The organism is Xenorhabdus sp. SGI240 (assembly GCF_040081915.1).
Taxonomy (GTDB): domain Bacteria; phylum Pseudomonadota; class Gammaproteobacteria; order Enterobacterales; family Enterobacteriaceae; genus Xenorhabdus; species Xenorhabdus bakwenae.
The window spans coordinates 1-173,869 of the sequence record NZ_JBEBMB010000044.1 but is presented as its reverse complement, the minus strand read 5'-3'; the positions used below and the strand labels follow the sequence as shown (position 1 = coordinate 173,869).

Below are 173,869 nucleotides of genomic sequence, written 5' to 3'. Positions count from 1 at the left end.
GATATACTATTGTTGTGACATAGCCTTTTGTTCCTTTATTTCTCTATTTTTGACGACTTAAAGTTATAAAGGAGCGGCTATGTCATTTCAACTCATCATAAAAGTCGAGCATCGCGTTAAGGTAGGCTTTTCTCATCCCAATAGGATACATGAAAAATAGTCACGTCTGAAAAAGATTCTGAATAGGCTGTTGAAGCCGTTACCTTCCAGTGGCAAAAAAATCGAGAAAATATCTGACTTAAAGCATTTGATTCGCAAACGTTATAACAGGTGGTAATTAACTTTGACTGTTTTTTTAACTCAAAACAGAAAGGATTAAGAAATTGGGCTAAGGCAAGAAATAAGTTGCAAGATGCCATGAACACACAGCCAATGTCCGCCACGATTTTCAGCATAAATTTTCAAGACAGATTATTGACGAAAACCAAGCCGTGATAGTCGAGACCTTGAAATCATCAAATGCGTTAAAAAACTCAAGGTTGACAAAACATATCGCCGATACTTCATGGTATCGTTTTGCTTCTAAACTGGAATATAAGGCCGGACAGAAAGGTGTAGTTTAAGAAAGTTAAGGCTTTCATGTTTTTAATAACATATATGACATATTTGTCATATATGTTGTTCATTATAGCCTATTTTTCTTCTTTATGTGAGTGTGCACCATATCAAAGTTACGCTCTGTTAAGGGCTGAGCTACTCGACTTGAGGAATTTAATTGATGAATAAAACGACTACATCTGCTCAATACAAGGAAATTGAACGTTTACCTATAGCAGCACTGCTTGCTTTGGCGATGGCTGCCTTTATCACGCTGCTGACCGAAATCATGCCAGCCGGATTGCTTTCTTCTATTGCAGAAGACTTAAAGGTATCAGAAAGCCTAGCTGGTCAGTTTATCACTGCCTATGCTATAGGAGCATTGGTTGCTGCCATTCCTGTGACAGCCCTTACACAAGGCATGCGGCGACGCCCTTTACTATTGATAGCGATCTTCGGTTTTGCTGTTGTTAATCTTATCACTGCGCTTTCCAGTAACTATAATGTCTCACTGGTAGCTCGTTTTTTCGCTGGTGTTTTCGGTGGAATCGTCTGGTCACTGCTAGCTGGTTATGCGGTGCGTATGTCACCCTCTCATCTCAGTGGGAGAGCGATTGCAATATCTGGTACGGGCGCGACCATCGCTTTGGTACTCGGTGTGCCGCTTGGCTCGTTACTCGGTCGATTCATCGGTTGGCAAGGCGCTTTTGGACTGATGTCTGTCCTAGCACTGTTGCTCATCATGTGGGTGATCTCCATCGTTCCAGATTTTCCTGGCCAAGTTAAGGAGCAGCGCCAGTCTCTTGTTGGCGTATTTATGAAAACAGGTATTCGTGCCGTATTATTTGTTATCTTTACCTTCGTTATCGCTCATAACATTCTCTATATTTATATCGAGCCTTTCCTTGAATCTTCAGGCTTATCCAAGAATGTGGATATTATTCTGCTCATCTTTGGACTTGGCTCGATAGTTGGTCTATGGTTTGTCGGTATAATGGTCGATCGACGACTACAATTCCTTGCTGTAGCGAGTATCGCGATCTTTGCTTTTACAGCCCTGTTGCTCGGTCTCTGGGGTAACATTCCACAGATAGTCTATCTGTGTATGGCTATCTGGGGCCTCTCTTTCGGCGGATTTGCTACTATCACTCAAACGGCATTGGCTCGTTTCGCGGGTAATTCAGTTGATGTTGCACAATCTATTTATACGACAGGTTGGAATACCGCAGTTGCTGGTGGCGGTATCATCGGTGGTATTTTGCTTGATAGAGCAGGTGCAATATCCTTTGCATGGGTAGTAATTGTTCTCCTCATTATCTCTTTGTTGAGCACGGTCTTTGCCATGAATAATTCATTGCAACGTAATGTCTAAAATACATGTGAAGACTCTTAGTGGGTCTCCACAAATCCTATGGCTTTGCGATATATGGCTATATTCTATTATTTTGTCAGTAAATTTTATTTACTACTTGCATGAGGTTGGTGTTCATATAACTTATTTATTATGGTTTAAAGCCAATCAACATCTTGGATACATGAATATACCTAATAATAAAAGGTAACATTGTCTTTAGTGGTTTTTTTAGAAGTATTATTGGATCATAAATGAAGATTTTTTATCTAAAATAAACGGTTATAGCTAAAGATTCTCTCTATGATGAGGTTATAAAATATGGACTTTGTATCGGAGATACTTTATGAATTCTGCTGCAGAAAAATCTAAAGAAGAAATTCAGATAAAAATTGCCACACTGACTGAATGGTTGAATGTAGTCGAAATGGCTCGTCAGGAAAAATGGAATCCGGGATTTGGAGATGAATCTCTCTTTTTTAATGTTGATAATGAAGGTTTTTTTATCAGTTATTTGCAAGGAAAGCCGATTGCTTCTATGGCTGTCGTGAATTTTAACGAAAATTATGCAAATATCGGATATTACATTGTTAAACCTGAATTTCGTGGTAAAGGTATCGGTTTTGCACTCTGGAAGTTTGCCATTAAACATGCTGGAGAACGCATAATTGCTTTAGATGCTGTGTCAGAGCAGGAAAAAAATTATGCTAAGTGGGGATTTAAAAGTTATTATCATACATTTAGGATTCAAGGACAAGCATCAGGTAACTCAGTTAGCAAAGTAAACACACCGAATATTAATATTATTGACCAGAGCACCATCCAATCAGTGATAGAGTTTGATGCAAGTATTATTGGATATCCTCGTGACAGGTTACTTACTTCTTGGTTTTTTGGTAATAATCGCAAAGGCTTTATCTTCTCAGAGAATCAGAATATAAAGGGGCTGATCGGATTGCGTCAATCTAATGATGGGTATAGGATCGGACCGTTTTACGCAAAGGATCAGGATCATATAAAGGCTCTTTTTTTGACGGCTATTAGGGAAATACCAGAAAACGCTCTTGTGACACTAGATGTTCCTGAATATGCACAAACAACGATTAATCTCTTGGATTCATTTGGATTCCATACTCTTTTTCATACCTGCAGGATGTATCGCGGAACACCACAGATAGTTTATAAACAAGGAAATAATGCGCAGGCCTCACTTGAATTAGGTTGAAATTTATTTCAACGGTTGATAAACCCTATTAAAATAATAGGGTTTATTTCATTATGTACAATGTATATTAGGTCATGACGTGAAAACGTTCATTTGATATTCTTATGCTTTCTGAGAAACTTTCGCTATTTGTAATCAGGGCGAGAGCGTGAACGTTTTATGAACACAATTGGAGCGAAAATAACTCTCAATTGTATTAAATTTAAAGCAACCCAACACATCCTGTCATCAAAATAGTTTGGATATTGTTCGTGTTGTTTTTAATTTAAGCACTCACGCTCTTGCCCTGGTATAATATGAATTCAAAAAGGAACTTATTTAATCACGGATTGCAAAACTCCTATTCTTTCACAGAGAAGGAACATGTTTAGTAATGAGCGACATAAGATGATTAACACCGGGTTCCATCAAGAAGTCAAAATGAGTGACATTGAGTTTTATAATTTCCCGTCCTCCTCGGAAACAATCTATTTTATTCTCAAAAACAGAAAATTCATCGTTAAGTGCACTAAAAATGTATGCTGGGGTAGTTATAGATTTTTGTGCTTCATTATTGCGTTCGTGTGAAATTCGCTGCGACTCAATTACCACTTTAGAGATTCGCCTAACTAGATCAGAATTGGAGATTGAATATTTCTGGCAAACAAACTCAATAAAACTGACTTCATTACAGGATGTTTTCAAACACTCGTGCAAATCAGGATCATCAATATTGCGTGAGAAAACTGTAAAGAGCAGCGTAATTAACCCCTTATTATCGTATTCGTCAGATAGGTTTGTTGTAGGTAACCCTTTCAGCATACCGGGAGCAAGCAAAACAATTTGCTCCACTTTTTCTCCCATTTCCTCAAGCTGAAATGCTGCTTCAAAAGCTAAATTGCATCCAAATGAATACCCCCAAAGATAGTATGGCCCTTCTTTCTGAATCTTACGTATTTCTGCAATATCGGCAGAAACCATTTCTTCGAGTGAGCTATAAGGAATCTCATCTTCATTGATGCCGAATGCCTGAATTCCATAAAACGGCCGTTCGCCTGTCATTTTTTCGGCCAACGCTCTTAAGTTGATGGGGTATCCTCCCAACCCTGGCCAGCAAAATATCGGAGACTTTGTTCCCGATGATCGCAAACAAACCAATCGAGAAGATTTTTCGGTAAGTCCTTTGTCAATAATCCTTGCAATTTTCTCAATTCTTGGGGCAGTAAAAATAATATGAAGCGGTAACTTAGTATTGAAACGCGCATTGATAGACAAGATGATATCAACAGCATTCAACGAATCACCACCTAGATCGAAGAAATCATCAGTAACAGAGATAGCTTCAATTCCTAAAGCACTTGTCCATATTTCAAGAATGGCTTCCTCGGTTGAGTTCCTAGGAGCAATCAACTCTTCGACATTACGTTCATCTATGAGCGTTTTTATTCTTCGCATGTCAATTTTTCCATTAACTGTATGCGGCATTGAATCAACAAAAACAAAAACACTTGGGACCATATAGTCTGGAATCAGCTCGCTCAGTTTTTGCTTAAAAACTGAAACCAGTTCGTCTTTACCAGTTTTTTCCTGCAATATTTTCTCATTAGAGCTAATTTGTATGCAAACCGCCAGAGAATTACGCCCATGTCGCCCTTCATTAACCAACGCTGCTGCACTTTCTACAAAATCTAGACTTTCCAGGACAACTTTGATTTCTTCAAGCTCGACCCTCATTCCCTTGATTTTTACCTGAGTGTCACTCCTTCCAGCAAAATAATAGACACCTTCACTGCCTAAATATGCAAGATCACCCGTTCTATATACCCTAATAGGTTCAAAATTATCTCCAATAGGATATTCGATAAAATGCTCACTGGTTAAGTCTCCCTGATTAAGGTATCCGGTGTAACACCAGCCTCTTTCAGCACATTCAGCAATTCCGCCTGAATCTGGTTAAACCATTCCTGCCCTGGATAACTGGCACTTAATCCCGCGCCACCTTCAGTAAACCACTGAGGCGTGGAATTATTGGTTGGGGTGATGGCAGGCATCACGCTGATGCCTGACGGGTTATCGAGTCCGAACATCGTTATTCCTCACTGATAAATAAAAACAAATTCGGTTTCGGCTGGTGCATAACGTTCCAGCAGACATTCCAGGTCAGCGGCGTCAGCAATGCGCAGGCGTTGCTGGCAGTTGTCCAGAACGGTAGCAAAATGTGTCTGTCGGTCGGCGACATGGACAAACACGCGAAACCAGTTGATATCGGGGTAAATGGGATAATTGCAGGCGCGCAGACAGTGATGCGGGTAACGTTCTTCCAGTCTGACACGATAGCCACGGTCGGCGGCCAGCCGTTCATAGAATTGATTGCACAAGCTGCCGGACATAATTAACTTGGTTTTGACGGCCTGACGGCGGCTGTTAATCGATGACCCTCTGTCAATGCTACAGTCAGGCAACCCGGCAAACTCTTCCCAGTCTTCCAGTAACATAAACGCCCGGTCAGCGTAGATCTCGTCTAACAACGCCGCATTAATGGTATCCACCCGGGCAAATTCTTCCCCGGTTGCCAGCATCAGTTTGGCCAGATTGCCGTCGGGATCTTTTGACCAGGCTAAGCCGTTCGGCAGCAATTGCAGTCCGGCGCGCTGGTAATCGCTGGCTGTCATCGCCATGTGATCGCCCCCAGCACAAAAATCTCATTTTCTGCCGCGTGCATATCGCTGGTTGGATTGATTACTGTGTTATCCATTTCACCCGGTGTGTTAGAAATGGTCGCACGGATTTCAGACAGAAACGCCAAACCACCGGGACGCAGGCTTTCCAAATGAATTTTCAGGCTGGCTTTAACCGCATCGCGCACTTCTTCCGTATTGGGGGATAAACGAATAACGAAGTCGATTTTCCTTGCGATGGGACTTATCACGATAAGCTCTGCGCCTGTGGTTTTGCCTTCCACCTGGTTGGTCACCGGATTGATATGTCCGGTCAGGTAGTCTTTGACCCGGTTTAGATCATCTGCATTGGGGAAGATATTAGGCTCTTCATCCATGACGAACATCACACCGACCGTACCATGCCCACGATAGACGCCGGAGCAATTTTCAGTGCTTCCCCCACGGAATCAAACGCGGTCAGCGTATCAATGCCACTGTCCAGTAATTCCGCCACAGCGATAACCACTTCACACCGCTCGCGTGCTTTTCCACGCTGTTTTTCATTGGCGTTGTTCCAACCCTGCCAAAGCAACTCACGGGAATAGCTTTCAGTCTGGCGTTTTTTTATCTCAATCGGATTGCCTGCAACTTCTATCACGCCTTGCTTTTTCAGTACCGCTGCACGGGCAACAGGTGGCAGGCAATTAATGGGATATTCAAAAGATTTTGAACCTGAGCGCTTACGGCGATATTCACCTGCGAGCTTATCCAGATTCGCACGAATGTTGTGCTGCATTGTAGGCAAGCCCGGCAGACCAATACATTCTTTAGCAGTAATCCAAATATCCATCAGTTCCACACCTTTAAATCGGCGGGATTACCCCGCATGGTTATTGTTTTACGTAACGGCTCGGCCAAATAATTGCAGGTTCAACCCCAATAGCCTGAGTAATGATCTTCTCCCCTTTAGGCCAGGGTCTGACTAACGCATTACGTAATGTATCTGCTGCCAAACCTGCTGCTATCGATAGAGTGCGTAAATTTGTGCCACGTTTTTCTAATGCCGCGCGGATATCTGCGCGGTGCCAATCTACGTCTTCTTGCGAGATTAACGACATCATGCGATCCTTATACTTATCTGTTCCGATAATTTGCTCCGATAACTCATAACGATTATCGGTATGGATACAAATACAGCGTATAAAAACACGCATGTAAATAGATTGCGTGTTTTTATACTCAAAAAGATTCTGGACGCCCAGCATTGTAACTATCTGTGTGGTATGTATTTATGATTAAAAACTACGAAAAAGAAGCGAAAGACACAGATCATGTTTTTCAGGGAAGTGTAATAACACGCTTTGGAGAGAGATTATCTACGCTCATTCAAGGAGAGTCATATAAATCATTTGCCAAAAAATGTGGTATGTCTGACAAGGCCATAAGAGATTATGTAAGTGGAAAAACATTCCCTGCATTAGATAGGATTGCTCATATTGCTGATGTTACAGGATGCTCATTTGAGTGGTTAACTACAGGGCGCACTGTAAATAAATATGCTACATATGATGAAGTGAAATTACTTGGCTCTAATGAATGTCATGAGCCATCAACAGAATATCGAAGTACAAAACAAACAAACAAATCAGCAACAAGCATGGTCTGAAATTCTTGAAAGAATGACACCAACAGAAAGAGAAGCAGTTCTCGATAAAGTTTTTAGGCAAGGAATTAATATATTGTTAAACACAACTCAGGTGGAAGAGCTAAACTCACCCCAGTCTGAAGAGCAGTCTATATCTAACCATGCTCTATTCGTCGCTCGCATGTACGATTCATTGACGGATGAACAGCGCCAGAGATTTTTGGAATCTATCCGAGAAGAAGAGCAAAAGGATACTGACCGCCATTTAAGCGGAAAGAGCAAAGCCAGCTAATGGGCTGCCTGGCCCATTAGTTAAAGAGTATTTAAAGATGATTTAAACAGATGATCGTGCACGCCCTACATTTACCAAAATATGTGAATCAAAAACGTCTAATTCAAAATTTTTCTCATTTTGGTAAGTCTGCACGAGAAGTCGGAGCTGTTCTATAACTCACATCCCAACTCTGTGAATTCCCTGAAATTATTCCCGCGAAATCCCGTTTATTTTGACAAATTCCCTATTAATCTTTGTTTCTCATTCTTTGTGGTTCATAACAGTCATATAGTATTCTGTCATGCCCCATTTATGGAGAATCCAATGAGGCTGCTATGTAAGAACAATAATTAAAATTGTTCTTACGGGAAATTTTATTGTCTAAAATTACCTTATAGGCAAACCTTATTATCTCCACACAACACCAACGCCTGTGCACAAGCCCACGCCGAACTCCATGCCCACTGGAAGTTATACCCACCAAGCCAACCGGTTACATCGACTACTTCACCAATAAAGTACAACCCTTTCACCTTATGGGTTTCCATCGTTTTTGATGACAACTCGTGAGTATCCACGCCGCCAAGAGTAACTTCTGCTGTACGATAACCTTCCGTACCATTGGGTTGCACCTGCCAGCATTGCAGGGTTGTGATTAGCGCTTTTTGCTGTGCGCCATTAAGTTGTTTCAAAGACAGTTCCGGCAATTGCCCCAGGGACTGTAAACATTCCACCAGACGTTTGGGCAGTAATTTAGCCAGTGTGTTTTTCAAACTCTGATTGGGATGAAATTCCCGTTCCTTATCCAGAAAACTCCCGAAATCTGTATTAGGAAGTAAGTTAATACTCACATACTCACCTGGCTGCCAATAGCTGGAAATCTGTAAAATAGCCGGGCCGGAAAGACCGCGATGGGTGAACAGAATATTTTCCCTGAATACGGTGCCATCTTTTGCGGTCACAACAGAGGAAACTGAGACACCGGAAAGGGTTTGAAGTTGTTCCTGTAGTGGTTTATGCAGGGTAAAGGGAACTAATGCTGCACGTGTAGGCAGGATGTTGAGTCCAAATTGTTCCGCGATACGGTAACCCAAAGGAGAGGCTCCCAAGCCCGGCATGGACAAACCACCGGATGCCACAACAAGTGAGTGGGCGCTTACCTTTCTTCCTGCCGCCGTAATGACAAAACCCTGCATTTTCTTCTCGACATGAGTCACTTCACTGCGCAATTGAATCGTTACCTGTCCTCTTTCACACTCTTTTAAAAGCAGGTCTATGATTTGTTGGGCTGAGTCGTCGCAGAAAAGCTGCCCCAATGTTTTTTCGTGGTAAGGGATACCATAACGTTGTACAAGAGCAATAAAATCCCACTGGGTATAGCGAGCAAGTGCTGACTTACAAAAATGGGGATTGGCAGAAAGGTATGCTGCTGGTTCGGTATACATGTTGGTGAAATTGCAGCGCCCGCCACCGGACATCAAAATCTTGCGACCCGCTTTTTTGCCATTATCCAGTACCAGAACGTTTAACCCAGCCTGTCCTGCTTGTGCAGCACAGAATAAGCCGGCAGCGCCAGCACCAATAATCACTACATCAAATTTTTCCATTCATTTGTCTCTTTTGGCCGAGTTAATTGTGGGAATTCACTGCATTGTGAAGGTTCTGTTCACGAACTACGGAGAAAAATAGGCATTTGGTTTAACTTTCTGCGGTAAAAAGTTATTTTTCATCAAAAAAATATCAAAATATTAAAATTAAATAACCATTTGATATTATTAATAAATGCAAGAATTTTTATGTCATTTGACCATCATTAAATCAAAAAAAGGTCATATTTCTCTTTTCCCGCTACCATTTGTCACTGATAATGCGCGCGTTCATGTCCTACTAACTGGCTTAACGTTTATGCTACATCTGTTTACTGGCCTGGAATTTTATACCGGCCTTATGTTAGTGCTTGCTCTGTTGTTTGTGCTTTTCTATGAAGCCATCAATGGGTTTCATGATACCGCAAACGCAGTAGCAACTGTTATTTATACCCGGGCAATGCGTTCACAGCTTGCTGTTGTGATGGCAGGGGTTTTTAACTTTTTGGGTGTTCTCCTTGGTGGGTTAAGTGTCGCTTATGCGATTGTGCATCTACTACCTACGGATCTTCTGCTAAATGTCAGTTCAGCTCACGGTTTGGCTATGGTTTTTTCCATGCTGCTGGCGGCGATCATCTGGAATTTAGGGACGTGGTATTTCGGTATTCCTGCATCCAGTTCCCATACGTTGATTGGTTCTATTATCGGCATAGGCCTGACTAATGCGATAGTGACCCGTTCTTCAGTGGTTGACGCGTTGAATATTCCGAAGATGATACAGATTTTCATGTCCTTGATCCTGTCTCCTCTTGTTGGCCTGATCATTGCCGGAGCGATGGTGTTTTTACTGCGTCGTTATTGGAGTGGTACAAAAAAACGTCGTCGTATCCATATGACGCCTGTTGAGCGTGAAAAACAGGATGGCAAACGTAAACCCCCATTCTGGACACGTACTGCCCTGATCCTCTCTGCTGTTGGTGTGAGTTTCTCCCACGGAGCGAATGATGGTCAGAAAGGTATCGGTTTGATTATGCTGGTTCTGATTGGTGTCGCGCCTGCGGGGTTTGTCGTCAATATGAATTCAACCAGTTATGATATTGCTCGCACTCGTGATGCCGTTGTCCACTTGCAGCAGTATTATGGGCAGCATACTCCAGCGCTGACTCATGCGATTGAACTAAATCCAGCCGCTTCTTCTGTTGAAGATCAACTCGATCTGACGTTCCATTGCGATAGCTCACGCGCATTAGTGGTGCTGAATAAGGCTGAAAGCATGTTGGCGAGTACTCAAAACTTCAACGAGTTAACGCCGGATCAACGTAACAGTATGCGCCGTATGTTGATGTGCGCTGCTGATACAACCAACGTTGTGGCTAAGCTGCCAGAAACCAGCCTTGAAGATGCACGTTTCCTGAATAAGCTGCGTAAGGATTTGCTCAGTACGGTGGAATATGCGCCATTATGGATCATTGTTGCCGTGGCTCTTGCCCTGTCTTTAGGCACAATGGTTGGCTGGAAACGTGTTGCTGTGACTATCGGTGAGAAGATTGGCAAAAAAGGCATGACTTACGCCCAGGGTGTTTCTGCACAGGTGACTGCTGCGGTTTCTATTGGTGTTGCCAGCTATACGGGTATGCCAGTATCCACGACACAAGTGCTTTCTTCTGCGGTAGCGGGGACGATGTTGGTTGATGGTGGTGGTGTGCAGAGTAAGACCATCAAGAATATCATGTTGGCGTGGGTTTTGACGTTGCCGATTTCCATTGCATTGTCGGGCTTACTGTATTGGATCGCCCTGAAACTGATCTAATCACATCTTAGAAAAAAGGGTTGTTTGTTATTGTAGGCCAACCCTTTTTTATTTTTGTTTATCCAATATACCGTAAGATCCTACCCTTCAAGGCATTGGTCATGCTTCCAATGGTTAAGGTGTTTTTCCTCAGGTCGGCAATCGTAAACAGCATAATCATCCGTACAGTAGAACTGAATGTAAAAAGGAGACAGGAGTGCCCGCAGTTTTTTCGGCGTGTTCCGGCTACCATCACCAAAAACATGTGCCACTCCCCGCTTCAGGTTGGGTTCCCAGGCATACCAGAGCCAACGCTGATTTCGCTTGTTATCGACAAATGACCACTGTTCATCTATTTCACAGATAATCTGAATATCACCCCCTGCAAGCGGCAGCGTAGTTATGTTTCTGGGAGTGCGTTTTTTCGTGTGCGAATGACCGTGTTAATGCCGACATTCAGGACGCGAGCGGTATCCCTGAGTTTTGTGACAGTACCGACAAACCACATCAACTTTAGCCATCTCTCATCCATAACAAAAAGTGGGGAATTCATCATATTATCTAATCATTTGGAGCATGACCCGTTTTCCAATACCAGAGTTCGTTTTTGCCTAACCGCATAAATGGTAATGAGTAGACCAACTCCAGTTGTAATAGCGCCTATCCAGTTGGGTGATACAAATCCATAACCCGCATTGATTGCGATACCACCTAACCAGACTCCACCCGATGCTCCCAAATTAAATGCGGAAATATTGGCCGCAGAAGCGAGTGTAGGTGCGCCAGCAGCTTTTTCCATGACGTACATCTGTAATGGTGGGATAGTGCCAAAGCCAATAGCACCAAGTAAAAACACAGTAATAATAGCGAGAGGTTTGATATGAATGGTGTAAGTAAACAGTACTAATACCAACACTAGTAAGGTCAATAAAGTGAGGATTGTGGGAATCAGCGCCTTGTCTGCAAATTTTGCCGCAACAATATTACCAATAACCAAACCGATACCATATATAGACAGGATCCATGCTAAATTTTCAGGAGCAAATCCAGCTACCTCAGTCATCATTGGAGAAATATAAGCAAAGGAGGCTAATAGTCCACTAAATCCAACGGCTGTCATCATTAATGCTAACCAAACTTGTGGGCGTTTAAATACAGCTAGCTCGCTCAGGATAGAACTGCGTTCAGATATTTGTTTTGGTACTAACAATGTTAAGCCAATAAACCCTAGAATGCCCAACAACGTAATTGCCCAGAATGCGGTACGCCAGCCAAAATTTTGACCAAAAAAGGTACCTAAAGGCACGCCTACAACGTTTGCTAACGTTAAACCAGTGAACATCAGAGCTATCGCACTGGCTTTTTTGTTTGGTGCGACAACGGTTGTAGCAACAACAGCGCCAATACCAAAAAAAGCACCATGACAAAAAGCCGATAAAACTCTGCCAAACATCAGTTGCTTGAAGGTTTCTGCTTGAGCAGAAATAACACTACCCATGATGAAAAGAAGAATCAAAAAAACTAACGTATGTTTGCGATTAAAACGTGCAAGCAAGATAGTTAATATTGGGGCGCTTACAACAACCCCTAGCGCATACCCGGAAGTGAGGTAGCCAGCTTGAGGAATTGTAATACTGAGATCATGTGCAATATCTTGCAGCAATCCCGTTGTAACGAACTCTGTTGTGCCAATAGCGAATGCGCTAATAGCCAATGCTAACAATGCGAGTGGCATATCATACTCCTAGAGTGAAAATTCTATAAATATGATAATGCCTAGCTAACTTATTGAGTACTATAAGTTATTTGGAATATCACTTGTGAACAATTGTCACAATAATTGATAGCCATTAGTATATACCCGTCGTTATTGAAGATGCTTGATTTCTTATCCAAACCAGATCATGCTTGCAACCATGAAAATTCATCTGACACCAGAACAAAAACGTGCCCTCGAATTGATGCATGATACAACTCGAGATAGCCGGGTCTGTGATCGCATCAAGGCCGTGCTTTTGGCGTCAGAGGGCTGGACTGCCCAGAGGATTGCACAGGCCTTGCGTATTTATGAAAGTACGGTAAGCCGTCACCTAAAAGATTTCATCGCGCAGGAAAAACTCACCCCGGAAAATGGCGGCTCTGAAAGCCATCTCTCTGCTGAATAAACCGCCGCCCTGGTATATAGCAAGAGGCATAATTATTACCTTATTAAAATAATTACCAGGGTAATCAATTTCTTGGTCAACAGAATGAGTAGTAGTTTAAATGCATTGATACATAATCCTAAAAAGATAAAATGGACTATCCTCTTTTTCCAAAATAGAACAACTCTATGGCTCTCAGTAACCTTGATGATCTTGTGACTTTTTTAACTGTGATAGACTCTAATAGTTTTTCAGCAGCTGCGCGAATAATGAATAAAACGCCTTCAAGCGTCAGTAAGCAGATAGCACGACTGGAAGCTGCCTTAAATGTCAGTTTGTTCGAACGAAATACCCGAATGATAAAAATTACCGATGAGGGAACAGCTATTGAGAAATATGTGCGTACAGCTTTATCACTTTTAGAAAACATCTATACTATAGATAATAAAGGAAATAATAATTTGGAAGGAAATATTAAAATAACAGCCCCAGTCGCATTTGGGGAGAAATATATCACCAAAGAAATTATTTCATTTATAGATAAATATCCCAGAGTCAATTTCGATTTACAGTTGACTGATCGGGTAATTGATATATACAGCAATAAATTAGATCTTGCTCTACGCTTTGGTCAGTTGGCTGACTCTCGATTAATAGCCACACCTCTTGCCGTTAGCGAGCGTATTTTAGTTGCCTCACCAAAATATATGAAAAGCGGGGCTATATCACATCCTAATGAACTCAAAAATCACAATTGTCTTCTGTTCTCTTACCCTGGTCTTTTTCAACACACATGGTCATTAAATAAGTCAAAAGAGCAAATTGAAATTACTGTTTCAGGAAATTTACGTAGCGATAATAGCCATGCTATCAAAGCATGGTGTCTTGCTGGACTAGGTATAGCGCTGAGGGAAAAATGGGATGTAAAAGATGAGATAGCTACAGGTAAATTGGTTAGAGTTCTGCCAGATTGGAAAGAAAAAGAAACAATGATAAGTATAATCAGAGCTCGTAGGGAACCTATTCCTCAGAGGGTAAGAAGTTTTATTGAACACTTAACTTACGAATGGAGAAATCCTAAATTTTAAGGGTTCTGTATCATTAACAGAGGAAGCTCGATCGCACAGGGCGGGATCTCACATTTTGATAGGGTTATTGTGAGTGAAAATAACCCTATCAAAGATCGATAAATACGCAGGTTAGATATCAAAACCTATCAATAAAATCGTATTGAACGTGAGAAATTATCAATAACTGCATATTGGATGATTTTTGCGCAAAGCGGGAACCCGCCCCGCCCTGCTCGATCGCACGGTCTAAGCCCGCCTGAAATTTTTAAATCCCATCATGGAGCGTGTTCGCCGTTTCATGACGTGGAATCGTAGCCTTCAGCTCAGCACGGGCGTTGTATTGCGCCGGTTGCTGACTATGACGTCAAATCATCATCGCTATCAGGCAAAGCAGAACAACGCCACAGAGTATTTCTGTCAATATAAATTGTTTCCTCATCCTTTCGCATAATAAGACGACATCAGGGTCGTGATGGTTAAGATAACTTTGTGAATTGATATAACGCACGAGCCGAATCTGCTTATTGAATTGACCATTAGCTTTAAAAAAACCATTCCCATCAACGGATTGATACAGCATGGGATCTGATTCACGTAAAATTGACAGAAGTACACGGAGCGAAGAACAGTAGCGCATTATGTTAATAATGCAGATAAGGCAAACTGCCCAAAATAGTGCAATGGTATTGAACATACTTCCCCCTCCTGATTGTGGCAGTAAAGGTTGCTAATAGCTGCCAGCAAAAGAAGAAACCAATAAGAAACGTTTTGATTTGAATAATAACTATATTGAATCTTAGTTAAAAATACAGTGTCCAGCAGGTATTATCGTAAGGCATATAATCCGCTATTGTAGCTGGTTTGAAAGTAAAACAATAAGTTGTGATCACAACAACACTCAAAAGACACATTGAGCGGTTATAGTATAAACATCGAATCATGGCGTTTAATGTTGCCTATCCATTTAAACGACGTTATGGAAGGAGTTCTTATGGCTTACAAACATATTCTTGTTGCGGTTGATTTATCCCCGGAAAGCCGGATTTTGGTGGAAAAAGCGGTATCATTGGCGAAACCGTACAATGCCAAAATTTCCCTGATCCATGTTGATGTTAACTACTCTGATCTTTATACCGGCCTGATTGACGTAAACCTTGGCGATATGCAGGAGCGTATTGCGGATGAAACGCGTAATTCCCTGAAAGAACTCTCTGCTAGTGCAGATTATCCCGTTCAGGAAACGTTGAGTGGCAGTGGTGATTTAGGGCAAGTCCTTGTCGATGCGATTAAGCAATACAATATGGATCTGGTGGTATGCGGCCACCATCAGGATTTTTGGAGTAAGTTGATGTCTTCAGCACGCCAGCTTATTAACACCGTTCATGTTGATATGTTGATTGTTCCTTTGCGTGACGAAGAATAATCTTCGGTTGATATTTTATTCCGTAAAATCGCCTGCTTATGCAGGCGATTTTTTTATCCGCAGAAAAGATAATGAAACTGGTTTAGAAATTGTCAAAGGTATTTTTGAGAAAATACATAAAAATAGTTGTTGAAATTTAAGCATAGAACAGTGCTATATTCAGAAAGCAAACCGTAACTACCTCACATTTTCGACAAAAAAATAATATGGAAAATGGCAGGGGGTCATCACATCTGCATGACAAAAAGGAAGCCCGAATGAATGTTTCATTATCTTTAGTTTCGTTTCTCGATTTGGTTCAATCCCGTAATCAGCATCAACCAGAATACCTACAGGCAGTACGAGAAGTGTTGACTTCTCTCTGGCCTTTTCTGCAACAAAACCCACAATATTGTGAGCAAGGGTTATTGGAACGTCTGGTGGAGCCGGAAAGAGTTATCCAATTCCGCGTCTGCTGGGTGGATGATCAAGGGAAAGTACAGGTTAACCGCGCATGGCGGGTTCAGTTCAGTTCAGCTATTGGGCCGTTTAAAGGCGGAATGCGTTTTCACCCTTCTGTTAATCTTTCTATCCTGAAATTTTTAGGTTTTGAGCAGACATTGAAGAATGCGTTAACAACGTTGCCGATGGGGGGCGGAAAAGGGGGTTCTGATTTCGATCCCAAAGGGAAAAGCCACGGTGAAATTATGCGATTTTGTCAGGCATTGATGACAGAACTTTACCGTCATTTGGGACCAGATACCGATGTGCCAGCCGGGGATATTGGTGTAGGCAGCCGTGAAGTTGGGTTTATGGCAGGTATGATGAAAAAACTGTCGAACAATACGGCGTGCGTTTTTACGGGTAAGGGCCTTTCTTTTGGTGGCAGCCTGATCCGCCCTGAAGCTACCGGATATGGGCTGGTTTATTTCACCCATGAGATGCTTAAACGTCATGGTATGGAACTTGAAGGCAGGCGAGTATCTGTGTCCGGTGCGGGGAATGTCGCCCAGTATTCCATTGAAAAATGTATGGAATTGGGGGCGAAAGTCGTCACAGTATCGGATTCAGGCGGTACGGTATTGGATGAAGAGGGTTTTACACCGGAGAAACTGGCTCATCTTCAAGAGATCAAAAATCAGCGTTACGGCCGTGTGGAAGAGTATGCCAAAGAGCGTGGACTGACTTTCCTTAAAGGCCAGGATCCGTGGTCCATTCCTGTGGATATAGCCTTGCCTTGTGCGACGCAGAATGAACTGGATTTGGAAGCAGCACAAACATTGATCAAAAATGGTGTGAAAGCGGTTGCGGAAGGCGCCAATATGCCTGCGACGATTGAGGCTACTACAGCTTTCCTTGATGCAGGCGTTTTGTTTGCACCGGGTAAGGCGGCTAATGCGGGTGGCGTGGCAACTTCGGGTCTGGAGATGGCACAGAACGCAGCACGCCTGAGTTGGAAAGCGGAAAAAGTGGATATTCGCTTACATCACATTATGCTCGATATCCATCAGGCTTGCGTAGAATACGGTGGAGAAGAGCAACAAACTAACTACGTACAAGGCGCAAATATCGCTGGCTTTGTCAAAGTGGCGGATGCGATGTTGTCACAAGGCATTATTTAGGAAAGTAATTATTTATAAAATAATTGTGTAGTCAGGCAATTTAAAAACCCCAATAGAACATGGGGTTTATTTTTTCTAACAAGGATAAATATCGAATCGGTGATTTTTGGTGGTAATGGCAGCGGATGCTTTAACACCTGCCAGTGGTTCTGCATAATCAGGCCGTTTTACCACAACCCGACGTTTTGCCAGCGTTCTGGCAGGTTCCAGCAAACTATCAGCATCCTCATCCGCCCCGACCAACGATTGGAAAATCCGCATCTCTTTTTTGACCAACGCGCTTTTTTGCTTATGTGGATACATTGGATCAAGGTAAACCACATCTGGCGGCGGTGTAATATCTGTCAACGCCGTAATACTTGAGGCATGGATCAGCGTCATGCGTTCTTTCAGCCAGCTACCAATCTCTTCATCCTGATAGCCACGCTGTAGGCCGTCATCCAACAATGCGGCTACCACGGGGTTGCGCTCCAACATCCTGACATGACAGCCGATAGAAGCCAGTACAAAAGCATCGCGTCCCAACCCAGCGGTGGCATCCACAACATTGGGTAAATACTCTTTCTTGATGCCGACGGCTTTCGCAACGGCTTCGCCACGGCCACCACCAAAGCGACGACGGTGTGCCATTGTTCCGCTGACAAAATCGACATAAATCCCGCCCAGCTTAGGCTCATCGCGCTTGCGTAATTCCAATCGCTCGGGAGTCAATACTAGTGCCATGACTGAGTCTTCATCGTGGATCAGATCCCAACGTTCAGCCAATCGCGATAAGGCGCTGCGATCAGCGCCTTCTTCACAAATCAAACAAATCTTCACAGGTCATTATCCACCGATGCCGTAGCTCTTCAGCATGGCATCCAGTTCTGGTTCACGACCACGGAAACGGACAAACAGGGTCATTGGATCTTCTGAGCCGCCGCGGGTCAAAATATTGTCGAGGAATGACTGACCGGTGGCGCGATTGAAAATTCCCTCTTCCGAGAAGCGGGAATAGGCATCGGCTGCCAGCACATCCGCCCACAGATAGCTGTAATAACCCGCTGCATAACCACCATTAAAGATATGGCTAAAGGAGTGCGGGAAGCGTCCCCAATCGGGTGATGGCGCAACTGCAACCTGTTTTTTCACAGATTGCAGCGTTTCCAGGATTTGCGCTCCTTTGGCGGGATCATATTCCACATGTAAGCGGAAATCGAACAGGCCAAACTCAAGCTGGCGCAGAATTTTCATTGCGGCCTGATAGTTTTTGGCTGCCAGCATATTATCCAGCATCTCTTGTGGCAGCGGTTCCTGCGTTTGATAGTGACCGGAGATAAATGCTAATGCTTGCGGCTCCCAGCACCAGTTTTCCATAAACTGACTTGGGCACTCTACCGCATCCCACGGCACACCACTGATGCCGGCAACATCCAGGGCTTCAATTTCGGTCAGCATATGGTGCAGGCCATGCCCAAACTCATGGAATAGTGTTGTCACTTCATCGTGCGTAAACAGGGCGGGTTGATCACCGACTGGCTTATTGAAGTTACAAGTCAGATAAGCGACTGGGTTTTGCAACTCGCCAGATGCATGACGCATTCTGCCGACATAACTGTTCATCCATGCGCCACCGCGTTTATGTTCACGGGCGTAAAGATCTAAATAGAAACTGCCGCGCAATACCTGCTGATCATCATACAGGTCAAAGAAACGAACATCAGGGTGCCATGTATCGACATCATGGCGCTCTTTGGCGGTGATGCCATAAATGCGGCGAATGACTTCAAACAGTCCTTCCAGCGCCCGTTGTTCCGGGAAGTAAGGACGCAGTTGTTCATCATCAATGGAGAAGTCATGCTGCTTTTGCTTCTCGCTGTAATAGGCCAGATCCCACGCTTCCAGCCCATCAACACCGTGGTGAGATTTGGTAAAGTCGGTGAGTGTTTCCAACTCTTCTTTACCTTGTTGATGGGCGCGTTTGGCCAGATCGTTCAGGAAATCGAGCACTTGCTGAGGTGTTTTGGCCATTTTGGTTGCCAAGGAACTTTCAGCATAGTTCTTGAACCCCAGTAATTGAGCGAGTTCATGACGTAATGCAAGGAGTTCCGCCATCATTTCACTGTTATCCCATTTCCCGGCATCTGGCCCTTGATCGGAAGCACGGGTTGTATAGGCGTAATACATTTCTTTGCGCAGTTCACGATTATCGCCATAGGTCATGACGGGCAGATAACTTGGCATATTGAGTGTCAGCAACCAGCCATCCAGCCCCTTGGCTTCGGCGGCGGCCTTGGCTGCGGCTTTGGCACTTTCAGGCAGACCAGCCAGATCGCTCTCGTTGGTAATCAGCTTGGTCCATCCCATGGTGGCATCCAGCAAATTATTGCCGAACTTTGCACCCAGCTCAGATAAACGGGCAGTAATTTCACCGTAACGCTTCTGTTTCTCTTCTGGTAAGCCAATGCCGGTCAATTCAAAATCACGCAAAGTATCTTCAATAACCTTGCGCTGTGGCTGGGGAAGGGTTTCGAAGGCTTGGCTCTCTTTTAATGATTTATATGCCTGATATAACCCTTTGTGTTGCCCCAACCAGGTATCGAATTCAGAGAGCAGGGGCAGGCTTTGCTCATAGGCTTCGCGGAGTTCTGGACTATTCTTAACCGCATTCAGATGTTCGACTGGCGACCACATACGGGAAAGCCTGTCTTTCTCTTCTGAAATGGGTTGGCACAGGTTATCCCAGGTAAAAGCGGCGTTTTCGGATAAAATCTTCTCAATGACTTGGCGGTAATTGGCTAACGTCTCTTTCACAGCCGACACGACATGTTTTGGTTCTATTGTAGAGAACTCAGGCAATGCAGAAGATGTCAGTAACGGATTAGTCATAATGAGTGCCTTATAGGTATATTTGGGTATAGGCTTAAACCAGCCCCGCATCCCAATGGGTTGTTGACGATAGATGGGGATAAGATATCGTGAGTTCAATGCTAATGCCGCACTTTTATGCGAATAATTAGGCTCTTTTTCTGTCAGAGATCTGTGATGTCATGGAAACGTTTAGATATTATTGGAGACGCGCTATAACCCTGTAATTCATCAATTTCTGACACGTTCTCGTTGGGCGGAAGGTGTTGATCTCGAAACAGTACGGTCTGCTATTGAAAACAGCCTGATATTTGGATTGTACAAAGATAAAACCCAAATAGGATTTGCGAGGCTCGTCACAGATTTTGCGACGTTCGGCTATCTATGTGATGTTTATGTATCGGAAAAGTATCAAAAACAACAAGTAGGCCGCTGGTTGATAACGTGTTGTCAATCTCATTCCATTATGCAGCGGCTACGTAGAATTATGCTTGTGACGTCAACGGCACCCTGGTTATATGAAAAATTTGGCTACTTCGAATTATACAGCGTATCAAGCTGATGAATGCGTTGGCGGTAACTTTGCAGCAAACAGGCTGTATCGCCCTTGCATTTGTGGCGCTGTTTCAGCCATACAGTTTGGTTACCATGCATTTCGCCAGATACGCCCATGGCAAACAATCCGCGCAGAAAATGATATTTCACCCTTAATTCCACATCCAGATCATTCAGCATTGGGTTTGAGTAAATTGCTTTCTCATCCTGCTACTTGGCTTTGACACAGTCAAAACTGGCAGCAAAACTGAACGGAGAAAAGAGAAGTAACATAAAGGAGAAGTACTTCATTTACCTCTCCTTTATGGGAAAGAACTTGAATGACCGGGCTTTGCCAGTTGCATCTAATTTGCAGGAGAATCGAATGTCATGCCAGCCATCATTTGTCCGGTACATACCGATGCCAACCAATTCAGAAGGCTGTTTGAGTCTGATACTCTCTTCTGAAACCACACCGAGGAAAATTTTATCAGCGTCTTTGTCATATTTCTTAATGATGGGTAAGGCAAAAGGACGACAAATAAACTCTGCCACTTTTTTGGTATCTGACCAGTTTTCTACCATTGGTCGTGCAGATTTATCTGTAACTTGTTTATTAATCTGTTGTTGCAGGTATTTTTTTTGGTTTGGAGATAATTGTTGAGAGGGCACTTGTGCTTGTGCAAAGGCAGATAATAGTAGACTGATAATCCCCAAATAAGTTAAGTATCTTGAGTAAAACATAATGGTATACGCCTTGTTTGAGATTAAAAAATTATGGCATAAATTTTAGGGGTGCGCCATTAATATACTGCTATGGTATGCGTTTGGGATTACTTATCGATAAGATTAATGTTAACAGATATATCGATTAATCTTGTAATTACGGGCGTGGTTGTAAAATGTTAAGCAGAATTTAAATAATGTTTTTTGCATCGAATAAGTATGAGGTGTTCTTATTTTTTTTGAAAAAGAAAAGCATACCTCACCTTATTTTTAGTGAGGTATGTTATTTAAAAGATTTTATAAATAATTCAATATGTCAAATGACGATATATCAATAAAATTATCATTTGGATATTAAGTATATTGATTCATAAGGTTTAATTTTAATCTCATGATCTACCGTTGCCGGTGATGAGTAATTGCTCATCAATACCTGCCATTCTGTGCTTACAAGTGAAGTCTCTGGAGACCAGAGTTGAGTTTCATCGCTTAGGTTTGCAATAACCAGCAAGGTTTGATCCTGCCAACGACGCAGATAGCACCACAGTGAAGGGTGCTCTGGCAGCAAATCCAGGTAATCACCGTAGGTCAGAATGGGCTGTTGCTTTCTCAATTTAATCAAATTGTGGTAGCAATAGAAGACGGAATCTTCATCCTGTAATACGGTTTCAGCGTTGATCTCTGAGTAATTACTGCAAGGCGCAATCCACGGCGTTCCGGTGGTAAAACCCGCGTTTGCTGAATCATTCCACTGCATGGGGGTTCGGCTGTTATCACGGGATTTCTGCGCCAAAATTGCCAGTATATCCTCTGCTTGCATACCTTTCTCAATACGCTCTTGATACATATTCAGGCTTTCGATATCCCGATAATCCTCAATACGCGTAAAGTGAGAGTTTGTCATGCCCAGCTCTTCGCCCTGATAAATATAAGGCGTACCCTGCATACCATGCAGCACCATCGCCAGCATTTTAGCGGATGTTTTGTGGTGCTGGTGTTCATCCCCGAACCGGGAAACAATGCGCGGTTGATCATGGTTACACCAAAAAAGCGCATTCCAGGCTTTTTGGTGCATACCCTGCTGCCAGGTTGAGAAAATCTTTTTCAGTTCAACATAATCTGGTTTTGCCCGAGTCCATTTTTCTCCATTTGGGTAATCAACTTTTAGGTGGTGAAAATTAAACGTCATGGACAGCGTCGTTCCGTCCAGAGCAGCATAGCGTTGGCAGCTCTCAAGGCTGGTGGATGACATTTCACCAACGGTCATTAATCCCTTGGGCTGGAAAACATCACGGCTCATTTCTTGCAGAAACTCATGTATCCGTGGGCCATCGGTGTAGAATCGGCGGCCATCGCCGTGATCATCACTAGGATAATCTTGCTGTTTTGATACCAGGTTAATGACATCCAGACGCAAGCCATCAACGCCCCGATCAGCCCAGAATTCACAGATTTTCTTCAGCTCAGTGCGAACCGGTTCATGCTCCCAATTTAAATCGGCTTGTTCAACCGCAAACAGATGGAGGTAATATTGTTGGCTCTCTGTATGCCATTGCCACGCATGACCACCGAATTTGGATTTCCAGTTATTGGGCAGGGAACCTTCAGAACCATCCCGCCAGATATAGAACTGGCGGTAGGGGCTGTTAATATCCTGTGCCGCCTGGAACCACGGGTGTTGGGTTGAGGTGTGATTGAAAACCATATCCAAAATAATGCGAATGCCACGGCGATGGGCATTTTGCACCAAATTATCAAAGTCCTCCATCGAGCCATAATCAGGATTGATGGCACAGTAATCGGCGACGTCATAACCATTATCAACTTGTGGAGAGGGATAAATTGGCGTGATCCAAATGGCTTCAACGCCAAGTCGCTGTAGATAATCCAGCCGCTGGGTGATCCCGTTGATATCTCCTGTGCCACTACCGGTACTATCCTGAAAACTTTTGGGATAAATTTGGTAGATAACGCTATCCATCCACCAGAGTTTTTGTTCCGTCATAAATAGATACCTATAAAATTAATTGGCCTGTTTATTGGGTAAGATCAGCATTGGGTAAGGTCGCTTTGCGTTCATTTCTACGATAAGCCAGAACGGTCAGCAGGAATGGCACAATAATTGCGACGATCATAGCAAGCAGATAAACCATCCAGAACTGCGGCTTGATAGACAGAATTCCCGGTATTCCGCCAACGCCGATACCATTGGCGGTTACATGGTTAAGTCCACAAATCAGCCCGGCTATGGCCGCCCCAATCATCGCGCAGAACATGGGGTAACGGTATTTCAGGTTGATTCCATACATAGCGGGTTCGGTGACACCCAGATAGGCTGAAATCGCCGCAGGAACAGAAATTTCGCGCTCTTTTTGTTTCTTGCTTGCCCAGACAATGCCGACAACGGCAGAACCTTGAGCGATATTAGATAGCGCAATAATCGGCCAGATTGGGGTGCCTCCGGTGCTTTGGATCATTTGCAGATCGATTGCCAGGGTGGTTTGGTGTACACCGGTGATCACCAGCGGGGCGTAGAAGAAACCAAACAAGGCGGCTCCAATAGGCGCAAAACTACCCGTCATTAGACTTTTAACAACCCAGGCAACACCATCACCGATAGCACGTCCGGCAGGGCCTATCAAGGCATGGGCAAGGAGGACGGCCAGTATCAGAGAAGTCACAGGGACAATCACAAGATAGAGATAGTCTGGGACCCATTTTTTCAGCCGCGTTTCAATCCACCCCAACGTTAGGCCAGCTAATAGGGAAGGAATAACCTGTGCCTGATAACCGACTTTAGAAATGGTAAACCAGCCGAAATTCCAGACTTCGGGCGTTTGTTGCCCAAGCAGGTAAGCATTCATCAATTGTGGGGAAACCAGGGTAATGCCGAGAATAATCCCCAGAATGGGTGTTCCGCCCATCTTTCTGACGGCAGACCAACAGATACCCACAGGGAGGTAGAAGAATACCGCTTCACCAATTAGCCAGAGAAAATCATAAACACTCTGCCAGACAGGGTAGAGTTGCGCGAGCGATTTGCCTTCACTAAACGGGATATCGCCGATCAGGTTACGAAAACCGAGGATTAAACCGCCGCTGATCAGGGCTGGGAGTAATGGGAAGAAGATCTCAGCAAAATGTGAAATTGCATTTTCATACCATTTCATATTTTGGCGAGCTGCTTGCTTAACCTCTTCTTTATTAACGGATTGTTTCCCCGTGGTTTCAAGCAGAGCTTTGTAATAGACATCCACATTCGTCCCAATCACGACCTGAAATTGTCCGGCATTAGTGAAGCATCCCTTGACCATTGGCAACTCTTCAATGGCTTTGGCATCGGCATTTTCTGGTGTATTAAGAACGAATCTGAGGCGGGTGATACAATGACTGACGGAAGCGATATTTTCTTTACCACCAATCAAGGTAATAAGATTATCAATATCCTTTTGATTTATTTGTTTTTTCTTCATGCCTTTGCTCCTTGGTGTGGCAGGAGTTATAAATAATGGAGTTTTGCGATTAACAGAATGATTACGCTCGTGATGAGATAATGAATAGACTGAAATAATAGCAGGTTGATCCTAGACAGATTTTTGTATTTTGAATATGAAAAGATGTTTTGTTTGAGTTTTAGATCACATTTTAGGCCATTGATTTGAAATTAAAGGGTTTTTTATATTCGTGATGCTTATCATTATCGGATTTTTAGTTTTTTTGGTAATTAATAGATATGGGTTATGGGTTTATGTTATCGATTGGTAAAATAAAGCAAGATCCATACCCTATTGAGTCACAACTTGGAGGGATAATTTTAGTGCTATTTTTGACCAAAATGAATTAATAAAGGAAGGAATATTTTGATACGGCCATTCACCTGCGGCGTTTTCCATAATCCACTCATAGGTTCCAGCACCCATAATTGTGGCACCGATATTTTGATAAAACTCATCATAAGGAGTGGCATCATCACCTGGCGGACAATCATATAACCAACCTAATTCATGGTTTTTAGTAGCAATGTAACCATCCATTGTAGCGGCGACATAATAGATGAGTTTTGACATAGTATTTCCTCATTTTTGTACATAACGCTAGAAAATGACGATGCTTAATCAAATACACAATGATTATAATCGGGCGGCTACTTTAACAGGTGAGCAAAAAGGTTATTAGCCTTTTTGAGTGATTGATATTCAATAAACCAAACTATTTGTAGATTTCAGGCAATTTGATTTTGGCAAAAGTAATGATTTGAAATGTATACCAATCGCCTTTCAATGTGACTGTTTATATCTCCCCTCATAACGGGTAGATATAAACAGTCACATTGATTTGCAAGCTGCAACTTGAAAGACGAAAGGTATATTGTTGGTGGCCTATTTTTGCTCTTTCCACCACTGATACAGAGCTTCAATATCCGATGAGGTTATTAGCTTCATGGCTGCTTTAAGTTGTTCCAGTGACCAATTCCACCACTGCATTTCCAGCAGCAAGGCAATATGTTCATCAGAAAAACGTTTTCGGATCACTTTTGCCGGATTGCCGCCAACAATGGTATAAGGTTCGACATCTTTGGTCACCAGCGCACGCGTGCCAATGACGGCACCATCACCAATTTTTACGCCTGGCATAATGATTGCTTCTGCACCAATCCAGACGTCATTGCCGATAATGGTATCCCCCATAGGTTGGTAGCCGTCTTGTGCATCAGCAAAGGCGGGTTCTTCCGGCATGTAAAAAAACGGAAATGACGAAACCCAATTCAGACGATGCCCTTGGTTGCCCGCCATCATAAAGGCGACACCTGTACCAATGGAACAGAAGCTGCCGATGATGAGCTTATCGACATGGGTTAAATCAGGTGATAAGTAACGGGCGCATTCGTCAAATGAATGACCGTGATAGTAACCGGAATAGTAACTGAAACGGCCAACCTGAATATTGGGATTGGTGACCTGTTCCGCTAATGTTTTGCCCTTAAAGGGGCTATCGAAATAGTTTTTCATAGGGTATTGATTTAATTATATAACCCGCCAAAACGTTGGTAATACGCGGCGGTAGGTTGAGGTAATTGGCCAATAGTTGTTTCGCAATGTTCACTGACATAGTGTGTCGCAGCCAGGCCAAGGCGCTGATAAATATTGATACACAAATTACGGGCAATTTGCCCTTCCCATTGTACGGGCAGCAATGCATTCGGCAGCAGTGGATCGCGCAGGACGATGCGGCGATAAAAGTGGATTAGCAGCAGACACAACTGGAAACAGCGTTCTGGGGTCAGGTCAGCCTCATGGCAATCCCGTAGCAGTGTCATCAACGGACGGAAGGAAACAATAAATTCGTGATAATGCTGTGATATCTGCTCCAGTGACCAATTGAGAGAGACAAGTTCTTTCAGGCTCTGTTCCGAACGCGGGTAAGGATAATCAGCCCGGAAATAGATGACAGAATCGCTGGCGTTGAGTTCGCCCAACAGAGAGGGAATGTCTCTTTGGGAATGGCTTGGTGCAGCCATCAGGGTACTGTTAAATTGCGCGAATCCGAGCCAGCCCAGCGCTTTTTTCAGGCGGGTGCGCTCGTTTTTGTCTGTGCCTTCCAGCAACAGTAGATCCCACTTACCATCCCATTCTGGCTGCTCATAGAGGTAGATTTTATCCTCGGCATGACGAAATTGATGCATTCCCCGTTCGGCGATGCGGTAATAACTGCGTCGCCCGAGTTTTTCTACTGTGAGCCACCCCTCTTTTTGCAGCCTGAATACGGATGTTCTCACGAAACGGTCACTAAACCCCATCGGTTCCAGCAAGAGGCTCAAACTGCCAAGCCAGACTTCACCGCCACGGTGATTCAGGGCATCCCCATATAAGGAGATAATCAGCGATGTTCCGCTGACAGGCTGTGCATTGAGAGCGTGTTGGATAAAATCGTCAAGTTTATGTGCCATAGTTTCTGTGATCTGCTCAAAAGTGTGTCATAACTGTATCGATAAGCTCAAAGAAAACCCCTCGGAGCAACATACTGTTGGGAAAAATACCCTTAAAAAGGGTGCCACCGCCGTTTCATAGCATTTAACTTGCGGTGGCAAAAGGTTATTCGTGTGGCCGGTTGTCGATCACCCGTACCGCTTTGCCTTCTGAGCGTGGAATAGCACCACAGTTGACAATGCTGACATCGGTGCTGAGTCCTACCGTTGATTTTATATGTTGGCGCAACTGATGACAGAGGTTGCAACGTTGTTCATGGTTCAGCAGATCGGGTTCTTTCAGTTCAACTTTGACTGACAGGCAATCATAGTTACTTTCGCGGTTGACTTCCAACTGATAGTGGGGAGAAAGCGCCTTAAAGCACATGATCTGTTCTTCTATCTGTGATGGAAAGACGTTGATGCCACGAATAATCAGCATGTCATCGGAACGTCCGGTGATCCTGTCCATGCGCCGCATATTACGCGCCGTACCGGGCAATAAGCGTGTCAGGTCGCGGGTGCGATAGCGGATCACGGGCATGGCTTCTTTGCTTAAGGTAGTGAGAAGGAGTTCTCCGGTTTCGCCATCTGCCAGGTTATTCAGGTTGTCAGGATCAATGACTTCCGGGTAGAAATGATCTTCCCAGATGGTAGAGCCGTCGGCGTATTCCAGTGATTCCATAGCAACGCCTGGACCCATCACTTCGGACAGGCCATAGATGTCCAGAGCTTTGATACCCATACGTGTTTCAATTTCAGTACGTAAGGTGGTTGTCCACGGTTCTGCGCCAAAAATACCAACACGTAAGGAGCATGTGCTGGCATCCCCACCCATTTGGCGCTCCAGCTCATCCAGTAAAGTCAGGCAGTAAGAAGGCGTCATCATAATGATGTCAGGCTTGAAATCCACAATCAGTTGCGCTTGTCTGGTGGTGTTACCGCCAGATACCGGAATGACGGTTGCTCCCAGTCGTTCGGCGCCATAGTGCGCGCCCAATCCTCCGGTGAACAGGCCGTAACCGTAGGCGACGTGAACTTTGTCTTTGGCACTTGCACCGGCAAATCGCAGGCTGCGGGCGACCAGCTCTGACCAATTATCGATGTCCTGTTGGGTATAACCCACCACGGTTGGGCGTCCCGTTGTGCCGGATGAAGCATGAATGCGAACTATTTGCGCCATCGGGACGGCGAAGGCATCAAAAGGGTAGTGTTCCCGCAGATCTTGCTTAGTGGTGTAAGGAAATTGGGCGATATCACTAAGTTGCTTGAAATCACTCGGATGAATACCGGTTGCATCAAATTTGCGGCGGTACATGGGAACGTTGTTATAGGCGTGGTTGAGGGTCCATTTTAACTGGTTAAATTGCCATGCCTGAATCTCATCACGTGAAGCAAATTCAATAGGATCCAGCGGATTCTTCAGGTTTTTTACGTTGTTGCTCATTGTTTCCTGTCCTTTTGTTGATTTGTTTGTAACAGGTTGTTTTTTTATGGTTATTTACTTGAATGTAGTTATGTGCACGTCGTGATACGCAGGTGTTGGTTAAGTCAGATAAATAGCGGCTATGCAATACGTTCAATAATCATGGCGATGCCTTGCCCGACGCCAATGCACATGGTGCATAAGGCGTAACGTCCGGCCCGTCGCTCCAGTTCAAGGGCAGCTGTCAGCGCAAGGCGGGCACCGCTCATCCCCAGAGGATGCCCCAGTGCAATTGCCCCGCCATTTGGGTTGATGTGTTCTGCGTCATCCGGTAATCCCAGTTGGCGTATCACCGCCAGTGCTTGTGCAGCGAAAGCCTCATTCAGTTCAATAACATCCATTTGATTCAGGGTTAAGCCGGTGAGTTCCAGTACCTTGCGAGTCGCAGACAGTGGCCCGATCCCCATGATGCGTGGCTCCACACCACATGTTGCCGTTGCGACGATGCGTGCCCGTGGTGTCAGCCCCCGGCACAAGGCTGCTGTTTCTGAGGCGATGATCACAGCAGCCGCACCATCGTTGACACCGGAAGCGTTACCGGCGGTGATGGTGCCGTCTGCACGGAATGGGGTTTTGAGCCGTTGTAATTGTTCGAGCGTCGTTTCTGGTCGTGGATGTTCATCCTGTGAAATAACCGTAGCTACGCCTTTTTTATTGGTGGGAGGCAGAGTCACAGGGATGATTTCCTCGGCCAGTACGCCCCGTTGTTGCGCTCTGGCGACACGTTGCTGGCTGCGTAGGGCGAAGGCATCCTGATCATCGCGGCTAATGAGAAACTGGGCGGCGATATTTTCTGCCGTTTCTGGCATGGAGTCTGTGCCGAATTGCTGTTGCATCAGGGGGTTAATAAAGCGCCAGCCCAGAGTGGTATCAAAGATCTCCGCCTGCCGGCTGAAAGCACTGTCTGCTTTGCCCACCACGAAAGGGGCACGGGTCATCGATTCAACGCCCCCCGCCAATATCAATTGGGCGTCGCCGGATTTAATACTGCGAGCGGCGAAGGCCAACGCATCAAGGCCTGAGCCACATAACCGATTGACTGTTGTACCAGAAACCGAATTTGGCAATCCCGCTAACAATAGCGCCATACGTGCGACGTTGCGATTATCTTCTCCTGCCTGATTGGCACAGCCGAGGATCACATCATCGATTTGTTGCCAATCCAATGCCGGATAACGCGTCATCAATGCCCGTAGCGGCAGGGCAGCCAGATCATCAGCCCGCAGGCCGGATAGCGCACCCCCATAACGGCCGATAGGTGTGCGGATACCATCACAGATAAATGCATGGTTCATGATTACTCTCCCTGACGGTTTGGCTGGTTTTTTTTCAGCGTATTGTCCGAAATAGGGGGACTGAGGCGATGGGAGTAACCACGGAAAAAAGCCACAACTTTACCGTTTTGGTTGATGATCTCCACGTCGTACAGGCCTGTATTTTTACCTTGATGCCGGACGGAAGCGGTGGCGGTCAGTTGATCACCCACTAATGCCGGACGGATAAAATCAATGCTGCCTCTGGAAGCGACCGCAGCCAGCCCTTCACTGTTACAGGCATAGGCGAAAGCCGTATCCGCCAGACTGAACAGAATGCCACCGTGACAACGATGATGACCGTTGAGCATGTGAGGCACGATCTTCATACTGAGTCGGGCGAACCCGATATCGATATGTTCAATCTGTATTCCCATATTTTGGGCGCAGATATCTTGGGCATAAAGGGTTTCAATGTGATGGCGAGCCGCGTCAGCGTTATTTTGCATGGTCATCCCCTTTCTTGTGTTTTTGAGCCTGTTGGCAGGGGAGTTGGGTATGCCCTGCCGCGAGTTGGCGCAGTAAGGGGGCTGGGCGGTAACGGGGTTCCCCATAAAACTTCTGCAAGTTTTCCAGCGTACTGAGAATATGTTTCCAACCCAACTGCTTACCCCATGTCAGCGGGCCGATGGGGTAATTCACACCGTAGCGCATCGCCAGATCGATATCTTCAGCGTTGGCGATACCTTTATTAATGGCATCCAGTGCCTCGTTGCACAGCATAGCAACGGTACGCATGGTTAGCAGGGCGGGATAATCCGGCAGGAGAATGACCTGTTTACCGAGGGATTGCAGAAAACCGATCACCTTTGCGGTTTGCTGAGGCGTATTCTGGCAGGCGGCACTGAGTGTCATGACAGAAGCCGATTGGTGATTGGCGGAAAGGTCAAATTGCACCACGGGTGCCCTGACTTCGTCGGCAATCTGGGCGCAGGTTCTCCCTTTGGTCAGAATCAAGAGAATGTTATCAATCTGCAAGGTCGGGGAGTGGAATCGGTCATTTTTGCTTTCTTCGAAGATGATTCCATATTGCTGTAACTTAGGGTGTTGTAACAGGGCAACAAAGTGTGGCAATGCCGCCCAATTTCCTGTCGCCTTGATCCGCACTGGCTGTTTTTGTGCTTTGGTGTGTTTCGGTTCTAGTTTGGGTTGCGGCTGGGTCTCTTTTTTTCCGCCGCTTCCTGTTATGTCATAGGCGTAAAAACCACGACCGCGTTTACGCCCAAGATGATTGGCATCCACCAGCTCTTTTTGTCGCAGTGAAGGCTGGAAGCGGGGATCACAGTGGAAAGCCTGAAACAGGGATTCAGTCACGGCGTAATTAATATCATGGCCGATCAAATCCATCAGTTGTAATGGTCCCATAGCGAACCCGCCCGATTCTTTGAGAACGGCATCCAGTGTAGCGGGAGTCGCAATCTGCTCTTCCAGTGCACGCAGGGTTTCAGCATAGAATGGGCGGGCGATGCGATTGACGATAAACCCCGGCGTAGAACGGCAAATTACCGGTTGTTTTTTCCAGCCAGTTACGAAGTTTTTGAGTGTTGCCACGGTTTGGGGGGAAGTTTCCAGACCCTGCACGATTTCCACCAGCTTCATTAGGGGGGCTGGGTTGAAAAAATGTAGCCCTGCCATGCGCTGTGGCGCAGACAGGACACGGGCAATGGCGGTAATCGACAATGATGAAGTATTGCTGGTAAACAGGGTTTGGTGTGAACAAATGGATTCCAGTTGCTGGAAGAGATCCTGTTTAGCTGCCAGTTGTTCGATAATGGCTTCAATCACCAGCCCACACGGTGTCAACGCTTGTAACGAATTCGCCTGAGTGATGCGTTGTAACAGGGTTTCTGTTGCGCTGGCTTCGGCTTTGCCTGCTGCGACACGTTGATGCAGGCGGGTGCGTAAACTATCCAGCGCCTGACTGACCGCTTCGCCGTTGCTGTCAAACAGCAGGACGGAATGTCCTGCCTGCGCCGCAACCTGGGCAATGCCGATGCCCATTGTTCCCGCACCGATAACGGCTATGGGACCGTGGAGGTGAGGCGTGGTCATGATCATTTCCCCTTGAACATTGGCTGGCGTTTTTCAATGAATGCATTAACGCCTTCACGGAAATCTTCGCTATGCCCGCACCGGCGTTGTAAATCTCGTTCGAGAGCAAGCTGTTGCTCCAGCGTATTGGTTGCGGCGGCATAGGTGGCTTGCTTGATGCAGCTAAGGGCTAGGGTAGGTTGGGTAGCAAGGTATCGGGCGAGTTTTTGGGTTGTATCTTCCAACTCTTCTGGCTCAACAACTTGCCAGATCATTCCCCAATCCAGGGCTTGTTCGGCGCTGATTTTGTCGCCCAACAGCGCCATCCCCATCGCCCGCGCGTGCCCAATCTTATTAGGCAGGAAGTAGCTACCGCCAGAATCAGGTGTCAGGCCAATACGGCAGAAAGCCTGAATAAAACTGGCGGTACGAGAAGCGATAACGATGTCACAGGCCAGGGCAAGGGAGACACCAGCCCCCGCCGCGACGCCGTTGACGGCGCAGATAATGGGCTTAGGCAGAGAAGTCATACGCCGGATTAGCGGGTTGTAGTAGCGTTCAACCGATAGGCCGAGATCAGGAATACCGCCATCAGAGATAACGACATTGCGATCATTTAAATCTTGTCCGGCACAGAAGCCGCGTCCGGCTCCGGTGAGCCGGACACAGCGTACGGACTCATCCTGTTCAGCAATATCCATTGCCTGACTTAATTGTTGGTGCAGCTCCTCGTTAAAACTATTGAGGCATTCTGGACGGTTGAGAGTAATGCTAAGGACACCTGCTTGTATATCAGTCAGTACCGTTGACATGTTTTCCATCTGTCAGAACCCTTTAAATGTTGGTTTACGTTTTTCCAGAAAGGCGGAGATGCCTTCCTGACGATCGGTTGTGCCAGCCAACGTAACAAAATGCTGGCGTTCGGCGAGTAGCCCTTGTGACAGGCTGGTTTCTTGGGCGGACTTGAGGGCTGCTTTGGCTGCCCGCAAGGCCAGAGGGGAAAATTCGCTGATGCGTTGCGCGATCTGCTCTGCACGTTCTCGTGTCAGGGCATCAGGGCACACTTCGCTGACCAGCCCCGCGCTCAGGGCGCGATGGGCATCGATAGCTTCGCCGGTCAAGACCATCTGGTAAGCCAATGCTTTGCCGACGCTGCGGATGAGCCGTTGTGTTCCTCCCGCCCCCGGCATCAGCCCCAATGTGATTTCTGGCAGGCCAAAACGGGCGCTTTCTCCGCAAATCACCAAATCACAAGCCAATGCCAGTTCGCAGCCAGCGCCAAGTGCGTAGCCATTGACGGCAGCGATCAGGGGCTTGCTGATATTATTTAAACGTTGCCAAAGTTGTGGACGGCGATCCGTCATGGCTGTAGCAACGTTTTGTTGTTGTAGTTCTCTCAGATCGGCACCTGCCGCGAAACAGCGCCCGGCTCCCGTCATAACAATGGCACCTGTACCGTTATCTGCCTCCGCAAGTTCCAATTGCTGCACGAGCTGTTCCAGACAATCATTACTGAGGGCATTGCGCACTTCTGGTCGGTTTAGGGTCAATGTGCGCACCCTTTGCTGCTGGTGGCATAAAATCCATTCCTGACTCATGGTGGCTCCTCAGACATCAAAATCGACAACGACATCATCGCCTTTCGGCCATGACTGGCAGCTCAAGATATAACCGGCAGCCAATTGATCGGGTTCAAGGCTGTAGTTCACCCTCATATCTACTTCGCCGGCTTTAAGCTGGCATTTGCAGGTAGCGCATACTCCGCCTTTGCAGGCGTAGGGCAAGTCTGCGCCCTGGCGTAATGCGGCATCGAGGATGCTGTCATCTTCGGCGTTCATGGCAATGTTGAGGATGCGGCCATCCAGATGGATCTCAACACGGGTTTCACTGCGTTCTGCCAGATTGGCAGGGCGGGAATTTACCGTGGCTTGTCCGGTATTGAAACGTTCACTATGGATACATTTAGCCAGTATTCCCGCCTGCTCCAGCGCAGAATGGGCATCATCCAACATGGCTTCCGGCCCGCAGAGAAAAGCATGGTCAAATTGGGTAAAATTGAGCAGGGTTTTGCCGATGTGGTTTAGGTGCTCAGTATCAATACGTCCGTTAAACAATGGGCTATCAGTGGGTTCCTGACTGAATAAGTACAGCACCTGAAAACGGCTCAGGTAGCCATTTTTGAGATCGACCAGCGCTTCTTTGAACATGGCAGAGCGACTGGTGCGATTGCCATAAATAAGTGTAAAAGTGCTATTAGGCTCTAATGCCAGCGTACTTTTGATGATCGATAAAATGGGCGTGATACCCGACCCTGCGGCAATAGCCAGATAATGCCCCAGCTGGCCTGTATTGGGGTGATGGCCAAAATTGCCCTGTGGCTGCATGACTTCCAGCTCATCCCCGACTTTTAATTGTTGGTTGATGAAGGTCGAAAAACGGCCCTGGTGAATGGCTTTGACACCAATTTGTAATACATCATCCAACGGTGAGCTACAGATAGAGTAGCAGCGGCGTAGTTCTTCATGATTCACTTTTGCCTTGAGTGTCAGGTGTTGGCCGGGGTGATAGCAGAACTGTTTTTTCAGTTCAGCGGGAATATGCAGGGTGACGACCACTGCATCCGGCGTTTCCCGTTCGATGGCAGCAATGCTTAAGCGATGAAAGCCATGTGAGCGTGTTTGATGCAAAGTGGACATCTTATGTTCCTCTTTAAGTGCACCTCGTTAAATGCATTTGAAATAATCAAAGGGTTCCAGACAATCCCGACAGCGATAGAGGGCTTTGCAGGCCGTGGAACCGAATTCGCTGATTGTTTCTGTTTTATGACTGCCACAGTACGGGCAGGTAATGGGGACCATATCCGCTGTTTTTTCGCAAGCCAATCCCTGCGGAGGGGCAATACCGGCTGCTCGCAAGCGTTGTTTGGCATCTGTATTTATCCAGTCGGTCGTCCACGCAGGGTGCAGGCTTACTTCGATATCCACCGGCGCAAAGCCTGCTTGTGTCAGTGTTTCCTGAATGATTCCGATCAGGTACTCCGTTGCAGGACAGCCGGAATAGGTTGGGGTAAATGTCACCCGCCAGCCGTTTTGTAACGGCGTAACGACCCGTATCATGCCAAGATCAGTAATGGAGAGCGCGGGCAGTTCTGGATCGGCAATTTGGTGCAGACACTGCCAGATTTGATGAATTTCCGGCGGTTGTATCTCTGCATGGAAGCGAGGGTTACATTGCTGTTCCATGATCTTCTCCTATACCAATCCGTATTGTCACCAGTTGCAGTTGGGGTAGGTGCGTTGCAGGTATTGCATTTCTGCCAACATGTATCCCAAATGCTCTGTATGCAGCCCTTGTTTTCCGCCATGTCGATAAGGCACCTCTTGTGGCATTGCTAGCGTGGCTTCGGTGAACGTTTCGTTGATGATGTGCAGCCACGGTTCATGCAGGGTGCGGGGATCAATGGCAATGCCTTCTTCTGCCAGTTGCTGTTCTATTTCGTCACAATGGAACAGTTCGCCGGTAAAGCGCCACAGTTGATTGATCGACTGCTGAATTTTTTCGTGGCTCAGTGCTGTTCCATCCCCTAATCTGATCATCCAGCCTCGGCTAAAGCGCAGGTGATATTCCACTTCCTTCAACGACTTGGCACTAATGGCCGCCAACTGAGGATCACGACTTTGCCCCAGCGCCTGATGCAGCAAAACATGATAGGCATCAATAAAAAATTGGCGTACCAAGGTGTCATTAAAGCCACCATTGGGTTGTTCTACCAGCAACAGATTGCAGAATTCGCGCTCATGACGCGAAAATGCCAGATGATCTTCATCCAGCCCTGTTCCTGCAAGGGTAGCGGCATAACTAAGGAAATGGCGTGCTTGCCCCAACAGGTCGAGTCCGATGTTGGACAGAGCGAGGTCAATTTCCAGTTCGGGTGCATGTCCACACCATGCGCACAAGCGCTGTGCCAGAATCAGTGGGGTATCTCCCTGACGAAGGACATAGTTGAACAGGGCGTGGTTTAACAGGGAATGGCGGGGAGATGAAACGCTATGTGTATGCATATTCTCGTCCCCTACATATTTTTGATGCCATCAGGAATGGCGTAGAACGTGGGATGACGGTAAATTTTGTCCTCCGATGGCTCGAAAAAAGCACCACGATCTTCCGGTTGTGAGGCCACCAGATAAATGGATTTCACTACCCAGATGGAGCAGCCTTCGTTGCGCCGGGTGTAGGCATCGCGTGCGTTCTCCAGTGCCATTTGATCATCTGCCGCGTGGAGGCTGCCGACGTGACGGTGCGCCAATCCCTGTTTACTGCGGACAAAGACTTCATACAGTGGCCAATCGGTATCGTTCATCAGATTTACTCCCTTCAAGGTGGTTCAGTAACGAGAGGTACTAAGCGACACGATTTTTGGTGTCTCTTTTCTCGGCGTGAACCGCCGCCGCTTCCCGTACCCAACTTCCGTTTTTCCAGGCCCGGCGTTTGGCTGCCAGCCGTTCGTGGTTGCATATCCCTTGTCCTTTCAGCACCTGATAAAATTCATCCCAATTGATTTCACCAAAACGGTAATGTTCTGTTGCTTCATCCCAAGCTAATTCAGGATCGGGCGCTGTCATACCCAGGGTTTCCAACTGGGGTACGGTGTTGTCGATGAATTTTTGCCGCAGTTCATCATTACTGAATCGCTTGATTTTCCATGCCATGCTCTGGGCGCTGTTGGGGGAATCACTGTCATTGGGACCAAACATCATCAATGTCGGCCACCAGAAGCGGTTGATAGAATCTTGTAACATGGCACGTTGGGCTTCGCTGCCATTCGCCAGCACGGTTACCGCTTCATACCCCTGCCGCTGGTGGAAACTTTCCTCCTTGCAGATTTTTACCATCGCACGGGCATAGGGACCGTAAGAGGCACGGCACAAGGCAACCTGATTGACAATTGCCGCACCATCCACCAGCCAGCCAATCACACCAACATCAGCCCAACTGAGGGTGGGATAGTTAAAGATTGAAGAATATTTCATCTTGCCATCCAACAACTTTTGGTAGATATCCTGACGGGAACAGCCCAATGTTTCAGCGGCGCTGTAGAGATACAGCCCGTGCCCGGCTTCATCCTGGACTTTCGCCAGCAATATGGTCTTGCGACGCAGGGTCGGGGCACGGGTGATCCAATTGGCTTCCGGTAACATGCCGACGACTTCCGAGTGTGCGTGTTGGCCGATTTGGCGTATCAGGGTTTGGCGATAGGCTTCGGGCATCCAATCTTTAGCCTCGATCGAGAGATCGGCCGCTATTTTTGCCTCAAAGCTCGCCTGACGCGGATCTGTTGTCATGTGCGACTCCATTATGATTCTTATTTTATGAGATAAGATATAAAAATGAATCACTTTACATAACTGCAAATCTACAAACTGATAACAAAAATAGCAAACACAAAAATTGTGTATTTGTTGTCCATATCACAATATTAAATTTTATTCGTTATAAAACAATTGATTAGTTGTTTTTATTTAGCGATGGGATAAATATTAACAAGTGATCAGGTGAAAATGTTTGTTTTTTGTTAATTTTATGGGTGGTTTTGTCAATCATATATGTGATACATAAATGGCCTTTCATTACTTAATGATTGTTTCATGGGTTAAATCGGTGGAGAAAAAAATGCAACAGTTAACGAGTTACATTTGTGGTGCCTGGGTTTATGGGCACGGTGATCCCAGAACTATTTATCATGCAGTCAGCGGCGAAGCTTTGTATCAGGTCTCTTCAGAAGGTTTGTCCTTGGCAGAAAGTTTAGGCTACGCCCGTGAAAAAGGCGGAAAGGTGCTGGCTGCGATGACGTTCCAGCAACGTGCGCAGATGATGAAGGCGGTTGCAAAACATTTGCTCGCCAACAAAGAAGCCCTGTATGCCATTTCCACAGAAACAGGCGCAACCCGTGCGGATAGCTGGGTGGATATTGAGGGGGGCGTAGCAACCCTGTTCTCCTATGCCGGGTTAGCCGGGCGTGAATTGCCGGATGATACCCTGTGGCCGGAAGATGAGATGATCCCGCTGTCTAAACAGTCTCAGTTTGTGGCACGCCATGTGCTGACTTCCCGTCCCGGTGTTGCACTGCATATCAATGCGTTTAACTTTCCGTGTTGGGGGATGCTGGAAAAACTGGCACCGACGTGGATGGCAGGCATGCCAGCGATTATCAAGCCTGCCACGGCATCCGCCCAACTGACACAGGCGATGGTGAGCATGATCATCGATAGCGGTCTGGTGCCGGAAGGGGCGTTGCAATTGATCTGCGGTGGCCTTGGCGATCTGTTTGATCATCTCGATTATCAGGATGCTGTGACGTTTACCGGTTCGGCTAAAACGGGGCAAAAATTGCGGGTCCATCCTCGGCTGATAGAAAAATCCATTCCTTTTACGATGGAAGCGGATTCGCTTAACTGCTGCATTTTAGGCGCGGATGTGACACCTGACATGCCAGAATTTGGCGTTTTCATCAAGGAAGTCGTTCGTGAAATGACGGTAAAAGCCGGCCAGAAATGTACGGCTATCCGGCGCGTTATTGTCCCTGCCGGCCAAATGGAAGCGGTCAAACAAGCGCTACTTAAGCGGCTGTCTGGCGTGGCTGTCGGTGATCCCACTTTGCCGGAAATGCGCATGGGGGCGTTGATTAATCGGGAACAGCGTGATGAGGTGCAGGCGAAAGTCAACGAATTGCGCAATAGTGGTTGCGAGGTTTTATGTGGTGGTTCACTGGATAAATGGGTGCTGACAGGTAATAGCAACCGTAATGGTGCCTTCTACCCGCCGACATTGCTCTACTGTGCAGATCCAATGACCAATCAGGTGGTACACAGCACGGAAGCCTTTGGGCCGGTGGCCACGTTAATGACATATCAGGATATCGGGCAGGCGATTGCATTGGCGATGATGGGACAGGGGAGTTTGGCTGGTTCACTGGTGACGGCAGATGAACAGATTGCCGTACAGGTGATCCGGGCGACAGCGTGTGCCCATGGTCGGATGCTGGTGCTGGATGAAGCGGCGTCTGCGGAGTCCACGGGACACGGCTCCCCGCTGCCCATGCTGGTACATGGTGGGCCAGGGCGTGCCGGTGGCGGAGAAGAGTTGGGTGGCTTGCGTGCTGTGAAACACTATATGCAGCGCACCGCGATCCAAAGCAGCCCCAGTATGCTGGCCGCGATTGGCCGTGAGTGGGTTCGTGGCGCGAAAGTGAAGGAAGAACCGATTCATCCATTCCGCAAGTACTTTGAACAAATTGAAATGGGTGAAAGTTTGCTGACGGCTCGCCGGACGGTGACGGAAGCGGATATCGTGAATTTCGCCTGCCTGAGTGGCGATCATTTTTACGCCCACGTGGATAAAATCGGCGCGGCTGAATCCTTGTTTGGCGAGCGTGTGGCACATGGTTATTTTATCGTATCGGCGGCGGCGGGCTTGTTCGTTGATGGTGCGGTAGGGCCGGTACTTGCCAACTATGGTATGGAAAACCTGCGCTTCATTGAGCCGGTCAAGATTGGCGATACCATTCAGGTTCGTTTGACCTGCAAGAAGAAGATTAAGAAAGTCCAGAAGACGCCAGAAGATAAACCACATGGGGTGGTGGTGTGGGATGTTCAGGTGCTGAATCAGGAGCAACAGCCGGTGGCGCTTTATAGCATTCTGACTTTAGTGGAACGGCAGCAAGGGGATTTTGCGGCTTAGGAGATGCGTTGTTGAGTCAAGGGAACAGAAGAGCCTGAGGGTATTTGCCAAAGGCAAGGGCAGCGGTAATTCTCAGGCCGTTTATTTCAACTGACAGCTTTCCCGTAAAATGCGCATAACGGTATCTGCGCCGCTACGGTTGGGATTGATGCGGATCATGCGCTGTTCCAGGGTGGGATCTGCCTGACGGAAGGTGCCGGAAATACGGTAAAACAGGGGCGGAATTTCAAACTTTGACTCTGCACCTACCGGATAAGGGAGTGCACCGAGTGTATGGGCTGTGGCGAGTACGCTTTCTGCAATGGGATCGTGAAATTCCACTAATAATACTTTTGATTGTGCATTGGCGAGAAAGGCGTGTTTTACCTGTGGTAACTCCCCTTGGTTCAGACGGGTCACCAGTTCGTTATTCACTTCTGCTTGCACTGCGTGCATCACTGGCGCGAATACCATACCGCGCAACGCTTCCATAGCCTGATAACCTTGTATCTGGCAGCCACCGGAGTACATGCTGTGGCGTAGATTATCAATAATTGCCTGTTTTCCTACAATTAACCCAACGCCTTGTGGTCCCAATAATTTGAAGCAAGAGAATGTGGAAAGGGTTGCGCCATATTGACAACCGATATGAGCCACTTTCATCGCCGCGTAGTTATCATCGACTAATGAAGGAATGTCATATTGATTCAGGGTGCGGATAACCTCTTGCAGGGAATAACGGTCAGACATTTTCTGGCGTGTATGTTGGACAAGACTGGCTGCGGGTTGGTATTGCTCAATGGCGGCCACAATTTGCTTTGTGTGGTTGAAATCTGCCTGAACGACACGAAGCCCCATTTGTTCAATTGATGCCTGGGTTGTGGGATAAATCGGTGCATTATGCACAAGTAACGTTGAATTCGGGCTGACCAAAGCGGCCAGCCCAGCGCGTAATGCGCCTGTTCCTGCTCCATTGACAAAAGCGGCGGTTTCAGCACCAAAAAACGCCGCAATCACCGTTTCAATGCGTCGGGTCATCCGTGGTTGGTGAAGATCTGGGACCAAGCCCAGATCACCTTGCGAAAGAAAATCAGCACCAGGAAAGTGGCGACAGATAATATCAACCAGCCTGAATTGTTGCTGTTGCGCTTGCGCCATCGTCATGCTTTGCAATGGAGCGGTTTTCAATGGATCGGTTTGCATTTTCTTATTTTATTCCCAGCAGAAAGAGCACGTTTGCCAGAATACCCACCATGATTGTTGCGATTGGGCCGATAGCCATTTCCACTAAAGGACGTTTGGATGTACGGTTAAGCAGGTAGATACCCGCCACGATCATAAAGCCCATACCCGGCAGAATGGCGTTGGAAGCAATCATGGCACCCACCAGCAAGGCAACTTCGAGCATTTTGGTGATTGCGGTACGAATATGTCCGCTGCACGCTTTCACGCCAGGGTATTTATCCAACCAGATAGCGATTTTTGCCAGTAGCTGGATTTCAATAAACATGGTGATACCGCCTGCGATAAAGGCAATCCACGGGTTGTTAGTGGCTAACCCTGCCACAAACACAAATTTCATGCCATTTGGGCTATAAACGCCGGTGGCAATAGCTGTCGTGCCCACTAACGGGATAAAGCTAATGGCACGTGCCAGTGCTACCAGTAGTGCATTGGTCTGCTCACCTTGTGCCATGAGTTGCAGGGAAACAGGCCCTTCCGCCAGCAGGCTAAAAGACATGGTGGCTGCACTGGCGGTCAGGCCACCGCACAGGATTAACAGCCATTTGTTTTTTTGGATACGCGCTATGCGGGTTGAAAACAGGCCGACTAAGACCTCGTTGGTGCCTTTTTGCTCCGCTGTCTGCGTTGGGCGCTCACGCATTGCAAAGTAGAACATGGCAATCATCGACAGCAATAATGCAGCACCGTTAGGGTCAATGCTGACGGGTTTTTCGATCATCCCCCCAAAGCTCAATGGGCCAATGGCCTTGGTTGCCAGATAGCCGATCAGTGCGGTGAACATGACTAAAAGCCCTTTGCGATAGCCATATTGATAGCCGACGACCATCGCAGGAAACAGGGCAAAACAGGCCACAATCGGATCGCCCACTTTTTTGAGGTCATCGGTGAAATTGACGGGCAGCATGGCAAACAGTTCCACCACCGAACGCAGACCAGCCAGCAACGCGATGGCATATAAGGCACCAATGATGCCTGAGGTGATAAAACCTCTCCGGCTGTTGGCACACCAAATCCCGATCATGTCTGTACCGAGTAACAGGCTGTGAACCAAAACAATGGGGGCAGTGAGTGAAAAGGGAATGCCGAAACCGACAACCAAACCGATGCTCAGGGCGAAACTGGTTGCGGCAAGCGTTTTGCGGCTCATGCGACCTTCAAGGTATTCCGGCAAAAGTGGCCGCAGGCCATCGTGGAATACGGCGATACCCCGGTTTGCCATCATCGCGGCAATGGCACCAATGGTTGCCAATAACCCGGCTTTAAAAGGGTCGACTTCCATCAATCTCAGCAGGAAATCATGGAAATGTTGCATGATTGCCTCCTTATAGTGAGATGATGGTATTGATGATCACAGGAAGGACGATATCAATATCCTGGCCGGTAAAACCAAATGCTTTCTTGCCTGCTTTCACATGGGCGATGATCTCGTCATTAGACAGGATTTTTCCCGGCATTCCGATGGTGGCACATTGGTTTAGTCCAATAAGAGCAATTGCCATTGCCAGCGCACCTCCTCCACCCGTATTGCACGCGCCAAAATAGTAATCCGCTTCGCCATTTTTAATTGCCATCGCCGCATCAATATCATTCATGATGGTAATGGCGGTGGCTTTATCGCCTGCTAATTGACGAATACCTTCGGCTATTGCCTGTTTCTCTATTTGTCCACCAACGACAAATTTCATGTTGTTATCCCTCTCTTTTGTATCTTCATATCGGATTGCTTTTTGAAAAAGCCAGGTTTTTAGAATTAACATTCTGTTTTATAGATTTATTTAATCTTACCTTGGAAAAATTGTGCAGGGTTATCACGCAGCATTTGGTCTATCTGTTTTTGGCAAAAACCCGCTTCCAGTAACATGGGAACGAATACGGTTAGCAAGTAATCGAAGCCATTGCCCCCATTGTTTTTCAAATGAGATCGACGCGTGATATCTTGGGAAAGCATGACCCGATCAAGCAACCCACGCTTGGCAACCTCTTGCAACAGGGTTATGCGTCGGCTGTCGGGGTAGTAATTGTTCTTGCCGATTGTATCGAATTGTACCCATGCTCCGGCTTCTAGCAGCGGAATAATGGTGTCCAGGTTATCTCTCAGATCACAATGACCGATAGCCACATATTCAGGAGAAACACCAGACTTCTTTAGCAGCGCCAACTGCTCACGTCCCATTGTGCTTAATGTCGTGTGGGTGGAAATGGGACAGCCTGTAGCCTGGTGTGCCAATGCCGCAGCAGTGAACACCTTTTGCTCATCTTTCGTAATTTGATCGAGACTAGAACCAATTTCTGCAATGACCCCTGCTTTCAATGCGGTGCCATCAATGCCAATTTCAATTTCAGCGATCATGTCATCGGCGATAGCCTGTACACTTAACTCTCTGAAATGAGCCGGGAAGAATGATTGTTTATAGTAGCCCGTCGAGGCAATGATATTGATACGGGTATCACGCATCAGATCCAACAGAAAAGCGGCGTTGCGCCCCATGTAACGATTGGTCATCTCCACGATGTTTCTTACCCCAAGGATGTAGAGGTAACGAAGTTCTCCTACGATCAGATCGTATTGATCCAATCGACAATCCAGATTTCCTTTCACATCAGAGAGATCGATATGCAAGTGTTCATGTACATAGGTGTAGCCTGAAACATCAATCAAGTTATTTGCCTTTATTGCCAAACGGCCGGATCATGCGGTAATTCCGTTATAGCGAAAATAATATTATTTAATGATGGAATGATCTTATTTGTAATACCTTTGTCGGGGGATTAGTCACAATAACCACTATTTTTCCAATTGCCTTGACTGTCATAAATACCTTCAAGTTTTGGAGAGCCAGACTGAATACCTGAGACAAGGGCAACATCGCTGCGCGTTATGAAAATCTGAGGGCGAAAACACATGATCACTGGGCTACCAATAGGATGAATGCCTGCTAATGGGAGGTGGTAGTCAATGCAGGGTTCACCCAGACGCAGTATGCGTACTTTTTTAGCCAGGGTAATGCCTGGAGGGATGGTGCGTTCAGGGAGAACCAATGCATGTTTCATCTGCCCGCGTTTATAATAGCCGCCACCATAGCAGTAACTATGGCCACTGTGGTGATGGGAAATTTCTGTGAGATAGACCATTGCAATATGTTCCGGTTCTCGGCCACAGAAGTTAGCGGGAATGGTTCCGGTCAGGGCATGGCCCGGCTCCAGGTGGGTAGCCCCGTATTTGGCCAGTAAGGGTATGGTGTTGCAGCTTGAGGCCGCCGGAGCATTAATTTGCGCAAGTTTGATGCCGAGTTGTTCCAGTCGGTTTCGTGCACGAATGAGGGTGAGCAAATTGGTGGTAGGTAAGGTTATCTGATAGCGGGGATCCCATGCCAGGCAAGGAAAATGCGTCAGTCCGCTCAATTTGATGCTTGGCATGTGCTTTAAGGCATCCACGACGGTATCTAACTCATCAAAGGCGATCCCGGCTTCTTGGCCGGGAAAGGCGATATCTCGTTTATCAAATATTTTCAGCATGATGGGCTGAATTCGCCCCAATTTCTCCGCAATATCCGAAATAGCCTGGGCTTTTTCAAGGGAAAATACGGTAATGATACTCGGACTATGCTTGAGCATGGTTTCTATCAAATGGGTTGGGGTCTGCACTAAATGGCCGATGTGGCACAGTGGAATACCATGTTGGCTTAGGCTATACGCTTCCCTGAAATCGACAGCCACGACACCGCGATAACCGAGTTCAATCAATTTCTTGGTCAGCCATGGATTACGCCCAATTTGTTTGGTCATCAAATAGAGTTCAATGTCATATTGCTCTGCGGTTTGCAGCAAACGCCGACCATTGTCCAAAACCTGATCGACGTCGATGATGTAGGTATCTGGCAAGATTGCACCTTGTTGCCAAAGGTTTTTTGCAACTTCAATCAATTTGGGGTTCTGTTTTTTTAATGCCTCAATAAACATAGGACTCCCTTTTTATAGCTGCAAAGCAGCCAGGCTGTGTGAAATCAACATTTTTTACAGATAAATTTTCATTTTTTTGAATATTTTTATGAGAATCAAAAACTAACCTCTTTCGAATGAAAATATTAAACCATATAAATTTGCCAACAGATAGCCTTCCTCGTTGGGATGTAAGGCGACGGTAAATTTTTCAATCAGGGAGTGATGAATGGTGAGTAATTGCTCGTAGTATTCAGATTGCTTGAGTGTTGCTAATATTTCTTTATCCAACGGAGCAATGATTTCACCACGGCGTGAACGCATGAAAGCACTTGCCATATGGGTGAGTGCCATTTCGCCTTGTGGATGACGGATAGGGATGAGCCACGTATCTTCCAGAACATGCACAACTTCCAGCATGTTTTCGTAGATATCTTGATCGATAACATTACCTTGTAGCAGGATAGTTAACCGTTGTTCTATCATTGCTTTTTGTTATACGTAGGTGTTAATCAGCAGTTTATTTTGGTTAATCGAGTTTCAATAAACCGGTTCGATGATGCCTGTTACTACATTTTGTTGATGGGACAGCAATAGATCCCGATCCACCATAGTATGCAGGAGTTGCTGGATCGGGATATTATCCTTGCGGGTAAGGATAACGGCTTCAGAAGCCTTGATAAAACACGCACTATTGTCAGGGAGTTGGGTCATCAGGCCTTGTGCTATGAGTTCATGGCCTTGCCCAACATTCCAGATGGCCGCATCAATGTGGCCTTTTATGATTTGATTTAGGCATTCATGATAGGAAACCTCGACCAATTCGATCTCTTTGTCAGCAAAGTATTGCTTTGTCATTATTTTTTGGTCTGCTGAGGTGCTATCTAACCCAACGCGACGAATTGATTCCATTTCGCCATTGCGAAAGATTAATCTATGCCTGTCTGTGTAACTTTGTGTCCCTAGTGAAAGCGCAATATATAAATCTTTATTTTCTGGGTGCTGCTCTGCGGCAAGCCTTGATGTTACCGCTAAATCGTAAACACCGTTCAGTAAACATTCAATGCGGATGTCTGAGCCACGCATGTGTGCAAAGTAAAAGGGAACACTTGCACACAACGCTTTTAAACCACTTGCCAGCCCTTCATAAGCACGGGTATACGGGAGCGGCATCGCACAAACCACATTGCCAATATCGGCATACTGCAACAGTAATCTGTGGTTTATCTGTACAAGAAAGCTACCACTACGACCCCGACGCTTAATTCCAACCACCTGTGCTTGTTCAAGAGATTTTAATGCTGCTTGCATCAAACCCACGGACAATCCACATTCTTTAGCCAATAACTCGATGGTTTTCAGGCGGTTACCACATTGTTCAGAGAGGAGATAACGAGCCAGAAATGACTGTGCGATCCCCTCTTTCTTAATGAATGTTTGACTCATCATTACAAGTTGTTGTCCATTCCTGTTTATATTCATAAAATTGAACATAAATCGCAATAAGCGAATTAAAGAAAGGGGATTAATATCACAATTACAAAAAAAATGAAAATTTAAAAAATGATAAAGTGTAATATTATCAATATTTTGAATATATATTCTAATTTTGTATTGAAGATATAAAAATCTCCATTATGGGAGAATATAGGGAAGGCGGGAGTATTATTGATGCTTACTCACTGTATTTTTCTGTATAGATGGTGATTTTTGCCATGCTATTGATCACGCTACAGAATAATTAGGCTATATTTTGCACGCCATTCTTGCATGAATCAATAAAATATCTTATGGATGTATCTGATTTTATGCCTAATATATTTTGCATGGATCGAGCAATAAGGCTTTTTTGATAAATTAAATATATGATCCAATAGCATGCTGGGATTCAGCAATAAACCATTTATGGTCGGGAGATTGTAATGAAGTCAATATGTTCTCTATGGAACATTCTCCCGCAATATATTCTTCCAGTTCATTTTGGTCATGCCATAAATAAGAAAAGTGAAAACGATAGCTTGTTTCCAGTAGCCAGAATAGTAGTGCAGCGTCTTTTATCGTTGCATTCCGAATCGTTAACATGGATATCGCCCAATTTAATTTCTGACATACTATCACGGCGATAAAAATGCGCTCATAAAATAACCAGCCGAATGAAATAAAAAAATAAGGGAATTGCGATAAAAAACAGGGATGATTGATTTCGAAAGTTAACGTTCGTTTGCGGACATTGATGAGCGGGAAAAAACGTATATGACAGGAATAAAATCGAATAAAAAATGGCGATAATTTCTATCGCCATTTTAAAAATCAATCTCGCAATTAAGCGGCTTTGGCGTTTTGTGCCAGCCAGTCAGCTACACGCTGTTTTTGTTCATCAGTGAGCCACATACCCAGTTTGGTACGGCGCCAGATAGCATCATCTAACTGCGTTACCCATTCGTGTTTAATCAAATAACGCAGTTCTGCCTCATATAAACCGTGACCGAAGCATTCGCCGAGATCGGCCAGCGCTTCTGCGCCTTGCAGGATGAATTGGCTGTTGCTGCCGTAAGTACGAGCATAACGCAGTGCCACACCTTCTGGCAGCCAGTTATAACGCTGGCGTAGCAGGCGCGCATAACCATCACGATCACAGCCTTCCAGCTCACCGCCTGGTAACTTGCCATTTTTGGTCCAGGCCTTACCTGCGTTAGGGTAGTACTGCACCAGTTTTTCCATAGCGTGTTCAGCCAGTTTACGATAAGTTGTCAGCTTACCGCCAAATACGGACAGCAATGGCGTCTGGCCTTGCTCATCCTGCACATCCAGCGTGTAATCACGGGTGATCGCTTGGGGTGAATCGGATTCATCATCACACAGGGGACGAACGCCAGAGTAAGTCCAGACAATATCATCGCGCCCAAGTTGTTTCTTAAAGTGGTCGTTATAGACTTTCAGCAAATAGCCGATCTCTTTATCGTCAATTTTGACTTCTTTAGGATCGCCTTTGTATTCAACATCCGTCGTGCCGATAATCGAAAATTCGGCATTCCATGGAATAACAAATACGATGCGATGATCTTCATTTTGCAGAATATAAGCCTGCGGTTCATCGTGAACGCGAGGCACAACGATATGACTGCCTTTGATCAGACGGATGTCATAAGGCGATTTCAGTTGCAGACTGTTATCGAAGAAATTTTTCACCCACGGGCCTGTTGCGTTAACCAAACCTTTTGCGCGCCATGTATGGGTTTCGCCAGTTTTGAGGTCTGTGGCTTCAACCATCCAATAACCATTTTCACGCCATGCACGGGTTACTTTAGTACGGGTACGTACTTCACCGCCGTGTTTCTGCACTTCCTGTGCGTTCAGAACAACCAGACGCGCATCGTCAACCCAACAGTCGGAATATTCAAAGCCACGGGTGATCGAGGGTTTCAGTACTGAGTTTGCACCAAATTTCAGCCCTCTACTGCCTGGTAAGCTAACGCGTTTGCCCAAGTTATCGTACAAGAACAGGCCAATGCGGATCATCCACGCTGGGCGCAAGTGTGGTTGATGTGGCAGGCGAAAGCGCATCGGGAATGCAATATGGGGAGCCAGTTTTAAAAGCACTTCACGTTCTGCCAGTGCTTCACTGACCAAACGAAACTCATAATGTTCCAGATAGCGTAAACCACCGTGGATCAGTTTGGAGCTGGCAGACGAAGTTGCGCTGGCCAAATCCTGACCTTCCAACAGTAGGACAGAAAGTCCCCGGCCAGCAGCATCTGCCGCAATACCAGCGCCGTTAATTCCGCCGCCTATTACAATCAAGTCTTTGGTTTCCATTGCATCCCCTATGAAATGTTCGAAACGGTTCTTTAATGTTCGTTTTCGCTCAAGGATTGTAATTAAAAATTCATCAATCGCCAACCTTTAACTCAGAAAAAACACATTCACGTGATATGGGTAGCAAAATCTCATCATATACATAAGATTAATAAGGATTCTGTGGGATACAAATTTGAGGGGGTTATTGGTGGGAGCTAACCCCACCAGAATCTCTGATGGGGCATTTTTGCCTAAAAAGTGATTAGCACAATTCCAACTTAACGTTGTGTTGCTCGATAATTTTCTGGAGGCCGGAAGGAGGTGCTTTATCCGTGAACAAAAAATCAATCAGGTTCATGTTGCCGAGATTAACCATCGCATTGCGGCCGAATTTTGAATGGTCGGTCACCAGCATGACACAGCGGGAGTTTTCGATAATGGCACGTTTGGTACGAACTTCGTGGTAATCGAATTCCAGCAGTGAACCATCACTATCGATGCCGCTGATCCCAAGAATGCCAAAATCAAGGCGGAACTGGGAAATAAAGTCTAGCGTTGCTTCACCGATGATTCCGCCATCGCGGGAGCGTACTTCACCACCCGCTAAAATCAGACGAAAATCTTCTTTGCCCATAAACAGAGTGGCGACGTTGAGATTGTTGGTGACAATCCGTAAATCGCGGTGGTTGAGCAGCGCATGTGCTACGGCCTCTGGCGTTGTTCCAATATCGATGAACAGGGTTGCGCCGTTTGGAATTTGGGTGGCAACGTGTTGTGCAATTCGCGCTTTTTCATTCGACCACATGATCTTGCGGTCATGGTAGGCTGTGTTGACAGAGCTGGATGGCAACGCAGCGCCGCCGTGATGACGCTGGATCTTATTTTTATCTGCGAGATCATTTAAATCGCGTCGAATGGTTTGCGGGCTAACATCAAAATGTGCAACCAGCTCTTCAGTGCTGACATAACCTTGAATGCGTACCAGCTCGATTATTGCATCATGTCGCTGAGTTTGCTTCACAAAATTCCCCTAATATATGCATAGATGGATTATCGTTGACCAAAATTATCTCCCTTCTATTTCAAGCCGATGCTGAAACTCGAAATCTATTGGGGCTTATTTGGCATTTTTTGGTTTTTTTGTTTGCGCAAATTATCCCATAACCCCATTAATAACCCGATGATTAATCCTGCAACATGGGCGGCATTGGCGATGTTTAACGAAAATAGATCGAAATAACCCACCAACAACCAAATGACAGAGACAGCGATTAATCCTCTGGGAGCACTGATCCCACGTTTTGGGGAGATTTCACCGGTTAGCCAAACATATCCGATCAGTGCGTAGACGACACCGGATAATCCCCCGAAATTAGATCCGCTGAATAATGATTGCGCCCAATTACTGAAAATGGCTGACACTATCGTAATTTCAAACAGTTTGCTGCCCCCAATTTTCTGCTCTACCTGGCTGCCGAAATACCACCATAAGGCAAGATTAAAGAGCAGGTGTGTCAGAGAGAAATGCAATAGAGCTGGGCTTATCCAGCGCCATAATTCCAGATACTGATCACTGTTGGCTGGCCACGCTAACCAGTTCATCACATCCGCTATGCCTGCCATTGCTATCCAGAGGTAAACGAGGATGCAGAGCAGGGTTATGGCAATAGTCAGTGGGCCAGATTGGTTTTTGAGCGTACTTAAATTCAGGTTGTTATGATACTTGAAGAAGCTGACAGATTTGCCTGTTTGCCAACTGGCAGCTTGATAGCGTTCATTCAGTGGATCGCGAGCAAAGTGGCGAAGTTCCTCTTCAACCTGACTTCGTTGGCTATCATCCTCTAACCAGAGTTCAACTAATGGTGGCTCATTGGTGGGCCGCATGGTCAAATGAATGCCCTGCGTCGCCATATAATCAATAAAGGCCTGAGCCAGCCGAGGATTAGATATTGAGGTTATATGGATCATTGCTCGTCTTATCTCTGCCTTAAGTTGAGGTTAATTACACTGGAGTTAATGGCATTAAAATCAATGTATTAAATGTTTATTGAGTATGGACAGCGTGAGGATAGTCTTTTTGCCAGCCTTCAAAACCGCCATTGACACTATAAACGGTCTCAAAACCCATATTGATCAGGTACTGTGCTGCGCCCTGACTGCTATGACCGTGGTAACACATCACCATGACCGGCTGGTCAAAATCCGCTTCCTGTAGGAAGCCATTGAGTGTTTCATTTGTTAGGTGAAACGCATTGGTTGCGTGTCCAGCATGGAAGCTTTGTGGATCGCGGATATCAACCATGACTGCGGTTTTATCGAGCCAATGTTGGTAAGCCTGTTCAGGCGTTATCGTTTGAAAATGGTTCATAAATACTCAACGTAGTTTCTAAGATTTTTATTTTCAATATATTCATTTCTGAATAGTCGTCTGGTATGACCTGACTGTCTTCCCAATATTAACCATTGGGAAGACATAGAAATTGAGATAGAAAACGTCAGAAACAGAAAAATGGTTAAAAACTGTCAAAATAAGAATGAAAAATCAGTAATATGAATGTTCACCGCGCTGGTGCTCAGTCAGATCTCTCACGCCTTTTAATTCAGGAAATAGCTGTAATAACTGTTTTTCGATCCCCTCTTTCAGAGTGACATCGACCATTGAACAGCCGTTACATCCACCACCGAATTGCAGGATAGCATAGTCTTCATCGGTGATTTCCATCAGGCTGACACGACCCCCATGCCCAGCTAGCTGCGGATTGATCTGCGATTGCAGGACGTATTCAACACGATCAATCAGTGGGGCATCATCCGCCACTTTACGCATTTTAGCGTTCGGGGCTTTCAGGGTCAGTTGGGAACCCAATTGATCGGTCACAAAATCAATGACGGCCTCTTCCAGAAAAGGGACACTAATTTCATCAACATAAGCAGAGAGTTGATCAAACTTCAATTCGGTGTCAGTGGCTTCAACAGCATCCGGTGGGCAATAGGAGACACCGCATTCAGCGGTCGGCGTTCCTGGATTAATAACAAAGACGCGGATCTGTGTGCCCGGTTCTTGATTTGCCAGTAGCTTGGCAAAATGTGCTTGCGCTGCTTCAGTAATATTAATCATGTCATTTGCTCAATAGTTGACTGTTCTAGTTGGTTATAATACGCCCATTTATAAAGGAACTACAAGGTTCGGCATATTGCCCAAGCCTGTACAGAGCGAGCGCCAGCACGAATCATCAACTGTGACGTTTCATGCAGCGTTGTGCCCGTGGTGATCACATCGTCGAAAATAGCGACATGTTGATCGGTAAAATCGCCCTGTAATTGAAAGGCTTGCTTAAGATTGGTTCTCCTTTGGGCGGCAGATAAGCCCCGCTGCGTGAGTGTAGCACGTGAGCGGCGTAAAAAATCGGGTTGATATGGACATTGCAGCCAACGTGATAGGGATCGGGTAATGAGTTCAATGTGATCGAAACCACGTTGCCAGCGTTTTCTGCTGTGCAGAGGAATACCCAGTATGCAATCTGGTTTATGCCAGCGGCCTTCACGATAGCCTTGCAACCAATGCAGCAGGAACACCCGCGCCAGCATTGGTGCGAGTTGTGGGGTGCTGTAATATTTGTATTGTTGAATAAGCTGGCTTAATGGTGGGGTGTAATCCGTAATGGCGATCAAATGTTGCCATGCAGGGGGATTCCTTATGCATCGTCCACAGGGAAGGTTGCCGGATTCAGAAGGCAATGCACAGCGTGGACAGACATGTTGCAGCCGCTTTAAGTGACGGTAGCAGCTGTTGCAGATCCCATGATGGGCAAAATACAAATTTTGATGGCATAGCCAACAGTATCCAACCATTGTTAGCATAGTTTCCTTCCTTGGTGACAAATAAAGTGAGAATAACAATGAATCAGTTGTTTTGGCAGACAATTGGCGATGCGCCACGTGATCTTGTGATGCTGCACGGATGGGGGCTAAATTCTGAGGTTTGGCGCTCAGTGGAAACGCGATTGGCTCCGCATTTTCGTTTGCATCTAGTGGATTTGCCGGGTTATGGGCGTAGCCAATCGCATTCGGCTCTGTCATTGGCGGATATGGCGGACACTGTATGGCAGCAGGCGCCAGAGAATGCCTTGTGGCTAGGCTGGTCTTTAGGTGGATTGGTGGCTAGCCGGATTGCTTTGGATCATCCGGCACACGTTGCGGGTTTGATAACCGTGGCCTCCTCGCCAAAATTTAGTGCTGATGGCGACTGGCCGGGCATTAAGCCAGAGGTCTTGAAGGCATTTGAGCATCAATTGAGTGCGGATTTTCAAAAGACGGTTGAACGTTTTCTGGCTTTGCAGACCTTAGGAACAGACAGCGCCCGTCAGGATGCCCGTGTACTGAAATCAGTGATACTGAATCAGCCGATGCCGACAGTCGAGGTACTTAATGCCGGTTTGGAAATCCTGCGCACTGATGATCTAAGGGAGGAGTTATCCCAACTTCAATTACCTTTCCTGCGCCTTTATGGTTATCTTGATGGTTTGGTGCCGCGTAAGATTGCTTCACAGCTTGACAAGGCATGGCCACATACGCACTCCGTTCTTATGCGCAACGCTGCCCATGCGCCTTTTATTTCCCATCCTGATGAGTTTGTGGAAGCGTTAAAGAATTTTGTGGCAGGGTAATCAATTGATTTGTCATTATTGATAATTACCCATAACATTAATTGTTATGGGTAATCGATAAGTTATCTTGAGGAATAAACCTCAGTCACAATTTCAGGTGTATTGACCATTGTGTCGCGAATAGGGCAATTGCTCTCGACAAAATCAATAAAATCTCGTATCTCTTGTTCAGTATTATCTGCTTTGATATAGAATTTGGAGGTGATTTTGGAAAAGCCCATTTTGGCGTTTTTATTTATACCTTTGACGCCATCAAGATCTAATTCACCCTCTAGTTCTATTTTGATATCGATCAGATTTATTTTATGGGCACTGGCAAAGCTTTTCGCCACCATCCCCTGACAGGCACCGAAAGCGGAAAGTAAGGCTTCTACAGGGGTCATTGCTTCATTTTTTCCTCCCAGACTTTCCGGTTCATCTAAATGAAAGAAAAAGTTTCGTGAGGAGCATTTCATTTTCAGAGGGCCTACAGACTCCACAGTTGCAGTAAATAACTCTTTAGACATATTATTATCCTTATGTTGTTAATAATGATATAAATTTAAACCAAATAATAAGGAACTCTCTTTTAGTTTTCCATTTTAATGGATGTAATAAAGTTTAGTTCCAGGTAATAACATAAATTATATTAAGGTAGTGATTAAATTTGTTTTTGTGAAAGTATTTTCAGAGAGTAAAGAATAAATATTTTTCACCCTTTTTACATGTGGGATTTATTTTTCATATTATCCTTAACAGATTGTCATAATACTAAACTACATATCAGCTAAAAGATTAATGTAGAGAACATTGCAAGTTAAGGTAGACTATATTCACTCACTGCTTTGTTGATAAGGATTGAGGCTATGCTATCAAATATTCAAGCTGCCCCTAAGGTTATCCGGCAATATAAACATGCTACTAGTGAATTAAACTTTCTTTACAATGTATCAACCAAATGGCACCAACATCCCTGTATTCAACTCAGCCTGTCTTTACATAGACATGAGTTGCTCACCTTATCAATACAGGATAAGACTCACTCCTCTCATGGTTTTCTTATTCGTTCAAATGTGATGCATAAGCTGGATTCATCCAATACGTGTAGCATTACATTGCTCATTGAACCGATCGATGAGCACTACCACTTATTCAGCCATCTCACGGAGGAACTGGCCGTCATTTCACTGGGGTATGATGACATTGTGGCAGTAACGGATTATCTAATTAAGTCGTTTCTTTGTGGTGAAAAACCTGACACCTTCGCTATTTACTTGTTACTTAGCTCATACCCGCCATGCCACTGCCAGTTTGATAAACGTATTTTGAAAGCTGTTACGTTTATCGAATCGCTATCAGTAAAGCGGATTTCATCCCGTCAGGTCGCTGATAAAATTTACCTTTCTGAAAGCCGTTTTTTACATCTTTTCCGCGATCAAGTGGGAATTAATTTTCGCGCTTACTTGCTGTGGTTACGCTTAAGTGATGCTATTGAAGAAATTTATATGACCGATTCTTTAACATTGATTGCCAATAACTGTGGTTTTTCTGATACAGCTCATTTTAGCCGGACATGCAAAATGGCATATGGAATACGTCCTTCTGACCTTAAATATATAATCCAACAAAATCTACAGTTCAACTGTAACACCGCGCAATGCCTCTATAACATCAGTAAACAAGCAATATAAAATAATTACTGAGAGACAAAAACATAATGAAAAACAAGTAGACCCTCGAATCATTTAGACGCTAAATTCGATCTGGACAACCAAAGAATCAAAATTAGTGCCAGAAAAATAAAACCAAAGAGCCAGAAAATCTCGTTAGCTGCCAGAATTAAACTCTGGTTGGTAATTTTTTTCGCGAGAAAAATGGTTGCCTGTAAGTCAGATAATCCCAGTAGCTTGATATCTTGATAAGCTAAGTCAACAAGAGCGTTATTTTGTGTGATGTTTTCAGTGAGCTGAGAATGGTGAACAGCTTCACGTCGAGACCACAATGTATTGGTTAACGATGTACCTATCGATATAGCCAAGGTTCGAAAGAAGTTAAACAAGCTTCCTGCAGAAGCGAGCTTTTCCTGAGGGATATCAGATAAAATAATCACGTTGAGTGGCATGATGAAGCAGGCAATCGCTATCCCCTGTACAAACTGTGGCCATGCTGCGCTGGAAAAATCCATTCCAGACTCAAAAGTATGCGCCCGCCAAAAAAAGCAGAAAGAGAAGACAATAAAGCTGAGGGTGACTAAATAGCGCATATCAATTTTAGCGCCAAATCGGCCAATAACCGGGGCTAGAAAAATGGGAAGGATGCCGAGAGGCGCTAATGCAAACCCTGCCCAAGTAGCGGTGTAGCCAAAAACTGTCTGCAATAACTGGGGTTGTAAGACCAAGACGCCAATATGCAATAGAAATGCCAAACTGATACAAATCGTGCCCACCGTAAAATTACGTGATTTAAACAGGGATAAATCAACAATCGGGTTATCATCAGTCACTTCCCAAATGACAAATAGGATGATACCTATCGTTGCAATGATAGTCAGCGCGATGATCTCATTGGAATTAAACCAATCGAGTTCCTTCCCTCTGTCCAACATAAGTTGTAAGCAACCAATACCGACAACCAGTAGAACTAAGCCCACTTTATCAACCGGGATAACCTCAGTTTTGGTTTCGCGCTTACTTAGCAGTAAGTAAGTAATAAAAATAGCGACCAAACCAATGGGAACGTTGATTAAGAAAATCCATCCCCAGTGGACGTTATCGCTAATCCATCCACCGAGTATCGGCCCACAAACAGGGGCTATAATGACGGTCATAGACCAAATGGCCAAAGCCATACTGTGTTGAGACTTAGGAAAATTTGCCAGCAACAAGCTTTGCGATAAGGGGATGATAGGGCCTGAAACCGCGCCTTGTATGATTCTGGTAACAATGAGCATTTCAAGGCTATTGGATATGCCACATAGCCAGGATGAAATAATGAAAAGCACGGTCGAAATAACAAACAGCCGCACTTCCCCGATTCGTTTTGCCAACCACCCAGTCAAAGGGATACAGATAGCATTAGCAACACCAAATGAGGTGATAACCCAAGTGCCTTGTGAAACGGATGATCCAAGATCACCTGCAATGGTTGACAAGGCTACGTTAGCGATCGTCAAATCCAGGATTTGCAGAAAAGCGATAATCGCCAGGGACAGGATTAACCACCAGCGCTGGTTGACTGATAAAAGTTCCATAGCTGTGTGATCCTTAATTTTCATTACTTGTATTGCTTTTTATGATTTGTTCAATAATTTCATCTACTTCTCTATTATCGAATGAGAGAACATCTGTCTGGTAAATAATCCGTTGCGGCGTTTTGTCAGCCAGAGTTGTACCTTCTGTTTTTCTCGTATCAACAGTTGCATGCATTGATAAACCAATTCGTAATGGGCTGAGGGCAATTTGTTCCGGATCTAATTCAATACGTACAGGGAGGCGCTGTACCACTTTAATCCAGTTACCTGTCGCGTTCTGAGCGGGTAGAATGGAAAAAGCACTGCCGGTTCCCATATCCATACCAGCAATACGCCCCTGATAAGTAATATCATCACCATAAAAATCGCTGATTAACTTGACGGGTTGCCCCAGACGCATATCAGTAAACTGTACTTCTTTGAAGTTTGCTTCAACCCATAATTGGTCAGAAGGGACGATTATCATCAATGGCGTAGATTGATTGATCTGGGCGCCAACTTGGACACTACGACGTGATACATATCCACTTACCGGCGCATAAATTTTAGTACGTTGCAGGGATAGCCAAGTTTCACGTACATTGGATACAGCCTTTTCTATATTAGGCAGCTTTTCTAGCGGTGTTCCCATAACTAAGGCCTGATTAATCTTATACTGCTGCATGGCGACTTTTAAATCTGCTTTGGCAATATCGACAGCCTTACGGGCATGATCCAACTCTTCAACAGCTATGACATTGACCTTTCCTAATTTTTCCCGTCTTGCCAGATTACTTTTTAGTTTGTCTAAAGTGAGCTGTTTTAATTCCACATTAGCCAGAAGTTTGGGATTACTCAGGATAGTTTCTTGTGTTTCACGCACGGCTTGGGCTAACGCATGTTTACTCTTCCCGAAGGCATTTTCAGCGTCAGCGCTATCCAAAGTTAATAGAAGGTCACCCTGTTGAACGAAATCGGTGTTATCAACATAAATGTTTTTTACGCTGCCATGGGTTTGTGACATGACCTGAACTTGATTACCGACAACATAAGCATTATCTGTTGATTGGTAGAAACGCAATACCATGTACCAATAAAGTAGATAAGCTGCACCGGAGAACAAAAAAAATAATATAACAACAGAAAGTATTATTTTTCGCTTTTTATTATTTTTTTCTCCTTGTAGTGGCTCAGGCATAGTTTCAACTTTATTGTTTCCCATGTTCGACTCCAATTAATTAAATTAATAACATATCCAAAATTTATATTGGTATGCTACCGACAGGCATCCGTATTTTTCATGTGACTTGCATAGAATGAATTCCATAGTTAGGCGTTATGCTCACTAACACCTTGAAGGTATTCGGTATATGCATTTTATAACTTAATAACATGATTGGATTGAATAATCTGGCTGAGGTGGAAGCGGTGTAATGTTAAGTAAGATTTATGCAATAATGGCGAGAAAAGTAAGGGCCGTATGTAAATGATTTACAAAGTAAATAAAAATAGCCAGTTTATTCAAGCAAAATCAAAAAACGATAGTTAAATTTGCTTTTGCAAAAAGTGCTTACACGAATTGCTTATACATATGACGGAATCAATATAATCTGACATATTCAATATGCTCTGTAAACAACTCATCAACTGAACATCTTTTTTGCTTTCCTTGCCGCTTTTGCTCCTCCCCATTTGTGTTCTATCGGGTTCAAATCCGGACTATAAGCGGAAAGCTATTCCCGTTGACATCGGCTGTCTGCTATCGCTTGTGTCGTGTCATTTCGTTTATGGAACGACACATTATCCATCACTATCACTGCTCCGTGTGGAGGCTTTGGCAGCAAATCCTGCGTTATCCACGCATAAAAAACATCGGCATTAATATTCCCGGTAAATAAGCTTAAGGTGACGAAGGTATTGTCGAGAATGGCACCAATGACGTTGATACGGCCTTTTGCGTGCCAGTCATGCGTACCAAAACAGCGTACCCCTTTTTCCGAATATCCCTGTTTACGTGGCATCGATTGAGTAAAACCACTTTCAGTCCGTTAATCACTAACCCACCGATTTTAGTCGGTGGTTGTTGAGTGTAGGCAGAGATGCACAACGGGTCGCACAGTGGGTTGAACAAAAGCTGGGGTCTTAACCCTGCGATATGACCAAAAAATGGAATAAACGTGACCAGTCATTATTGTTTATTCCATTCTTGATGCTATTCAATCGGTAATGATCCTTTATCGGATGGGTTTATCTTGCGTAAGATATCTTTTCATTTTTGTTCCATAAAGCCGTTCATCCCTTATTTTTTTACGCCAAGCTGATATGTTTTAGTATCACATTTCTGTGTTTCCGGGCACTGCTTGCAGCCCCCGCTGAGGCAGGAGGAAGCATCCACTTCCTCCAGTTTACCCATTATGACAAGCTGCTTGAGCATGGCTTCTACCATTGGCAGCGGTGCTGAGAACTGATGGCTCAATGACCTGGCATCGGTACGCCCGTTGAGGGCAACAGCATCTCTGATTTTCAGCAGGTTAATCATTTATGGCTCCTCAATGGCTCCGGCTAGTGACAGCTATTGTTTGAACATTCGCAACTATGGTCAGCAGCAGCGTTGTTGAATGTCACAGTGACTCGGCTGCGTGCGCGGCGTAAACCAATAACTATCAGAATGTTAAACAGGATCACGGCCAGAATGGTGATCAGGCTACTTTGTGGATGAGCTGAAAACGTTGTGATTTGATAAAACAGGGCTGACAGAGAATAAGCGACGTTTAATCCCCATAGAATCGAGAATGTCATCCAGCCACGGCTGGTCTCACGGGCAATGGCACCCATCACGGAAACGCAGGGTACGTACAGCAACACGAAAATCAGGTAACTGTAAGCGGAAATGGCAGAGCCAAATTTGGCGCTCATGGTTCCCATAGAGCTGCGATCCATGTTGCCATCACCTTTACTGGCTTCAATCGGGTTAGAAAGTGCGCTCAAAGTGAAGGTTTCTTTCAAGCTATCCCACGTTTCGGCGACAGAAACCTTGAGTTGATCCAGTAAATTAAATTCATCTGGATTAAATGGCTCTTGAGCAATGTTTTCTGCGGTATAGAGGGTATTTAGGGTTCCTACAACCACTTCTTTTGCCATCGCACCAGTAATAAGCCCGACGGTGGCTTGCCAGTTATCGGAATGCACACCGAGAGGTTGCAAAACAGGAGTGAGCACTTTACTGACGGAAGCCAGCGCCGATTCGTTGATATTGTCTACGGTCTTACCGGAGAAGGAGAAACTGTTCAGGGCACCAATCAACATGCTTGCTGCGACAATCACTTTACCTGCGCGTATGACAAAACCTTTCAGCCTTTGCCATGTCTGGAGCAGCAGAGTTTTGGCATGGGGAACGTGATAAACCGGCAGTTCCATGATAAATGGCGATGCTTCACCGCGCATTAGCGTGAATTTCAATAGCAGCCCTGTCAGGATGGCGATAACAATCCCCAGAATATACAGGGAGAAAACGATGCTTGCGCCCTCTTTGCCGAAGAAAGCCGCAGCAAAGACGGCAAAGATCGCCAACCTTGCCCCGCAGGACATAAACGGTGCCATCATGATGGTAATCAGGCGTTCACGCGGCGCATCCAGTGTCCTTGAACCCATGACGGCAGGCACGTTACAACCAAAGCCAACAATCAGGGGCACAAAGGATTTACCCGGCAGCCCCAGGGCTTGCATCAGCCTGTCCATGACAAACGCCGCCCGTGCCATATAGCCGGAATCTTCCAGAAAGGAAAGGAACAGGTACATCATGCCAATTTGGGGCACCAGCGGCAGTACGGTATTGATACCCCCACCCACTCCTTGAGCAAGGAACACCGTTAACCAATGCGGAAAATGGAGAGTATGGCCGAGCCATTGCATTCCATCAATAAAAATGGCGGTGGAAGCGCCGTCAAAGATAGGCTGTAAGGCTCCACCAATATTGATAGCCAGTACAAACATCAGGTACATGACAAACAGGAAGACAGGCAGACCCAACCAGCGGTTCAGGATAACGGCATCTAACGCTTGGGTCAGTTTGTTGGGTGTGGCTGTGCGGGTATCAATGACTGCCAGACAAATTTCACTGATGGTTTGATAGCGAGCGCTTGCAATGATGAGGTCAGGTTCTTCGATTTGTTGTTTTTGTAAGCGTTCTCTGCTTTCAGCCAGTTGTGCGTGAGTCAGGCCGGATACTCCACGGCTGTAAATATCCCCTTCCAGGACTTGTAAAGTCAGCCAGCGGCGCTGTTGTGATGTGAATTTTTCTGCGATCTGGCTGGAAAGGTGGGAAATCTCCTGCAATAACGCATCAGGATAATTAACCTGTACAGGGCGGGTATGCTGAGGGTAATTGTCGATGGCTTTTTTTAGCGTATCTATCCCTGTGGCACGGGTTGAAACCAGTGGGATGACCGGACAGCCAAGGCGTTTTTCCAGTGCAGGAATATCAATATTGATGCGTTGATTTTGGGCGATATCCAGCATGTTCAGCGCAATGATGCAGGGAACACCCAGTTCAATCAATTGCAGTGAGAGATAAAGGTTACGTTCCAGATTAGACGCATCAATAACATTGATCAGCATATCTGCTTCACCACTGAGGATATAGTGGCAGGCGATTTGCTCATCAATGGAAGTTTGCTCGGAAATGGTGGTAAGGGAATAAGTGCCGGGAAGGTCGACAAGTTCGATCTGATGGTTATGGGTGGTAAAGTGGCCGGTTTTGCGTTCTACGGTAACGCCAGCCCAGTTTCCCACGCGTTGGTGAGAGCCGGTAAGCTGGTTAAAAAGCGTTGTTTTGCCGGCATTGGGATTACCAATCAGGCCAATGGTTAATTGTTTCATCATACTTTCTGCCAATCAGGAAAGTGAATTTCGTACCTTATATATTTCAGTACCAAATTGACTTCGGGCCTTGCTAATTCAGATCTTCATGTAACATGAGAAATGCCAGATCTTGTTTACGAAGGGTAAGGTTAACTCTGCGTGTTTCGATTTGTATTGGATCGCCCAATGGAGCGAAGCGAATGACCTGAAATGTTGAGCCAGGTAACATGCCGAGTGACAATAATTTTTGTCGGTAAGCTGGGGTAATCTTTGGAGAAAATCCCAGAATTTTATATCTGCGTTCTGGAATAAGAACCATATAAATCTCCACGCTAATTGAAAAAATAAGTGATTATAAGAATTATTATCCTCAATAATGGAAGAACCACAAGAAAAAAGTATGGTAATTTCTCTGAATTATAGTTGTTAATGATAATAATACGCAATTGCGATGTTAGCCATTTATCCTGAATAATGTGGAAATGAATTGATATTAATCAAATTAATGGTGGTTTTATTGAAAATAAATTTTTATTAAGAAGGGGAAATATTCGGAAAAAATTTTTACTGATAAGCCTCGTTAATAAACAAGGCTTATTGATTTCAATTTTATTATTAATTTAACAAATCATTTGTCGGTATTTACTAACCTTTTGGAGGATAAAGTAATTCACTCAGTGGAACCTGTATACGTTCATCATCTTGATGTTGGCTCCAGGCATCCGAATCGTATACCCACCATGCCCGAATCGCCAATTCATAGAAACGGCGTATGGCGTGGCCTTGATAGTCACTGATAGGACGGGCTTTTTTCTGTCTGATATTTTCATCAGGATAAGTTTTTAAGAAAAAATAGTCATAGGTTTCCTGTAGTCGCTCATCGGGGACTTGGCGGGCATAGCCAACGAATTGGGCGCCGGTCAGATCCAGCGATGAATCAGGCATGACCCGGCTACTGTAGATTGCACCGCTGACACGGGGATTGATATGTAATTCTTGCGAATGTCGGGTATCTTGCTTTGAGTACCAGATTAGTGTCAGTGGATTGTATTTCGGAATATAGAACATTGTCGATGACCAGGCTGAATCTTCATCTGGTTCATGGGTGGAAAGGTTGAAGAAACGTATATTGCTGAGTAGATCAAAACTGCTTTGGATATATTTATTCATGACTTTTCCTCAACAGTATGAATGCGTTCTTTATACCTAAAATGCGAAACCCATTGGGTATAAGAACATTGGAGTATTATTGATGATTCATATTATTCAATAAGTTCCCATTATGATGAGATTTATTGCGAAATGGATTATACGAAGAATTAACTAAAATATGCAGATGTCATAACTTATTCAAATTTATAACGTTAGCAATGAATAGAATTATGATGATGAAAATCATGATTTTTTCGGATATTAAAGATCCTGAACTGACACAATTGAGCCAGTTCAGGAAATCATTTAAGTTATCTAACGCTTTTTATTAATTAACGTTTTTTGTTAAAAGCCGCAGCCAATGCATCACTCATGGCGCTGTTGGCTAAAGGCGCGGAACCTGAACGCGAAGCAGGCCGGTTTCTGCCATTACCGTTACGATTATTGCGATCCTGGCGGTTACCTTCTTGGGCGCTACGGCGGGCTTGGGTTTCGCCTGGTTGCTCATCAAGACGCATGGTTAATGCAATACGTTTGCGGTTGAGGTCAACATCCATCACCTTCACTTTCACGATGTCACCTGTCTTGACGATGGTGTGTGGATCTTCCACAAAGCGATCGGAGAGGGAAGAGATATGAACCAGACCATCCTGATGGACACCGATATCCACGAATGCACCAAAATTGGTCACGTTAGTGACCGTACCTTCCAGGATCATGCCTGCTTGCAGGTCGCTCATGGTTTCAACCCCATCGGTAAATGTGGCGGTCTTAAATTCAGGACGCGGATCGCGCCCCGGTTTTTCCAGCTCTTTCAGGATATCGGTGACGGTCGGGATCCCAAATTTTTCGGTCGTGAACTCTTGGGCGCTCAGGTTACGCAAATTAGCAGGGTTGCCCATCAGTTCAGGCAGTGTCTGCTGGGTTGTTGCCAGGATCTTCTCAACCACGGGATAGGCTTCTGGGTGAACCGTTGAAGCGTCCAGCGGGTTATCACCCTGATTGATGCGCAGGAAGCCTGCACATTGCAGGAAGGCTTTGGGTCCCAGACGGCTGACTTTCAATAATTGATTACGGTTGTCGAAACGACCGTTTTCATCGCGCCAGTTCACAATATTTTGGGCAACAGTGCGCGTCAGGCCAGCAACGCGAGTCAGCAAGGCAACAGAGGCCGTATTCAGGTCAACACCGACGCTATTTACACCGTCTTCAACCACGTTATCCAGTTTTTTGGCAAGCAGGGTCTGGCTAACATCATGCTGATATTGACCCACACCGATGGATTTGGGTTCGATTTTCACCAGTTCAGCCAGTGGATCTTGCAAGCGGCGGGCAATGGAGACTGCGCCACGCAGGGAAACATCCAAATCAGGGAATTCTAGTGCAGCCAATTCAGATGCGGAATAGACAGAAGCTCCCGCTTCGCTGACCACGACTTTTTGTGCCGTAACGTCAGGATACTGTTTTTGCACGTTAACAAAGAAACGTTCTGTTTCACGGGATGCAGTGCCATTGCCAATGGCAACCAACTCCACCTGGTGTTTGGTGCACAGCGCTGCGACGATGGCAGCCGCTTTGTTTTCCTGTCCGGTGTGCGGATAAATGGTATCGGTAGCAATCAGTTTGCCTGTCGCGTCAACAACGGCGACTTTTACGCCTGTACGCAAACCCGGGTCCAGTCCCATTGTTGCACGCATACCCGCAGGCGCAGCCATCAGCAGGTCATTCAGGTTACGGGCGAATACGTTGATGGCCTCGTTTTCGGCTTTCTCACGCAGGGTGCCCATCAGTTCGGTTTCCAGATGCAGCAGCACCTTGATGCGCCATGTCCAGCTCACCACGGCTTTACGCCAATTGTCAGCCGGAGCATTGTTCAGGCGCAGGTTCAGGTGATCGGTAATAATTTGTTCGCAGTGGCTCTCTTTTGGCGCTTCCTCAAATTGTGGGTCTGCATTCAAAGAGAGTTGCAGGATGCCTTCATTGCGTCCACGGAACATAGCAAGGGCACGATGGGAAGGAACGGTGGCGATGGCTTCGTGGTGATCGAAATAATCGCTGAATTTCGCACCTTCTTCCTCTTTACCTTCGATAACTTTGGAAACCAGGTGGGCATTTTTCCATAAATATTCACGTACCTTCGCCAGCAAGGTTGCATCTTCGGCAAAACGCTCCATCAGGATATAACGTGCGCCATCCAATGCGGCCTTGGTATCAGTAACGCCCTTGTCAGCATTGACATAGGCCGCCGCCGCCAGTTCTGGTTCTTGTTGTGGATCTTGCCACAGCAGATCGGCCAGAGGCTCCAATCCGGCTTCAATGGCCGTTTGTCCACGGGTACGGCGTTTAGGTTTATAAGGCAGGTACAGATCTTCCAACTCAGTTTTGCTCAGTGTAGCGTTAATCGCTTCTGTCAGCTCAACAGTTAGTTTTCCCTGTTCCTCAATTGATTTCAGGATAGTCTGACGGCGGTTGGACAGTTCACGCAGATAACCGAGACGGCTTTCGAGTTGGCGGAGCTGTGTGTCATCCAGACCACCGGTGGCCTCTTTACGGTAACGGGCGATAAAGGGAACTGTATTTCCCTCATCAAGCAGGGAAATGGCAGCTAGGATTTGCTGTGGTTGAGCCTGTAGCTCACCGGCAATGATTCGACTTAAAGATTCATTCATGGTCTGTTTTCTTCAACTTCTTTAGGGCCTGTAGATATTCTGAGACATCAGCAGACAGAGCCGGATAAGATCAAATTTCATCTGAAACAGTATCGGCATGGTTCAAACTGGCTCCATTTATACGTGCTGAGCGCGATAATTTCCAGTTTAGCGCGATATTTCAGTTATGTTGCAGCAGAATTCATCAAATATCTTCTGAATTGGGATTGGGTTGATGAAAGTTGATAAGATATAGTACTGCGCCATTAATCCTTTTTCTCAAGTGAGTTTTTCATGGCCAAGAGTCACTATATTACCCGAGAGGGCTGGCATGTACTTGATCAGGAATTGAAATATCTCTGGAAAGTTGAACGTCCCAAAGTCACCCAAGCGGTTTCAGATGCCGCTGCATTGGGGGATCGTTCAGAGAATGCAGAGTACATTTATGGTAAAAAAAGGTTAAGGGAAATTGACCGCCGAGTACGTTTTTTGTCCAAGCGACTGGATGTACTGCAAATTGTCGATCCTGACCCGCGCCAAGAAGGGAAAGTCTTTTTTGGGGCATGGGTAAAAGTTGAAAACGAGAATGAAGAGGAACACCTGTTTCGTTTGGTAGGGCCGGATGAATTCGATCCTGCCAGGAAGTGGATCTCCATTGATTCTCCGGTGGCGAGGGCATTACTGGGTAAGCAGGTTGATGATGAAGTCACAGTGATGACACCGAATGGCGTGGTGACTTACTGGATACTGGAGATTCGCTATCAGCTTTTGGCATAAGTAGTCTTAAAATACATGTGGTTAAGTCTCTATTGGGGTTATGGGTTTTCTGTGAAAGTAATGGATGTTGCGGGCATGGAGCATCTTGGGAGCTGAAACATGCAAGAGAGTTATAAAATCCTTGTTGTTGATGATGATATGCGCTTGCGGGCGTTACTGGAACGCTATTTATCTGAACAGGGGTTCCAGGTGCGTAGCGCCGCAAATGCAGAGCAGATGGATCGTTTATTGACCAGAGAATCCATTCAATTGATTGTCCTGGATTTAATGTTGCCGGGCGAAGATGGGTTGTCTATCTGTCGAAGGCTGAGAAGTCAGCATAACGCAATCCCGATCATCATGATATCCGCGAAAGGGGAAGAGGTTGATCGGATTGTGGGGCTTGAAATTGGTGCTGATGATTATCTTGCCAAGCCGTTTAACCCGCGTGAATTGTTGGCACGTATGCGTGCTGTCCTGCGGCGACAGGCGAAAGAACTGCCGGGGGCACCGACGCCGGATGATGCGGTGATCAAGTTCGGGAAATTTAAACTTGATCTTGGAACGCGTGAAATGTTTCATCAAGATGAATTGTTACCTTTGACCAGTGGGGAATTTTCCGTGTTGAAGGTGTTGGTTTCTCACCCACGTGAGCCATTATCACGGGATAAATTGATGAATCTGGCTCGGGGACGAGAGTATGGTGCGATGGAGCGTTCCATTGATGTCCAGATTTCCCGTCTGCGTCGCCTGATTGAAGAAGATCCTGCCCATCCGCGTTATATCCAGACGGTTTGGGGGCTGGGATACGTTTTTGTTCCTGATGGAAACAAGGTATGAAAAAGCCCAGTGTAAAAAAGGTTTGGCTTTCTCTGCGTACTTTGTTTTTCCGTGTTCTGTACTTAGTGCTGGGCAGCTTGCTGTTCAGCGCTCTGGTTACCTTACTGCTGGTGGTATTAGAAAAGCTCCCTTTTAACGCGGTATTTCCCTATCTCTTTATCAGTGTTTTTGCGGTGGTATTGTTCGTGTTCATGATGTTCGGGCGATATTCCGCTGTCCAGAGACATTCATTGAAAGCCATGCAGAATGCCGTTATCGACATGGGAAAAGGAAAAAGAGGCTCATCAGTGCCTGAAAGGGGGACGCCCGCTATCCGTTCCGTGATTAGGGCGCTTAACCAATTGTCGGTAGAGCTGAAATCACAGGAAAGCGATCAGGCGGTATTAATGGCTGGCGTGAGCCATGACTTGCGCACTCCGCTTACCCGTATTCGTCTGGCGATGGAAATGATGGAGGGAAAAGATGATTTTCTGGCAGAATCGGTTCATCAGGACATTGAAGAGTGCAATGCCATGATTGATCAATTCATTGATTATCAGCGGACAGGGCAGGATATGCCGATGACATGCTGTGAATTGAACAGGTTGCTTGAAGAGGTGATTGCCGCAGAACAGCGTTGTGCGGCAGATACCGATATTGAAAATCGTTTAGCGACAAGTTCGATTTTCATTTTAGCCCATTCCTTTTCCATCAAACGTGTACTGGTCAATCTGTTGACTAATGCCCGGCGTTATGGCAATGGGTGGATTCGTATCAGTAGCGGCTCAACAGAAAAATTTGGCTGGTTTCAGGTTGAGGACAACGGTACTGGAATGACGAAAGAAGCCGCCGCCATTTTATTTCAGCCTTTTATGCAGGGAAATAATAAAAGTGAAATAAATAATAGGGGCGAAATAAATAAGGGCGTGGGGCTGGGGTTGGCGATCATCCGCCGTATCATTGATAGCCACGGGGGAGATATTCAGGTGGGGAGCAGTGAAAAACAGGGGCTGTCCATTCGTGTATATCTTCCATTGAGTGCAACATAAGAATCGCATTGGACGCAAAATAAGGCACTGCCGAAACCGCCTGTCATAAAAATGTCATCATCCATACATCTTATTGTCATTGCATTCACCTATTTTCTTTATTGAATCATTTTCTTACCTGAAAATCAGATTGTCAGCGATACCTGTCATTTATTTTTCATTAATGATGCGTATTCCAACAGGAGATAGTATGAAATCAATGCGTACCACCGTGGCGAGCATCATAGTTACTGTATTTGCCATGACATCCCTGTCTTCATTTGCCGCCGCCAGCCTGACGGGGGCAGGTGCAACATTTCCTGCTCCGGTATATACCAAATGGGCGGATTCTTATCAGAAAGAAACGGGTAACAAAATCAATTATCAAGGCATCGGTTCTTCTGGGGGTGTAAAACAGATTATTGCTAATACCGTTGATTTTGGTGCCTCTGATGCCCCGCTTTCTGACGAAAAATTGGCGACTGATGGTTTGTTCCAGTTTCCAACGGTCATCGGTGGGATTGTGCTGGCAGTGAACATTACCGGTGTTAAAGCGGGTCAGTTGGTTCTGGATGGCAAAACCCTTGGTGATATCTATCTGGGCCATATCAAGAAGTGGAATGATCCGGCGATTGCAAAGTTGAATCCCGATCTCAAACTGCCAGAGCAAAACATTGCCGTGATTCGTCGCGCGGATGGCTCAGGGACTTCCTACGTTTTTACGAGTTACCTGTCCAAAGTTAGTAGCGATTGGAAACAAAAAGTCGGGGCTGGCTCTACCGTCAAATGGCCAACAGGATTGGGCGGTAAAGGTAATGACGGGATTGCTGCATTTGTTCAGCGTCTGCCGGGTTCGATTGGTTATGTCGAATATGCCTATGCAAAGCAGAATCACCTGGCTTATACCAAACTGGTTTCAGCGGAGGGAGCTGTGCTAGCGCCTACCGAAGAGAACTTTAGTGCGGCGGCTAAAGGGGCAGATTGGAGCCACAGCTTTGCCCAAGATCTGACAAACCAGAAAGGCGATAATGCGTGGCCAATTACCTCTACGACATTCATTCTTATCCACAAGCAGCAGGCAAATGCTGCCAATGGTATCGCCGTGCTGAACTTTTTCGATTGGGCCTATAATCACGGTAAAAAACAGGCGAAGGAGCTGGATTATGCCACCCTGCCGGAAGAAGTGGTCAGTCAGGTGCGTGCAGCGTGGAAGCGTAATCTCCCCTTTTATTAAGGGGAAATAACCTAACATGAGAATGATGCGTATGGCCGAACGTAAAACGGCACTGAAAGCACCAAGCAAAAAGGGTGACATTATCTTCAGCGTTCTGGTTAAGTTAGCGGCGTTGTTAACTTTATTTCTGCTGGGCGGCATTATCATTTCGCTGATCATTGCTTCCTGGCCGAGTATACAAGCATTTGGTTTTGCGTTCTTATGGAGCAAAGAGTGGGATGCGCCGGCAGGGATGTTTGGCGCATTGATCCCGGTTTATGGCACATTAATGACTTCGTTAGTTGCCCTGATTATTGCGGTTCCCGTGAGTTTTGGTATCGCCCTGTTTCTGACGGAATTGTCACCAAACTGGTTAAAACGTCCGTTGGGTATGGCGATTGAGTTATTGGCCGCAATCCCCAGCATTGTTTATGGCATGTGGGGGCTGTTTGTTTTCGCTCCACTGTTTGCCACCTATTTTCAGCAACCCGTTGGTGGCGTGTTCTCCAGTATTCCCATTGTGGGAGCACTATTCTCCGGCCCTGCCTTTGGCATCGGCATTCTGGCGGCGGGTGTCATTCTTGCCATCATGATTATCCCCTATATCGCTTCTGTCATGCGCGATGTGTTTGAACAGACCCCTGTGATGATGAAAGAGTCTGCCTATGGTATCGGTTGTACAACATGGGAAGTGATTTGGCATATCGTCTTGCCGTATACCCGAAATGGTGTCATTGGTGGCGTCATGTTGGGGCTTGGCCGGGCATTGGGAGAAACAATGGCGGTCACTTTTATTATCGGTAATACCTACCAACTTGATAGTGTGTCTCTGTATATGCCGGGGAACAGTATTACCTCTGCATTGGCAAATGAATTTGCTGAGGCTGAATCAGGCCTGCATACCGCCGCATTGATGGAACTGGGGCTGATTTTATTTGTCATCACTTTTATTGTCCTGGCGTTGTCAAAATTGATGATTCTGCGTCTGGCAAAAAATGAGGGGCAGCGCTGAGATGACAACCATCAATGAGCAACCCGCCCCTTTCGCCAATACAGTAAATGACGCGGAGATGAAAAGCCGTCGCCGTATGCAGTCATGGCGTCGTCAGAAAAACCGGCTGGCGCTGGTGCTCTCCATGATGACGATGGCATTCGGTTTATTCTGGCTGGGCTGGATTTTATTCTCCACTGTCACTAAAGGTATCGATGGTATGTCGCTGGCGTTGTTTACTGAAATGACGCCCCCTCCCAATACCGAGGGCGGTGGGCTGGCAAACGCCATTGTGGGTAGCGGTTTGCTGATCTTCTGGGCGACGGTGTTTGGTACACCATTGGGGATTATGGCGGGCATTTATCTGGCGGAGTATGGCCGCCGTTCATGGCTGGCAGAAATCATCCGCTTTATTAATGACATCTTGCTTTCAGCGCCTTCGATTGTGGTTGGATTGTTTGTCTACACGGTTGTGGTGGCAAAAGTGCAACACTTTTCGGGTTGGGCAGGCGTCATTGCACTGGCACTGTTGCAGATCCCCATTGTTATTCGTACAACGGAAAACATGCTGAAACTAGTGCCGGATAATTTGCGTGAAGCCGCTTATGCACTGGGCACACCAAAATGGAAAATGATCTCTGCCATCACGTTGAAAGCCTCAATATCCGGCATTATGACCGGTGTATTGCTGGCTATTGCTCGTATCGCCGGTGAAACGGCTCCATTGTTGTTCACTTCGCTTTCCAACCAGTTCTGGAGCACCGATCTTAACCAGCCGATGGCAAACTTGCCTGTCACTATTTTCAAGTTTGCCATGAGTCCATTTTCTGACTGGCAACAGTTGGCATGGGCGGGGGTATTGTTGATTACTCTATGTGTATTGCTCATTAACATTGTGGCGCGGGCGTTGTTTGTGAAGAAAAAGGACTGATATTTTTCAAAGGAACAAAAGCAGAGAGTATTAAAGAGACAAATACTGATGAATAAGGCTAATGACGTTATTTCAGTAAACAATACGGCGATAAACAACATGGCAGTCAATAAAATCGCAGGAAGTAAAATTCAGGTATGTGATCTGAATTTCTATTACGGCAAGTTTCATGCATTGAAAAATATTACGCTGGATATCGCACAAAATAAGGTAACGGCATTCATCGGGCCATCGGGCTGTGGTAAATCCACGTTACTGCGTACTTTCAATAAAATGTATGAATTGTACGGTGAGCAGCGCGTTGAAGGTGAAATTATTCTGGATGGCACCAATATCCTGACAGACAAGCAAGATGTTGCCTTGCTACGTGCCAAAGTTGGGATGGTCTTCCAGAAGCCGACACCATTCCCGATGTCCATTTACGACAATATTGCTTTCGGGGTGCGCCTGTTTGAAAAACTGCCCAGAACAGAGATGGACGAACGTGTCCAATGGGCGTTGACCAAAGCGGCATTGTGGAATGAAACCAAAGATAAATTGCACCAGAGTGGGCATAGCCTTTCTGGTGGTCAACAACAGCGTCTGTGTATCGCCCGTGGTATTGCTATTCGTCCAGAGGTTTTGTTGCTGGATGAACCCTGTTCGGCACTTGATCCCATCTCGACAGGGCGCATTGAAGAGTTGATCAGCGAACTGAAATCGGAATATACCGTCGTGATCGTCACCCACAATATGCAGCAGGCGGCTCGCTGTTCGGATTACACGGCATTTATGTACCTGGGTGAACTGATTGAATTTAGCGATACGGACAGATTGTTTACCACACCGAAGATGAAACAGACCGAAGATTACATTACCGGCCGTTACGGTTAATACGGGGTATAGCATAATATGGATAATCTGAATCTCAGCAAACATATCTCTGGTCAGTTCACTGCTGAACTGGAACATATTCGTACAGAATTGATGACAATGGGCGGGCTGGTGGAAGAACAGCTCAGTAAGGCGATTCTGGCGATGCACAACCAGGATGAAGTGTTGGCGCGGCAAGTGATTGAGGATGACCAGAAGGTCAATATGATGGAAGTGGCGATTGATGAGGCGTGTGTCCGCATCATTGCCAAACGTCAGCCGACGGCCAGTGATTTGCGTCTGATCATGGTTATTTCAAAGACCATTGCTGAACTGGAGCGGATTGGCGATGTTGCCGATAAGATCTGCCAGACTGCGCTTGAAAGATTTTCACATCAACAGCAATCCTTGCTGGTCAGTTTGGAATCATTGGGACGCCACACGATCCAAATGTTGCATGATGTGTTGGATGCCTTTGCCCGTATGGATCTGCAAGAGGCTATCCGTATCTACCGTGAAGACAAAAAAGTTGATCAGGAATATGAAAGTATTATCCGTCAGCTCATGACCTATATGATGGAAGATCCCAGAACGATTCCGAATGTCATGACGGCGCTTTTCTGTGCCCGCGCGATTGAGCGCATTGGTGACCGTTGCCAAAATATTTGTGAATTTATCTTCTATTACGTCAAAGGACAGGACTTTCGTCATATTGGGGGTGATAAGCTGGAGAAATTACTCACCCAAAAAGACTAGTTTTTATTCCTAATTGGAATAAATATAGTATTTTATATTATTTCAGGTGCTATATCTAAATTGATAGCTTTTGTTGATAGATAAAAATTAATAACCAACAGGGGTGTACAATGAAGATCCGCAATCAATCTCGCGTAGCAGTTACTGCTTTGCTGACCGGTTTGGCCTTGGTTTCAGGAGTGGCAAAAGCAGATAAACTTGATGACATTAAAAAAGCCAGCACGGTACGTATTGCGGTATTTGACAGTAACCCACCATTTGGCTTTATCGATCCCAAAACGAAAAAATTGGCAGGCTATGATGTCGATATCGCCAATGCGATTGCTAATGATTTAGGGGTGAAACTGGAATTGCGCCCAACAAATCCGGCAAACCGTATTCCTCTGCTTTCTTCCAAAAAAATCGACTTAATTGCCGCTAATTTCACCATCACTGACGAACGTGCAAAGCAAGTTGATTTCTCCGTTCCTTATTTTGCCACGGGCCAGAAGTTCATTGCCCGCAAAGGCGTTCTGACCAAGCCGGATGATATTGCCAAACTGCGTATTGGGGCAGATAAGGGAACAGTACAGGAGATTACCCTGCGTGAGCGTTATCCAACTGCCAAAGTGATCTCTTATGACGATACGCCGCTGGCATTTGCGGCTTTAAGAAATGGCAATGTTCAGGCGATTACGCAGGATGATGCGAAACTGGTCGGTTTGCTGGCAAATGTACCTGAAGCCCAGAAAGCCGATTTTGAAATTTCCCCTTTCAGCATTACTCGTGAATATCAAGCAGTTGCGGCCTCCAAAGGGGAAACACGATTGGTTGATTCGGTTAACCAAACCTTAGTGAAATTGGAAAAAGAGGGTGAAGCAGCGAAAATCTACAATCGCTGGTTTGGCCCGGAAACTAAATCCGCTCAACCGCGGGGTGATTTTAAATTTGCTCCGTTAGAGGATCAGGCAAAACAGTAATGTTTGTTTAGTGCTTCCATTTAAGAACACCAATTGATTAGCCCCGTTATTTCGGGGCTTTGCTGTTTGTTTATGCGGTGAATGATATGTTTGAGCAATTGATTACTGAGCATTTACTGGCTCCTGAATATCTGCGATGGCTTTGGCAGGGATTTCTGATCACCTTGTGGCTTTCTGCCTGTGTCATGGTCTCTTCCACTTTACTGGGTTTTGTCATTGCGGCGGTACGGGATAGCCAAATCAAGCCACTGCGCTGGCTGGTGACGGTTTACACTACGGTATTTCGTAACACGCCTTTGTTGGTACAACTGTTTTTCTGGTATTTCGCATCCGGGCAAATTCTGCCACAGGAGGCGATGATGTGGCTGAATACGCCCCACGACACCCTGATTTTCGGTCTGACACTGGCATGGCCATCCTTTGAATTTTTGGCGGGATTTATTGGATTAACCCTTTATTCAGCCCCGTTTGTGGCGGAAGAATTACGTGCGGGCATTCAGGGCGTCGCACGCGGGCAGAAATATGCTGCCCATGCATTGGGCTTAACGGGTTGGCAGGCCATGCGGTACGTTGTATTGCCACAGGCATTGAAAATAGCCATGCCACCCTTGTTGGGGCAATACATGAATATTGTCAAGAATTCATCATTAACCATGGCGATTGGGGTGGCAGAACTTTCCTATGCTTCTCGTCAGGTGGAAACCCAAACCTTACAAACCTTTGAGGCATTTGGTGTGGCGACAGTACTCTATATCGCCATTATTGCGGTGATGGAAGGCTGGGGACAATGGCGCCAACAGAAAACATTGGCGAGAGGGTATTGATATGGACTTTACTGTTATTGCAGAAAACTGGCGTTATTTGCTATTGGGAACCTTTCCCGATGGGCCGTTGGAAGGCGCGGCATTGACGCTGGTCATCAGCATCATAGCGGGGACGATCTCCATTGTATTGGGTATTCTGGGTGGCGTTGCTCTGGCGATGTTGCGTGGTTTTTGGGCCAACCTGTTGGCGGCAGTACTGGGTTTCTTTCGCGCTATTCCGGTCATTATGCTGATTTTCTGGACGTACTTTTTGTTGCCTGTCGTATTGGGGATGGAGATCCCTGAAATTACGACCGTTGTCTGTGCGCTGGCATTGATTACTTCGGCTTATTTAGCACATGGCGTTAAAGCGGGAATTTTAGCGATTGGTGATGGTCAATGGCGGGCTGGGTTATCACTGGGCTTCAATCGTTGGGAAGTGCTTTGGCATATCGTTTTGCCGCAGGCATTGCGTATGATGGTGCCTTCATTCATCAATCAGTGGATTGCGTTAATCAAGGATACCTCATTGGCGTATATCGTTGGTGTGGCAGAACTGTCATTTTTGGCGACCCAGGTGAATAGCCGCAGTATGGTCTATCCGATGGAAGTCTTTTTATTCGTTGCGCTGGTTTATTTTGTCATGTGTTTGTCACTGGAGTTAATTGCCAATTACGTTGCCCGCCGCTTCTCGGTGAGGCGTGAAAGAACCGCAACCTTCGGCTTCTGGCGTAAAAAAGCGTTGACCGTGGTGCCGCAAAATTAATATCTGGCATCTGGCAGATATTTTCGTTGTTGTATTCATTCCCCGCGCAGCGGGGAAATATAAGTCCTCGCGTCGTCTTGCGGATTGCAACCTGACGTTTATCGAGTATATAAGAACTGCAAAATCACCTTTAATTTGTGATGTTAGTCATAAAGATATTTAAATTAACCGCTTAAAGGAACATTTTCAGAGAGCCGCTTAATGCGGCTTTTTCATGTTTATTGGCTCAATTAATGGCGTTTCTCTTTTCCAAACACAGCAATGAGTACAGAAGTCAACAACAGCAATGTCCCTGCTGCGATTAACACCGACAGGAATGAGTGATTGAAAGCCTGTTTTGCTGCATGGATCAGTGACAGTGCGACCTCTCCCTCTAGCCCTTCTGCAACAATAAGTGCCTCATCAATACTGTTTCGCGCCAGTTCTGGAATACGTGTATCAGCCGGAAGAATAAATGAGGCAGAATAGACCGCCACCATCAGACTGCCGAGAACGGCTATCCCGATTAAACTTCCCAGTTCATAAGCGACTTCTTCGATAGAGGCAGCGGTGCCAGCTTTATTTTCTGGGGCATTTAGCATGATGGATGTGGAAGCAGCAGTCATTGCTGCACCGCTACCAAATCCAATGATGCAAAATGCAGTGATTTGCACGAAAAGCCCGGATTGCAGGCCAGCGAGATAAACAGTAATCCCCAGACCGGCAAAGGCGAGTGAAAGCCACATGATCCGCCCGGCACCAAATTTGGGTATCGCAATTCCGGCCAAAGGGCCGGCAATAAAAGAGGCAATCGGAATGGGCAGAATAAATAGTCCCGCCAGAAGGGGAGATAGACCCATAGCGAGTTGGAAGCGTTGACTGACAGCAAGCTCCATCCCGACTAGTGCTGCTGTGGAAACGAAAGCCGCGACGACTCCCGCAGTGAAAACGCGATTGCGGAAGAGGTTGAAATCGATCATCGGGGTTGATGAACTTAACTGGCGACGAATGAAGATGACGGTGAAAATAATTCCTGCGATACCCACTGTCGCGGCGGTTAACAATGAAGGTACTGGTTTGCTTAATTCTTTGATGGCATAAGTGATACTGACCAAACCAATCATAATTTGCACCGAAGCAATCAGGTCAAAGTGATGGCCTGGATTGTCCGGGCTTTTAGAAATGACGACCAGTGCAAAGCCAAACGCAATCAGAGCAATCGGGATGTTAATCAGAAAAACCGATCCCCACCAGTAATATTCGAGCAGGAACCCGCCGATAACCGGGCCAAGTGCAGCCCCGCCCGAAGCTATAGCAGACCAGATGCCGATGGCAAGTGCCCTTTCGTTTGGATCTGTAAACGCTTGCCGGACTATTGCGAGTGTCGCCGGCATCATCATCGCCGCGCCAAAAGCAAGCACCACACGTGCAGCAATCAGAGTGGCAGGATTGGGGGAAAATGCCGCCATCAGCGATGCAACGCCGAAAATGGCTAACCCGTGAGTAAACAGTTTTTTTGCACCCAAACGGTCAGTTAACGCCCCCATAGCGGGAAGTAATCCTGCGATGGTCAACGTATAGGCATTCATGATCCACAATTTCTCTGAAGCAGAAGCGCGCAAATCATGTGTTAACCGTGGTAAAGCGGTGTATAGCACGGTCATATCAATAACAACTAAGAAAAGTGCACTGGAAATAATAGCGAGCACAAGCCAGCGGATATTCGATTTCATAAGCAAATTCACCAATGCGGTTTGGTAACCTTACCGAACCTTGACTAAATTGTTGGCGATTATTATAAATACATCCGTATTTAATGAAAAGGAGGTTCGCATGGGACGACGTAAAACAATTGACCGAGAAGTTCTGCTGGATGCAGCGGAACATATTGTCACAACACATGGCGCTGCGGCTCTCACGATTGATGCACTGGCGAAGGCGGTTGGCATTACCAAGGGGGGAGTGCAATACAGTTTTAGTACAAAAGATGGCCTGATTGATGCGATGTTTGAGCGTTGGGAGGCGAGTTATGACGAACAGTTTCATGAAATTGCCGGACATGATCCCCACCCGTTGACAGCCGTGCGTGCGCATATTGAGGCGACCAGACGATCTGATGAAGCATCGACGGCAAAGGCGGCTGGTTTGATGGCGGCTTTATTACAAACACCGGAACATCTTGAATCAACCCGTATCTGGTATCGACAACGCATAGCAGGCTTGGACACAACGACGGAAGAAGGCCGGCAAGCGCGTTTGGCGTTTTTAGCTACAGAGGGGGCATTCGTTTTGCGTTTCTTCGGCTTAATGGATATGTCCGAGGATGAGTGGGGAGATATCTTTACCGATATTCTTGCTGCTGTGTCACCCTGAATTTCTCCGGCAAGACCAATCGCGGATAAATCGAATGAAATATCGTCACAAAATGAATTTCCTCAAGAATCATAATGTTATTTAAGCTATTGATTTCACGTTTCGCAATCGTTTTCTTTTTTGTCGTTTCAGAGTAACGATTTATGTAGGTTTCCTGTAGGATAGGCCGAAAACTTCGCTTTTTTTTGGGAAACAATATTACATGAGCACAATAAATTCTGGCTCTGCTCATCGTCAGGGTCTGCTTCAGCGTGTGTTTAAATTAGGGGAACATGGCACGACAGTCCGTACCGAAATAGTTGCCGGATTAACGACGTTTCTGACGATGGTTTATATCGTCTTTGTTAACCCGCAAATTCTGGCGGTTGCCGGCATGGATATCAAAGCGGTATTTGTCACGACCTGTTTAATTGCCGCCGTTGGCAGCATTATGATGGGATTAATGGCGAATCTGCCTGTTGCCGTTGCACCTGCGATGGGTCTGAATGCGTTTTTTGCCTTTGTTGTGGTCGGTGCGATGGGGCTTTCATGGCAGGTTGCGATGGGGGCGATTTTCTGGGGTGCGGTGGGATTGTTTATCTTGACGCTCCTTCGTGTCCGCTACTGGATGATCGCCAATATTCCATTGAGCCTGCGAGTGGGTATTACTAGTGGTATCGGTCTTTTTATTGCCATGATGGGGCTGAAAAATGCGGGCATTATCGTGCCTAATCCCGACACGATTGTGTCAATCGGCAACTTTGCTTCCCATAATGTCTTATTGGGGACATTGGGCTTTTTTATCATTGCCATTTTAGCAGCCCGCAATTTCCATGCTGCGGTGTTGGTTTCGATTATCGTGACAACCGGCATCGGTTTGATGATGGGCTATGTGGAATATCACGGCATTTTTGATCTGCCACCTAATGTGATGAGCGTGGTGGGTAACGTTGATGTCAAAGGGGCACTGGATATCGCTTTGGCTGGCGTGATTTTCTCATTTATGTTGGTGAACTTGTTTGATTCTTCCGGCACATTGATTGGTGTGACGGATAAAGCAGGTATTGCTGACAGTAATGGTAAATTCCCACGCATGAAGCAAGCCTTGTATGTGGACAGTATCAGTTCGGTGGCGGGTGCTTACATCGGGACTTCTTCGGTTACCGCCTATATTGAAAGCTCTTCGGGCGTTTCTGTTGGTGGACGGACTGGCTTGACGGCGATTGTCGTCGGTATTTTATTCTTACTGGTCATGTTTATCTCTCCGCTGGCAAGCATGGTGCCTGCCTATGCGACAGCGGGTGCTTTGGTCTATGTGGGCGTTTTGATGACTTCCAGTCTGACAAGGGTGAAATGGAACGATCTGACTGAATCCGTCCCTGCTTTTATCACCGCAGTGATGATGCCATTTAGTTTTTCTATTACCGAAGGTATCGCACTGGGTTTTATCGCCTACTGTGCCATGAAATTGGGCACGGGCAAATGGCGTGAAGTTGGTCCCTGTGTTCTAGTCGTGACATTCCTGTTTGTATTGAAAATGGTGTTTGTGGATACCCACTGACCACGATTGACAGGGTAATAAAAAAAAGCCTGACGCGTATTCAAGTCAGGCTTGCTTATTTCTACCCTTGCAGACTGTCAGGTGCCACAAAGCCAATGCAGACAGTATCTAACTCAGCACTGGGCTGGGCCTGGAAGGAAAGCTCTTCTTTGTGACTGAGCACCAATAATAGCCATTGTTCAAACGTGTGTTGGAAATCTTCCTCTGCACAGCTTTTTCCTCGTTCTCCCACTAACAAGGCACCATATTGCACAATATTGCCCTGTTTGATATGGCGGTTATAGATATTGGGTGGCATACCTTTGTCTAACTCCCAGGGTTGTATCGTTTCTGGATGGTAGTGGCTGTAAAATGTCAGCCATTGATGCAGATATTCTCCACCCACATAACGTAATGGCGTTGGATACAATTCGTTCCAGCGTTGATCCAATTGGCTGGCGAAGGTTTTTATGCCAACAAACTTTTGCCCGGCATCACGGACATTTGCCATCATCACACTGACGTAACCGATCAACACCAATACACCAAACACGGCCAATCCCCGTAATGTGCCGCGCAAGGGTTTATTGGGAAAGACCGTTATCGATCCCACCAACAGTGCCGGTGAAACTGTCATAAAAGGTTGTACCCATTCGGTCATACGCCCGCCCTGATTGAAGGAGAACCAGCCATAAATCAGCAGCAGAGGCAGCAGGATCACGATATTAGTCAGCGCACTGGATTGATGCCTGGGCCAGCCAATCCGGCCACCGAGCAGATAAATAATGGCAGCGACGATAATTAACGGGTAGAACACGGAAAGGACAGCGCGTGTGGTATGTAGATTGAACCCTTCCTGAATTTGGGAATCTACCCACTTAAATGCGACGAAATCGTTATGCACCAGCCACCAAACGTTCGGTAGTACCAGTGCAAACCAGATGACAATGGCGAGATAGAACAGTGGCTCCCGATAGTTGCGGCGGACTTTAGGCACGAACAGGGAGAGCAAAAAGACCGAGCCGACGATAGCAAGCGAAGAATACTTTGCCATCGTTGCCAGCCCTGTGGTGAGGGCGAATGCCAGCCACCATTTGGGGTGATCGTCAATGGCCCGCAGAAAAAACAGCAATGACCACGGCCAGAGCATAACCAAAAAGTAATTATCATTATAAGGAATGATATCAAAATTGATGACACCGGATAGGTTCAGCGTCAGCATGGCAAGCCATGCGAGTGCAACTTTGCCTGTCAGCCGGAAAGCCAGCTGCCAAACCCCAAGCATACCAATGGCAATAGCAACAAAGTGGGTGAAATACCAATAAAAACTCAGAGAAATGTCGCTGATAGAGATAGCGGGTAGCATGATGGCTCCCACTAGCCACGGATTTTTGGGTGAACCCCATTCCCCATTAAGACCCCAGTTTAAAGCTTCTACCGCATCATAAGGAACGGTGGGATCGAGAAAATAACTTGCTATTATCCACAAAACGGCATAACCAGTGACCCAAAGATACAATGGCATGCGGTAAGAAGAGGTATCAAAAAAACGCATGGTAGCCTGAACATATTATTTGAGTTAAATCTATCTATAATACTAGACGAAATTTAAACAATCAGTGAATGACATTGGATGTTAAAGGGAGTTTCTGTTAGATTCCGCCGAAAATATCTTGATAAAAATAAGTTGAGTCACAAGCTATGAACCCGTTAAAGAAAAAATCACCGGCGAAACCTTCCGCTGGTAAGCAAAAAAGAAAAAGTCGCGCAGAGCTGGATGCGGAAGGACGCGAACGTAAACGCCAGAAAAAGCGCCGTGGTCATTCGGCCGGCAGCCGTCATAGCAGTGATGACGGTAATAAGCGTAAGGTAGTCAAGCAGGAACAAGATCCACGTGTCGGAAGTAAAGTTCCGGTTCCTCTGATCGTAGGCGAAAAAGCACCGACAATGAAACCCGCGGTTAAGCCGGTGGTAGAGCAACAAAAACCGCGCCTGTCACCGCAGGAAGAGCTGGAAATGTTGGAACATGATGAGCGATTGGATGACTTGTTGGCACGCCTTGAACAAGGTGAAAAATTGTCCCAGGAAGACAATGCTTATGTCGACAATACGCTTGATCGCATTGATACCCTGATGGAAGAGTTGGGCATCGAGCTGGAAGAAGAGGACAATGAAGAAGAACCACAGGAAGATATCATGCAATTGCTGAAGGGTAAGTAACGCTTTCATCAATGAATTGTGATCGTAAAAGGCGGGTTCATTCTGATAACCATGATATTAATAACCATAATATTAGTATGTTATTCATTGTGGTTATTGGGTAAACTATGGCGGCTATCGTTTTGATGGGCGAAAACAGCGGAAGGAATAAGCATGTCAGAGCAAGCCATTGTTTGGGATCTGCCTTTGATCCAAAAATACAACTATTCAGGGCCTCGTTATACATCGTATCCAACAGCATTGGAGTTTAGCCAACAATACGATGCAACTGCTTTTGCTCTGGCCGCCGCCCGTTATCCTGATCGCCCGCTTTCCCTCTACATCCATATCCCGTTCTGCCATAAGCTTTGTTATTTCTGTGGTTGCAATAAGCTGGTTACGCGCCAGAAGCACAAGGCGGATGAATATCTGAATGTGTTGGAAAAAGAGATTGCTGCCCGCGCCACATTATTTTCCCAGCGGAAAGTCAGCCAGATGCACTGGGGCGGAGGTACGCCAACCTATCTGGATAAAACGCAGATCAGCCGATTGATGTCGATGCTGCGCCGCCATTTCCAGTTTCTGCCCAATGCTGAACTTTCCATTGAAATTGATCCGCGTGAAATTGAACTTGATGTGATTGATCATTTGCATCACGAAGGTTTTAACCGTCTGAGTATGGGCGTGCAGGATTTCAATAAAGAGGTGCAGCGTTTGGTGAATCGTGAGCAGGATGAGGCGTTTATTTTCGAACTGATCAGACGCGCCCGTGAAACAGGCTTTACATCCACCAGTATTGATCTGATCTATGGCCTGCCGAAACAGACACCTGAGAGTTTTGCCTTTACCTTGCAGCGCGTGTTGGCCTTGTCACCTGATCGCTTAAGTGTCTTTAACTATGCTCACTTACCGGATTTATTTGCGGCACAGCGCAAGATTAAAGAGCAGGATTTACCCACAGCGACGCAGAAGCTGGATATCTTGCGAGAAACGATTGCGACCCTGACGGGGAATGGCTATCAGTTTATTGGGATGGATCACTTTGCCCGCCCTGATGATGAATTGGCGATTGCCCAACGCCAAGGCATCTTGCACCGCAATTTTCAGGGATATACCACGCAGGGGGAATGCGATTTACTGGGTATGGGGATTTCCGCGATCAGCATGTTGGGGGATAGCTATGCCCAGAACCAGAAAGACCTGAAAACTTATTACGCTGTGGTAGAAGCACAAGGCCATGCTATGTGGCGGGGTTTAGCTTTGACGCAAGATGATTGTATTCGCCGTGATGTGATTAAGGCGCTAATCTGTAACTTCCGGCTGAACTTTGCGGACATTGAGCAGCGTTATGGGCTGAACTTCGCGGATTACTTTGCCGAAGACCTGCAATTGCTGGTACCGTTGACCGAAGATGGATTAGTTGAAGTGACCGAATCGCAGCTCCAGGTATCCCCGAAAGGGCGATTACTGATACGTAATATTTGTATGTGTTTTGATAGCTATCTGCGTAACCAGATGCGACAGCGGCAGTTCTCGCGGGTGATATGAGGACTTAATTTTCTATTGAAATATCTAACACATTAAAAATCTGAGGTAAGTCACTATGGAAAAAGTAACAGAAGAGTTGATGATGGAGCATGGTTTTACATTAAAGTAAATAAATCAAATAAAATCGGCTTCTCAGCGCTCTGGTCACAATATAAAAGAGAAATTTTTATTCTAAATAATAGTTTTTATAGGTTGATATTGGTTTTTCTTATTATTTTATTTTCTGTTGTTTCTGCCATTTTTTTGTTCCAGATGTTGATTATTTGAGTGTGGTATTAATATTTTTTATTTCTATTTTTCTTGTGTTATTCTTTTTCTCCCTAGCTTTAAGATACAAATCCTTTATTTTTATAAAAAATATAAAGGATGGGTGATTTATCTTTGTTGTTTTTTAACATGATTCCAATTTATTGATAATGCCGAATATTCATATAATATCCAAAATGTAGCACAATTAGGATCAGATAGTTAGTGGCTGTGCTTATCGATTTGAATGTAAAATTATTATTTGTTTCTTGGCTAGAGAAGAATTACAATGCAGTTAGGTTACTCACCAAAAAGTTAAGCAACTAGAAGAGAAACTTCATTGCAAATAATTAAGAGAAACAGGGGATTAAAAAAATGAATAGTGAAAAAATAGAAGAATTAATGAAAAAAAGTGGTTTTACTTTAAATGACATGAAGTTATTAAAAACCATAAATAAGAGAAGCGGCACTACATTGTTAGATGAAATGACGAATCTGGAAAATAGATTTTATAGACTCTTGTTTATTCTTCCTTTGGCGTTTATGGTGTTGGCGTTCTTTTTTTTAATGGCAGGTGAGGCTAATTTTAAAGGGTTCTTTATAGCTATTGTTATTTTAATGCCTCTTTCTATATTTATAACTTCTTTCAGATTAGCTTATAAGTCGTTTATATTTATGCGAAAATACAAACGACTGTAAAGATTTCTCTCATCATTCAATCGGGGTGTTATATGCGTCGTAGAGTGATTTTAATGTTACCCCATCTGCTGATATTTCAAATGATAGAGCATAACCCCCCATAGCTTTATAACTGGTTATATAATCGTCATTTATATAATAAAATAATCTCCATGCCTCAGGCTTTAATATATTTCTAAATACGCCGTATCCAGAAAGAGCTATGTCTACACCACCATAAACTAAATTTGCCGTTCTTTTATCTAACCCGATAAAATTAAAAGCATGTTCATAGCCTAATTTCAAATAACCTTTATAATCGGCATCGTTATTAAGTAATGATGTTAAATTTTCTTCAAAATTCCCTGCACCATGAACAATAAGCGCTGAACCTGCTACATAGCCAACCACCGTTTGACTTGTTGCGGTTACAATAGCAAGACCTGTGATAAACTGCACTGCTCCGGCGACTAAACCAATGCTTTTTAGAACATAAGTGTACGCATCATTTTCTTTTTTTATTTCAATGGCTGCATACTTTTGAACTATATTATTTCTTATAATATTTTCTTGTTGAGATAAATATAACCGCTCTTGCTTTAAATTTTGTATCGCTTGTGATTTGTCGGATTCAGAGGATGACTGGCTTAGTATTGTACCTAAATTGTAATCAGTAAATTTTTTAATTTCATTTTGAAATTTTCTTTTAACTGAGAAATTTTCTAAAAATGTTGATACTGATAAGGCAGCTTCAGTTACACTTCTAGCAGTTAATGCTCCCATTGCAGAAAAATAATCATTATCTCTATTTGCATATATGTCCATGTTTAATAAATCCTATCATCCCAGATGCTATAACCACTAGTACCCGCCAAGTGATGTTGCCATGTTATGCTTTTGTATTTAAATGAGACGCTCTCTAATGGTTGTGCATCATTATGAGTTGATGAGTTAGGGCAAATAATATCAATATTGCAAATTGTTACACCTGTGACCTTTATAGAAAAAAAAAGAGATAACCCACCGTTGCTATCATATTCTCGTTCTGGGCCTTGGCTGAATAGCCCGCTACAAACCCAATTCCTTCAATTTCCGCGTGATTGTATTTCTTCCCCAGCCCAGCAAACGGGCGGCTTCCTGTTTATGTCCATTGGTATATTCCAGTGCGCAATTAAGCAGAGTGCGTTCCAGTAATGGCAGGGCATCGGCAAGGAGATCAGTTTTTCCCTCTTCTAAGGCATGTCGCGCCCATTCAGCCAGCAGTTGTGGCCAGTCTTCCGATGGTGGCATGACGCGGGAAATAGGAGTATTTCCGGTCTGCCCTGTGGGTGAGTTGCCAATCAGATCAGCGGGCAGATCCTGTACCAGTATCTCCTTGCTTGCCGCCATCACGGTCAGCCAGCGGCAAACATTTTCCAACTGACGGACATTGCCTGACCACGGCAGGCGCATCAGCGCGAGTTCCGTATCAGGATGCAGCACCTTGGCTTCAACGCCCAGCTCTTTGGCAGTGTGTTGCAGGAAATGATGTGCCAGACGAGGAATATCTTCCACTCTGTCCCGCAAAGGCGGTAATTGGACGCGGATCACATTCAGGCGATGGTAGAGGTCTTCCCTGAATTTACCTTCTGCAACGCGTTGCTCAAGATTCTGGTGAGTGGCGGCAATGATACGGACATCCACTTTCACAGGTGCATAGCCCCCGACGCGATAAAATTGCCCCTCCGCCAGAACCCGCAGCAAGCGAGTCTGGATATCCAGCGGCATATCACCAATTTCATCTAAAAACAGTGAACCACCATTGGCTTGCTCAAAACGACCCTGACGTACTTGATTTGCACCGGTGAATGCCCCTTTTTCGTGACCAAACAGTTCGGATTCAATCAAATCCTTCGGGATTGCCGCCATATTCAGGGCAATAAAGGGGGCTGAGGCGCGTGGACTGTGGCGGTGAAGGGCGTGGGCAACCAGCTCTTTTCCCGTGCCGGATTCACCATTAATTAACACACTGATGGAGGAGCGGGAAAGGCGGCCGATAATCCGGTATACCTCCTGCATGGCAGGGGCTTCTCCGATCATATCTGAAACCGATACCGGCAACTGTGGGTTCGAGGTTGATTGATGTTGTTCCCGATAATGACTTAGTGCTCGCTCGACCAGTGCAACCGTTTCATCAATATCAAAAGGCTTTGGCAGATAATCGAAGGCACCGTGTTGATAGGCACTGACAGCGGCATCCAGATCAGAATGGGCCGTCATAATGATGACCGGAAGCTGTGGGTAGCTCTGCTTTATCTGGTTGAGCAAACTCAGTCCGTCCAATCCGGGCATACGGATATCTGACAGGATCACTTCTGGATTACCCTGCCCTGAATGACCCTGTGCCAGTGCGGCCAGTACGGCATCGGCATTTTCAAAACTGATACACTCCATCCCTGCACCACTCAGTGCCCGTTCAAGTACCCAGCGGATAGAACTGTCATCATCAACGATCCAAACTTTTCCTCGTTGCATAGTCACTCCTACTTAACGGTTATTTCTTGATAGGCAGGTAAATGGAAAATTCCGTATGCCCTGGCCAACTGGTAAATTCAATTTTGCCCGCATGTTGGTCGATAAGATTACGTGCTATGGATAAGCCAAGTCCAGTTCCTCCTTCATACCCGCTGACCATCGGGTAAAAAAGCGTATCCTGAATATTGGGAGGAATACCAGGCCCATTATCTTCAATATCAATTCGGGCTGCCAATCGGTAACGCTCCCCTTGTAAGGTAATCTGGAATGCGGTTCGCGTTCTCAGAGTGATAATTCCTCCCTTCTCACCGAGTGCTTTTAGGGCATTACGGGTGATATTCAGTAATACCTGTTCAATCTGGTCAGGATAATGCGCCAGCTCAGGTAAGCTCGGATCATAATCTTTAATCAGCGTGACATTGGCGGGCATTTCCAGCGAAACCAATTGACAGACCCGCTCGACCACATGGTGAATGCTCTGGCGGGTTTGGGCGCCGGGATGCTGTGGTCCCAGCAAGCGATCAACCAGATTCCGTAGCCTGTCTGCCTGTTCAATGATCACTTGGGTATATTCCCTCAAGGACGGATCAGGCAGCGCCTTGGCAAGCAACTGTGCGGCTCCCCGCAGCCCGCCGAGAGGGTTTTTGATTTCATGTGCCAGTCCCCGAACCAATTCCCGCGCAGCCGCCTGCTGTGCTTGTTGGATCTGCTCTTGGCTTAACCGGCGTTGACTGTCCATAGATGCCAGTTCCAGCAGAACAAACTGTTCGGAAATTGGTTGGGCACTGAGCGACATCACATGAGAGTGATTATTGATCACCAATATGACTTCGTTATCGGTAAAGCCATGACCGTTGATCAAACTGGAACGCATCAATTCTGTATCCAGTGAAATATAACTAAACAGGATAGGAAGCGGCGTGCCGAATAATTTACGGGAACTTTGTGCCAGAAGTTGCATGGCAGAATGATTGGCGTAGCGAATCACTAAATCATTATCCAGTATCAGGACGTTGTTTATCTGTGAGTCGAGAATCTGTTCTGCTTTGGGCAAACTAACCATTGTCATTCAGTTCCTGCACTTTTTTGGTGCGTTGTAGCTTATTTAAGCATAGTTCGATGAATCCTTTTACTCAGCATATATCGTCAATCATGATGTCATTGTGTCTATGCGAGGGAAAAAAGCCCATCCAAGGATGGGCCAAAAGTTTCACGGCAACAAAAAAACACAAGTAATGCCCTCACGTTATGGGGCATTACCTGATAAAGCACTACACACTGTAATACAGTTCAAACTCCAGAGGATGTGGTGTCATGCGAACACGTTCAATTTCCCCATTCAATAAAGTGATATAAGCATCAATCGTATCATCGGTAAAAACACCACCGCGCGTCAGGAATTCACGGTCGGCATCTAATGCGGCCAGCGCTTCTTCCAAAGAAGGGGCCACGGTTGGGATCTCTTGGGCTTCTTCTGCGGGCAAGTCATACAAGTTTTTATCCATCGCGTCACCTGGATGGATTTTGTTGATGATGCCATCCAAACCTGCCATCAACAGCGCAGAGAAGGCCAGATAAGGGTTCGCTGCGGGATCAGGGAAACGCACTTCAATACGGCGAGCTTTGGCACTGGCGACCACCGGGATACGGATAGACGCAGAACGGTTACGGGCAGAATAGGCCAGCATCACCGGGGCTTCAAAGCCAGGCACCAGACGTTTGTACGAGTTAGTTGTTGGGTTGGTAAAGGCATTTAACGCACGTGCGTGTTTGATGACACCGCCGATATAGTAAAGCGCCATTTCGGACAAGCCACCGTACTTGTCACCTGCAAACAGGTTAGTGCCATTTTTGGACAGTGACATATGACAGTGCATACCTGATCCGTTATCGCCCACCAACGGTTTTGGCATAAATGTTGCGGTTTTACCCAATTTATGGGCAACGTTATGAACCACATATTTATAAATCTGGGTTTCATCCGCTTTTTTGGTCATAGTATTAAAGCGGGTGGCAATTTCGTTTTGTCCGGCAGTTGCGACCTCATGGTGGTGGGCTTCAACGACCAGGCCCATTTTTTCCATGGTCAGGCACATGGCTGAACGCAGGTCTTGGGAAGAATCCACCGGAGGAACCGGAAAGTACCCGCCTTTAATGCCGGGCCGATGGCCTTTGTTACCGCCTTCATAGCGTGTGCCGCTGTTCCAGGCGGCTTCCGTATCATCGATATGATAATAAGAGCCAGAGATGGAGCTGCCGAAACGGATATCATCGAACAAAAAGAATTCGGGTTCTGGCCCAAATAAAACGGTATCAGCAATATCGCTTGCCCGCAGGAAATCTTCTGCGCGTTTGGCAATGGAGCGAGGATCGCGGCTATAGCCTTGCATGGTGCCGGGTTCAAGGATATCACAACGCAGGATCAGGGTGGCATCATTAAAGAAGGGATCAAGCATCGCGGTGCCTGGATCTGGCATGAGCACCATGTCGGATTCATTGATACCTTTCCAGCCACCGATAGATGAACCGTCAAACATTTTGCCATCTTCAAAGAAGTCTTCATCAACTTGGTGGGCAGGAATAGTGATGTGTTGTTCTTTACCTTTGGTGTCAGTAAAGCGTAAGTCAATAAACTTCACCTGATGTTCTTCAATCATGGACAAAACATGTTCAACGGACATACTGGCTCTCCTGGTTTACGTCGGCCTGATAAAACAGGGCAAGAAATAGGCTGTTTTATCTTAAAAGTTAAGGGCGATTGTGGATCTCTGTATGATCAATTTTATGAAATCACTATCGCTAAAGATAAATGCGAAAAGTGTGCCAATATTTAAAAATTATTTAATATCAATATGATAAAAAAGTATGGCAGAGGGAAGAGAAAAAATAAATAAGACAGGAGTATGGTTTTAGGTATTTCTGCACCAAAGTGGTGAATTCTGACAATGTGCTTGCATTATTATGGTGCGACTGGCCGGCTGAAATCTCGCAAACTTGCATCAAATTTTGCGGGAAGGAATGCCCTAGGCTGTCTACACCAAGCTCGCTTCTGTAGTTGACTCGGAACTTAAGGAACTCGCTAAATAAAGAGAAAACCGCCAATACTGCACAACTTTTAATACCAGTGCAACCATCCAAAGTGTATAATGCTGCACTTTTGTTCGGCGGCGGCCAAGTAAAACAGAATTCTTTTTGTGTACTGCATTGAGAGTGCATAAATGATCTTAGCGTTATCGGAATTTTTAAATGTCAAATGAAATCAGTAAGTTAAGAAATATAGCAATTATTGCTCACGTCGACCATGGCAAAACCACGCTGGTTGATAAACTCCTGCAACAGTCTGGCACCTTTGGGGAGCGTGCTGCAACAACCGAACGTGTGATGGATTCCAATGATCTGGAAAAAGAACGTGGTATTACCATTCTGGCAAAGAATACGGCGATCAAATGGAATGACTATCGTATCAATATCGTAGATACCCCAGGCCACGCCGATTTCGGTGGCGAGGTTGAACGTGTCATGTCAATGGTAGACAGCGTGCTGTTGCTGGTTGATGCGATGGATGGCCCAATGCCACAGACTCGCTTTGTTACCCAGAAAGCGTTTGCTCACGGCCTGAAACCGATTGTGGTGATCAACAAAGTTGACCGTCCGGGTGCTCGCCCTGACTGGGTGGTGGATCAGGTATTTGACTTGTTTGTGAACCTCGGTGCAACCGATGAGCAACTGGATTTCCCAATCATTTATGCTTCTGCACTGATGGGTGTTGCGGGTAACGAGCATACCGAAATGGCTGAAGATATGACTCCGTTGTATCAGGCAATCGTTGATCACGTTGAGCCACCTAAGGTTGACCTTGATGGCCCATTCCAGATGCAAATTTCGCAGTTGGATTACAATAACTACGTTGGGGTTATCGGTATCGGTCGCATTAAGCGCGGTATGGTAAAACCAAACCAAAACATCACGATTATCGACAGCGAAGGTAAAACGCGCAACGGTAAAGTCGGCAAGGTCTTTAGCCATCTGGGATTGGAGCGTATTGAGTCTGATAAGGCGGAAGCCGGCGACATCATCGCAATTACCGGTCTGGGTGATCTGAACATCTCCGATACCCTGTGTGAAGTTAATACGGTTGAAGCATTGCCTGCACTGGCCGTTGATGAACCTACCGTCAGCATGTACTTCTGTGTCAACACTTCACCGTTCTGTGGCCGTGAAGGTAAGTACGTGACTTCTCGCCAGATCCTTGATCGTCTGAAAAAAGAACTGGTTCATAATGTTGCACTGCGTGTTGAGGAAACGGAAGATCCAGACGCTTTCCGTGTATCTGGCCGTGGTGAACTGCACTTGTCCGTTCTGATCGAGAACATGCGTCGTGAAGGTTTCGAGCTGGGCGTTTCCCGTCCAAAAGTGATTTTCCGTGACATTGATGGCCGTAAGCAGGAACCTTTCGAGCAGGTTACTCTGGATATCGAAGAGCAGCACCAAGGCGATGTGATGCAGGCACTGGGTGAGCGTAAAGGTGAAATGCGTGACATGCTGCCTGATGGCAAAGGCCGCGTTCGTCTTGATTACGTTATTCCAAGCCGTGGCCTGATTGGCTTCCGTACTGAATTCATGACCATGACTTCGGGTACTGGCCTGTTGTATGCCACATTCAGCCACTATGATGATATCCGCCCAGGTGAGATTGGTCGTCGCCTGAATGGGGTACTGATTGCCAATGGACAAGGTAAGGCAGTGGCTTACGCGCTGTATAGTTTGCAGGAGCGTGGTAAGTTGTTCCTGGGTCATGGTACGGAAGTGTATGAAGGCCAGATCATTGGTATTCACTCACGTTCAAATGACCTGACCGTTAACTGTCTGACCGGTAAGAAACTGACTAACATGCGTGCGTCAGGAACGGATGAAGCGACAACACTGACTCCACATATCAAGAAAACATTGGAGCAGGCGCTGGAGTTTATTGATGATGACGAGTTGGTTGAAGTGACGCCAGTGTCAATTCGCTTGCGTAAGCGTCATTTGACTGAAAACGATCGCCGCCGTGCAAATCGTAGCAAAGACGTTTAATTTTTGGGTCATGTGTTGTATTTGATGACCTGAAAATCAATTGCTTAGGGCGCTTCGGTGCCCTGAGTTCTTTTATGATATCCCCTTCCAGCCATTTGTGATCTATCTCTGCTGATCGGTCGGTAGCCAGTCAAGAGCTTCAACGACGATTTATAAGACACTTCATAAGAAGAACAATTTATTTGTTTTTTTATCCCGCCCTTCTTTTTTCTTAATAAAAGTATGATAAAAGTACTAAACAATGAGCGTCAGTCAGGAGGGATTATGCTGTATATTTTCGATCTGGGTAACGTGATTATTAATATTGATTTTAAAAGAGTATTGGCTGTTTGGAGTAATCTGAGCGGGACACCACTGGCAACATTGACCCCCAAATTTTCGCAGGGAGAAACTATTGAAAAGCACGAGCGTGGGCAAATTAGTGACCCTGAATTTGCAGAAATGATGTGTGATGAAATGGATATCTCACTCAGTTTTGAACAATTTGCGGAAGGCTGGAATACAATCTTTGTCGGTGTCAGGCAGGAAGTCATTGAGCTAATGAATAAATTGCGTGCCGAAGGGCATCGTGTAGTTGTGCTGTCAAATACCAACCGTCTGCATTTTGATTACTGGTCAGTGCATTATCCTGAAGTTGCTGCATCAACGGATTTCCTTTATTTATCCCAGGATTTAGGTATGCGTAAACCAAATCTGGATATTTTTAACTATGTGCTGGCCGCAGAAGGTGTGGCAGCGGAACAAGCCATATTCTTTGATGATCTGTCAGAAAACGTCGAAGCAGCAAAAAAATCAGGCATCAATGCAATTCATGTGACTGACAAGAGTGTCATCCCCGATTATTTTAAGTCACATGATTTCTCGCTTCCCGCAAAAAATTAACATTGTTTGCTTATTGCAACGAAATAACAGGCAAGAGAAATGATCGCATTAATTCAGCGTGTAACACAGGCAAAGGTTGTTGTTGAAGGTGAGACGATTGGAGAAATTAGACAGGGGTTGCTGGTGTTGCTGGGGGTGGAAAAAGACGATACCCCACAGAAAGCGCAACGTTTATGCGACAAGGTAATGGGATATCGGGTATTCAGCGATGAACAGGGAAAAATGAACCTTAACGTTCAGCAAGCGGGTGGTAGTTTACTGGTTGTATCGCAATTTACATTAGCTGCGGACACGCAGAAAGGCTTAAGACCCAGTTTTTCGGGTGGAGCTGAACCACAAAAAGCAAAGGAACTTTATCGCGATTTTATTGAACAGTGTCGTGTAACGGGTGTAAAAACAGAAACGGGGAAATTTGCGGCAGACATGCAAGTCAGTTTGATAAATGACGGGCCAGTGACTTTTTGGTTGCAAGTATGATGGATTTTTCTGTCGACACAGGGCAACACACAAAAGAAGGGGTTGTTTCTATGTACCATCTGAGAGTACCTCAAACAGAACAAGAGTTGGACACCTATTACCAATTTCGTTGGGAGATGCTGCGTAAACCGCTTCACCAGCCCGTCGGGTCAGAGAAAGACGGTTACGATTCGATGGCTCATCACCAAATGGTGGTGGATGAACAGGGTAATCCGCTGGCTGTTGGGCGTTTATACATCAATGCAGACAATGAAGGCGCTATTCGTTTTCTGGCCGTTCATCCCAATGTACAACGAAAAGGTTTGGGGACACTGATTGCGATGGCATTGGAATCTGTAGCCAGACAGGAAGGTGTGAAACGAATTGTTTGCAGCGCACGGGAAAACGCGGTTGATTTCTTCGGTAAGTTGGGTTTTCAAAACAGGGGGTTGATCAATGGTGCTAACGCATTGCCGATTAGCCATTTTCTCATGATCAAACCGATAATAAGCCTTGATGATATCTTGCACCGTCCTGATTGGTGTGCGGAGTTGCAGCAAGCATGGTATAAGCAAATCCCTTTGAGTGAAAAAATGGGGCTTAGGATCACCCAATATACCGGGCAACGCTTCGTTACGACGATGCCGGAAGCCGGAAACCAGAATCCCCACCATACTATTTTCGCGGGTAGCTTATTTTCTCAGGCCACCTTAACGGCATGGGGATTGATTTGGTTGTTGTTACAGGAGCGCCAGTTAGGGGGAGATATCGTTTTGGTGGATGCCAACATTCGTTATCGGCAACCGATTACAGGGCGCCCCTGTGCAACTGCGGATTTCAATAATATGAGCGGCGATCTTGCCCGTCTTGCCCGCGGTAATAAAGCCCGCGTAACGGTGGAAGTGCAGGTTAGCGGGGAACATGGCGTAGGTAGTGTGTTCACCGGGACTTATATCGTCCTGCCTCCCGAACGTCTCACTAAAGCTTAATTTTTGCGCAGGGTTGGCTTTCCGTAGAGTGGCCTGTTGTTGAGTTCCCAGTTTCAGGATTATCTACGGAGGCCGGGGCTGTCGGGGTACAGCGGCTCGTTGAGATCAAACCTTGCTCAATAGATTGTGACTCCTTGTCTGATGATTTATCTTCAGCAACCAATGTCCCGTTGATGGTTCCCTTCACATCGTCAGCGGAGAGATCCCCCGTGAAAGCGAGTGAAAAATTGCCTTCTCCCTGAATAGTAAGCGGTATCCAGCCCCATTGTGGCAAGATGTTCAAATCTGCATTCATCCCTTTGAAATTGAGGTTAAAAGGCATATGAGCAGTTTGTTGTTCCGCTGAACCAGTCACTTGCAGCAGCCCTTCACGGGTAAAGCCATTCAGTTTATCAATAGTGACTTTGCCGTCTGTAGCGTGTAGTTGCAGATAAGGACGGGTTATTTCGACCTTGTTAAAGGTTCCCGCCGCCGCTTGTAGCGATGCCTGACCATTCCATAATCCCCACTTGCCATTTTTCAAGATATCCATGTTATTAATATGGGCTGCAAGGGTGGTGAGCTGGAACGGGAAATTGGGATTGGTATCAATCAATAGCGTATTATTGAGAGTAATATCGTTGAGTTTCACGCCTGAAATCCATTCTGGTGCGGGCTGTTTGAAATAATCGAGCCATGTTGGTGGCAGAGCATAAAGCAGCCCGGTGACAGAACTCTCTTTGAGGGTAAGCAACCGGTTTTTGCGATCCCATTGAGACTGGATATTGAACAACCCTTTTTGATAGTGGGTTGTCAGGCTTGCGATGGTAAAGGTATCACCAGAAAAACGGAATTTTCCAAGCGTGTCGCTGAACTGTGCATTATTCAACGTTATGTTCATCGCATTAAAATCAATCAACCCATCTTCGGCGTTCCAGCTGCCGTTGACTAAGCCTAAATTTTTGATAGAACTGTCCAGATAATCAACAGACCAGTTTTGCCCTTGCAGTTTGGCATTGGTGATATTGAGATCTTTGACATACATCGCCGGCAGATGACTGATTTTTCCTTTCAAATCACTCAGTGTCATCGGGGTTTGCCAGCGAATATCACTGAGCAGGATATTGTTCCAGCGCCAACTGCCGTCCGGTAATTGCTGACCATCGCCAGAAATGGCGCCTCGCAAAAATGTTGCGCCAAAAGCGTCGATAGTCAGGGCTTTATTCTGGTAACTGCCTTGCACAACAGCATGTTCAACAGACATGTCATTGAAACGGATATTACTGGCACTGAATTGATATTTTCCATGACCAAATGGGTTGTCCCTGGCAGGAACCCAGGGTGTAATGCCGCCCGTGATATTCTCCCCCTGAATACGCGTATTGGGACTCTCTAGCTGAATATTCATCTGGTTCAGTTGCAGGATATCCGCTTGTAAAAGAGGAGGAAGTTGATTTTCAGACAGTATCAATGTCCCTTGTTGCAATGTCAGACGACGGAGATTTTTGGGGGACAGTAAATGCTGCCATTTGAAATCGAGATGAATGGTATCGGCATTGAGTGAGAAAGGACTTTGTGTATCGTGAAGGTCGATGTGGTTTAGTGATAGGGTAGCAGGCTGCAGCCAGCTATGGCTGATGCTTTCAATACTGACTTGATAATGTCCTTGCCTGCTGAACCATTGGCTTAACTGTTTGGCTCCCCAATGCGTCTGGGCAACAGCATAGAAAACGATGATTGCCAGAATTAGCATTAATAGAAGAGTGACAAAAAATTTCCCTAACCACCTCATATTTCACCTCAACTGTGTGACCTTCCAATAGAAGCCCTTTTATGCCGTAAAATAGAGCCGCACTCAATAGATGTTTTAGGCAAAAAAAGAAAACTCCCGCAGGTAAGGCGGGAGAGAAGCATTATACAAAAAACGGCTGACTATTTTTCTTGGGGAAAAATGAGGTTAAGCATAATGGCGGTTAACCCACCAGCGGCAATGCCTGAAGAGAGTAAGTTTTTCAACCAATCAGGGGCAAACTGTAAAATCAGCGGTTGTTGAGAAATACCTAACCCCACAGCCAGGGACAGTGCGATGATCATAATGGCACGACGATTCAGCGGCTCACGGGAAACGATTCTGACACCAGATGCAGCGATAGTGCCGAACATCACAATCGTTGCTCCTCCCAGAACAGGCTCAGGAATATGTTGTACAAAACCCGCCACGGCGGGAAACAGCCCCAATAGGATCAGCATGGAAGCAATCATGTAACCGACATAGCGGCTGGCAACACCAGTGAGTTGGATCACGCCATTGTTCTGACCAAAACAGGAGTTTGGAAACGTATTAAACACGGCTGACACCATAGAATTAAGGCCATTTGCCAGCACACCGCCCTTGATACGTTTTATGTAAAGTGGGCCGCTGACAGGTTGCCCGGAGACATCTGAGGTGGCTGTGATATCACCAATTGTTTCCAGTGATGTCACCATAAAAATCAGAATCAGTGGGATCAACAGATTCCAGTCAAAAGACAAGCCATAATAGAGTGGCGAAGGAATTGTGATGATTGGTGCATCTTCGTGCGGTATTGAAGTGGGTAACCTATCCATATACCAGGCCAGCAGATACCCCACTGCCATGGCGATGACCAGAGAAGCAACACGCAAGTAAGGGTTATTTTGGCGATTCAGCAATACGATAACCGCAAGAACAACTCCCGCCAGCAGCAAGTTTTCAGATGCGCCAAATGTGCCATCTTGAATCGCAGAATAACCACCACCAATCGAAGTTAATCCCACCTGAATTAGTGATAACCCAATGATCATCACCACAATACCGGAAACCAGAGGGGTAATAATCCGTCTTGCCAAATGTAACACTCGTGAGAGCAGCACTTCCGTCATTGAAGCGAGCATCAGTGTACCGAACAAGGCTGCCATCATCGTTGGAATATCTGCACCGCCCTTTTTCAATGCCAGGCCACCCATAATAAGTGGGGCAACGAAATTAAAGCTGGTGCCTTGGATTGAAAGCAACCCTGAGCCAATGGGTCCCCAAGAGCGAATTTGAATCAGTGATGCTAAACCTGAAGCAAACAGGGACATACTGATAATGCGTTGGGTATCCTGTTCTGGAAGCCCCAGAGCCTGGCAAATCAACATCGCTGGCGTAATAACAGCCACAAACATGGCCAGTAAATGTTGGCATGCAGCAAATAAGGCGTGTGGAAGCGGTGGCTTATCTTCCAGATGATAGATCAGTTCGTTGTTTGATTTATTGGATACTTCTGATGAATTGGATTCACGGGGTAAATTGACCATGTTGTGAAATTCCAGATAGACAAAAAGCGCATTTTAATGATTCTTATCATTAAAGCAATCGTTTGCGTTAAGTTTTCATCATGAATTGTGGTTCAATCCCGTCACATTTTTAAATGTTTTAACTTGTGTTTATGCGTAATTTTATTTCTAATCCAACCCTTACCTGCTCTTGGCGTTTTTATAGGATGATTATAACGTCACATTAAGTTCACATAATATTAACAATGGATGAGGTACATCAATGTATCATCTGGATATTTATGGCACGCTCGTTGCTGCCACACTGGTTTTGCTACTAGGAAGAAAACTCGTACAATCAGTCCCATTTCTTGAGAAATATACGATCCCGGAGCCAGTCGCAGGTGGATTATTGGTTGCATTAGTTCTGCTGGCAGTTAAACAATCCATAGGCTGGGAAGTCAGTTTTGATTTATCTCTCCAAGAGCCTCTCATGTTGATGTTCTTTGCCACAATCGGCTTGAACGCTAACCTTGCCAGCCTGAAAGCCGGCGGAAAATCGTTGGTCATTTTTGTCTGCGTGGTTGTTGGCCTGTTATTTGTACAGAACACCGTGGGCATCGCATTGGCGAAAATGCTTGGCCTTGATCCATTAATGGGATTGCTGGCAGGCTCCATTACACTATCTGGTGGGCATGGAACAGGTGGCGCTTGGGGTAAAGTATTCACTGAGCGCTATGGCTTTGAAAATGCCACGGAAGTGGCAATGGCATGTGCAACATTCGGCCTGGTTTTAGGTGGACTGATAGGAGGTCCGGTTGCCCGCCTGTTGGTGAAAAATACCAAAACGCCAGGGCTGGGGGCTGAGGATACCGAGCTGCCGACGGCATTTGAGAAACCTTATACGGGTCGGCTTATTACACCATTAGTGATGGTGGAAACGATTGCTATGATTTCCATTTGCCTATTGGCAGGTAAGTTTATTGAGAAACTGCTACAAGGCACGGCCTTTGAATTGCCGACATTCGTCTGTGTCCTGTTTGTTGGTGTTATTCTTAGTAACGGTCTGTCTCTGCTTGGTTTTTATCGGGTATTTGATCGAGCGGTTTCGGTCTTAGGTAATGTCAGTTTATCGCTGTTCCTGGCTATGGCATTGATGAGTCTTAAACTGTGGCAATTGGCTTCCCTTGCGTTGCCAATGTTGATCATTCTTGCCGTACAAACAGTGGTTATGGCTTTGTATGCTGTTTTCGTCACTTACCGCATAATGGGTAAGAATTTCGATGCCGCCGTATTATCAGCCGGCCACTGTGGTTTTGGCTTAGGTGCAACACCAACAGCTATCGCGAATATGCAAGCGATCACCGACCGTTTTGGACCATCGCATGTGGCATTCTTACTCGTACCTATGGTGGGGGCATTCTTTATTGATATCGTTAATGCTGCCGTCATCAAATTGTATCTGCTATTACCGGTATTCCCATCTGTAGCAGGTTAAATTAGTACACTTTTGTCTCGCCTGATATCCTGGCGAATATGCCGCTGAAATACTCAGCGGCTGGCACTTAAGCATGACTATATTGGGAACTATCCGGCAACCAGCGTTCAATCAACGCTTTGGCGTGTTCAGGATAGTATTGGTGGATATAGCGGGCGATACGCTGAACTTCGGGTAGCATACTTTGGTCGCGCAATAAATCCGCGATCCTGAATTCTGCATTACCTGTTTGGCGTGTACCCAGCAGTTCACCTGGCCCACGGATCGCCAAGTCTTTCTGGGCAATCACAAAACCATCATTACTGTCGCGTAAAACTTGCAGGCGAATTTTGGCTGTATGGGTCAGTGGCGTTTTATAGAGCAGGACACAGTGAGAAGCGATGGCTCCACGCCCGACGCGCCCTCGAAGCTGGTGCAACTGAGCCAATCCCAGCCGTTCGGGATTATCGATGATCATCAGGCTGGCATTGGGCACATCCACCCCGACTTCAATGACCGTAGTGGCAACCAGCAATTGTATTTCACCTTGCTTGAATGCCGCCATAACGGATTGTTTTTCTGCCGGTTTCATCCGCCCATGCACTAAGCCAATTTTCAATTCAGGCAACGCCAGTGTCAGCGCTTCGCTGGTTGCCTGTGCGGCTTGTGCTTCCAGTACCTCCGAATCTTCGATCAGAGTACATACCCAGTAAGCCTGACGCCCTTCATCCAGACAGGCGCTTTTGATACGTTGGATAATGTCGTTCCGGCGAGTATCTGGGATGGCAACCGTTGTGACGGGCGTTCGGCCTGGTGGCAATTCATCAATGACGGAGGTATCCAGATCGGCGTAGGCGGTCATTGCCAATGTGCGTGGAATAGGGGTCGCTGTCATGATCAACTGATGGGGATGGAAGCCTTGTTCGCGTCCTTTTTCCCATAATGCCAGACGTTGATGAACACCGAATCGATGTTGCTCATCAATAATCACCAGTGCTAATCCGGCAAATTTTACCTGTTCCTGAAACATGGCATGAGTACCGACAATCATGCTCACGTGACCGCTTGCTATCGCCTCTTGCTGTGCCTGACGCGCCTTACCTTTCTGCTTGCCAGCCAGCCAACCGACCTGAATACCGAGCGGCTCAAGCCATTGGCGGAAGGTATTGGCATGTTGCTCTGCTAAAAGTTCAGTTGGTGCCATCAGGGCCACCTGCTTGTCGTGAACAATGGCTCGAACGGCTGCCAGCGCTGCCACCAATGTTTTTCCCGAACCGACATCCCCTTGTATCAGGCGCATCATGGGGACATTTTTTGCCAAATCATGTTCTATTTCTGCCACAACACGGGCTTGTGCGCCTGTGGGGGAGAATGGCAACTGGCTCAGGAGCTTCTGCTTTAGCGAATCATCTGCCATCAGAGGGTATGCATGAAAGCGCTGGGTTCCAGCCCTGACGGCTAACATACTTAAATGATGCGCCAGCAACTCTTCCAGAATTAACCTTCGCTGGGCTGGGTGCCGGCCATTCTCTAAATCGGCCAACGAAGCCTCCGGCGGAGGGTAGTGCAATGTACGCAGTGCATCGGGCAGACTGATGATCTTCCGGCTGAATTCTTCCGGCAGTAATTCATTGATGGAGCAGGTGGACAATATTTCCAATGCCTGATCGATTAACTTGCGCAGCGTTGTCTGACGTACTCCCTCAGTCGTGGGATAGATGGGGGTTAACGTCTCTTGCAGTTGGACGCAGTTGGCGTGTTGCTGGACTTTATATTCAGGGTGGATAATCTCTGATCCTTGATTCCCTTGGCGAATTTCGCCATAAGCGACAACGTGCTTTCCTGCGGCCAGATTATTTTTCATGGCGGCAGTAAAATTGAAGAAACGCAGGGTCAATATGCCAGTGCCATCACTGATTTGGCAGGTCATGATGCGCCGACGTCCAAAAGCCACATTTGTACGTAATATTTCACCGGTTACCGTAGCATAAATTCCGGGCAGTAACTCATTAATGGCATACAGGCGGGTTTGATCCTCATAGCGGAGTGGCAAGTGCAAAAGCAAATCCTGTAGATTGACCAACCCTAACTTAGCGAGCTTAGTGACCTGATTGGCTCCAACGCCACGTAACGTGGTTAAGGGGATGGCATCAAGTAATTGGCCTTTCATACGATTTCTCCGTCAGTGTGATTTATTTCCTTGTTGATGGTGCAGTTGTTTTTTGCATAGCTGACCACCATGATTCACTTGCGATGATTTGCCCTTGTTTATCTATCAAAGGTTGTTCCAGGCCCGTACGGTGAGAAACGGTGACCAACACGGGATACCCTCCTTCAAACAGTAACCTTTGCTGCTTCTCTTCCGGCAGAATACTTTTCTCCCGCCGGTACATGCCTGCCAATTGGCGTTGCCGTTGTGCTTCATACAGAACAAGGCATCCGCAACAGCGACATTCAATATGGGGTTTGTGAATTTCTTCTAAACAGATTGTCAGGTCAGGTTGACGCATTGCCATCATCTGGCAAATGCGTGCGTAACGTTTAGGATTCATAACCTCTAGTTTCGGTTACGGCTGACTCGCATCACGTCTGGCATGATACGTATCTTACGCATGATATTCGCCAGCTGGATACGGTCTTTGGTCGTCAGTCTGATGAAAGCACAATAGACACGGCCATCTTTTTCCTCTGTATTCATGCTTTGAATACTGGAGTTTACATCGTTAATGGCCGCAGTCAGATTTGCCAGTGCCCCCTGATGGTTAAACATATCGACTTTAATTTCAGCAATAAAATCGCTATTGATATCTTTATCCCACTCAACCGGCATGAATTTTTCCGGCTCTTTCTGATATCCACGGATATTGCGACAGGATTCGTGGTGGATGACTAAACCTTTTCCGGGGCTGATATGGGCAATAATCGGGTCGCCTGGAATGGGGCGACAACATTTGGCAAAAGTAATCAGAATACCATCAGCGCCCTTGATAGGCAGCTTACGGGAAGGATTGCCGTTGTTGTGGGGTATTTTCTCGGGTGAACCCAATAATAAGTTGCGGGCGACAACCACGCTCATGGCATTACCCAGACCGATTTCCGCCAACAAATCATCCAAAGTAGCGAGCTTCATTCTTACCAGCTCTTTGTTGATATTTTCTTGCGGAATATCGGTAATTTTTGTGCCGTTACCGAGCGCATGATTGAGCAGGCGGCGCCCCAAACTAATGGAATCATCCCGTTTCAGGTTTTTCAGTAACTGGCGAATTTTGGCGCGTGCTTTGGAACTCACGACAAAGTTCAGCCATGCAGCATTAGGGCGGGCACCGGGCGCAGTAATAATTTCGACCGTTTGCCCACTACTAAGCGTTTGTGAAAGAGGATAAGGCAGACGATCAACGCGGGCACCAACACAGGCGTGGCCGATATCGGTATGGACGGCATAGGCAAAATCGACAGGGGTCGCGCTAGCCGGTAACTCAACAATTCGTCCTTCAGGGGTAAAAACGTAAATCTCATCAGGGAACAAATCGGATTTAACGCTTTCAATAAATTCAAAAGAGCTGCCGGCACTTTGCTGGAGTTCCAGCAAGCTTTGCATCCAACGCTGGGCACGAACCTGCGCAGTTGTACCAGATTCCCCTTGCTCTTTATAGGCCCAATGCGCGGCAACCCCCATTTCCGCCATTTGATCCATATCTTCGGTGCGGATCTGAACTTCGACGGGAACGCCATGCGGGCCTATCAGGGAGGTATGGAGGGATTGGTAACCGTTGGCTTTTGGGATGGCAATATAATCTTTCACTCTACCCGGGCGTGGCTTGTACAAACTGTGCATTTGCCCCAGTACGCGGTAGCAGGTATCAAGATTATTGACGATGACACGAAAGGCGTAAATATCCATAATGGAATGGAAACGCTGCTCTTTCAGACGCATCTTACGATAGATCGAATAGAGATGTTTTTCGCGGCCACTGACGGTGCATTTGATACCGGCATCGGTTAACCTGCCTTCAATCTCCGACAGAATTTTCTGGATCATCTCTTTGCGATTACCGCGAGCGGCTTTCACAACTTCTTTAATTACGCGATAACGGTTCGGATACAGGGCCTCAAACCCCAGTTCCTCCAGCTCGGTTTTTAGGTGATGAATACCCAGACGATGAGCCAGTGGACTATAAATTTCCAGCGTTTCCCTGGCAATGCGCCGCCGTTTATCGGGGCGCAGGGAACCAAGGGTTCGCATATTGTGCGTACGGTCTGCCAGTTTGATCAAAATGACGCGGATATCCTGCACCATCGCCATGATCATTTTGCGGAAGTTTTCAGCCTGTGCTTCCTTTTTATCACGGAAGTTGAGCTTATCCAGCTTGGATACACCTTCCACCAATCCGGCAACAGCCGTGCCAAATAACTGTTCTATATCCTGAAATGTTGCAGGGGTATCTTCAATGACATCGTGCAAAAGTGCCGCCATAAGTGTTTCATGGTCAAGGCGCATTTCAGCCAAAATACAGGAAACGGCGACGGGGTGAGTGATGTATGGCTCACCGCTGGAGCGGGTTTGCCCTTCGTGGGCATCCCGCGCAACCACATAGGCCTGTTTAAGCAGATCAATTTGATCTTCAGGCAAATATTTTAGAACCAGCTGATTCAGGCTTTCAAACAGGTACAAGGCAGACCTACCGTAAAATTAACGACGACCTTCAGCGATGGCAGAAACGGCTTTGATTTCTGCGGCTTCTTGCTCTTGCCGTTCCTGACGTTCACGAACATCAAGAATTTTGTTGTTGATAAGGCCTTGCTCGATTTCACGCAGGGCGATAACAGTCATCTTATCGTTTTCTTCTGGAACGAGGGGATCTTTGCCACCTACTTGCAATTGGCGTGCTCGGCGAGCAGCGACCAACACCAGGTCAAAACGGTTACCAATTTTTTCTACTGCGTCTTGAACAGTTACGCGTGCCATATGTGTGCTACTCCACAGATAAATAAATGACTGGGCATCATACTGAAACTTGGTTCAGTCTGCCAATAATTTGCTGATTAAGGCATCATGCCGCTGGGTCTGACGATCTAATCGTAGACGCTCTGAACGAATAATAGATTGTAAATCGGCCAGTGCCGTATTGAAATCGTCATTGATGATGACGTAATCATATTCGTTGTAGTGTTCCATTTCCGCGACAGCCTGAGCCATGCGTTTGGCAATGATTTCTTCGCTGTCCTGACCGCGCCCACGCAGGCGGCGGAGCAACTCTTCCTTAGAAGGTGGAAGAATGAAAATGCTGCGAGCTATTGGCATTTTCTGGCGGATTTGCTGTGCACCTTGCCAGTCAATATCAAGAAAAACATCAACGCCACTGGCGAGTGTATCTTCGATGACTTTTCGGGATGTGCCGTAATAGTTACCAAAAACACAGGCATATTCCAAAAATTCATCATGGTTGATCATATTTTGAAATTCATCCACCGTGACGAAAAAATAGTGTTCACCATGATTTTCGCCCGGGCGAGCGTGCCGTGTTGTATGCGAGACAGAAACCTGAGTGTCATACAAGGGCTGGGTTTTTAATAAAGCCTGAATAAGGCTTGATTTGCCTGCTCCACTCGGCGCAGAAACAATATATAACGTTCCTTGGTTCATGATGATTTCTTGACTGATTGGGTATAAATGCAAGCGCAGGAATATAAGATCCCACATAGTATACACGGATACGTTAATCCATGCAGCGTTACAATACATGCCAACAGGTATTTCACCAAAATATTTTCTTAACAAACGGGCATTAATGAGATTTTTTGCGAAACATTTTCAGCAAAAATAGTCGGTTGCAGAAATTGCACATTTACTTTTCGAAACGCTTCGCAAAATTCTTTTTTGCCACTTGGTAAAAATTCTCCTGCTTTTTATTCTCTGCCCATGTCTTGGGAATCAATTTTCAGGAAGCCGTTTTAAGGAAACCAAGGAGCAAGGATGCTTAATTTTCTCATCAGTTTTTTAATAGCAGTATGGATATTGCTATCTGGTATGCCAATGGCATTTGCAAACAAGGTTCAGTGTCCTGACTGGGCACAAGAAAAATATCAGCATGAAATTAATCAACTGACACAGCAGGTGGCTAAATGGGATTATCTTTATCGCCAGCAGGGAATGAGTGAAATAGATGATGAAATTTACGATCAATTATTGGAAACCTTGAGAATTTGGCAAAGTTGTTTAAATCACGGAGCAGACAGCGCTTTACTTGATGTTAGCCCTGTAGCCGACACTTCTGTGATCCCTGGGCTTTCATCTGAGATACAGTCAGGGAAACAGCTTCATCCTGTCCAGCACACAGGCTTGCATAAGTTGAAAGGAATACAGGAAATTAGCCAGTGGTTACAGGGCCGCACAGGGGTGTGGCTGCAACCTAAAATCGATGGTGTTGCAGTTACTTTGGTGTATGACAAAGGTCAATTAGTGCAGTTAATCAGCCGGGGTAATGGTATTGAAGGAATAGACTGGATGGATAAAAGCGCGTTTATTCCCAGTATTCCTCAGCGGATTAAAAATGCCCCTGAACATTTGGTATTACAAGGTGAGCTTTTCTGGCAGCAGGAACAGCATCGGCAGTTTGTTGAGGGGAGTCAGGGAGCGCGTAGTAAAGTTGCGGGCTTAATGATACGTAAAACTCCGGCACCGGAACTGAAACAAGTTGGTATTTTTATTTGGGGCTGGCCGGATGGGCCAAATGAAATGGCGGTGAAGCTGGAAAAATTGGCAGAAATGGGTTTCCCCATCACACAGCAACATAGCCACCCCATTGCCACAGCACAAGATGCCGAAAAAAGATGGAAAGATTATTTTGTCCGGTCCCTCCCTTTTGCTACGGATGGTGTTGTGTTACGCCAAGAGGTTGAACCGACAGGCCGGCAATGGCGAACCGCATCAAATAGTTGGGCGGTTGCATGGAAATATCCACTGCGGCAGCAAATGACAACCGTGAAAGGTGTTAATTTCACAATAGGCCGGACAGGGAGAATAACCGTTGTATTGGCGCTGGAAAAAGTAAAGGTGGATGATCGACAGGTGAGTCGAGTCAACATCGGTTCGATCAAACGTTGGAAGCAGTGGAATGTCTATCCTGGCGATAAAATTACGGTGGCACTGGCGGGGCATGGTATACCTAAACTCGATAAAGTGGTGTGGCGTATGACGGAACGCCCTGACATTCAACCACCTAATGAGCAGGATTATCATTTTCTGAGCTGCCTGACATTCGATCATCAAAATGAAATGAATAATGATCATTATTGCCAGCCACAGTTTATCGCTCGCCTGACATGGCTTGGGGAAAAATTGAAAATGAAAGGCATTGGACAAGGAACGTGGTCAGCATTGGTAAAACATGGTCTGGTGGCAAATTTAACGGATTGGCTGGATTTGGATAAGGAAAAGCTTGGGGCAGTGACCCATATTGGAACTAAACGGGCAGAATTGATCTTTTCCCAATTTCAACAGGCAAAGTTACAGCCACTTTCGCTATGGTACGAAGCCATTGGTCTGCCTTATGCCAGGCACTTTACGGATAAACAAGCAGATAAACTGGGATGGCAGTGGGAAACGATATTATCCGGTGCAAAAGCGAAAAACACATTAACAGTAAAACAAAGAGAAAAAATCCTGGCCTTTTTACAGCATCCTGAGATTAAGGTGGTAATTCATATTTTGTCTTTACGGGACATTGAGAATAAACAAGAGATATTAAGTGAATAGGGGCAAAAGGCTGCCCCTGAGGTTCGTTATGGTATCAGTGGTCTGTGCCATCGTAATTGAAGATAGGTAAACCAAGGCGATAACGAATAGCAATTAATCGTGCAGCGAGTCCCGCAACAAGCGTAATCAAGATGACGCTGTTCGGGGGTAATGGCGTATGCAGTAAGGCAATATAGAGCCAGGCTGCGGCAAAAGAGACACCGGCATAAATCTCTTTTTGGAATACCAAAGGGATGGTATTACAAAACATATCGCGCAATACGCCACCAAAAACGCCAGTGATGACGGCGGCAATAGCGGCAATAATCGGGCTGTAGTGCATATCTAACGCGATTTGGGCACCGATGATGGAGAAGACGATTAAGCCAATGGCATCAAGAATGAGAAATAGTCGGCGTAGATGTTTCATCATGGGGGCAACCCATATAGTGAGCACAGCCGCGCAGGCAACGGTCACGATATATTCTGGATTTTTTACCCAGCCGAGGGGATAGTGCCCCAAAATAATATCACGGACAGTGCCACCACCGATGGCTGTCACGGAAGCAATAATGATAACGCCGAATACATCCATTTTTCGACGACCTGCGGCTAGGGCACCTGTCATGGCTTCAGCCGTAATACCGATGATATAAAGGACACTGAGTAACATAAATTTAATTACATGAAATATAACGTAGAAGTAAAGGGTACTGTTGAAATAATAACGTTTCGACTGAAATTTTTTAGCCGAATTTGAATGAAATTAGTTTTTATTATCCGAAACCTCGCAAAATAAGGCAGTAAAATGGTTTTTAAGGAACGTCAGATTACATTCTATAGCCGTAGCCATCAGATAACGAATATAAATGCTTGGACGCCAGACAGCCAATGGTTAGTATACGATGTTCGTCCCGATGGTGCTTCTTTTTCCGGGTTAACGATAGAAAAAATTCATGTTAATCATGGGCAAACTGAAATTATCTATCAGGCAAAGGATGGCGCTCATGTCGGCGTGGTGACTGTCAGTCCACAAGAGCCTGTTCGTTATGCCTTTATTCATGGCCCGGAAAAACCCGATGCACAGTGGCAATATGATTTTCATCATCGCCGTGGTGTCATTGTTTCCGATATACAGCCAAATGTGGCAATTAACATTGATGCTATGGATATTACTTCACCTTATACCGCTGGCGCTTTGCGCGGTGGAACACATGTCCACGTTTTCAGCCCCGATGGCTGTCGTCTAAGTTTTACCTACAATGATCATGTGATGCACGAGTTAGATCCTGCGCTTGATTTACGTAATGTGGCGGTGGCCGTTCCTTTGCGAGCTGTAATGCCAGCCAAAAAACATTCGAGGGAATATGGTGGTCGCTATTTCTCGGTTGTGGTTAGCGAGACTACGGCTTGCCCGCGTCCCGGCAGTGATGACATCAATCGGGCGTATGAAGAAGGATGGATTGGACAGCAAGGATATCGCAAAGATAATGGTCAATGGCAGCGTTGGGCACTGGCTTTTATTGGGGATACATACGCCACCAATGGCGAAAAAATACCGGAAATTTATCTCGTTGATCTGCCGGAAAACAACGATGAATATGCCATTGCGGGCGGTCAACCTTTAGCGGGTACAGAAACAACATTACCGACACCGCCTGCGGGAGTGAAACAGAAACGCCTGACTTTTACGCACGATAATCGCTGGCCGGGAGTGGTGACGGTTCCACGTCATTGGCTAAGAACATCGCCGGATGGCAATAAAATCTGTTTTCTGATGAAAGATGAAAAAGGGATTGTCCAGCTATGGTATATCTCACCAAATGGTGGTGAACCCATGCAGATTACTTACAGTAAAAACAGCATACAATCTGCATTTAGCTGGGATAGCCGTGGGCGGTTTATTGCCTGTGTTTGTGATAATAGTGTTGTTCTCTGTGATAGCCAGACTGGAAAAATGCAGCGTTTAACAGAGCACACTGATGATGCACCTTCCGCTGATGCGATAGTGATATCACCGGATGATCGCTATGTCGCTTTTATGCGTGATATTGACGGTTACCGACAAATATTTGTGGTGGAAACTGGGATTATCTGAAAACAAATAGAGCAAAATGGGCATTGCCGATGAATGGTGATGCCCGATAATACGCTGATATCGCCCATAGTTTTTATTCTAAGTATCGTGGTCTACAGTTTCGGGTGTAGGCAGTATGACGATTGGATTTTTATCGAGCTGTTCTATACGATGTTTGGGGGATTGCTCTGCGCTATTTTGATCGGAACGCGCATAATCGTAGGGAAGCAGAAACGTGTCTAAGAAGGCAGAAAACGGCAGGTCGATCGCAAGCAAGGGTTTCATAAGCCATCCCGTTTTGTCATCTTGCAACATGCCAATATTGGCTTTTGCTCCAGAATAATAACCTTGATAGGGACCGCTGTGGGTCATGATGCTGGAACAGCCAGTAAGTAGTAACCATCCTAATGTGGTACATAGTAATAGAGGTACTTTACAATTTTTCATCGTTTCCATGATCTCAATGAGTTAATTTGCCAATGTCCAGATACTTTATTCGCTATTAACGCCACTTTTCCAAAGCATGACGGGTATTTTAAAGCTATTGACCCTTTAAAGCTATTTACCCTTTAATGCTGTTTACCTTTTAATACTATTACTATAGTCAGGTAATATTCAGTTTGCTATAGCGTTTATCGCCAAAAAGCACACAATATGTGGTTTAAAACACATAACTTACTGTTAATTAGTGCCAATATTTAATGGGTGGTAAGCCATCATTTATGGGGAACAAGGGAAAATGACTCATTTTCCGGATGATTAACCTTTGGTAAAGGAAGCGGGTCATGAGTGATATTGCACTGACAATGAGCTTGCTGGCGCTGTCTGCCGCATTGGGGTTATGGATAGGCAACTGGCGAATACGGGGTATTGGTCTTGGAATTGGTGGGGTTTTGTTTGGTGGGATTATAATTGGCCATTTTGCCCAGATGTATTCTCTGTCTCTCAGTAATGACATGCTGCATTTTATTCAGGAATTTGGCTTAATTCTGTTTGTTTATACTATTGGTATTCAAGTTGGGCCGGGCTTTTTTTCTTCCCTGCGGGTTTCTGGCCTTAAATTAAATGGGTTTGCTGTCCTGATTGTTATTATTGGTGGATTAGTTGCTGCAATTATTCACACATTGTTTGATGTACCTTTACCCATTATTTTAGGTATTTTTTCCGGTGCAGTGACAAATACGCCATCTTTAGGGGCAGGGCAGCAAATTCTGGCAGATTTAGGATCTGACCCTTCATTGGTCAGCCAAATGGGTATGGGATATGCGATGGCTTATCCTATGGGAATTTGCGGTATTTTGCTGGTTATGTGGTTGGTTCGCCTTTTTTTCAGAGTCAGAATTGAACAGGAAGCCAATTCGTTTGATAACCAGAACAATCAGGGGCGAGAACTGCTCCAGACAATGAATATCGCTGTATGTAATCCAAATTTAAATGGATTAATGATACAGGATATTCCGTTGCTCAATAATAATGATGCAGTGGTATGCTCCCGCCTAAAACGGCAGGATTTGTTGATGGTTCCCCAACCAACTACCGTGATTCAGAGTGGTGATCTGCTTTATTTAGTCGGGCAGCGGGAAGCGTTGAATCAGATCAGGCTGGTCATTGGGGAAGAGGTTGATGTTTCTTTATCTACTGCCAGTGATATTTTTCAATCCGTTAGGGTTGTGGTGACGAATGATGAAGTATTGAGCCAGAGGCTTGGGGCGCTCAATTTAAAACAGAAATATGATGTTGTCGTTACACGCCTTAATCGTGCAGGAATTGAACTGGTTGCCAGTAATAATGCCAGTTTACAGTTCGGCGATATCCTGAATATTGTCGGTCGTCCTGAAGCGGTGGAAGCCGTCACAAATCTTTTGGGTAACTCACAGCAAAAACTCCAGCAAGTACAAATGTTGCCTGTATTTATAGGAATAGGATTAGGGGTTTTATTAGGTTCGATTCCTCTATTTATTCCTGGTTTTCCCGCTGCGTTACGCTTGGGATTGGCGGGAGGGCCTTTAGTTATTGCGTTAATTTTGGGACGGATTGGCACGATCGGTAAACTTTATTGGTTTATGCCTCCTAGTGCGAACCTTGCATTACGCGAATTGGGGATTGTTATGTTTCTGGCGGTGGTAGGGCTGAAATCTGGCGGTAATTTTATTAATACACTGGTGCATGGCGAAGGGCTGGCATGGATTGGTTATGGTGCATTGATAACAATAGTCCCCCTGTTAGTTGTAAGCCTGCTGGCACGTGTTGTTATAAAAATGAATTATCTCAGCTTATGTGGGGTATTGGCTGGTGCCATGACCGATCCTCCCGCTCTGGCTTTTGCGAATGGAATTCATAGTACCAGCGGGGCTGCGGCGTTGTCATATGCGACAGTTTATCCATTGGCAATGTTTTTAAGGATTATGTCTCCCCAAATTTTGGCTGTTATTTTCTGGGCCTTATGATTTAGTGCATTAAGTATATTGTTTGATTCATTAAATGTGCTTTAGATCACAGAATACGGCCCAATTATCTTAATTTGGCTTCAATTTGAGATAGTAGAGGCAATTTAAAGTAAAAAATCCCTGCCTATTCAATTCATTAGAATAATATTTTTCTGGTTAAATATACGCAGTTCAGGGAAGGTATAAAAACAAGGAGTGTTTTCCTTTCCTATTGTGTGTGAAGAATTCTTTTGGGATTCTAATAACTACTGTCCTGTTCGCAGGTAAAAGTCCTCGTTATCATCTTGCTCCCTCCCTAAAATGAGGGAGCTTTTTTTTATTTTATTGCTAAGGACAGATTGCGATGCAAGATTCAGCGTCCTGCTGCTTGATGTGCTATTTCAATCTCTTCAGACAGAATACGAATACCTTCTTCGATCTTATCAATATCAGGAACATAGTTCATTCGCATACATTGATGGGCATGTGACCAATCGTGTTCTAGCCCCGGAAAGAAGAAATGTCCCGGCACCATCAGCACCTTGCGTTTCTTCAGCCGTTGATAAAGCTCTTCTGTCGTGATGGGTAAGTCTTTGAACCAGAGCCAGAGAAATATGGCCCCTTCCGGTTTATGGATAAGGCAGCGATCTTCCGAGATGTGGCGACGAATGATGGTAATCACGTTATCTACCCGTTGTTTGTAAAACGGTTGAATAACATTTTGTGACAGGCGGAACAGATCGTTACGTTTAATCATTTCCAGGGCGATGGCCGGCCCTATCCCTCCAGGGGATAAGCTGATAATGCCATTCATATTACTGATAGCATTGATGATTTTTTCATTGGCGATAATGATACCGCAGCGGGAGCCGGGTAGTCCGAGTTTGGACAGACTCATGCACAAAATAACATTGTGATTCCACAGCGGCGTAGCTTCGTTGAAGATAATACCGGGGAAGGGGACACCGTAGGCATTGTCTATCAATAAGGGGATCTGATGCTGTTGAGCCAGACTATCCAGGCGCAGTAATTCTTCATCGGTGATCACATTACCGGTTGGATTAGTGGGACGAGAGACGCAAATCAGGTTAATGTCTTCGGTAATATTCAGGTGATCGAAATCAACGTGATATTTGAATTGACCGTTGGGTAGCAATTCAATATTCGGTTTATTAGCAACAAATAACCCTTCATCCAAACCTGAATCGGAATAGCCAATATATTCTGGAGCAAGAGGAAATAAAACGCGCTTCATTGAACCATCTTCAGCGCGACCGGCCAATAAGTTAAACAGGTAGAAAAAGGCACTTTGGCTGCCATTGGTCAGGGCAATATTTTGTGGGTGGATATCCCAGCCGAGCTTTTCTCTTAGCTCCTGAGCCAATGCTGCTATCAAGGTGTTTTTCCCTTGTGGCCCGTCATAGTTACATAGTGTTTCGCTTAATTGACCGTCTAACGCCATGTCAGTCAATATCTGCTGGAAATAGGCATCCATTGCTGGGATATGTGCAGGATTGCCGCCGCCTAACATAATTGCGCCAGGTGTTCTCAGGCCCTGATTGAGATCCTCCATCAGACGGGTAATTCCTGAATCTTGTGTAAATTTGTTTCCGAATTGCGAAAATTTCATAGTGGCGTTTGCGTCTGTTTTTTTGTATGAGAAGAAAACACCATACCCTGCTCACTATCAGGGCGCAATGGGGTAAAACGGATATTCTGCGGTTCTGTATCGTTTGGTTTGTCTTTTTTTTGAATTTTAAAACTGGATAATTGCGTTTAATCCAGTTTTATATTTTAAGGTGATATTTTTGTTTATTTTTATGCACTAATTTTAATTTTTCACCACAGCTACTTATTTCCGACATAAACAATTTATGAGGTGATCATTGACTAAACCTGCTGCCTGCATAAAAGCGTAGCAGGTGGTGCTACCAACAAATTTAAATCCCCGTTTTTTCAACTCCTTTGCAAGTGCATCGGAATTGGCTGTTTTGGCAGGAACTTCTGATAAATTTTGCCAGTGATTTATTTGTGGAGAGTGATCAACGAAACGCCAGATAAAAGCGCTGAAGTTTTCACCTTGTTCAGCCATTTTCAGATAAGCGCGGGCATTGTGAATAATGGCATTGATTTTGCCACGATTACGCACGATAGCCGGTTCTTCCATCAGTCTCTCAACGTCTGTTTCATCCATTTTGGCTATTTTGACCGGATCAAACTGATGAAAACATTTTCGATAGCCTTCCCGTTTTTTCAGGATGGTAAACCATGATAAACCGGCTTGTTGTCCTTCCAGACAAAGCAGTTCGAAAAGTTGTTGGCTATCTCTTAAAGGGATTCCCCATTCGTTGTCGTGATAGGCCAGATAATCAGGGGAGGATGTGACCCAACCACAGCGCGTTATTTCCTTGTCCATGAATTGAACTTACCTCAAATAGTGGTTGATAATGACCCTAATCTTAGCTGTATAAATATACAAGTAAAGCGACCTGAATAAGATTTTTTTATACTGCGATAAAATTGAGGATGATCAGTGCTGTATATCTTACGTCCAAAGGGTATACTGACCTCTTTCTTTTAAATTCATATGCATCGCGTGCGGGTTCAACATGCAAAAGTTTGATACCAAAACCTTTCAGGGACTCATCCTGACATTACAGGATTACTGGGCGCGTCAAGGCTGTACCATTGTCCAACCACTGGATATGGAAGTCGGCGCAGGAACCTCTCATCCTATTACCTGTCTGCGTGCTTTGGGACCAGAGCCTATTGCAGCAGCTTATGTGCAACCTTCTCGTCGTCCAACTGACGGTCGTTATGGCGAAAACCCAAACCGCCTCCAGCACTACTATCAATTTCAGGTTATCATCAAGCCATCTCCAGATAACATTCAGGAACTCTATCTGGGTTCCTTGAAAGCGTTAGGACTTGATCCGACTGTTCACGATATCCGCTTTGTTGAAGATAACTGGGAAAACCCAACTCTGGGCGCATGGGGGCTGGGTTGGGAAGTCTGGTTGAACGGTATGGAAGTCACCCAGTTTACCTACTTTCAGCAAGTTGGTGGCCTTGAATGTAAGCCAGTAACGGGCGAAATTACTTACGGATTGGAACGTCTTGCGATGTATATTCAAGGCGTGGACAGCGTTTACGATCTGGTATGGAGCGATGGCCCGTTGGGTAAAACCACCTATGGCGATATTTACCACCAGAATGAGGTTGAACAGTCGACTTACAACTTTGAGCACGCAGATGTGGATTTTCTGTTTACCTGCTTTGAGCAATACGAAAAAGAGGCACAGGAATTACTGGCGCTGGAAACGCCGCTGCCATTGCCGGCGTATGAGCGCATTTTAAAAGCGGGCCATACCTTCAATTTGCTGGATGCCCGCAAAGCGATTTCCGTGACTGAACGTCAGCGCTATATCCTGCGCATCCGTACCCTGACCAAAGCGGTTGCTGAAGCTTATTATGCCTCCCGCGAGGCGCTTGGCTTCCCTATGTGTAACAAGAAATAAGAGGCCATCATGATTCAACAGACTTTCCTTGTGGAAATCGGCACAGAAGAGCTGCCACCAAAGGCGCTGCGTTCATTGGCTGAATCTTTTGCGGCCAATTTTGAAGCCGAACTGGATAACGCCAATCTGGGTCATGGTGAAGTTAGCTGGTTTGCGGCTCCTCGCCGTTTGGCACTGAAAGTCGCCAATTTGGCGGCAGCACAGGCTGATCGTGAAGTTGAAAAGCGTGGCCCTGCGATTGCTCAGGCGTTCGATGCAGAAGGTCAACCAACCAAAGCCGCAGAAGGTTGGGCGCGTGGTTGCGGTATCACCGTTGATCAGGCTGAACGCATGGTAACGGACAAAGGGGAATGGCTGCTTTATCGTGCTCAAGTTAAAGGCCGCGAAGCAAAAGCGCTGCTGGCGGATATGGTGAGCAGTTCTCTGAGTAAGTTGCCGATCCCTAAGCTGATGCGTTGGGGCGATAAACAGACCCAGTTTGTTCGTCCGGTACATACGGTCACTATGCTGCTGGGCGGCACAGTGGTTGAAGGCGAAATTCTGGGTATTCAATCGGATCGCATTATTCGTGGTCACCGCTTTATGGGTGAAGCGGAATTTACCATTGAGAACGCGCAGCAGTATCCGGCTATTTTGCAGGAGCGGGGGCGGGTTATCGCGGATTATGAAGTTCGTAAGGCGATGATCAAGCGTGATGCCGAACAGGCCGCAATACAGCTGGGTGGTGTAGCGGATCTGAGCGACAGTTTATTGGAAGAAGTGGCTTCGCTGGTGGAATGGCCGGTTGTACTGACGGCGAAATTCGAAGAAAAATTCCTGCAAGTTCCTGCTGAGGCGCTGGTTTATACCATGAAAGGTGACCAGAAATATTTTCCGGTTTACGACAAGGCCGGCAAATTGATGGCGAACTTTATTTTTGTCACCAATATTGAATCTTCTGATCCTCAGCAAATTATTTCCGGTAACGAAAAAGTGGTTCGCCCACGTCTGGCGGATGCGGAATTCTTCTTCAAGACTGACCGTAAGCAACGTTTAGAAGACAACCTGCCGCGTTTGGAAACCGTACTGTTCCAGAAACAATTGGGCACTTTGCGTGACAAAACGGATCGCATTCAGGCTCTGGCTGGCTGGATTGCGGAAAAAATCGGTGCTGATGTCAATCATGCGACGCGTGCTGGGTTATTGTCTAAATGTGACCTGATGACCAACATGGTGTTCGAATTCACCGATACGCAGGGCGTAATGGGAATGCACTATGCACGTCATGATGGCGAAGCGGAAGATGTGGCACTGGCACTGAATGAGCAGTATCAGCCACGTTTCTCTGGTGATGCACTGCCATCAACAGGCGTCTCCTGTGCCGTTGCCATTGCCGATAAGATGGATACCTTGGCTGGGATCTTCGGGATTGGCCAGCATCCGAAAGGGGATAAAGACCCGTTTGCTTTGCGCCGTGCGGCACTGGGTGTTCTGCGCATTATCGTTGAGAAAAAATTACCTCTCGACCTCCAGACCTTGGCAGAAGAAGCGGTACGTCTGTATGGTGACAAGCTGACCAACGAAAAAGCGGTGGATGAGGTGGTTGAGTTTATGCTCGGTCGCTTCCGCGCTTGGTATCAAGAGCTGGGGTATAGCGTTGATACTATTCAGGCGGTATTGGCGCGTCGTCCGACCCAACCGGCAGATTTTGATGCCCGAATGAAAGCGGTTACGCATTTCCGTACTCTGGATGCCGCCGTTTCGCTGGCGGCAGCCAACAAACGCGTTTCCAATATTCTGGCGAAATCAGCAGAACCGTTGAATGATACTGTCCTTGCTTCCGTGTTAAAAGCGGCAGAAGAGATCCAACTGGCGACACACCTTGTGGTGTTGAAGGAAAAACTTGCTCCTCTGTTTGCCGAAGGCAACTATCAGGATGCGTTGGCTGAATTAGCTTCCCTGCGTGAAGTGGTGGATGCGTTCTTCGATAATGTGATGGTGATGGATGAAGACAGCCAGGTCAGGGTCAATCGCTTGACGCTATTAAGTGAATTGCGTGACCTGTTCTTGCGTGTCGCCGATATTTCCCTGCTCCAGTCATAGGCTATATCGGTCATATTGGATGGTTTATGGTCAACTAACCACTTATCTTTAAAAAGATATTGACGGTTTGTGGCTCTGGCAGTAAGATGCGGCTCGTTTTCGGCGAGTAGCGCAGCTTGGTAGCGCAACTGGTTTGGGACCAGTGGGTCGGAGGTTCGAATCCTCTCTCGCCGACCAGCATTCAGAAACCCTGCTCTTATGAGCGGGGTTTTTTCTTATATATTCGATAAACTTCAAGTTGTAATCTGCAAGACAACGCAAGACCTTATATTTCTCAGCGCAGCGGGGAAATATAACACGCCTCTTGAAGTTGGAATCGATAGGAACTTTTTAGTTAGGGAAGAAAATTCATAATCACCCCGCTCTAGCTTCAGCTTCAAAAATAAAACATTTAAATAATTACCAAAGCTGACAATAACTTAACTATGCAATCACATTGACTTTTTTTTGCTCTTAATGTGATTATTATCATTGGCACAATAACTAAATGCAAAAAATGCAATTATAGATGGAATGATTATCGTAAAAAATAACCAAATCATTTTGATGCCCCTTAAGTAAAATGTTTAAAAATTGTATTTTACGCATTCCAAAAGATCAAAGATTATTTTCTCAGCAATCCGTAATAGGTGAACATCTCTCTGCCTTACTTTAATTATTTATATTTAAATCAATTCTCCTGATCGGATCAGATTTCATCTCATATATCCCCACCTTTTTATAAGCTACATTGCCTATTATTTAAGCATTTGGTCGCAAATTCAAAATTATCATCACCAGAGATTAATTCTTTACATTCGCTTAATTTTTGGTTTATTTGTCTATTCCATGTGCTTTCCGTCATGTTTTTTAACCATGATTGTTAATAATTCTTTTCTTTTGTGTTTTTCTTGTGTTTCTGGTGTTGTGTTTGATGATGTTGACGTCAGGCATAACAATTGATTAATTGATAAGCGAAAAATAATAAAACAAGTTAAACATCATAAACATCACAAACGGGGTTCAAGTAATGACAATTTCCAAGAAGAAACCGTCTGGTTTGTTAAAACTGGGTGTCGGTCTTGTCGCACTGGTTGTTACCGCCAGTATTCAGGCCAAAACGTTGGTGTACTGCTCTGAAGGTTCTCCTGAAGGTTTCAATCCACAACTATTCACTTCTGGCACAACTTATGATGCTAGCTCTGTACAACTCTATAACCGTTTAGTGGATTTTAAGTTAGGTACAACAGAGATCATCCCCAGTCTTGCTGAACGCTGGGAGGTGAGTGAGGATGGAAAAACTTATACTTTCTATTTGCGTAAGGGCGTGAAGTGGCACAGCAGTAAGGACTTCAAGCCAACACGTGATTTTAATGCTGATGATGTGATTTTTACTTTCATGCGCCAGAAGGATGAAAACCATCCATATAATAAAGTGTCAGGGGGGAGTTATGAATACTTTATTGGTATGGATCTGGGCAACATCATCAGTAAAGTAGAAAAAGTCGATGATTACACGGTTCGTTTTGTGTTATCTCGTCCAGAAGCCCCTTTCTTGGCTGATATCGGTATGGATTTCGCCTCAATTCTGTCTCAAGAGTATGCCGATGTCATGATGAAGGCTGGAACACCTGAAAAGGTTGACCTTAACCCGATTGGTACAGGCCCATTCCAATTGGTGCAATATCAAAAAGACTCCCGAATTCTCTATAAGGCATTTAAAGATTATTGGAAAGGGCCAGCAAAAATTGACCGTTTAGTTTTCTCTATTACCCCTGATGCGTCTATTCGTTATGCAAAATTACAGAAAAACGAATGTCAGGTAATGCCATATCCAAATCCGGCTGATATCGCCCGCATGAAACAAGATAAAGACATTGTTTTGAAAGAACAGGCGGGGCTGAATGTCGGTTATCTCTCCTTTAATGTCACTAAGCCGCCGATGGATAATCAAAAAGTCCGTCAGGCGCTGGCGATGGCGGTCAATAAAGATGCCATCATTGATGCGGTTTATCAGGGAGCGGGACAGAAAGCGAAAAATCTAATCCCACCGACGATATGGAGTTATAACGATGATATTAAAGACTATGCGTATGACCCTGCCAAGGCTAAAGCGCTATTGAAAGAAGCGGGTTTCCCGAATGGTTTTGAAACTGATTTGTGGGCCATGCCGGTACAGCGCCCGTATAACCCGAATGCTCGTCGCATGGCGGAAATCATTCAGGCTGACTGGGCGAAAATTGGCGTTAAAGCCAAAATTGTCAGTTATGAATGGGGGGAATACCTGAAACGAGCCAAAGATGGTGAACCGAAAACAGTCATGATGGGATGGACAGGGGACAATGGTGACCCTGATAACTTCTTTGGCACTTTGTTTAGCTGTGCCGCCAAAGAAAAAGGCTCCAACTATTCTAAATGGTGTTACAAGCCATTTGAGGATGTTATCCAACCCGCGCGTGAAACTGCTGATATCAACAAGCGTACTGAACTTTACAAACAAGCGCAGGTTGTTATGCACGAACAAGTACCGGCATTGATTATTGCCCACTCTACGGTTTACGAGCCAATTCGTAAAGAAGTGAAAGGTTATGTGGTCGATCCTTTCAGTAAACATCATTTCTACAACGTTGATCTCAAATAATTCTTGCGGTTGAGCTGTTGTGATTAACCATCCCCTCAGATTTTTCTGGGGGGATGGTTTCGCTTCTTTGATGGGCAAGTCAACTCTGTAGACACCAAGCGGTCCGAAGAACCGCACTGGTATTTAAAAAGGGAACTCAGGATATGCTGCAATTTATCCTCCGACGTCTGGGATTAGTGATCCCGACGTTTATTGGTATTACGCTGCTGACTTTCGCATTTGTGCACATGATACCGGGTGATCCCGTGCTGATTATGGCGGGAGAGCGAGGTATTTCTGCTGAGCGTCATGCCCAATTACTGGCTGAAATGGGGCTGGATAAGCCTCTCTGGGAGCAATATCTTCATTACATCAATGGCGTATTGCATGGCGATTTGGGGATCTCGTTAAAAAGCCGCATTCCGGTGTGGGATGAGTTTGTCCCGCGTTTTAAAGCGACTTTCGAATTGGGTATCTGTGCCATGTTATTTGCCATCTCTGTCGGTATTCCGGTCGGGGTATTGGCAGCTGTCAAACGGGGTTCTGTCTTTGATCACACCGCGATAGGTTTGTCATTGACAGGCTACTCCATGCCCATTTTCTGGTGGGGGATCATGCTGATCATGCTGGTTTCCGTTCACTGGAACTTAACCCCTGTTTCTGGCCGAATCAGTGATAGTGTGTTTCTTGATGACAGCAATCCCCTGACGGGATTTATGTTGATCGATACGCTGATTTGGGGCGAGGAAGGGGATTTCCCTGATGCTGTCATGCACATGGTCCTGCCAGCCATTGTGCTGGGAACGATCCCGTTAGCCGTCATCGTGCGCATGACGCGTTCTTCCATGCTGGAAGTGCTGGGCGAAGATTATATCCGTACTGCCAGGGCAAAAGGGCTGAGCCGCATTCGTGTCATTGTTGTCCATGCGCTGCGTAATGCGTTGTTACCTGTCGTCACGGTGATTGGCCTGCAAGTAGGCATCATGTTGGCGGGTGCCATTCTGACCGAAACCATTTTCTCATGGCCAGGATTAGGGCGTTGGCTGATTGATGCCCTGCAACGTCGTGACTATCCGGTAGTACAGGGCGGAGTATTGTTGGTGGCAACCATGATTATTCTGGTCAATCTGGTGGTTGATTTGTTGTACGGCATCGTCAATCCGCGCATTCGTCATAAGAAATAGGAGCACATGATGACTCAAACAACCGAGCCTGTCGTATCAGATGCGCCGAAATTAATGACGCAGGTACAGGAATTCTGGCACTACTTTAAACGTAACAAAGGCGCAGTGATTGGCCTTGTCTATATTATCCTGATGCTGTTGGTTGCGTTATTGGCGGGGATATTAGCCCCGCATGGTCCGGCAGAACAGTTTCGTGATTCCTTGCTAGTGCCTCCGGTATGGCAGGAAGGCGGAAGCTGGCAATTTATTCTCGGCACCGATGATGTTGGGCGCGATATTCTGTCCCGCCTGATGTATGGGGCACGTCTTTCATTATTGGTGGGCTGTCTGGTGGTAGTGATGTCACTCATCATGGGCATCATTCTGGGATTATTGGCCGGATATTTCGGTGGTGTGGTAGATACCATGATCATGCGTATCGTCGACATTATGTTGGCCTTGCCAAGCCTACTGCTGGCATTGGTGCTGGTGGCGATCTTTGGTCCATCAATTGTCAATGCGTCCCTGGCACTCACTTTTGTCGCCCTGCCTCACTATATCCGCTTAACAAGAGCGGCGGTACTGGTGGAAGTTAACCGCGATTATGTGATGGCTTCCCAAGTGGCTGGTGCGGGAGCCATACGCCAGATGTTCATCAATATCCTGCCAAACTGCCTTGCACCGCTGATTGTGCAAGCGTCATTAGGGTTTTCGAACGCTATTCTTGATATGGCGGCCTTGGGGTTTCTGGGAATGGGAGCACAGCCACCAACCCCAGAATGGGGAACCATGTTGGCCGATGTTTTGCAATTTACCCAGAGTGCGTGGTGGGTTGTGACCTTTCCGGGGCTGGCTATCCTGTTGACGGTACTGGCATTTAACCTGATGGGGGACGGGTTGCGCGATGCACTTGATCCCAAGCTCAAGCAGTAGGGGGATTGTGAAATGGCATTATTGAATGTAGACCAATTGTCAGTGCATTTTGGGGATGAAGATGCGCCATTCCGCGCCGTTGACCGTATCAGCTACCGTGTTGAGCAGGGAGAGGTTGTCGGTATTGTTGGAGAATCCGGCTCAGGTAAGTCGGTCAGTTCATTGGCGATTATGGGGCTGATTGATTATCCGGGCAAAGTCATGGCCGAAAAACTGGAATTCGCGGGCCGTGACCTGACTAAAATTTCAGAAAAAGAGCGCCGGCAGTTGGTAGGGGCGGAAGTGGCGATGATTTTCCAGGATCCCATGACCAGTTTGAATCCGTGCTACACCGTCGGTTATCAGATAATGGAAGCCTTGAAAGTCCATCAGGGCGGCAATCGGAAAACGCGATATCAGCGGGCAATAGACTTGTTGAACCTGGTGGGTATTCCCGATCCGGTTTCTCGTTTGGATGTTTATCCGCATCAATTATCTGGCGGAATGAGCCAGCGTGTGATGATCGCAATGGCTATCGCGTGCCGCCCGAAGCTTTTGATTGCCGATGAGCCGACGACGGCACTGGATGTCACCATTCAGGCGCAAATCATCGAGTTGTTGCTGGAATTGCAGCAGCGGGAAAACATGGCATTACTCTTGATCACCCATGATTTGGCGCTGGTGTCGGAAGCCGCCCACCATATTATAGTGATGTATGCCGGGCAGGTGGTAGAAATTGGCAAGGCAACGGAAATCTTCCGCGCGCCACGCCATCCTTATACACAAGCATTATTGCGGGCATTGCCGGAATTTGCAGTGGATAAATCCCGTTTGGCATCGTTGTCCGGTGTTGTTCCCGGAAAATATGATCGCCCAATGGGATGTCTGCTCAACCCGCGTTGTCCTTATGCCAATGCACATTGTCGCCAGGAGGAGCCGCCACTGAAATCAGTAGGAGAGCGTCAGGTTAAATGTCACATGCCACTGGATGATGAGGGGAGGCCAACAGTATGAGCATTCAACAAAACAGGGAACAAGAAAAGGCGACAGCACCTTTACTGCAAGCCACTGAATTGAAAAAATATTATCCGGTGAAAACAGGCTTATTCTCGCCTGAGCGTATGGTCAAGGCGTTGGATGGTGTCTCATTTGAACTGGAAAAAGGCAAGACGTTGGCGGTTGTCGGCGAATCGGGCTGTGGAAAATCCACATTGGGCCGCTTGTTGACCATGATTGAAAAACCGACTGAGGGGGAACTTTATTATCTGGGACAAGACCTCTTAGTGCCAAATAAAGAAGCAGAAAAACTTCGTCGCCAGAAGATCCAGATTGTCTTTCAAAACCCCTATGCTTCCTTAAATCCCCGTAAAAAAGTAGGGCAGATTTTGGAAGAGCCGTTGCTGATTAATACTTCACTTACTGCGCATGAACGTAAGGAAAAAGTCTTACAGATGATGGAGAAAGTAGGATTAAAACCGGAACATTATGCGCGTTATCCCCATATGTTTTCTGGGGGGCAGCGTCAACGTATCGCCATTGCCCGTGGATTAATGTTAAACCCAGATGTGGTCATTGCAGATGAACCCGTTTCAGCGTTGGATGTTTCAGTGCGGGCGCAGGTTCTGAACCTGATGATGGATTTGCAACAGGAGTTGGGATTGTCTTACGTCTTTATATCCCATGATCTTTCAGTCGTCGAACATATTGCTGATGAAGTGATGGTGATGTATTTGGGACGCTGTGTTGAAAAAGGGAGTAAGGAAATGATTTTCAACACGCCTCGTCATCCTTATACACAGGCGTTGTTGTCGGCGACGCCTCGTCTGAATCCTGAGCTGCGCCGTGAACGCATTAAGCTGACAGGAGAACTGCCAAGCCCGATGAACCCGCCGACGGGGTGTGCTTTTGCTGCCCGTTGTCGTCGTGCATTTAACCCATGTACCCAATTCCAGCCGAAGTTAAAGCAATATGGCGGACAACTGATCGCGTGTTTCGCGGTCGAACAGGATGAAAACCCATCCACCTGATCATATCTGACCGTGGTATAACGTATAAGCATTGTGGTAGGTTGTAGTAGAAGTAGTAGAAACTTATACAATCACTTTATGCGCTTTATTGAGTGATACCGTTATATCCCGGTCATTTCTCTGTTGTATTCATCAAAATAAGACGACCACAAGTAAGATCAAGTATACTCACTCACATTGTTAAGATGTGCTGGTCAGTGTTTTCACTATTATTATCTCAGTGTTGGTTTGGATAAGATGAAATTGCGTGTCAAACGTTCGTTAACTATTAAACAGATGGCCGCTGTGACAGGGGTCACTTTGGTTACCATTGCCATTTTCATCACCATCCAGTTGTCTCATCTGTTACAGCAGCGGAAAGATGACTATATCAGTCAGCTTAACAATGCGGCCTTACAGATCCAGACTCCTTTGGCAGAAGCCTTGTTGAGTTCAGATCTCAATAAAGCGAAAACGCTGTTGATTGGATTAAAGACCTCAGGCATTCTGGGTCGGGCCGATGTACTGTTACCTGATAACGTTCGGGTAATGAGCCTGGATTTTGCCACTCATCGTCCCATACCTGAACTGGCAAAGCAGGTTTTTGGCATTCCCGTTGAGGTTAATATTCCTCTCTATGTTTATGGTGTTTCGCCAAAAATAGCGCAATCACAGGGGCACCTTATTTTACAGGTTGATTCCAATCGAGTGTATCGTTTTGCCTTGAATACACTTGCATTAATGTTGACCACTTATTTATTACTCGCACTTATTCTTACGGTGTCGATAAGCTGGTGCGTAAATCGCATTGTCATCCATCCGTTGCGTGATGTTGCGCGGGAACTGAATGAAGAACAGGCACCAGAGCCTATGCCTTGCCCGAAAAACCATCAGGATGATGAGCTGGGGTTGTTGGTGAAAGGCTATAATCGTCAGGTTAATAAGCAGAAAACGCCATCAAAATGAAACCTGACAAGATGAATAACAGTCTAATCCTTGATGATAATATTCAGGGATGAATGATTGTCTTAGGCTATCGCAGGATAAAATTAAACAGGTAGGGGTAAGTGAACATGCTGAGCAATAAAATCGGATATCTTATTGGTGGTGCGATTCTGGTTACAACTTGTTTGGCACAGGCTGAGACCTTGCAACCAGATCCAGCCTGGCAACAAGGCAAACTTGAAAATGGATTTAGCTGGCAAATCCTGCAAACACCACAGCGGCCTAATGACAGAGTACAGTTGCGGTTATTGGTAAAGACAGGCTCACTGTCTGAAAAAACCCAACAACGGGGCTATACCTACCTGATTCCGAAAATCGTCTTATCCAGCAGCAAAGATTTATCATCGCAGAAACTGGAAAATCTATGGCACAATGCGATAGATACTAAAAATCTCTTTCCGCCTGCCATTGTTTCCTATGATTTCACCCTTTACAGTCTGAGCCTGCCGAATAATCGTCCCGATCTATTGCAAGATGCATTGATATGGTTATCCGACATTGCTGGTGGTGCGGTATTTACACCGGAGACACTGGCACAGGCCATAAAAGGGGATGAACATCTTGTGACGACGTTCCCATCTGATATCCAGGACCCTGTATGGCGTATGCGTCTGCAAGGTTCGACACTTATCGACCATGATCCCGGTATGTCCATATCAGTGCCTGTCGATGTAAAAAAAGTCGAAAATTTTTATCATCAATGGTACACGCCGGATGCGATAACGCTGTATATCGCAGGGCATGTTGACAACCGATTACTGTCAGAGCGGATTAACCGGACCTTTGCCTCATTGGCGGGGAAACGGCAGACACCGGTTCCTGTTTCTACCTTGCTGCCACTGAGGGCAGCAACGATTGGCGTAGTGAGTGATAAGGCCGAACAAGATCGCTTATCGTTAATCTGGAACCTGAACTGGTTGCCGATTAACAATTCGGAAACCCTGATTCAGTACTGGTTAAATGACCTGACGCGTGAAGCGCTTTACCGTTACCTGCAATCGGGGCTTAAGGATAAGCAGGATGACATGAAATTAGGCTTGGATTGCCGGGTGCTATACCAGCGGGCAAACTGCTCACTAAATCTGGACTCCTCTGCGGACAAGCTGATGAAATCTACGCTTTATCTGGCTTCCCAGCTATCAACATTGCGGGAACATGGCTTGCCACAGGAACAATTTGATGAGCTTTATGCGCAGAAGAAAAGTCAGCTCCAGCAGTTATTTGCCATGTATGCCCGCACTGATACCGATGTTTTGATTAATCAACGTCTGTTGTCACAGCAAAATAATGTGATAGATATCGCCCCTGAACAATTCCAGCGGTTAAGGCAGGCGTTTTTATCCTCTCTGACACCACAAATTTTGAATAAGAGGCTGAAAGAGATGCTGTCCCAGGAAATCTCTTTTATTCTGGTGCAACCAAAAGGTGAAGCGACGATGGATGTGAATCAGATTAAAAATAGCTTTAATCAGATTATGCGCCCCGGTCCATTGCCGGAGAAACCGAAAGAGCCTGAAAGGGTGAGAGAGGGGAAATAGATAGTGACTAATAAAAGAGCAAACTGGTGTTGAGTCTAAATGTGAACAACGCTATCATGATTAATAGTTTCTATTAGAAACTATTATATTAATATCAGTTTACCTACTGATAAGGTTTGGAATTTCATCTTGTTACGGACATTTTTTACTGATGCCTTGCTGCCGTAACCCGATTTTCACTCAGAGCTTTGAGATATTCGCGTATATATCCGACTAGTTCGATTTCCTTGGCTTCATTTTCCTGCAATATTTGGCTATTACTCTCGAGGCCCTTTCCAATAGACATCTCAGGAATGAATTATGCCAAACTTTTCACACAGAGAAAGATTAAAAGCTGCCGCCGCCGGATCAGCGTGTTCATTGCTGCCTGACTCGATTCTCAAGGCGCTGGTCATACCAGCCAACAACCGTACCGGTACTATTGACGACGTGGAGCATGTCGTGATCCTGATGCAGGAAAACCGTGCTTTCGACCATTATTTTGGCACCTTGTCTGGTGTACGTGGCTTCAGTGACCGTATCACCATTCCACTCCCCGGTGGCCGCAATATCTGGCAACAGCAGGGGAATGGGCGGCTGATCTTGCCATATTATCTGGACAGTCGATGTGGCAATGCACAGAGAGTTGGGGGGACGCCTCACTCCTGGACTGATGAACATTCCGCCTGGGACAATGGCCGTATGAGTGCCTGGCCAACCTATAAGACGACAAACTCAATGGGCTATTACCGTCAGGCTGAATTGCCATACCAGTTTGCTTTGGCCAACGCCTTCACCTTGTGTGACGCATACCACTGTTCGATCCATGCTGGCACTGATCCCAATCGTCTGTTCCTCTGGACCGGCACCAACGGTCCTAGTGCGGCTAACGTCGCCGCAGTGGTCAACGAGTGGGATGCGCCTGGCCCGCCAGAAGTAGGGTATACGTGGAAAACCTATCCAGAAAGATTGGAGGAGAGCGGCATTAGCTGGAAAATTTATCAATACCTGCCGGACAACTTCGGTGATAACCCACTGGCCGGTTTCCGCCAGTACCGTGCTGCCAGTGTCGAGGCGGGTAATCCGGCACAGCCACCGGAAGATTTCCACGACTTTGTACCTTACAGTGATGAACTGAACGAGAGAGTTCCACTGTACAAGGGCAATGGCAATACTCTGCCAGCTTCTAGTGGTGACGATATGGAGACGATACTGGCTGGATTTCGCGCCGAGGTGAAGAAGGGCAGATTGCCGCAGGTAAGCTGGATCGTCGCACCGCAGGCCTATAGTGAGCATCCAGGGCCGTCCTGCCCTGTGCAGGGTGGCTGGTTCGTTCAGGAAATCATCAATGCGCTGACAGATGACCCACAGGTGTGGAGCAAAACGGTATTGTTGGTGAATTTTGATGAAAATGACGGCTTTTTCGATCATATGCCTTCACCCTCCGCACCGTCGCTACGGGAAGATGGTAGTTTCGCCGGTAAATCCACGCTACCCTTCGACACTGAGATCTTCCAACACGTAGCCCCAGAGGGATCGCATTATCAGCCGCCACCAGACAGGGGCATTTATGGTCCTGGGCCGAGAGTACCGATGCTGATCCTGTCACCCTGGAGTCGCGGAGGTTGGGTTAACTCACAAGTATTCGACCACACCTCAGTCCTACAGTTTTTGGAAAAACGTTTCCGGGTACGCGAGCCGAATATCAGCGCCTGGCGGCGTGCAGTGTGTGGTGATCTCACTTCCGCGTTCAACTTTGTTAATCCCAACAATGAAGTACCCTGCTTGCCTGCCATCACACGACAGATAGCAGACAACCTGCGTCGGGATCAGGAAGCGTTACCGCCTGTGCCGTTACCGGAGGTTGAAAACCAGCACTTGCCGTATCAATGGCGGCTGGCTCGTCCTTCCCGCGCATTACCTTACCGACTTAATGTTGAAGCCTCGGCTTACCCTGACAAGGGTTTACTGACACTGAGCTTTTACAACATGGGTGAACAGGGTGTGGTATTCCATGTTTACGATAAACTGCATCTGGATGAGATCCCTCGGCGTTACACCGTTGAGGCGGGAAAGTCGCTCAGTGATGACTGGCAGACGGCAGATAACTATGATCTCTGGTTGTTAGGACCCAATGGTTTTCACCGTGCATTGAGTGGTTCACTGACACAGCGGGAGCCAGAAGTGAGTCAAATCATGAATGATACTTGCCTGCAACTGGAACTGAACAATCCGGGTGACAAAACGGTGGAGATCATCATAAACCGCTGTCCTTATACATTACAGGGACCGTGGTGCATTAACATGCCAGCGGGAAGCTGTCACAGCCAGGCTTTTGACACCCGCATCAGTGGTGGCTGGTACGATATTTCACTGGCGGGGCCGAAAGGATGGCACCGCCGCCTGGCTGGCAGACTGGAAAACGGTGAGCACAGTATCAGCGATCCGTTGATGGGGAAAGAATAAGGCCACTGCGTCGAATAACAGGGCGGTTTAAACCGCCCTGATTTAAATAATTAATGTTTTCTGAAACCATTAACTTATTTCTTCGCGGCAGCCCGTAACTCCGTGACGTTTTTACCCCCAATGCCCCAGTTATCTGTTTCTACTTCATCGATGATCACAACGGTTGTTGCCGGATTTTTCCCAAGTACATCCACCAGCAATTGGGTGGCTCCTTCAATCAGTTGTTTTTTCTGTTCAGTGGTGACGCCTTCACGGGTAATTCTGATGTTCACAAATGGCATAAAAATAACTCCTTTTTGAGGTTGTTATAGACACGTGGGTACAGCAAAAAAACAGTCTTACTTGATATGTGGATGTTTACTTGGCTTTCTTCTCTTCCGCTGTAGCGATCCAGGCGGCACAAAACAGTGTCAGACGAGCGAAAAAATAGAAGAATGCCATTAAGCCAATCACCGAACCAAAAGCGGCACCCGAAGGGGAGCTGGCAAGGCGTGGCAGCATCATAGTCATAATATATTTAATCACTTCAAATCCAATGGCGGCCATTAGGGTGCCTTTAAACAGCGCTGTTCTTTCAGGGCGATGACGCGGCAAGATCCACAATATCCACAGGAATAATAAATAATTGGCTGAAATGGAAATGGTCATGCCAATTGATGTCCATGCCGGCCGGAGCCATTCGATGCCTTCCAGTCCGAGGGCGTGGACGATAGTAGCCTGGGCAGAGCCTGCTATGGAAGTCAGCGAAAGGGTGATAACCAATGCAAACAGCAGACCGAATAAAGAGAAAAAGTCGCGGATATATTGAAAGTAAATTTTCTCTTTATCTTCATGATGACGTTCCCAGACATCTCTGGATTGGGCGAGTATTGCCTCACGTAAATTACCAACCCAGTTCATCCCTGAATAAAGTGCAATCGCCAAACCCGTCAATCCCACGGTTGTTCTTTGGTTAATCGCCGTGTCTACGCTGTTTTTCAGGGTGTTGGCGAGCGCGGGATCACTGATGCTATTGGCGATGCCATTAATCAAACGTGTCAGCAAGTCAGGGTTGGAAGCCAGCACAAAACCTGCGACGGCAAAAGAGAGCATCAGAATTGGGATTAAAGATAGAAACGAAAAATAGGTGATGGCAGCCCCGAATTGGCTACCCATGCGGTCGTTAAAACGTTGTGCCGCCCTAATAAAGTGGGCGATAAAAGGAATACGGCGGATGACATTGCCAATACGGATGGTTACGGAAAGTGCTTTTTTACTGCCATATAGCCCTTTCTCTAACGGTGTGAAACGCTTCCCTGTATTGCGTTGCTCCCTGTTTTCATGGTTATCTGGCATTACATCCCCTGACGAAAAAATATGTCTGCAAAAAAGAGTAACAGGCAAAATGGAAAAGGCAACAGGTTGGGGAATATGAAGAAATACGGTAGCCGTATATTGGCTACCGTACAAGAGGATCAATCGTTAGTCATAATAATTAATCTAACTGACGACCCTTAATTTCACTGTGGATAGTGGGCAGTTCAGTATCGTGACCCGCATTTTTCACAAAAGGGACTTTACCGGAGAAAATATCTTTTTGTGCAGAGGTTGCCAGACTGATGAGGGAATCAGGTACATTAATACCTAAGTTTTTGCCCTTATCGTATCCGGCGACAGATTGCTGATTAATTTGTGGCGTGTTCAGCGAGACAGCACCTTGTGCACTGTCAATTTTGCTGCCCATTAAAGAGGTTGTTCCAGAGACATCCAGATTAACCCCTTGAGTACCGGTCAATGCTGTTTGCTTACCTACAGCTTCCCGATCGAGAGTATCGTAGTTGCCTTTGAGTTTGCCATTGAAGCCCTTGAATGTGGCTTTCAATTGATCTGTCAAACTTGGGGCTTTATCCCCGGTTTTAGCGTCACCGGTAGCCGCAGTTTCAGTTACGGTCTTTGTTATGTTTTCTGACAAGACGTCTGTGGTAGGAACCGCCTGTTTAGAGGCGGCATCCCCTTTGACGGTTTTGCTATAACCCACGCCCGCATCCAGACCCACATTCAGGCTATGGGTGCTGTCTTTGCGGCTTTCGACATTGAAATTGCCACTGACGTTGCCCGTTACCTGATCAGCATCCACATTCGCACCTTTAAGTGAGGTATCACCCGCACTGGTCAGGTTAACATTGCCGCCGGAAACCTGTGCGTTATGGTGTGTGGTTTGCGTCAGGTTATTGACACCCAATTTCAGTTCACCACCCATATTATATTTATTGTCGAAAATTCTGTTGGCCGGATCGTTTGTTGTTGAAGCATGGCCTGCTGCGCTATCACCTCCTTCTTTGCGGGCGGTAGAAGACATGCCGCCTTTAGCTTTAGCACCGACATGCCAACCATCGGCGCTCGCCGTATCCTGAGCCGAAATCAGTTCGATTTTCCCACGCTGTGCGGTTAAATCTACCTGTTTGGCGGAAACGTTGGCACCTTGTAATGTCAGATTATTGCCTGCATTCAGATTTACCCCTTGTCCACCCGTGATATTGCTGGTTTGGGCGGTAGTGTTATTCTGATTGGCGGTGTTATAACCGCCACCGAGGCTACCACTGAAATTCTTGCCATCCGGGTTGGTTCCCACGGTCAGGGAAATTTCCCCATTGTAACCATGACCTTGTTTCTCATTACGGTTGGTGGCCTGATTGAACTGAATATTGCCACCCGCTTTAACGTTGGCTGAACCTTCACCGGCATTGATTGACGTGCCCTGGTAGCGTGCATCTCTGGTCACCTGAACATTAACGCCATTTTGGGCGTTGATGCCGCTGGTTACTGCACGGGTAGTGCTGTTTGATGTTTCCTGATAACTGCCACTGCCTTTGCCATTGACGGAGATATCTGCACCGGTTGTGGTGTAGACACGCAGGCTGGCATTGCCAGTTGTTTCAGCGGTATGGGAGCGTTGACTGTTGGTTGCGGCTTCACTGGTATGGCTGCCGGCCGTCAGCGAGACACCCCCTTTATTGGCCTGGTATTGCGTACCCTGGTCATAGATATCACCGTTCGTTGTGAGGTTGATATCATCCGCCTTGATAGTAGTGACTACCGCATTGGATTGATGGTTATTGGTGTAACGACTGTTGCCATTCATGGTCAGTTCAATACCGGCATTAGGCAAACCCGTTTTCGTGATGGAAGCATCCAGTTTCTTATCTGCGGCCGCCCTGGCTGTTTTTTCTACAGGCCGAGTGGTTGCACTGTAATCGGCAGTCCCGCTAATCTCGCCGCCTGCCTGTAATTGATGGGTTGAGCTGGATGCGGTATTGGCCGTTGCCACATTTTTAATGCTGCCGGCATTCGCCTGATAAGAACCTTGCACTTGATGATCCGTGCCCTGTTGCTTCAACTCACCCATCGCATTCAGCTCAAGGTTACCCGTTACCTGGGTTTTGGTGACTTCTGCCGTTGTCCGGCTGTCAGATTTTCCGTTGCTGTTGTAAGTTCCTTCAACACCACTACCGAGTTTGTCCATACCGCCAGTGACAAATACACTGTTGCTCAGTTTTTCTTGTGAGGCTGAGGTTGATGTGCTGTTTTCGCCAGCCAGCAACGCAATGTTATTGCCGGTAATTTTCGCATCATCGTGTGTTGTGACCAACTTAGCGCCAGCCACAGTGACATTGTTGCCCGCATTTACGCTAAGATTGCCACCATTCAGTTCTGATGGGCGTTGAGTTGTACTTTCATCTTTCTGTTTATCGGTGGTGTGTTCAAAACCCACACCCGCACGATATTGGTTATCTTTCATCTCCTTGGCGTAGTACTGCCAGTCAAGGTGGGTTTTTTCCTGTTGATATTGATTCTTCTCACCATAATTCAGGATATTGATATTGCCTGACGTATTCAGTTGCAGTTTGCCGGCACTTTTTGCCAGACTGCCAATGACATTGATGTCTTTATTACTGAGTAATTTCAGATCGACATCGGAAATCAATTGACTGCCGGAAGATTTTTGCTGTTTGTTGTGTTCTTGATTCGTATTTTTGGTGATGTTGAAGATTGTTCCCTTTCTTTCATCCACCTCTTGAGAAATATAGCTGACCGCATTATCGATAATTAACGGCCCTTCATTGGCTTGAACATAAGCGCCTTTTTGCGCTTTGACTTTACTGCCCGTAATGGTGACACCCTTTGTACCTGTCAGCAGCAAGTGCCCGTCAGCCGTCACTTCGGAAATATGATGGGTTTCTGATTTATCGCGGTTATCTTTTTTGCTGCCACCGGCAATCCCGCCCCAATAGGTTTTATCCTTGGCAAGGATCTGATCATCAACGAGGGATTGGACAGTAATGTGAGTTTGCTGATCCGCAGAAATAAGCAGGTTTTTGCCTGAGTTAATCTGGGTTCCGATAATGTCAACATTTCCTTTCGCCTTAATACCTAAGTCTCCGCCTGCGCTTAATTCATTGCCGGTGCTTCTTTGGGTGGAATTGACCTCATTCCAATTACCCGTTTGCAATGATGCCCGATGGTTCTTTTTGTATCCCTTCTCTAAGGTCATTTCTGATTCCACTAAACCCGCCAGCTTCACATTTTTTTGGGCGGATACGGACAACTGGTTGCCCGCTTTGATCTTACTGCCAAGGACTTCGGCATCGCCTTCACTGGCGGTCAACTGGATATTTTCACGCGCGTTAACGGTATTGCCTTCGTGCTGATATTTTTCACTTTCATTGGTGACATCATACTGCCAGCCCCACTTCCGTTGATTGTTCGTGTTACGGTCAAGTTGGTGAAGCTGTTGCCCATCCAGTTTCAGGTTGGCACCAGTCAGTTTGACATTATCCCCTTCAATATCGGTTGCCATCACGTGATTGTTTTGTCTGGCCACCAGCGTGATGTTCTTGCCTGCCAGTTGGGTACGGGCAACAGATTCACTGATTTGCTTTTGTTCGGTATAAATGCCACTAAAAGTGCTATCGTGATTGTTGCTGCCTGTTTTGTCTGATGAAAATTGATTCAGGCGACCCTGAGACAGCACATTTTTGCCGCTCAAGGTGATATCCCCGCCTTTTAGCTCCGCCGCTTCCAACTTCACATCACCGTAGGATTCAACTTCAATCCCATCATTGGCGGTTACCTGACCCTTTAAATTGACGCCGCTTCCTTCTGCGGTATTCAGCAGACGAATGCGTCCTGCCCGCATACTGCCCAAATAATAGCTGTCAAGTGCATTGATATTGGCTTGCTGGGTATCCAGGATGCGACCATCGGCCGAAATCTTGTTATTCCCCGTTGTAATATTGAGACTTTTTGTGGTGATCACCTGGCCATTGATGTCAATTTTGGGGGCAATCAGATTCAGCACGTCATGATGGGATAACCCATTGGTCCTGATATTCAGGGCGTTTTGGTTATCAAAGGTGTTGAAGCCCTGCAAAATCCCACTTTCCACCAGTGGATTACCGACAACCAGTGACGCCTGATTGGTATTGATAAAACCACAGCCGTCACAAGTGATACCGTTAGGGTTTGCCAGAACATAATCGGCGGCGATACCAAATATTTCCTGTTCGCCGAGCAAGAATGAAGAGTTACGGCTAATAACCTCATTTAAGATCACACTGGCAACTTGTCCATTAAGGTTACTGTTGGCAGATAATTCCCCTGCCAATTGTGATGTTCCATCCTCCAGAGAGTTATTGAACACCGCCCCCGTTTGATTGACGTTAAAATCCTGGTATTGGTTATGTGATAACCCTGATTCGGAAGGCGCAACGATATTGACCACGGTTGCACCGGTATCAGCTTGCATAACATCCGGGCTATGGGCGGTATCGCCACCGGGCGTAATATCATGGGCAAAACTGACTGAACAGGTTGCCAGAATAATTGCCATAGAGGCGGCAAGCTTGCCCGTGGGAGACAGTTTAAATTTTTTACTTTTCATATAATTTCCTTATTTGCTTCTTTTTATTGCCATGTGCAGCGCTCTGGGGATCATGGTTCTGATAATCCCCACAACTGGCTGCGGTTAAAAAAATCAAATGGTTCAAAAAATTAAAAAGTGTAAGAGAAGCGGGTTAACAGTTGCATAGGTTCATCCGTGTGCCTATTTTGGTGAGAAAACAATTTGCCTCGGCTGAACTCAACATCCGCAAACAGTTGCTGATAGCGTAGTGTCAGACCTGCACTTAATCCGGCACTGCTTTTCCAGCCGCCCTGACTGCGATAGCCTTTAACCTGGCCGATATCCACGCCGGTACGCAACAAAAGTGAGCCTTTGGCAATGGGGATTGAGTGAGAAAATGTATTTCTTAAATACCAGCCATTATCAGCCGATGACACATTTTTGCTGAATCCTCGCACCGCATTACGGTCGGTCACATTGAGCCACTCAACACCGGGTAGCCCATCTTTGCTGTATTGGGCATAAAATTGGCTGCTGAATTGGTAAGGCACATCCAGGAGTGTGAAACGCTGTTGTAAATTTGCCGATAATTTCCCTTTGGTAAACTGCTTATTCAGGTTGGCTGTCGCGGTTTGGGCACCAAACCACGGCATTCCCCGCTCAATACTCATATTGAGGGAGAACAGCCCTGAAGGGATAATTTGTAAATGGTTAATACCCAGTTCGAGGACACTCAATGTCTGGCTACTGACGGTGAGCTTGGCTTCTTGGAAATGGTTGGTGTAATTCTTATAAACCAACTGGGTGTTTAATGTACTAATTTGCGACTGGTTACGATGAAAAACCCAATCGGCACGAATGCCCGTTTGCGTTGAATTCCCGTACAATTTAGTCGAATGTATCTTTAAACGAGGATGACTGGTGTATTGGGAATAACTGTTGAATCCACTCAATGTTACGGCTCCATAGGGGAGTGAATAGAGCAGAGTATAGGCGCGATTATATTGGGTATCGGGTTTATCTACGGTACTGGCACCGCTGAGGCTAACAAAGTCAGATAACCTTAATGGGCTATCAACACTGGCATTGAGTCGCGTGATCCATTTTCCTGTGCTTTTCTGTCCATAATTATCGGTTGTGGTGGTTATTCTCCACGGAGAAGCGTGCCGATTATGTAGCCTGACGACAGAACCCCCATTAACTGTACCCGGTAGAATATCGAGAGTGGTTTTGTTTGACTGCAAACGATTTGCCTGATCCAGCCCTTGATCAAGTTGATTCAGGTTGAGTGGTTTATTTACCAAACGTGGGAAGAGTGTTTGGCTATTGACCCAACGGTCAGCACCTTCTATCGCCTCGACAAAACCTTCAACAACATTGATCCCTAGCTCGCCATTTGCGTTGGGGGGAATAAACTGTACCCGCGCCGTAATGTAACCTTTAGCAATATAAAGGTTGGTGATTTCCGCTGACAGCGTGTTGATGTCATTGCGGGTGATACAGCTATCGGGCAGGGCACTGAGGGTATTCAGATCCTCCAGAGAGAGTAAGGTAATGCCCTGAAGATAAACCCCATTAACCGCCAAACATGGCGGTGCTTCCACTACGACGGGTGAGACAGTTTGTGGTGAAACGTTATCGGTGCGATTAATCAATCCTTGATGACGGCGTTCTTCAATTAATTGGTCTATTTCTCGTGAACTATCTTGTAAGGTTCTTCTTGCTTCATCTGTAGGAAAAGCGGGATTAGGCGTATCAGGCGATGCGCTCCCCTGAAATGCAGTACATAATAAGATGAAGATTGTCGTCCTTTTAATCATGGGAATACCCAAATGACAATAGTTGATGGGAAATGTATCGTGTTGGGTTAGGTTTAAACATCCTAGTTTATTAATTAAGCATTAGAGCATAGAAAATCTTTTATGTTGTTCTGATTAACAAATGTGTTTTGTCAGGAATTATAATTTCCAGTTATAAATTTACATTAGTGATTTATGATAATTCATTTTAGTTATGTATTATTTCAATGTGAAGAGTTAAGTGAAATTTAATTTGGTTTAATCAATGTCCAGCAGAATAATGAGATTGAATTAGGGGGTTTTTCTGTATTTTCAGCTTTTTATTTACAAGTTTTACTTATGGAACATTGATGAAAGGTATTGAAGTGGCGGAAATGTAACACATTAAGAACAGCGGTTTTTTAGTCAGATTGCTTGGCGTAAAATCAATCATGCATGTAACTATAAATTCATCTATCTTTATTTATTGTGAAAATAATTACTATATGAAAATCTGACAGCGAAAAAAAATCAGAAAAACAAATATAAAATAGAAAAACAGGAATTAAAGTAAATTAGCGGGAATTTTGAGATGTTAGAATGATTCAGCCAATGAATAATATTCATTGGCTGAAAAATTATGACTTAATATTTAATGAATAAGATATTAAGCAACAACCGGTGCGCGCCAGTCGTCAGCACCAGAAGTACCCGCAGTAGTGTGTTCCCAAGTAATCTTACGATAAGAAAGAGATACACGAACTAATTGCGTGAATTCTGATTTAGCCGGATCCTGGCAGTGTGGCATTTTGCAATCGATATCAACGATAGTTGCATCTTCCAGTTTTGTCGTAAAGAAATGCTCTTGTTTACCTTCGATTGAAGTACGATACCATTTCAATTCTACAGTAGGCAGCATTTCGCCAGAAGCCAGTGCGTTGTACAGCAGAGGAACTGATTTATTCAATGCAACGGTAAAGCGGAATGGCTTATGCGCACGCTGGCCAGAAGGTTGTCCTGACTGTGGATCAGTGGGGACAGTGACGATGTGGTCAAATTCTTGAACCAGCATTTCGTCTTCGTGGCCCTGAACAAAGATATTACCTACGGATTCAGCAGTGAATGAACCAGCGGTAATATGACCCTGAGTTTTACCATGGATGGAAATATAACATGGAGTTGGCATATGAATATCCTATAAAAAGTTACCAATATTAGTGTAAGTGTTCATTTCTTGCGTGATTATTCCATCTGTTAATAAAATGAAATTATCGCTTACCAAACACTCGGGGCGAATAATAAAGCTGAAATTGCCTGATGCAAAGTCATTTGAAAAATGCAATATGCACGTTAATTCAATGACAAATAATAATTTTATAATTATTGCCGTTATAAAATTTATAGCTGATTTTTTATAAACAATAAGCTTATTCAACTGGTTTAAAAATGATCTATGACTTTTTTATTTTTTTAACTTTTTGATATTTAATGATTTTTATTTTTTTATTTAAATATTTTTTATGATCATTTGAAAAGTGTTATCTAGATCAAAAAAATGGAAATAACCTGGATTGTTATGGCGAATAATTAATCAAGATAAAATACAAAATGATATTGATGATGATTATTGATAACGGTCTGTAAGGTTATATTTTATTCAGGTGAAGATGAAAAATATTTCTTTTAACGCAAATAATAGGTAGTGGGATTACGTACTCTTACAGAGAGTAAAACCAAACTTTCCTCTATTTTGAGCGCAAAAAAATGTTTATAACTTGCTATGGATTTTGATAGGAAGATTAAAAGCTTGAATAGAGGTCTTTATCAATTTGTGTTTAGGCTTTACATCAAAAAAATAAAATGTCAAACTCGAACTTGACGATTTTCGTATCGATGTTATTTCCACGATTGGATAGAGTATATCTGATTATTTAACTATATGTTGATATAAAACTATTCGTGCCTACAAATATAGTTGTCTTCTTTAGCCTATTTTTTAGGAAGATTTTCTGTATTTATTATATGGGTGAACATTGGAATCATTCTCTCACCAATAATGGGTTGTTAGACAGTTCATGGTTGTATTAGCCAAAGGATTCAAATATGAGTAAGAATAGTCCAGGTAGCGTAGCGCCGAAAGAAAGAATTAATATTAAGTATGTTCCTAATAATGGTGACCAGACCGCAGAAGTTGAATTACCTCTAAATCTTCTGGTTGTTGGTGACTTGAAAGGAAAAAGCGAAGATACGCCAATTGAAGAGCGGCAGACAGTTTCTATCAATAAGAACAACTTTAATGCCGTAATGAATGAAGCGAACATCAACCTAACTTTTAACGTTCCTAATCGTCTCGATGAAAAAAACGAAGAAGATCTGCCGGTTAATCTGGAAATAAAATCGCTGAATGATTTTTCGCCAGATAATGTCGCGAAGAAAGTGCCTGAATTAAATAAACTTCTCGAACTTCGTGAGGCATTAGTTGCATTAAAAGGTCCATTGGGAAATATCCCAGCATTTCGTGCTCGTTTGCAGTCACTACTGGATGATGAATCCGTTCGTGAGCAACTCCTGAAAGAACTTGAAATCGTCAATAAAAAATAACTGGTTAAAGGAATTTTTAAATGGCTCAACGCGAAGAAAACAGCACAGCTATTGCTTCTGGCGCAACGACTTCCTTGCTTGATGAAATTATGTCTCAAGCGAGAATGACTCCTGAAAATGACGGCTACTATATTGCTAAACAAGGTGTTGCTGCGTTTATCGGTAGCATCCTGGATACTGGCTCTAACGACGAACCCATCAACAAGCTGCTTGTTGATAAGATGATCGTTGAGTTGGATAAAAAGCTAAGTGAGCAGATGGATGAAATCATGCACGCGAAGCCGTTCCAGGAATTGGAATCTTCTTGGCGTTCACTGAAAATTTTGGTGGATCGCACAGATTTCCGTGAAAACATCAAAATCAACATCCTTCATGCCACTAAAGATGAATTGTTGGAAGATTTTGAATTCTCTCCTGAAATTATTCAGTCTGGCTTCTATAAGCACGTTTATGCCTCAGGCTACGGCCAGTTTGGGGGGGAACCTGTTGCTTCCGTCATCGGTAACTACGCGTTCAACAACACCACGCCTGATATTAAACTGATGCAGTATGTCAGTTCGGTTGGTGCGATGGCTCATGCACCATTCTTGTCTTCCGTTTCACCGGAATTCTTTGGTGTTAACAGCTTTACTGAGCTGCCTGCCATCAAAGATCTGAAATCCGTCTTCGAAGGCCCTTCACATACTAAATGGCGTGCGCTGCGTGAGTCAGAAGATTCACGTTACTTAGGCCTGACCGCCCCTCGTTTCTTGCTGCGTCTGCCTTATTCCAGTGTTGAAAACCCAATCAAGAACTTCAACTATCAGGAAAATGTCAGCCGTGAGCACGAACATTTCTTGTGGGGCAATACTGCGTACTTGTTGGCTAGCTGCCTGACTGACAGCTTTGCTAAATACCGCTGGTGTCCAAACATCATTGGTCCACAAAGCGGTGGTGCAGTCAGCGACCTGCCAGTTCACCTGTATGAAGCAATGGGTCAGATTCAGGCGAAGATCCCAACAGAAGTTTTAGTCACTGACCGCCGTGAATTCGAACTGGCAGAAGAAGGCTTCATTACCCTGACCATGCGTAAGGGTAGCGATAATGCCGCATTCTTCTCGGCAAACTCGGTTCAGAAACCCAAAGTGTTCCCCAATACCCGTGAAGGGAAGAACGCCGAAACCAACTACAAGTTGGGCACCCAGCTTCCATATATGTTCATCATCAACCGTCTGGCTCACTACATCAAAGTGTTGCAGCGCGAACAGATCGGCTCCTGGAAAGAGCGTCAGGATCTGGAACGTGAACTGAACATGTGGCTGAAACAGTACATTGCTGATCAGGAAAATCCACCAACTGACGTTCGTAGCCGTCGTCCTCTGCGTGCCGCTGAGATTAAGGTACTGGATGTTGAAGGCGATCCAGGCTGGTATCAGGTGGCGATGCAAGTTCGCCCGCACTTCAAATACATGGGTGCAAGTTTCGAACTGTCTCTGGTTGGACGTTTGGATAAGGAATAATCATGGCTGCGCTGTACAGTTGGAGTAGGGGCAGCTCTGCCAGTCTGTTCGAGCGCATTCAAGGGAAGAGCGGTGGCTCTTCCCGTCAATCAAGGATGCGTGCACTACTTGATTCTATTAGGAAGCATTTGAATGAAGTGCTGAATTCCCGTCCGGGTGCTTGCCAAAGTGCCGTAGATTTAGGGGTCATTGATCTCAATGATGCGACCGCAACATCGGTGGATTTCAAGCAAAGTATCGAATGGGCGATTGAAGGGTGCATCAGAAATTATGAGCCAAGAATATCAGCGGTTTCTGTCAGCGCCATCAATGATGATTCAGATCCGTTGCTGTTGAGCTTTCATATCAGCGCTGAAATCTCTCTGGATGATATCAACGATCTTGTGGAATTTAGCATCCAGTTGGATAACAACCGGCGCTATTGCCTGGAGCGAACCCAATAAATGTCATTTGAAAAATATTTCAGAGATGAGTTGAACTATCTGCGGCAACTGGGAAAAGAAGCCGCAGTTGAGCGCCCTCATCTTGCCGCATTTTTGTCAGAACAGGGTTCTGATCCCGACGTTGAGCGTTTGCTTGAAGGTTTTGCCTTCCTGACGGGCAACCTGCGGGCAAAGATTGATGATCAATTCCCTGAATTGACCCACGGCCTGCTCAATATGCTGTGGCCGAACTATTTGCGTCCAACTCCCAGCATGACCATCATCGAGTATACCCCGGATGAGAGCGTGGTGACGAAAGCGACACAGGTCAAGCGTGGCACACAGATTATGAGCCATTCGTTGTCGGCTCAGGATGATATTTTTTCGAACGAAAAATCGGCTGGCAAAAAAGACGATCCAGGTCGCTGCACCTTTACGCTCTGCCGCGATGTCTGGCTTTTTCCGCTTTCCATCCGTGACATTACCGTCAATAACAGTAATGAAACTGGAATTATCGGCCTGAATTTTACGTCGAAAACAGAACTGAGCCTGCATGAGTTGGAACTGGGCAAACTGCGTTTTTATTTGAGCGGTGATAATTATACTACCTCCCAGCTCTATTTCTGGCTTTGCTACTACTTCAGAAAAGCAGAGTTGGTGGCAGGTGATACCGTGATCCCGCTGCCAGATTTTGATTTTGTGCCTGTGGGATTTGAGCGGGAAGATGCGTTACTGCCTTACCCCAAAAATGCCTATATGGGATATCGCATCTTGCAGGAATATTTCTGTTTCGCGGAAAGTTTCCTGTTTTTTGATGTGAAAGGCTTCCCGGAACTGCCGGAAGATCTCAAGACCAAAGATTTCAAACTGAATTTACATTTTTCTCAGGCATTGCCACCAGAAGCCAAGATTCGCCATGACACTTTTCGTCTGCACTGCACACCCGCAATCAACCTGTTCCCCATGGACAGTGAAGCCATTGAACTCAATGGCAGCCAGACGGAATACCCATTGAAAGCCAGTTACAGCTTCCCGGATAACTACGACATTTTCTCCGTTGATAGCGTAGAAAGCTGGCTGACGGGGGAAAATGGTGAACGCAGTCGTGCCCGTCTTGGTGAGCGAGTCTATACCCCGTTTGAAAGTTTCAACCACCAAATGGATGACGAAGATGAACGTTCGATGCGTTATTACCGTATCCGGGTGAAAGAGTCGCCTTTCCGCCGGGGGTTGGAACATTTCATCTCATTGGTACGGAACGATGAGGCTGATCTGCTCAGACTCAAGCTGAAAGAAAATGTTTCGATCAGATTGACCTGTACTAACCGTGAATTGCCTTTAGAGTTGCGGGTTGGCGACATTAATTACCCGTCAACCGGCAGCCCGTCATTTGCGTCATTCCGCAATATTACGCGGCCGTCAGTGCCTCTCTACCCTTTGTTGGATGGCGGTTTGCACTGGTCATTGCTGTCAAATATGTCGCTCAACTATATGTCATTGCTGGATAAGGATGCCCTAAAACAGGTGCTACGTACCTACGATTTCCCCAGTATTCATAACCGGCAGTCTAAGCGTTCATCGCAGAAACGGCTTGATGCTATTGAAAAAATTGATACAAAGCCGACAGATCACCTATTCCGTGGTCAGCCTGTCCGTGGATTGCGTTCAACCCTGTATATCCGGCAACAGGCATTCAGCTCGGAAGGCGAGCTTTATCTGTTCAGTACGATTCTGTCACGGTTTTTCTCACTGTATGCCAGCGTCAATGCGTTTCATATGTTGAAGGTAATCAATTTAGATAATCAGGAATGTTATGAATGGCCGGTACAGATAGGTCAACACTCGTTGATGTAATCACTGAACAGGATCCTGCCACGCCGCTGGCATTGGATATCTCACAGTACAACTTTTACCAGCTGGTTGAGCTGCTTAACCAGCTAGCGGTAGCGTGGGATAAAACCGGAGAGACAGATCGTCCTGATCTGGAATCTGTCCGTTTTCGTTCCAGCGCCAGCCTGGCATTTCCGACCCGGGATGTCATCTCGCTTACGCAATCCAAAAAGGGATACTTCGAACTGGAAGTTTCCTTTATGGGGTTGCATGGCAGCCAGTCCCCGATGCCAGGCTATTATCTGGATTCACTGGCATGGGAAGATGCTCAGGGGGAAAACCGTCTGACGGATTTTCTCAACATTTTCAACCACCGTTTAATTACGATCCTGCATCAGATTTGGCGGAAATACCGCTATTACATCTGTTTCAAGAAAGGTGGGGAAGATTATTTTTCTCAACGTATGTTCTCTCTCGTTGGGTTAGGCAGTGATGTCAACCGCCGGATGCTGAACATCAATCACAGCAAAATGCTGGCGTACGCCGGATTACTGGCAAGCCCCGGACGTTCGCCAGAAGTCATATGCAGCCTTGTTTCCCACTGTTTTGATTTGCAGGACGTCACGTTGCACGGCTGGCAATTCAGGAAAGTCACCATTCCCGTGTATCAGCAGAATCGCCTGGGGGGAGAAAACAAGGGGCTAAAAGTTGGTGATACCAAATTATCAGTATTAGGAGACAACTTCACCATTGGTTCTTGGGTTGGGGATTATAGTGGTAAGTTTTTGCTTAGTATCAATAACTTAACTCGGGATCGGTTCCTTTCATTCCTGCCTGATGGCAAAAACTATCTGCCCTTGGTGATGTTCATCTCTTTTGTCATGCGCAGCCAGTTTGCTTGGGAACTGCGTCTTAGCCTGGCTGAAAATCAGGTCAGCGGCATGGTATTGGGGGCAACGCAGAATAACCATTTGGGATGGACCAGTTTTCTCGGCGAACCGGAACAGAAACCTTCTGTCATCATTTCAGTTATGGAATAACGACCATGGAAAAAAATCAACCAATCCTTTCATTGCGGGTTCTTAACAGTGAACAGCTGGAAAGTGGTAAAGCCGCCAACTGCCAGTTCTCGATACAGGGTGGTACGGTCGGTAGCAGTGAAAGCCACCTTTGGTCAGTGCAGGATCAGCAGGGCAATGTCTGCCCGTCCCAATTCGCCATTAAATGGCAGGATGGGGCATTTTGCCTGCAAGTATTTGCTGAATCAGTGCAAATCAACAGTGCGGCTTTGACGCCAGAGTCGGGTTTGATCTTGTTACAACAAGGCGATCAAATCAACGTAGGTAATTTGTCGATCAAGACCCATATCAGTTTTTCTGAGGCAGATCGTGTTGATCCTTCAATGATATCCCCCGAATCGTTGGTTTCCAGTTATAGCAATCCGTTGGATGCCATGATGGAAGGTGCACCTGTACAAAAATCGGCGTTTGCCCACGATGAAGGCATTGCTCCAACGGTTATGCATCGTTTCAGTGATGATCCGCTACGGGTACTTGATAGCGAGAGCCTGACCACATTGAAACCCAGGGTTGAAGCTGATGATACGGAACAACTTTTGCCGCCGGATCATTACCAGACCCCCCCATTTGCTAACCCTATTTCTGATAACCGAGGCAGTGTTATGGATCAGGAGTTCCTTGATTTACCGGACATCGATTCCGACAGACAGTACGAAAGTATGGATGTTGATCATGTCGCCATTACCCCTCTCATGCGTGGGCTGGAAGCGCGTTTGCCTTTGCACGACAGCCAGCAGGCAAATGATTTTCTGCAAGAAATGGGTAAAACCATGAAAGCCGCCATTGAGGGGTTATTGGCTCTCCAGCGTGAACAACATGGGTTACGTGATAAACAGCTCCGGCCTATCGAAGATAATCCACTGCGCCTGAATATGGATTATGACACGACCATGCAGGTGATGTTTTCTGATCAGAAAAGTCCGGTTCATCTCTCCGCTCCGGCTGCGGTAGCGGAAAGTCTGCAAAACCTGCAATTACACTATCAGGCTAACCGAATTGCCATCTCTGCCGCACTGGACACCATGCTGGAAGCCTTTGCGCCAGAGCAATTGCTCCGTCGGTTCTCACACTATCGTCGTAGCAATGAAGCCAGGAATAAAGACGCATCCTGGGCCTGGGACATGTACACCAACTATTACCGAGAATTATCTTCCAGTCGCCAACAAGGATTCGAAAAATTATTCCGCGAGGTGTATGAGCAGGCTTATGACCGCGCATTGCGTCAGGGCTTGGAGGAATCCAGCAATGACACATTCCGCTAGTCGCCGTATATGGGCTGTAGGGATTTTATTGCTGTCAGTGATGTTGCTGAACGGCTGTAGCAGTGCATGGAACGCAACAAAAAAAGTGGGCCAGGTCATTTGGGACCCTTCCACACCGGTAGGTAAACCCGATGAGCAGGTCTCTGTTGCCAACATTACATTGCTGGCCGAACCCGACATCAACCCCAATGAAAGTGGTGAAGCGGTCCCTGTTGAAATGAATTTGGTTTATCTCAGTGAGGATTCACGCTTTCTGGCTGCCGACTATGACCAGCTTGATAGCGATAAGCTCGAAAAAGCACTGGGGAAAAACTACATCGATCATCAGGATTACACCCTGTTACCAGGACAATACAAACCCCTGGAGCAGATCGCATTGGAAAAGAAAAACCGTTACATCGGGGTCATCGTTCACTATGCAGATGCAAATCAATCTGAATGGAAAAAGATCATCCGGGTAAAAGACATCGGCCGCCATTATCACATTTTGGTGCATGTCAGAAATAACGACGTCGAACTTAGAAAAGAGGAGGAGTAATCATGCCAGGCAAAAATCGGGTGATTTGGCACGAAGGATTATTCATCAAACCCCAACATTTTCAGCAACAACAAAAACATATTGATTATCTGGCACATAGCCTTGTTTCAGTCTTGACACCTTATGCGCACGGTTTCAGCTCCCTGAGCATTAATGATGATTTACTCAAACTGGGACGTATCGGGATCACCGAAGCCAGTGGCATTATGCCGGATGGCACTGTTTTTTCTGCGCCTGGCCAAGATATGCTGCCAAAACCGTTGGATATCCAAAATACCAATGGCGAGAAAAGCAAAGATATTTATCTGGCATTGCCTATGTCCAGCGATACCATTCTGGAAATTGCCGATCCGGATGCAGAAACGCAAAGTACGGTGCGTTATCGCAAATTACCGACCAATATCCGAGACCTTCATACCAAAGGTGGTGATACCACTGCCGTGGAGCTTGCCCAATTGACGCCCGTTCTGATGCAAGGCTCCGAGGACATGAGTGCTTACACCACCATTCCACTGTGCCGCATCAAAGAAAAGCAAAAAAATGGCAACATTGTTCTGGATAACGAATTTGTCCCGACCTGTTTGTCTATCTTCGTGGCTGACAAACTCAGGCGTTTCATGGTGGAAATTGATGGCCTGCTGACCGAGCGTTCAAGAACACTGGCTAAACGCATTGGTTCGCCGGGTCAGCAAGGGGTGGCGGATGTCGCCGAATTTATGATGCTGCAATTGCTCAACCGCGTTCAGCCGTTGTTCAACCATTATGCCAAACAAACCGTTTTGCACCCGCTACATTTGTATACCGAGCTACTCCAGACTTGTGGCGAGTTGAGGACGTTCACCGATTCAAGCCGCCTGCCGGGGAATATATTGGCGTATGACCACAATAACCTGACCGATACCTTCCAGGCTGTGATGCACGCAATTCGTGATGCGTTAAATGTGGTTCTGACCCCACGTGCAACTTCGATTGCGCTGAAACAGAACGAAGGTGGCATTCGTGTGGCAACACTGCACGACAACGATCTGTTGCGCAAGTCCGAATTCGTACTGGCAATCAGCGCCAGCACACCGCAGGAGCAGTTGCGACGCCAGTTCGTCCAGCAAACCAAAGTCACATCAATGGAAAAAATCCGCGATCTGGTCAGCGTCCAGTTGCCGGGCGTGCCATTGATTGCCCTGTCTGCTGCGCCACGCCAGTTGCCGTATCACTCTGGATATACCTACTTCCGTCTGGATCAGAAGAGTCCGGCGTGGAAAGAGATCCTGCAAGGAAATTCCATCGCGTTCCACGTATCAGGGGATTTCCCTGACTTAGATATGCAGCTCTGGGCTATCAGGGGCGGTAAGGAATAATCATGAGTGATATCAATGTTGACAGTCCGTCACTGGAAAAGTCTGAAACGCTGCAAACGTCTCAACGCCAGTACCAGCTACCGTTGCGTGGTGAAAGCCTCAACCCCATGATCGATGCCGCCACCCCCTTGCTGGGGATGGTCTTGCGTTTGCAGGATATGACGGATCAGGCACTGCCAGACAAGCTTTACCAACAGGTTGTTACTGACATTCGGGCCATTGAGCAGTCTCTGCAAACCAAGGGTTATGAACCCGGCGCGATTGTTTCATTCCGTTACGTACTGTGCACCTTCATTGATGAAACTGCGTTGGGGCACGGCTGGAACAGCCAGAATGGCTGGTTGAAGCAATCATTGTTGGTGCACTTCCACAATGAAACCTGGGGAGGGGAGAAGGTTTTCGTCTTGCTTGAACGTTTGATGGGAGAGGCGCAGCGCTACCAGCATCTGCTGGAGTTCATTTACCTCTGCCTCTGTCTGGGCTATCGCGGGCGCTACAAAGTCAGCGCCCAGAAAAGCGATGACTTTGAGCGCTTGTTCCGTCGGTTGCAGCAACAGCTTCACTCACTGCGCGGGGATACTCCGCCGACCACGTTGTATGTCAACGTCAACGAGAGTAATGCGCGTTATCGCCTGAGCAGACGATGGACTATCAAGCACCTGTTTGTGATTAGCGTGGGCTTGCTGGTGGCTGTTTACAGCTTTTATGCCATTCGCCTCGGTGATCAGACCCAAGACATATTAAAGCAGCTAAGTAACTTATTGAGATAGGAAGTCGCCATGATCCAGATTGATCTGCCTACCCTTGTAAATCGTATAAACCCGATGACCCGCCATGCACTGGAAGCGGCGGCGGCATCCTGCGTCAGTCAGCAACAACCTGAAATCACGGTTGCGCAGCTGCTGCTCCAAATGATCGATACGCCACTTAGTGATGTACGACTCATCTTCAATAAAGCAGACATCGATAAAGATCTGCTCAAAGAACAGCTCGATCAGGTAATGACGCACCATCAAACGCTGGTGCAGGCCTACCCCAATTTTTCCCCAATGCTGGTGGAATGGTTACAGGATAGCTGGTTGTTGGCTTCCACAGAGATGCAGCACACCGAACTGCGCAGCGGCGTTATGCTGATTGCATTGCTATTCAGCCCGCTGCGTTACCTGGCACCACAAACTGCGCGTCTGCTGGCAGGTATCAACCGCGAATTATTGCGCCAAAACTTTGCAGAATGGACGAATGGTTCGGCTGAACAGCCTTTTGCGGACAACAGTAATAAAGATGGGCAGGGCGCACATCCGGCAAACAGCGACAGTTTGCTGGCACGCTTTACCCAGAACATGACCGAACAGGCACGTCAGGGCAAGCTGGATCCGGTTTTATGCCGCGATAACGAGATCGATCTGATGATCGACATCCTGTGTCGTCGGCGCAAAAACAACCCCATCGTCGTGGGTGAAGCGGGGGTCGGTAAAAGTGCCCTGATTGAAGGTTTGGCATTGCGCATTATTAACGATCGCGTACCGGACAAATTGCGCAACAGTGAACTGATGACACTGGATCTGGGGGCATTGCAGGCTGGGGCCGCAGTTAAGGGTGAATTTGAAAAACGCTTCAAAGGCATCATGGCTGAAATTAGCCAATCGGCAAAACCCATCATCCTGTTTATTGATGAAGCCCATACCCTGATCGGTGCGGGCAATCAAGCGGGAGGTTTGGATATCTCCAACCTGTTGAAACCGGCTTTGGCACGTGGTGAGCTGAAAACTATCGCCGCCACCACATGGAGCGAATACAAGAAATATTTTGAAAAAGATGCCGCGCTATCCCGTCGTTTCCAACTGGTGAAAGTGTCTGAGCCAACAGCGGATGAAGCAACCGTCATCATGCGTGGCCTGCGAGCCATTTACGAGCAGGCGCACGGCGTGCTGATTGATGATGAAGCCCTGAAAGCCTCAGCGGTATTGAGTGACCGTTACCTTTCCGGCCGCCAATTGCCGGACAAAGCCATTGACGTATTGGATACTGCCTGTGCCCGTGTTGCCATCAACCTGACTTCACCCCCGCGTCAGATCTCTTCGTTAACGACCGACCTGCACCAGATGCAAATGGAAATCGACGTGCTGGAGAGGGAACAACGCATGGGATTGAACATCCATGCTGAACGATTGGACGCGTTGCAAAACCAGCAAAAAGACGTTCAGCAGCAACTCACCGCGTTGGAAATGAGCTGGCAACAGCAGCAAGAGTTGGTGAAACATATCATCGAACTGCGCCACCAATTACTGGCGGATGATTCTTTCGTTGAAAATACGGTTGAAGAGATTGTCGGGGATGAGGATAAACATGAAGCGACTAAGCCGGGTGAGACCGCAGAAGAAGCCGGGATAGCCGGGATAATAGAAAAAGTCGCTGACGAACAATCCTTGATCGAAAAACTGGCGACGCTTAATGTCCAGTTGGCAGAACTACAGCAGAAGCAAATACTGGTTTCCCCGCATGTGGATAAAACCCAGATTGCGGCGGTGATTGCCGAATGGACGGGCGTACCATTGAACCGCTTGTCACAAAGCGAACTTTCCATTGTCACTGAATTGCCTGTTCACTTGGGGCAAAGCATCAAGGGGCAGGAAATTGCGATCCAGTGTTTGCACAAACACTTACTGACTGCCCGGGCCGATTTGCGTCGTCCGGGGCGTCCTCTTGGGGCATTCCTGTTGGTCGGGCCAAGTGGCGTCGGTAAGACAGAAACCGTCCTGCAAATTGCGGAACTGATGTTTGGTGGCCGTCAATACCTTACCACCATCAACATGTCCGAGTTTCAGGAGAAACACACGGTTTCCCGTCTGATCGGTTCACCCCCGGGTTACGTCGGATATGGTGAAGGTGGTGTACTGACCGAAGCCATTCGCCAGAAACCGTATTCAGTTGTCTTGCTGGATGAAGTGGAAAAAGCTCACCCTGACGTACTGAACCTGTTCTATCAGGCTTTCGACAAAGGGGAACTGGCGGATGGAGAAGGACGCATTATCGACTGTAAAAACGTCGTGTTCTTCCTGACGTCAAACCTGGGCTATCAAACCATCGTAGACAGTGCCGAACAGCCAGCGCAGATCAACGACCTGCTTTACCCTGAATTAGCGGCATTCTTCAAACCCGCCCTGTTGGCGCGGATGGAAGTGATCCCTTACCTGCCATTGGGTCATGAAACGCTGAAAATCATTATTCAGGGCAAACTGGCCCGACTGGATACCCTGTTGACCCAACGTTTCAACGCAGAAGTCACCATCAGCGACGAGGTATCCGAAGAGATCCTGCAACGTGCTACCCGCGCGGAAAATGGTGCCCGTATGTTGGAGTCCATCATTGATGGCGCACTGCTACCGCCAATTTCATTACTGCTGTTGCAGAAAATGGCGGCGGGGACCCCCATCAGGGCCATTCGCTTAACCGTGGTTGAACACGAATTCCACGCAGAGGTTGAGGAGGCAGAATAATGAAACAGCGGCTGAAAAGCGCGTTAGCGTTATTGGAAAATGACACTGTAGAACAACTGGCTGACCATTTTTTGCAGATCAGCCATAGCTCGCGTTTTGATGCCCTGTTGGTTTTCCTGCTGAACATCAACGAAAACAGGTTGGAATGCTATAACTTGCCGGCGACTCAGCAAACCAGTTCGCGCCGATTGCAAGTGGACATTGATGACGTCAATAACCCGTTGATACAGGTATTACGCAAGGGAACCCCAACTGTTTGGGATTCCCTTAATCACGGGGCACGCATTGATGAGCCATACTTCCGCACGTTTATCGCGGAACTACCGCATAATTGTGGGTTGTACGGCATTCCCCTGTTTGACTGCAATGGGCAGGCTTGTGGGGTGATCGCTATCTTTGCCGAAGATGTCCGCCATTTCATCAACAATGAAAACATGTTCGGCATCTATTGCCATGTCATGCAGCATCGCCTGAAAAAATTGCAGGAACTCGAACAACTGCGTGGACAGTTACGCCAAATCCGCCAGGTATTTCAGGTTCAACGCCAAAAAGAAAAACAATTGGATGAATTGCTGGCTTCCCTGAGTGAATCGAAAAAACCGGCGGCAGTCAGCCGTATCTCCGTGGATTACAGTCATATCGATAATCTGCCAAAGGCCATAGAAGAATTTGAAAGCGCCGTGTTGATTCAACGTCAGCGTCAGTTTGGCAATGACACCAGATTGATCGCACAAAGCCTGGGTATTGCCCAGCGGACGTTGGTTTACAAACTGGCTAAGTACGGGTGTAGATTATGAATATTGTTTTAATTATCAGTTCATTGCTCGCTTCATTGACAGGGAACCCCAAGCTTGCAGAGGTGGCAGAACTCAAGGACGTGGTTGCGGTGAAGGAAGAGCAAAATTTAGATGAGTTGCATAAATGCCGCTTTGAGCCGTCTCCTCTTATCCGGCTGGCATGTTATGACCGCGCGTTGAATAACCTCAAGTTCAAAACGGTGAAAATCCCTATCGAAAATATGGGACATCTGTGGCGGCAAGCGATGGAACAGGAGATGAAACGTACCGATTACTCTACCAGCTTCATTGTGACGCAGGGAGAGAATGGTGCGGCACCGATTATCTTGACCACGCCCGCGATTGGCGTAGCCCCCCCACGTCCCGTATTAATGTTGAGTTGCATTGACAGTATCACCCGCTTGCAGGTGGCACTGCCCAAGCCCGTAGAGTCAGGGGCTGTCATTGTGGCAACAGACAGAACCGAGTACCGTACTGAATGGTTCGTGCGGGAACAGGGTTACTTGTGGGAATCCAGCCGTGGTTTACCGGGCATTGAAGAAATCAAGCGCCTGATGAACAGCGACCGGATGAGTATTACAGGCAGTAATGGTAGCCAGATAACCTTTAACATTTCTCAGTTGGAGCAGGCAGCGAAGCCATTACGTGCTGCTTGCCGTTGGTAATCGACATGGACATCAGAACACAATTCGATTGGTTCGGCTCCCTGCTGGCCCCCCTGTCCGACGAACAGATTGGCAAGGCGCTGGGAGACAACGAACCCGCATGGGAATACATTGACGGCGAAATGATCAAATTTGGCTCGCTGTCACATGGGGCGCTGGATGTTGACGAGATCCAGCGTCAGGCACTGCAATTATTGCGTGAAAACAGCAAAGACTTCCGGTTGGTGGTTCATCTGCTGCGTACCCTGCAACATGCTGGTAACGCGGCTGAACTGATCCTCGCAATGGAGTTGTTGACCGAATATATCAAAAACTACTGGGAAAAAGCCTGGCCAACCAAGCCACAGTTAAAACGTCGGCTGGCACAGCAAGTACTCAAGCGTTTCGACTCCGCCCAGAGCAGTTTTATTGAACAGGCAAGCAAAAGTGAACGGGATGATGCACAAGGGGCGTTAGCCCATCTCGCCCAATGCTGGCATGCCAATGAAGCGGATCTTGCTAAAGACGTTGACCAACTGCGCATTCGTTATAACCGTCAGCCAGAAACCGTCCCTGTGGAGACAAAGCCTGCCCCTGCTGCGGTGCCCACATCATCTTCAGCCGAATCTGTGGTGCAAACGCCACAGGGTTTTCAAGCTGCACCGATGCCAGACGTCGATGTCAACAGTTCGAGCGAAAAAGCGTGGAAGCAGACGTTGATGACCGTCGCAGATCTGCTGTGTGAACGCTATCCCGAATTGCCTGTGGGTTATTCCCTGCGCCGTCACGCGGTATGGCACACCATCACCACGGCACCGATGGCGAATGCAACAGGCAAAACCCCATTGGCACCGACTTCCGCCGATCGTACTGCCGACTATGTGGCGAGATTACCGACGGCAGACAACAAATTGCTCCAGCAAATCGAGCAAAGCCTGACGCTGGCTCCTTACTGGCTGGATGGTCATGCCATTGCCGCACAAGCCGCATTGCAACTGGGATATGGCAATGTCGCTCAGGCCATTCGTGATGAACTGAATGCCTTTTTAGCACGGTTGCCCGTGCTGAAAACCTTAAGCTTTTCTGACAGTAGCCCGTTTATTTCCCCTGAAACCCTCGACTGGCTCACGCCTGAACCTGTGGCAACGGGCAAGGGTTCCGTTTCTGCTGATCAGGAAGTTATCTGGCAATGTTTCCAGCAACAGGGACTGGAAGCAGCCCTGAAAATGCTGGAAGCACATCAGCAACAGTTAACGGAGCCACGGGATCAATTCTATGGTCAATGGCTCAATGCCCAATTGCTTGAAGAAGCTGGCATGACAGCGCTGGCCCAACAGCATTACCGGAATTTGTTACACACGGGACAACACATGCAACTTATTCAATGGGAACCCGGCCTGCTGGCTTTATTGGCTGAAAAACTCCCTTCTCCTCTCAAGGATACGGCTTCAAACAGGAGTGTTAACCCATGAAATGGCCCTCTTTGTCATCTTTGGCTCCATTGAAATCAGCTTTGCCGACACTGGCAAAGTTTAAATCCTTGCCACGTCTCAAGGCATTGATGGCACTGGTTCTGGCGCTTATCCCCTGCTTGCTGTTAATTGCGGTCTGGTGGTGGGGACCGGACTGGAAACTGCGCAACGATTATCCACTGGAAAGCCTCGCCGCCCGCTGGCTGGCAACAATTATCATTGTCATGATGGTCGTGTTCTGGGTTGGCATGAAAGCCTGGCGTCGCTTGCGGACTCTGGAAAAACTGAACCTTGACGTTGAACTGAAAGTAGTTGATCCGGTACGGGTGGATATTGAACATCAGGATCGTTATCTCGACCACTGGAAATCCCAGTTGCAACGCCATCTGGACTCGTACAATTACCTGTATGAACGTCCGTGGTACATCATCATCGGGAGCCAGAAAAGCGGTAAATCCTCACTGATCAAGGAAGGTTATAAGCTCTCCGAAATCGCGGCACCGGAATATTTGCGTCAGGATGGTGAAGTGCCCCTGATGCTGCGTTGCTGGTTAGGGGAAAAAGCGGTCATTATCGATCCGAAAGGGCAGTTAATAGACCAGCCAGTTCCGCTTAACAGCGACAAACCGCAAATCAATAGCCGTCTGTGGGAAACATTGCTGAACTGGTTGACTGAAAATCGTCAGCGTCAGCCCCTCAACGGCATTATCCTGACCGTGGATACCCTGCGTCTGATGTCTGATAGCCGTGAACAGCGTGAACGCTATGTACGGGAGATCCACCAGCGCCTGCAAGACATTCGCCTGACCTTCCACAGCCAGTTGCCGCTCTATCTGGTGATGACCAAAATTGACCTGTTACACGGCTTTGAGGCGATGTATCAGTCCCTGGATCGCAAACTGCGCGACCAGATTTTGGGCGTGACATTCAGCCTGAATAACCGCGATGAAAAAGCGTGGCGCAGTGAACTGGACGCGTTCTGGACGCAGTGGATGGGCAACCTGAATGCGGCGATGCCAGATATGATGCTGAACAATGTGGACGCCAACCAGCGCAGCGCCCTGTTCAGTTTTACCCGCCAGATCCAGGGGCTGCACAGCTATATCACCCAGATGCTGGACGATATTCTGTATAACGACGAACACCACCGTCCCACCTTGCGCGGTGTCTATCTGACATCAGCCCATCAACGGGGACAGATGGATGACCTGTTCACTCAGTCTGCGTCGGCCCAGTATCACCTGGGATCGCAGGCATACCCGACCTGGCCGGTGGGCGATACCCTGCCGTACTTCACCCATTCGTTGTTCGAAAATGTCCTGCTGGCCGAGCCGAATCTGGCGGCGGAAAACCGGATCTGGTTGAGCCGCAATCGTCGCCAGTTGTATACCTTCTCCGTGATCAGTGCGTCGGTCATTCTGGCGATGTGGGGGGGCTGGCATTACTTCTACCAGAAAAACTATCGGGCCGGTGAAGAAGTGCTGGCACAGGCGAAAAACTTCCTGTCCGTCCCGCCTCCGAAAGGGGATGACCGCTACGGTAACCTCCAGTTGCCGCTGCTCAACCCGATCCGGGATGCGACTCTGGCTTACGGTAACTATCACGACAATAAATCCTTCCTGACCGACATGGCGTTATACCAGGGAGGCGGGGTCGGGCCGTATGTGGAAGGCACCTACCTGAAACTACTGGAGCAGCGTTTCATGCCGGCATTGATGCTGGGATTACTGGATGACTTAAATCAGGCCCCGGCCGGCAGCGAAGAAAAACTCGAGATCTTGCGCGTGATGCGCATGATGGAAGATGCCAGCAAGCGTAACAGCGGGCTGGTGGCCCAGTATATGCGTGAGCGCTGGAGCAAGGCATTTCACGGTCAGCGTGATGTGCAGGCGGCGTTGCTGACCCACTTGAATTACGCGCTGGAGCGGACTGACTGGAAGGAGAAACGGGATAAGGGCGAACAGGATGCGGTGGATCGCTTCGCCCCGTTTGTCAAACCGATCCGGCAGGCGCAGCAGGAGTTGAAAGCGTTGTCCGTCAACCAGCGGGTGTATCAGAACCTGCGTATCAAGGCTCAGGATGCCCTGCCCGCTCCGATCAACCTGCGTGACCAGATTGGCCCGAGCTTTGACAGCGTGTTTGTGGCCAGCAACGAAAAACGGCTGGTGGTACCGCAATTCCTGACCCGCCACGGCTTGATGGATTATTTCGTCCAGCAGGGCAATGAGCTGGTGGAGCTGACGGCGATGGACAGCTGGGTGCTGAACATCAAGAATAACAGCCCGGAGAAATACCCCGAACAGGCGTCGTCACCGGTGAACGATAAGTACAGTGACACCGATCAGTCGCGCATCCAGCGCGAAATCACCGAACTGTACGTGGCCGAGTACACCGCAACCTGGCGGGCAGCGATGAACAACCTTGAAGTGCGTGACTTTGATGACCTGCCGCAAGCCATCAGTGCTATCGAACAGGTGATCAGTGGTGAGCAGCCCCTCAAGCGGGCGCTGCAAATCCTGAGCGACAACACCAATCCGTCGCTGATAAGTCCTTCGCTGAGTGACAAGGAAAAACAGGCGCTGACGTTAAAAGAAGACTACCGCCTGTTAAACCGCATCAGCCGCGACTTTGCCCCGGAAACGGGGGTGCTGGTTGAACGCGGTGACAAGGGCAGCACGTTGCAAAGCGTCTACCAAAAACTGATGGCCCTGCACCGTTACCTGCTGGCGATCCAGAATTCACCGGTTCCGGGTAAGGCCGCCTTGCAGGCCGTCCAGATGCGTCTGGACAAAAACAACAGTGACGCCATTTTTGAAGTGCAGCAGATGGCGAAAAACCTGCCGGAGCCGCTGAACCGCTGGGTCGGCGAACTGGCTGAACAGGCGTGGCGCGTGGTGATGATGGAAGCGGTCCGCTCGCTGGAAGTGGAATGGAACGACACGGTGGTCAAACAGTATAAAACCTATCTGGCGGGGCGCTATCCGTTCAACCCGAACGCCCGCGAAGAAGTGCCGTTGAGCGAATTTGACCGCTTCTTCCGGCCGGGCGGGACGCTGGACGCCTTCTATCAGCAAAGCCTGAAACCGTTTGTGGAAAATAACCTGACCACGGGCACCGACGGCAAGATGCTGATCCGTCCCGACGTCATGAAACAGCTGGCCGTGGCGAATCGTATCCGCACCACCTTCTTTACCCCGCAAAACGGCCTCGGCACCCAGTTTGCCGTGGAACCGGTCAGCCTGACCGGGAACAAACGCCGAGCCTTGCTGAATCTGGATGGTCAGCTGGTGGATTATTCTCACGGGCGCAGCAATGTGGCGCGGCTGGTCTGGCCAAACTCGATGCGCGCTGGCACGGAAAGCCAGCTGACGTTGATGCCGGCGAAAAGCAATCAGGCGCCGCGCTCTGTCAGCTTTAGCGGCCCGTGGGCACAGTTGCGGCTGATTAACAGTGGCAAGCTGACTCACGTCCAGCCGGGCTTCTTTGATGTGCGCTTTAGCGTTGATAATGGCGAGATGACCTACCGCATCTATGTGGATGAATCGGATAACCCGTTTGCAGGCGGGCTATTCAGTCAGTTCAAACTGCCGGACACCCTTTATTAAGGGGGAAGGCAGCACGTCAGTCTTGAGATCCACCCCGCCCCCTGCCTTCGGGCAGGGGTTTTTTTAAGGAGAAAAGCGAGAATATGAGCGAACATCCTGAAAACCTTATCATCCGGGCTGGCGGCAGTCCGCTGAATTTGCCGGAATTTGCCGTTATCCGTGATGAAATCAATAAAACCAGCCATCCGGCGCAGCCAGAAGTGAACTGGCCGTTGGTGGAATCCCTGTCCCTGACGCTGTTCAAAACCAACGGGGTCGATTTACAGACCGCGATTTACTACACCCTGGCGCGGATGCAACTCAATGGGTTGTCGGGGTTCACCGAGGGTTGTGAACTACTGGCGGGGGTGATTGTCAGTGAATGGGAGACGTTGTGGCCAGCCCAGCCGCAGGTGCGTACCGACCTGTTGGAGTGGTTCCATTCCCGAACCGGCAGCGTGCTGCGCCAGTGGGATTTTACTGCCAGCGACCTGCGGATGATTTACCGCGCCGAACGTGCTCTCCAGCTGATTATCGACCGGTTGCAGCAATCCGACCTGAAACGCTTGCCGAGGGTGGAAAACCTGTTGTGGTTCTTCCAGAACGCAGCGAAAAAACTGGAAAAACCCCGTCAGGCGGCGAAACCGGTGTCACAACCGGTGCAGATGCCACCGCTGGTCTACCTGTCCCAGTCGGAAGCCGAGCCGGAAACGCCTCCGTCCCCGCCGCCCCTGCGCCATGACCCTCAGCCCGCTCCCGATAGTCAACCGCGGGTGCGGGTTCGGTTTCCCGAACATCCGCCGCAGGGACTCAATGCGTGGCAGGGTTTTGGCTTGGGCACCCTGTTGGGCTTATTGGTGTTCGTGGGCGGCTGGCTGTTGTGCTACAAGCCCCTGCAACAGCAACTTCGGGCCATCACCGACCACCCCGGGGGAGCCAGGCTTGCGTGGTTGTATCAACCGGAACTGGCGGATTATTCCCGCCAGCTGGAACGGCTGGCTGAGACCTCGCCCCGGGTCACCTGGGAGGCGGCCCGCCACCTGACCGCGACTGCGGAACAGCAGTGGCCGCAGTCGCCGGTTCAACAGCAGGCGACCCGCCAATGGCAGCAGCAGGTCACAGCCCGGATTGACAGCGTGCCGCTGACAGGTGGCTGGAACACCACCCGCGATCAGCTTCAGCAGCTGGCGGATAAAATCCTGTTGCAGGAGCGTACCCGTGGCAGTTTCACGCTGTCTTACCTGAAAACCGCAGTCTATGACATCCAGCGCAGCCACGGCAGTGACGTGCCACTGGAAGAACAATTGCGCCAGTTGAGTGTTTATGCGGCCAAAGGGGAGCCGGCACCGCCGGTACTGCTGAAAAGCATTGATGACCGCTTTAACGCCCTGCTCGGGCGCTATGACCGGCTGCGTCAGACGAGTGAACAGCGGGAAAGTCATCACCACACTGCGGCCGAACCTCCGGCCCTAAACCAGCCCCTCGCGGTTATACCGGACGGTGGGCATTAATCAGGGAGACAGAATATGTCATTGAAAAAGCACAGGGCGAAACTTCAGCAGGGGCAGGCCCTTGTCCAGCAGGGGCAGTCGTTTGTCCAGCAGGGGCAGCAGGCTGCTCACATAGCCTCGCAGACGGCGGGGATAGCGGGCCGGGTCGGGCAAATGGCCGCCGGTGGTCAGGGACTGGCTGAGCGGGCCGCCAGCGGCCAGTCTGCCGCCGTGAAGGCGTTGCAAAAAGTCACCCAGATGCTGGGGGGCGGTGACAGCGTCCCGAGCGGCCTGCAATTTACCCTGACGGCGGGCAGTCTGGCACCGCAGACCTTTGTCGTCACCGATTTTACCCTGAATGAACACTTTTCCCAGCCGTTCACGCTGGACGTGGGGCTGGCGAGTGCGGATCCGGCGATCGACTTTCCGGCGGTACTGGATCGCACGGCAACCCTGACCATTTTGCAGGAAGGCATTGAACAGCGCAGCATCACGGGGATGGTGGCCGGCTTTGAGCAGGGTAACACCGGGTTGCACCAGACCACCTATCAGATGAGTATTCGCCCGGATCTGTGGCGCACCACCCTGCGTCAGAATTCGCGCATTTTCCAGCAACTCAATATCTCCGCCATTATCACCACGATTTTGAAAGAGCACGGTATCCGTGACGTGGTGTTCAGCCTGCGCCACGCCCACCCGGAGCGGGAATTTTGTGTGCAATATCAGGAATCGGAAATAAATATAATTAATTGAGTATAAAGGATATATTATCTTTACGTCCTTTTATGCCCCTTTTAATGCCCCAAGATTTTTTTGTTTACTTTTTTTCATATCTAACTGATTTTTATTATTTATATCATTAATTGTGTAATTTTCAATCATTTTAAAGAAAAAAAGCCTTGAGGGTTAAAATGGTCAGATTTTGCTGCCATTTTACGCTCAGGGCTTGAGATAAAAAATATTCATTTTTACGACGTCGATCACAAATTATAGCGGGTTATTCCTGTGGTTTATTGCGAACCTTGCGTTCAACAAGCTGACCACGTTTATCAAAATAGCGGCTCGGCCAGATCTCTGAAGGATGGATTTTGAGATAGTCAGCGATTATCCATTCGCCTTTAGTCCATTGTCTGCTGAGAGCATTTGCGAGTGTAGATGAACTGAGTCCGGCTTCACGAGAGAGTGCTGCTAAGGTTGTACCACGCTTACGTAATGCTGCGATGATATCCGCTTGGTGCCAGTCATTTTGAACATTGTTGTTATACATTCCTGCTACCCCTTTCCATTAATTAATATTGATGGTGGCGATTCAGACAGGGTTAGCAGACCGGGTAACTATGACCGGCGAGGCCGAAGCCTCCCCCGCCTGAATCACCATTGAAAGGGCGAATGCAGGCACACTGGTAAAACTTCTTACCAGTGTATAGTTACACAAGGCTGCTAAACCTTGACCATTGGTATTTAACAATGGCGGGAATACTTTAACTGATTGTTTTAGCTTACTCAATAACTGAACGGCTAAGTTTAACGGCTATAAATCCGTTCGACATAACGCCCACGACCATCGCCATGCCCCAAATCCATTGAAACCAGTGCCCGTGCTTCCTGACGGCTAAAGCCATTCTTCTGGTAAAAAGTAAGAGCATCCTGTGCCCACGCATAGCGCAAACTGTGGGGAGAATGGCAACCGGTTAAACCAATCTTTGTGGCGTGTGCTCGCCAATAGTTCATGGCCTGTTTGAGATCCGGTTTATCAATCAACCTGCCATCACGTTGTTCTGCGATAGTAATGGCCTGCTCTACAGCTGCTTTTACCGCTGCAACATTCAGTACATGGGTTTGCCGTGGTCGGCCCCCTTTTGTACCGAAAACAACATGCAGTTTCGGTTCTGGCTGTTCCAACTGTTTGCGCCAGCTTTTCAGTGAAGCATTGCATTGCACGGCTTCCTGAGAACGTAGCCCCAGCAATCGGGCGAGTTTCAGTGTGGCGGCAAACCCGGCATCACGTTTAAGGGCTTTCTGATAAACAACCTGAAACGTAGCATCAGGGATCGCCTGTTTCGTTCCGGCGCGGCTGGTTCCGCTTAATCCCAATGCCTGATTACTCAGACGTGGCGAAGTTTCCAGTTTTTTCCGGCCTGCCATGCGGAAGATATTACGCAGCGCAGACATTTCATTTTGCACTGTGCGCTTGGCAATTCCCTGAGATAAACGGGCATCAACGTATTGTTCCACATGCTTGGCTTTCAAATTGTTGAGGCTTTTGACCTGAATATTCAGGCTCAATAATAACGCCCCCAAACGCCCTGCAATCCGAATGCGGTCATGGCAGGTTTTATGACTACCGCCGCTTTGTCGGGCAAAAAACTTTAATTCTTTAATCAATCGGCTCATTGGCTTCTCCATGCTTATACCTGACAACCTACAATCTCTGGCGCGCGACCGTTCTGGCAAAACAGAACCTGCCTTGCCCTTGATCGATATCTGTGCACCAGAGTGAACGCTAGTTGAGGTATTGCGGGGTATCGGTTGAGTACGCGGTACTGCCGCCTGTGTTAACAGGTCATCCCCACCGGCTAAATGCCAGCCTCGATATCGTCAAGTTCTCCTTTTTCAATCTAAAAATGCAGTGTCAGATTCACTGCGTGGTGAAGCAGACGTGAGCCTGTCAGGGGGGCGTTGGCCTTTGGCTGCGGCGTCACTTTCAGCGATAAATCCGCAAAAAGTGACGCCTTGAGTTCTGTGTACGGTCAGAAGATGTTGTGCAAGCATTAAAATGCCGCAAAGTTAGTACCAAACGGTAGCAGTGAGTTAATTGTTTTGGCGTAGAAAAATGGTTCGCTGAATATTTCAGACAGTGATCGTGAGATGTATGGACCGGATGGACTAAATCCATCTAGTAATTCGTTGAATATAAAGTAAAATTTATTTATTTTACTTTAAAAAGTCAGTGTATGAACCCACGTTCAATACACTTCGGTTACAATGTAAAAACACCTTTTGGGCGTATTTTTAGTTTAAGAAACCTTCATTGCCAGACGAGGGTTTAGTGTCCTGACAATATCTGCTTCCAAAGGTGGGCAGATGTACCGCAATATTTGCTCTCCCTTTCAGGCTACGGGAGTTTTTTATTGTCGCTAAAAAGCGCTTTGAACAAGTTTAGATTAGCTAATTTTTATGGCTATAGCAATAATAAAGATTATGTGTAACAAAAATTTTTCTTGATGATTATTAGGCCAATTAGTTCTATTAATAACTGATTGGCCTAATAAGTTAATTATCTTGAGATGACAACTTTTCCGTTGATTATGGATAGGTAAGGACCATAAGTGGTATCCTCACCACTTTCCTTGTTATGAAAAATAATAGGAGAAAAACCAAATGCGCCTTTTTCCAAACGGAATAAACGACCATTTTTATAACTAACCAATTTATATATTTTCCAATCAGGTTCTTTAATTTCAAATTTATCATTTATATCTTCTTCAAAATTCATAGAATCAAAAAATATTTTAGCACTACTATTATCTGCTATAGCCCATTCTTCCCATGCGGGCTGACTCATTTTCCATATTTTATTCAGGTCACGATGAGAGAAAGTGTTACTGATTTCCTGATAATATGCTTTTATGGCAGGTAAATCATTCTCAGTAACTGGTTGCGCTTTTGTCCATAGCCAATTTGGTAAATTGTTTACTGAAAAGGTTTTTTGAGCCGCAAATAAGTTTTTTTCTCCTTTTTTTACTGACATATCTGCGTAATCAAATTTTTCATTCGGATTTATTGAGTTTTTCGTTATAACATTTCCGTTGCCATCCACCGTTAATTTGATATTACTAATAATTTGCCCTTGTTCATCATAAGCAGAAACTTTTTTGATTGTCACTTCACACCATGATTCTGGGTGGAATTTCTCTGTGTTTTTGTCAAATGATTTACGACCCATAAGTAATTTTACTGTGTTAAAGCCATTTTCTAAAAAAGCCGATATATTATAACCACTGGATTCTGTTCCTGTACGTGAAGAAGTATTTTCCAATATTAATATTTCATTTACTTTTAACGCACATAAACTACGATGTGTATTAAATGAGACTAAATATTTATGTTCCATAATTGATTTACCTGATGCTGTTTTTATTATCATTAGTAACGTAAAGAATAAAAGGCTACCCCAAAGAAATCCTGTAAGTGGATTTTTCTTTTGGTAGTGGATCTTGAAATATCCAGTCTTTTTCAATAGGTTCGTCTTCATGATTTAATTCTCCATCATTATCTATTTCATCATCACTTTTTTTTGTTTTAATACCTACTCCATACTTCACGCTAGCAGATGCCTGAATCCCATCATGATAAAGCACAAGCTCCATACTTTTTTCTGTAGATTCTAGCGCTACTAATACTTTGGCTGCAATTTGTGCTGAAGCATCAAAATAGCCATTGATAGCATAATAACGGACACCACCGCGAATATTTGTTTCAGCTCTAATTCCAAATCCTGTTTCTAATACGGCATCCTTTTTAAAAGACCACTCTCCTTTGTCATCAGACTCCCAGCCAAACATAACACTTAAGTCACCACTGAGAATTAAGTCTAATTGTGCACCATAAAATGCTCCGTTTTTACCTTGCTTGACTTCTTGTTCGAGTTCTTCTCCTTTTTCACGTATTTTAGCTACCAATTTATTGACCTTAAAATAAGCAGCAAATATCTGAATAACATCGGCGCGCAATTCTAAACCTACTAAGGGTGTAGCCGTAATATCAGCATTATATTTATAGAAAAGTTTATATTTATCACTATGCGTAAGTTCATAACTGCCACTAATATTAATTAAAGGATAAATGAGATCTAAATTAATGACCCGGAACTTATCTTGATCATTCCCGAATGCAAGAAGATCATTGAATTTACCAATACTATCGATGGCGGTATCGATTGGGCCTAATTTCTTTTTCCCTTTTTTGAACTCAAATTCAAGTTCTTTTGACCAGCTACGTGTTTCAGTGCCTTTTTCGGCCGTGATTTTTCCTTCGATAGTTAGTGAATTACGAACTTCATAAGGTTTTGTATTTCTGCGCCATCCTTGTGAACCTTTATGTCGCATTCCATTATTTCTGTTGGTCTCTTTTTGTTGTTGCCTTCTCTGCTCATCGGTAAGTTTTTCAATTTCCTCTGATGCACCAATAGCAACATTAAATTCCTGTTTTTCATTCAGGACAAGGTGAATGTCTGAACCAAGAATAGCCTTATTACCTATTGTGGCGGTCAAAATTTTATCCGCCAGTTTGTATTTTTTATCTATCAATGGTTTTCCTGAGCATTCATCTGCTCTGACATAAAAACGTTCTTCTTCAATATGTGAGCCAAAGTCTCTACTCAAAAAACGCTGTAAAATAACGATCGGACTATTTTCCATAAGGGAAAAATCACTAATTTTCTTTGAATAGACCAACTCTCCTGCATACGGTTTATTAGGTGAGAATTGTGCTACAGGCATTCCATTTTCACCCGATAAATTTCCAATGGGGCAGTTTGGATTGTGCGAAATACAGCCCTTACTAATGGCACTTAACTTTATAGGAATTTTAGGTTTATCCGCTTTATCTTCCGGTTTAGGAACCACATAATACAATGTAGCAGGAAAAGGAAACAGTTGTTCATAACTAAACGTTTTATCTCCCAGTGTTACATCAATCTTATGAGTACAATCATCCGGGTTATCACAATCACAGACTGCTGAACCTGCTTTTGTTGATGTCATTTTATTTTCCCTTAACCAATATTTATACTGCCACCGCCAATCACAACGCCGCCACAATCCACGGCATCTCCTGTTCTGGCGGCTGGTTTTCCTTCAATAAACACAGAACCCGAACCGCCCGCTATCGTTCGCGGATGCGAACAGTGAGGAGCTAAAGCATCACCTTGTCGCGCAAGATAAGCACCATCAACTTTGACGGTACTGGCTCCGGTAATAACGGGAGTTGCGGAACAATTGCCGTGTTCTGTGCCGATATCGCCAATTTTAACTGCGTTACCCATAGTAATTTCTCTGTTTTTGATTAAAGCGGTACTTGACCTAATTCTTGAATTAACAAACGTTCGGCACGCATATGCCCCGATTGACCGTACTCAGTTAATTGGGAATAGATTGCTTTCGGCAGATCATCAAGTGTGAGGTAATGCCGGAGGATAAAGAGCTGGAGTAATCCACGGACATTACGATCATCTGTAATGCCGTTTTCACTGAACCAGTCAAAAAATTGTCGGGCACATTCCACCGTATCGATGTGAGGAATAAAGTCAAAAGGCGCTTTTTCCAGCCAGTCAGGAATAAACCCAGCTAATTTCTCGATATAACGCTCAGTGAAAATGGCCTGTATTTTTTCCAATTGAACTTCGTTGATAACAAGCATTTTTCGTTTGCTGGTTGCACCAACGGGAAAAGGTTCTCTCACCTTGGCAAAGTTATCCGTGCGTTCAGCTTCAAGATAAAGTGTCGTAATGCGCGATATCGGCCCCAAAAAACAATGTAATTCCCAGTCACTCAGGATGCCGAGAAAATCCCAGATATTACGCGGATCGTAAAAACGAAAAAAAACGGGTTTTTCCTGTTTAGGTAGCAATACTTGTAGGTATTTGCGTAAATGCTGCCGCACGGTTTTCATATCTGCTTCGCTGTGAACAAAAATGCCCCACGGCGTTCTGAGGCACTCCAGCCAAATTTTAACTTCTTCAGTAACCTGTACCAGATAGGGCGCGATTTTAACCAGTTCCGGCTGGAGCGGTTCACCATAAAGGCAGGCAGAAGGCGGATCGTAACGCTCCAATGCTAAAAACAAATCCGGTTCTGCTGCCCCATCAATAATGGCGTAGAGTTTTTCCTGACTCATTACTGATTCTCCTTATCTTTCAGAGGACAGTGCGCGACGAACATTGAACCTTCACTGGCTGCCGCGAGCAAAATAGCCGGGTTGGCTGGCGCCAATAAATCGCCGGGGCTGCCGCCGGAGTTCAGATTAATGGCGGCACCCTTAATATCGATGCCGCCAGCATGAAGCACCACAAAACTCCCACCGACACGCAAAGTCAGCTTACTGCCACTTTGTAATGTCAAATCTCCCTGCGCATCAATACTGACAATACCCTGAATTTTTTCAGACAAATCGCCTTTGATTTGTAACGCACGGTCGCCGTCAATCTGTTCCAGATAGTTGCCGGTAGTTTTATGCTCCTGCTGGCCTTCAACCGTGACTTTGCGGTTATTGGCGATAACCAATTCATCGTCATGTCCGATGCTGGTTGTACGGTCAAAGTTAATGCGTTCGTCGCGTGAATTGAGCACCTTAATAGCGAGATTTTTTTGCGCATGGATAAAGACCTCTTCACGATCTTTTTCATCCTCAAAACGCAGTTCGTTAAATCCTTGCCCCTTATGCGTTTTCGAGCGGATTGACATTTGCGTTTTTGCCATCGGCAGGCGGTTCGGCGGAAGATTATTGGCGTGATATGCCCGACCAACAATAATCGGCTGGTCAGGGTCGCCGTGGATAAAATCCACCAAAACTTCGTGACCAATGCGGGGAATAGCGATCATGCCCATCAATGGCCCTGCCCATGCCTGACTGACACGCACCCAACAAGAACTGCTGTCATCAAGCTTACCGTACCGATCCCAGTCAAATTGAATACGGACGCGCCCATATTCATCGCAAAAAATTTCTTCGCCTTCCGGCCCGACGACAGTAGCAATATGCGGCCCTTCCATTTTGGGTTTCGGATAGGGAGAAGGGCGATAGGAGTTTTTGCGGCTGGTGAAAGTAAACTGGTTGGAAAGCCACGAGCCACTGCCGCCGTGCTGGGTTTCATCGGCTTGAGGCTGTTGACCTGAGTGGGTTATCTGAATTAATTGCCACTGGTCATTCAAGGTTTCATTGGGATGATCTTCAAAATTAACCAGTTGCCCCGGCCACATAGCAAAACAGTCACCATTGCCGTTTCCCAGTTGTGTATCCCGGCGCAGGTATTCCAGACGATACTGGCTGACCTGTTGCCCCAAATTTTCATCTTTATAACGACTGGGAAAATCGTAATAGTGGTAGTTTTTCAGCGTGCGCTGGTTGGCTAGATTACGCCCTTCATACCAGAACTCCCGGTTCATGCGTGGATTCTTGAATGTCCGGTCTTTAGTTGTCACGGTGGCAACACCTACCTGTTCTGACCAGCTAACGTGCTGAATGCTTGTTGTTGAGCCAGTCACATCCGCTTCAGGACGATAAGGAACCGTGATCACGTTATTAAGCGACAGGCAGGAATCATGAAAAACGATGCGTTGCTCATGCTGTTCCTGGTCGAACGTGAAATAATAGAAAATGCCCTCATCAGCCAGCAAACGTTGCATAAAAGCCAGATCACTTTCATCGTACTGAACACAGAATTCCCGTGGCGGGTGTTTGTAACCCACCAAAAAAGTAGAATTGCGTACTCCATTTTCTTTGAGCAGGGTTTCCACAATATCCATCACGGACTGGTTCTGGAAAATCCGGCTATTGACCCGCAGCGAGGCGCGCCATAACGGAGGCTGAATAGTGATATGGTAGTGGCTGGTGTGTCGCCCGGTAGACAGGTGTGAAAAGTGCGTTACCATTCCAGTGATTTGTCGTTCAACCTGTCCATTGCGATGTACGGCAAAAGCGGCATTCCGGTCAAGAACATCGGCAACGTTAATTCCCGGTTTTCTACTAGTCAAATTCGGTGTTTTACAGGTTAGAGTGGCTTCCAGCCGGAAGAGGGAAGACAGTGATTCGGTGAGGGAAAAATCAACAACGGCAAAGGTTTGTTCGGATAGATTTTCTGTAATCAGCGTAAATACTAAACCAGAGCGATCAAGTCGCTGACTGATTTTATCGATTACCCTGTTCATTTGTACGCTCCATAATCTTTGGGTATATCAATCCTTAATGCGTGTCTGAATGTCAAAAATAATTTAATAATGAAATTACTTTTGCAGACTTTGAGTGCGTTTCGAGCAGGATACAATAGAATTATTTACACATACAACGATGAATAAAAGTATATCCGATAAATTGTGATTAACCTCTCTACTTAAATAAAATCAGGAAATTACCTGATGTTAATTTCACGAAATGCAACATGTTAAAACTGCACTGACGCGCTGCGCTTGTCTTCTCCGATTGACCGGGCTAATACATTACCCCGGTCAATCGGAGAGCTGTAAAACACCTGCCAGAAAAAACTCTTTTGTTTACCCCCACCGTACTAAAGAAATAGGGATAAAACTGTCCACCCTGTTCACCTTTAAATATTTTATTTAAATTCATATTGTTAAAGGGTGATAACTTGAAATTGAACTCATCACCACTCTTCACCCAACCGTTCACCTCAAATCTGAAAAAAGGTGAACAGGGTTGAATAGTTGTGAACAGTTTAAAAATGACTATTCACCCTATAATAGATTGATATATATAATTTAAATTACAAGGTGAATAGTAGTGAACACTTTTTTATATTTCTTTGAAATTTATCAGCAATAAAGAAAAAAATTATTCTTCTGGCAGGTTATCCCTTGTCAGTTTTGGCATCCACTCGATAGCAGTTTCAATGTTCAGACTCAAATTACTGCGAATGCCGTGTTTGCTTTTCTTGCGCAGGTATTGCTGGTTGTATTCTGCCAGTGCGCCCGGCATATCCATGCCAAAGCGGGTTACGGAAACGGGTTTATTCAGATTATTACCTTTCATATAGGTAAGGTAAGCGTGATAAAGGTACTTACGAGGATTGAACGGCATGATTTCCGCATTACCGATTAACAGGCCGTCAGCTTCATCAGATGCAATCAAGTGGCCGCAGAAATCGACCAGTGGATCGGTGCCGCGTTTGATATCCAGCGCTTCCTCTGAGTTCTGTTGCTCTGCCAGTAAACGTCTTGCGGTTTGTGGCTCAGCGAATCTATGCAGTAGATGCCGGATAATGACGGGCAATTTTGCTGCGATTTTATCCCGCAGAAGTGGATCACGTTCATTTTCCGGTACAACTTCAGAAAAATTGAAAATTACCCGACGCCGCGACACGCCACCACTGCGATCGCTAAAACTCATGGCATTATTGTTCACTGCCAGCACCACCGCAGGGATTCGGATTGAGTAGGGCTGTTTGTGCTTCGGATCAATGGCAACTTCATCACCGCCTGTAATGGCCTTGATGCCGGAGCCATCACCCACGTAGCGAGTTTGGTCTGGCAGGATAATCAATGAATAGCCCACAATCAGCGCCCGTTCCCGTGGATTTTCCAGTGCCGCCATGCTCGCAGAAACGGTATTACCTTTGCCTGCCAGCATCGAACAAATCTCAGCAAAGATACTTTTACCGCTACCACCCGCGCCGGTGATTTCCAGAAAAAGCTGCCAGTCATAGCGGTTCGCCAGTACCATAAACAGCGCAGCCAATACCCGATCAAATTTATCCTCACAGTTGGCAGTTGCCCGATTAAGCCAGTGCCAGAACTGTGGCGCATGATCTTTCAGAGTTTCCCCTGAATCAGGGGAATTAAACGCGACACCGTTGGCAAGCAGTAACCAATCATTTTTACGATGAGGCCGAAAATGGCAGGTTTTCAGGTCAAACACGCCGTTACTGAACCCGATTAAGTGACGTTCTGGTGGCTGCATCATGGGAAGTTGCAATTTCAGGGCATCCACGGCAGAGCTGATACCATGCGGTGAGTACGGCAGTTTTTCTTCCATAAAGGCCGCGACCATTTCCCGTTTTAAATCGCGGTCATTGATTGGACGCCAGATAGTACCGTCATAGTGATAAACGGTTTCCGAAGCGCCATCCAGCGCTAAATCACCACCATAACGCGCCAGCAAGACCTCTCCGCGCTGACTGGCTCCCATCTGACATAATGTCAGCGTCGATGGTTCGCTAGCATTGAGCTGAACGGCTGTTTTTTTCTTGGTTGATACCGGTTGATAAAGCCTCTCACCAAAAGCCTGTTTTACTGCCTCAATGCCGTGATTCTGGCGATAATCGTCCCAATCGGCTTTGTACTCAGTCGATGGCAACGTAACCCAGCCATTAACCGCAAGAGCGGCTTTCTCAGCCGAAATCTTGCCGACATTCGTTTTTGGCTTGCCGTTTTTATCCAGTTCGCCAGCGCTGTGCCAGTCGTTATCTGCTGCAATAATGATGTTCGTATCAGGCCAGCGTTCCCGGACAGCTTTGGCGACAGAAACTAAATTACCGGCATCCAGTGCTGCCAGAACAGTGTCGTTGTCGAGTTGGCTAACCGTCAGTGCGGTGGCATAACCTTCGGTAATAACGACTGTATCGGGTTGTTCTTCCAGTTCAGACAGTGCAATAAATGCGCCTTTTTTCTGGCTACCGGACAGTAATTTTTTCTCGCCGTTCGACTTAATGATCTGCGCACCGGTGATTTTTTTATCCAGCGTTGTGAAAGGCAGTAATAATGAACCCTCTTCCAGCAAACGCTGATTAGGATATTGCAGCCCTTTTGTGGTCAGGTAGGACGATTGCCCAGCGACTGTTTGCGCCATCAGTACCGCGACTTTTTCGGCAATTGGCTGCGTAGTTTGAATGATTTCTTTGGCTGGCTTGGGTTCTGGTAAAGGCAATGCCAGCACATCTGCAACAATTTTTGCGGCTTCAAGGATCGTGACCCCCTTAGTTTTTGCTACTAAATCCAATCCATCGCCATAGTTTGGAACATCACATTGGCGGCAATGCCAGTTGCCGTGATGGTGATCGTCGATAAAGTGAAAACGGTCAGTACCGCCGCAAACAGGGCAGGCGCCATGTTTACCCTTTGCAGGGATATTAATACCACACGCAGGCAGCAGGTTTGACCAAGAATACATAGCGGAGGTTTTCACAGTTTGGATAAAATCAAGTGGTTTTTGATTGCCCGATTTTTTTGGGGCTGTAAATTTAGGGCGAGTTTGGGTATGCTGTGTATCAGCCATCGTTTTATACCTTACTTAAACGTTGTTGGTGAAACGCCTCGCAGTGTTACCGCACTTCGGGGCGTTATGTTTTATAGTGCATTTCTTATGTCATATTCTTTTCTGTTTTATGCCACCCATGACTCAGCGATACACTGGGCGATCCAGTTATTAATTTCAGCTTCAATAAAAGCCACTGAGCGTGGGTTGTTCGAGTTGCATTATCGGTTTTTTCTGTCACGTAGCGGTTTAGCGAAGTCATACGGTGTGATGAATTTTTCCCGGTTTGCGTCCAGATAATCCGCCCACCACTGCATCATCAGCCGCCGTTCATCCAGATGTTTAGACGTGTGGATATACGCTGCCCTAACGCTGTTTCGTTCGATATGGCTGAGCTGGCGCTCGATGGCGTCATCGCTCCAAAGACCTGATTCCCCCATTGCCCCGCGTGCCATTGTGCGGAATCCGTGTCCACATATCTCGGTTTGAGTGTCGTAGCCTATGTTGCGTAAGACTCTGTTAACCGTTGTTGCATCCATGACTTGTGTGGAATGATAAGCGCCGGGGAACATCACATCACTGTTACCGCTCAGTTTGTGCAGGGTTTTGATAAGCCGGGTTGCCTGATGACTTAAAGGCACAATGTGATCAGTTTTCATTTTCATACCGCGTTCAGAAAAAGGAACACCATTGATGGGGGATCGTGTGTCAGGAATTTTCCACAGGGCATTTTCAAGATCGATTTCCTGCCAGCGGGCGAATCTTAATTCGCTGGCGCGGACAAATGTTAATAGTGTCAGCTCGACGGCTATCTTGAATATTAAGTGTCCACGGTAGGTAGATAAGCGTCTCAAAAAATCAGGTAAATCTTCATGGGGCAGAGCCGGGCGGTGGTGGCATTTTGCAGTAGTCAGGGCGCCAGCCATGTCGTTAGCTGGATTGAATTCCAGAATGTCATTCTGGACGGCGTATCGCATAATCGAAGTGATGCGTTGGCATAAACGTTTAGCGGTATCATGCTTGCCTTGTTCATCAATGGCTTTGACTGGCGCTAAAAGTTGGCTAGTGCGTAATGTGGTGATATCACGTGTGCCAATGCAGGGGAAAATATATTTTTCAAGGCTGCGTAGTACTATCTGGCGGTAATTTTCATCCCAGCGCTTATTACTGGCATGCCAAACACGGGCGACTTGTTCAAAGGTATTCACTTTGGCCGGAGAAGATGTACTTTTTTTCTCTGCTTTAGGGTCAATGCCCCGTGCCATCAGCTTTTTGGCTTCATCGCGTTTAGCACGAGCTTCGGCTAATGACACGGCCGGATAGACACCAAACGCCATTCGGTCTTCTTTTTTATCGGTGGGGCGATGGTACTTCATGCGCCAATATTTAGATCCGCGTGACGTGATCTCCAGATAGAGACCTCCGCCATCGGCAAGTTTGTAGGTTTTTTCTTTGGGCTTTGCGGTTTCAACTTGTCGGGCGGTGAGTTTCATTATTAGGGCATCTCTGTAATCGAATAGTCATCATCAAATGGTAAATGCCCCGGATTATGCCCCGCACTGTATCTTGATTGCAACAGACTAAACTAGACGTAAAAATAAGAGATCACACTGATTTTGTTGCAGTTTATAAAAATTATTTTACTTAGCTAGACTTCACTGGAAGTTGAGCTGGTTCCAATATCAGGAAAGTGATTTTGATTTTCTGCAACGGTTGACGGCGGAAGAGGGGATTTTCTACTTCTTTGAATGTGGTAACGGGCGTAACACGCTGGTGTTTGCCGATGATGCCGGTTCGGTACCGCCAGACAAAGTGTTCCCTTACCAGCCGGGCGAGGCGAGCACCGTGGGCGAACCCGCCATCAGCAGCCTGACCTGTCGCGCCCAGGTGCGACCGGCCCAGGTGCAACTGAAAGATTACACCTTCAAAAACCCGGCCTGGCCAGCCGAATTCAGCCAGCAGATGAAGGAAGACACCCTGCAACAACGGTATTACGAGCACTACGATTATCCGGGGCGTTTTAAGGATGAGGCACACGGGAAAGATTTTACCCGTTACCGGCTGGAAGCCCTGCGCAACAATGCCATGACCGGACAAGGCAGCGGTAACGCCATTGCCATTCAGCCGGGGAAATTATTCACCCTGAGCAACCACCCGCGTGAAGACCTGAACCAGCCGTGGCAGGTGGTGAGCGCCAGTCATACCGGCAGCCAGCCGCAGGCGCTGGAAACGGCCAACAGCGGCACGGGCACCACCCTGCACAGCCACTTCCACTTTATCCGCCATAACCAGCACTGGCGGCCAGCCCCCCGGCCAAAACCGGTTATCGACGGCCCGCAGATTGCCAAAGTGGTGGGACCGGCCGGCGAAGAAATCTTCTGTGACCAGTACGGCCGTATTCGCCTCCAGTTCCCGTGGGATCGTTACGGCAAGAGCGACGACCAGAGTTCCTGCTGGATCCGCGTTACCCAACCGTGGGCCGGTCAGGGCTGGGGAATGCTCGCCATCCCGCGCATCGGTCAGGAAGTGGTGGTGGATTTCCTGCACGGCGATCCGGATCAGCCGATCGTCACCGGCCGAACCTACCACGCCAGCAACCTTCCGCCGGGCGGGCTGCCGGGCAGCAAAACCCAGATGGCCTTCCGCTCCAAAACCCACAAAGGCGAAGGCTACAACGAGCTGCTGTTTGAGGATGCTAAGGGCAGTGAAAAGCTGTCATTACATGCGCAGAGGAACATGGATACCACCGTACTGAATGACCGCAGTACCCGCGTGATGCACGACCATACCGAAAGTGTCGGACACAATCAGGCTCTCAGCGTACGGGCTGATCGGCATAAAGAAGTCGTCGGCATGGAAGTGAGCAGCATCGGGACACGGCAGGTCACCGTGGAAAAAACCAGCGTACTCAGTGCCAAAGGACAAATTACCATTCAGTCCACCGAGAGCGGTATCACCCTCGGCAACACCAAAGGGAGTATCTCGATTGATGCAGACGGCAATATCCATATTACCGGTAACACCGTCATTGTGAACGGAAAAGAGGTCATTACGCTGAACTGATACCGGGCAGACCAACAATAAGACTGAAACCCGCCCTGCCGGATTTTTCGGCAGCGGGCTGAATATTAATCAGGTAAAAAGAGTGAAAAGGAAAATCATGAGCACACAACCCTACCAAATGAACGAAGGCACCCTGACCCTGCCTGCCGGCTGGCGTGATGAATCGATGCACGTGTTTGTGCTGCCGGATGACAGCGGCGTCAATCTGGTGATTAACCGCACCCCGGTGCCGGTGGGCACCGACAGCCAGGCGTATTATAAACAGACACTGGCGCAGTTTGTGACTCACCTGCCGGGGTATCAGGAGCATCAGCGGCTGCAAATCGAACTCAGCGGTGACATGGCGTGGCGGCTGGATTACCAGTGGCAAAGCCCGGAAGGGGAAATGCACCAGTCGGTGGTGCTGCAAATCCGGGGCAGTCAGCTGCTGGCATTTAACCTGACCTCGCCGCAGCCCATGAACAGTGGACAGCGGGAAGCTTTACTGGCGGTGGTGAGCAGTTTTCAGGCGGCATAAGGAGAAGCCGATATGGGATTAGGTGATGAAATTATTACCCGGATTGCCCGGGTCGGAGCCACCCATGCCCGGCCTCCCCTGCCGCCAGCCAGCGGTGCCAGAGGGCCGGCCGCAGCACGTCAGGGTGACCCCATCCAGCATAAGAGTTTTTTTGGTGCCCTGATGGGGGCGGTGGCCGGTGCCTTGATTGGTGCCGCGATTTTCGGCGCCGTGGGGTTACTGGTTGCCGGCACCGGCGGGTTAGGGGCGACGCTGATTGTGGCGGCCGCTGGCAGCGGATTAACCTATCTGGCCAGCGATGCCATTGCGGCAGCCAGCTCGGCCGTCACAAACTTTATCGACAGCTTCGGCTCACCGGACGGGGCGTTGAGCAGTGGTTCCGGTAACGTCATTATTGAAGGAAAACCTGCGGCACGGGCCACCGTCGATATGGCGGCGTGCAGCAAACACCCGGCACCGCCCCTGATAGCACAGGGCAGTGAATCCGTATTTATCAACGGCCAGCCAGCGGCGCGGGTCGGTGACAAGCTGGTCTGTGGTGCGGCCATCAAAGGGGGGGCGAGTAAAGTCTTTATCGGCTCCGGT

At 46.4% G+C, this 173,869-nt stretch carries 149 protein-coding genes, 1 tRNA gene and 6 pseudogenes; 68 read left to right on the top strand and 88 right to left on the bottom strand.

Going from position 1 to position 173,869, the window contains the following annotated elements:
- Positions 1–410: 410 nt before the first annotated feature.
- The 3 genes from ABLA76_RS11395 (at position 411) to ABLA76_RS11385 (ending at position 3,113) form a co-directional block, all read left to right on the top strand.
- The gene (locus tag ABLA76_RS11395; protein WP_348988012.1) at positions 411–563 is read left to right on the top strand and encodes a hypothetical protein; all 153 of its coding nucleotides are present in this window, start codon (positions 411–413) and stop codon (positions 561–563) included.
- A gap of 155 nt (positions 564–718) precedes the next feature.
- The gene (locus tag ABLA76_RS11390) at positions 719–1,909 is read left to right on the top strand and encodes an MFS transporter (protein WP_348988000.1); all 1,191 of its coding nucleotides are present in this window, start codon (positions 719–721) and stop codon (positions 1,907–1,909) included.
- 325 nt (positions 1,910–2,234) lie between these two features.
- Entirely contained in the window at positions 2,235–3,113 is an 879-nt protein-coding gene (locus tag ABLA76_RS11385; protein WP_348987999.1) for a GNAT family N-acetyltransferase, read from the top strand.
- 348 nt (positions 3,114–3,461) lie between these two features.
- On the opposite strand, the gene ABLA76_RS11380 is transcribed toward ABLA76_RS11385, so the two are convergent.
- The 6 genes from ABLA76_RS11380 to ABLA76_RS11355 form a co-directional block, all read right to left on the bottom strand.
- Positions 3,462–4,826 (bottom strand): thioesterase domain-containing protein, encoded by a 1,365-nt coding sequence (locus ABLA76_RS11380; protein ID WP_348987998.1) that lies wholly within the window; start codon positions 4,824–4,826, stop codon positions 3,462–3,464.
- Positions 4,827–4,969: 143 nt separating this feature from the next.
- Positions 4,970–5,179, bottom strand: a complete 210-nt coding sequence (locus tag ABLA76_RS11375; RefSeq protein ID WP_348987997.1) for a hypothetical protein — start codon at positions 5,177–5,179, stop codon at positions 4,970–4,972.
- Positions 5,180–5,188: 9 nt separating this feature from the next.
- Positions 5,189–5,770, bottom strand: coding sequence for a putative phage tail protein (locus tag ABLA76_RS11370; RefSeq protein ID WP_348987996.1), 582 nt, complete (start codon positions 5,768–5,770; stop codon positions 5,189–5,191).
- Complete coding sequence (locus ABLA76_RS11365) at positions 5,761–6,156, bottom strand: baseplate J/gp47 family protein (RefSeq protein WP_348988011.1); 396 nt, start codon at positions 6,154–6,156, stop codon at positions 5,761–5,763. Before ABLA76_RS11365 ends, ABLA76_RS11370 begins: the two co-directional genes overlap by 10 nt.
- The gene (locus ABLA76_RS11360; RefSeq protein ID WP_348987995.1) at positions 6,156–6,602 is read right to left on the bottom strand and encodes a DNA-binding protein; all 447 of its coding nucleotides are present in this window, start codon (positions 6,600–6,602) and stop codon (positions 6,156–6,158) included. Before ABLA76_RS11360 ends, ABLA76_RS11365 begins: the two co-directional genes overlap by 1 nt.
- Before the next feature lie 40 nt (positions 6,603–6,642).
- Positions 6,643–6,870, bottom strand: a complete 228-nt coding sequence (locus ABLA76_RS11355; protein ID WP_348988010.1) for a helix-turn-helix transcriptional regulator — start codon at positions 6,868–6,870, stop codon at positions 6,643–6,645.
- A 173-nt stretch (positions 6,871–7,043) separates the two neighbouring features.
- Between ABLA76_RS11355 and ABLA76_RS11350 the strand changes: the two genes are divergently transcribed.
- Positions 7,044–7,418, top strand: coding sequence for a helix-turn-helix transcriptional regulator (locus ABLA76_RS11350; RefSeq protein WP_348987994.1), 375 nt, complete (start codon positions 7,044–7,046; stop codon positions 7,416–7,418).
- A gap of 73 nt (positions 7,419–7,491) precedes the next feature.
- Positions 7,492–7,689 carry a hypothetical protein gene (locus ABLA76_RS11345; RefSeq protein ID WP_348987993.1) on the top strand — a complete coding sequence of 66 codons (198 nt, stop codon included), beginning with the start codon at positions 7,492–7,494 and terminating at the stop codon, positions 7,687–7,689.
- 374 nt (positions 7,690–8,063) lie between these two features.
- Here ABLA76_RS11345 and ABLA76_RS11340 read toward each other — a convergent pair whose 3' ends face one another.
- Positions 8,064–9,278 carry an NAD(P)/FAD-dependent oxidoreductase gene (locus ABLA76_RS11340; protein WP_348987992.1) on the bottom strand — a complete coding sequence of 405 codons (1,215 nt, stop codon included), beginning with the start codon at positions 9,276–9,278 and terminating at the stop codon, positions 8,064–8,066.
- Between the two features lie 298 nt (positions 9,279–9,576).
- Here ABLA76_RS11340 and pitA point away from each other — a divergent pair, with 298 nt between their 5' ends.
- Positions 9,577–11,067 carry an inorganic phosphate transporter PitA gene (gene pitA, locus ABLA76_RS11335; protein WP_348987991.1) on the top strand — a complete coding sequence of 497 codons (1,491 nt, stop codon included), beginning with the start codon at positions 9,577–9,579 and terminating at the stop codon, positions 11,065–11,067.
- Between the two features lie 80 nt (positions 11,068–11,147).
- Here pitA and ABLA76_RS11330 read toward each other — a convergent pair whose 3' ends face one another.
- Genes ABLA76_RS11330 through ABLA76_RS11320 form a run of 3 tightly spaced genes read right to left on the bottom strand, consistent with a single transcriptional unit; the run spans position 11,148 to position 12,781 of the window.
- On the bottom strand, positions 11,148–11,402 hold the full coding sequence (locus ABLA76_RS11330) for an IS1 family transposase (protein ID WP_348988008.1): 255 nt from the start codon (positions 11,400–11,402) through the stop codon (positions 11,148–11,150).
- Between the two features lie 44 nt (positions 11,403–11,446).
- Entirely contained in the window at positions 11,447–11,602 is a 156-nt protein-coding gene (locus ABLA76_RS11325) for an IS1-like element transposase (protein WP_348987990.1), read from the bottom strand.
- 9 nt (positions 11,603–11,611) lie between these two features.
- The gene (locus ABLA76_RS11320; RefSeq protein WP_348987989.1) at positions 11,612–12,781 is read right to left on the bottom strand and encodes an MFS transporter; all 1,170 of its coding nucleotides are present in this window, start codon (positions 12,779–12,781) and stop codon (positions 11,612–11,614) included.
- Between the two features lie 181 nt (positions 12,782–12,962).
- Between ABLA76_RS11320 and ABLA76_RS11315 the strand changes: the two are divergent.
- Positions 12,963–13,208: pseudogene (locus tag ABLA76_RS11315) on the top strand (helix-turn-helix domain-containing protein); the annotation flags it as partial.
- A gap of 170 nt (positions 13,209–13,378) precedes the next feature.
- Entirely contained in the window at positions 13,379–14,278 is a 900-nt protein-coding gene (locus ABLA76_RS11310; protein ID WP_348987988.1) for a LysR family transcriptional regulator, read from the top strand.
- 346 nt (positions 14,279–14,624) lie between these two features.
- Here the strand turns inward: ABLA76_RS11310 and uspB are convergent, their stop codons facing one another.
- Complete coding sequence (gene uspB, locus ABLA76_RS11305; RefSeq protein ID WP_047766371.1) at positions 14,625–14,954, bottom strand: universal stress protein UspB; 330 nt, start codon at positions 14,952–14,954, stop codon at positions 14,625–14,627.
- Between the two features lie 297 nt (positions 14,955–15,251).
- Between uspB and uspA the strand changes: the two genes are divergently transcribed.
- Together uspA and gdhA are read left to right on the top strand one after the other, a co-directional pair.
- Positions 15,252–15,683 carry a universal stress protein UspA gene (gene uspA / locus ABLA76_RS11300; RefSeq protein WP_285809044.1) on the top strand — a complete coding sequence of 144 codons (432 nt, stop codon included), beginning with the start codon at positions 15,252–15,254 and terminating at the stop codon, positions 15,681–15,683.
- Positions 15,684–15,940: 257 nt separating this feature from the next.
- On the top strand, positions 15,941–17,284 hold the full coding sequence (gdhA, locus tag ABLA76_RS11295; protein ID WP_348987987.1) for an NADP-specific glutamate dehydrogenase: 1,344 nt from the start codon (positions 15,941–15,943) through the stop codon (positions 17,282–17,284).
- 75 nt (positions 17,285–17,359) lie between these two features.
- Here the strand turns inward: gdhA and rsmJ are convergent, their stop codons facing one another.
- Both rsmJ and prlC read right to left on the bottom strand, forming a co-directional pair.
- Positions 17,360–18,103, bottom strand: coding sequence for a 16S rRNA (guanine(1516)-N(2))-methyltransferase RsmJ (gene rsmJ / locus ABLA76_RS11290; RefSeq protein WP_348987986.1), 744 nt, complete (start codon positions 18,101–18,103; stop codon positions 17,360–17,362).
- 6 nt (positions 18,104–18,109) lie between these two features.
- Positions 18,110–20,152 carry an oligopeptidase A gene (gene prlC / locus ABLA76_RS11285; RefSeq protein ID WP_348987985.1) on the bottom strand — a complete coding sequence of 681 codons (2,043 nt, stop codon included), beginning with the start codon at positions 20,150–20,152 and terminating at the stop codon, positions 18,110–18,112.
- A 156-nt stretch (positions 20,153–20,308) separates the two neighbouring features.
- Here prlC and ABLA76_RS11280 point away from each other — a divergent pair.
- Positions 20,309–20,693: pseudogene (locus tag ABLA76_RS11280) on the top strand (GNAT family N-acetyltransferase).
- On the opposite strand, the pseudogene ABLA76_RS11275 reads toward ABLA76_RS11280, so the two are convergent.
- From ABLA76_RS11275 to paaA, 18 genes and pseudogenes are all read right to left on the bottom strand, one after another.
- Positions 20,663–20,977, bottom strand: a pseudogene (locus ABLA76_RS11275) (hypothetical protein). The pseudogenes ABLA76_RS11280 and ABLA76_RS11275 overlap by 31 nt on opposite strands.
- On the bottom strand, positions 20,978–21,409 hold the full coding sequence (locus ABLA76_RS11270; RefSeq protein ID WP_348987984.1) for a hypothetical protein: 432 nt from the start codon (positions 21,407–21,409) through the stop codon (positions 20,978–20,980).
- A gap of 325 nt (positions 21,410–21,734) precedes the next feature.
- A complete protein-coding gene (gene treC, locus ABLA76_RS11265; protein ID WP_348987983.1) occupies positions 21,735–23,396 on the bottom strand; it encodes an alpha,alpha-phosphotrehalase in 1,662 nt (553 codons plus the stop codon).
- Between the two features lie 31 nt (positions 23,397–23,427).
- A complete protein-coding gene (gene treB, locus ABLA76_RS11260) occupies positions 23,428–24,864 on the bottom strand; it encodes a PTS trehalose transporter subunit IIBC (RefSeq protein ID WP_047766377.1) in 1,437 nt (478 codons plus the stop codon).
- 312 nt (positions 24,865–25,176) lie between these two features.
- On the bottom strand, positions 25,177–25,458 hold the full coding sequence (locus ABLA76_RS11255) for a hypothetical protein (RefSeq protein ID WP_348987982.1): 282 nt from the start codon (positions 25,456–25,458) through the stop codon (positions 25,177–25,179).
- Positions 25,459–25,770: 312 nt separating this feature from the next.
- On the bottom strand, positions 25,771–26,400 hold the full coding sequence (gene catB / locus ABLA76_RS11250; RefSeq protein ID WP_348987981.1) for a type B chloramphenicol O-acetyltransferase: 630 nt from the start codon (positions 26,398–26,400) through the stop codon (positions 25,771–25,773).
- Between the two features lie 11 nt (positions 26,401–26,411).
- Positions 26,412–27,338 carry a phenylacetic acid degradation operon negative regulatory protein PaaX gene (paaX, locus tag ABLA76_RS11245; RefSeq protein WP_348987980.1) on the bottom strand — a complete coding sequence of 309 codons (927 nt, stop codon included), beginning with the start codon at positions 27,336–27,338 and terminating at the stop codon, positions 26,412–26,414.
- Between the two features lie 145 nt (positions 27,339–27,483).
- Positions 27,484–28,803: a phenylacetate--CoA ligase PaaK gene (gene paaK, locus ABLA76_RS11240; RefSeq protein ID WP_348987979.1), complete on the bottom strand. Its 1,320-nt coding sequence runs from the start codon at positions 28,801–28,803 to the stop codon at positions 27,484–27,486.
- Positions 28,804–28,922: 119 nt separating this feature from the next.
- Positions 28,923–30,137 (bottom strand): 3-oxoadipyl-CoA thiolase, encoded by a 1,215-nt coding sequence (gene pcaF / locus ABLA76_RS11235; RefSeq protein ID WP_348987978.1) that lies wholly within the window; start codon positions 30,135–30,137, stop codon positions 28,923–28,925.
- 2 nt (positions 30,138–30,139) lie between these two features.
- Positions 30,140–30,610, bottom strand: a complete 471-nt coding sequence (gene paaI / locus ABLA76_RS11230) for a hydroxyphenylacetyl-CoA thioesterase PaaI (protein ID WP_348987977.1) — start codon at positions 30,608–30,610, stop codon at positions 30,140–30,142.
- Positions 30,594–32,207 carry a 3-hydroxyacyl-CoA dehydrogenase gene (locus ABLA76_RS11225; protein ID WP_348987976.1) on the bottom strand — a complete coding sequence of 538 codons (1,614 nt, stop codon included), beginning with the start codon at positions 32,205–32,207 and terminating at the stop codon, positions 30,594–30,596. The genes paaI and ABLA76_RS11225 overlap by 17 nt, the downstream gene beginning before the upstream one ends.
- A 2-nt stretch (positions 32,208–32,209) precedes the next feature.
- Positions 32,210–33,007, bottom strand: a complete 798-nt coding sequence (gene paaG, locus ABLA76_RS11220; RefSeq protein ID WP_348987975.1) for a 2-(1,2-epoxy-1,2-dihydrophenyl)acetyl-CoA isomerase PaaG — start codon at positions 33,005–33,007, stop codon at positions 32,210–32,212.
- 3 nt (positions 33,008–33,010) lie between these two features.
- The gene (gene paaF, locus ABLA76_RS11215) at positions 33,011–33,784 is read right to left on the bottom strand and encodes a 2,3-dehydroadipyl-CoA hydratase PaaF (protein ID WP_348987974.1); all 774 of its coding nucleotides are present in this window, start codon (positions 33,782–33,784) and stop codon (positions 33,011–33,013) included.
- Positions 33,785–33,793: 9 nt separating this feature from the next.
- The gene (paaE, locus tag ABLA76_RS11210; RefSeq protein ID WP_348987973.1) at positions 33,794–34,882 is read right to left on the bottom strand and encodes a 1,2-phenylacetyl-CoA epoxidase subunit PaaE; all 1,089 of its coding nucleotides are present in this window, start codon (positions 34,880–34,882) and stop codon (positions 33,794–33,796) included.
- Between the two features lie 27 nt (positions 34,883–34,909).
- The gene (gene paaD / locus ABLA76_RS11205) at positions 34,910–35,428 is read right to left on the bottom strand and encodes a 1,2-phenylacetyl-CoA epoxidase subunit PaaD (RefSeq protein WP_348987972.1); all 519 of its coding nucleotides are present in this window, start codon (positions 35,426–35,428) and stop codon (positions 34,910–34,912) included.
- A 27-nt stretch (positions 35,429–35,455) separates the two neighbouring features.
- Positions 35,456–36,247 (bottom strand): 1,2-phenylacetyl-CoA epoxidase subunit PaaC, encoded by a 792-nt coding sequence (paaC, locus tag ABLA76_RS11200; RefSeq protein ID WP_348987971.1) that lies wholly within the window; start codon positions 36,245–36,247, stop codon positions 35,456–35,458.
- Between the two features lie 11 nt (positions 36,248–36,258).
- On the bottom strand, positions 36,259–36,546 hold the full coding sequence (gene paaB, locus ABLA76_RS11195) for a 1,2-phenylacetyl-CoA epoxidase subunit PaaB (RefSeq protein ID WP_348987970.1): 288 nt from the start codon (positions 36,544–36,546) through the stop codon (positions 36,259–36,261).
- A gap of 40 nt (positions 36,547–36,586) precedes the next feature.
- Positions 36,587–37,528: a 1,2-phenylacetyl-CoA epoxidase subunit PaaA gene (gene paaA / locus ABLA76_RS11190; protein WP_348987969.1), complete on the bottom strand. Its 942-nt coding sequence runs from the start codon at positions 37,526–37,528 to the stop codon at positions 36,587–36,589.
- Between the two features lie 328 nt (positions 37,529–37,856).
- Here paaA and paaZ point away from each other — a divergent pair, with 328 nt between their 5' ends.
- Entirely contained in the window at positions 37,857–39,923 is a 2,067-nt protein-coding gene (gene paaZ, locus ABLA76_RS11185; RefSeq protein WP_348987968.1) for a phenylacetic acid degradation bifunctional protein PaaZ, read from the top strand.
- An 81-nt stretch (positions 39,924–40,004) separates the two neighbouring features.
- On the opposite strand, the gene ABLA76_RS11180 is transcribed toward paaZ, so the two are convergent.
- From ABLA76_RS11180 to gntX, 14 genes are all read right to left on the bottom strand, one after another.
- The gene (locus ABLA76_RS11180; protein ID WP_348988007.1) at positions 40,005–41,090 is read right to left on the bottom strand and encodes an aminotransferase class V-fold PLP-dependent enzyme; all 1,086 of its coding nucleotides are present in this window, start codon (positions 41,088–41,090) and stop codon (positions 40,005–40,007) included.
- A 19-nt stretch (positions 41,091–41,109) separates the two neighbouring features.
- On the bottom strand, positions 41,110–42,459 hold the full coding sequence (locus ABLA76_RS11175) for a YhfT family protein (RefSeq protein WP_047766390.1): 1,350 nt from the start codon (positions 42,457–42,459) through the stop codon (positions 41,110–41,112).
- A gap of 10 nt (positions 42,460–42,469) precedes the next feature.
- Entirely contained in the window at positions 42,470–42,832 is a 363-nt protein-coding gene (locus ABLA76_RS11170) for a DUF2620 domain-containing protein (RefSeq protein WP_285809060.1), read from the bottom strand.
- A gap of 86 nt (positions 42,833–42,918) precedes the next feature.
- A complete protein-coding gene (locus ABLA76_RS11165; RefSeq protein ID WP_348987967.1) occupies positions 42,919–43,806 on the bottom strand; it encodes a phosphotriesterase-related protein in 888 nt (295 codons plus the stop codon).
- A 110-nt stretch (positions 43,807–43,916) separates the two neighbouring features.
- A complete protein-coding gene (locus ABLA76_RS11160) occupies positions 43,917–45,107 on the bottom strand; it encodes a YhfX family PLP-dependent enzyme (RefSeq protein WP_348987966.1) in 1,191 nt (396 codons plus the stop codon).
- A gap of 102 nt (positions 45,108–45,209) precedes the next feature.
- A complete protein-coding gene (locus tag ABLA76_RS11155) occupies positions 45,210–45,572 on the bottom strand; it encodes a hypothetical protein (protein ID WP_047766394.1) in 363 nt (120 codons plus the stop codon).
- A 54-nt stretch (positions 45,573–45,626) separates the two neighbouring features.
- Positions 45,627–46,535 (bottom strand): GntR family transcriptional regulator YhfZ, encoded by a 909-nt coding sequence (yhfZ, locus tag ABLA76_RS11150; RefSeq protein WP_348987965.1) that lies wholly within the window; start codon positions 46,533–46,535, stop codon positions 45,627–45,629.
- Positions 46,536–46,943: 408 nt separating this feature from the next.
- Positions 46,944–47,168 carry a hypothetical protein gene (locus ABLA76_RS11145; protein WP_348987964.1) on the bottom strand — a complete coding sequence of 75 codons (225 nt, stop codon included), beginning with the start codon at positions 47,166–47,168 and terminating at the stop codon, positions 46,944–46,946.
- Between the two features lie 240 nt (positions 47,169–47,408).
- Positions 47,409–48,902: a glycerol-3-phosphate dehydrogenase gene (glpD, locus tag ABLA76_RS11140; protein WP_348987963.1), complete on the bottom strand. Its 1,494-nt coding sequence runs from the start codon at positions 48,900–48,902 to the stop codon at positions 47,409–47,411.
- A 244-nt stretch (positions 48,903–49,146) separates the two neighbouring features.
- A complete protein-coding gene (locus ABLA76_RS11135) occupies positions 49,147–49,905 on the bottom strand; it encodes a DeoR/GlpR family transcriptional regulator (protein WP_047766397.1) in 759 nt (252 codons plus the stop codon).
- 86 nt (positions 49,906–49,991) lie between these two features.
- Positions 49,992–50,852, bottom strand: coding sequence for a rhomboid family intramembrane serine protease GlpG (glpG, locus tag ABLA76_RS11130; RefSeq protein WP_348987962.1), 861 nt, complete (start codon positions 50,850–50,852; stop codon positions 49,992–49,994).
- A gap of 76 nt (positions 50,853–50,928) precedes the next feature.
- A complete protein-coding gene (glpE, locus tag ABLA76_RS11125) occupies positions 50,929–51,252 on the bottom strand; it encodes a thiosulfate sulfurtransferase GlpE (RefSeq protein ID WP_047766399.1) in 324 nt (107 codons plus the stop codon).
- A 174-nt stretch (positions 51,253–51,426) separates the two neighbouring features.
- Positions 51,427–52,002: a Fe-S biogenesis protein NfuA gene (nfuA, locus tag ABLA76_RS11120; protein ID WP_047766400.1), complete on the bottom strand. Its 576-nt coding sequence runs from the start codon at positions 52,000–52,002 to the stop codon at positions 51,427–51,429.
- Between the two features lie 59 nt (positions 52,003–52,061).
- Positions 52,062–52,745, bottom strand: coding sequence for a DNA utilization protein GntX (gene gntX / locus ABLA76_RS11115; protein ID WP_285809068.1), 684 nt, complete (start codon positions 52,743–52,745; stop codon positions 52,062–52,064).
- Positions 52,746–52,783: 38 nt separating this feature from the next.
- On the opposite strand from gntX, the gene bioH reads away from it, so the two are divergent.
- Entirely contained in the window at positions 52,784–53,551 is a 768-nt protein-coding gene (bioH, locus tag ABLA76_RS11110; RefSeq protein ID WP_348987961.1) for a pimeloyl-ACP methyl ester esterase BioH, read from the top strand.
- Between the two features lie 62 nt (positions 53,552–53,613).
- On the opposite strand, the gene ABLA76_RS11105 is transcribed toward bioH, so the two are convergent.
- Positions 53,614–54,057: an OsmC family protein gene (locus tag ABLA76_RS11105; RefSeq protein ID WP_348987960.1), complete on the bottom strand. Its 444-nt coding sequence runs from the start codon at positions 54,055–54,057 to the stop codon at positions 53,614–53,616.
- A gap of 339 nt (positions 54,058–54,396) precedes the next feature.
- Between ABLA76_RS11105 and ABLA76_RS11100 the strand changes: the two genes are divergently transcribed.
- Positions 54,397–55,221: a helix-turn-helix transcriptional regulator gene (locus tag ABLA76_RS11100; protein WP_348987959.1), complete on the top strand. Its 825-nt coding sequence runs from the start codon at positions 54,397–54,399 to the stop codon at positions 55,219–55,221.
- A 50-nt stretch (positions 55,222–55,271) separates the two neighbouring features.
- On the opposite strand, the gene ABLA76_RS11095 is transcribed toward ABLA76_RS11100, so the two are convergent.
- The 8 genes from ABLA76_RS11095 to ABLA76_RS11060 form a co-directional block, all read right to left on the bottom strand.
- Positions 55,272–56,780 (bottom strand): DHA2 family efflux MFS transporter permease subunit, encoded by a 1,509-nt coding sequence (locus ABLA76_RS11095; RefSeq protein ID WP_348987958.1) that lies wholly within the window; start codon positions 56,778–56,780, stop codon positions 55,272–55,274.
- 13 nt (positions 56,781–56,793) lie between these two features.
- Complete coding sequence (emrA, locus tag ABLA76_RS11090; RefSeq protein WP_348987957.1) at positions 56,794–57,981, bottom strand: multidrug efflux MFS transporter periplasmic adaptor subunit EmrA; 1,188 nt, start codon at positions 57,979–57,981, stop codon at positions 56,794–56,796.
- Between the two features lie 511 nt (positions 57,982–58,492).
- Entirely contained in the window at positions 58,493–58,780 is a 288-nt protein-coding gene (locus ABLA76_RS11085; protein WP_348987956.1) for a transposase, read from the bottom strand.
- 278 nt (positions 58,781–59,058) lie between these two features.
- Positions 59,059–59,298 carry a FeoC-like transcriptional regulator gene (locus ABLA76_RS11080; protein WP_047766404.1) on the bottom strand — a complete coding sequence of 80 codons (240 nt, stop codon included), beginning with the start codon at positions 59,296–59,298 and terminating at the stop codon, positions 59,059–59,061.
- 23 nt (positions 59,299–59,321) lie between these two features.
- The gene (feoB, locus tag ABLA76_RS11075) at positions 59,322–61,637 is read right to left on the bottom strand and encodes a Fe(2+) transporter permease subunit FeoB (protein ID WP_348988005.1); all 2,316 of its coding nucleotides are present in this window, start codon (positions 61,635–61,637) and stop codon (positions 59,322–59,324) included.
- A gap of 73 nt (positions 61,638–61,710) precedes the next feature.
- Positions 61,711–61,938, bottom strand: coding sequence for a ferrous iron transporter A (gene feoA, locus ABLA76_RS11070; protein WP_047766405.1), 228 nt, complete (start codon positions 61,936–61,938; stop codon positions 61,711–61,713).
- Between the two features lie 326 nt (positions 61,939–62,264).
- The gene (locus ABLA76_RS11065; RefSeq protein ID WP_348987955.1) at positions 62,265–62,789 is read right to left on the bottom strand and encodes a pyridoxamine 5'-phosphate oxidase family protein; all 525 of its coding nucleotides are present in this window, start codon (positions 62,787–62,789) and stop codon (positions 62,265–62,267) included.
- 314 nt (positions 62,790–63,103) lie between these two features.
- Complete coding sequence (locus ABLA76_RS11060; RefSeq protein WP_348987954.1) at positions 63,104–65,440, bottom strand: Tex family protein; 2,337 nt, start codon at positions 65,438–65,440, stop codon at positions 63,104–63,106.
- A gap of 273 nt (positions 65,441–65,713) precedes the next feature.
- Between ABLA76_RS11060 and greB the strand changes: the two genes are divergently transcribed.
- The 11 genes from greB to ABLA76_RS11005 all read left to right on the top strand — a co-directional run bounded on the left by greB (position 65,714) and on the right by ABLA76_RS11005 (position 75,293).
- Positions 65,714–66,196 carry a transcription elongation factor GreB gene (greB, locus tag ABLA76_RS11055; RefSeq protein ID WP_348987953.1) on the top strand — a complete coding sequence of 161 codons (483 nt, stop codon included), beginning with the start codon at positions 65,714–65,716 and terminating at the stop codon, positions 66,194–66,196.
- Between the two features lie 99 nt (positions 66,197–66,295).
- Positions 66,296–67,015, top strand: a complete 720-nt coding sequence (gene ompR, locus ABLA76_RS11050; RefSeq protein ID WP_348987952.1) for a two-component system response regulator OmpR — start codon at positions 66,296–66,298, stop codon at positions 67,013–67,015.
- The gene (locus ABLA76_RS11045) at positions 67,012–68,043 is read left to right on the top strand and encodes an ATP-binding protein (protein WP_348987951.1); all 1,032 of its coding nucleotides are present in this window, start codon (positions 67,012–67,014) and stop codon (positions 68,041–68,043) included. Before ompR ends, ABLA76_RS11045 begins: the two co-directional genes overlap by 4 nt.
- A 190-nt stretch (positions 68,044–68,233) precedes the next feature.
- Positions 68,234–69,256, top strand: a complete 1,023-nt coding sequence (gene pstS, locus ABLA76_RS11040) for a phosphate ABC transporter substrate-binding protein PstS (protein ID WP_348987950.1) — start codon at positions 68,234–68,236, stop codon at positions 69,254–69,256.
- Between the two features lie 31 nt (positions 69,257–69,287).
- Entirely contained in the window at positions 69,288–70,247 is a 960-nt protein-coding gene (gene pstC / locus ABLA76_RS11035; RefSeq protein ID WP_348988003.1) for a phosphate ABC transporter permease PstC, read from the top strand.
- 1 nt (position 70,248) lies between these two features.
- The gene (gene pstA / locus ABLA76_RS11030) at positions 70,249–71,157 is read left to right on the top strand and encodes a phosphate ABC transporter permease PstA (RefSeq protein ID WP_348987949.1); all 909 of its coding nucleotides are present in this window, start codon (positions 70,249–70,251) and stop codon (positions 71,155–71,157) included.
- Positions 71,158–71,256: 99 nt separating this feature from the next.
- Entirely contained in the window at positions 71,257–72,030 is a 774-nt protein-coding gene (gene pstB / locus ABLA76_RS11025) for a phosphate ABC transporter ATP-binding protein PstB (RefSeq protein ID WP_047766453.1), read from the top strand.
- A gap of 18 nt (positions 72,031–72,048) precedes the next feature.
- A complete protein-coding gene (gene phoU / locus ABLA76_RS11020) occupies positions 72,049–72,765 on the top strand; it encodes a phosphate signaling complex protein PhoU (protein ID WP_348987948.1) in 717 nt (238 codons plus the stop codon).
- Between the two features lie 110 nt (positions 72,766–72,875).
- Positions 72,876–73,724, top strand: coding sequence for an ABC transporter substrate-binding protein (locus ABLA76_RS11015; protein ID WP_348987947.1), 849 nt, complete (start codon positions 72,876–72,878; stop codon positions 73,722–73,724).
- An 86-nt stretch (positions 73,725–73,810) separates the two neighbouring features.
- A complete protein-coding gene (locus ABLA76_RS11010) occupies positions 73,811–74,548 on the top strand; it encodes an amino acid ABC transporter permease (RefSeq protein WP_348987946.1) in 738 nt (245 codons plus the stop codon).
- A gap of 1 nt (position 74,549) precedes the next feature.
- Positions 74,550–75,293: an amino acid ABC transporter permease gene (locus ABLA76_RS11005; RefSeq protein ID WP_348987945.1), complete on the top strand. Its 744-nt coding sequence runs from the start codon at positions 74,550–74,552 to the stop codon at positions 75,291–75,293.
- Between the two features lie 230 nt (positions 75,294–75,523).
- Here ABLA76_RS11005 and ABLA76_RS11000 read toward each other — a convergent pair whose 3' ends face one another.
- Positions 75,524–77,005: an MFS transporter gene (locus ABLA76_RS11000; protein ID WP_348987944.1), complete on the bottom strand. Its 1,482-nt coding sequence runs from the start codon at positions 77,003–77,005 to the stop codon at positions 75,524–75,526.
- Between the two features lie 100 nt (positions 77,006–77,105).
- On the opposite strand from ABLA76_RS11000, the gene ABLA76_RS10995 reads away from it, so the two are divergent.
- A complete protein-coding gene (locus ABLA76_RS10995) occupies positions 77,106–77,645 on the top strand; it encodes a TetR family transcriptional regulator (protein ID WP_348987943.1) in 540 nt (179 codons plus the stop codon).
- A 202-nt stretch (positions 77,646–77,847) separates the two neighbouring features.
- Complete coding sequence (locus ABLA76_RS10990; protein ID WP_047766418.1) at positions 77,848–79,185, top strand: NCS2 family permease; 1,338 nt, start codon at positions 77,848–77,850, stop codon at positions 79,183–79,185.
- A 61-nt stretch (positions 79,186–79,246) separates the two neighbouring features.
- Here ABLA76_RS10990 and ABLA76_RS10985 read toward each other — a convergent pair whose 3' ends face one another.
- Positions 79,247–80,719: a glycosyltransferase family 39 protein gene (locus ABLA76_RS10985; protein WP_348987942.1), complete on the bottom strand. Its 1,473-nt coding sequence runs from the start codon at positions 80,717–80,719 to the stop codon at positions 79,247–79,249.
- Positions 80,720–80,865: 146 nt separating this feature from the next.
- Between ABLA76_RS10985 and yihI the strand changes: the two genes are divergently transcribed.
- The 3 genes from yihI to ABLA76_RS10970 all read left to right on the top strand — a co-directional run bounded on the left by yihI (position 80,866) and on the right by ABLA76_RS10970 (position 83,856).
- Positions 80,866–81,384: a Der GTPase-activating protein YihI gene (gene yihI, locus ABLA76_RS10980; protein WP_348987941.1), complete on the top strand. Its 519-nt coding sequence runs from the start codon at positions 80,866–80,868 to the stop codon at positions 81,382–81,384.
- A gap of 153 nt (positions 81,385–81,537) precedes the next feature.
- A complete protein-coding gene (gene hemN / locus ABLA76_RS10975) occupies positions 81,538–82,911 on the top strand; it encodes an oxygen-independent coproporphyrinogen III oxidase (protein WP_348987940.1) in 1,374 nt (457 codons plus the stop codon).
- Positions 82,912–83,532: 621 nt separating this feature from the next.
- Positions 83,533–83,856, top strand: a complete 324-nt coding sequence (locus ABLA76_RS10970) for a hypothetical protein (RefSeq protein WP_348987939.1) — start codon at positions 83,533–83,535, stop codon at positions 83,854–83,856.
- A gap of 12 nt (positions 83,857–83,868) precedes the next feature.
- On the opposite strand, the gene ABLA76_RS10965 is transcribed toward ABLA76_RS10970, so the two are convergent.
- From ABLA76_RS10965 to glnA, 5 genes and pseudogenes are all read right to left on the bottom strand, one after another.
- The gene (locus tag ABLA76_RS10965; protein ID WP_348987938.1) at positions 83,869–84,660 is read right to left on the bottom strand and encodes a DUF4225 domain-containing protein; all 792 of its coding nucleotides are present in this window, start codon (positions 84,658–84,660) and stop codon (positions 83,869–83,871) included.
- Positions 84,661–84,662: 2 nt separating this feature from the next.
- Positions 84,663–84,854, bottom strand: a pseudogene (gene tssD, locus ABLA76_RS10960) (type VI secretion system tube protein TssD); the annotation flags it as partial.
- 49 nt (positions 84,855–84,903) lie between these two features.
- Positions 84,904–86,349: a nitrogen regulation protein NR(I) gene (gene glnG, locus ABLA76_RS10955; protein ID WP_047766427.1), complete on the bottom strand. Its 1,446-nt coding sequence runs from the start codon at positions 86,347–86,349 to the stop codon at positions 84,904–84,906.
- A 19-nt stretch (positions 86,350–86,368) separates the two neighbouring features.
- Complete coding sequence (gene glnL, locus ABLA76_RS10950; RefSeq protein WP_348987937.1) at positions 86,369–87,418, bottom strand: nitrogen regulation protein NR(II); 1,050 nt, start codon at positions 87,416–87,418, stop codon at positions 86,369–86,371.
- A gap of 202 nt (positions 87,419–87,620) precedes the next feature.
- Positions 87,621–89,030: a glutamate--ammonia ligase gene (gene glnA / locus ABLA76_RS10945; protein WP_047766429.1), complete on the bottom strand. Its 1,410-nt coding sequence runs from the start codon at positions 89,028–89,030 to the stop codon at positions 87,621–87,623.
- Positions 89,031–89,595: 565 nt separating this feature from the next.
- Here glnA and typA point away from each other — a divergent pair.
- The 4 genes from typA to fabY all read left to right on the top strand — a co-directional run bounded on the left by typA (position 89,596) and on the right by fabY (position 93,752).
- Complete coding sequence (gene typA / locus ABLA76_RS10940) at positions 89,596–91,425, top strand: ribosome-dependent GTPase TypA (protein WP_348987936.1); 1,830 nt, start codon at positions 89,596–89,598, stop codon at positions 91,423–91,425.
- 264 nt (positions 91,426–91,689) lie between these two features.
- The gene (gene yihX, locus ABLA76_RS10935) at positions 91,690–92,307 is read left to right on the top strand and encodes a glucose-1-phosphatase (RefSeq protein ID WP_348987935.1); all 618 of its coding nucleotides are present in this window, start codon (positions 91,690–91,692) and stop codon (positions 92,305–92,307) included.
- Between the two features lie 39 nt (positions 92,308–92,346).
- Positions 92,347–92,784 carry a D-aminoacyl-tRNA deacylase gene (gene dtd, locus ABLA76_RS10930; RefSeq protein ID WP_348987934.1) on the top strand — a complete coding sequence of 146 codons (438 nt, stop codon included), beginning with the start codon at positions 92,347–92,349 and terminating at the stop codon, positions 92,782–92,784.
- A gap of 50 nt (positions 92,785–92,834) precedes the next feature.
- Positions 92,835–93,752 carry a fatty acid biosynthesis protein FabY gene (fabY, locus tag ABLA76_RS10925; protein ID WP_348988002.1) on the top strand — a complete coding sequence of 306 codons (918 nt, stop codon included), beginning with the start codon at positions 92,835–92,837 and terminating at the stop codon, positions 93,750–93,752.
- On the opposite strand, the gene ABLA76_RS10920 is transcribed toward fabY, so the two are convergent.
- Positions 93,742–95,523, bottom strand: a complete 1,782-nt coding sequence (locus tag ABLA76_RS10920) for an AsmA family protein (RefSeq protein ID WP_348987933.1) — start codon at positions 95,521–95,523, stop codon at positions 93,742–93,744. The genes fabY and ABLA76_RS10920 overlap by 11 nt on opposite strands.
- A gap of 140 nt (positions 95,524–95,663) precedes the next feature.
- On the bottom strand, positions 95,664–97,049 hold the full coding sequence (locus tag ABLA76_RS10915) for a uracil-xanthine permease family protein (RefSeq protein ID WP_348987932.1): 1,386 nt from the start codon (positions 97,047–97,049) through the stop codon (positions 95,664–95,666).
- A 241-nt stretch (positions 97,050–97,290) separates the two neighbouring features.
- Here ABLA76_RS10915 and gltS point away from each other — a divergent pair, with 241 nt between their 5' ends.
- A complete protein-coding gene (gene gltS / locus ABLA76_RS10910; RefSeq protein ID WP_047766435.1) occupies positions 97,291–98,505 on the top strand; it encodes a sodium/glutamate symporter in 1,215 nt (404 codons plus the stop codon).
- Between the two features lie 67 nt (positions 98,506–98,572).
- Here gltS and recG read toward each other — a convergent pair whose 3' ends face one another.
- Genes recG through gmk form a run of 5 tightly spaced genes read right to left on the bottom strand, consistent with a single transcriptional unit; the run spans position 98,573 to position 104,128 of the window.
- Positions 98,573–100,654, bottom strand: coding sequence for an ATP-dependent DNA helicase RecG (gene recG, locus ABLA76_RS10905; protein WP_348987931.1), 2,082 nt, complete (start codon positions 100,652–100,654; stop codon positions 98,573–98,575).
- Positions 100,655–100,676: 22 nt separating this feature from the next.
- Positions 100,677–101,036 (bottom strand): hypothetical protein, encoded by a 360-nt coding sequence (locus tag ABLA76_RS10900; RefSeq protein ID WP_348987930.1) that lies wholly within the window; start codon positions 101,034–101,036, stop codon positions 100,677–100,679.
- A 5-nt stretch (positions 101,037–101,041) separates the two neighbouring features.
- Positions 101,042–103,156, bottom strand: a complete 2,115-nt coding sequence (gene spoT / locus ABLA76_RS10895) for a bifunctional GTP diphosphokinase/guanosine-3',5'-bis pyrophosphate 3'-pyrophosphohydrolase (RefSeq protein ID WP_285809100.1) — start codon at positions 103,154–103,156, stop codon at positions 101,042–101,044.
- 18 nt (positions 103,157–103,174) lie between these two features.
- The gene (gene rpoZ / locus ABLA76_RS10890; protein ID WP_047766439.1) at positions 103,175–103,450 is read right to left on the bottom strand and encodes a DNA-directed RNA polymerase subunit omega; all 276 of its coding nucleotides are present in this window, start codon (positions 103,448–103,450) and stop codon (positions 103,175–103,177) included.
- Between the two features lie 54 nt (positions 103,451–103,504).
- Entirely contained in the window at positions 103,505–104,128 is a 624-nt protein-coding gene (gmk, locus tag ABLA76_RS10885; RefSeq protein ID WP_047766440.1) for a guanylate kinase, read from the bottom strand.
- Between the two features lie 330 nt (positions 104,129–104,458).
- On the opposite strand from gmk, the gene ligB reads away from it, so the two are divergent.
- Complete coding sequence (gene ligB / locus ABLA76_RS10880; protein ID WP_348987929.1) at positions 104,459–106,240, top strand: NAD-dependent DNA ligase LigB; 1,782 nt, start codon at positions 104,459–104,461, stop codon at positions 106,238–106,240.
- A gap of 34 nt (positions 106,241–106,274) precedes the next feature.
- Here the strand turns inward: ligB and ABLA76_RS10875 are convergent, their stop codons facing one another.
- Positions 106,275–106,892 carry a trimeric intracellular cation channel family protein gene (locus ABLA76_RS10875; RefSeq protein WP_045973134.1) on the bottom strand — a complete coding sequence of 206 codons (618 nt, stop codon included), beginning with the start codon at positions 106,890–106,892 and terminating at the stop codon, positions 106,275–106,277.
- A gap of 135 nt (positions 106,893–107,027) precedes the next feature.
- On the opposite strand from ABLA76_RS10875, the gene ABLA76_RS10870 reads away from it, so the two are divergent.
- Positions 107,028–108,317 (top strand): DUF3748 domain-containing protein, encoded by a 1,290-nt coding sequence (locus tag ABLA76_RS10870; protein ID WP_348987928.1) that lies wholly within the window; start codon positions 107,028–107,030, stop codon positions 108,315–108,317.
- A gap of 78 nt (positions 108,318–108,395) precedes the next feature.
- On the opposite strand, the gene ABLA76_RS10865 is transcribed toward ABLA76_RS10870, so the two are convergent.
- A complete protein-coding gene (locus ABLA76_RS10865) occupies positions 108,396–108,743 on the bottom strand; it encodes a YceK/YidQ family lipoprotein (RefSeq protein WP_348987927.1) in 348 nt (115 codons plus the stop codon).
- Between the two features lie 338 nt (positions 108,744–109,081).
- Here ABLA76_RS10865 and ABLA76_RS10860 point away from each other — a divergent pair, with 338 nt between their 5' ends.
- Entirely contained in the window at positions 109,082–110,743 is a 1,662-nt protein-coding gene (locus ABLA76_RS10860; RefSeq protein ID WP_348987926.1) for a putative transporter, read from the top strand.
- A gap of 352 nt (positions 110,744–111,095) precedes the next feature.
- Here the strand turns inward: ABLA76_RS10860 and ABLA76_RS10855 are convergent, their stop codons facing one another.
- Both ABLA76_RS10855 and ABLA76_RS10850 read right to left on the bottom strand, forming a co-directional pair.
- Complete coding sequence (locus ABLA76_RS10855; RefSeq protein WP_285809103.1) at positions 111,096–112,352, bottom strand: valine--pyruvate transaminase; 1,257 nt, start codon at positions 112,350–112,352, stop codon at positions 111,096–111,098.
- A 222-nt stretch (positions 112,353–112,574) separates the two neighbouring features.
- The gene (locus ABLA76_RS10850; protein ID WP_348987925.1) at positions 112,575–113,138 is read right to left on the bottom strand and encodes a DNA-3-methyladenine glycosylase I; all 564 of its coding nucleotides are present in this window, start codon (positions 113,136–113,138) and stop codon (positions 112,575–112,577) included.
- Positions 113,139–113,331: 193 nt separating this feature from the next.
- Between ABLA76_RS10850 and glyQ the strand changes: the two genes are divergently transcribed.
- The 11 genes from glyQ (at position 113,332) to ABLA76_RS10795 (ending at position 127,990) form a co-directional block, all read left to right on the top strand.
- Complete coding sequence (glyQ, locus tag ABLA76_RS10845) at positions 113,332–114,240, top strand: glycine--tRNA ligase subunit alpha (protein WP_193849885.1); 909 nt, start codon at positions 113,332–113,334, stop codon at positions 114,238–114,240.
- A gap of 9 nt (positions 114,241–114,249) precedes the next feature.
- A complete protein-coding gene (gene glyS, locus ABLA76_RS10840; protein WP_348987924.1) occupies positions 114,250–116,322 on the top strand; it encodes a glycine--tRNA ligase subunit beta in 2,073 nt (690 codons plus the stop codon).
- Positions 116,323–116,422: 100 nt separating this feature from the next.
- Positions 116,423–116,499: transfer RNA gene (locus ABLA76_RS10835), tRNA-Pro, on the top strand.
- A gap of 832 nt (positions 116,500–117,331) precedes the next feature.
- Complete coding sequence (dppA, locus tag ABLA76_RS10830; protein ID WP_285809105.1) at positions 117,332–118,942, top strand: dipeptide ABC transporter periplasmic-binding protein DppA; 1,611 nt, start codon at positions 117,332–117,334, stop codon at positions 118,940–118,942.
- A gap of 143 nt (positions 118,943–119,085) precedes the next feature.
- Positions 119,086–120,105 carry a dipeptide ABC transporter permease DppB gene (gene dppB, locus ABLA76_RS10825; RefSeq protein WP_348987923.1) on the top strand — a complete coding sequence of 340 codons (1,020 nt, stop codon included), beginning with the start codon at positions 119,086–119,088 and terminating at the stop codon, positions 120,103–120,105.
- Between the two features lie 9 nt (positions 120,106–120,114).
- A complete protein-coding gene (dppC, locus tag ABLA76_RS10820; protein ID WP_348988001.1) occupies positions 120,115–121,017 on the top strand; it encodes a dipeptide ABC transporter permease DppC in 903 nt (300 codons plus the stop codon).
- A gap of 12 nt (positions 121,018–121,029) precedes the next feature.
- A complete protein-coding gene (gene dppD / locus ABLA76_RS10815; RefSeq protein WP_047770531.1) occupies positions 121,030–122,010 on the top strand; it encodes a dipeptide ABC transporter ATP-binding protein in 981 nt (326 codons plus the stop codon).
- The gene (gene dppF / locus ABLA76_RS10810; protein WP_348987922.1) at positions 122,007–123,023 is read left to right on the top strand and encodes a dipeptide ABC transporter ATP-binding subunit DppF; all 1,017 of its coding nucleotides are present in this window, start codon (positions 122,007–122,009) and stop codon (positions 123,021–123,023) included. The genes dppD and dppF overlap by 4 nt, the downstream gene beginning before the upstream one ends.
- Before the next feature lie 237 nt (positions 123,024–123,260).
- Positions 123,261–123,968, top strand: coding sequence for a HAMP domain-containing protein (locus tag ABLA76_RS10805; protein ID WP_348987921.1), 708 nt, complete (start codon positions 123,261–123,263; stop codon positions 123,966–123,968).
- A 107-nt stretch (positions 123,969–124,075) separates the two neighbouring features.
- Positions 124,076–125,545, top strand: coding sequence for a pitrilysin family protein (locus ABLA76_RS10800; protein ID WP_348987920.1), 1,470 nt, complete (start codon positions 124,076–124,078; stop codon positions 125,543–125,545).
- 300 nt (positions 125,546–125,845) lie between these two features.
- Positions 125,846–127,990 (top strand): phospholipase C, phosphocholine-specific, encoded by a 2,145-nt coding sequence (locus tag ABLA76_RS10795; protein WP_348987919.1) that lies wholly within the window; start codon positions 125,846–125,848, stop codon positions 127,988–127,990.
- A 74-nt stretch (positions 127,991–128,064) separates the two neighbouring features.
- Here ABLA76_RS10795 and ABLA76_RS10790 read toward each other — a convergent pair whose 3' ends face one another.
- The 5 genes from ABLA76_RS10790 to ABLA76_RS10770 all read right to left on the bottom strand — a co-directional run bounded on the left by ABLA76_RS10790 (position 128,065) and on the right by ABLA76_RS10770 (position 136,835).
- Positions 128,065–128,271: a 4-oxalocrotonate tautomerase family protein gene (locus ABLA76_RS10790; protein WP_348987918.1), complete on the bottom strand. Its 207-nt coding sequence runs from the start codon at positions 128,269–128,271 to the stop codon at positions 128,065–128,067.
- A gap of 76 nt (positions 128,272–128,347) precedes the next feature.
- Positions 128,348–129,325: an inner membrane protein YhjD gene (gene yhjD, locus ABLA76_RS10785; RefSeq protein WP_348987917.1), complete on the bottom strand. Its 978-nt coding sequence runs from the start codon at positions 129,323–129,325 to the stop codon at positions 128,348–128,350.
- A 139-nt stretch (positions 129,326–129,464) separates the two neighbouring features.
- Positions 129,465–133,910: a hemagglutinin repeat-containing protein gene (locus ABLA76_RS10780; protein WP_348987916.1), complete on the bottom strand. Its 4,446-nt coding sequence runs from the start codon at positions 133,908–133,910 to the stop codon at positions 129,465–129,467.
- 110 nt (positions 133,911–134,020) lie between these two features.
- The gene (locus tag ABLA76_RS10775) at positions 134,021–135,691 is read right to left on the bottom strand and encodes a ShlB/FhaC/HecB family hemolysin secretion/activation protein (protein WP_348987915.1); all 1,671 of its coding nucleotides are present in this window, start codon (positions 135,689–135,691) and stop codon (positions 134,021–134,023) included.
- Positions 135,692–136,316: 625 nt separating this feature from the next.
- Positions 136,317–136,835, bottom strand: coding sequence for an Hcp family type VI secretion system effector (locus tag ABLA76_RS10770; RefSeq protein ID WP_047770551.1), 519 nt, complete (start codon positions 136,833–136,835; stop codon positions 136,317–136,319).
- A 917-nt stretch (positions 136,836–137,752) separates the two neighbouring features.
- On the opposite strand from ABLA76_RS10770, the gene tssB reads away from it, so the two are divergent.
- The 16 genes and pseudogenes from tssB to vgrG all read left to right on the top strand — a co-directional run.
- Positions 137,753–138,250, top strand: coding sequence for a type VI secretion system contractile sheath small subunit (gene tssB, locus ABLA76_RS10765; protein WP_348987914.1), 498 nt, complete (start codon positions 137,753–137,755; stop codon positions 138,248–138,250).
- A 20-nt stretch (positions 138,251–138,270) separates the two neighbouring features.
- Positions 138,271–139,749, top strand: a complete 1,479-nt coding sequence (tssC, locus tag ABLA76_RS10760) for a type VI secretion system contractile sheath large subunit (RefSeq protein ID WP_047770555.1) — start codon at positions 138,271–138,273, stop codon at positions 139,747–139,749.
- A 2-nt stretch (positions 139,750–139,751) separates the two neighbouring features.
- The gene (gene tssE / locus ABLA76_RS10755) at positions 139,752–140,192 is read left to right on the top strand and encodes a type VI secretion system baseplate subunit TssE (protein ID WP_047770557.1); all 441 of its coding nucleotides are present in this window, start codon (positions 139,752–139,754) and stop codon (positions 140,190–140,192) included.
- Positions 140,193–142,025 (top strand): type VI secretion system baseplate subunit TssF, encoded by a 1,833-nt coding sequence (gene tssF / locus ABLA76_RS10750; RefSeq protein ID WP_348987913.1) that lies wholly within the window; start codon positions 140,193–140,195, stop codon positions 142,023–142,025.
- The gene (gene tssG, locus ABLA76_RS10745) at positions 141,989–143,041 is read left to right on the top strand and encodes a type VI secretion system baseplate subunit TssG (protein WP_348987912.1); all 1,053 of its coding nucleotides are present in this window, start codon (positions 141,989–141,991) and stop codon (positions 143,039–143,041) included. Before tssF ends, tssG begins: the two co-directional genes overlap by 37 nt.
- A 5-nt stretch (positions 143,042–143,046) precedes the next feature.
- Complete coding sequence (tagH, locus tag ABLA76_RS10740; RefSeq protein WP_348987911.1) at positions 143,047–144,342, top strand: type VI secretion system-associated FHA domain protein TagH; 1,296 nt, start codon at positions 143,047–143,049, stop codon at positions 144,340–144,342.
- A complete protein-coding gene (gene tssJ / locus ABLA76_RS10735; protein ID WP_047770565.1) occupies positions 144,326–144,880 on the top strand; it encodes a type VI secretion system lipoprotein TssJ in 555 nt (184 codons plus the stop codon). The genes tagH and tssJ overlap by 17 nt, the downstream gene beginning before the upstream one ends.
- A 2-nt stretch (positions 144,881–144,882) precedes the next feature.
- Entirely contained in the window at positions 144,883–146,235 is a 1,353-nt protein-coding gene (gene tssK / locus ABLA76_RS10730; protein WP_047770566.1) for a type VI secretion system baseplate subunit TssK, read from the top strand.
- A 2-nt stretch (positions 146,236–146,237) separates the two neighbouring features.
- On the top strand, positions 146,238–147,005 hold the full coding sequence (gene icmH, locus ABLA76_RS10725) for a type IVB secretion system protein IcmH/DotU (RefSeq protein ID WP_047770568.1): 768 nt from the start codon (positions 146,238–146,240) through the stop codon (positions 147,003–147,005).
- A 9-nt stretch (positions 147,006–147,014) separates the two neighbouring features.
- Positions 147,015–149,732: a type VI secretion system ATPase TssH gene (gene tssH / locus ABLA76_RS10720; protein ID WP_348987910.1), complete on the top strand. Its 2,718-nt coding sequence runs from the start codon at positions 147,015–147,017 to the stop codon at positions 149,730–149,732.
- Positions 149,732–150,529, top strand: coding sequence for a Fis family transcriptional regulator (locus tag ABLA76_RS10715; RefSeq protein ID WP_348987909.1), 798 nt, complete (start codon positions 149,732–149,734; stop codon positions 150,527–150,529). The genes tssH and ABLA76_RS10715 overlap by 1 nt, the downstream gene beginning before the upstream one ends.
- On the top strand, positions 150,526–151,194 hold the full coding sequence (gene vasI / locus ABLA76_RS10710; protein WP_348987908.1) for a type VI secretion system-associated protein VasI: 669 nt from the start codon (positions 150,526–150,528) through the stop codon (positions 151,192–151,194). The genes ABLA76_RS10715 and vasI overlap by 4 nt, the downstream gene beginning before the upstream one ends.
- Before the next feature lie 5 nt (positions 151,195–151,199).
- On the top strand, positions 151,200–152,645 hold the full coding sequence (tssA, locus tag ABLA76_RS10705; protein ID WP_348987907.1) for a type VI secretion system protein TssA: 1,446 nt from the start codon (positions 151,200–151,202) through the stop codon (positions 152,643–152,645).
- The gene (gene tssM / locus ABLA76_RS10700; RefSeq protein WP_348987906.1) at positions 152,642–156,250 is read left to right on the top strand and encodes a type VI secretion system membrane subunit TssM; all 3,609 of its coding nucleotides are present in this window, start codon (positions 152,642–152,644) and stop codon (positions 156,248–156,250) included. The genes tssA and tssM overlap by 4 nt, the downstream gene beginning before the upstream one ends.
- 83 nt (positions 156,251–156,333) lie before the next feature.
- Complete coding sequence (locus tag ABLA76_RS10695) at positions 156,334–157,740, top strand: VasL domain-containing protein (RefSeq protein WP_348987905.1); 1,407 nt, start codon at positions 156,334–156,336, stop codon at positions 157,738–157,740.
- Between the two features lie 15 nt (positions 157,741–157,755).
- Positions 157,756–158,460: pseudogene (vgrG, locus tag ABLA76_RS10690) on the top strand (type VI secretion system tip protein VgrG); the annotation flags it as partial.
- Between the two features lie 256 nt (positions 158,461–158,716).
- On the opposite strand, the gene ABLA76_RS10685 reads toward vgrG, so the two are convergent.
- From ABLA76_RS10685 to ABLA76_RS10635, 11 genes are all read right to left on the bottom strand, one after another.
- Entirely contained in the window at positions 158,717–158,986 is a 270-nt protein-coding gene (locus ABLA76_RS10685; protein ID WP_193850512.1) for a helix-turn-helix transcriptional regulator, read from the bottom strand.
- Between the two features lie 42 nt (positions 158,987–159,028).
- The gene (locus ABLA76_RS10680; RefSeq protein WP_348987904.1) at positions 159,029–159,226 is read right to left on the bottom strand and encodes a hypothetical protein; all 198 of its coding nucleotides are present in this window, start codon (positions 159,224–159,226) and stop codon (positions 159,029–159,031) included.
- 17 nt (positions 159,227–159,243) lie between these two features.
- Positions 159,244–160,113 carry an integrase domain-containing protein gene (locus ABLA76_RS10675; RefSeq protein ID WP_348987903.1) on the bottom strand — a complete coding sequence of 290 codons (870 nt, stop codon included), beginning with the start codon at positions 160,111–160,113 and terminating at the stop codon, positions 159,244–159,246.
- 219 nt (positions 160,114–160,332) lie between these two features.
- Positions 160,333–160,491, bottom strand: coding sequence for a hypothetical protein (locus tag ABLA76_RS10670; RefSeq protein ID WP_348987902.1), 159 nt, complete (start codon positions 160,489–160,491; stop codon positions 160,333–160,335).
- A gap of 505 nt (positions 160,492–160,996) precedes the next feature.
- A complete protein-coding gene (locus ABLA76_RS10665; RefSeq protein WP_348987901.1) occupies positions 160,997–161,833 on the bottom strand; it encodes a hypothetical protein in 837 nt (278 codons plus the stop codon).
- A gap of 55 nt (positions 161,834–161,888) precedes the next feature.
- On the bottom strand, positions 161,889–163,484 hold the full coding sequence (locus ABLA76_RS10660; protein WP_348987900.1) for a hypothetical protein: 1,596 nt from the start codon (positions 163,482–163,484) through the stop codon (positions 161,889–161,891).
- 11 nt (positions 163,485–163,495) lie between these two features.
- Positions 163,496–163,765 (bottom strand): type VI secretion system PAAR protein, encoded by a 270-nt coding sequence (locus tag ABLA76_RS10655; RefSeq protein WP_348987899.1) that lies wholly within the window; start codon positions 163,763–163,765, stop codon positions 163,496–163,498.
- 20 nt (positions 163,766–163,785) lie between these two features.
- Entirely contained in the window at positions 163,786–164,616 is an 831-nt protein-coding gene (locus ABLA76_RS10650) for a DUF4123 domain-containing protein (RefSeq protein WP_348987898.1), read from the bottom strand.
- Entirely contained in the window at positions 164,616–166,646 is a 2,031-nt protein-coding gene (gene tssI / locus ABLA76_RS10645; RefSeq protein WP_348987897.1) for a type VI secretion system tip protein TssI/VgrG, read from the bottom strand. The genes ABLA76_RS10650 and tssI (ABLA76_RS10645) overlap by 1 nt, the downstream gene beginning before the upstream one ends.
- Positions 166,647–167,286: 640 nt before the next feature.
- Positions 167,287–169,725, bottom strand: coding sequence for a toprim domain-containing protein (locus ABLA76_RS10640; RefSeq protein ID WP_348987896.1), 2,439 nt, complete (start codon positions 169,723–169,725; stop codon positions 167,287–167,289).
- A gap of 200 nt (positions 169,726–169,925) precedes the next feature.
- Positions 169,926–171,197 carry an integrase arm-type DNA-binding domain-containing protein gene (locus ABLA76_RS10635; RefSeq protein ID WP_348987895.1) on the bottom strand — a complete coding sequence of 424 codons (1,272 nt, stop codon included), beginning with the start codon at positions 171,195–171,197 and terminating at the stop codon, positions 169,926–169,928.
- Positions 171,198–171,381: 184 nt separating this feature from the next.
- Between ABLA76_RS10635 and tssI (ABLA76_RS10630) the strand changes: the two are divergent.
- The 3 genes and pseudogenes from tssI (ABLA76_RS10630) to ABLA76_RS10620 form a co-directional block, all read left to right on the top strand.
- Positions 171,382–172,767, top strand: a pseudogene (gene tssI, locus ABLA76_RS10630) (type VI secretion system tip protein TssI/VgrG); the annotation flags it as partial.
- Positions 172,768–172,864: 97 nt separating this feature from the next.
- Entirely contained in the window at positions 172,865–173,284 is a 420-nt protein-coding gene (locus ABLA76_RS10625; RefSeq protein ID WP_348987894.1) for a DUF1795 domain-containing protein, read from the top strand.
- A gap of 12 nt (positions 173,285–173,296) precedes the next feature.
- Positions 173,297–173,869: PAAR domain-containing protein (locus ABLA76_RS10620; protein WP_348987893.1), on the top strand; the 573-nt coding region annotated here is incomplete at its 3' end.

What these genes read in the sequence shown, in the direction of transcription:
- paaX (WP_348987980.1), bottom strand. Translation starts at nt 27,338, where the DNA reads ATGGCACATAAACTTGACGATTTTATCCAACACGCTCTCAATGCACAG.
- ABLA76_RS11270 (WP_348987984.1), bottom strand. Translation starts at nt 21,409, where the DNA reads ATGTTTTACTCAAGATACTTAACTTATTTGGGGATTATCAGTCTACTA.
- pitA (WP_348987991.1), top strand. Translation starts at nt 9,577, where the DNA reads ATGCTACATCTGTTTACTGGCCTGGAATTTTATACCGGCCTTATGTTA.
- glnL (WP_348987937.1), bottom strand. Translation starts at nt 87,418, where the DNA reads ATGACAATGGTTAGTTTGCCCAAAGCAGAACAGATTCTCGACTCACAG.
- catB (WP_348987981.1), bottom strand. Translation starts at nt 26,400, where the DNA reads ATGAAAAACTATTTCGATAGCCCCTTTAAGGGCAAAACATTAGCGGAA.
- dppD (WP_047770531.1), top strand. Translation starts at nt 121,030, where the DNA reads ATGGCATTATTGAATGTAGACCAATTGTCAGTGCATTTTGGGGATGAA.
- ABLA76_RS11015 (WP_348987947.1), top strand. Translation starts at nt 72,876, where the DNA reads ATGAAGATCCGCAATCAATCTCGCGTAGCAGTTACTGCTTTGCTGACC.
- ABLA76_RS10780 (WP_348987916.1), bottom strand. Translation starts at nt 133,910, where the DNA reads ATGAAAAGTAAAAAATTTAAACTGTCTCCCACGGGCAAGCTTGCCGCC.
- uspA (WP_285809044.1), top strand. Translation starts at nt 15,252, where the DNA reads ATGGCTTACAAACATATTCTTGTTGCGGTTGATTTATCCCCGGAAAGC.
- nfuA (WP_047766400.1), bottom strand. Translation starts at nt 52,002, where the DNA reads ATGATTAATATTACTGAAGCAGCGCAAGCACATTTTGCCAAGCTACTG.
- ABLA76_RS10965 (WP_348987938.1), bottom strand. Translation starts at nt 84,660, where the DNA reads ATGGACATATATGCAAATAGAGATAATGATTATTTTTCTGCAATGGGA.
- bioH (WP_348987961.1), top strand. Translation starts at nt 52,784, where the DNA reads ATGAATCAGTTGTTTTGGCAGACAATTGGCGATGCGCCACGTGATCTT.
- tssJ (WP_047770565.1), top strand. Translation starts at nt 144,326, where the DNA reads ATGACACATTCCGCTAGTCGCCGTATATGGGCTGTAGGGATTTTATTG.
- icmH (WP_047770568.1), top strand. Translation starts at nt 146,238, where the DNA reads ATGAGTGATATCAATGTTGACAGTCCGTCACTGGAAAAGTCTGAAACG.
- ABLA76_RS11380 (WP_348987998.1), bottom strand. Translation starts at nt 4,826, where the DNA reads ATGAGGGTCGAGCTTGAAGAAATCAAAGTTGTCCTGGAAAGTCTAGAT.
- ABLA76_RS10850 (WP_348987925.1), bottom strand. Translation starts at nt 113,138, where the DNA reads ATGGACAAGGAAATAACGCGCTGTGGTTGGGTCACATCCTCCCCTGAT.
- ABLA76_RS10860 (WP_348987926.1), top strand. Translation starts at nt 109,082, where the DNA reads ATGAGTGATATTGCACTGACAATGAGCTTGCTGGCGCTGTCTGCCGCA.
- glyQ (WP_193849885.1), top strand. Translation starts at nt 113,332, where the DNA reads ATGCAAAAGTTTGATACCAAAACCTTTCAGGGACTCATCCTGACATTA.
- ABLA76_RS11340 (WP_348987992.1), bottom strand. Translation starts at nt 9,278, where the DNA reads ATGGAAAAATTTGATGTAGTGATTATTGGTGCTGGCGCTGCCGGCTTA.
- ABLA76_RS11045 (WP_348987951.1), top strand. Translation starts at nt 67,012, where the DNA reads ATGAAAAAGCCCAGTGTAAAAAAGGTTTGGCTTTCTCTGCGTACTTTG.
- ABLA76_RS10855 (WP_285809103.1), bottom strand. Translation starts at nt 112,352, where the DNA reads ATGAAATTTTCGCAATTCGGAAACAAATTTACACAAGATTCAGGAATT.
- ABLA76_RS10805 (WP_348987921.1), top strand. Translation starts at nt 123,261, where the DNA reads ATGAAATTGCGTGTCAAACGTTCGTTAACTATTAAACAGATGGCCGCT.
- paaZ (WP_348987968.1), top strand. Translation starts at nt 37,857, where the DNA reads ATGCAACAGTTAACGAGTTACATTTGTGGTGCCTGGGTTTATGGGCAC.
- ABLA76_RS11065 (WP_348987955.1), bottom strand. Translation starts at nt 62,789, where the DNA reads ATGAATAAATATATCCAAAGCAGTTTTGATCTACTCAGCAATATACGT.
- tssI (WP_348987897.1), bottom strand. Translation starts at nt 166,646, where the DNA reads ATGAACAGGGTAATCGATAAAATCAGTCAGCGACTTGATCGCTCTGGT.
- ABLA76_RS11010 (WP_348987946.1), top strand. Translation starts at nt 73,811, where the DNA reads ATGTTTGAGCAATTGATTACTGAGCATTTACTGGCTCCTGAATATCTG.
- yihX (WP_348987935.1), top strand. Translation starts at nt 91,690, where the DNA reads ATGCTGTATATTTTCGATCTGGGTAACGTGATTATTAATATTGATTTT.
- ABLA76_RS10640 (WP_348987896.1), bottom strand. Translation starts at nt 169,725, where the DNA reads ATGGCTGATACACAGCATACCCAAACTCGCCCTAAATTTACAGCCCCA.
- paaI (WP_348987977.1), bottom strand. Translation starts at nt 30,610, where the DNA reads ATGACCATGCAAAATAACGCTGACGCGGCTCGCCATCACATTGAAACC.
- ABLA76_RS11170 (WP_285809060.1), bottom strand. Translation starts at nt 42,832, where the DNA reads ATGAAATTTGTCGTTGGTGGACAAATAGAGAAACAGGCAATAGCCGAA.
- tssF (WP_348987913.1), top strand. Translation starts at nt 140,193, where the DNA reads ATGTCATTTGAAAAATATTTCAGAGATGAGTTGAACTATCTGCGGCAA.
- ABLA76_RS11310 (WP_348987988.1), top strand. Translation starts at nt 13,379, where the DNA reads ATGGCTCTCAGTAACCTTGATGATCTTGTGACTTTTTTAACTGTGATA.
- ABLA76_RS10655 (WP_348987899.1), bottom strand. Translation starts at nt 163,765, where the DNA reads ATGGGTAACGCAGTTAAAATTGGCGATATCGGCACAGAACACGGCAAT.
- paaD (WP_348987972.1), bottom strand. Translation starts at nt 35,428, where the DNA reads ATGGAACAGCAATGTAACCCTCGCTTCCATGCAGAGATACAACCGCCG.
- gmk (WP_047766440.1), bottom strand. Translation starts at nt 104,128, where the DNA reads ATGAACCAAGGAACGTTATATATTGTTTCTGCGCCGAGTGGAGCAGGC.
- gdhA (WP_348987987.1), top strand. Translation starts at nt 15,941, where the DNA reads ATGAATGTTTCATTATCTTTAGTTTCGTTTCTCGATTTGGTTCAATCC.
- ABLA76_RS11100 (WP_348987959.1), top strand. Translation starts at nt 54,397, where the DNA reads ATGCTATCAAATATTCAAGCTGCCCCTAAGGTTATCCGGCAATATAAA.
- ABLA76_RS10770 (WP_047770551.1), bottom strand. Translation starts at nt 136,835, where the DNA reads ATGCCAACTCCATGTTATATTTCCATCCATGGTAAAACTCAGGGTCAT.
- ABLA76_RS10915 (WP_348987932.1), bottom strand. Translation starts at nt 97,049, where the DNA reads ATGGTCAATTTACCCCGTGAATCCAATTCATCAGAAGTATCCAATAAA.
- feoB (WP_348988005.1), bottom strand. Translation starts at nt 61,637, where the DNA reads ATGAAACAATTAACCATTGGCCTGATTGGTAATCCCAATGCCGGCAAA.
- ABLA76_RS10665 (WP_348987901.1), bottom strand. Translation starts at nt 161,833, where the DNA reads ATGGAACATAAATATTTAGTCTCATTTAATACACATCGTAGTTTATGT.
- paaF (WP_348987974.1), bottom strand. Translation starts at nt 33,784, where the DNA reads ATGAGTCAGGAATGGATTTTATGCCACCAGCAGCAAAGGGTGCGCACA.
- vasI (WP_348987908.1), top strand. Translation starts at nt 150,526, where the DNA reads ATGAATATTGTTTTAATTATCAGTTCATTGCTCGCTTCATTGACAGGG.
- ABLA76_RS10670 (WP_348987902.1), bottom strand. Translation starts at nt 160,491, where the DNA reads ATGCTTGCACAACATCTTCTGACCGTACACAGAACTCAAGGCGTCACT.
- ABLA76_RS11390 (WP_348988000.1), top strand. Translation starts at nt 719, where the DNA reads ATGAATAAAACGACTACATCTGCTCAATACAAGGAAATTGAACGTTTA.
- dppF (WP_348987922.1), top strand. Translation starts at nt 122,007, where the DNA reads ATGAGCATTCAACAAAACAGGGAACAAGAAAAGGCGACAGCACCTTTA.
- paaC (WP_348987971.1), bottom strand. Translation starts at nt 36,247, where the DNA reads ATGCATACACATAGCGTTTCATCTCCCCGCCATTCCCTGTTAAACCAC.
- prlC (WP_348987985.1), bottom strand. Translation starts at nt 20,152, where the DNA reads ATGACTAATCCGTTACTGACATCTTCTGCATTGCCTGAGTTCTCTACA.
- ABLA76_RS11325 (WP_348987990.1), bottom strand. Translation starts at nt 11,602, where the DNA reads ATGATGAATTCCCCACTTTTTGTTATGGATGAGAGATGGCTAAAGTTG.
- treB (WP_047766377.1), bottom strand. Translation starts at nt 24,864, where the DNA reads ATGAAGAAAAAACAAATAAATCAAAAGGATATTGATAATCTTATTACC.
- recG (WP_348987931.1), bottom strand. Translation starts at nt 100,654, where the DNA reads ATGAAAGGCCAATTACTTGATGCCATCCCCTTAACCACGTTACGTGGC.
- glpD (WP_348987963.1), bottom strand. Translation starts at nt 48,902, where the DNA reads ATGGAAACCAAAGACTTGATTGTAATAGGCGGCGGAATTAACGGCGCT.
- ABLA76_RS10685 (WP_193850512.1), bottom strand. Translation starts at nt 158,986, where the DNA reads ATGTATAACAACAATGTTCAAAATGACTGGCACCAAGCGGATATCATC.
- ompR (WP_348987952.1), top strand. Translation starts at nt 66,296, where the DNA reads ATGCAAGAGAGTTATAAAATCCTTGTTGTTGATGATGATATGCGCTTG.
- yhfZ (WP_348987965.1), bottom strand. Translation starts at nt 46,535, where the DNA reads ATGATGAGTCAAACATTCATTAAGAAAGAGGGGATCGCACAGTCATTT.
- pstA (WP_348987949.1), top strand. Translation starts at nt 70,249, where the DNA reads ATGACAACCATCAATGAGCAACCCGCCCCTTTCGCCAATACAGTAAAT.
- ABLA76_RS10875 (WP_045973134.1), bottom strand. Translation starts at nt 106,892, where the DNA reads ATGTTACTCAGTGTCCTTTATATCATCGGTATTACGGCTGAAGCCATG.
- ABLA76_RS11360 (WP_348987995.1), bottom strand. Translation starts at nt 6,602, where the DNA reads ATGGATATTTGGATTACTGCTAAAGAATGTATTGGTCTGCCGGGCTTG.
- ABLA76_RS11095 (WP_348987958.1), bottom strand. Translation starts at nt 56,780, where the DNA reads ATGGAACTTTTATCAGTCAACCAGCGCTGGTGGTTAATCCTGTCCCTG.
- glnG (WP_047766427.1), bottom strand. Translation starts at nt 86,349, where the DNA reads ATGCAACGAGGAAAAGTTTGGATCGTTGATGATGACAGTTCTATCCGC.
- paaK (WP_348987979.1), bottom strand. Translation starts at nt 28,803, where the DNA reads ATGAGCAACAACGTAAAAAACCTGAAGAATCCGCTGGATCCTATTGAA.
- ABLA76_RS11105 (WP_348987960.1), bottom strand. Translation starts at nt 54,057, where the DNA reads ATGTCTAAAGAGTTATTTACTGCAACTGTGGAGTCTGTAGGCCCTCTG.
- ABLA76_RS10870 (WP_348987928.1), top strand. Translation starts at nt 107,028, where the DNA reads ATGGTTTTTAAGGAACGTCAGATTACATTCTATAGCCGTAGCCATCAG.
- tssB (WP_348987914.1), top strand. Translation starts at nt 137,753, where the DNA reads ATGAGTAAGAATAGTCCAGGTAGCGTAGCGCCGAAAGAAAGAATTAAT.
- glnA (WP_047766429.1), bottom strand. Translation starts at nt 89,030, where the DNA reads ATGTCCGTTGAACATGTTTTGTCCATGATTGAAGAACATCAGGTGAAG.
- ABLA76_RS10775 (WP_348987915.1), bottom strand. Translation starts at nt 135,691, where the DNA reads ATGATTAAAAGGACGACAATCTTCATCTTATTATGTACTGCATTTCAG.
- ABLA76_RS11255 (WP_348987982.1), bottom strand. Translation starts at nt 25,458, where the DNA reads ATGTCAAAACTCATCTATTATGTCGCCGCTACAATGGATGGTTACATT.
- treC (WP_348987983.1), bottom strand. Translation starts at nt 23,396, where the DNA reads ATGACGGAACAAAAACTCTGGTGGATGGATAGCGTTATCTACCAAATT.
- ABLA76_RS11370 (WP_348987996.1), bottom strand. Translation starts at nt 5,770, where the DNA reads ATGGCGATGACAGCCAGCGATTACCAGCGCGCCGGACTGCAATTGCTG.
- ABLA76_RS10920 (WP_348987933.1), bottom strand. Translation starts at nt 95,523, where the DNA reads ATGAGGTGGTTAGGGAAATTTTTTGTCACTCTTCTATTAATGCTAATT.
- tssH (WP_348987910.1), top strand. Translation starts at nt 147,015, where the DNA reads ATGATCCAGATTGATCTGCCTACCCTTGTAAATCGTATAAACCCGATG.
- ABLA76_RS10675 (WP_348987903.1), bottom strand. Translation starts at nt 160,113, where the DNA reads ATGAGCCGATTGATTAAAGAATTAAAGTTTTTTGCCCGACAAAGCGGC.
- ABLA76_RS11375 (WP_348987997.1), bottom strand. Translation starts at nt 5,179, where the DNA reads ATGTTCGGACTCGATAACCCGTCAGGCATCAGCGTGATGCCTGCCATC.
- ABLA76_RS11145 (WP_348987964.1), bottom strand. Translation starts at nt 47,168, where the DNA reads ATGTTAACGATTCGGAATGCAACGATAAAAGACGCTGCACTACTATTC.
- hemN (WP_348987940.1), top strand. Translation starts at nt 81,538, where the DNA reads ATGTCAGAGCAAGCCATTGTTTGGGATCTGCCTTTGATCCAAAAATAC.
- uspB (WP_047766371.1), bottom strand. Translation starts at nt 14,954, where the DNA reads ATGTTCAATACCATTGCACTATTTTGGGCAGTTTGCCTTATCTGCATT.
- ABLA76_RS10790 (WP_348987918.1), bottom strand. Translation starts at nt 128,271, where the DNA reads ATGCCATTTGTGAACATCAGAATTACCCGTGAAGGCGTCACCACTGAA.
- ABLA76_RS11060 (WP_348987954.1), bottom strand. Translation starts at nt 65,440, where the DNA reads ATGAATGAATCTTTAAGTCGAATCATTGCCGGTGAGCTACAGGCTCAA.
- phoU (WP_348987948.1), top strand. Translation starts at nt 72,049, where the DNA reads ATGGATAATCTGAATCTCAGCAAACATATCTCTGGTCAGTTCACTGCT.
- tssC (WP_047770555.1), top strand. Translation starts at nt 138,271, where the DNA reads ATGGCTCAACGCGAAGAAAACAGCACAGCTATTGCTTCTGGCGCAACG.
- ABLA76_RS10715 (WP_348987909.1), top strand. Translation starts at nt 149,732, where the DNA reads ATGAAACAGCGGCTGAAAAGCGCGTTAGCGTTATTGGAAAATGACACT.
- yhjD (WP_348987917.1), bottom strand. Translation starts at nt 129,325, where the DNA reads ATGCCAGATAACCATGAAAACAGGGAGCAACGCAATACAGGGAAGCGT.
- ABLA76_RS11175 (WP_047766390.1), bottom strand. Translation starts at nt 42,459, where the DNA reads ATGCAACATTTCCATGATTTCCTGCTGAGATTGATGGAAGTCGACCCT.
- ABLA76_RS10865 (WP_348987927.1), bottom strand. Translation starts at nt 108,743, where the DNA reads ATGAAAAATTGTAAAGTACCTCTATTACTATGTACCACATTAGGATGG.
- ABLA76_RS10900 (WP_348987930.1), bottom strand. Translation starts at nt 101,036, where the DNA reads ATGAATCCTAAACGTTACGCACGCATTTGCCAGATGATGGCAATGCGT.
- paaE (WP_348987973.1), bottom strand. Translation starts at nt 34,882, where the DNA reads ATGTCCACTTTGCATCAAACACGCTCACATGGCTTTCATCGCTTAAGC.
- dtd (WP_348987934.1), top strand. Translation starts at nt 92,347, where the DNA reads ATGATCGCATTAATTCAGCGTGTAACACAGGCAAAGGTTGTTGTTGAA.
- ABLA76_RS10800 (WP_348987920.1), top strand. Translation starts at nt 124,076, where the DNA reads ATGCTGAGCAATAAAATCGGATATCTTATTGGTGGTGCGATTCTGGTT.
- glpE (WP_047766399.1), bottom strand. Translation starts at nt 51,252, where the DNA reads ATGAACCATTTTCAAACGATAACGCCTGAACAGGCTTACCAACATTGG.
- ABLA76_RS10970 (WP_348987939.1), top strand. Translation starts at nt 83,533, where the DNA reads ATGAATAGTGAAAAAATAGAAGAATTAATGAAAAAAAGTGGTTTTACT.
- emrA (WP_348987957.1), bottom strand. Translation starts at nt 57,981, where the DNA reads ATGGGAAACAATAAAGTTGAAACTATGCCTGAGCCACTACAAGGAGAA.
- paaB (WP_348987970.1), bottom strand. Translation starts at nt 36,546, where the DNA reads ATGAACGATACCGATTGGCCACTGTATGAAGTCTTTGTCCGCAGTAAA.
- ABLA76_RS10995 (WP_348987943.1), top strand. Translation starts at nt 77,106, where the DNA reads ATGGGACGACGTAAAACAATTGACCGAGAAGTTCTGCTGGATGCAGCG.
- glyS (WP_348987924.1), top strand. Translation starts at nt 114,250, where the DNA reads ATGATTCAACAGACTTTCCTTGTGGAAATCGGCACAGAAGAGCTGCCA.
- ABLA76_RS11385 (WP_348987999.1), top strand. Translation starts at nt 2,235, where the DNA reads ATGAATTCTGCTGCAGAAAAATCTAAAGAAGAAATTCAGATAAAAATT.
- ABLA76_RS11160 (WP_348987966.1), bottom strand. Translation starts at nt 45,107, where the DNA reads ATGTTTATTGAGGCATTAAAAAAACAGAACCCCAAATTGATTGAAGTT.
- typA (WP_348987936.1), top strand. Translation starts at nt 89,596, where the DNA reads ATGTCAAATGAAATCAGTAAGTTAAGAAATATAGCAATTATTGCTCAC.
- pstC (WP_348988003.1), top strand. Translation starts at nt 69,288, where the DNA reads ATGGCCGAACGTAAAACGGCACTGAAAGCACCAAGCAAAAAGGGTGAC.
- ABLA76_RS11320 (WP_348987989.1), bottom strand. Translation starts at nt 12,781, where the DNA reads ATGCCACTCGCATTGTTAGCATTGGCTATTAGCGCATTCGCTATTGGC.
- ABLA76_RS11355 (WP_348988010.1), bottom strand. Translation starts at nt 6,870, where the DNA reads ATGTCGTTAATCTCGCAAGAAGACGTAGATTGGCACCGCGCAGATATC.
- ligB (WP_348987929.1), top strand. Translation starts at nt 104,459, where the DNA reads ATGCTTAATTTTCTCATCAGTTTTTTAATAGCAGTATGGATATTGCTA.
- ABLA76_RS11225 (WP_348987976.1), bottom strand. Translation starts at nt 32,207, where the DNA reads ATGACCACGCCTCACCTCCACGGTCCCATAGCCGTTATCGGTGCGGGA.
- fabY (WP_348988002.1), top strand. Translation starts at nt 92,835, where the DNA reads ATGTACCATCTGAGAGTACCTCAAACAGAACAAGAGTTGGACACCTAT.
- dppA (WP_285809105.1), top strand. Translation starts at nt 117,332, where the DNA reads ATGACAATTTCCAAGAAGAAACCGTCTGGTTTGTTAAAACTGGGTGTC.
- ABLA76_RS11080 (WP_047766404.1), bottom strand. Translation starts at nt 59,298, where the DNA reads ATGATTAACCTGCTGAAAATCAGAGATGCTGTTGCCCTCAACGGGCGT.
- paaA (WP_348987969.1), bottom strand. Translation starts at nt 37,528, where the DNA reads ATGACAACAGATCCGCGTCAGGCGAGCTTTGAGGCAAAAATAGCGGCC.
- pstS (WP_348987950.1), top strand. Translation starts at nt 68,234, where the DNA reads ATGAAATCAATGCGTACCACCGTGGCGAGCATCATAGTTACTGTATTT.
- ABLA76_RS11005 (WP_348987945.1), top strand. Translation starts at nt 74,550, where the DNA reads ATGGACTTTACTGTTATTGCAGAAAACTGGCGTTATTTGCTATTGGGA.
- tssM (WP_348987906.1), top strand. Translation starts at nt 152,642, where the DNA reads ATGAAATGGCCCTCTTTGTCATCTTTGGCTCCATTGAAATCAGCTTTG.
- pstB (WP_047766453.1), top strand. Translation starts at nt 71,257, where the DNA reads ATGGCAGTCAATAAAATCGCAGGAAGTAAAATTCAGGTATGTGATCTG.
- ABLA76_RS11350 (WP_348987994.1), top strand. Translation starts at nt 7,044, where the DNA reads ATGATTAAAAACTACGAAAAAGAAGCGAAAGACACAGATCATGTTTTT.
- tagH (WP_348987911.1), top strand. Translation starts at nt 143,047, where the DNA reads ATGGAAAAAAATCAACCAATCCTTTCATTGCGGGTTCTTAACAGTGAA.
- ABLA76_RS10635 (WP_348987895.1), bottom strand. Translation starts at nt 171,197, where the DNA reads ATGAAACTCACCGCCCGACAAGTTGAAACCGCAAAGCCCAAAGAAAAA.
- tssA (WP_348987907.1), top strand. Translation starts at nt 151,200, where the DNA reads ATGGACATCAGAACACAATTCGATTGGTTCGGCTCCCTGCTGGCCCCC.
- tssK (WP_047770566.1), top strand. Translation starts at nt 144,883, where the DNA reads ATGCCAGGCAAAAATCGGGTGATTTGGCACGAAGGATTATTCATCAAA.
- ABLA76_RS10985 (WP_348987942.1), bottom strand. Translation starts at nt 80,719, where the DNA reads ATGCGTTTTTTTGATACCTCTTCTTACCGCATGCCATTGTATCTTTGG.
- glpG (WP_348987962.1), bottom strand. Translation starts at nt 50,852, where the DNA reads ATGATCCATATAACCTCAATATCTAATCCTCGGCTGGCTCAGGCCTTT.
- ABLA76_RS11365 (WP_348988011.1), bottom strand. Translation starts at nt 6,156, where the DNA reads ATGTTCGTCATGGATGAAGAGCCTAATATCTTCCCCAATGCAGATGAT.
- gltS (WP_047766435.1), top strand. Translation starts at nt 97,291, where the DNA reads ATGTATCATCTGGATATTTATGGCACGCTCGTTGCTGCCACACTGGTT.
- ABLA76_RS10990 (WP_047766418.1), top strand. Translation starts at nt 77,848, where the DNA reads ATGAGCACAATAAATTCTGGCTCTGCTCATCGTCAGGGTCTGCTTCAG.
- paaG (WP_348987975.1), bottom strand. Translation starts at nt 33,007, where the DNA reads ATGGAAAACATGTCAACGGTACTGACTGATATACAAGCAGGTGTCCTT.
- ABLA76_RS10625 (WP_348987894.1), top strand. Translation starts at nt 172,865, where the DNA reads ATGAGCACACAACCCTACCAAATGAACGAAGGCACCCTGACCCTGCCT.
- greB (WP_348987953.1), top strand. Translation starts at nt 65,714, where the DNA reads ATGGCCAAGAGTCACTATATTACCCGAGAGGGCTGGCATGTACTTGAT.
- rpoZ (WP_047766439.1), bottom strand. Translation starts at nt 103,450, where the DNA reads ATGGCACGCGTAACTGTTCAAGACGCAGTAGAAAAAATTGGTAACCGT.
- ABLA76_RS10695 (WP_348987905.1), top strand. Translation starts at nt 156,334, where the DNA reads ATGAGCGAACATCCTGAAAACCTTATCATCCGGGCTGGCGGCAGTCCG.
- yihI (WP_348987941.1), top strand. Translation starts at nt 80,866, where the DNA reads ATGAACCCGTTAAAGAAAAAATCACCGGCGAAACCTTCCGCTGGTAAG.
- tssG (WP_348987912.1), top strand. Translation starts at nt 141,989, where the DNA reads ATGGCCGGTACAGATAGGTCAACACTCGTTGATGTAATCACTGAACAG.
- feoA (WP_047766405.1), bottom strand. Translation starts at nt 61,938, where the DNA reads ATGGTTCTTATTCCAGAACGCAGATATAAAATTCTGGGATTTTCTCCA.
- ABLA76_RS11155 (WP_047766394.1), bottom strand. Translation starts at nt 45,572, where the DNA reads ATGATAGAACAACGGTTAACTATCCTGCTACAAGGTAATGTTATCGAT.
- pcaF (WP_348987978.1), bottom strand. Translation starts at nt 30,137, where the DNA reads ATGAACCATGCATTTATCTGTGATGGTATCCGCACACCTATCGGCCGT.
- ABLA76_RS11085 (WP_348987956.1), bottom strand. Translation starts at nt 58,780, where the DNA reads ATGCCACGTAAACAGGGATATTCGGAAAAAGGGGTACGCTGTTTTGGT.
- dppB (WP_348987923.1), top strand. Translation starts at nt 119,086, where the DNA reads ATGCTGCAATTTATCCTCCGACGTCTGGGATTAGTGATCCCGACGTTT.
- ABLA76_RS10795 (WP_348987919.1), top strand. Translation starts at nt 125,846, where the DNA reads ATGCCAAACTTTTCACACAGAGAAAGATTAAAAGCTGCCGCCGCCGGA.
- dppC (WP_348988001.1), top strand. Translation starts at nt 120,115, where the DNA reads ATGACTCAAACAACCGAGCCTGTCGTATCAGATGCGCCGAAATTAATG.
- tssE (WP_047770557.1), top strand. Translation starts at nt 139,752, where the DNA reads ATGGCTGCGCTGTACAGTTGGAGTAGGGGCAGCTCTGCCAGTCTGTTC.
- ABLA76_RS10660 (WP_348987900.1), bottom strand. Translation starts at nt 163,484, where the DNA reads ATGACATCAACAAAAGCAGGTTCAGCAGTCTGTGATTGTGATAACCCG.
- ABLA76_RS10650 (WP_348987898.1), bottom strand. Translation starts at nt 164,616, where the DNA reads ATGAGTCAGGAAAAACTCTACGCCATTATTGATGGGGCAGCAGAACCG.
- gntX (WP_285809068.1), bottom strand. Translation starts at nt 52,745, where the DNA reads ATGCTAACAATGGTTGGATACTGTTGGCTATGCCATCAAAATTTGTAT.
- ABLA76_RS11000 (WP_348987944.1), bottom strand. Translation starts at nt 77,005, where the DNA reads ATGAAATCGAATATCCGCTGGCTTGTGCTCGCTATTATTTCCAGTGCA.